The following is a 230686-nucleotide window of genomic DNA, read 5'->3' on the forward strand; positions in this document are numbered from 1 at the left end:
CCGCCGCGCGCAAGATCCAGCGTATCTACCTCACCCTGACGCTGGGCAACACGCTCGCGGCCTCGTTCATCTGGGGCATCAATACGCTCTTCCTGCTGGACGCCGGGCTCAGCAACCTCGAAGCCTTCGCGGCCAACGCGTTTTTCACGGCCGGCATGGTGCTGTTCGAAGTGCCCACCGGTGTCATCGCCGATGGCTGGGGCCGCCGGGCGTCGTTCCTGCTGGGCACGGTGACCCTGGCGGCATCGACGTACCTCTACTACCTCCTCTGGCAGCTGTCCGCGCCGTTCTGGGCGTGGGCGGTGGTGTCCGTCCTGCTGGGCCTGGGCTTTACGTTCTTCTCAGGGGCTGTGGAGGCCTGGCTCGTTGACGCCCTGCACTTCTCCGCCTACGAGGGTGAGCTGGAGACGGTCCTGGGGAAGGGCCAGATGGTCTCCGGCGTGGCCATGCTGGCGGGCTCGGCGGCCGGCGGCGTGATCGCCCAGATCACCGACCTCGGCGTGCCGTTCCTGCTGCGCGTTGGCGTGCTGCTGGCGATGTTCGGTGTGGCCTTTCTGCTGATGCATGATGTCGGCTTTACCCCGGAGCGCTCCTCACATCCACTGCAGGCGACCAGGGCAGTGCTGACCGCGTCCATCGACAGCGGACTCAAGAACCCGCCCGTCCGGTACATCATGCTGGCGGCGCCCTTCAGCGCAGGTGTGGGGATCTACGTGTTCTACGCGCTCCAGCCCTTCCTGCTCGAACTTTTCGGGGATCCGCGGGCCTACTCCGTTGCCGGCCTCGCGGCGGCCATTGTGGCCGGAGCCCAGGTGGTGGGCGGGTGGCTGGCACCCACGCTCCGGCGCCTGGTCCGTAAGAGGACAACGGTCCTGGTGGTGACCAGCGGCCTCGGCGGGCTGATCCTGGTGGCGCTGGGCTTCACGCGTCTCTTCTGGGTGGCCCTGCTCCTGCTCACCCTCTGGGCGCTCGTGACGGCGGCAGCCACTCCGGTGCGGCAGGCCTACCTCAACGACATGATTTCCTCGAAACAGCGGGCCACGGTGCTCAGCTTCGATTCCCTGATGGGATCCAGCGGCGGCATCGTGGTGCAGCCGCTGATGGGCCGGACGGCGGACGTCTACGGCTACCCGCTGTCGCTGGCGTTCAGCGGCGTGATCGAGCTGTTCGCGGTGCCGTTCCTGCTGGCAAGCCGCCGCAGGCGCTCGCCGGCCGACACCAGGACTGCTGCCACGGAAACACCGTTGTGAAGCGGTGCGGGGGCAAGTAATCAAGGGTTGAGAGTCGGAATGCGCGGGAGTAACGTGACGCAAACCACACACTTCGCAAAACTCTGACAAGGGAGCATCATGCCTACTTTGCGGCGACAGGTGGCTGCTGTTACGGCAGTTCTGGCTTTGAGTGTCACGGCAGGCGCCGTCGGGGGTCCCGCTTTCGCGGACCAGCGGGAGGACAAAAAAGAGGCTACGGCAACCGGGTACGGCGGAGCTGTGAGCACCGTGGACCTGGACGCTTCGGCAGCGGCTCTCGAGGTCCTGCGCGAAGGCGGCAACGCAGCAGACGCCGCCGTCGCCGCAGCAGCAACCCTGGGCGTGACCGAGGCGTACAGTGCCGGGATTGGCGGTGGCGGCTACTTCGTGTTCTACGATGCCAGGACCGGTGACGTGGAGACCATCGACGGCCGCGAAACTGCACCGGCCGGCATGCCCCCGGACGCGTTCATCAACGCGGCAACCGGGAAACCGTACCCCTTTGCCGAGCTGGTCTCCAGCGGAGTGTCCGTAGGTGTCCCCGGTACGCTCGCCACCTGGGAGCGGGCACTGGAACGGTGGGGCCACCGGGACCTTGAGGACGTCCTCGAACCGGCCATCGAGGTGGCAGAGGAGGGCTTCGTGGTGGACGACACCTTCCGCCAGCAGACCCTCGACAACAAGGCCAGGTTCTCGGCCTACACCTCCACAAGGGACCTCTTCCTGCCGGGCGGCGACGCTCCCGCGGTCGGAAGCGTGTTCCGTAACCCGGACCTCGCCGAAACCTACCGCCTCATCGCCAGGAAGGGCACCGGAGCCTTCTACGGCGGCCAGCTGGCCGAGGACATGGCCGATACGGTTCAGTCGCCGCCGAAGGACCCCGCCTGGGTGCCGCCTGAGACGAATCCGCCCACCAGCATCCCGGCCTTCCCCGGATACCTCACCACGGAGGACCTCGCCGGCTACCGGACGATTGACCAGGAGCCTACGCACGTTGAATACCGCGGCTACGACGTCTACGGCATGGCGCCCTCCAGCAGCGGCGGCACCACGGTGGGCGAAGCGCTGAACATCCTGGAGACATTCAACCTCCAAGAAATGCGCCAGGCTGACGGGACGAATCCCGGCGCCCTGCACCACTACCTTGAGGCGAGTGCCCTCGCCTTTGCCGACCGCGGCAAGTACGTTGGCGACCCCGCATTCGTTGACGTCCCCACCGGGGACCTCACGGACCCGCTTTTCGGCAAGGAACGGTCCTGCGGGATTGATCCGGCTACGGCGGCCGTGAAACCTGTCGCGGCAGGAGACGTGTCAGATTACGACGGCGTCTGCCCGGTTGCGCCGGCAGCGGCAGCCGACGGGACGGACACCGAAAACATCTCCACCACCAACCTGACAGTCGCCGACCAGTGGGGCAACGTGGTGGAGTACACGCTGACCATCGAGCAGACCGGCGGGTCCGGCATTGTGGTTCCGGGCCGCGGGTTCCTGCTCAACAACGAGCTCACGGACTTCTCCTACGACTCCGCCAATCCGGAAGACCCGAACAGGGTGGAGGCCGGCAAACGTCCGCGCTCCTCGATGTCACCCACCATCATCCTCAAGGACGACAAGCCGTTCCTGGCGCTGGGATCCCCGGGCGGATCCACCATCATCACGACGGTCCTGCAGACAATCCTCAACCGCGTGGACCTGGGCATGAGCGTTTCCGAGGCGCTGGCGGCTCCCCGGGCAGCGCAACGGAACACGGCCAATGTCACGGCAGAGCCGGAGTTCATTACGGCTTACGGCAGCCAGCTGGCACCGTACGGGCACAAGCTGGTGCCTGCCGGTGACGCGTTCAGCTCTGCGGCGGAGATCGGCGCGGCCACGGCCATCGAGTTCGGCCGGCACGGGCGCATGACCGCCGCCGCCGAACCGGTCAGGCGGGGTGGAGGTTCTGCGCTTGTGGTCTGGCCGGATCGCTGATGCAGCTCCCGTCCCGGGACGGCGTTATTGCCCCATCCCGGGACGGACAGCAACGAAGTCAATGGCGGTCTGCACCTTTTTCTTCGGGCCACGCGAGAAGCCTTTGGCATCCAACCGGTTCTGCGCCCGGTACTCCGCCAGGGCCTGGTCGTAGATCTCGTTGAGCCTGCGGCCGGCGAAGACTTCCTGGGATCCATCGTTGAAGATGACGGTCACGGGTGTGCTGGCCGGAAAGTGCCTGTTCATGCGGACGAAGCCTTCGGAGTCCTGCTGGAGCTGTATCAAGGGGGTCCCGCTTTCGTGATGGATTGACCTCCAGTCTGACGCATTGGCGCACACCTGCGCGTACCTGCGCTGACTGAGCCAGCTGACGGCCCGGGCCGGATTGAGGCGACAATGGTCGTGTGACTTCACCGAGCAACCCCCGCGCCGGCCGGGCGGACATCGCCGTACCGGGTGCCTTTGACCTGGCCACCATCGGCACCGGTCTGGCGTTCGGTGCATCGCTGCCTGAACTGGCTGCGGCGCTGCGGGCCGGCGGCGCGGCGGGGACTGCAGTGGTGCAGGCCCCGCCCGGGACAGGCAAAACCACCCTTGTCCCGCCGCTGCTCGCCAACCTCGCCCCCACACCCGGGGCGTTGCGCGTGGTGGTGACCCAGCCCCGGCGGGTCGCAGCACGTGCCGCTGCGCGGCGCCTGGCCGCCCTCGACGGCAGCCCGGTGGGGGACCGCGTCGGCTATACGGTCCGCGGCGAGCGCCAGGCCGGGCCCGGCACCCTGGTGGAGTTCGTCACACCCGGCATCCTGCTGCGCCGGCTGCTGGACAATCCAGGGCTGGAGAGCACCGGCGCCGTCATCCTGGACGAGGTGCACGAGCGCGGCCTCGAGACCGACCTGCTGCTGGGCATGCTGAATGAAGTCCGCCAGCTCCGCGGCGACCTCACCCTGGTGGCCATGTCCGCCACGCTGGACGCACCCCGCTTCGCCGCCCTGATCGGGAGAGCCGGAGCCGGGGGAACGACAGCGGAGGGAACAGCGGACGACGACGGCGGCCCGGCCCCCGTCGTCGACTGTCCCTCAGCGCTGTACCCGCTTGAGGTTCACTGGACACCGGCGGCGGCGCCCCGGCTTGATGGCCGGGGCGTGGCGCGCGGATTCCTGGACCATGTGGCGGATACGGCGGCGGAGGCCCACGCGGCTGCGGTGGCCATCGACGCGGGCACCGATGCCCTGGTGTTTGTGCCGGGCGCCTGGGAGGTGTCCTATGTGGCGGGCCGGCTCCGCGGGCGGGTGGCCGGCGGAACCGAGGTGCTGGAGCTCCACGGACAGGTGGGCCCGGCCGAGCAGGACCGTGCCGTATCCGGGCGCCGCCCGGGTGGCCCGGCCCGCATTATCGTCTCCACGGACTTGGCGGAGTCATCCCTGACGGTGCCGGGCGTGCGGCTGGTCATCGATTCCGGACTGACCCGTGAACCGCGCCGCGACGCGAACCGCGGCATGTCCGGGCTGGTAACAGTCTCCTGCTCCCGGGCCTCGGCAGAACAGCGCGCCGGCCGCGCCGCGCGGCAGGGGCCGGGACGGGTGGTGCGATGCTACGACCAGCGAAGCTACGGCGCCGCTCCCGCGCACGTCACCCCGGAGATTGCCGTCGCCGATCTGACCGGCGCCGCCTTGACCCTGGCCTGCTGGGGCTCACCCGGCGGACGGGGGCTGGCGCTGCCGGATACGCCACCGGCCGCCGCTATGGCAGAGGCCATCGAGGTGCTGAGGGAGCTCGGTGCGGTGGACGAAGGCGGGCAGGCCACGGGTCTGGGCAGGACCCTGGCCCGGGTCCCGGCCGATCCCCGGCTGGCCCGGGCGCTCCTGGACGGCGCCGCGGCAGTGGGCCACCACAAGGCGGCCGAAGCCGTTGCACTCGTCGCCGGCGACCAGCGTGCCCCGGGCGCCGACCTCACAGCCCTCCTCGCAACCCTGCGAGCCGGTAAGGAACCCGCCTCCCGGCGCTGGGCGGAAGACGTCCGGCGGCTGGAAAGCATCGTGCGGAAGGAAAGCGGCGCCGTCGGGCGTTCTGCCGTCACGGCGCCCGTGAGTGCCGCGGAGGCGCTGGGTGTCGTCGTCGCGATGGCATTCCCGGACCGGATTGCCTGGCGCGTGCCGGGGGAGGGCCAGGCGCGGTACCTGCTGTCTTCCGGAACCCGTGCGGGCCTGCCGGCGGGCAGCTCTTTATCGGGATACGAATGGCTGGCGGTTGCGGAGGTGTCGCGGGCAGCGGGCAGGGATGCTGCCGGTACCGGCGCCGTGATCCGCTCCGCGGCTCCACTGACTGCTGATCTGGCGCAGGCGGCCGCCGGGCAGTTGCTCACCGACACTGTCGACGCGACCTTCAGCCAGGGCCGGGTCATGGCGCGCCGGGAACGACGGCTGGGCGCCATCAGCCTGTCCTCAACCCCTGTCCGGCCGTCACCCGCCGATGGACGCGCGGCGGTGGCCCGCGCACTCTCGGCGGAGGGTCTGGGAATCATTGGCTGGTCGACGGCGGCGGATGCCCTGCGCCGCCGGCTCGCCCTGCTGCACCGCGAACTCGGCGCGCCGTGGCCGGACGTTTCCGAGCACGCCCTGCTGGCAGACCTCGACGCCTGGCTCAGGCCGGAGCTTGAAAAGCTGGCCGGCGGCGCGTCCACGAACTCCATTGACCTCACCGACCCCCTGCGGCGGTTGCTGCCCTGGCCGGAGGCGGTCCGCCTGGCCGAGCTGGTCCCGGAGGCGCTTAAGGTTCCGAGCGGATCGACGGTCCGGATCGACTACCCCGACGTCGCCGAGAATACGGGGACGGAGCATAGGGCGGACGACGCCGGCCGTCCGGTTGTGGCGGTCAAGCTGCAGGAATGCTTTGGCTGGGCCGAGACGCCGCGGCTGGTGGACGGCAGGGTACCGGTCCTGTTCCATCTCCTCTCCCCGGCCAGGCGGCCGCTGGCGGTGACCGATGACCTGGCGTCGTTCTGGTCCGGGCCCTACGCACAGGTCAGGGCCGAGATGCGGGGCCGCTATCCCCGGCACCCCTGGCCGGAGGACCCCTGGACGGCGCAGGCAACGGCCCGGACCAAAGCCAGGATGTAACGCCGGCGGTTGCCGCCTGGTTTCTGCCGCCTGGCCGTGGAGTACCCGCGTGAGATGTCCGATACGTGGCCGAAACGTAGCGTCGACCCCCTGAAACATCCCGCCGTTAGGCTCGTTCCTACTTGGACAACGTGGTCAAGACACAATACGAAGGGACGTACCAATGTTGCTTTTGAGTAGCCTGAACCTCTTGTTTGATGGCGGCCGGCGTGACGACAGCCGCGGAAACAGCGAGACCGAATTCCCCACGGGCCGGCTGAGCTCCACCGCCTGGGAAGGCTGGTGGCACGAAGACGCCGCTTAGCCGGCGCAGGGGCGTGCCTGGAGTAATTGGGGGTTCCAGGCTCAGCTGCGGGTCCGGATGAACTCCGCGACCAGCGGCGCCAGGTCTGCGCCGATCTCCGCGGCGTCGCGCTTCCTGCCCGCCACCGAGAAAGAGTGGTCCCCGCCCTCGATCCACTGCAGCACTGCCGACGGGCCGATCCGGGACACCACACCTTCAAGCAACTCCCGTGTTGCGAACGTGTCGCGGGAACCCTGCAGGAAGAGCATGGGCAGCGTGAGGCCGTAAAGGTGTTCGTCGCGGAGCTTTTCGGGCTTGCCCGGTGGATGCAGCGGGTACCCGAGGTACACCAGCCCGGCTGCATCCATTCCCTCGGCAACGGCCATGGATGCCATCCGTCCGCCGAACGATTTGCCTGCGGCCCAGATGGGCCCGTTGTCAGCATGTTCCTCCGCCTGGCGGACTGCCTCGTCCATCACAGCCCGCCAGGTGGCGATGGCCGCCGGCGGTCGGTCCGGGAACTTCCTGCCCGCCTCGCGGTAGGGGAAGTTGAAGCGCAAGGTGGCAACGCCGTCGTCGTTCAGACCGCGGGTGAAGCCGCCCATAAACGGGTGCTGCATGCCCGCACCCGCCCCGTGCGCCAGCACCACCGTGGCGAAGGGGCGCTCCGGGCGGGCGTACAGGGCCGACACACGGGAATCGCCGACGTTGATGGTCAGGGCGGACTCTGAAGCAGTCATCGGTCCATCATGCCGGACACCGATGTGTGCGGCACAGCAGGTTCCCAGCAGACAGTCAGGTGCGTCGCCAAGAATGGGGGTTCGCCCACTCCCGGAGGAACCCCCATGACTGCAGCCACAGCCCTGGCCGCCCCCTTGTCCACAGCTCCCGCCCCGTCAACAGCCGACGAGCTCAACGGCATCTCGGAGTGGGTGGTGGGGGTTATGGAAGTAGTGGGCGCCCCCGGTGCGGGCCTGATTGTCGCCCTGGAGAACCTGTTCCCGCCGCTTCCGAGCGAAGTGATCCTTCCGCTGGCCGGCTTCACGGCCAGCCGCGGCAGCTTCAGCCTGCTGGACGCCATCATGTGGACCACGGCCGGCTCGGTCCTGGGCGCCTACATCCTCTATGCCCTGGGCGGCTGGCTGGGGCGGGAACGGACCCGGGCCCTGGTCCGCAGGATCCCGCTGGTGAACGTTGACGACGTCGACAAGGTGGAAGCGTGGTTCGCCCGCCACGGCAGCAAGGCAGTCTTTTTCGGCCGCCTGGTGCCGCTGTTCCGAAGCCTCGTCTCGATTCCCGCAGGGATTGAGAAAATGCCCGTGTGGCGGTTCCTCGGACTGACGTTCGCGGGGAGCTTCATCTGGAACTCGGTGCTGATCATGGCCGGCTTCTTCCTCGGCGAGAACTGGCACGTTGTTGAGCAGTACGCCGGGATTTTCCAGAAGGTCGTCATCGCCGCCGTGGTAATCCTGGTGGTGGCGTTCGTGGTGCGTAAGGTCCGGGAGCGCCGGAGCAAAGTGGACGCCTGACCCCTTCCGCGCGGCCGTGACGCCCTGCGGCGAATCCGTTGACGGTGTACGTTGTCCCCATGGCGAGCGAACAGACCACCATCACTGTCCCGGGACCAAACGGCGATCGCGAGATGCGCATATCGAGCCCCGGCAGGGTGCTGTGGCCGGAGCTTGGGCTGACCAAGCTGGACCTGGCCCGCTACACAGTGGACGTGGGAGAGGCCTTCCTTGCCGCCAACGGGGACAGGCCCGTGGCCCTGCAGCGGTACTCGGACAACATCGACGGCGAACAGTTCTTTTCGAAAAACCCGCCCCGGGGAGCCCCGGAGTTCGTCCGGTCCGTGAAGGTGGTGTTCCCGAGTGCACGCTCGCACCCCATGCTGGTCCTGGACGAGCCGGCCGCCGCCGTGTGGGCCGTGCAGATGAACACTGTGGTGTTCCATCCGTGGCCCTCGCGTACCGGGAACACCGACAACCCGGACCAGCTGCGCATTGACCTGGATCCGCAGCCGGGGACGGACTTCGATGACGCCGTTCCGGCGGCGCTGGCGCTGAAGGAGGTGCTAGCGGAGGCGGGGCTGGAAAGCTTCATCAAGACCTCGGGAAACCGCGGGCTCCACGTGTACGCTCCCATCCGGCCGACGCACGAATTCCTGGACGTCCGGCATGCGGTGATCGCCGCGTGCCGGGAGCTGGAACGGCGGATGCCGGACAAGGTCACTACCTCATGGTGGAAAGAGGAACGCGGCGAAAAGGTGTTTCTCGATTTCAACCAGGCCAACCGCGACCGGACCATCGCCGGCGCCTACAGCCCGCGCGCCCTCGCCCACGCACCCGTCTCCTGCCCCGTCACGTGGGAGGAGCTGGAAAGTATCAACCCGAAGGACTTCACCATCCTCACCGTCCCGGACCGGCTGAAGACCGTGGGGGATCCCTGGGCCGGCATGAACGCCAATCCCGGCACCATCAACACCTTGCTGGAATGGTGGGACCGGGACGCGAAATCCGGGCTGGGTGAGATGCCCTTCCCGCCCGACTACCCGAAGATGCCGGGCGAGCCTCCCCGTGTGCAGCCCAGCCGGGCCCGCAAGCCGGACTAAGGATCAGCCGGCCAGGGCCAAGCCGGACCAGGGCCTATTCGAAGCGGGACGGGTCCCCGGCGCCGCGCCGAACCACTTCGGCCACACCGCTGGAGAAATCCACCACCGTGGTGGGTTCGGAGCCGCAGTCGCCGGCGTCAATCACAGCGTCCACTTCATGGTCCAGCCGCTCCTTGATCTCCCAGCCCTGCGTCAGCGGATCCTCCTCGTCGGGGAGCAGCAGCGTGCTGGAGAGGATCGGCTCGCCGAGCTCTGCCAGCAAGGCCTGCACCACCCGGTTGTCCGGGATGCGCACGCCGACCGTTTTCTTTTTGGGATGCAGCAGCCGGCGCGGAACTTCCTTGGTGGCCGGCAGGATGAACGTATACGCCCCGGGCGTGACAGCCTTGATGCTGCGGAACACATCGTTGCCGATGAGCACGAACTGGCCCAACTGGGCGAAGTCCTTGCAGACCAGCGTGAAGTGGTGTTTGTCATCGAGCTTCCGGATGGAACGGATCCGGTCCAGTGCGTCCTTGTTGCCCAGCTGGGCTCCCAGCGCGTAACAGGAATCGGTGGGGTAGGCGATAAGTCCGCCGTCGAGCACCATCTTCACGGCCTGCGTGATCGCACGGGGCTGGGGATCCTGGGGATGAACATCAAAATATCGGGCCATGCCCCCGAGCCTACGTCGTTGAGGCACCGAATAGTGCACCTGGAGGTGCGAGGATGGGCCCATGACGCTGCAGGGGGAAGTGCTTCTGGAAGGACCGCGGGGCCGACGGCTATGCCTTGAACTGGCGATGGAACTGAACCAGGACATCAGGACGGCGGTGTTCTGGTTGGGCTATGAGCTCGATAGCGGGCGGGGGACGTCCCGGGTGCTGCTGACCATGGTTTCCGGGGAAAACGGTGTCGCTGATGAAGCCGCAGCCTCCGGCTCCGGGACGTCAGAAGACCAGCTGGCCGCAGCGCTCACTGCCCTGGACTCCACGAGCCTGAGCGGCACAACGATCCAGCTGGCACTGGAGCGGTCTGTGGATACGGCGAGGTACTGGCAGCCGCCCGACGGCGAAGACGTCCTGGCAGCACTGCCTGCTGTCCGGGCAGCCCTCCTGCCCCTCGCTGACCAGGTACTCCGCGCACCTGGCGTGCAGTGGTGGGACGAGGGCCGCGCCGTGGAGCAGTGGGCCATCGACTGGCGCCCGGCCGACGATCCGGCGCCGCTGCCCGGGAACCTGCGTCAGGCACTGAGCAGCTGGGGCCGCAACGAACGCGCTGAAGAGGCCCGGGCCGCACTTGACCGGCCGATTGATCCGCACGCCCCGGTATCGGGGTGGTGGTGGTCGTTCCCGCGGGGCCTCCTTCGCAGTGTCGGACACCTCCCGGCCGGGTTGGGCCTGGTGGAGGATTCGCTCGGCTGGCTGGAGGCCACGGCGATTCCCGTCCGCGGCACGGGCCGGACGCTGGAGATCCGTACCCCGGAGGACTGGACGGAGCTGTGCCGCCGCTTCCCGTTGGAGGTCACGGCGTCCAGGCGGCATGACTGGTTCAACACCACCGGCCGCGACGGACGGTGGGTCATCCCGGACTGGGAACAGGCAGCTACCGAGTGGGACGCCGTGCACCTGACGGTCCTCGGCTACCTCAGGGGAGCGGGGCGTGCCCTGCAGGTGGATACCGGCACGGCAACGGTCATCGCCGGCTGGGACCCTGACTGCACGATCTGGCTCACCGATGGTGTCCGCGAGTGCGAGGGCCCGCGGCAGGCCTGGCAACGGGCCGGCCAGGGCGAGTCTTGGAATCGCGTGCCCTAAGCGCCCGACGCGGGCCCCACGCGCCCGGGGCCGCTGAATTCACCCCACATGCACCCACGGCCGCTTCGTGACGTCCGGTTCAGCTTCGCGCAGGATCTCGCGCGTCACGGGAGCGATCTCGCCCTCACCCAGGACCAGGAACTTCAAGAGGTTGACCGCCGGGTTGCCTTCAGTCCACCGGAAGTACACATGCGGCATCAGCCCGGTGACGTCCCGGATATGCAGGAGGACCGAGGCGATGGTGTTGGGCACCACCGGGCCGTGCACTTCCAGCACGGCAAACCCGTGCCGCATCACGCCCCGGACTTCCAGCGCGGTCTCGAAGTCCGAGGAATCATCCACAACGACCTCCAGGAACATCGTCCGGCAGTCTGCCGGGAAGTGGCTCGCCTCGGTGGCGGATGCCAGCTTCTGCCGGTACGCCTCCGCTGACTGGCGCAGCGGTTCATGGGCGATGATGCCAATAGGCCCGGTCAGGTTGTCCGCCAGGAACTCCAGGGCCTGCGTATCAAGCCGCACGTGGGTCGCATGCAGCTCGAAGGACCGGAGCACCCTCGAGAGCAGGGAGATGCAGATGATGCCCAGGATGAAGTAGCCCGCGATCCGGATCCCCTCGGGACGCTCGATGATGTTGGTGACCGTGGTGTAGACAAACAGCACGGCGATCACGCCGAAGCCGAACGTCCGCTTTTTCTGTTGCAGGCGGCGGGCCGAGAGCGTCACGGCCACTGCCGCCGAGGTCATCAGCACCAGGACGCCGGTGGCGTACGCGCCGCCCTGCGCATCGACGTCGGCCTCAAACAGCCAGGTGACCAGGAATCCGATGAGCGTGAACACCAGCACGAGGGGCCGGACTGCCTTGGCCCACTCCGGTGCCATGCCGTAGCGCGGCAGGTACCGCGGGACGAGGTTCAGCAGTCCCGCCATCGCGGAGGCCCCCGCGAACCACAGGATGGCGATGGTGCTCAGGTCATACAGTGTGCCGAAGCCGGCTCCCAGGTAGTCATGGGCGAGGAACGCCAGGGCGCGGCCGTTCGCCCCGCCGCCCGGCAGGAACTCATCCGCGGGAATCAGGACCACCGTGGCAAAACTGCTCGTGACAAGGAACGAACTCATGATCACCGCAGCGGTGGTCAGCATCCGCCGTGTGCCCTGGATCCGGCCCGCCGGATTGTCCTCCGTATCGCCCTCGCCGCCGCGGACCTGCGGCATCACGGCCACGCCGGTTTCAAAACCGGAAAGTCCCAGTGCCAGCTTGGGAAAGACCAGAAGAGCAATGGCCACCGCCATCATCGGATTCCCGTGGGAGGTGTTCAGGGTCTGCCACCAGTCACCGACCGCGACAGGATGGGAGGCCGCTTCCGCGAGCGAGACGCCGATGACCACCACGTTCAGTCCCAGGAACACGATGACCAGCACCACGGCCACACCGATTGCCTCCTTGAACCCGCGCAGGAAAACCGCGGCCAGCAGCGCCAGCAGCACAAGTGTCACAGCCACCTCCTGGCCGTGCAGGGAGTCAGGCGCGAACGGGTTCTCGATCAGGTGGGCTGTGGCATCGGCGGCGGACAGCGTCATGGTGATCATGAAGTCCGTGGCGGCGAAACCCAGCAGCACCAGGACCAGGATTTTGCCCCGCCACCGGGGGAGCAGCCGTTCCAGCATGGCGATGGATCCTTCCCCGCGGGGGCTCTCGCCGGCCACCCGGCGATAGACGGGAAGGGCGCCCAGCAGGGTCACCGCCACCAGGACCAGCGTGGCCAGGGGTGAGATGGCGCCTGCGGCGAGTGCCGCGATGGCGGGCTGGTAACCAAGCGTGGAGAAGTAGTCCACGCCCGTCAGGCACATCACCTGCCACCAGTGGTGCTTCCTCTCCCCGGCGGGAGCGGCGCCGCCGGGACCCTGATGGGTGCCTTTCGCGTCCTCCAGTCCGAACAACAGCCAGCCGGTGAGGGCGGCCTTCCGCGTCGGGCGGAGGGCCGAGGGATCGGCCGGGGGTCTGCTCATGGTGGTCATGGAAGCCTTTCAGCCCGCCGCACAGCACCGCGGGCACAGCCGAATCTAGTACCGGCCACGAGTCAATCAGCCGGAGTCCGGCGAATCTTGACGCATCCTTAACGCCGGTATGACCGGAAACACTTCGCGCCGGCCGGGAGTGCCTGATCATGGTGGGAGAATGGCCGCATGGCACGGGAACGGATAGTCATTGGCCTCAATGGCAGCGACGATGCAGAGCTGCTCATCCGCCGCGCCGCCCGCATCCTGGAAGGGTTCGACGGCGGTGAGCTGGCGGCCGTCCACATCCGCACCCCTGAAGGCACTCCGGACGAGTCACCGCAGGACCTCGAAGCCCGGCGGCGGCTGATCCTCGAACTGGGCGGGACCTACCACACGGTGTCGTCGCAGGATCCCGCCCTGGCCCTCCTCGACTACGCCCGCAAGTCAGGTGCCACGCACATCGTGGTGGGGCAGCCCCGCCGCCGGCCCCTGGCCGGACTCGTCTCCGGGCTGTTCACCGGCGGAACCGTGGAGGCGCGCGTGGTCCGCGGCGCCGGGGACATTGACGTTCACGTGGTTCCGCGGCCCGAATCCGGGCGGCATCCGCAACGCAGGCGGCCGGACCTTGGCCGGGCCAGGGTGGGCGTTGGCTTCGGGCTCGCCGCCGCCCTTCCTGTCCTGCTTCAAGTGCTTCTTGCCGCCTTCGACCACAGCGTTGCCACCGCTGTCCTGATCCAGCTTGCGGGCGCCGTAGGGGTGGCCCTGCTGGGCGGACTCTGGCCTGCGGTGGTGGGCGCATTGTGGAGCAGCGTGTTGGTGAACTATTTCTCCACGCCGCCGCTGGGTGACTTAGCCATCCACGACCCGCAGGACCTCCTGTCGCTGCTCATTTTTGTTGGCGTCTCCGTGGCGGTTGCCGGAGTGGTGGACAGGTCGGCCCGCCGGTCCAAGGAAGCCGCCCGAGCCCAGGCCGAGGCCACCACCCTGGGGGAGCTTGCCCTGGGTGCCTCCCGTTCCGAGGACACGCTGGAAGGCATCCTCGCGGCGGCGCTGGACGTCTTTGGTGCCACGGGTGCCGGTGTTTTCAGCAGCCGGGACGGCCAGGCGGACGGTGACGCCCCGGCGTCGGGCACTTCAGCTGCCCCCGCTGCCCCCGCTGCGGACGGTGACGGCCGGTTCTGGCGGATGGTGGCGGGCGCCGGGCAAACCACCGCGTGGTCGCCCGGCGCGGCCGGCACGGCAGAGGTGGTGGACCATGACACCCGCCTCGTGCTGTTCGGGCGGGAGGCTCCGGCTACGGAAAGCAGGCTGCTCGGTGCGTTCGCGGTCCACGTCAAGGCCCAGCTGGAGCGCCGCCAGCTGGCCGTGAGCCGCCGGGAGATCCTGCGGCTGGCCGAAGGGAACACCATGCGCACGGCCATCCTGCGGGCCGTCTCCCACGACCTGAGGACGCCCCTGGCCGGGATCAAGCTCGCGGCCGGCGGCCTGCTCCAGCGGACAGTGACCTACACCGCTGAGGAGGAGCGGGAGCTGCTGGAAACCATCGATGAGTGCACGGACCGCCTGGACCAGCTGGTGGGGAACCTGCTGGACATGTCCCGGATCACCGCCGATTCGGTGCGTCCCCTGCTTGGGCCCGTGCGGTGGGGCGATGTTGTGGACCCGGCCCTCCGCGGGCTCCCGGTCGGTTCCGTCAGGCTGGACCTGCCGGCCAACATGCCCGCCGTGGAAGCAGATCCCGTCCTGCTGGAGCGGGTCATCGCCAACATTGTCGAAAACGCCGTCAAGTATGCCCCCGGCACCGGGATCACCATCACCGGAGCGTCCGACGGCGTGGGCGCGGCCACCCTGGACGGCTACCCTTCCGGTGAGCTGCGGATCATCGACCACGGCTCCGGTGTGCCCGCCCGGAAAGTGCTGGCGATGTTCCAGCCGTTCCAGCGGCTGCACGACAGGCCCCAGGCCACCGGCGTGGGGCTGGGCCTGGCAGTGGCCGACGGTTTCGTCAAAGCCATGGGCGGCACCCTGACCGCCGAGGAAACTCCCGCCGGCGGTCTGACCATGGTGGTGAGGCTGGCACTGTCCACCGGTTCCCGGGGCGCGCGCCACGCCGCAGGCCCGCGGCAGGAGGTCATGTGAGTGCGGCTGACACTCCGGGCAGCGGCCGGACACGGGTCCTGGTGGTGGATGATGACCCCCACCTCCTGAAGGCCCTCCGGATCACGCTCCAGGCCCACGGCTACGACGTGGACACAGCGTCCGACGGCGGCACGTGCCTGAGTGCCGCATCCCGCCGTCCGCCGGACGTGATGATCCTGGACCTCGGCCTGCCGGACCGCGACGGGGCGGACGTCCTGCGTGAACTCCGCCGATGGAGCAGCCTCCCGGTGCTGGTGCTGTCCGCACGCCATGGCTCGTCGGACAAGGTGGACGCCCTTGACGCCGGCGCGGATGACTACATCACCAAGCCGTTCGGACTGGACGAACTCCTGGCCCGGCTGCGGGCCCTCCTCCGCCGTGTGCCGGAGCCCGAGTCCGCCCCCACCGTGGCCGCGTCGTCCTTCACCGTGGACCTCGCCCGGCGGCGTGTCACCAGGGGAGGGGAAGTTGTCCGCCTGACGCCGACGGAGTGGAACATCCTGGAACTGCTGGTCCGGAACCCTGCCCGGCTGGTGACACAGCAGCAGCTGCTCCTGGACGTCTGGGGACCCGCCTACCAGACCGAAGCCAACTACCTTCGGGTGTACATGGCCCAGCTCCGGCGGAAACTGGAGGACCACCCAGGCAACCCCCGCCACCTGCTCACCGAACCTGGCGTAGGGTACCGGTTTATGCCCTGACGCTGCGGGCAAACCGGGGCATACGCACCCTATGAACCGGGCCTGAAGTGCGGCAGGATGGTGACTGTTCCTGTCCGAGTCCGTCAGCAAACTAGGAGTATCCGGCCATGCCAACGACCCTCAATCCGTACCTTGGCTTCCGTGACAATGCCCGGGAGGCCATGACTTTTTACCACTCCGTCTTCGGCGGTGACCTGACACTGAGCACTTTCGGGGAATTCCATGCCAGCGAGGATCCTGCCGAAGCGGACAAGATCATGCACGGCATGGTCACCGCGCCTGGCGGCCTGGTCCTGATGGGCGCCGACACCCCGAACTCCATGGACTACTCGCCCGGGAGCACCATTTCGATCTCGCTCAGCGGCGATGACGAAGCCGAATTGCGGGGCTACTGGGACAAGCTCTCCGGCGACGGCGGCACCGTGACTGTTCCGCTGGAGCCGGCGCCGTGGGGCGATGTCTTCGGCATGTGCACGGACCGGTTCGGGACATCCTGGCTGGTCAACGTCAATGGTGCCGGCGAAGCTGCTCCCGCGTCCTAGAGGCAGCAAAAACGGAACAGCGGCGGGATGACCCGCCGCTGTTCCGTTTTTCGATTTCTATGGGTGGCCCCGCTGATGGTGCGGTGACCCGGCGTTATCTGCTCAGATCCACTTGGGGGCTGCCGGGGTTTCGGCCAGCGGTGCTCCGTTGCGGGTGGCTGTGACGCCGTGGGTGCCGCGGCCGGTGGCCCACCGGACGACGCCGGGCAGGGACCCGGTGATGACCGTCGGGTTCTGTGCGCCGGAGTCCCCGAGTGTCTGGTCCGAGCCCGGGACCCTAATGGCCAGTCCGGTGTCGGTGCCGCGGGTTTTCCAGGCGCCGGTGATGTCCCGCAGGAGACCGTTGAGGACCGGCTCCGGGATGTCGGCGAACGTGGCTCCGTTGTCCAGGTCCACGGCGTGGGTCCAGACCTCGCGGCTGCGCATCCACACTGTTTCGGTAGCGGGGACTTCGCGGCCCTGGATGGTGCGGACCTTGTTGTACCAGGCCTGTTCGGGCAGGTCCCGCCATTCGACGTTCAGGTGCACGGCGGAGTGGTCAAAGAGGTTCCGCAGCGCGATCGGGGACAGGGTTGCCCCGAAGCTGATTTCTTTGTCCCGCACATCGGTGGACGCATACATGGGTGTTTCCACTCCTGTACCTGCCCATTCGATGAGCCGCGCGATGGCGCGGGCGTTGTAACCGATGTGCGCCGTTACGTGCCGGCGGTTCCAGCCGGCCAGCAGCGAGGGGCCGTCGAGTTCGTCGTCGGTGAGCTCGTTGAGCTTGCGGGCGAAGAACGCGGTCCCGCGGCGGGCCTGGAGCAGCGCTTCGAGCAGCTCCGGGTCCGTCGTCCGGTCCTGGCGGGCTACCATCAGGCTTCCTTGACCACGCGGTTGTTCAGCTGGCCCAGGCCCTCGATGGTGGTGACCAGGAGCTGGCCTTCCTGCAGGTAGCGCTTGGGGTCCTGGGCGTGGCCCACACCGCCGGGAGTGCCGGTGGCGATGACGTCACCCGGGTTCAGGGTGATGATGGTGGAGATGTAGGAGACCAGGAATTCCGGCGTGAAGACCACATCGTTGGTGGGGGTGGACTGCTGGACGTCACCGTCCACGGCGGTGATCATGAGGCCGCCGCTGAACTCGTCCTTCGTGACCAGGGCCGGTCCGAACGGGGTGGACTTTTCCCAGGTCTTGCCCTGCAGCCACTGGATGGTGCGGAACTGGTAGTCGCGCATCGACACGTCGTTCAGGACCGCGTAGCCGGCGATGTGGTCCTTGGCGTCGGCTTCGGAAATCCGGCGGCCCTTCTTGCCGATGACGACGGCGAGTTCGGACTCCCAGTCCACGGTGTCGGATTCCTGGGGGAGGGCCAGGTCATCGTTGGGGCCGATGAGGGACTCGGCGTACTTGGCGAACAGGGTGGGGTACTCGGGGACTTCCCGGCCCATTTCCTTGATGTGGTTGCGGTAGTTGTGGCCCACGCAGATGATCTTGCCCGGCGCGGGGACGACGGCGTCCAGGTCGGCGCCCTCGAGCGGGTGGGTCGCGCCGTTGGCTGCGGCCGCGATGGACTCCCACGCGGCGTCCTTCAGGAGCGCTCCGACGTCGGTGAACCCGTCGATCTCGGTCAGGGTGTCGCCGTCCTGGCGGACAGCCTTGCTGCCGTTTTCAGTGCGGAGTGTCAGGAGTTTCATGCGTTCTTGCGTCCTTCGGTGTAGGTGCGGTTAAAGTTCAGCCGTTCAAAGATGGGGGCGTCGCTGAAGCGGAACAAATCGAATTCGGTTTGCGTACCAGCGTCGGCCTGCAGGGACCATTCCTGCCAGGAGGGGACCACGAACAGGTCGCCCTTGGCCAGGGTCCTGGCCTCGCCGTTCAGGACCACGGTACCGGTGCCTTCGAAGACCTGCCAGACACTGGAGCCGACTTCACGCAACGGCTCGGTGAAGGCCCCGGCGCGGAGGCGGTGGAACTCGGCGCGGATAGTGGGCATCACGTCCCCGCCGGTCGTCGGGTTCGAGTACCGGACCGCTGCGTGGCCCTGGGACACGGTGGCCGGGTGGCCCTCGTCCTCGAGCAGGAGCTGTTCGGCCAGGGCGGCGTCGGTGTACTTCCACCGGTACGCGGCGATGGGGGAGTTGGTGGTGTCATCCAGGCCCGAGAGCGGGCGCAGGCCCGGGTGGGCCCAGAGCCGTTCTGAGCGGGAGATGTCAGGGGTGGCTTCGTCGGTGACGCGTTCGGTGCCGAATTCGAAGAAGCCGGCGTCGGCGTAGTGCACAAACGGGATGTCGAGCCCGTCGATCCAGGCCATGGGCTCATCGGTGTCGTTGTGGTGGCCGTGGAAGTTCCAGCCCGGGGTCAGCAGGAAGTCACCGCGGGACATCCGCACCGGATCCCCGTTCACCACGGTCCAGACGCCTTCGCCTTCGACCACAAAGCGGAACGCGTTCTGGGAGTGGCGGTGCTCCGGAGCTGTCTCGCGGCCTCCCAGGTACTGGATCGCGGCCCACAGCGTCGGGGTGGCGTAGGGGGTCCCGGCAAGGCCCGGGTTCGCCAACGCGATGGCGCGGCGTTCCCCGCCACGGCCCACGGGCACCAGGTCACCGGCACGGGCAGCGAGCGGGTACAGGTCGCTCCAGCGCCACACGTGCGGCACGGCCTTCGGCGTGGGAACCATCGGCATCAGGTCCCCGATCTCGGTCCACAACGGAATCAGGTTCTCGGTCTCGAAGTCCGCATACAGCTGCTCCAGCTGCGCCGCCTCTTCCGGCGTCGGCTCCGGTAAGGCGTGGCTGGCGGCCACAGATTCATGGGTCGTGTTCTCGGCGCTGATGGACACGTCGGCCTCCTTCAAGTTCAAAACGGTATTTCGGCGTAGTCAGACTCTACGGATGCCGCGTTGTGACCCCCAACATATTCTGCCAGCCAGAATTACATCCTTGGGGGTGGCTTTCCATTAGTCGGAATCAGCCGGGTTGGCGGCAATGTCGATCTCCAACTGCCGGCAGGTTTCCCGCAGCGCGGGGACCAGCCCGGCATCAAACACCTTACGGAAACGTGTTGCGGGAGTGGCAACACTCAGCGCACCAACGACGTGCCCGTGCCGGTTGTGCAGCGCCATCCCCAGCGCACTCACACCCTCTTCGGTCCCTTCGAAATTCGCGGCGAACCCGTTGCTGCGGATGGATTCAAGCTCCCGCAGAAATGCGGGGTACTCGGCGTCCGGGATCGTGTCTCCGCCGATTTCGGCGTTACTGCTGCGGAAGAGCTGTTCGATCATGGGGGGTTCGAGTTCGGCGAGCATCACTTTCCCGCCGGACGTTTTGTCGGCCGGCATGACCGTCCCTTGCCGGTCGCCGATCCGCAACACATTATTGCCCTCCACCGTTGCAAGGAAGCGCACTTTGGTTCCCACCCGCACCATCAGGTTCACGGTCTCGTTGAGCCGGGCGGAAAGCAGCTCCATGTGCGGCTGGGCCAGTGAACGGAGCAGCCTGGTCCAGGTCAGGCCCGCCGGTCCGACGCCCATGGCGGGACCCGGAACGTATCGCCGGGTCTCATCCTGGATGGCAAAACCCCGGTAGACCAGCATGGCCAACAGGCGGTGGGCGGTGGACGGCGCCACACCGAGCTCCTGCGCGGCATCCTTGAGGCGGAGAGTGCCGCCGTCGCGGAGGAGTTGCAGCAGCAGCAGGGCGTTGTCCACTGCCTCGATGGAGTAGGTGGGCCGCTTCTGCACCGGTTTCCGGGCGGACTTCAAAGGGCTGCCTGCTGCCGGCCGTGAGCTGGAATTATTCTGCACATCAGAATTGTATTGTGGTTCATCTTCGGCTGCCATGACAGTAGTGGGATGAATCACACACCTCCCGCTGCAGTGCCGCAACGGTCCTCACCGGGGACCGCCGGTCCGAGTACCCTGGACGGTCCCGTCACGAAGTTCTCCAAACGTTCGGCTGCTGCCGTCCTCGTCTGCTGGCTCCTGGTGGTCTTTGATGGCTACGACCTCATCGTGTACGGCACCGTCCAGTCCTCGCTGATCTCCGAAACCGGCTGGGGCCTGACCAAGGCCACTGCCGGAACCATCGGGTCCATGGCTTTCGTCGGCATGATGATCGGCGCGATCTTCGCCGGCCGGATGGCCGACTCCTGGGGCCGAAGGCGTACCATCCTCGGCTGCGCCGTCGTCTTCTCAATCTTCACCGTGCTCTGTGCGTTCGCCCCCAACGCAGCCGTTTTCGGTGCCCTGCGACTCCTCGCCGGCATCGGGCTTGGCGGCCTGGTTCCCTCTGCCAATGCGCTCGTCGCAGAGCTGGTCCCGGCCAAATGGCGGTCAATCATCGCTACCCTCATGATGTCCGGTGTGCCGATCGGCGGATCCATCGCAGCCCTCGTCGGAATCCAGCTCATCCCCGCATTCGGGTGGGAATCCATGTTCCTGGTTGCTGTCCTCGCGTTGCTGATCGTGGTGCCCCTCGGCCTGAAATACCTGCCCGAGACGCTGGTACCGGTCAGTGCAGCGGAGAAGGCTGCCCGCAAGGGAAACACGGGCGAGGAGCCCGCCGGCTTCTCCTCGCTGCTGCGGGCCCCATACCTGGGCGTCAGCCTGCTGTTTGCGGTAGCTACCATTGCCACGCTGTTCGCCTGGTACGGCCTGGGCACCTGGCTGCCGAACCTCATGCAGCTCGCCGGTTACAACCTGGGCTCTGCCCTGACCTTCGCCCTGGCCCTGAACCTGGGTGCGGTGGCCGGATCGGTCATCACGGCATGGGCCGGGACCCGCTTTGGGCCGGTGCCCACGGCCATTGCCGCCGCCGCCGTCGCCGCCGGTGCATTGGTCGTGCTGGTCACCGGGCCGCCGGTCGGCGTCGTCTACTTCATGCTGGTCCTCGCCGGGGTGGGTACCCACGGCACGCAGTGCCTCATCATTGCCGCCGTCGCGAGCCACTATCCGGGACACCTCCGGGGAACGGCGCTCGGCTGGGCACTCGGGACGGGCCGCATCGGTGCCGTCGCCGCACCGCAGATTGGCGGCCTGCTGCTCGCCGCCGGGCTCGGCGTCAACTCCAACTTCCTCGCCTTCGCCGGTGCGGCCGCCATCGCTGCGGTCCTGCTGGCCGCCGTTGGCCTCAAACTCAAGTCCAAAGTCGCTATCTCTGAAGGAGCAAACAATGTCTGAGCACGCCACATCCACCGATGTCCTCGTCATCGGAGGGGGGATGGCCGGGCTGGCCGGCGCCCTCGCACTGCGCGAGAACGGCGCGAACGTCACGTTGGTGGAACGCGCTCCGGAATTCGGCGAAGTAGGTGCGGGCCTACAGATGGCGCCCAACGCTTCCCGCGTCCTGGCACGCTGGGGCCTGCTGGAAAAAGCCCTGGAAATCGGTGTCCAGCCCAAGCACCTGGTCTTCCGCGACGCCGTCACCGGCGAGGAGCTCACCCGCCAGACGCTCGGCGGGGAATTCGCGGAGCGCTACGGCGCACCCTACGTTGTGATCCACCGCAGCGACCTCCACCGCGTCCTGCTCGAAGGCTGTGAAGCGGCAGGCGTCAGGCTCGTCAACGATGTCATGGTCGAAAGCGTCGAGACCGTCAACGGCCGGGGCGTGGCCCACACCGCCGCCGGCGTTGACTATGAGGCCGACGTCGTCATCGGCGCCGACGGACTCAAGTCCACCCTGCGGCCCCTCGTGGCCAGTGATGAGCCGGTTTCCTCGGCCTACGTCGCCTACCGCGGAACGGTGCCCATCACGGAGAACACGCCCAAGGCCGACCTCGAAGACGTCATTGTCTACCTCGGACCGGACTGCCACCTCGTGCAGTACCCGCTGCGCAAGGGTGAGCTGCTGAACACCGTTGCCGTATTCAAGTCGCCCTCCTTCGAACGGGGCGAGGAGCAGTACGGCGGCGTCGACGAGCTCGAGGCCGCCTACAAAGACTGCGTCCCGGCTGTCCAGCAAGCACTGAAGAACCTGGCCACGGGCATCCGCTGGCCCATGTATGACCGCGACCCGATCGAAAACTGGGTTGCCGGCCGCATGGTGCTCATGGGTGACGCTGCACACCCCATGCTGCAGTACCTGGCCCAGGGCGCCTGCCAGGCTCTTGAAGATGCCGCCGTGCTGCAGGATGTCAGCAACGGCACCGTCTTCACAGCCGAGGGCATCAAGCCCGACGCCTGGGATGGCGCCATCAGGGAGTTCAACTCCATCCGTGCAGGCCGTACCGCCCGCGTCCAGCGCACGGCCCGGGTCTGGGGCGAATCCTGGCACGTCTCGGGACTTGCCCGCACGCTGCGGAACCTGCTGTTCAAGAGCCGCAAGGACGGCGACTTCCAGTACAACGACTGGATCTACGGCCAGGATCAGCCGGGCACTCCGGAACGCCGGGAAGCTGTCCGGGCAGAGTCGCTCGCCGTCTGAGTCGTCCTGAGCTGACGGAAGGCCCGGCCGCCCCTGCCGGGCAGCCCGGGCAGCCACAGGATGTCCCTTGAGTAGGGGCTGCACGCAGTGAAACCATTGATGCGTGCAGCCCCTTCGTGGTTTAAGAATCCGTCCCGGTCCGCGGGTATGACACGCGACAGCGCGCCGGCGCCGGTCAGCCCGGTGCGGAACATCACCCTCTACCTGGACGTCGACGGCGTCGTCTGCCCTTTCGGGGCGACCGGCCGGACGCCGTGGGGTTCCGGCTGGAGCCTCGCGAATGCCGGCATGCTCGAAGTGGCCTACGCGGCGGAACTCGTTGACGGCCTGAACAGCCTTACCCGGCTGCCCGGGCTGCGCTGCGTGTGGCTGACCAGCTGGGAAGACATGGCCCCCCGCTACCTTTGCCCCGCCATCGGCCTGGACGGCCGCGGCTGGCCTTGCCTGATGGCTGAGGGGAACGGCACGGGAGAGGCCTGGTGGAAGCTCACTGCACTCCAGGAGGACGTGGCCTCCAGCGGTCCGGACGGGATCGTCTGGATTGATGACCAGCTGCGCTATGAACCGGAGGCACAGGCATGGGCAGCCTTCTTGGGGGCACGTATCCTGGTGATCTCGCCCGATCCGCGTCGCGGAATCTCGGCGGCCGAGCTGGACGCCGTCAGCGCTTTTGCCGCGAACCCAACGTTTTGACCTCATGCCCGGGCCGCGTACGATCGATAAGGTTTCAAGCCGGTCTGAGTTAACGGCGCAGGTCATTTCCCATGAACTTCGGGTGAATTATGCTGTGCAGGGCAGGCGGGGGTAACGGAACTGCTGAACGTCGACTCTGCAGATTGGGCAACAGGTGGATATCACCTTTATGGTGGCGCTGGTCATCGCACTGGCACTTTTTTTCGACTTCACAAACGGCTTCCATGACACCGCCAACGCGATGGCCACGCCCATCGCAACCGGTGCCATTAAACCGAAGACGGCTGTGACGCTCGCCGCAATCCTGAACCTGGTAGGTGCCTTCCTGTCAACGGAAGTGGCCAAAACGGTTTCCGGCGGCATTATCAAGGAAGGGTCCGACGGCGTCCTGATCACTCCGGACATCATCTTCGCCGGCCTGATGGGCGCCATCCTGTGGAACATGATCACATGGCTGAAAGGCCTGCCGTCAAGTTCGTCCCATGCATTGTTCGGCGGGTTGATCGGTGCGGCCATTGCCGGCATCGGCTTCCACTCCGTGAACCTGGAGACCCTGCTTCAGAAGGTCATCCTGCCGGCCATCTTTGCCCCGCTCATCGCCGGGATCGTGGCCTACATCTGCACCAGGCTCGCCTATGCGCTGACAGCCCGGCACGACCCCGAGACCGGCAGTAAACTCACCCAGAAGCGCGGCGGTTTCCGCACCGGCCAGATCTTCACCTCCAGCCTGGTGGCATTGGCGCACGGCACGAATGACGCCCAGAAGACCATGGGCATCATCACCCTGGTACTGATCTCCGCGGGCACCCAGACCCCCGGCTCCGGCCCGCAGTTCTGGGTCATTGCAGCGTGTGCCGTGGCCATCGCCGTGGGCACGTACGCCGGCGGCTGGCGCATCATCAGGACCATGGGATCGGGCCTTACCGAGGTCAAGCCTGCTCAGGGCTTCGCCGCGGAGACGAGCACGGCGTCGGCCATCCTCGCCTCCTCGCACCTGGGCTTCGCCCTCTCCACCACGCAGGTGGCCTCCGGCTCCGTCATCGGGTCAGGCATGGGCCGCAGGGGCACCACGGTGCGCTGGAACATGGTGGGGAAAATCGCTTTGGGCTGGCTGTTCACCCTTCCCGCCGCCGGGATTGTGGGCGCCCTGACGGCGCTCCTTGTGAAGACGGGCGTAGTGGGCGTGGCGATTGCCGCCGTTGCCGGCACGGCAGCGGTCCTGTTTATGTTCTTCTATTCCCGCAAGTCCCACGTGGGCCACCACAACGCCGTCGAGGTCGAGGAAGCCGGACAGACAGTCCGCTTCGCCAAGAAAAAAGCCCTCGCCCGCGCACGCGCCAGGGCAAAGGCCGAGGCCGAGGCCGCAGCCCCTGAAATGGCCGATGAACAGAAAGATACGCAGCGATGAAGTGGTTGGAACTCCTGACCGTAGGAGGCGCCACGCTGGTGGCGGCCGTGACAGTGGTTGTCCTGTACTCGCTCGGCGTCCGGCTCACTGCCATCGCCGGTGACGCTCGGCAGGCCTCACCGCGCGCGAAGCGTACCTTTGCCTACATCTGCTTTGGCCTCTGCGGCGTTGCAGTGCTGTTCGGGCTGTACCTGATCATCCCGTACTTCAGCGCCTAAGTACCCTTAGCAAGTCATCATCGGCACGGCTACGCTGGGTCCATGTCCAGGATCCAGTATTTTGTTGCGGCCTCCCTCGACGGCTTCATCGCCACAGCCAAGGATGATCTCGCCTGGCTGCTTGAGTTTGACGGTTTCGAGGGCGGCAAGGAGAGCTACGAGTCCTTTATGGACGGCGTGGGCTGCATTGTGATGGGCGGCGAAACGTTCGCCTGGCTGATGGAGCACGAACCCGGCAGCTGGCCGTACCCCGCCACGCCCTGCTACATCTTCACGCACCACGAGTATGCGGCGCCGCCCGGTTCAGACGTGACATTTGTCCGTGGACCGGTGCACGAATTCATCCCTGACTTCGAGGCCGACGCCGGCACCAGGAACGTATGGGTGGTGGGAGGCGGCAACCTGGCCGCGCAGTTTGCCGCGGCCGGCCACCTGGACGAACTCATTCTTTCGGTGATCCCGGTGGTCCTGGGTGACGGCAAACGGCTGCTGCCGCTGGAAGGCCCGACGCCGCCGCTTGAGTTGACGGCGTCCCGCACCATGGGCCGGGGCATCGTGGAGCTCCGCTACAACTTCGGCGCGGCGGACACCTCAGTCCGCTGACGCCGCGTTATCCCGCAGCATGTTGGTGATGCGGGCCGTGGAGAGGCGGCGGCCCGCGTCGTCGGTCATCACGATTTCATGCGTGGTCAGCGTCCTGCCCAGGTGGATTGCCGTGCAGGTCCCCGTTACGGTTCCTGCTGCGATGGCGCGGTGATGCGTGGCACTGACTTCGATGCCCAGCGCATGCCTGCCGGGCCCGGCGTGCATTCCGGCGGCGAAAGATCCCAGCGTTTCGGCAAGAACCACATGGGCGCCGCCGTGCAGGATGCCTGCCACCTGCGTATTGCCTTCCACCGGCATGGTGGCCACCGTCCGTTCGGGGCTCATCTCCAGGAAGTGGATCCCCATCTTCACCACCAGGGCGCCAATGCCCAGCGCGCCGAGCCAGTCATGGAGGTGCTCCGGGACACCCGCTGTGAGTAATTCCTCAGTGAACGGTCCGGGCGTGAAATTGTCCATCATGGGAACTAGGCTGGCACCTGTGAGTGAAACTACCAAACCGGCCCCCTTCCCCTCTGTTACTGCTGCAACCGACGCAGATGCCGCCCTGCAGGACATCACCGTCCCGCCGTCGGCCGGGGGCCGGGTTTCCGCTACTGAAGCACCCGTCATCCCCATTACCGACCAGCCGCGCCTACTGGTGCTGGACGGGCATTCGATGGCGTTCCGGGCCTTCTTCGCCCTCCCTGCGGACAAGTTCTCCACGGCCAACGGCCAGCACACCAACGCGATCCATGGCTTTACGTCGATGCTGATCAACCTGATCAAGGAACAGAAGCCCACCCACATCGCGGTGGCCTTCGATGTTTCGGATGAGACCACCCACCGCAAGGCCGAGTACAGCGACTACAAGGGGGGCCGCAACGAAACTCCCCGTGAGATGAGCGGCCAGATCGATCTCATCGACAAGGTCATGCAGGCCTGGGGCATCAAGACCATCAAACTGCCGGGCTATGAAGCTGACGACATCCTGGCAACGCTCTCCGTGCTGGGGGAGAAGGCGGGCTACGAGGTCCTCCTGGTCACCGGCGACCGTGATGCGTTCCAGCTCATCACGGACAACGTGTTTGTGCTGTACCCGCGGAAGGGCGTCAGCGACATTCCCCGGCTGGATGCGGAGGCCATCAAGGAGAAGTACTTTGTCACGCCCCCGCAATACTCGGATCTTGCCGCCCTGGTGGGCGAGTCCGCTGACAACCTTCCAGGCATTCCCGGGGTCGGCCCTAAGACCGCGGCGAAGTGGATCAACCTTTACGGCGGGCTGGAGGGCGTCCTTGAGCACATCGATGCAATCGGCGGGAAGGTGGGCGATGCGCTCCGCGAGAATGTCGAGGACGTGAAGCGCAACCGCCGCCTGAACCGGCTCCACACTGACCTGGAACTGCCGGTCACCCTGGATGACCTGGCCGAACCGCGGCCGGATGAGGCCGCCCTGGAGCAGCTGTTCGACGAACTTGAATTCAAGACCATCCGTGCCCGGCTCTTCGCCCTCTACGGCAGCGAGGAGCTGGAACCGGCTGAGCGCGAAAGCATCGACACACCCGGGTTCGTGACCCCCGCCAATGCAGCGGAACTCAGTTCTTTCCTTGCTGCCGGCAGCGGGGAACGCTCAGCGGTCGCCGTCGACCTTGTGCCCGGGCGCATCGGTGAGGACGCCGCCGCGCTGGCCATCGTCCGTGACGGCGCTGCCGTGTACATCGGCCTCGCCGCGCAGGACGCAGCCGCTGAGAACGTCCTCTCGGAGTGGTTGCGGAACGAGGCAGCTCCGAAGGTCATGCACGGCTACAAGGCGGCCCTGAAAGCCCTCTCCAGCCGTGGCCTGGGTCTGGAAGGCGTAGTGGATGACACGTCCATTTCCGGATACCTGATCCAGCCCGACCGCCGAACCTATGAGCTGGCCGAACTGGCACAGCACCACCTCAACATCAGCATTTCGGCCGAAACGTCCAAGGCCGGCCAGCTGGAGCTGGCGTTCGACGGCGACGACGCCGCAGCCGCCGGCGCCCTGGTGCAGGTGGCGGCAGTGGTCCAGGCCCTTAGCCGGCACTTCGAATCCGAACTGACCGAACGCAAGGCAAGCGACCTGCTCACCACGCTGGAGCTGCCCGTCAGCCGTGTGCTGGCCGACATGGAAACCGCCGGAATCGCCATCGACATGGCGCGGATGGACGAACAGCTCGCGGATCTGTCCAAGGTCATCGACAACGCCCAGGAGCTGGCCTTCGCCGCCATCGGCCACGAGGTCAACCTTGGCTCGCCCAAACAGCTGCAGACTGTTCTCTTCGAGGAACTCCAGCTGCCGAAGACCAAGAAGATCAAGTCCGGCTACACCACCGATGCCGCGTCGCTGAAGAACCTGCTGGAAAAGACCGGGCACGAATTCCTGGTCCAGCTCATGGCGCACCGCGAATCCTCCAAGCTGCGCCAGATGCTGGAATCACTCAAGAAATCCGTCACCGACGACGGCCGGATCCACACCACGTACGCCCAGAACGTGGCGGCCACGGGCCGGATCTCCTCGAACAACCCCAACCTGCAGAACATCCCCATCCGCAGTGAGGAAGGCCGGCGCGTCCGCGGCATCTTCGTAGTCAGCGAAGGCTATGACTGTCTGCTGTCTGCGGACTACTCGCAGATCGAGATGCGCATCATGGCCCACCTGTCCGGGGACGCCGGCCTCATCCAGGCCTACAAGGACGGCGAGGACCTCCACCGTTTTGTAGGCTCGAACATCTTCCACGTACCCACCGAGGACGTCACAAGCGCCATGCGCTCCAAGGTCAAGGCCATGTCCTACGGCCTCGCCTACGGTCTGACCTCGTTTGGCCTGTCCAAGCAGCTGGAAATCTCCGTGGACGAGGCCCGGACCCTCATGAAGGACTACTTCGACCGCTTCGGAGCCGTCCGCGACTACCTCCGCGGCGTGGTGGACCAGGCCCGCATCGATGGCTACACGGCCACCATCGAAGGCCGCCGCCGGTACCTCCCGGACCTCACCAGCACGGACCGGCAGCTGCGAGAGAACGCCGAACGCATCGCGCTCAACTCGCCCATCCAGGGATCAGCCGCGGACATCATCAAGCGCGCCATGCTGGGCGTCCACGCTGAGCTGGCCGCGCGGGGCCTCAAATCGCGGATGCTCCTGCAGGTCCACGACGAACTGGTGCTGGAAGTGGCCAAGGGCGAGCGGGAAGCGGTGGAGAAGCTCGTCACCGAACAGATGGGGTCCGCGGCGGACCTCAGCGTTCCGCTGGATGTCCAGATCGGCGTCGGTCCCAGCTGGTACGACGCCGGCCACTAGCCGGCGGGGCCCCGGCGGCGGGGGAGCGTTTGGCGTGTTGTTGCTGGCCAGGCGCCGGATTCATTGGTTAGGCTCGGCGGTGTGGCTGAACTGAGTGATGACTATGAAGTCCGGCGCTTCGACGCGGCAGCCAAAGGCGAACCCGGCTACCGCGAAGCAGCAACGTGGGTGAAGGCAGTCGCCTTCGGCTTCCACGAATCGACGCGAACGCCGGACCATGTCGCCGCGTCCCTGGAAACCTACCGGGCAGACCGCCGGATCCTCACCGGCGCGTACCAAACGCGCGGAGTCGCACCCGGATCCCTGCCGGCCGACGTGCCGGTTGCCACGTTCGGCACCCTCCGGAAAACCCTCAACATCGGCTTCGGGCGCATGCTGGAAACCCAGCTTGTCACCGCCGTGACGGTGCGGACCCCACACCGGCGCCGCGGACTCTTGCGCCGGATGATGTCCGAGGATCTGGCCATGGCCAAGCGTGACGGACTGGCAATGGCAGCCCTGACGGCGTCCGAAGGATCCATTTACGGGCGCTTCGGCTACGGCGTGGCCAGCTTCGAACGCACTGTGAAGGTGGACACCACCGCCCGGTTCATCCTCAACCACCAGGCTGTCGGCAGCGTGGACATCGCCGAGCCCAAGATCCTCCTGGACCTCGCGCCGGACGTTTTTGACCGCGTGCACCGTCTCACGCCGGGATCCATCGGCCGCCAGGAATGGTACCGGCAGCTGGCCTCGGGTTCCCTGGGCCGCGACGGCAAGGAAGACCCCGCGGTCAAGGTGGCCCTGCACTACAGCCCTGACGGCGACGTTGACGGGTACGTGTCCTACAAATTCCTGGGGTGGGACACTGAGCCGCACACCGTGCAGGTGGTGGATTTCCTGGCGGCAACTAATGAGGCGTATCTGGAGCTCTGGCAGTTCCTCGCGGCCATCGACCTCGTGGAACGCATCACGTGGGAGGAGGCGCCGCTGGATGACCCGCTCACGTGGGCACTGGCCGATCCCCGGTGCATCGACTCCTCGGACAGCAGGGACATGCTCTGGCTCCGGATCCTGGACGCGGTCACGGCATTGGAAGCGCGGCACTACCCGGTGGACGGGCGGCTGGTACTCGAGGTCCTTGACCCCCTGGGCCTCACGCCAGGAACCTACGCCATGGAGGTCAGCGGCGGTGAGGCCGCCGTCGAACGCGTTGAAACGGAGGAGCCGGACCTGACTCTGGATGTCTCGGCGCTGTCTTCGATCTATCTGGGCGCTGTTTGCCCCGTGACGCTGGCGGCGGCGGGAAGGCTCCGCGAGCACAATCAGGGCGCCGCCCTAAGGGCGCGGCAAATGTTCGCGGTGGAACGTGCCACGCACTGCCTGACCCACTTCTGACGACGTTCCGCGGCCGGGCGGCGTAGCCGGACCTGGAACGGCACGCGCCGCGGGCGCCACGCTTTGACCCGTGTTGGCCGCTGCGACTAGACTGAAACGCGCGTGTACTACGTGCATGTTCTCTAAAATCCACAGAATCAGGATGACCCGGCAGATCCATGCGGTCTGCCGCAACCTGTGCCTGCGTTCCATAACGCGGGTGCGGCGGTTTGCCTGACCGACTAACTATCCACAACGGAGCCCCTACTACATGACCATCACCTCCACCGAGAAGCCCGGTACCCCCGTAGTCGCGATTAACGACATCGGTACCGCTGAGGACTTCCTCGCAGCAGTCGACGCCACCATCAAGTACTTCAACGACGGAGACCTCGTCGAAGGTACCGTCGTCAAGGTCGACCGCGATGAAGTTCTGCTCGACATCGGTTACAAGACCGAAGGTGTCATCCCCTCCCGCGAGCTGTCCATCAAGCACGATGTTGATCCCGGAGACGTCGTCTCCGTTGGCGATCAGGTCGAAGCCCTGGTGCTCACCAAGGAAGACAAAGAAGGCCGCCTGATCCTCTCCAAGAAGCGCGCTCAGTACGAGCGTGCCTGGGGCGACATCGAGAAGGTCAAGGAAGAAGACGGTGTTGTCACCGGTACCGTCATCGAGGTTGTCAAGGGTGGTCTTATCCTCGACATCGGTCTGCGCGGCTTCCTGCCCGCATCCCTCGTCGAGATGCGCCGTGTGCGCGACCTTGCTCCGTACATCGGTCAGCAGATCGAAGCCAAGATCATCGAGCTGGACAAGAACCGCAACAACGTCGTGCTGTCCCGCCGTGCATGGCTCGAGCAGACCCAGTCCGAGGTCCGCTCGACGTTCCTCAACAAGCTGGAAAAGGGCCAGGTCCGTCCCGGCGTCGTTTCCTCCATCGTCAACTTCGGTGCATTCGTGGACCTGGGCGGCGTAGACGGCCTCGTTCACGTTTCCGAGCTGTCCTGGAAGCACATCGACCACCCGTCCGAGGTTGTCGAAGTTGGCCAGGAAGTCACCGTCGAGGTTCTCGAGGTCGACCTGGACCGCGAGCGCGTTTCCCTGTCGCTCAAGGCTACGCAGGAAGATCCGTGGCAGACCTTCGCCCGCACCCACGCCCTCGGCCAGGTTGTTCCGGGTAAGGTCACCAAGCTGGTTCCGTTCGGTGCGTTCGTTCGCGTCGAAGACGGCATCGAAGGCCTGGTTCACATCTCCGAGCTGGCAGTCCGCCACGTGGAGCTGGCTGAGCAGGTTGTCTCCGTTGGTGACGAGCTGTTCGTCAAGGTCATCGACATCGACCTCGAGCGCCGCCGCATCTCCCTCTCCCTCAAGCAGGCTAACGAGGGTGTTGACGCCGAGTCCACCGAATTCGATCCGGCTCTCTACGGCATGGCCGCCGAGTACGACGAAGAAGGCAACTACAAGTACCCGGAGGGCTTCGATCCGGAGTCCAACGAGTGGCTTGAAGGCTACGAGAACCAGCGCGCGGCCTGGGAGCAGCAGTACGCTGACGCCCAGACCAAGTGGGAAGCACACAAGAAGCAGGTTGCCCAGCACGCTGCCGACGACGCTGCAGCTGCAACGTCCGGTGACAGCGATTCCGGCACCACCAGCTACTCTTCGGAGCCTGCTGCCGAGTCCAACGCCGGTGCAGGCACCCTTGCATCCGACGAGGCTCTTGCTGCTCTGCGTGAGAAGCTGACCGGCAACTAATTGCCACTGGTCCGGGGTTTCCCGGACTGACACAGCAGGCCCCCGCCTTAGGCGGGGGCCTGCTGTGCTTAACCCGCCATCTGACTGGCAGCAAACGCACTCAACCGCGCGTTTGGGTGCGTTTAGTGCGAGTCAGTGTGGGAGTACGACGGCGGCACTCACGGCGCCGTCGTCGTCGTGCGTTAGAAGGGCTCCCGCGCCGCCCAGGATCCGCTGCGCGCCGATGTTGCCGGCGGTGGTCCGGGCAACGACCTGCAGCAGCCCGGCACTGCGGGCCTCCGCCAGAACCAGCTTCAGGGCGGCTGTACCGACGCCGCGGCCACGGAAACTCCGGCCCAGCCAGATACCCGTCTCCGCTGTGTTCAGGTCCGCGGTCCTCTTCAACCGGATCGAACCGGCCGGTGTCCCGTCGCACAGGACCGCCCAGCTCTTCTCCTGCGACGGTCCGTTGAGCCCGCCCGCGGCTGCCCGGTGGTAGGCGCGGAACCACTGACTCCGTTCGAGATTCCAGCCGGACCCGCTGCCCAAGGGCGGTGTCACCTCGTCCGGCAATGCATCATCCTGGGCCAGGTGCAGGAGCGTTTCCAGCATGGGTTCATCAACGTCAGCCAGGCGGACCTCAAGGGAGCGGGACATCGAGCCACTCTGTCCCGCCGGGCATAAGGTCCACTGTTCCGGCCGTGAACTGCAGCATGCGCTCCGCGGCAGCCTCGAGCTCCGCCGGGTCGTCAGGGATCGCCACGCGCAGGACCGTCTCCCGGGCACCATAACTGGTTTCTGCCATCACGAATCCCGCTGCCCGCAGGTCATTCTCCAGCCGGCCGGCAGCAGCGTGGGGCACGTGTGCGGCGCAGATCCGCAGCCGGCGGCGCCGGACCAGCGGTGCCTGTTCAAGGGCAGCGGACACAGATTCCGAATAGGCGCGTACCAGGCCACCCGCGCCCAGCAGGATGCCACCGAAATAGCGCACGACGACGGCGCTTACGTCGCTAAGGTCCGTCACCCCGGGGGCGGTCTCCCGCTTGAGGATCGCCTCCATCATGGGGAGCCCGGCGGTGCCGGAGGGTTCGCCGTCGTCATTGGACCGCTGGATGTCCCGGTCCGGTCCTACGACGAAGGCCGAGCAGTGGTGCCGCGCGTCGTGGAACTCGCGGCGCAGCCCGGCCACCAGGTCACGCGCAGTTTCCTCATTCTCAGCGCGACGCAGCACAGTAATGAACCGTGACCGCTTAATCTCGATCTCATGCCGGAAGGCAGGGCCGGGGGCGAGCGTGGTGTAGGACGTTGCCCGGCTCTCTTGCTCTTGCACCGCCCAAGTCTAACGAGGTCGTCGAGGTGTTGGGGGATAGGCTGGGGGAGTGCTCAAAATCGGGTTGACGGGCGGTATCGCCTCAGGGAAGTCAGTGGTCGCCTCGCGGCTGGCCGGGCTCGGTGCTGTCCTGGTGGACGCTGACGCGTTGGCCCGGGAGGTGGTGGAACCTGGTACTCCGGGACTCGACCGTGTAGTCGAGGCGTTCGGGCCCGGCATGCTTGACGCCGGCGGCCGGCTTGACCGCGCCAGTCTGGGCGCCCTGGTGTTTGGCAGTCCCGCCCAGCTGGCCGTGCTCAACGGCATAGTCCACCCGCTGGTCCGCGAGGCCGCGGCACGCCTCATCTCGCAGGCTCCGGCCGGGGCCGTCGTGGTCCAGGACATCCCGCTGCTGGTCGAGTCGGGGCAGGCCGCCCATTTCCATCTGGTGCTGGTTGTGGACGCGCCTGACGATGTCCGGGTCGCCCGCATGCTCGAACACCGGGGCATGACCCGCGAGGAAGCAGCCGCACGCATGGCAGCTCAGGCAGCGCGTGCTGACCGGCTCGCTGCGGCCGACGCGGTCCTGGACAACTCCGGTTCCGTCGACATGCTACTGGCGCAGGTTGACCGGCTCTGGAGCGAACGGCTGGTTCCGTTTGCGGATAATCTTCGCCGCGGTGTCAGGGCGGCCAGGGCCGGCGCGGCAGTCCTTTCCGCGCCGCAGGCGGAGTGGGCAGCGCAGGCCGGGCGGCTGGCGTCCCGAATCATGGCCGCCGCGCCGGACCACATCCTGGCTGTTGACCATATCGGCTCCACAGCGGTGCCCGGACTGGCGGCAAAAGACGTGATTGACCTCCAGGTCACAGTGGCAGACCTTGCAGCCGCGGACAGGATCGCGCCGCAGCTGGCGGCGGCCGGCTTTCCGGCAGTGCCGGGGGCCGGCTTCGATACTCCCAAGCCGGCGGACCCGGACCCGTCACGGTGGCAGAAGCGCTTTCACGCCAACGCGGATCCTTGCCGGGCCGTCAACGTTCACGTGCGCCCTGCGGGATCACCCGGCTGGCGTTATGCACTGCTCTTCCGCGATTGGCTCAGGAGCGACCCCCAAGCCGCCGCTCTGTATGGCGATCACAAGCGGGCCCTGACCGAACAGTTTGCCGGCACCAGGGGCACCCACGCCTATGCGGAGGCGAAGGAGCCGTGGTTCACGGAGATCGCCTGGTCGCGCATGGACGGGTGGGCCGCGCGCACAGGCTGGCAGCCGCCGTCGTACGTTTCCCGGACTCCCCGCACCTGAGCGGAAGTGTTCGCCGGTAACGGATCACGGCCTGGCTGTCGGTCCCCGGTTGTAGATTAGATGCATGAGCCTTGCGCAGGAGATCAACCGTGTTGTAGCGCCCTTCGAGGTCATCAGCGAATTCCAGCCCGCGGGAGACCAGCCCGCGGCCATCGCAGAACTGACGGAGCGGATCAAAAACGGCGAAAAGGACGTTGTCCTGCTTGGTGCCACGGGTACGGGTAAAAGCGCCACCACGGCCTGGCTGATCGAACAGGTCCAGCGCCCCACCCTGGTGATGGTCCAGAACAAGACACTCGCCGCCCAGCTGGCCAATGAATTCCGCGAGCTCCTGCCAAACAACGCGGTGGAGTACTTCGTCTCCTACTACGACTATTACCAGCCTGAGGCATACGTCGCGCAGACGGACACCTTCATCGAGAAGGACTCCTCCATCAACGAGGAGGTTGAACGGCTCCGCCACTCCGCCACCAACGCCCTGCTGACCCGCCGTGACGTCATCGTGGTGGCCACCGTGTCCTGCATCTACGGCCTGGGTACGCCGGAAGAGTACATCGCCGGCATGGTCACGCTCCGCAAGGGGGCGGAGATGAACCGCGATGACCTGCTCCGGAAGTTTGTCGCCATGCAGTACGCGCGCAACGACATGGATTTCCACCGGGGCACGTTCCGGGTCCGTGGCGACACCGTGGAAATCATCCCCATGTACGAGGAACTGGCCATCCGGATCGAATTCTTCGGTGACGAAATTGAGAACATCCACACCCTCCATCCGCTGACCGGGGAAGTGATCCGGGACGAAGAGGAGATGTACGTGTTCCCGGCCTCGCACTACGTTGCCGGTCCCGAGCGGATGGCCCGCGCCATCAAGCGGATCGAGGACGAACTGGCCGAACGGCTGCAGGTCCTGGAAAGCCAGAACAAACTCGTCGAAGCCCAGCGGCTCCGGATGCGCACCACCTATGACCTGGAAATGATGCAGCAGATGGGGTTCTGCAACGGCATCGAGAACTACTCGTCACACATCGACGGGCGGGCCCGTGGCACCGCACCGCACTGCCTCCTGGACTACTTCCCGGACGATTTCCTGCTGGTGATTGATGAGTCACACGTCACTGTGCCGCAGATCGGGGCCATGTATGAGGGCGACATGTCCCGGAAGCGGAACCTGGTGGACTTCGGCTTCAGGCTCCCGTCGGCCATGGACAACCGCCCCCTCAAGTGGGATGAGTTCCTGGAACGCGTTGGCCAGACCGTCTATCTCTCGGCCACTCCCGGCAAGTACGAACTGGGCAAGGCGGACGGCTTTGTCCAGCAGATCATCCGCCCCACCGGCCTCATCGATCCCGAGGTGGTGGTCAAGCCCACGAAGGGCCAGATCGACGACCTGCTCGGTGAGATCAAGACCCGGACGGCGAAAAACGAGCGTGTCCTGGTCACCACGCTGACAAAGCGCATGGCCGAGGACCTTACCGATTACTTGGTGGGCCACGGCATCAAGGTGGAGTACCTCCACTCCGACGTCGACACCCTGCGCCGCGTGGAACTGCTCCGCGAACTCCGGATGGGCGTCTTTGATGTGCTGGTGGGCATCAACCTGCTCCGGGAAGGCCTTGACTTGCCCGAGGTCTCGCTGGTGAGCATCCTCGACGCGGACAAGGAAGGCTTCCTGCGGTCCTCAACGTCGCTGATCCAGACCATCGGCCGTGCCGCCCGTAACGTCTCGGGTCAGGTGCACATGTACGCGGACCGGATTACCGACTCCATGGCCCACGCCATCGATGAGACCAACCGGCGCCGTGCCATCCAGGTTGCCTACAACACCGAAAAGGGCATCGATCCGCAGCCGCTGCGGAAGAAGATTGCCGACATTACCGATCAGCTGGCCAAGGAGGACGCCGACACCCAGGAGCTCCTGAACAACAACCGCCTGGCCAAAGGCGCCAAGCGGGGGAAGTCTGCGGCAAAGGGTGCCGCGCAGGTCCGCAAGGACGGCCTCGCCGCTGCGCCGGCCGAAGACCTCGTGGGCCTCATTGAGCAGCTCACGGAACAGATGCACGGCGCGGCCGCGGAGCTGCAGTTCGAAGTGGCCGCCAGGATCCGTGACGAAGTCAGCGAACTCAAGAAGGAACTGCGCCAGATGCAGGCAGCCGGCCACGCTTAGGAGACGGCGCGGCGTGCCGATCGGCGGACGTGTTCCTGAGCGAAGGGGTGCCTGCTGTACAGTTAAGGTCACGTAGGGGAGTATCCCAAGCGCTACGATCGTCAACACGCCAGGCATAGTTGCCTGGCCGGGCGTAGCGGGTCGCCGATTTCAGCACCAAGTGCACACAGGCCGGCCGGAGAGACTTACACAATTTCTTTGTACCCTGCGAAAGGCTACCCTGTGCTCGATTTGCCCGTGTGGTTCGAGGTTGGCTCGTTTGTCATCCTCGGCCTGATTCTCCTGATTGACCTGTTGCTGGTCATCCGCCGTCCCCACGAACCTTCCATGAAGGAAGCCGGCCTGTGGGTGGCGTTCTACGTAACGCTCGCCCTGGTGTTTGCGGGCGCCATGTTTGCCTTCACGGGCCCGGAATACGGCGGGCAGTTCGTCGCCGGCTGGGTGACGGAATACAGCCTGAGCATCGACAACCTGTTTGTCTTCATCATCATCATGGCCAGGTTCTCCGTTCCCCGGAAGTACCAGCAGGAAGTGCTGATGGTGGGCATCATCATCGCGCTCATCCTGCGTGGCATCTTCATCCTCCTCGGCGCCATCGTCATCGAGCAGTTCAGCTGGGTGTTCTACATCTTCGGCGCCTTCCTGCTCTGGACTGCCTGGAAGCAGGCCCAGGACGAAGGTGAGGACGAAGAGGACAAGGAAAACCCGCTCATCGCCGGGATCCGCAAGATCATCCCCATGTCGGAAAAGTTCGACGGCGGCAAGCTCCGCACCACGGTGGACGGCAAAAAGGTCTTCACCCCCATGCTGGTTGTGTTTATCACCATCGGCATGACGGACCTCCTCTTCGCCGTTGACTCTATCCCCGCGATCTTCGGCCTGACCCAGAGCCCGTTCATTGTCTTCACCGCCAACCTGTTCGCCCTCATGGGCCTGCGCCAGCTGTACTTCCTGCTGGGTGGCCTGATGAACCGCCTTATCTACCTGAAGCACGCCCTGTCCTTCATCCTGGCGTTCATCGGCGTAAAGCTGGTGCTGCACGCGATGCACGTGAACGAACTGCCGTTCATCAACGGTGGCAACCACATCGAGTGGGCTCCTGAGATCCCCACGTTCGTGTCCCTGGCCGTCATCGTGGGCACCATCATCGTGGCCGTTATTGCCAGCCTCCTGAGCTCCAAGGCAAAGACGGCGCACCTGGACCCGCGCCTCGAGGAAGATGCCAGGAAGAGCCTCAGCGACTCCGAGTAGACGCGCTCTTTACCAAGTCCCTCCAAGCAGTCCCGGCCGCACATTCGGCCGGGACTGCCTGCTTTAAAAACCCCTGTAGCAGCGGTTCGCCGAGGACTATGCTCGAACCATGGCCCGCATCCTCATGACGGAAAGCGGAGTGCGCCAGGTGCAGCGCCGAACCGTGGTGCTGCTGGGTGCAGCCCAGATCTTTGGCGGCATCGGGACGGGCGCCACCGTGTCCATCGGTTCCATCCTTGCGGTGGAACTCTCCGGTTCCACCGTCTGGGCAGGAGCTGTGGCCACCGTGATGACGCTTGGCGCCGCCCTGGCCGCGTTGCCGCTCGCATCGCTGGCCGACCGCCGCGGCCGCCGCATCGGCCAGGTCACGGGCCTTTCCGCAGCGCTGGCAGGCACTGTGCTCATCGTGCTGTCCGTGGTCTCAGGAGTTTTTGTCCTGCTGGTGCTGGGGGCGGCGGGCATCGGCGTGGGCACCGCCGCCAGCCTGCAGGCACGCTTTGCCGCCGTCGACCTTGCCGACGATGACCACCGCGGCAGGGCACTGTCCGCCGTTGTCTGGGCTATGACGGTGGGCGCCGTCGCCGGCCCCAACCTGATCCAGCCCGGCACGGCAGTGGGGCAGGCCCTCGGACTGCCGCCCGTTGCCGGGCCGTTCGTGATCGCTGCAGCGGGGCTCTTGCTGGCCATTGCGCTGCTCTTCGCCGGCCTCAGGCCGGACCCCCTGCTGTTCGCCCGCGAAATCGCTGCCCGGGAACGGGGTGTGGAGCACCCGGACGACGGCGGCGCGAAGCCGGCTGCCCGCCCCAGCGCGGCTGCCGCAGCAACCGCTCAAGGCCCGCCGCCGCAGGCCGCCGGCGGATCGCTGACGCGCGGACTGCGGGCCGTCCGCGCGTCGAGGCCGGCATTGCTGGCTCTGGCCGCCGTCGTCGGCGCCCACGCGGTGATGGTGGGCGTGATGTCCATGACCCCGCTGCACCTGCAGGACCTCGTGGCCGGTCCAGCCGCATCGCATGCCGGCCACGCCGCCTCCGGCGATGTGCTTGTCATCATCGGGTTCACCATCTCCCTGCACATCGCGGGGATGTTCGCCCTGTCCCCGGTCATGGGATGGCTGACTGACAAGGCGGGCAGGACGGAGACCATCATGATTGGCTTCGCCACCCTGCTCGCCGCCGTTGTTGTCGCCGGGTTTGGCCAGCAGTCAACGGCGGCAGTGGCCGCAGGCTTGGTCCTGCTCGGCCTGGGCTGGTCTGCGGCCACCATCGCAGGCTCCACCCTGCTGGCGGAAAGCGTCGGCCAGGAGTCCCGGGTGGTGGTCCAGGGCGTATCGGACACACTGATGGGTGCCGCCGGCGCGGTGGGCGGGGCCACCTCCGGCCTGATCCTCAGCTGGGCCGGTTACCTGGGGCTTAACCTGGCAGGCGGCGTCGTGGGAGCCGCTGTCCTGACAGCCGCATGTGTGTCGCTGCTGGCCCGGCGGCGCAACCCGGCCGCCGGCTCCGTGGGCACCTCAGCCGGCAGCTGAACTTCCGGAGCGCACCATCCCCAGCAGCCGGCCGAAGATGGCCTCACCGTCATCGGCGATTCCGTCGTGGTGGAAGTCTGCCGTCTCCCAAACCTGCAGTCCACGGACTGCAGCGGCCGTTTCCAGGGACAGGTCGCGGTCCACATAGATGTCGTCCCGGTAGACGGCCGCGGCAACCGGCACGCTGTTAGCGGCCAATTGCACGCGGTCGTACAGAGGTTTCCAGTCGGTCTTGGCGGCGAGCAGGTGGGCCACGGGCCGGAGCGGTTTCAAGGCAGCGTCCTGGTCGAAATACCACGGATACACCATCTCTCCGGTCAGCAGCAGCGGCTCGGCCTCCGGATGGAATTCCGGGTGTTCCGCCAGCACACGCCAGGCAGCCCAGCCGCTCGCCTGGCCCTGCCCGTAGATCGACTCGTGCATCAAGGCGTAGAGCGGGTTGGCGCTGCGGGACACAATTCCCTGAACCTGGTCCAGGAAGGCGTCCGAGAGCCTGTCCCCGTCCGGTGTCTGTGTAAAGGCGTCTTCCAGCAGGTAGTGAAGGCCGTCCACCCGGGTGTTTCCGCCCAGGAACGCGCCCACCATCTGGAACCGTTCCACGGTAAGCCGGCCGCCGTCCGGCAGGTACTCCCCGGTCCGGCGAAGGTGCGCTGCGATCCGCTCCACGGTCAGCCGGTCTTCCGGATACCATGCAAAGTACTCGGAATTGCGCGCTGCGACCCGGGGGAACGTGGCCCGGTAGACGTCGTCGGCAGGTCCGGACAACGGCGCCAAGCCACCGGTGATGAGTGCTTCCTTCACGCCTCCCGGCGCAAAGGACAGATAGGTCAGCGCGCAGAATCCGCCGTAGCTTTGCCCGTAGATGGTCCACGGGCCTGAGCCGAGGGCCGCCCGGATCAGTTCGGCGTCCGCCACGATCGAATCCGCCCGGAAGTGCTCCAGATAGGCAGCCTGCGCCTCAGCCGTCCCGCGTGCCGGGAGGGTGTTCCGGTCGACGGGGGTGGAGAGGCCGGTGCCGCGCTGGTCCAGCATCAGGATCCGGAAATCGCGGGCGGCAGCCTTGCTCCAGCCGCCGAGCGAGGCGAGCCTGTTGCCGCGCCCGCCCGGGCCGCCCTGAAGGAACAACAGCCAGGGAAGGCCCGCCGCTTCAGCCTCGCTGTGCTCCGCGGAAACATATTCACGCGCGAACACGGTGACGGTCTCGGGCCTGCTGCCGGCCGGGGCCGGGCCAAAGTGGTCCAGGGGAACGGTGAAATAATGTTCGGTGGTGCGCATCCCCCGGAACTCGTGGCGGCCCTTCACCGTATGAGGGACAGATTTCAGCGTTCGGGTTGCCACGGACGAACGAGCCTGCTCAGGCACGGGCGTCAGCAGGGACACTGGTGCCAAAGCTCTCCAGTGCGTCCCCGGTCAGCCGGAACGTGGACCAGCCGTCCATGGGACGGGCTCCAAGGCTCCGGTAGAAGTTGATGGACGGTTCGTTCCAGTCCAGCACGCTCCATTCCACCCGGGCGTAGCCTTTGTCCACGGCGAGGGCGGCCAGGTGCTTCAGCAGCGCCTTCCCGTGGCCCTCACCGCGGGCATCCGGGCTCACATAGAGGTCCTCAAGGTAGATGCCGTGAACGCCCTCCCATGTGGAGTAGTTCAGGAACCATAATGCAAACCCCTGGACCTCGCCCACGGCGTTCTCGGCCATGGTGGCGAACACCCGGGGATTCTCGCCAAAGAGGACCTCGGAGAGCATCTCCGGGGTGTTGCGCACGGCCTCGGGTTCCTTCTCGTAGATGGCCAGTTCGTGGATCATCTGCAGGATGGCGGGGACGTCGTGCGGGGCGGCGGGGCGGATTACACTCATGGTTCGAGTTTACTAGGGGGCCTTACAGCCGGTTGACGCCGGTCACCCGGACCACGGCCGTGCCGGTTTCGTCCGAGGCTGCCAGATCCACTTCCGCCGAGATGCCCCAGTCATGGTTGCGCGCCGGATCGTCGAAGATCTGCCGGACCTTCCAGAGCCCGGGCTCTTCGGTGATGATGAGCAGGCCCGGGCCGCGGGCATCCGGTCCGGTGCCGATGTTGTTATGTTCGTCGAAGTAGTCGTCCAGGACGTCCTCCCAGCGCTCCGCATCCCAGCCCGCGCCGGCGTCGAGCTCCGCCAGGGCCGCCGCATCCTCGTCCGCGAACAGCTCCACACGCCGGAACATCTCATTGCGGACCATCACGCGGAAGGCGCGGATGTTGGACGTCAGCGACGGCGGCGGGGGAGGGGGAGCGTCGTGCGGCGTGGGCGCCGCGCCGGAGGTCAGTTCTTCCCATTCGTCCAGGAGGCTGGAGTCGACCTGCCGCACCAGTTCACCGAGCCAGGCGATGAGGTCCTCGAGGTCCTCGCGCAGCATGTCCTGCGGGACCGTCTGCCGCAATGCCTTGAAGCAGTCCGCCAGATACCGCAGCACGATTCCCTCGGACCGGGCAAGGCCGTAGAACTGCACGAACTCGCCGAAGTTCATGGCACGCTCGTACATGTCCCGGACCACAGATTTAGGCGCCAGTTCAAAGTCACCCACCCAGGGTGCGGCCTTGCGGTATACCTCGAACGCCTCGCCGAGGAGCTCCGCCAGCGGCTGCGGGTACGTGACTTCGTCCAGCATCGCCATCCGCTGGTCGTACTCGATGCCGTCCGCCTTCATGGCGGCGACAGCTTCTCCCCGGGCCTTCTTTTGCTGGGCGGAGAGGATCTGCCGCGGCTTTTCGAGGGTCGCCTCGATCACGGACACCACATCCAGGGCATACGACGGCGAATCCGGGTCGAGCAGTTCCAGCGCCGCCAGCGCAAACGGCGAGAGCGGCTGGTTCAGCGCAAAGTTGGCCTGCAGGTGGACGGTGAGCCGGACGGTCCTGCCGTCGGCGCCCTGTTCCGCCGCGGGAATACGCTCCACCACCTCGGCTGCGAGGAGCTCGCGGTAAATTCCCAAGGCCCGCTTCATGAGCCGCAGCTGCGATGACCGCGGCTCATGGTTCTCGGTCAGCAGCCGGCGTGCTGCCGCAAACGGGTCGCCGGGGCGCTCCATCAGGTTCATGAGCATCGAGTGCGTCACGCTGAAACTCGAGTTCAAAGGATCGGGCACGGATTCGACGAGCCGCTTGTAGGTGGGTTCACCCCAGGACACAAAGCCCTCGGGCGGTTTCTTCCTCACCACTTGGCGGAGCTTCTTCTGGTCATCGCCGAACTTGGCTGTTGCCTTGGCCATGGCCTTCACGTTCTCGATCACGTGCTCCGGTGCCTGGACCACAACCGTGCCCGCGGTGTCGTACCCTGCCCGGCCGGCGCGCCCCGCGATCTGGTGGAACTCACGGGAGTTAAGCAGCCGGGTGCGTACGCCGTCGTACTTGCTCAGAGCGGTGAGCAGGACGGTACGGATGGGCACATTGATGCCCACGCCCAGTGTGTCGGTCCCGCAGATCACCTTGAGCAGGCCGGCCTGGGCAAGCTGTTCCACCAGCCGCCGGTACTTGGGCAGCATCCCGGCGTGGTGGACCCCAATGCCGTGCCGGACCAGCCTGTTAAGGGTTTTGCCGAACCCGGCGGCAAACCGGAAATTCGCGATCAGCTCCGCTATTTTGTCTTTTTCTTCCCGCGTGCAGACGTTGATGCTCATCAGGGTCTGCGCGCGGTCAATGGCCTCGATCTGGCTGAAATGGACCACATAGACCGGTACCTGGCGCGTGGAGAGCAGTTCCTCCAGCGTCTCGTGGACCGGGGTCTCGTGGTAGTAGTAATGCAGCGGAATGGGGCGTTCGGCAGAACTGACAGTGGTGGTGGGGCGGCCGGTGAGTTCTGTGATTCCTTCTTCAAAGCGGCTGACGTCGCCCAGCGTGGCGGACATCAGGAGGAACTGGGCCTGCGGCAGCTCCAGCAGGGGAACCTGCCATGCCCACCCCCGCTGCGGATCGGAGTAGAAATGGAACTCGTCCATGACCACGGAGCCAAGGTCCGCACCGTCGCCTTCGCGCAGGGCGATGTTCGCAAGGATTTCCGCCGTGCAGCAGATGATGGGTGCGTCCTGGTTGACGCCCGAATCGCCGGTGATCATGCCGACATTTTCCGCGCCAAAGATGTCGCACAGGGCGAAGAACTTTTCGGAGACGAGGGCCTTGATGGGGGCCGTGTAGTAGCTGCGCTGGCCCCGCGCCATGGCCTGGAAATGCGCCGCAATGGCAACCAGCGATTTCCCGGACCCTGTGGGGGTGGCGAGGATGACGTTGGCGCCGGTTGCCAGCTCCATGATGGCCTCGTCCTGGGCGGCGTACAGCTCCAGGCCCCTGCTTTCGGTCCAGTCAAGGAACAGGGTGTAGAGCGCGTCCGGATCCATGCCGGCGCCGGAGTGGGTCGAGGCGGACAGGACAGACAGCTGGTCAACGAGTTTCATTGTTTTCCAGCTTAGTGCCCTTCAGGTGGCGGACATCCGGGCAGTGAGGGACTAGGCTCGCGGTACTGCCAGCCAGACCAGAGCACGGAGTGAAACTGTGAAGTGGGATCCCCTCAAATACGTCCAGTTCGGTGATTACCGCGACCGCCCGTTTTTTGACCTGACGGGACGGATCCATGCCGATCAGCCCGGTGAGGTGGTGGACCTGGGGTGTGGTCCCGGGAATCTGACAGCCACTCTCGCCCAGCGGTGGCCGACGGCGAAAGTTGTCGGGCTCGATTCCTCCGCTGAGATGCTGGCGAAGGCCTCAGGGCAGGCATCAGCGCTTCCGGGACTGAGTTTCAGCCTGGCCGACATCGCCGGCTGGACACCCGCGCCGGAAACCGACGTGGTGGTCACCAATGCCGCGCTCCAGTGGGTTCGCGGGCACCGGGACATGCTGCCCCGCTGGCTGGCGGCTCTCAAGCCAGGGGCCTGGTTCGGAATGCAGGTGCCGGGTAACTTCAATGCGCCGTCACACGCCCTGATGCGGGAACTGGCCGGCTCGGCGCGATGGGCGCCCCGGTTGGACGGTGTACTCCGCGGCGGTGAATCCGTGGGGGAACCCGCCGACTACCTGCGCATCATGCTTGACGCCGGCTGCACTGCCGACGCCTGGGAAACCACCTATCAACAGGTCCTGCGCGGACCCGATCCCGCGCTGGAGTGGGTGCGCGGCACGGCATTGCGGCCCGTGCTGGCGGTTCTCTCCGCCGAGGAGGGGAAGGCCTTCGAATCGGAGTACGCCGCTTCCCTGCGCGCTGCGTACCCGGAAACGCCCCATGGCACAGTCTTTCCATTCAGGCGGATCTTTGCCGTGGCGCAAAAGCCATTGACCACTTAAACTCCATTCGATTGATGTTCTCTACAGGATCCGTATAGTTGTATGACTGGATAAGAACATTTCGCTTGGCTACAACAACAAAGCGGCTTCTGGGGGTGGCGGCCAACCGCAACCTCATCGGCCTCCCAACTGATCCTGGAGGTGCGGTGCTTTTCGCCTTGCTCACCCGGCTGCTGGCCCGCCACAAACTTCCCGTTGTGGCCATCGTGGTTCTCCAGCTTGTGCAGACGGCAGGCATCCTGCTGCTGCCCACCATCAACGCTGCCATCATCGACGACGGCATCGTCGCCGGGAACACACCGGCAATTTTCCGGCTGGGCAGCGATATGGCCGTGGTGGCTGCAATCCAGGCGGTGGCCGCCATTGCTGCAGGCTATCTCGGTGCCGTTGTGGCCATGGCGCTCGGTCATCAGTTGCGGGCGGAGATGTTTACAAAAATCCAGCTGCTTTCCTCCCAGGAGGTGGCCGCCTTCGGCACCCAAAGCCTGGTTACCAGAGCTACCAACGACACCCAGCAGATCCAGTCCTTCGCAGTCCTCGTGTTCACCATGCTCGCGGCAGCACCCGTCATGGCGGCCGGCGGGATTTTTCTCGCCTGGCAGCAGGACATCGTGCTTTCGGGCATCGTCATCGTCATCATCCCCCTGCTTCTGCTCATCATGTACCAGATCGTGCGCAGGCTCGTTCCCCTCTACCGGCAGGGCCAGAACCTCCTGGACCGCACCGGGCAGATCCTGCGCGAACAGATGATCGGGGCCAACGTCATCCGGGTGTTCGTCCGCCAAGGGCACGAAACGCGGCGCTTTGCCGGGGCAAACAAGAGTCTGTCGGGAAACAACCTGCAGTCATCACTGCTCGTGGCTGCGATGCTTCCGCTGATCATGATCGTGGTGAACCTGTCATCCGTGGCCGTAGTGTGGTTCGGCGGCCACCGGGTGCATTCCGGGGACATGAAGATTGGCGCCCTCACCGCATTTATCGCCTACATCATGCAAATTCTCCTGGCCATCATGATGGCTATGTACGTTCTGATGACGGCCCCCCGCGCTGCTGCGTGCGCCGAGCGGCTTAACGCGGTGCTCAATACCCGGCCTGCTGTCCACGACAGTCCCGTTTCCCCCATGACCGATGAGCCGCCGGCCCTCGACGGCAGTGTCATCTTCAGTGACGTCAGCTTCGCCTATCCGGGCGCCGAAACCCGCGTCCTCGAAAACATCAGCTTCACGGCCGCTCCCGGCACTACCGTTGCTGTCGTCGGATCGACAGGGAGCGGCAAATCGACTCTGCTCAGCCTGTTGCCCCGCTTCCTGGATGCCACAGCGGGCGAGATCACTATCGCCGGCAGGAACATCCGTTCGCTGCCGTTGGATGTCCTCCGCAACGCCATGTCGGTGGTCCCGCAGCGGTCGCATCTTTTTACCGGGACCATTGCAGCAAACCTGCGGGTCGGCGCACCGGAAGCGACAGAGAGCCACCTGTGGAAAGCGCTGGAAACCGCCCAGGCAGCAGCGTTCGTCCGGGAACTGCCCCTCGGCATGGCCACTGAAGTCGGACAAGGCGGCACGAACCTTTCCGGCGGGCAGCGCCAGCGTATCTGTATCGCACGCGCCCTCGTCAAGCAGGCTCCCATCTATCTCTTTGACGATAGCTTCTCGGCGCTGGACTTCGGCACGGAGAGCCGGCTCAGGGACTCCCTGGGCACTGCACTTGGCACCGCAGTGGTGATCGTGGTGGCGGAACGGATCTCCGCCGTCGCCGGAGCGGACCGGATACTAGTGCTTGACGAGGGCCGGCTCGTAGCGGAGGGGACACACCAGGAACTGCTGGAGCATTCTGCCACGTACCGGGAAATCGCCGAATCGCAATTGGCCTTGGAACACCTGCCATGACAGCGGCGCCGTCAGGGGCGGCGGAATCATTCTGGCCTGCCGTGCGCCGGCTGCTGGGCCTCCTTCGTCCCTTCCGATGGCGGATGCTGGGGGCCGTGGCAGCCACGTGCGCTTTTGCCGGACTGAACGTCACGGCGCCGTTCTACCTCGGAAAAGCCACGGATGTTGTGGTCAACGGGTTTCACAGCGGTGTTTTCGAGGGGCAGAGGCTGGGACGCCTCCTGGCCGCCGTCGCCTTGATGTATGTCTGTGCTTCCGTTTTCAACTGGGTACAGGGAAAGCTGACCGCGGACTCTGTCCACGGCCTGATGTACAGCCTCCGGGCTTCGGTGGAGGACAAGGTGCACCGGCTTCCGGCCACCTACTTCCAGGCGAAATCCAGGGGGGATGTCCTGAGCCGGGTCACCAATGACATTGACAACATCTCCCAGGCGCTAAGCCAGGTCCTGACCCAGCTGATCCTGTCCGTCCTGATGTTGTCTGGAGCCTTGGCCATGATGCTCTGGATCTCCCCGCTCCTGGCACTCGTGGCCCTGGTCTCCGTGCCGGTGTCCACCTTGGTGACAGTCCTCGTGGCGAGGAAATCCCAGGCCCATTTCGCCCGCCAATGGACTGAGACCGGCGAACTGAACGCCCACGTGGAGGAATTCATCACCGGGCATGAGGTCATCAAGGCCTTCGGCCACCAGGATCAGGCTGCGGAGGTTTTCCGTGCCAGCAACGACCGCCTGGCACGGGCTTCCGCGCGTGCCCAGTATTCTTCCGGCCTCGTCCAGCCCCTGATGATCCTGATTGCCAACCTCAATTACATCGTGGTGGCAGTGGTGGGCGCTTTCCAGGTCACCCTGGGAGCCATGACGATCGGTGGCATCCAGGCGTTCATCCAGTTCAGCAGATTGTTCAGCCAGCCCGTGAGCCAGATCGGCGGCATGCTCAATGTCATCCAGTCCTGCGCCGCCTCAGCACACCGTGTCTTCGAACTCCTGGATGCCACGGACATCCCGCCTGAGCCGGAGCTTGGCCATGGCCCGGAAGACTCGGGCGGGCCGATTGTCTTCCACGATGTGTCGTTCGGCTACACGCGGGAAGCCCCGGTTCTCCGCGGACTGTCATTTGAGGTGGAGCCGGGACGCACCGTCGCGATTGTCGGCCACACCGGTGCGGGCAAGACCACGATCGTGAATCTCCTGATGCGGTTCTACGCCCCGGACACGGGACGGATCACCATCGGCGGAACCGACATCGCCGGCATTCCCCGCGATTCCCTGCGCGAGCGTTTCGGCGTGGTGCTCCAGGACCCCTGGCTCTTCGCGGGGACCATCCGGGAGAACATCGAGTACGGCCGTCCCGGCGCCACGGAGGCAGAGATCACCGCAGCCGCCGAAGCAAGCCATTTGGGTCACTTTGTCCGGTCGCTGCCGGCGGGCTATGACACCGTCCTGGACAACGCCGGGGACCCGCTCAGCCAGGGCCAGCGCCAGCTGATCGCCATAGCACGGGCCCAGCTCGCCGACCGCAGCGTGCTGATCCTCGATGAGGCCACCAGCTCGGTCGATTCGCGGACCGAGGTCCTGATCCGCAACGCCATGGAGAGGTTGCGGCAGGGGAAAACCAGCTTTGTCATAGCCCACCGTTTGTCTACGGTCCGGGACGCTGATCTAATCTTGCTCATGGATGACGGACGCATTGCCGAGCAGGGAACACACCAAAGCCTCCTGGCTGCAAACGGCCGCTACGCCAGGCTTTACAAGGCGCAGTTCGCCGGCCGCGCAGGCGGCGCCGCGACGCTTGAGGCCGGACGATGACCGCAACCGCACCGTTTCCCGGCACCTGGAAGCCGAACCAGGCCAGCACAGTGGCTCTCTTTGAACAGTTGCGGCTCCAGGTGATCCGGCTCGCCGATAACGGCGGCCTTCCGCCCGGCACCAGGCTACCCGCAGTGCGTGCTTTGGCGCAGACCCTGGAGGTCGCTCCGCATACAGTGGCACGGGCCTATAAGGAGCTGGAGGCGGCTGGCGTGGTGGCCACCAAGGGACGGAACGGGACGGTTGTCTGTGCCCGTAATGAGCGGGCGGATGCGCTCACTGTTGCCGCCACCACATATGCGGCAGCGGCAAAGGCCCAGGGCGCCACGTTTGCGGAGGCCGTCCAGCTGCTGGCGGCAGCCTACGACGCCCACTAGCGGGGCCCGCATGGATATTCGAAGAAGTTTTCGATTAGCATTAGTGGGTGCCTAAAGCCGTAGCTGAAGAATCAGCAGTCGAGTCCGTCGTCCCTGTCATCGTTCCCCAGGCCGCCGCCACGCCTGCCCGTCCCGACCTTTCCCGCCTGGTGGTTAAGGGGGCGCGGGAGCATAACCTGCGCAATGTGGACCTGGACCTTCCCCGCGATGCCATGATCGTTTTCACCGGGCTGTCCGGATCAGGAAAGTCGTCACTGGCATTCGACACCATCTTCGCCGAGGGCCAGCGGCGCTACGTTGAGTCCCTGTCGGCGTACGCCCGCCAGTTCCTGGGCCAAGTGGACAAACCGGACGTTGATTTCATTGAGGGCCTCTCGCCCGCAGTTTCGATCGACCAGAAGTCAACCAGCAAGAACCCCCGCTCGACGGTCGGCACCATCACCGAAATCTACGACTACATGCGCCTGCTGTGGGCACGCGTGGGGCGGCCCCATTGCCCCGTCTGCGGTGAGGTCGTCGCACGGCAGACCCCCCAGCAGATTGTGGACCAGCTGCTGGAGCTGGAGGACGGCACGCGTTTCCAGGTGCTGGCACCGGTTGTCCGCGGACGCAAGGGCGAGTTCGTTGATCTTTTCAAGGAACTGACCGCGAAAGGCTATTCCCGTGCCCGGGTGGACGGCGAACTCGTCCAGCTCAGCGATCCCCCCAAGCTGGGGAAGCAGTTCAAGCACACCATTGAAGTGGTGGTGGACCGGCTTGTGGTCAAAGACGGCATCAGCCAGCGCCTCACCGATTCAGTCGAAACGGCGCTTGGGCTGGCTGAAGGCCGTGTGCTGGCCGAATTTGTCGATGTGGACGCAGACGCCCCGGGCAGGCTCCGGGCATTTTCGGAGAACCTTGCCTGCCCCAACGAGCACCCATTGGCCATCGACGAGATCGAGCCGCGTTCCTTCTCGTTCAACAATCCCTTTGGCGCCTGCGCTGCCTGCAGCGGCATTGGCACGCGGCTGGAGGTCGATGAAGAACTGATCATCCCCAACCCGGAGCTCTCCCTGGCTGAGGGTGCCATCGCGCCGTGGTCCCTGGGCACAGCGACAACCGAGTACTGGAACCGCCTCCTCGAAGGCCTGGCACAGGAGCTCGGCTTCTCCATGGCAACTCCGTGGGAAAAGCTGGGCAAGGATATCCGCCACACCGTCCTGCATGGCAAGGACCACAAAGTAGTGGTGCAGTACAAGAACCGCTTCGGCCGGGAACGTAAGTACAGCACCGGCTTCGAAGGTGCCATCCAGTATGTGCACCGGAAGCACGGTGAAACGGACTCGGAATGGGCCCGTGACCGCTACGAAGAGTACATGCGGCAGGTCCCTTGCCCGGCGTGCAACGGCGCCCGGTTGAACCCGGCTTCCCTGTCTGTCCTGATCAACGGGAAGTCGATTGCCGACGTCGCCGCCATGCCCATGAGGGCGTGCGCGGACTTCCTCAACAACCTGGTCCTCACGGGCCGGGAAGCCCAAATCGCGCACCAGGTGCTCAAGGAGATCCAGGCCAGGCTCACGTTCCTGCTCGACGTCGGGCTGGAATACCTCAATCTGGAACGTCCTTCCGCAACCCTGTCCGGCGGCGAAGCGCAGCGGATCCGGCTCGCCACCCAAATCGGATCGGGCCTGGTGGGCGTCCTTTACGTCCTCGACGAGCCGTCCATCGGACTGCACCAGCGGGACAACCGCCGGCTCATTGAGACACTCACCCGGCTTCGGGACATGGGGAACACGCTGATTGTGGTCGAACACGACGAAGACACCATCCACGTGGCGGACTGGATCGTGGATATTGGCCCCGGAGCGGGCGAGCACGGCGGCCAGGTGGTGCATTCCGGTTCCTACAAGGAGCTCCTCGAGAACACCAATTCACTGACCGGCGATTACCTGTCAGGCCGTAAGAAGATTGAAACCCCCAAGAAGCGGCGCAAATACGACAAGAAGCGCGAACTGAAGGTTGTTGGCGCGCGGGAAAACAACCTGGTGAACGTCGACGCCGCCTTCCCGTTGGGGCTGTTCACAGCGGTGACCGGAGTCAGTGGCTCCGGTAAATCCACTCTGGTCAATGAAATTTTGTACAAGGTCCTGGCCAACAAGCTCAACGGCGCCAAGCAGGTTGCCGGCCGCCACAAGAGCATCCAGGGCCTGGAGCACTTGGACAAGGTGGTCCACGTGGACCAGAGCCCTATCGGACGGACGCCGCGGTCCAACCCGGCCACCTACACCGGTGTCTTTGACAACATCCGCAAACTCTTCGCCGAAACCACAGAGGCAAAGGTCCGCGGCTACCTGCCCGGCCGCTTCTCGTTCAACGTCAAGGGCGGCCGCTGCGAAGCCTGCTCGGGTGATGGCACGCTCAAGATCGAAATGAACTTCCTTCCCGACGTGTACGTGCCGTGCGAGGTCTGCCACGGTGCCCGGTACAACCGCGAAACCCTCGAGGTGCACTACAAGGGCAAGACCATCGCGGATGTCCTGAACATGCCCATCGAAGAGGGGGCAGAGTTCTTCGCTGCCTTCTCGCCCATCGCGCGGCACCTGAACACGCTCGTGGACGTTGGCCTGGGCTATGTCCGGCTGGGTCAGCCTGCCACCACCCTGTCCGGTGGCGAGGCCCAGCGCGTGAAGCTGGCTGCGGAACTGCAGAAGCGCTCCAACGGGCGCAGCGTGTACGTTCTCGACGAGCCCACCACCGGCCTGCACTTCGAGGACATCCGCAAGCTCCTGATGGTGCTGCAGGGCCTGGTTGACAAGGGCAACACGGTGATCACCATCGAGCACAACCTGGACGTCATCAAGAGCGCGGACTGGATCGTCGATCTTGGTCCGGACGGCGGCTCCGGCGGCGGCCAGGTGGTGGCATCGGGCACGCCTGAACAAGTGGCGAAATCCACCACCAGCCACACGGCTGCCTTCCTCGCGGAGATTCTGGCTTAAACGTGCAGCACCAGCCGAAAGTATGCCGTGTCGGGCATGCGAGTTTCAGCCATGCCTGCTGTCGTGAGAAACTAAGCCGGTGACTCAAACAACAGTGCCCGTGATCTTTGACCTGGACGGCACTCTTGTCGATCCGGCAGGCGGAATAACCGGTGGCATCGCAGCGGCCCTCGAGGCCTCAGGCCTCCCCGTCCCCGAGCCGGAACTGCTGGAAGCGATGATCGGTCCCAAACTCAGCGATTCCCTCCTCAGCGTCGCCATGGTCCCCGCAGACAAGCTGGACGACGTCATCCGGCGGTACCGCCAGCACTACCTGGCCAGCGGAATCGCCCAGAGCCGGCTGTATCCCGGTATCAAGGAGACGCTCGAAGCCTTCGCGGGGGCGGGCAGGCCGATCGCCGTCGCCACCCAGAAGCCGGAAGGCCTGGCGCACATCGTGCTGCAGCACCACGGCATTGCCGGCCTCTTCCAGTCCATCAGGGGATCCGCGGACAACGAATCCTCCACCGACGGGCCGGTGGGCAAAGCGGACATTATCGCGAATGCCCTGGCCGATCTGTCCACCCACCACGCGGTGATGGTGGGCGACCGCGCCCAGGACGTGGCCGGCGCCATTGCGAACGGACTGGACTGCATCGGCGTGCGCTGGGGCTTTGCCCCGGACGGCGAACTTGAGGTGGCCGGCGCCGTGACCGTCGTGGAAACCACGGCGGGGCTGGTCGCTGCCATCGAACGGATCGAAGCCATCCACACCGCTGCCATGAGCGAGGTGCGCAACGATGGAGCTCTTTGAGGCTGTCCGCTGGACCTTTCGCGGGCTCGTCGCGGGCACCTGCCGGCCCACCGTCATCGGCCTCGAAAATGTGCCCAAAGAGGGTCCCTTCATCGTTGCCCCGAACCATCTCTCCTTCTTTGACAGCGTCATTGTCCAGGCCCTGATGCCGCGGCCGGTGGCCTTCTTCGCCAAAGCCGAGTACTTCACCACCGGCGGCGTGAAGGGCAAGGTCATGAAGTCGTTCTTTGAGTCCGTGGGATCCATCCCCGTGGAACGCGGCGAGCAGGCAGCAAGCGTCCAGGCGCTGAAAACACTGTTGGACATCCTGGAGGACGGCAAAGGCATTGGCATCTATCCCGAAGGCACACGATCCCGGGACGGCATCCTCTACCGCGGCCGCACCGGAGTTGGCTGGCTTGCCCTGGCAACCGGAGCTCCCGTGATCCCCGTTGGACTGATCGGGACGGAGAACCTGCAGCCCGCCGGCGAGAAGGGCTTCAGGCCGCACCGCTTCACCATGAAGGTGGGCCAGCCGCTGTACTTCGACAAGACCGGCCCGGATCATTCGCTGCCCGCCCGCCGCGAGGTCACGGACCGGATCATGGACGCCATCGCCGAACTCAGCGGCCAGGAACGTTCCACCAGTTACAACCAGAGCAAGGCCACCGACTAAGCGTTAGTAGACTGAAGTAGTGGCAGATCCAACAACTTACAGGCCCCAGACGGGTGAAATTCCCACCAACCCGGGGGTGTATCGGTTCCGCGATCCCCACGGCCGGGTCATCTATGTCGGCAAAGCCAAGAGCCTCCGGTCCCGGCTGAATTCCTACTTTGCCAACCCTGCGGGACTGCTGCCGAAAACCCATGCAATGGTCTATGCGGCCAGCAGTGTGGAGTGGACCGTGGTGGGCAGTGAACTCGAATCACTGCAGCTTGAATATACGTGGATCAAGGAATTCAAGCCCCGCTTCAATGTGGTGTTCCGCGACGACAAAACCTATCCGTACCTGGCGCTGACCATGAGCGAGAAGCTCCCCAGGGTCCAGGTCATGCGGGGGGACCGGCGCAAAGGCACACGCTACTTCGGGCCCTATACCGCCGGCGCCATCCGGGAAACCATGGACACCCTCCTGCGGGTCTTCCCTGTGCGCAGCTGCAGTGCCGGCGTCCTGAAGCGCGCCCAGGCAAGCGGCCGCCCCTGCCTCCTGGGCTACATCGACAAATGCTCCGCGCCCTGCGTGGGCCGCGTGACTCCTGAAGAGCACCGCGCCCTGGCAGAGGATTTCTGTGCCTTTATGGGCGGCGAGGCCAAACGCTTCATCGCCAAACTCGAAAAGCAGATGGCCGAAGCTGTCGCCACCCTGGACTACGAGCGTGCGGCCCGGCTCCGCGACGACATCTCGGCGCTGCGGAAAGTCTTTGAACGAAACGCCGTGGTACTCGCCGAAGATACCGACGCCGATGTGTTTGCCCTGCACGAGGACGAACTTGAGGCGGCTGTCCAGGTGTTCCACGTCCGGGGCGGGCGGGTCCGCGGCCAGCGCGGCTGGGTGGTTGAAAAGGTGGAAGACTCCACCACGCCCGACCTTGTGGAGCACCTGCTCCAGCAGGTCTATGGCGACGACGGCGAAAGCCACGGCAGGCTGCCCCGGGAAGTCCTGGTGCCGGTCGAGCCCAGCAACGCCGCCGAACTGACGGAATGGCTGGGCGGCCTCCGCGGAGCGAAGGTGGACATCAGGGTGCCGCAGCGCGGCGATAAGGCCGCGCTGATGTCAACTGTCCGGGAAAATGCCGAGCACGCTTTGAAACTGCACAAGACCCGCCGGGCCGGGGATCTGACGGTCCGTTCACAGGCACTCCAGGAGTTGCAGGAGGCCCTCGACCTGCCGGTGCCGCTCCTGCGGATTGAATGCTTCGACGTCTCGCATGTCCAGGGCACCAACGTCGTGGCGTCCATGGTGGTGGTTGAGGACGGCCTGCCCAAGAAATCCGATTACCGCAAGTTCTCCGTCACCGGAGCGGCGGCCGCGGACGACACAGCCGCCATGCACGATGTCCTGACCCGTCGGTTCCGCTACTACCTTCAGGACAAGACCGCACAGGTGGAAGCCGCCGCACTCACGGGGCACCAGGCCGCACTCAACGCGGCGGGCGACGCTGCGGTCCTCGACACCACCACGGCTACGCCGCGGGCGAAATTTGCCTACCCGCCGAACCTGGTGGTGGTGGACGGCGGCCAGCCCCAGGTGAATGCCGCTGCCCGGGCGATGGCTGAGCTCGGGATCGACGATGTCTACGTTGTGGGCCTGGCCAAGCGGCTGGAGGAAGTCTGGCTTCCGGACAGCGATTTCCCGGTGATCCTGCCGCGGACATCCCAGGGCCTCTACCTGCTGCAGCGGATCCGCGACGAGGCGCACCGCTTCGCGATCACCTTCCACCGGCAGAAGCGCGGCAAAGCTATGACGCTCTCGGCCTTGGATGGTGTGCCGGGGCTGGGGGAGTCCAAGCGCAAGGCCCTGGTGGACCACTTCGGATCCATCAAGGGCGTGAAAGCTGCCACGGTTGAAGAGCTCACAGCAGCCAAGGGCATTGGTCCTTCGCTGGCCAGCGCCATCGTGACGCACTTCAGCGCCGAGGGATCGGCAGGGGAGACGGTGCCGGCTGTCAATATGACCACCGGCGAAATCATTGAAACCTAGGTAGGGTAAGGAGCGCAGGTTTCCGCCGACGCGGTTGCCTGCTGTGAACAGGACAGAACGGGGCGGAGCGAATGGCAGAATCAACGGCGGAGTCCGGGACGGGGCAGGACGGCATGACGCCGATCAAGCCCCTTGAAGCGGAGCTGCTGGTGGTCACGGGTATGTCGGGCGCCGGGCGCAGCACAGCCGCGGACGCGCTGGAGGACCATGGCTGGTACGTCGTGGAGAACCTTCCGCCGCAGATGCTTGGAACCCTCGCCGAGCTGGTGTCGCATGCCCCGCAGTCCATTCCCCGGCTCGCCGTCGTGATGGACGTCCGCAGCAAAGGCCTCTTCGCGGACATGCGGGCCACCCTTGGCGCCCTGGCAGCCAGCGGCGTCACCTTCCGTGTGCTGTTCCTGGACGCCAACGACGACGTCCTGGTCCGCCGCTTCGAGCAGGGCCGCAGGCCGCACCCCCTTCAGGAAGGCGGGCGGATCCTCGATGGCATAGCAGCCGAGCGGGAGGTGCTGAAGGAGCTCCGGGAGAGCTCCGACGTCGTACTGGACACCTCTGACTACAACGTCCACGGCCTGGCGACGGCAATCACGGAACTCTTCACCGAGACCGGACCCGTGGCGCTCCGGCTCAACGTCATGAGCTTCGGCTTTAAATACGGACTTCCCGTTGACTCCAACTACGTCGCCGACGTCCGGTTCATCCCCAACCCGCACTGGGTCCCGCAGCTGCGTCCGCACACGGGGCTGGACAAGGACGTCAGCGATTACGTCCTCGAAGCTGAAGGCGTGAAGAATTTCGTGGACCGCTACGTGCTGGCGCTGGAGCCTGTCCTGGACGGATACCGTCGGGAAAACAAGCACTACGCCACCATCGCCGTGGGATGCACCGGCGGCAAACACCGCTCGGTAGCGGTCGCCGTCGAGCTCTCCAAGAAACTGGCGCAGTATCCCCGCGTGACTGTCACCACAACACACCGGGATCTGGGCCGCGAGTAATGGGGATGCTTACCGGGCCGCTGCCGTTGGTACCGCTGACCAGCGGAACGGCAGGCGGCCAGCAGGACAAGGGCCCCAACGTCGTAGCACTCGGTGGCGGCCACGGCCTGTCGGCATCACTGTCGGCCCTGCGGCTGCTCACCACAGAGCTGACCGCCATCGTCACAGTGGCGGACGACGGCGGGTCATCCGGGCGGCTGCGGGAAGAGTACGGCGTCCTCCCGCCCGGAGACCTCCGCATGGCGCTCTCCGCCCTGTGCGACGACACGGACTGGGGCCGGACCTGGCGTGACGTTATGCAGCACCGTTTCCGGCCGGTCAACGGCCGGGGCGGTTCCCTGGATGACCACGCCACGGGCAACCTGCTCATCGTCACCCTCTGGGAACTGCTCGGCGACGCCGTCGCCGGGCTCAAGTGGGCCGGTGCCCTGCTGGGGGCGCGGGGACAGGTGCTGCCCATGTCCACCATCCCGCTCACCATCGAAGGTGATATCCGCGTCACCGCACCCGGCGGGGAATCCGTTCTCCAGACGGTGCGCGGACAGGCGCGCTGCGCGGTGGCAGGCCACCTCGAACAGGTCAGGCTCTTGCCCGAACAGGCACCCGCGTGCACCGAAGCGCTGACGGCCATCGAACTGGCCGACTGGATTATCCTGGGGCCGGGATCGTGGTACACGTCCGTGCTCCCGCACCTGTTGCTCCCGGAAATGCGTGCCGCCCTCAGCGCAACGGCCGCCAAACGCTGCCTCACCATGAACCTGGTCACTGACACAAAGGAAACCACGGGCATGTCGGCCGCCGACCACCTGCACGCCCTGCGCCGCTACGCGCCCGACTTCAGTGTCGACGTCGTCCTGGCCGATCCTGCATCGGTACCGGACCGGCAGGAATTCGAGAAAGCTGCGGAGATGATCGGCGCCGAGGTTGTCTTGGGTAAAGTGGGGGCGTCGGGCCGCCGACCCGTCCATGACCCTTTGCGTCTGGCAGCGGCGTACCACGACATTTTTGGGAACAGTTAGGAAGGTGCCATGGCACTGACATCATCGGTCAAGGAAGAACTGTCCCGTCTGGACATCAAAAAATCATCCGTCCGCAAAGCAGAAGTTTCCACGATGCTCCGGTTCGCCGGCGGCCTTCACATCATCTCCGGCCGGATCGTCATCGAAGCGGAAGTGGACCTCGCGTCCACGGCCCGCCGGCTGCGTGCCGCCATCGCCGAAGTGTACGGCCACCAGAGCGAAATCATCGTGGTGTCCGGCGGGGGACTGCGCCGGGGCAGCCGCTATGTTGTGCGGGTGGTCCGCGACGGCGAATCGCTGGCCCGGCAGACAGGCCTCCTGGACGGCCGCGGACGTCCGGTGCGCGGCCTGCCCTCGGCGGTTGTCAACGGGTCCGCCGCCGATGCCGAGGCCGTGTGGCGCGGTGCTTTCCTCGCCCACGGTTCCCTCACCGAGCCGGGACGCTCATCCTCCATGGAGGTCACCTGCCCCGGCCCGGAGTCCGCGCTGGCCCTGGTGGGCGCGGCACGGCGGCTGGGTATCCAGGCCAAGGCCCGCGAAGTCAGGGGAGTGGACCGGGTGGTCATCCGCGACGGCGACACCATCGCTGCGCTCCTGACCCGGATGGGCGCCCATGACGCCCTGATGGTCTGGGAGGAGCGCCGGATGCGCAAGGAGGTCCGTGCCACCGCCAACCGGCTGGCCAACTTCGATGACGCCAACCTGCGGCGCTCTGCGCAGGCCGCAGTGGCTGCCGGCGCCAGGGTGGACCGCGCCCTGGAAATCCTGGGCGACGACGTCCCCGACCACCTTAAATACGCCGGCGAACTCCGGGTGGCCCACAAACAGGCCAGCCTGGACGAGTTGGGCCGCCTGGCCGATCCCGTGATGACCAAGGATGCCATTGCCGGCCGCATCCGCCGGCTGCTGGCCATGGCAGACAAAAGGGCCATTGACCTCGGCATCCCCGGCACGGATGCCAATGTGACGCCTGAAATGCTGGACGAGTAACAGCACCCTAGAATCAGAGCGTTCACCCTGATCTTCCGGATGCCCGTCATCCGGATGCACAATCCGAGAGTTAGAAAACCGGACGAACCCGTCCACGATATTGGAGGATTTTGTGACCGAGTACGTACTGCCCGAACTTGACTACGACTACGCCGCGCTTGAGCCGCACATTTCGGCGCGCATCATGGAGCTGCACCACAGCAAGCACCATGCAACCTACGTTGCGGGCGCCAACAACGCGCTGAAGCAGCTGGCCGAAGCACGCGACAAGGGTGACTTCGCCAACATCAACCGGCTGTCCAAGGACCTCGCGTTCCACACCGGCGGCCACGTCAACCACTCGGTGTTCTGGAAGAACCTGTCCCCGGACGGCGGCGACAAGCCCGAGGGTGAGCTGGCCGCGGCCATCGATGACGCTTTTGGCTCCTTTGACGCCTTCCGTGCCCAGTTCTCCGCGGCCGCCCTCGGCCTGCAGGGATCGGGCTGGGGCTTCCTGGCCTACGAGCCGATCGGCGGCAACCTGGTCATCGAGCAGCTCTACGATCAGCAGGGCAACGTAGCACTGGGCACCACCCCGCTGCTCATGCTCGACATGTGGGAGCACGCGTTCTACCTGGACTACGTCAACGTCAAGGCTGACTACGTCAAGGCATTCTGGAACATCGTGAACTGGGCCGACGTCGCCAAGCGCTTTGACGCGGCCCGCAGCAACGCCACGGGGCTTATTACCCTCCCGTAGTGACACGCGGTACATCCGCCTGTAACAAAGTTCACATTTTGGCGTGATTTTGGCCGAAATGCGGCAGGTCCGCCCCCGCACTTGCGGGGGCGGACCAACTTAAACGTAAGATGGATCACGGAAGGCGGTTAGCCTTCAGCAACGAGGCTGGTCGCCCTCCGTTCTGTTAATCATCTCTGCCCAATGGCGTGCGGGATCTGTTAGTTGGCTTCATCGCCCGCTTAACTAGCTGTGCTTTATCAAGCACCAAGGAGACTGAAAAAGTGACGACCCGTATTGGTATCAACGGCTTCGGCCGCATCGGCCGCAACTACTTCCGCGCAGCACTCGCACAGGGCGCGGACCTCGAGATCGTTGCCGTCAACGACCTCACCAGCCCTGAAGCCCTGGCCCACCTGCTCAAGTACGACTCTGTCGGCGGCCGCCTGAAGGAAACCGTTGAGGTCAAGGACGGCAACATTGTCGTCGACGGCAACATCATCAAGGTTCTCGCCGAACGCGATCCCGCCAACCTGCCCTGGGGCGAACTGGGTGTTGACATCGTTATCGAGTCCACCGGCTTCTTCACCAAGGCTGCAGCCGCCCAGAAGCACATTGATGCCGGCGCCAAGAAGGTCCTGATCTCCGCTCCGGCCTCGGACGAGGACATCACCATCGTGATGGGCGTTAACGACGGACTGTACGACAACGCAGCGCACAACATCATCTCCAACGCATCCTGCACCACCAACTGCCTCGGCCCGCTGGCCAAGGTCATCAATGACACCTTCGGCATCGAGCGTGGCCTGATGACCACCATCCACGCCTACACCGCTGACCAGAACCTGCAGGACGGCCCGCACAACGATCTTCGCCGTGCCCGCGCCGCAGCCATCAACATGGTCCCCACCTCCACCGGCGCAGCCAAGGCTATCGGCCTGGTCCTGCCGGAGCTGAAGGGCAAGCTGGACGGCTACGCCATCCGCGTCCCGGTCCCCACCGGTTCCGCCACGGACCTGACCGTCACCGTCTCCCGTGAGACCACCGTCGAGGAAGTCAACGCGGCGCTGAAGAAGGCTGCGGAGTCCGACGAATTCCAGGGCATCCTGACCTACACCGACGCCCCGATCGTGTCCTCGGACATCGTGGGTGACCCGGCGTCCTCGATCTTCGACTCGGGTTTGACCAAGGTCATCGGCAACCAGGTCAAGGTTGTTTCCTGGTATGACAACGAATGGGGCTACTCCAACCGCCTCGTGGACCTGACGGAGCTTGTCGCAGCCAAGCTGGGCTAGGGTTAGACACATGACATTCCACACCCTCAACGAACTGATCGCTGAAGGTGTCCGCGGGCGGTACATTCTGGTTCGAAGTGACCTGAATGTGCCGCTCGACGGCTCTACAGTGACTGACGACGGCCGTATCAAGGCCTCACTGCCAGTGCTGACGAAGCTCACGGACGCCGGTGCCCGCGTGCTGGTAACAGCCCACCTCGGACGCCCCAAGGGCGCTCCCGAAGACAAATACTCCCTTAAGCCAGCCGTAGCGCGCCTCACGGAGCTTGCTCCGTTCAATGTCACCCTCGCCGGTGACACGGTGGGCACTTCCGCCAAGGAACTGGCTGCCTCGCTGCAGGACGGTCAAGTACTCGTGCTGGAGAACGTGCGCTTCGACGCCCGCGAAACCAGCAAGGACGACGCCGAGCGCGGCGCCTTTGCGGACGAGCTCGTTGCCCTGACCGCAGGGAACGGCGCCTTCGTTGACGACGCTTTCGGTGCTGTTCACCGCAAGCACGCCAGCGTGTACGACGTCGCCACCCGGCTGCCGTCATACCAGGGCGACCTGGTCCACACGGAGGTGGAGGTCCTGCGGAAGCTGACTGCAGACACGCAGCGTCCCTACGTTGTGGTGCTCGGCGGCTCCAAGGTGTCCGACAAGCTCGCGGTCATCGACAACCTGATCGGTAAAGCGGACACCATCCTGGTGGGCGGCGGCATGCTCTTCACTTTCCTCGCAGCAGAAGGCCACAGCGTTGCCGGCAGCCTCCTCGAGGAAGACCAGATCCCCGTCGTCAAGGACTACCTCAAGAGGGCGGCAGATGCCGGCACGGAGTTCATCGTGCCCACCGACGTTGTGGTGGCCAGCAAGTTCGCCGCGGACGCCGAGCACGAAACGGTCCCCGCAGACGCTATCGAAAGCAGCAGCTTCGGTGCGCAGGGCATCGGCCTGGACATCGGGCCGGACTCGGCAGCCGCGTTCGCCGACCGGATCAAGGGCGCCAAGACGGTCTTCTGGAACGGGCCGATGGGTGTCTTCGAATTCGAAGCCTTCTCCGGCGGAACCCGTGCAGTGGCCAAGGCGCTGACCGAAGCTGACGCGTTCACTGTTGTGGGCGGCGGCGACTCAGCGGCAGCAGTACGGACCCTGGGCTTCGCGGACGACCAGTTCGGACACATTTCCACCGGCGGCGGCGCCAGCCTGGAATACCTTGAAGGCAAGGAACTCCCGGGACTGAGCGTCCTGGACCGCTAGCAACAAGGGCTGACAAGTCCTCCGGCCGGCAGGGTGCCCGCGGGCACCCTGCCGGCCGCATACTTATTCACGACTTTTGGAGAACACGTGACAACGTCAACGAACGGTGCATTTGACCGCACGCCTCTCATAGCGGGCAACTGGAAGATGAACATGGACCATGTCCAGGGCATCACCCTCCTGCAGAAACTGGCCTGGACCCTGTCCGATGCCAAGCACGACTACAGCCGTGTTGAGGTGGCAGTCTTTCCCCCCTTCACCGACCTTCGCGGTGTGCAGACCCTCGTCCAGGGAGACGAACTAGACGTCGCTTACGGTGGCCAGGACCTGTCCCAGTTCGACTCCGGCGCCTACACCGGTGACATCTCCGGCCAGTTCCTGAACAAGCTGGGCTGCCGGTACGTCCTGGTCGGCCACAGCGAACGCCGCACCATCCACAACGAATCGGATGAGGTCCTGAACGCCAAGGTCAAGGCAGCGTTCAAGCATGGGATTACCCCGGTGCTGTGCGTTGGCGAAGGCCTGGAGATCCGCCAGGCCGGGACCCATGTGGAGCACACTCTCACCCAGCTCCGCGCCGACGTCGAGGGCCTGACTGCGGAGCAGGCTGCCGAGCTTGTAGTGGCTTACGAGCCCGTCTGGGCCATCGGCACCGGCGAAGTGGCGGGCCCCGAGGACGCCCAGGAAATGTGCGCGGCCATCCGTGCCGAGCTCGCCACCATCTTCGGCGACGACGTCGCAGCGAAGATCCGCCTGCTGTACGGCGGTTCCGTGAAGGCAAACAACGTAGCGTCGATCCTGAATGAACGGGACGTTGACGGCGTGTTGGTAGGCGGGGCCAGCCTTGATCCCGCTGAGTTTGCTAATATTGTCAGGTTCGAGAGTCACCTGCTGACAGATTAGTACGTCAGCAACACCCAGGCTCCCGCCATTCCAATCTTCTGAAAGGCCGTCGTGGACGTTCTTCATGTCATTCTGCAGATTCTCCTGGGCATTACCAGCCTTCTGCTGACGCTGCTTATCCTGCTTCACAAGGGCCGGGGCGGCGGGCTGTCGGACATGTTCGGCGGCGGTATGAGCTCAGGCCTGAGCTCCTCGGGTGTGGCAGAGCGCAACCTGAACAGGTTCACCGTGGTTCTGGGCGTCACCTGGGGCGTAGTGATCATCGCACTGGGCCTGCTGATGCGGTTCAGCGGGGCGGGCGACTCCTAGGAACTTCCAACTGATAGTGGCGCGTCACTGCCGCCGCGGGAATCTCCGAACTAAACTGTGGCTGTTGGCTTCTCCAACAGCCACAGTGTCGTTTAAACAGCGTCGTTTAATCAGCCAGGAGTCCCGATGGTACATAGCGCGTCTGCATTCCGTGGCACCCGGGTGGGTGTGACCGAAGGTGCCGGTCCCAAGAACCAGTCCGAGGCAACAGGGGAGCGCGTACCCAGGATCAGGGTGTCCTACTGGTGCGTCAAGGGCCATGAGACCCAGCTTGTTTTCCTGCGGCTGCCCGACGAACAGATTCCGGTCAGCTGGGATTGCCGGCGATGCGGGTCACCGGCGTCCCGCGACGGGGAGCAGGCCGCCCGGGATGAACCACTCGAAGAGGGCTATAAAAGCCATCTGGAGTACGTTAAAGAACGGCGCTCCGACCAGGACGCCGAGGCTGTCCTGGCCGGAGCGCTGGAAAAGCTACGCGCCGGCCGCGTCCTTCCGGACGAGCTGCTGCGGGACACGTGACGCTGCATTCTCATCGATCAACCATAGTGTGCGCGATGTCCCGCGCGGCCCGGCGGCGGGCACCTGCACGGGGTTCGCACCTGCAAGGGCGAGTCCCACCGCACCGGCCTTGTCCTCGCCAGCCACCACCATCCAGACCTCGGCAGCGGTGTTGATGGTGGGCAGCGTGAGGGAAATACGCTGCGGTGGGGGCTTGGGGGAGTTCCGCACCCCCACCACGGTCAGTTCCTTTTCACGGATGCCGCCCTGTTCCGGGAACAGCGAAGCCACGTGGGCATCGGGTCCAACGCCCAGCAACACGACGTCCAGCCGTGGGACCTGCCCTGGCTCGTCGGCCCGGTCGTCTGACATATCCGCGGCGTGCTCGGCTGCGGCCGCTTCCCGCAAGCGCCGGGCGTAGTCGTCCGCGGCCTCTTCGGGAGTATCGAAGTCGTCCGTGGAAGCAGGCTGGTTGATCCTTGCCGGATCAACCGGGATGTGGGCGAGGAGGGCATCGAATGCCTGCCTGGTATTGCGGTCCGGGTCCTCCGACCCTACGAACCGCTCGTCTCCCCACCAAAAGTTCACTTTCGACCAGTCGACCGCGGGGGCTGCCGGTGAGTCAGCGACGGCTTTCAGGGTGCCGATACCCACCGTTCCGCCGGTCAGCACCACAGTGGCCTCACCGTATTTGTCCTGCACGTCCACCAGCTTGGTGATCAGGCGGGCTGCGATGGCAGCCATCAGGACGGACGAATCGGGGTGGATGCTTACTCTGGGCTCAACGCTCACTGGGCCGGACGCTCCTTAGATTGGTACGTGGAAGTCCAATAGTAATCACTTCTCCGAAGACTTCGTCGGGGTCGAGGCGGCGGAGTTCTTCGGCGAGGCAGTCTTTGAGGCTGCGGCGGGGCAGGGAGATGCGTTGGGCGGGCTGGCCGGGCTGGGTGAGTTCGGCGATGGAGGTGCCGGGGCGGAAGAGTTGGACGTCGCCGTGGGGGCGGGTGAGCCGGACGCGGCGGATCCCGGTTCCGGCGGGGTCCGCGACGATGGTTACGGGTGCGTCCAGGGCCAGGGTCAGCCAGGCCGCGAGCAGGATCGTGGACGGGGAGTCGGAGGCGCCTTCGACGGCGACCGCGGTCACGGGGGACCCGTCGGTCTGGTCCAGGACGGCGGCGAGCTGGATCCGCCAGTTCGTGAGCCTGGTCCAGGCGAGGTCGGTGTCGCCGGCTTTGTAGGTGGCCCGGATGTTCTCGAGCGCCTTTTGGGGATCGGGTTCGTTCGCGGAGTCGGTGATCCGGCGGTGCGCGATCTTCCCCACGGAGGTTTCGCAGGCGTTCTCCGGTGCCCCGTGCGGCCACCAGGCCACGATCGGGGCGTCCGGGAGGAGCAGGGCCGCGACCAGGGACTCACTTTCGTGGGCGAGTTCCCCGTAGCCGCGCAGCACGATCACTTCCGAGGCGCCGGCGTCCCCGCCGACCCGGATCTGGGCGTCGAGCCGGTTCGGGGCCTCGGCGCCGGCGTCGGCGAGCACGATGATCCGGCAGGGGTGTTCCCGGCTGGCTTCGTTCGCGGCCTCGATCGCTTCTTCCTCGAGCCCGGACCGGGTCACGACCACCAGGGTCAGGACCCGGCCCAGGGCGATCACGCCGCCCTGCTCGCGCAGGGACATGATTTTCTTGGAGATCTTCGAGGTGGTGGTGTCCGGCAGGTCTACGATCATGGCCTTCTCCAGGTTCGTCCGTCACGGGCCAGCAGCTCATCGGCGCTGGCAGGGCCCCAGGACCCGGGGGCGTAGGGTTCGGGCTGCTCCGCCAGGGAGGCCCAGTAGTCCTCGAACGGGTCCAGGATCTTCCAGGACAGTTCCACTTCCTCATGCCGCGGGAACAACGGCGGCTCGCCCAGGAGCACGTCCAGGATCAGCCGCTCATACGCCTCCGGGGAGGACTCGGTAAACGAATGCCCGTAGCCGAAGTCCATCGTCACGTCCCGGACTTCCATCTGCGTGCCCGGGACCTTGGACCCGAACCGGATCGTCGCGCCCTCATCGGGCTGGACCCGGATGACCACAGCGTTCTGCCCGAAATCATCCTCCCCGTGGTCACGGAAGAGCAGGTTCGGGGCGCGTTTGAACACCACCGCGATCTCGGTCACCCGCCGCCCCAGCCGCTTCCCGGCCCGCAAATAAAACGGGACCCCGGCCCAGCGCCTCGTGTGGATATCGACCCGGATCGCCGCGAACGTTTCGGTCTTCGAATCCGCGGGGATCCCCTCTTCCTCCAGGTAGCCCTGGACCTGTTCCCCGCCCTGCCAGCCGCCGGCGAACTGACCCCGCGCCGAATGCGTGGACAAATCCTCCGGGAGCTTCACCGCGGCGAGGACCTTTTCCTTCTCCGCCCGCAAATCATCGGCGTTAAAGGAGATCGGTTCCTCCATCGCCGTCAACGCGAGCAACTGCAGCAGGTGGTTCTGGATCACATCCCGCGCCGCGCCCACACCGTCGTAATACCCCGCCCGGCCGCCGGTGCCAATATCCTCGGCCATCGTGATCTGGACATGGTCCACGTAATTCGCGTTCCACAACGGCTCGAACAACTGGTTCGCGAACCGCAACGCCAGAATGTTCTGCACCGTCTCCTTGCCCAGATAATGATCAATCCGGAACACCGCATCAGCCGGGAACACCGACTCCACAATGTCATTGAGCGCCCGGGCCGAGTCCAGGTCATGACCGAACGGCTTCTCGATCACCACCCGCCGCCACTTCTCCCCATCACCCTGCGCGAGGCCGTGCTTGGACAACTGCCGGCAGACCTGCTCAAACGCCTTCGGCGGAATCGAGAGATAAAACGCGTGGTTCCCCCGCGTCCCGCGGACCTCATCGAGCTCATCAATGACCTCACCAAGCCGCTCAAACGCGTCATCATCATCAAACGCGCCCCGAACAAAACGGATCCCCTCCGCGAGCTGGTTCCACACCGCCTCATCAAACGGGGTCCGCGCAGACGCCAGCACCGCAGCCTTCACCTCCGCCGCAAAATCCTCATCCGACCACTCACGCCGGCCAAACCCCACCAACGCGAAACTCGGCGGCAACAACCCCCGGTTCGCCAGGTCATACACAGCCGGCATCAGCTTCTTACGCGCCAAATCCCCCGTGACTCCAAAGAGCACCAAGGAGGACGGACCCGCAATCCGGTTGAGACGGCGGTCCCGCGGATCGCGGAGCGGGTTGCGTCCCGCTTTTCCGGCAGGCATGGCGGAGTTCCTGCCGTTGTCAGTTTCTGGCATGGTGCGGTTGAGCCTTAGCTGTCGGAGACGGATGCGGACTGGGCGGCGACAGCGGTGATGATCTCCTGCAGCTGTGCAACGCCGGCGGTGCGGTCGGTGAGGTGCAGGCGCAGGACCGGGCGGCCGTGACCGGCCAGGACCTGGGCGTCCCCGGCGGCCTGCGCGGAGATCAGTTCCCCGAAGGTGAAGGGACGGTCCGGGATGGCCAGATCCTCGGCGGGTGCCGCGGTGACCTGGAGGAACACGCCGATCGCGGGGCCGCCCTTGTGGAACTGCCCGGTGGAGTGCAGGAACCGCGGTCCCCAGCCAAAGGTGACCGGACGGCCGCTGGTGCCGGCGAGCTGGTCCCGGATGCCTTCAAGCTCGGCGAAAGCCAGGCGGTCGAAGTAGGCCTGGACACTGAGGTAGCTCTCATCATCAAGCGTTCCCAGAAGGGCACCGACGGCTTCCTCGGCCGTGTGGGCACCGCGGAGCCAGTCACCGCCGCGGACCTCGATGGCACCGTCCACAAAGGCGGCCGGTGTGGGTTCGGGCTGGGCGTCCAGCAGGCCGCGGGCGGCGACCTTCGCCGCCTCCACATCCGGCTGGTCGAACGGGTTGATCCCCAGCAACCGGCCGGCAACGGCCGTGGCGAATTCCCACACCATCATCTGGGTGGCGAGCCCGCCGGCAATGGCCGCCTCGTTCTCACCGAGTTCGACGTCGGCATCAGCAGCAACCAGCCGCACCACCAGCACATCAGCGGCACCGGAGCCGACCTCGGGCGCCGCCGGGCCGGCCACGACCGGCAGGACCCCGGTGCCGGACTTTCCGGTGGATTCGGCGATGAGCTGTTCGGCCCAGTCCGCGAAACCCACAATCCCGGACCCGTCCTCGGCAATGACGATCTTGTCCCGCAGCGGGCTGGTTCCGCCCAGGGCCGCGCCCAGGGCCAGACCGATGTTCTCCGGCGCATCCTCGTTGAGGATCTCGGCGGCTTCCTCGGCCTCGTCCAGGAACGCCTGGATATCCACGCCGGCCAGGCCCGAGGGGACCAGCCCGAACGCGGTCAGGGCCGAGTACCGGCCGCCGACGTTGGGATCCGCATTGAACACGGCCCGGTAGCCGGCCTCGCGGGAGGCCTTATCCAGCGGGGAGCCGGGGTCGGTGACGATGATGATCCGGCTCTTCGCGTCGATCCCGGCCGCGGTGAAGGCGTGCTCGAAAATCCTGCGCTGGGAATCAGTTTCCAGCGTGGAACCGGACTTGGACGAGACCACAATCGCGGTCTCGGCCAGCCGGTCCGCGAGGGCGGCACGGACCTGATCGGGGTCCGTGCTGTCCAGCACGGTCAGCTCGACGCCAGCGGTACCGGCGATAACCTCGGGAGCCAGCGAGGATCCGCCCATGCCACAAAGCACGATGCGGGACACGCCGTCGGACTTCAGGGCATCACGGAGCTCAAGGATCCCCGGAACCAGGGCCTGCGAGACGGTAGCCGCCTCGACCCAGCCCAGGCGGACAGCAGACTCGGCCTCGGCCTCCGGACCCCACAGGGTATGGTCCTTCGCGAAGATCCGGGTCGCAATCCGGTCCGCCACAAGAGTGGGCACATGCTGCTCAAGTGCCTGCTGCGCGGCACCGGTGGCGTCGTAGCTGAGAGTGCTCATAGTGGGTTAGGATGCCTTCCGTGCGGTGGCGAGGGCGCCTTCGACGTCGGCCAGCAGTTCCTTCCAGCTGGCCACGAACTTGTCGAGGCCTTCGGATTCAAGGAGCGCGACAACCTCGTTGTAGGAGATGCCAAGTGCGTCGAGGGCATCCAGCGTGGCGTTAGCCTCCGCGTAGGTGCCGGTGATGGTGTCTCCGGTCACGACGCCGTGATCGAACGTGGCGTCGAGGGTCTTCTCCGGCATGGTGTTGACCACGCCGGGGGCTACGAGCTCCGTGACGTACAGGGTGTCCGGGTAGGCCGGGTCCTTGACGCCGGTGGAAGCCCACAGGGGACGCTGGGGAAGGGCGCCGGCTTCGGCCAGCAAGGCCCAGCGTTCGGTGGCGAACAGCTCCTCGTAGACCTGGTAGGCCAGGCGGGCGTTGGCCACGCCGGCTTTGCCCTTGAGTGCCTTGGCTTCATCGGTGCCGAGGGCGTCGAGTCGCTTGTCGATCTCGGAGTCCACGCGGGAGACGAAGAAGGAGGCCACCGAGTGGATCGTGGACAGGTCGTGCCCGTTTTCCTTGGCCTGTTCGAGGCCGGACTGGAAGGCGTTGATGACGGCGCGGTAGCGCTCGAGCGAGAAGATCAGGGTCACGTTGACGCTGATGCCCTCGGCGAGGGTAGCGGTAATCGCTTCCAGGCCTTCAAGGGTTGCCGGGATCTTGATGTGGACGTTGTCCTTGTTGACCTTTTTGTACAGGTGCTTGGCCTCGGCGATGGTGCCGGCCGTGTCCCAGGCCAGGCGCGGGTCAACTTCGATGGACACGCGGCCGTCCACACCCTTGGTTGCTGCTGCCACGGGGGCGAACAGGTCGCAGGCGTCAGCGACGTCGGTGGTGGTGATTTCGAAGATGGTCTCTTCGATGCTGGCCCCGGCTGCTGCCTGGGCGGCAATGGTGGCGTCGTAGTCCGTGCCGGACGTGATGGCGGCGTGGAAGATCGAGGGGTTGGTGGTCACACCAACCACGTTCTTCTCTTCGATGAGCTTGCGCAGGGTCCCGGTTTCGAGGCGGCTGCGGGAAAGGTCATCGAGCCAGATGGATACTCCGGCGTCGGAGAGCTGCTGTGTAGGGGTAGTCATGGTGATATCTCCTGAATTCTGGGTTAGGCCTGCAGGCCGGCGAGGGAGTCCTTGGCTGCGGCGGCGACTGCCTCCGCGGTGATGCCGAACTCCTTGAAGAGGCGCTTGTAGTCAGCGGAAGCGCCGTAGTGTTCGAGGCTGACGGAGCGGCCGGCGTCGCCGACGAACTCCCGCCAGCCCAGGGCAAGGCCGGCTTCGACCGAGACGCGGGCCTTGACGGCTGCGGGCAGCACGGACTCGCGGTAGGCGGCGTCCTGCTTGTTGAACCACTCGACGCACGGCATGGAGATGACGCGGGCGGCGATGCCTTCGGCCTGGAGGGCTTCGCGGGCCTGGACGGCCAGCTGGACCTCGGAGCCGGTAGCGATCAGCAGCACGTCGGCCGGGACGGTGGCGCCGTCCTTGGCCGCTTCGGCGAGGACGTAGCCGCCCTTGGTGACGCCGGCAACGGAACCGAACGTGTCGCCGTCGGCCGCACCTTCACCGCGGGCGTAGGTGGGAATGTTCTGACGGGTCAGGACGATGCCGGCCGGGTTCTCGTGGTTCTCCAGCATGGTCTTCCATGCAACAGCAACCTCGTTGGCGTCGCCGGGGCGGACAACGTCCAGGCCCACGATGGCACGCAGGGTGGCGAGCTGTTCCACGGGCTGGTGGGTGGGTCCGTCTTCGCCCAGGCCGATGGAGTCGTGCGTCCAGACGTACAGCGACGGGACACCCATGAGCGCGCCGAGGCGGATGGCCGGGCGCTGGTAGTCGCTGAAGATCAGGAACGTGCCGGAGAACGCGCGGGTCCGGCCGTGCAGCGAGATGCCGTTCACGATCGAGGCCGCGGCGTGCTCGCGGATGCCGAAGTGCAGGACACGGCCGTACGGGTTACCCTTCCACGCATCGGTCTGCTTGGACGCGGGCACGAACGACGGCGAGCCTTCGATGGTGGTGTTGTTGGATTCGGCGAGGTCAGCCGAGCCGCCCCAGAGTTCGGGCATGACCGGGCCGAGTGCGTTCAGCACCTTGCCGGACGCTGCACGGGTGGAAACGTCCTTGCCGGCTTCGAACACCGGCAGGGCGGCGTCGATTCCGGCCGGAAGTTCGCGGGCCTCGATGCGCTGCAGGAGCGCTGCGCCTTCGGTGTTGGCGGCCTGCCAGGCGTTGAAGGACTCTTCCCATTCCTTGCGGGCGGCTGCACCGCGGTCAACCACGGCACGGGCGTGGGCCAGGACGTCCTGGTCCACCTCGAAGGACTTCTCCGGGTCGAAGCCCAGGACGGACTTCAAGCCGGCCACTTCCTCGGCGCCGAGGGCGGAACCGTGGATCTTGCCGGTGTTCTGCTTCTTCGGTGCCGGGTAGCCGATGATGGTCCGCAGCGAGATGATGGACGGCTTGGACGTCTCTGCCTTCGCCGCGAGCAGGGCCGAGTAGAGCTCCTGCACGTCTTCGACGTACTCGCCCGTCTCGGTCCAGTCCACGCGCTGGGTGTGCCAGCCGTAGGCCTCGTAGCGCTTGAGGACATCCTCGGTGAAGGAGATGTCGGTGTCGTCCTCAATGGAGATGTGGTTCTCGTCGTAGACCACAACGAGGTTGCCCAGCTCCTGGTGGCCGGCCAGCGAGGAAGCCTCGGAGGTCACGCCTTCCTGGATGTCGCCGTCGGAGGCGATGACCCAGATGGTGTGGTCAAACGGGGACGTGCCCTCGGCAGCGTCGGCGTCGAACAGGCCGCGCATCCGGCGCTGGGAGTACGCGAAGCCCACCGAGGAAGCCAGGCCCTGGCCCAGCGGACCGGTGGTGATCTCCACACCGGCGGTGTGCTTGTACTCAGGGTGGCCCGGGGTCAGCGAATCCCAGGTGCGCAGCGCCTGCAGGTCCTTCAGTTCCAGGCCGTAGCCGGAAAGAAACAGCTGGATGTACAGGGTCAGCGAGGTGTGGCCGGGTGACAGGATGAACCGGTCACGTCCCAGCCAGTCCGGGTCACGGGGATCGTGGCGCATCAGCTTCTGAAAGAGAAGGTACGCGGCCGGGGCAAGGCTCATGGCCGTGCCGGGGTGGCCGTTGCCGACCTTCTCCACAGCATCCGCAGCCAGGACACGGGCGGTGTCCACCGCGCGCTGGTCCAAATCGCTCCATGACAGTTCTTGCTCTTCCAAATGTGGCACGAAAACCGGGCCCCTCTCTATGCTGACGGTGGGCAGTACACCCTGATCCGGTCTGGAGCACGCTGGGGTGCCCGCTGCGGTGTGTACCAGCCGTTCACCATCGAAACGTGGATCTATCCCTCAGACACTGCCGCTTGGAACACGGTTTCCACCGCGTTCTTGCTGCATGCTGATCTGGTGACAGCTTAGCTCTATTCCACTCTCCGTTTGGCGCAAATCTCACGTTTTGGACGCAATTTCGCCATATGTGAATGAGTGTTCCGTGAGGTTGAGTTAATCTGCTCGAATCGGCCTGCGAGCAATCATCAGGGCCTATTGACGGGGCATCTGTTACAAATAGGCACGGTATGATATTCGGAGGCCGACGCCGGGTAGCCGCGCCCCTCCGGGGTAGCGGCGGACTCCAGGCAATGCCGGGACTTTCATTCGATCATTGCGGGTTACCCGGACAGACGGCCTGATCAAGCTGCACAGACAGAACTGCCAACCAGAACGGGTGACTGCCACCGTGAGCACAACCGATACGCCGCTGAATGCTTCCCCCTCCACAGGGGGAGCCCGGCTGGCCCGCAAGGCCAAGGCGTATTTCGCCCTCACCAAACCGCGTGTGATTGAGCTGTTGCTCGTCAGTACGCTGCCCACCATGATTTACGCCGAGCGGGGTTTCCCGCCGATCGGACTGATCCTCGCCACGTTGGTTGGCGGCGCCTTCGCGGCCGGCAGCGCCGGGGCATTCAACTGCTACTTTGACCGCGACATCGACAAACTGATGCACCGCACGGAAAACCGGCCCCTCGTCACCGGCGAGGTGACGCCCCGGGAGGCGCTGGTCTTTGCCTGGCTGCTCGGAGCCGCCGCCATTGCCATTCTTTGGTTCTGGGCCAACCCGCTGGCTGCCTGGCTTGGGTTAGCCGCGATCTTCTTCTATGTGGTGATTTACACGTTGATCCTGAAACGCCGCACTGCACAGAACATTGTGTGGGGCGGGGCCGCCGGCTGTTTCCCCGTCGTTATTGCCTGGGCCGCCGTGACCAACACCGTGGAATGGCCGGCCATCATCCTGTTTATGGTGATTTTCCTGTGGACGCCGCCGCACTACTGGCCGCTGTCGATGCGCTACGGCGAAGATTACCGCAACGCCAATGTGCCCATGCTTGGCGCCATTGCCGGCGCCAAGGTAGTCTCCGTCCAGGTTGTCCTCTATGCCTGGGCCATGGTGGCCTGCTCTCTGCTGATGGTTCCGGCCGGCGGTGCGGGCTGGGTGTACACGGTCACGGCGGTCCTGGCCGGAGCATGGTTCCTCTACGAATCACATGCCCTGTACAGCCGGGCACAGCGCGAAGACATCTCCGACAAACGGGCCATGAAGGTCTTCCACGGCTCCATCAGCTACCTGACCCTGCTGTTTATCGCCCTGGCAGTGGATCCGTTCATCGGCTCCGCCATCATCGGCTAACCAACCCCCCACCCCCCGGGACGCTCTCTCACTTAATGCGGGTTTTCTGCGGACGCTCTTTCACTTAATGTGGCCTTTCGTCCATCGCTCTCTCACTTTCTTTAGGAAAGTCGCTGACCCTCCCACGCCTACACGGCGGGGGAGGGTCTTCTGCATAGGCCGGCGGTAGGTGAAAAGCAGACGGCCCATTTGCCGCAGGGAGTGATAGAGGATGCGGGCAACTTTCGCATTAAGTGCGAGAGCGTTTGGGAAATTGCCACATTAAGTGAGAGAGCGTCCTTAAAGGCGAGTGCCACGGTTCCGCTGGAACCGTGGCACTCGTTCGGGCTAGCTGGCGCGGGGCTACTTCGTCGGGCTGGAACGCGCGACGTCGGCCGCGTTGGTTGCTGCGCTCATCAGCAGTGCCGCAGCAAGCATGTGGGCGCCCACGAGCAGGGCCGGAATCCCGTTGTAATACTGCGTGAAGCCGATGACTGCCTGCAGCAGTGTGACACCCAGGAGCAGGATCACGGCGGTCCGGTACGGGCCGGTTATCCGGCGGCTGAACACCAGCGCCAGTGCGAACAGGGTGCCTGCCGTGATGAGGTACGCAGGGACGGCGTGGATGTGGGAGAACAGATCCCAGTCGAGGCCGTTGCGCGGTGCGTTGGCGTCACCGGCATGCGGGCCGGCTCCGGTGACCACCACGCCGAGGATGACGGCCAGTGCCGAGAAGAGCGCGACGGCGGAGGACACCGGACGCAGTACGCCCGGCAGTGCGGGCAGCGCCGTGGAGGCAAAACGTCCGGTCCGGCCATAGGCGCGGTTGACCAGCAGGGTGGCTATGACCACCAGTGCCATCGACACTAGGAAGTGCATGCCCACTACCCACGGATTGAGCTGGGTCAGCACGGTGATGCCGCCGATCACTGCCTGCGCCGGGATGCTGGCCAGCAGGCCGAGAGCCAGGAGGAACAGGTCCCGGCGCTCCCGGCGAAGGTTCCACAGGTACACCAGCATAAGAACTGCCACCGCTGCCAGGGCGAAGGTCAGGAGCCGGTTGCCGAATTCGATGAATCCGTGGATGCCCATCTCCGGCGTATTCACCAGGGAGGTGTCGGTACACCGCGGCCAGGTGGGGCAGCCCAGGCCGGACGCGGTGAGACGGACGGCGCCGCCGGTGACGATCAGCATGGTCTGGCCAATGAGGGAGGCCACAGCGAGGCGCCGCACGCGGGCATCGACGGTACGGGGCAGCCGCGACGTCAGGCGGCCTGCAAACTGGGGGAGGCGTGAAGCCGTGCTCACGAATATCTCAATTCCACTTGAACCAACGGATGGCTGCTGCGCCGGCAAGGAGTGTCCAGATCAGCAGGATTAGGGCGGCACCAAAATTAACGGTGCCGAAGAGAAAGGCCTCGCGCAAGGCCTCACCCAGTGCGCCGGAGGGCAGGTAGTGCACTATGTCCTGGGCAGCGGCGGGCAGCCGGCCGGGAGGAATAACGATGCCGCCCAGCGCACCGAGCAGAATCCACAGCAGGTTTGTGATGGCCAGGGTAGCCTCCGGCCGGACGGTGCCGGCAACCAGCAGCCCCAGCGCGGTGAACGCCGCGGCGCCCAGGCCCAGCAGTGCGACGCCCGGCAGCCAACCTGGCGCCGGCGGCGTCCAGCCGAGCGGCAATGCAACGGCGGTGACCACCAGGACCTGCAGGGTCAGCACGGTGAGGACGGCCAGGACCTTGCCGGCGATGAGCCCCGGGCGGCCCAGCGGCGTGGTGGAGAGGAAGCGAAGGACGCCGTAGCGGCGGTCAAAGCCGGTGGCGATCCCTTGACCGGTAAACGCAGTGGACAGTGCACAAAGTGCCAGGATGCCCGGGACGGCTACATTGATCCGGCTGGCGCCGAAACCGTCAAGAAGGGGTGTGACGGTCAGCCCCACCAGGGCAAGCAATGGCAGGACCACCGCGAGGATAAGCTGCTCGCCGTTCCTGAGCATGGTGACGGCTTCGTATTTTCCCTGGAGCAGGATGCGCCGGAGAAGGGCGGCGGGCGCCTGGCGTTCAGCGGCGGCGGGAGTGGCTGTCATCGGATGTCCTTTCCCGAAATATCCAGGAAGACGTCTTCGAGGCTGCGTGCTTGGAGGCTCAGGGAGGTGGGCATAACGCCGTGATCGGCCCACCAGACGGCGAGCGAGGCAAGGTCACGGGGCGTGAGTGGTCCGGTGGCAATGTAGCTGCCGGCGCGTGTTTCACGGATGGAGACGGACTCGTCCAGAACGCCGTCAAGGTTAAGTCCTGCGGGGGCCTCGAAGAGGAGGGTCCGGATGTGCTCGCCGGATTCCATGGCCGGATCGCGCTGGAGGAGCTGCGCCACGGTACCCTCGGCAACGTTTCGCCCGGCGTCGATGATGTAGACGTAGTCGGCCAGCCGCTGCGCGTCATCCATGAGGTGCGTGGTGAGGATAATCCCCATGCCGGCGTCCCGCAGCTCTCCGATCAGCTCGAAAACAAGCTGGCGGGATTGCGGGTCCAGTCCTGCGCTGGGCTCGTCCAGGAAGAGGACCTCCGGGTTGCCGATGAGGGCTGCGGCAAGAGCCAGCCGCTGCTTCTGGCCGCCGGAGAGCCGGCGCACGGACGTCCTGGCAAAAGTATCAATGCCGAGCCGCTCCACCAGCCTGTCAACGGATTGAGGCCGCGCGTACATGCCTGCGATATGGCGGAGCAGCGGAATCGGCCTGCCCGACGGCGGCAGCCCGCCGTCCTGAAGCATCACGCCGACGCGGGAGCGAAGGTCAGCCCCCGCACGGTTGGGATCCTGTCCCAGCAGCGAAATGCTGCCTCCGCTTCGGGTCTGCAGGCCCTGGGCGCATTCGATGGTGGTGGTTTTACCGGCGCCGTTAGCTCCGAGGAGGGCGGTCACCTGGCCGCGTTCGGCGATGAGGGAGACCCCGCTCACCACCCGGAGCATCTTTCCATCCAGGCTGGCCAGCGGACCAACATCCTTAATTAACCCGCTGATGGACAGAACCGGGGATTCGGGGGATCGCACCCCAGCATTCTACGCGATGTAGTACTGAGTGCATTTGCCGCCACCGGCGATCCGAACCGACGCAGGTCAGCCTCACCTTACTGGTACGGGGGAGTAAATTACGACATGATTGTGTTGTGTATTCCATGACCAACGCTACTGCTGTGCCTCTTGCCGGGCACGGAGCGCCCCGCACCAGCCCGGAGCGCCGCCACGTCGCCGTTTCGCCGGTGGCGGACCCGGACGAGCGTACCCGGGACCGCGTGCTGGGTGCCGTTTTGGAGCATGGCCCGATCAGCGCCGCCGAGCTCGGCGACATGCTGGGCTTCACGCCCGCAGCAGTCCGGCGGCACCTGGACCATCTGGACCGCAGCGGTGTTATCGAAGTCAAGCGCGTGGCCAAGGCAGGAGCCGGCGCCGGCCGTCCCGCACGCCGGTATGTTCTGAGTTCCCAGGGCCAGTCCACGCTCGGCAACGATTATCTCGACATCGCCACCCTGGCGCTCAAGCAGCTCCAGCAGATGGCGGGGGACGACGCCGTCCGCGCGTTCGCCGTCGAGCGCTTCGCCGATATGGAACGCAGGTATGCGCCCGAGATCGAAAAGGCCGGAGCGGACATCACCGCGCGGGCACGTGCTCTTTCTGAGGCCCTGAGCCGGGACGGGTTTGTGGCGTCAGCCGCCTCGATCGAGGCGAAGGCCCCGTTGCCGGCGGCACTGTCCAGTGTCCAGCTGTGCCAGGGGCACTGCCCCATCCAGCAGCTCGCCGCCCACTTTCCTGTTTTCTGCGACGTGGAGACCGAAGTGTTCTCCCGGCTGGTCGGCGTCGACGTGCGCCGGCTGTCCACACTGGCGCGAGGCGGGCACGTCTGCACCACCCACATACCCACAGGCCGGCTGGCTGCAGGGGGACACCACGTCCCGCAAACAGCCCCCGCCAGCCTGAATGAAGTAACCAACCATCAGCAAGAAAGGCCGTGATGACGGACCAACTATCAGAGAAAGCGGTAGCCGAAGACACTGTGATCTCGGAGATTCTGGAAAAGAATCCCGAGCTCCACGGCATCGGCACGTACGAGTACGGCTGGTCCGACAAGAACGATGTCGGAGCCAACGCACGCCGCGGCATCAATGACGAAGTAGTCCGTGACATCTCGGACAAAAAGAGCGAACCCGAGTGGATGCTCGACCTTCGCCTCAAAGGCCTGAAGTACTTCGACCGCAAGCCCATGCCCACCTGGGGTGCAGACCTCTCCGGCATCGACTTCGACAACATCAAGTACTTTGTCCGGTCCACGGAGAAGCAGGCCGCCACGTGGGAAGACCTGCCCGAGGATATCCGGAACACCTACGAGAAGCTGGGCATCCCGGAAGCTGAGCGCAGCCGCCTGGTCTCCGGCGTCGCAGCACAGTACGAGTCCGAGGTGGTCTACCACCAGATCCGCGAGGACCTGGAACAGCAGGGCGTCATCTTCCTGGACACCGATACCGCGTTGCGTGAGCACCCGGAGATCTTCCAGGAATACTTCGGCACCGTCATTCCGGTGGGCGACAACAAGTTCGCCTCGCTGAACACGGCTGTCTGGTCCGGCGGCTCCTTTGTGTACGTCCCCAAGGGCGTCCACGTGGATATCCCGCTGCAGGCATACTTCCGCATCAACACCGAGAACATGGGCCAGTTCGAGCGGACCCTGATCATCGCCGACGAGGACTCCTACGTCCACTACATCGAAGGCTGCACCGCGCCGATCTACACCTCGGATTCGCTGCACTCCGCCGTGGTGGAAATCATCGTGAAGAAGGGCGCCCGCGTCCGTTACACCACCATCCAGAACTGGTCCACCAACGTGTACAACCTGGTGACCAAGCGCGCTATCTGTGAAGAAGGCGCCACCATGGAATGGGTCGACGGCAACATCGGCTCGAAGGTCACCATGAAGTACCCTGCCGTTTACCTGGTGGGCGAGCACGCCAAGGGCGAGACCCTGTCCATCGCTTTCGCCGGCGCCGGCCAGCACCAGGACACGGGCTCAAAGATGGTGCACATTGCTCCGAACACCAAGAGCTCCATCATCTCCAAGTCCGTAGCCCGTGGCGGCGGACGCGCAGCCTACCGCGGCCTGGTCCAGGTCAGGGAAGGCGCCAAGCACTCGGCCAACACCGTCCGCTGTGACGCGCTCCTGGTTGACACCATCAGCCGTTCGGACACCTACCCGTACATCGACATCCGCGAGGATGACGTGGTGATGGGTCACGAAGCCACTGTTTCCCGGGTCAGCGAAGAGCAGCTCTTCTACCTGATGTCCCGCGGCATGCGCGAAGACGAGGCCATGGCGATGATCGTCCGCGGCTTTATCGAGCCCATCGCCCGCGAACTCCCGATGGAGTACGCACTTGAGCTGAACCGCCTGATTGAACTCCAGATGGAAGGGTCCGTCGGATAACGATGACTGAAATCACTACTGAAAAGGCCCGCATCGGCGCGCCCTCAGCCCAGCCGTTTATCGACGGTTTCACCGAAGAGGGCGAGAGCCTGTCTCCGATCAACGCGGCCAATTCCAAGGCCCCGCTCGCCGGCGAAGCGGTCAAAAGCCACTCGCACGGCGGCGGTGTCGGCATCCCGGACAGCTCACGCGCGGGCCGCCTGACTTCTTACAACCTGGCGGACTTCAAGCCGCTGACCGGGCTCGAAGAGGACTGGCGGTTCACGCCGCTGAAGCGCCTCCGCGGCCTGCACAGCGAGGTCCTTGCGGGTGCGGCCCCCTCCGTCACCGTCAGCGCCCCCGGGCAGGTCACTGTGGAAACCGTGGCCCGCGACGACAAGCGCATCGGATCCGCCGGCATCCCGGAAGACCGTGTGTCTGCCAATGCCTGGGAAAACTTCAGCGAAGCCACCGTCCTCACCGTCCCGGCGGAGTATGAAGCCGACGCCGAAATCACCGTTGTGATTGAAGGCATCTCGACGGACGCAGCGGCCCAGCACCTGGTGATCGTGGCGGAGAAGTTCTCCAAGTCCGTCATTGTCCTTGACCACCAAGGTTCCGCCGTGGTGTCCGAGAACATCGAAATCGTTGTTGAAGACGGCGCTGACCTCACAGTTGTCTCACTCCAGGAATGGAACGACGACGCCGTGCACGCCTCCTCGCAGCAGGCAAAGATCGGCCGCGACGCCAAGCTCAAGCACGTGGTTGTCAGCCTCGGCGGCGACCTGGTCCGCGTCACGCCGTCGGCCCGTTTCACCGCTCCCGGCGGCGAAGCGGAAATGTTCGGCCTGTACTTTGCCGACGCCGGCCAGCACCTTGAGCAGCGTCTGTTCGTTGACCACGCGGTGGCCAACTGCACCTCCAACGTGCTGTACAAGGGCGCGCTGCAGGGGCGGAACGCGCACGCCGTGTGGGTTGGCGATGTCCTGATCCGCAAGGAAGCCGAAGGCACCGACAGCTACGAGGCCAACCGCAACCTGCTCCTCACCGACGGCGCCCGCGCCGACTCCGTCCCCAACCTGGAGATCGAGACCGGCCTGATCAAGGGTGCCGGCCACGCCAGCGCCACTGGCCGCCTCGACGATGAGCACCTGTTCTACCTGATGGCCCGCGGCATCCCGGAGGATGTTGCCCGCCGCCTGGTGGTCCGTGGCTTCCTGAACGAGATCATCCAGCAGATCAAGGTTCCGGCGCTCGAAGAGCGGCTGACCGAGGCTGTTGAGCGCGAACTCGCGCTGACGGACAACTAAGACTGCGCGGTAATACACAGATGACTGACCAGCCAAAGGGCGAGCTTGTCTGCAAGACGGATGAAATCCAGCTCAAGCAGGCGCTCCGGATCCTGATCGATGACTACCCGGTAGCCATCGTGAAAGATTCCATGGGCGAGATCCACGCCATCGGGGACACCTGCTCGCACGCGGACATCTCCCTGTCCGAAGGTGAAGTGGAGGGGTGCATGATCGAGTGCTGGGGCCACGGTTCCCAGTTCGACCTGCGCAGCGGCGAGCCGCTCCAGCTGCCCGCCTACGATCCCGTGCCGGTGTTCGCCGTCGAGATCCACGGGGATGAGGTCTACGTGGACTTCACCAACGTCCTCAACGGAGCCGAAGCCCCGAACTTCAGCTAGCAGCATCACCCCCGGCGCCAGCCGTCCAAACCAGCCACCGGCGAAACCTGCCGGCGGGCTACAGCACCAGAACCAAACTTCCAGACAAAGACCGCACCGCCGCCCACGGGCCGGTGCAGAGGAGAACAAGACGAATGTCTACTCTTGAGATCAAGGACCTGCACGTCAGCATTGACACGGAGCAGGGCACCAAGGAGATCCTGAAGGGCGTCAGCCTGACCATCAAGACCGGCCAGACCCACGCCATCATGGGCCCCAACGGCTCCGGCAAGTCCACCCTGGCGTCCACCATCGCCGGCCACCCGCGCTACAACGTCACCAGCGGCACCATCACCCTCGACGGCGAAGACGTCCTGGCGATGAGCGTCGACGAGCGTGCCCGCGCCGGCGTCTTCCTGGCCATGCAGTACCCCGTGGAGGTCCCCGGTGTCAGCATGACCAACTTCCTGCGCACTGCGAAGACCGCCATTGACGGCGAAGCCCCCAAGCTGCGCACCTGGACCAAGGAAGTCAAGGACGCGATGGCCCAGCTGCGCATCGACGCCGACTTCGCCCAGCGCAACGTCAACGAAGGCTTCTCCGGCGGCGAGAAGAAGCGCGTGGAGATCCTCCAGTTGGAGCTCTTCAAGCCGAAGTTCGCCATTCTGGACGAGACCGACTCCGGCCTGGACGTTGACGCCCTGAAGGTTGTTTCCGAAGGCGTCAACCGTGCCCACGCCGAAGGCAACATGGGTACGCTGCTCATCACGCACTACACCCGCATCCTGCGTTACATCAAGCCTGACTTCGTCCACGTGTTCGTTGACGGCCAGGTTGTCGAAGAGGGCGGCCCGGAACTGGCCGACCGCCTCGAAGAAGAAGGCTACGACCGTTACGCCACGGGCGCCGGCGCAGCCACCATCGCTGCAGCACAGGCCTAGTAAGGACTTGCCATGACCGAAATCAAAGCGGCCCGGACGGGCCTCGAGGATATCGAAGAGGCACTGAAGGACGTCATCGACCCCGAGCTCGGCGTGAACATCGTTGACCTCGGACTCCTGTACGGCCTGAAGTACTCGGACGACGACGGCGCCCTGCTGATCGACATGACCCTCACCACGGCTGCCTGCCCGCTCACCGACGTGATCGAGGAGCAGGTCGGTAAGGCCCTTGACGGTGTTGTCGATGACTGGCGCCTGAACTGGGTGTGGATGCCGCCGTGGGGTCCGGAACGGATCACCGACGACGGCAAGGACCAGATGCGGGCCCTCGGCTTCAACATCTGATCCCCACCGCCCGCACGGCACCTGCTCAAAAGTACGACGCCGGCCGGTCACCTTCTCCGCGAAGGTGGCCGGCCGGCGTCGTTCCCCGCCGGCTCCCTAGAGGGTGGCCGCCGAGAACGTGTCGCACTGGTTGATGTCGCCGCTTTGGTAGCCCGTGTAGAACCACTTCTGCCGCTGCTCGCTGGAGCCGTGCGTCCAGGCTTCGGGGGAAACTCGGCCGGTGGCTGCTTCCTGGATCCTGTCATCGCCCACTGCCGAGGCGGCTGACAGGGCATCGTTCAGGTCCTGTTGGGTGATCGGTTCCAGGAACGGCTGGCCGTCGGGCCCTGCCTGGGTTGATGCATGCCGCACCCAGAGGCCGGCGTAGCAGTCGGCCTGGAGCTCCACCCGGACGGCACCCGATTCGGGGCCCTGCGGATCCTGCTGGGCGCGGTCCAGGTAGCCGAGCACGTTCTGGATGTGGTGGCCGAATTCGTGCGCCACCACATACTCCTGTGCCAGCGGCCCGCCGGAGGAGCCGAACCTGTCCACAAGATCCTGGAAGAAGCCCGGGTCGAAGTAGGCGGTGGTGTCGGTGGGGCAATAGAACGGGCCCACAGCGCTGGTGGCAGCACCGCAGGACGTATTGACGCCGTTCTCGAAGATGACTGTCCGCGGTTGTGGATACTCGACACCGTAGTCTTGGAGGTACGCTGGCCAGAACGCGTTCAGGCTGTTGACAGTGCCGGTGATCCGGCAATCCAGCCGCGCATCGGCGTCGGAACCCCTGTCGCAGGCCGGTGCCGTGCCCTGGCTCTGGTCAGGAGTGCCCGCCCCTCCGGTCAGGCCTTCCAGCAGTGCGGGGTTGACGCCGAGCAGAGTTGCAATGAGCAGGATGAGCCCGCCACCGATTCCGCCGCCGATTTTCGCGCCGCGGCCCATGCCGCGACGGTCCTCCACCTGGGAGGGGTCCAGTTGAACGTTGTCATTGAAGCTCATGAAGTCACAATAGCCCTTGCCTCCACCGCTGAACCGGTGTCTGGCCGGTAAAGTTGGGACGATGCCTTTTCTTGACAAAATCCAGCGCTGGGCCGACGAACGCCCCCATGACACCGCCGTCGTGGTTGCGGGCCGGCGTGTGCGCTGGGCGGAGTTTCGCGAGGCTGCCACGGCGGCCGTTCCGGCTGCGCCGGCGGTCACGGTCCTGGCTGAAGCCAACTCCGTGGACTTTGCTGTCCGGTTTGCCGCTGCTGTGGCGGGGGAGCGGCAGTGCGCGGTCCTCGACCCGTCGTGGCCCGAAGCCCTGCGCCAGGAAATCAGGGCACGGCTGGACAGTGCGGCGCAGCCAGGCGCTGTGTCCTCACACGATGCTTTGGCTGACGGTTCGCCGGAATCGACCTTCCTCGTCGGGCTGACGTCCGGCACCACGTCCGTGCCCAAGGCGTTTACCCGCTCGAGGCAGTCCTGGCGTAAATCCTTTGACGCGTACATCGAGTTCTTTGGCCTCCGTCAGGACGACGTCACGCTGGCACCCGGCCCCCTCGCCGCCAGCCTGAACCTTTATGCCCTGGCCGAGTGCCTGTATGCGGGCTCGGAGTTCCAGACCCTGGAAAGTTTCGACGTCGGCGATGTGCACGCAGCCATCACGCACGACGGCGTCACCCGCCTGGTGCTGGTCCCCACCATGCTGCGGCTGCTCAGTGAGCGGGGCCTCACCGGCGGCGTGGATGCCACGGGCGTGCGGACCATCATCTGCGCCGGCTCAAAGCTCGACGCCCGCACCCTGGAAGCCGCACGCCGCTGGGCGCCCCATGCCACCATCTTCGAGTACTACGGCGCGTCCGAACTGAGCTTTGTGTCCGGTGCGGGGCTGCCCGCCGGGGAACTCGACGCCGGGGGCACGGGAATCGGCCGTGCGTTTCCAGGGGTGGACGTCCGGATTCTCGACGACGACGGCACCGGGCTGCCGGACGGTGACATCGGCAATATCTGCGTCCGCAGCGGCATGGTCAGCAACGGCTACCTCTGGGGCGATGACGGCGAGGCCCTGCGTTCCTTCGACGGCTGGTACACCGTGGGCGACCAGGGTTACCTGGCCGATGGCGAACTGCACATCCTGGGCCGGCGCGCGGACATGATCCTCACCTCTGGGAAAAACGTGTACCCCCACGAGGTGGAACTGGCGCTGGCTTCGGTTCCCGGCGTTGCTGCCGCCGTCGCCGCCGGCATGCCCGACGATATCCGCGGGCAGCGGGTGGTGGCAGGAGTGGTTCCGGCCCACGGCGGCATCAGCGCAACCCAGCTGAAGGCCGGCCTCGAAAACATCCTGGCGCGCGACAAGCGTCCCGTGCAGTACTTCTCCCTGACGGAGCTGCCCACCAGCGACCGCGGCAAGGTCAGCCGTAATATCCTGCTGGAGTGGATCGGATCCCACGATCTGCGGGTGCGGCAACTTGACCGGTGAGGTGCTGCCCGCCGACCGGCAGCCGGTGATCATCGCCGCCCGGCGCACCCCGGTCTGCCGGGCCAACGGGTCTCTCAAAGAGCTGCGGGCGCACCAGCTGCTCGCCCCCGTCCTGCAGCAGCTCCTGACCGACAGCCACCTGTCCCCGGACGCAGTGTCCGACGTCGTCATCGGCAATGCCGTGGGCGGCGGCGGCAACGTGGCCCGGCTGGCCCTGCTGGAAGCCGGACTTCCCGTCGACGTTCCGGGACTGACAGTGGACCGGCAGTGCGGCTCGGGCCTGGACGCGATCGTCCTCGCCGCCAGGCTGGTCGCTGCCGGCGGAAACCCTGTGTACCTCGCCGGGGGAGTGGAAAGCATCAGCACCGCGCCGCTGCGCGCGTACCGGAATGACGACGGCGAACCGGACTTTTTCGCGCGGGCCCAGTTTGTGCCGCTCAGCTACGGCGACCCGGACATGGGCGTGGCGGCAGAGAACGTCGGAGCCCGTTGTAAGGTCAGCCGGGAGCGGCAGGACGCCCTGGCCCTCCGCAGCCATCAGCGGGCCCTGGCTGCAGAGGCGGCGGGCCACTTCAGTGGCGAAATCACGCGTCTTGAGACCCCCGCCGGAACCGTCAGCACAGACGACGGACCGCGGCGGGGACTGAACGCAGCGGTCCTCAAGCGGTTCCCCGCTGCGTTTGTGGCCGGCGGGACGGTCACCGCCGGAAACTCGTGCTTCGACGCGGACGCAGCCTCCGCCGTCGTGATCACTTCCCTGCAGCGGGCCCGTGAACTTGGTGCCGCCGACGGGCTGCTGGTGCTGGCTACGGAGACGGCGGGCGTCGACCCGGAACTGCTCGGCATCGGCGCGGCCGTTGCTGCCGGGAGGATGCTGGCTTCCCGGGGCATCACCGCGGACCGGGTGGACCTGGTGGAATTCAACGAAGCCTTCGCATCACAGACGCTGGCGTGCCTGGACCGGCTGGACATCGACCCGGAACGGGTGAACCTCGACGGCGGTGCCCTGGCGCTGGGCCACGCCTACGGAGCCTCGGGGGCGGTCCTGGTGACCCGGCTGCTGGCGCAGACGCGGCGCGCCGGAAATGACGGTGCGCTGGCGCTGGCCATGATCAGCATCGCCGGCGGCATGGGGACGGCCGCGCTGCTGCGCTACGAAGCCGTCACGTAACGAGCGGCGACCTCTCGGCGCTAAAGGGCCGTCTTAGCGGCGAGACGTCGCCGTTCGACGACGGCGGATCGGTCAGTCCTCCGCCTCACCAAGTCCCCGGGCCGCCAACGCCTCGCCGGTTTGGCGCGCGTACGCCACCGTGGTGATGAAGACGGGCAGCACGAGCGCCCGCGGATTGCGCTCCAGACCCCGTGCCCGGGCGGAATCCCGGACGTCCGCGAAGGCCCCGGCGATGTAGGGGATGCTGCGGAGCATCACGCCGATTGTCAGGGCAAAGCGTTCAGGATCGGCACCGAACCGGCGGAACGGCGTAGCCAGCGACACCACACCGTCCAGCAGCCGCTGCATGGGCGTGGTGGCCGTCAGGAGGGACGCCGCCACCACACACACCAGGATGTTCAGGACAATCCGGGCCGCGGTGGGTCCGCCGAGCTGCCACCACTGGAACAGGCCGATGACCAGGAGGACAAGCAGCAGCGGCTTAACCGCGCCGAGGAGGCGGCCCGGACCGGCCCCCGTCAGCAGGAAGAGCCCGCACATCACGGCGAGGACCACGGCGGAAACCAGCCAGTCCACCACCAGGAACGACGCCAGGCCGCAACCCACCACCAGCAGGAACTTCAGGGCCAGCGGCGCCCGGTGGACAACCGAAGTACCGGGTACGTAGTTGGCGAGCAGGAAACCGTGCCCTCTCACGGCGCCGCCAGCCCGGTGGTGCACAGCGCACGGTACATGTCGATGGCGGCGGCCGGGGCGCCGTCGAACACGATGCGCCCGGCCTCCACCACCAGCACACGGTCCATTTCGAGGGCAAGTTCGAGGTCGTGCGTGGACATGATGATCTGCTGCTCAAGGCCGGACAGGGTGCGGCGAAGCAGTTCCCGGTTCCGCAGGTCCAGCAGCGTGGAAGGCTCATCAAGCACCAGGACGGACGGGTCCACGGCCAGCACGGCGGCCAGTGCCATCAGCTGGCGTTCGCCGCCGGAGAGTTCGTAGATGCTCTGGTCTGCCAGGCCCAGCAGCCCGAACCTGTCCAGGGCGGCCTCGGCGAGGCGCCGGCGTTCCTTCCCGTTGCGGACAGAACGCCGGAGCGACAGTTCAACATCCTCGCGGCCCGTCGGCATGACCAGCTGCGACAACGGATCGGTAAAGACGAACCCTACCTGCCGGCGGACGGACCGTACCGCCCGGACGGTATCGGCGCCGTCCACCGTCACAGTGCCGGACGTCGGCTGGACGAGGCCGTTGAGCAGCCGCAGCAGCGTTGACTTGCCGGAGCCGTTGGCCCCGATCACGCCGATGCGCCGTTCGGTCAGGTCCAGGCTGACATCGGCCAGCAGAGTCTTGGGCTCCGGCCGGTTGTCGACCGCGATGGCCACAGACGCGTCCCGGAAGGAAATGGTTACCACGCGCGGCCTACTTGATCCGCTTGACCCGGCGGACCAGCAGGTCGGGGAAGGCGCGGTGCAGGGCAACGGCGATGACCGCGGCGAGAATATTCTTGATGACGTCGCCCGGGTAGAAGACCAGGTCGGCCAGGAATGCCTCGCCAAGGGTCGCTTTGGAGTTAACTGCCATCCCCACGACGCCGAGGGTGTGGACCAGGGAGATACTGGTCACGGTTGCGGCGAGGAAGAACCACAGGGCGCGTGCACGGGAGGTGCGGCGGATGACGATCGTGGCGAGCCAGCCCACCAGTGCCGCAGCCAGGGGGAAGGCGATGATGTAGCCGGCAGAGGGGCCGGCCAGGATGCCGAGGCCGCTGCGGCCCTGGCTGAAGATCGGCAGTCCGGCGAGGCCCAGCAGGGTGTAAAGTCCGACGGCGGCGAAGCCGCGGGCGGGGCCCAGCATCAGCCCGGTCAGCATCACCGCGAGGGTCTGGAAGGTGATGGGCACGCCGAACACGTTGGCCGAAATGCCCGGGACAAGGGCGGCGCCGGCAACGAGTGCGGCGAACACGGCGATCAGGCCCAGGTCGGTGGCGTTCCAGCGGGTGCGGCCGGGGGAGGCGGCGGGGCCGTTGACGGCGGTGTCAGTCTGGCTCATGGGGTGATCCTGTCGGTGGTTGTACAAGCGAAGCATGGGGTCATCCTGACGTTACCGGCCGCCGTCAGGGACGTTTTTGTAGGGGACCTACTAAGCGCGGACCGGCAGTCTGAAGGCTCGGCACAAAGGGGGTCCCGGACGCCGCGGTTATGGCGTGAAGCTGGTGCCGGTAGACTTGTAAAGGCCGCTCTGTCCGGCCATTCTGCCCGGCTGCTCCAGACACCATCCGTTGAGCTGCGGCGTTTCCCTGTTGTGAAAGGCCTTACCTGCTGTGATTACTGTCCAGGATCTTGAACTGCGCGCCGGCGCCCGGCTCCTTATGGACCAGGTGAGCTTCCGCATCGACAAGGGCGACAAGATCGGCCTGGTGGGCCGTAACGGCGCAGGCAAGACCACACTGACGCGTGTCCTCGCCGGCGAAGGCCTGCCGGCGGGCGGCAAGGTGACCCGTACCGGTGAGATCGGCTACCTCCCGCAGGATCCCCGCACCCCGGACATGGAGCAGCTCGCCCGCGACCGCATCCTGGCGGCACGCGGCCTGGACATCGCCGTCGGCAAGCTCCGCAAGGCGCACGACGAAATGGCCAGCGAGGATGCCGACGTCCAGCGCAAAGCCATGAACCGCTATGACCGGCTCGAATCCGAGTTCCTGGCTGCCGGCGGCTACGCTGCCGAGGCTGAAGCAGCCGCGATCTGCTCCAACCTGGCCCTGCCGGACCGCATCCTGAACCAGCCGCTGAAGACACTGTCCGGCGGCCAGCGCCGCCGCGTTGAACTCGCCCGGATCCTGTACTCGGACGCCGAGACCATGCTCCTCGATGAGCCCACCAACCACCTTGATGCGGACTCCATCGCGTGGCTGCGCGAATTCCTCAAGAACCACCAGGGCGGACTGATCGTGATCAGCCACGACACCGAACTGCTGGAAGCCACTGTGAACAAGGTCTTCCTGCTCGACGCCAACCGCGCGCAGATCGACTTCTACAACATGGACTGGAAGCGCTACCTCACCCAGCGTGAAACGGACGAGCGTGCCCGCAAGCGTGAACGGGCCAACGCCGAGAAGAAGGCCCAGGTCCTTTTCGACCAGGCCAACAAGATGCGCGCCAAGGCCACCAAGGCTGTTGCTGCCCAGAACATGGCCAAGCGGGCCGAGCGACTTCTCAGCGGTCTGGAGGCAGTCCGCGAGAACGACCGCGTGGCCGCCCTGCGCTTCCCTGACCCGTCACCCTGCGGGAAGACACCGCTCACCGCGGAGGGCCTCAGCAAGTCCTACGGTTCGCTCGAGATCTTCACGGACGTTGACCTTGCCATCGACCGCGGCTCCAAGGTGGTTATCCTGGGCCTCAACGGCGCCGGCAAGACCACGCTCCTTCGGATGCTGGCCGGGGTGGACAAGCCGGACACCGGTGAAGTTGTCGCCGGCCACGGCCTGAAGGTGGGCTACTATGCCCAGGAGCACGACACCCTGGACGTCAACCGGACCGTGCTGGAGAACATGCGTTCCTCCGCCCCGGACATGAAGGACGCCGAAGTCCGCGGCATCCTCGGTTCGTTCCTGTTCTCCGGCGACGACGTCGAGAAGCCGGCCGGCGTCCTCTCCGGTGGTGAGAAGACCCGCCTGGCCCTGGCCACCATCGTCGCGTCCAGCGCCAACGTGCTGCTCCTCGACGAGCCCACCAACAACCTGGACCCGGCCAGCCGCGCCGAAATCCTCGGCGCGCTGCGTAACTACAGCGGCGCCGTCGTCCTGGTCAGCCACGACGAAGGTGCAGTCGAAGCACTCAACCCTGAGCGCGTTGTGCTGCTTCCTGACGGGGTCGAGGACCACTGGAACGAAGACTACCTGGACCTTATTACGCTGGCTTAGGCCTCAACGCCGGGCAGGGTGAGGATTTCGGCTCCGTCATCAGTGATGGCAATGGTGTGCTCGGTGTGGGCTGTCCGGCAGCCCGTCGCACTCCGGAGCGTCCACCCGTCGGCGTCGGTGACGAGTTCGGCGGTGTCCGCCATGACCCACGGCTCCAGCGCGAGCAGCAGCCCGGGGCGGAGTTTGTAGCCACGGCCTGGCCGTCCGGTGTTCGGCACATGCGGGTCCTGATGCATCGTCGATCCGATGCCGTGGCCGCCGAACTGGGTGTTGACCGGGTACCCCGCTTCGGTGAGGACCGAGCCGATGGCATGGGAGATGTCACCGATGCGGGCCCCGGGACGGGCGGCAGCTATCCCTGCCGTCAGGGCGCGTTCGGTCGCGCTGATCATCGCTGCGCTTTCTGCAGGCTGTGACTCTCCGACGATAAAGCTGATGGCAGCGTCCGCAGCGATTCCCCGCTTGGTGACGGCCAGGTCGAGTGTCAGCAGGTCGCCGTCGGCAAGTGAGTAGTCGCGCGGCAGGCCGTGGAGCACGGCATCGTTGACACCCGTGCAGATGTAGTGACCGAAAGGGCCACGGCCGAAGGACGGCGCGTAGTCGACGTAACAGGACACCGCTCCGGCTTCGAGGATCATGTCCTTGGCCCACCGGTCAATATCCAGCAGGTTCGTGCCCACCGTGGCGCGGCGCTTCAGGGTCTGCAAAATATCAGCCACCAGGAGGCCGGTCTCTTTTGCACGGGCCACTTCGCCGGGGTTCAGGATCTCAATCATGCCGGGCCTTCCTCACTCATCATCCAATAACTATACCGGCCATATTATCCCGGTTATACTTGGATTCATGGTCAGATTGCCGCTTACAGACGCAGAAATACAACTCGGACAGCGCCTGGGGTCACTGTTGCGTCATGCCCGTGGAGAACGCTCGATGCTCGAAATCGCACTCGACGCCCGCGTCTCGCCGGAGACCCTCCGGAAAATCGAGACGGGGCGTATAGCTACCCCGGCATTTCCGACGATCGCCGCCATCGCAGAAGTCCTCGGGCTCTCACTCGACAGGGTGTGGGCCGAGATCAACCACCCCGAACGTGGCGCTGAACCGACCACTTCGGGTCAGAACTCCCGGCGTTTGGCCTCGTAAGTCGGGGCTGCCCGGAACGTCAGCGCACCGAGAGTTCCTGGGCTGCACCACGCCGTCCGGGCGGCCGCGGCGACCCGCTCCACGCGTCAGTACCCCTGCGCGTCCAAAAGGGCATCTTCCTCTTCTTCAGAGGTGGCCCGCTTGCGTTTACGGGCAACCGGCGCACGACGGCGGGCTGCCGCGGCTGCGGAGTGGACGGGGCTGCCCGAATCACGCGGCCCCTCGCCGCTTTCGTCCTCGTCTTCGGCGTCGATGGCGGCATTGCGGGCCTGCTGCCGGGCGGCGTAGCCAAATCCCACAAACATAAGTACCCCAAACGCGAACCACTGCAACGAGTAGGAGAGGTGTGTGCCCTCCTCCGTTGCCGGTTTCGGGAAGGGGAACGGCGCCTCCGCGGGGGCGGGAGATTCTGATGCCAGCTGGCCGTAGGCGCCCGTCATCACGGGGTAGGGCAACTGGTCCGCGTAGGTGGGCAGGTCGATGGAGGCCAGCTGGCCTTCGGGGGCACCGCGGTCCAGCCGAGGCTCGCCGTGCTTAAGCCTGACCACCGCCGTGACGGGCCCGGACGGGGGCGCCGGGATGGCGTCGGGGCTGCCCGGGTTTTTGTTGCCGATGGGGAGCCAGCCGCGGTCAATCACGACGGTCTCGCCGGAGTCGAGCTTGAACGGGACAACCACTTCGTACCCTGGCTGTCCGTTCAGCGGCCGGTTTCGGACGATCCGCTGGCCGTCGACGTCGTACGTGCCCTTGAGCTCTACCTGGGTCCATTCCCTGCCAGGGTCCAGCCCGGCGAATTCTTCTTTCGCCTGGTCGAACGGGATGGGAGTGGCCGAGTAGTTGGTGAGGACGCGGTTGATCTCTGCCAGTGTTTCGGCGCGGCGGTCCATCTGCCAGCGGCCAAGGAACACACACGCGGCGGCAAAAATGGCGGCCAGCAGGAGGTAGCCCACCCATTTGCTGGAAAAGAGGAAGCGGTACATTCAGCCGTCCTGCCCATCCGGGGCCGGGCCGGGTTCGTTGTCCGACGGCAGGACAACCGTTTCCTTCCACAACCCGCGGGTCTGAAGGTAGTCCTCCAGCCAGCCGCGGTGTTCCCCGCAAGCCAGCCATATTTTGCGGCGCTCAGGCGTGTGGATCTTGGGGTTGTTCCACAGCAGTTGCCACGACGCTTCAGAGCGGCAGGCCTTCCGGGAGCACATGGCAGCGGTGGCCGGCGGGGGACCGGCGGTCCCTGCGGCCAGATCGAAGATGTTCATGAAGCGCGCCGTTCCTGTCCGTGCGTTGGTCCGTCGTCGTCATCAATAAGTTCGCCTTGGAGCACCGTTGACTGCTCTTCGTCCTGCGCGGGCACCCAATCGGGGCTTTCCAGCTCCGCCAGTGGTGCATAGTCGAGCAGCGAATCGCTGTGGACTTCTGCTTTGTCGCTGCCATTGGCAATGACCACTGCAATCCAGGGGAGGAAGACCGCACCGGCCACCATAAGCAGCTTGAACCATCCGTCCACCACAAAAATGAGGATGAGGCAGACCATCCGGATACCCATGGCCAGCCCGTACTTCACCATGCGCCGGTGCATGTCCTCGGAGTGTGCTGTGGCGGCGTCCGTGATGCTGTGGACTCCGGTATCGCCGGAGAACCGCTGAGGGTCTCCGGGCACGGAATGTCCAGCATTGTTTATACGGGTCACGGCTGATTGATCACACTCCAAAGGCTTGCCTCTATTCTCCCACCATCGGCAGAAGCACCCAAACGGAGGCTAAGATCGGAGGCAGTAAAAATCCCGCCACTCTCTACCGCGGTGCCTCCTGCCGCAGAATCCCGGAGCGTCTTATGTCTGAAGCAGCCACCACCGCCCGAAGCGTCCTGATCACCGGAGGAAACCGTGGCATTGGCCTTGCCATCGCCGAGGCCTTCCTGGCCAACGGTGACAAGGTGGCCGTGACGTACCGGAGCGAGTCGCAGCTGCCGGCCGGGATCCTTGGCGTGAAGGCCGACGTCACAGACGAATCATCCGTGGATGCGGCCTTTACCGAGGTTGAGGCAGCCCACGGTCCGGTGGAGGTCCTGGTGGCGAACGCCGGAATTACCAAGGACACCCTCCTGCTGCGCATGAGCGAGGACGACTTCACCTCTGTCATCGACACTAACCTCACCGGCGCATTCCGCGTCATCAAGCGCGCGTCAAGGGGCATGATCCGCCTGCGGAAGGGCCGCGTGATCCTGATCTCCTCTGTCTCCGGTCTGTACGGTGCCCCGGGCCAGATCAACTACTCCGCGTCCAAGGCCGGGCTGGTGGGTGTGGCCCGCTCTCTCACCAGGGAGCTGGGGTCCCGCGGCATCACGGCCAACGTTGTTGCGCCCGGCTTCATCAATACCGATATGACGGCCGAACTTCCGGAAGCTACGCAGAAGGACTACCTCGCCGGCATCCCGGCCGGCCGTTTTGCCGAGGCTTCCGAGGTAGCGAACGTAGTCCGCTGGATTGCCAGCGACGAGGCCGCCTACATCTCCGGCGCCGTCATCCCGGTAGACGGCGGGCTGGGCATGGGCCACTAGCGCCTTTGCGGACCAGGCACCTTAGGGGCAAAGAGTCACGCAGCTGCCGCGAACGCCTCCCTGAGCCAGCCCGCAACCTCGTCATCCAGTTGGCTCGCTTTGTGCAGTTCGAGGTGGTGCATCCATTCTCCAGGGGACACATGCGCCACTTCCTTGAACCTGGCTGAGTCCACCCGCCGGGGGAGCGCAATCGAAAGAACTGCCGGTACGGCTGTCTTAAGGTGCTGCCGGGGATTCCAGACCCAGGCGAAAGCGCGGCGATGCCGAAAGGCCATCTGGCTGATGGTGGTGCGGTGAGTGGCCTCCACAAGCGCGGTGATGAAGTCCTGCACTGCCAGGCACAGGTCCAGTCCCTCGGGGGAGTTGTGGAAGAGGTCCTGGGGTGTGGACGGCGTGCCTGCTGTCATGGTGCGAGCTTAGGCCCCGGCCCTTGAGCCCGACAGGCCTCAGCCAAACTAGGCGGGCACCGCATCTTTGTGGGGGTCGCACAAGCGAACCTGCAGCGTGCGCTGGCATGATGGACTGCAGACCCAAGGAATTTAGACGTATCGAACAAAGGAGCCCTTGTGGGACTGCTGGACAACAAGACAGCCATCGTGACCGGATCCTCCCGCGGGATCGGCGCCGAAGTAGCAAAGATCCTGGCCGGCGAGGGCGCCGCCGTTGTGGTGAACTACCGCCAGAAGGCGCCGCGCGCCAACAAAGTCGTGGCGGGCATCGAAGCCGCCGGCGGCCGCGCCGTAGCGGTGGGTGCTGACCTGACCACCTTGGAAGGGGTCCAGGCCCTGGTCAGTGCGGCCATGGAGAACTTCGGTTCACTGGACGTGCTGGTCCTCAACGCATCCGGCGGGATGGAATCGGGCATGGAGGAGGACTACGCGCTGAAGCTCAACCGCGACGCCCAGGTCAACATGCTCAACGCTGCCGTGCCCCTGATGAAGGAGGGCTCCCGGGTGGTTTTCGTAACCAGCCACCAGGCACACTTCATCAACACCGTTCCCACCATGCCGTCATACGAGCCGGTGGCCCGCAGCAAGCGGGCCGGCGAGGACGCACTGCGTGAGCTCGTGCCGAACCTGGCAGAAAAGGGCATCTCACTGGTGGTCGTTTCGGGCGACATGATTGAGGGGACTGTCACCGCCACGTTGCTGGACCGCTCCAGCCCGGGTGCCATCGAGGCGCGCCGCGCCGAGGCCGGCAAGCTCTACTCCGTGGAGGAGTTCGCGGAGGTGGTGGCAAGCATGGCCACCGCCGACGTCGAGTCCGGCCACACCGAATACGCCGGCGGCGCCGACTACTTCGGCAAGGGCGGCAACTAACACCACATTGGGACGGCAGTCCGCGGCAGTGCTTCCCCAGCACCGCCGCGGACTGCCGTTTCGTTGTTTAAGAATCAGACCCCGGCGATGTGCCGGACAACATCAAGGTAGGGCATGTTGATGACGGAGTCCGCCACGGCGCGCACCGCCGGCTTGGCGTTGAATGCGACCCCGATCCCGGCGGCTCCGAGCATGTCGAGGTCGTTAGCGCCGTCGCCCACCGCGATGGTGTGTTCCATCGGGACGCCTTCGGCGGCGGCCCATTCGCGCAGGTACTTCTCCTTGGCAGCCCGGTCGATCACAGCACCGAGCACCTTGCCGGTCAGGGCGCCGTCGACAATTTCAAGCTCGTTGGCGATCCAGTAATCCAGGCCGAGGTCCTCGGCGATGGGACGCAGGATCTGGTTAAAACCGCCCGAGACCACGGCTACCACATGGCCTGCCGCCTTGAACGCGGCCACCAGCTCGGCGGCCCCCTCGCTCAGTTTCACTTCCTCCCGGACGGACTCGACGACGGCGGCGGGCAGTCCCGCGAGCACCGCCACCCGGGCGTGGAGACTTTGTGCGAAGTCCAGTTCCCCGCGCATGGCGGCTTCGGTGACCGCCGCAACTTCCTCGCGCTTGCCTGCATAGGCGGCCAGGAGTTCAATGACTTCCTGCTGGATCAGTGTTGAGTCCACGTCCATGATCAGGAACTTCCGCGGAGCCTCGCGCAGGCCGGCGGGAACGATGGCCGTGTCCAGCCCTTCCCGGGCAGCCCCGGCCACGGCGCTGCGGAGGGCGGCGATGCCGGCACCCGTGGCGTCGGCCACTGCCAGTTCGGCGGTGTGGACTTCAAACCTGTTGTCCCCGACCCGCACTTCCGACTCGACGGCGGCACCGTTCCCGGCCAGGAGCGAGCGCAGGGCTTCGAGTTCGGAGTCGGTCAGTTTTCGGCCATAGCTGACCGCAGTCACGTTCGGAGTCATGGCAGCAATCTTAGCCAGCGCAGCACGGACGCCCGAATTCGCTGACCGGCGTGCTGTCCGCGGATGCCGCCGGGGACTCCGTGCTGCATCAGTTATCAGTCGGCCCGCATTTTGTCCTAGTGTCTACTCCTATGAGCGATGTTCTTGAATTGGCTGCCGTCAGCGTTGTCCGAGGCAAAAAGACCCTGTTGGACAAGGTGGACTGGCAGGTCAATGAAGGCGAACGCTGGGTCATCCTGGGACCTAATGGCGCGGGCAAGACCACTCTCCTGCAAGTCGCCGCGGCGCGGCTTCACCCCAGCAGCGGCACGGCGGGAATTCTTGATGAAACCATGGGCCGGGTGGACGTTTTCGAACTTCGTCCCCGGATCGGCCTGTCGTCCGCGGCCCTGGCCAGCCAGATTCCCGAGTCAGAAAACGTCTTGAATGTTGTGGTCACCGCAGCCTACGGAGTGACCGGACGCTGGCGCGAGGGCTACGAGCGGCCGGACGAACGGCGTGCCTTCCGGCTGCTGAATGACTGGGGCATGGGCCCGCTGCTGAACCGGACCTTCGCCACACTCTCCGAGGGTGAGCGGAAGCGGGTCCAGATCGCGCGCGCCCTCATGACCGATCCCGAGCTGCTCCTGCTTGACGAGCCGGCTGCCGGACTGGACCTGGGCGGTCGCGAGGAACTCGTGCACAAGCTTGGCGAACTCGCCAGCGATGACGGGTCCCCGGCCATGGTTCTGGTGACACATCACCTTGAGGAAGTTCCACCCGGATTCACGCATGCCATGCTACTGCGCGACGGCGGCGTGGTGGCCGCCGGCCCCATCAAGGACGTCCTCACTGACGCGCACCTGAGCAGCACTTTCGGCCTTCCCCTGGATGTGACCGAGAACGCCGGCCGTTACACGGCCACTGCACGCCGCTAACGCGGTCCCGCCCTGTTGGAGCTTCTCAGCAGCATCCTTGTGTTTTTTGCCGGCCTGTGGGCCGGCACCATCAACGCCGTCGTCGGCTCGGGCACCCTGGTCACCTTTCCTGTCCTGATTGCCCTTGGTGTTGCCCCGGTCACCGCCTCCATCAGTAACGCCATGGGTCTGGTGGCCGGCAACGCCGCGGGCGCCTGGGGTTACCGGAAGGAGCTCAAGGGCCGGGGCCCGCAGCTGCTCAGGCTTCTGCCCGCTTCACTCCTCGGGGGCATCAGCGGCGCCTGGCTTCTGCTGCACCTCCCGGAAAAGGTGTTCCATTACGCTGCGCCCGTCCTGATTGTTCTTGCACTGCTGATGGTGGTTTTCCAGCCCCGACTCCAGCGGTGGGTGCGGGCCCGGGAGGAAAACCCGGAGCACGCCCTCAAGGACAAAAGCCACGGCGTTCTCCTGATCGTCCTCGTGTACCTGGCGGGCGTCTACGGCGGGTATTTCGTGGCAGCTCAGGGCATCCTGCTGGTGGGGATCCTGGGCGTCTTTATGACCGGGACCATCCAGAACGCCAACGCCATGAAGAACATCCTGGTGCTGGGCGTAAACATCGTGGCGGCGGCGTCCTACCTGCTGTTCGCCTTCGGCCGCATCAACTGGGCCGTGGTGGCCATCATCGCGGTCAGTTCCCTGATCGGCGGCGTCATCGGATCGAAGGTGGGCCGCCGGCTGTCCCCGCCGGTCCTCCGCGGCGTGATCTTCGCGCTCGGCCTGGTGGCGCTGGGCTTTATGATCGCCAATCTGCTGAAATAATCAGCCGGTGACAATCCACTACCTTGAATCCGCGGCGGACCCCCGCGTGTCCGATTACACGCAGCTGACCGACGTCCACCTGCGCAAGCTCCGCGAGCCGGTTGAAGGGATGTACATCGCCGAATCCTCCCGGGTCCTGCGCCGCGCCCTGGCTGCAGGCCACCGTCCGAGGTCGTTCTTCCTGGCGGAAAAATGGCTGGCTGACCTGCAGGATGTCCTGGGCGCCTATCCTGACGTGCCGGCCTTCATCGGCAGTGCCGCACTGCTCGAGGAAATCACCGGCTTCCATCTTCACCGCGGCGCCATGGCAGCGATGCAGCGGCCGGCACCGGTGCCCCTCCACGAGCTGCTGGCCGGCGCCCGCCGGGTTGCGGTCCTAGAAGACATTGTGGACCACACCAACGTCGGCGCCATCTTCCGCTCCGCGGCCGCCCTGGACATCGACGCGGTCCTGATTTCGCCGCGCTGCGGTGATCCCCTCTACCGCCGCAGTGTCCGCGTCAGCATGGGCACCGTCTTCCAGGTGCCCTGGGCGCGGCTGGAATCATGGCCGCAGGACCTCAGCGTCCTCAAGCAGAACGGCTTCACCGTGGCGGCGCTGGAACTGACGGACGACGCCGTCGACGTTGACCACCTGGCCGCCCGCAATCCGGACCGGCTGGCACTGGTGCTCGGCACCGAAGGCGCCGGAATGAGCGCGGAGACACTCGCTGCCGTCGACCTCGCCGTCAGGATCCCCATGCGCTCCGGGGTGGACTCCCTCAACGTGGCCGCGGCCTCCGCAGTGGCGTTCTGGGAACTCCGGCCCCGCGGTTCGCAGGGTTCACCCTGATCCGCTATCATTAACAGCTGGCTGTCCCGCGTTTTTTGCCTCGAGCAGTGAAACGGACGCCGGCCATCCCATTCATACCTGGCAGCTGGCAAAATCCAGTTGTGCGAACAAAGGTCCCATTATGAAGTCTGATATCCACCCGAAGTACGAAGCTGTTGTTTTCAACGACCTGGCTTCCGGCGTCAAGTTCCTGACCAAGTCCACCGTGTCTTCCAAGAAGACCATCGAGTGGGAAGACGGAAACACCTACCCGGTCATCGACGTCGAAATCTCCTCCGAGTCCCACCCGTTCTACACGGGCAAGCAGCGCATCATGGACTCTGCAGGCCGCGTCGAGCGCTTCAACGCTCGCTTCAAGGGCTTCGGCGGCAAGAAGTAATTCTTCACCCCAAGGTTCTTTGGAAAGCCCGCACCGGCAACGGTGCGGGCTTTTCGCGTTAACGGCAGTTGAGTAAACGCCCGCGGTGTGCGGCAGGATGGAAGGCATGACGAACACACCACCACCCGCAGAAGAAGACCGCTCCAGCCGATTCCACGGCGAGTACAAGGTTCCCGGCGGCAAATTGGTGGTGGCGGACCTCGACGTCGTGGACGGACGCCTGGCGGATGTGTCCGTGAGCGGTGACTTCTTCCTCGAACCGGACGAAGCGCTTCCGGAGATCAACAGGGCCCTCACCGGTCTGCCGGAAAGCACGACGGCGGCGGAACTGTCGGACGCGGTCACCGCCTCGCTGCCGCCGGACGCAGTCCTGTTCGGCTTTACGGCGGACGCCGTTGCGGTCACCGTCCGCCGTGCCCTGGCGCATGCCACGTCCTGGTCGGACCACCACTGGAACATCATCGCGCCTACGGTGCTGCCCACCCAAGTCAACGTTGCCCTGGACGAAGTCCTCACTGAAGAGGTGGGCGCGGGCCGGCGTAACCCCACCCTGCGCTTTTGGGACTGGGAAGAACCGTCCGTTGTCATCGGCAGCTTCCAGTCGGTCCGGAACGAACTGCACCCTGACGGCGTGGCCCGGCACGGCATCAGCGTGGTCCGACGGATCAGCGGCGGGGGAGCGATGTTTATGGAGGCCGGCAACTGCATTACGTACTCCCTCTACCTGCCCCAGACCCTCGTGGATGGAATCAGCTTCGCGGACTCGTACGCGTTCCTCGACGCCTGGGTGATGGCCGCGCTGGAGAAGCTCGGCATCAGCGCCTTCTACGTGCCCCTGAACGACATCGCCACGGACCAGGGCAAGATCGGCGGCGCCGCGCAAAAGCGCCTGGCCAACGGCGGCATGCTGCACCACGTCACCATGAGTTACGACATCGACGCCGACAAGATGGTGGAGGTTCTGCGTATCGGCAAGGAGAAGCTGTCGGACAAAGGCACCCGCAGCGCCAAGAAGCGCGTGGACCCGCTCCGCCGCCAGACCGGCCTGGCGCGCACCGAGATCATCGCGGCCATGATGGACGTCTTCACCGACCGCTACGCTGCCAGCCCGTCAGAACTCACAGCGGCCGAAATGGCTACCGCCCGCGAGCGGGTCGCCGCCAAGTTCGGCACCCACGAATGGCTGCACCGCGTCCCCTGAACCCGTCGATGGCGCTGATGCGGGGGCTGGCTGCGCAGGGGGCGTCCCTGCGCAGCCAGCCTGGGCTTCACTGCGCAGGGAGGTCCGGAACGACGACGGCCTGCGCGGTGAGCGCACGCAGCAGGTGGCTGCGCTGCTCCACGATAATCCTGCGCAGGGCCCCGGGTGCATCGGTGTTGGCATCCAGCCAGGCATCGGTACGCAGCACCACCGCGTGCTGCTCCGGCCCGGTGCCGTCCGCGGGCAGGTCCTGTGCATGCGGGTACAAACCTCGCACAATCCGGCTGGCGATCTCGATGCTCCGGCTATCCCAGACGTCGCGAAGGCATTCGAAGTACGGCTCCACGTAGGGGTCAAGCAGTGCCGGCGGGGCGGTGGTAAAGCCGGCGATGGTGGCGCTCAGGAGTTGGTTGGACAACTCCGTCCCGTGCACGGCCTCCTTCCACGCCGTTGCCTTGACTTCAGCATCCGGCCGGGCGGCGAGTGCGGTTGCGCGGCCGGCGCGGCCGGAGGCTGTGGTGTCCCGCTCCAACTCGGCGTCCAGCTCCGCCACGGAGGCCTGGCCGTGGGCCGCGAGCGCATGCCACAGGTTCCAGCGCAGCTCGGCGTCCACCGCCAGACCTTCGAGTACCACCGTGCCGTCCAGAATGCCCCGCAGGCGCGGCAGGAGGGCGGGATCGTGCCGGCTGACGTCCGCCACAGTCCGTGCCCAGGCCAGCTGGTGGTCGGAACCCGGAGCGGCCGTGCCAAGCCGCGCGTCGGCCGCTGCCAGAAAGGCACTGCGCGCGGCGTGGCGCCGCGTGGGCGGGGTGAAGCGTTCGACGGCGGTGGAGGCGTTGCCAAGGATGTTCAGCAAAACGCCGATTCCGGTTTCGGAGGGTCCGAACGCCGTGACCGCGTCCACGTAGCGGGTGGCGGGGCTTTCGCCGTCGCGGGCGGAGTTCCAGAGCGCGGTCCAGCACAGCGCCCGTGCCATCGGGTCCGTGAGACGGTCCAGGGATGCCAGAACGGTGGCCTCGGATGCAGGGTCCAGCCGGACCTTGGCGTATGTCAGGTCATCGTCGTTGAGGATCAGCAGTTCCGGCCGCCGTTGGCCGGCGAGCCCTGGTACTTCCGTCCGGCGGCCCACAACGTCGGTTTCGATGCTGCCCGTCCGGACCAGGGTGCCGCCGTCGTTCGTGTTGTACAGGCCCACACGAAGCCGGTGCGGCCTCAATTCCTCGCGTCCGGTGACGGGGTCCAGGGCATCCTGGACGATCGTCACGGAGCCAAGGATGCCGTCGTCGGCTGTGATGTCCAACGACAGCGTGGAAATGCCCGAGGTCTGAAGCCATTGCGCCGCCCAGCCCGCCAGATCCCGGCCGGAAGCGGCGCTCAGGGCGGCCAGCAGGTCAGCAAGGGTGGTGTTTCCGTAGGCATGGTCCTGGAAATACTGCCTCGAACCGGCGATGAACGCATCAAAGCCCACGTAAGCCACAAGCTGCTTGAGCGCTGAGGCGCCCTTGGCGTAGGTGATGCCGTCGAAGTTCTGCTTCGCGGCCTCAAGGTCGGGGATGTCCGCAACGATCGGGTGCGTGGTTGGCAGTTGGTCCTGGGCATAGGCCCAGCCCTTGCGCTTGTTCGCGAAGCTCACCCAGGCGGTCTCCCAGGCTGTGGCCCGGTCAACGCCCAACGTACCCATATAGTCGGCGAACGATTCCTTGAGCCACAGGTCGTCCCACCACTGCATGGTGACCAGGTCCCCGAACCACATATGGGCCATCTCGTGCATCAGGGTGTTCGCGCGTGCCTGGTACTGGGCGTCGGTGGCCCGCGACGTAAAGACGTAGCTTTCGGTGAAGGTGACAAGTCCGGGGTTTTCCATGGCGCCGAGGTTATATTCCGGCACAAACGCCTGGTCATATTTGCCCCACGGGTACGGGAAGCCGAACAGCCTGTTGAAGAAATCCAGTCCGCTCTTGGTCAGGCGGAAGAGCTCCGCGGCATCGAAGGAATCCGCCATGGATGCCCGGCAGTAAAGTGCCAGGGGAAGGTCCAGTTGCGTGCCGTCGTCGAGCACTGCGTTCCAATGGTCCCGTGCCTTGAAGTACGGGCCGGCCAGCACGGTGGTGATGTATGTGGACATCGGCTTGGTCGTGGCGAAGTCCCAGCGGCTGGTGTCCGGATTGCCGGTCAGCCGGGTGCGGGCTGACTCAGCGCCGTTGGAGGCAACCTCCCAGTGCGACGGCGCCGTCACATGGAACGTGAATTCGGCCTTCAGGTCGGGCTGCTCGAAGTTGGCGAACACGCGCCGCGCGTCGGCGGGCTCGTACTGTGTGTAGAGGTAGCACTGGCCGTCTGCCGGATCCACAAAGCGGTGCATGCCTTCACCGGAACGGCTGTAGAGGGCCGTGCCGGTGACCGTGACCTGGTTCTCCGCCTGGAGGTTATCGAGCCGGATGCGGGATCCGTCCGCAATGTCCGCCACCGGCAGTTCCTTGCCGTTGAGGATCACGCTGTGGACGTCATTGCAGATGAAGTCCAGGAAGGTCGATGCCGCCGGCCCGTGCCCGGGCCCCGCAGCCCCCTGCGCAACGGGCCCTGCAGCCGGCTGCGCGGCGGAGAAGTTGATGACGCTTCGGCTGGTATAGCCCGCGACGTCCGGATCTGCGGCCTGCCTCACGTCAAGGGAGACGTCATAGCTGTGGGTGGTGATCAGGGCTGAACGTTGCGCCGCCTCGCTGCGCTGCAGATTCTCATGTGACACCCGGCTATCTAATCACGACAGCCCGGCAGCGGATCAACGCCGGCCCGGGGCGGGGCGGATGGCTAGGCAGTGATCAGCAATGCGGCCGCCAGGCCCAGCAGCGCGATCAGCAGCCACGCGGCAAGCGCCGCCAGCAGGGCCCGCGCTCCGGTGTGCAGGAGGGTGCGGATCCGCACTGCCGATCCGAGTCCGAACAGTGCCGCGCCCAACAGCACGTCCTGGAGTCCGGCGCCTGCCTCAAGCCAGCCGGCGGAGAGCCAGCCTGTGGACCGCAGCCCCACCATGGCCACGAACCCGATCACGAAGAGAGGGACGACGGGCGGGAGTGCCTGCTGGTCCGCAGTGCTGCTGGCGCGGTGGTGCAGCCCGGCCACCGCCACAACCGGTGCCAGCAGGAGCACCCGTGTGAGTTTGACGACGACGGCGATCCCCAGTGCCGCTGTGCCTGCGGTCTGCGCCGTGGCCACCACCTGGCCGACATCATGCACGGAAGCGCCCGTCCAGGCACCGAATGCCTCCGGGCTAAGCTGCAGCGGATGCATCAGCAGCGGCAGCAGCCCGATCGCCAGCGTGCCGCATAGCGTCACGAGCGCCACAGGCAGGACGGTGTCCACATGCCGGATCCGTCGCACGGCCGCCATCGCGCCAATGGCTGATGCCCCGCAGATCGAAAAGCCCGTGGCCACCAGGAGCGCGGTCTCACGGGGCAGCCGGAACAGGCGCACCAGGAGGTAGGTGCCGGCGAAGCTCAGCAGCACCACCCCGGTGACCAAGACCATGGCCAGCCAGCCAAGGCCCACAATGTCCATGATGCTCACCTTGAGGCCCAGGAGGATGATGCCGCCGCGCATGAGGTGCTTGCCCGCGAAGTCCAGGCCCGGCCGTGCCCGACCCGCGATCCAGACTGCCGTGCCGGGCAGGTTCGCTGCGAGCAATCCCAGGGCCACCGCCACCGTCATGGCGGGAAGGACGGGCACTGCGGCGTGCAGGGCGAAGGCCACGGCGAGAGCGACGGCAGCTGTCACGAGGCCCGGGAGGAGCCTGTCTGCATTCGAGGGCAGCCAGGCCCATCGGCGCCTCCCGTTCCGGCCGTTTCCGGGGCTCCCTGCGTTAGTCTTTTCTGGCACTCACCTACCTTGCCGGATGCCGCGCGTATTCACCGAACCGGCCCGGGCCCCGCAACACGCCACAATGGATGGCGGTAATGAATTCGAAACAAAAAGATGGTTGGCTAAAGAACATGTCAGACCTTTTCCAGGATTACTCCGTGGCCGCCGGGCGCACCGGCGCCTACGACGAGATGTTCACCCCCGACCAGGAAGCCCGCGAGTCATATGCGGAGGTTGCGGACGCCCTCGGCAAGCTGTCCCTCGCCGACGTCAGCGCCCGGGCGGACTCGATGGCGCGGACGTTCTTGGACCGCGGCGTGACCTTTGACTTCGCGGGGGAGGAGCGCCCCTTCCCGCTCGACATCGTGCCGCGCGTTATTCCCGCCGACGAGTGGACCGTGCTGGAAAAAGGCGTGGCACAGCGCGTCCGGGCCCTTGAAGCCTTCCTCAACGACGTCTACGACAAAATGAACGTTGTGGCCGATGGCGTGATCCCGCGCCAGCTCGTCACCACCAGCGCACACTTCCACCGGCAGGTGCACGGTTTCGAACCGGCCGGCGGCGTCCGGGTGCACATTTCCGGCATCGACGTGGTCCGTGACGCCGCGGGGACGTTCCGTGTCCTGGAAGACAACGTGCGCGTGCCGTCCGGCGTCAGCTACGTCTTGGAGAACCGGCGCGCCATGGCCAAAGGCCTGCCGGAGGCCTTCGGACAGCAGCTCATCCGCCCGGTGGAAGAGTACCCGCGCCGGCTTCTGTCAGCTCTGCGCAAAACGGCCCCCGCCGGCGTCGACGATCCCACCGTGGTGGTTCTGACCCCCGGGGTCTTCAACAGCGCCTACTTTGAACACACCCTGCTGGCCGGCCTGATGGGCGTTGAGCTTGTGGAAGGGCGGGACCTCATCTGCCGCGGCAACCGCGTCTACATGCGCACCACGGCAGGCGAGCAGCGCGTGGACGTGATCTACAAACGGATCGACGACGAATTCCTTGACCCGCTGCAGTTCCGCTCGGACTCCATGCTCGGCTGCCCCGGGCTGGTCAACGCGGCACGCGCCGGCGGAGTAACCATCGCCAACGCCGTGGGCAACGGCGTTGCCGACGACAAACTCGTCTACAGCTATGTTCCTGACCTCATCCGTTACTACCTCAGCGAGGAACCCGTCATCGCGAACGTGGACACCTACCGCCTTGAGGAAAAGGAAGCCCGGGAGTACGTCCTGGACAACCTGGCCGAGCTTGTAGTCAAGCCTGTGGACGGCTCCGGCGGCAAAGGCCTTGTGATCGGTCCGGACGCCTCGAAGGATGAACTGGATGCCCTGCGCCAGCGGGTCATTGCCGATCCGCGCGGCTGGATCGCCCAGCCGGTCCTGCAGCTTTCCACCGTTCCCACCCTGGGCGGCGATAAGTTCGGCCCGCGGCACGTGGACCTGCGCCCCTTCGCCGTGAACGACGGCGACGACGTCTGGGTGCTGCCCGGCGGCCTGACCAGGGTTGCGTTGAAGGAAGGCTCGCTGATTGTGAATTCCAGCCAGGGCGGTGGCTCGAAGGACACCTGGGTCCTGGCAGGTTCACCCCAGGTGCCCGTGGAGACGGTTCCGCGGCCCTCGATTTCCATCCGCGAGCGGGTGTCGGTCTGGCCAGTGGAAAGCAACTGGCGCGACCGCCAGTCGGAGCAGCAGCAGTGAGCCGGGCTGTGGAACAGGCAGAATTGTTCACGGGTTCATCCCCTCAGATTTCAGACGTGCAGGAGGTCACCGCGAATGCTTAGCCGTATTGCTGAGTCCCTTTTTTGGATCGGACGCTATGTGGAGCGGGCCGACGGTACTGCACGCATCCTGGACGTGCACCTGGAACGGCTCAACCACCTGCCCATGGATGAGCGCCGCCGTGTGGCGCAGGAACTCCTCGCCGTTATGGGTGCCCGTCCGCAGAGCGAGGAGTTCGGCCTGCCTGAACTCCTGCACGCCCTGGCGTACGACAAGACCAGTGCCACCTCCATCGCCGGATCGTTGGGGGCCGCGCGTGAGAACGCCCGCCGTGCCCGCGAAACGGTGTCCTCGGGCCTCTGGGAAAGCCTCAACACCACCTACTACGGGCTCAGCCAGCACCGCAAGGACGTGGTGGGCACCTACCGGTTCTGCAACTGGACGCTGGAGCGGACAGCCATGGTCAGCGGCCTGGCCGACACCACCGTGAGCCACGACGAAAGCTGGCTGTTCCTGGTGCTTGGCCGCTCCCTGGAGCGCGCCGACATGACCGCCCGGATGCTCTCCACCCGGGATGTCCTGTCCGCAGGCATGTCCTGGGTCAACATGCTGCGCTGCGCCGGCGCCTATGAGTCGTTCCTGCGGACCCGGCGCGCCGCCTTCGGGGACCAGCACGCCGCCGAGTTCCTCCTCCTGGACCGGCTGTTCCCGCGGTCAATCGTCTACGCACTGCGGGACGCCGACGAGTGCCTCGCGAAGCTGGATCCGTCCGCGCAGCGCGTGGGATTCATCAACGATGCCCGCAGGATCGTGGGCCAGGCCCGCACGTTCCTCGAGTTCCACCGTACAGACGATCTGATGTCCGAACTTCCCGAGCACATGGAACGCGTGCAGAAGGCTGTGGCCCAGGCCTCGGACGCCATTTCCCGTAAATACTTCAATCAGGCGGACGAACTGGCCTGGGTGGGAGAAGTTTCATGACCCGGCTGAACATCATCCACACCACGGCCTACAAGTACAACAAGCGCGTCACGCTGTCGTACAACGAAGCCCGGATGACCCCGCTGACGGATGCCCAGCAGGTGGTCCTCGAATCGGTGCTCAAGGTCTCGCCGTCACAGGCGGCCGTGAGCAACTACCGGGATTACTGGGGAACCAGGGTGACCGCCTTTGATATGCAGATGCCGCACGAGCACCTAGAGGTCGTCTCCAACATCACGGTTGAAGTGCACCGTGCCGAGAAGATTCCGGCCGACGCAGACATCGTTGGCTGGGACGTGCTGTCCTCCCAGGACACGCTGAACACCTTCAGCGACTGGCTGCCGCAGTCGCAGCTCAGCGGCCCGGGCGCTGAGGTGCTCGGAATCATTCCCGGCGTGGTTGCGGGCAAGAACCCCCACGAGGCTGCCATCGCCATCTTTGAGTGGATGCGCGGCGAGATGACGTACATGTCGGGTTCCACAGCTGTCACCACCAATGCTGAGGAAGCCTGGGGCCAGCGGCAGGGCGTCTGCCAGGACCTCGCGCATCTTGCCATCGGTGCGCTGCGCAGCTGCGGCATCCCCGCCAGGTATGTCTCCGGTTACCTGCACCCGCGGTCGACGGCGGACATCGGCGAGACAGTCGCCGGCCAGTCGCATGCATGGCTGGAGTTCTGGGACGGCGCCTGGCGCAGCTGGGACCCCACCAACCACAAACCCGCCGGCGACTTCCATGTCACTGTGGCCAGGGGCCGTGACTACCGCGACGTCCCGCCGCTGAAAGGCATCCTGTCCGGCGGCGGGGGATCCGCGTTGAGCGTCAGCGTGGAAATCACCCGGCTTGTGTAAGCCGGGTGTCCACGGCTGTCACTCGGGGGAGGCTTTGGCGGCCCCGCTCAGCTGAGTCCACCACGTCATCGGGGCGGTCACCTTGAACCGCCGCCCCGTCAGGGAGTCAGGGCTCACCCTGATGAAGCTGTCCTTCTTGCCGGCCTGCCAGGGGAAGAGGAAGAGGGCAGCAGTATCCAGGACACCCTCTGTGCCCTTGATTTCCTTTGCCTGCCCTTTGAGCACCACGCTCCAGGCCAGGCCGCTGACGGCGTCCACGCCGTCAGCTTCAACAGCCACCGGAGATTCTCCGGTGGCTGCGGAAAGCTTGGTCCCCTGGCCGGTACGGAAGACGATGCTTCCGCCGTCCACGGTGTAGTTGATGGGGAAGATGTCTGGATGGCCGTCCACGAGGACGGCGAGCCGGCCCACGGAGACGGTCCGGAGGAGTTCCCAGCACTCGTGGTGCTCCAGGTTGTGTACTTCGGTAATTGATTCGCTGCTCATGACGCCGAGCCTACGCTGTGCCGCGCCGGTCAGCACAGTGCCCTTCGACTTACCAGGGGCTGGGCTTGTAATCCTTGAGGAAGACCCCGTACTGGTCCTCGCCGTTCTCGCCCATGACGATCGGATCGTAGACCCTGGCGGCACCGTCCACCAGGTCCAGGGGCGCATGGAAGCCCTCGTCCATCAGGCGGACCTTGGTAAAGTGGGGGCGTTCATCGGTGATCCAGCCCGTGTCAACGGCCGTCATCAGGATCCCGTCAGCGTCCAGCATTTCCTGCGCGCTGGTCCGCGTCATCATATTCAGCGCCGCCTTGGCCATATTGGTGTGGGGGTGGCCCGGCCCCTTGTACGCGCGCGAGAACTGGCCTTCCATGGCGGAGACGTTCACGATGTATTTCCGGTGGGCCGTAGAGCGCTTCATCGCATCGCGGAGCCTGCTGACCAGCAGGAAGGGTGCCGTCACGTTGCAGAGCTGAACCTCGAGCATCTCCAGGGGATCCACCTCGTCCACTACCTGGGTCCAGCTGTTGATGGTGGCAAGATCCGGAACCAGCCCGCCGGCGTCGATAGCTGTTCCTGAGGCGATTCGCTCCAGGGAGGCCGAACCGGTGGAGAGCGCCAGGGACGTGATGGCGTCGCCCGCCAGTACGGGATGGTCAGTGACTGTGCTGGCAAGGGCCAGCGGGTGCTTGTCGTGGGCGTGGCCGAACGTCAGCAGCTCCGGGCCGCCGTTGGCGGGCTCCAGTTCGGGCGGCAGTGCCTCGTCCTCAGCGTCAACCAGCGGCTTGTAGGCGTTGCCGGAGCGGCGGACGGTCTGGGCGGCGTTGTTGATGATGATGTCCAGCGGGCCGGCGGCGTTCAAGGAATCCGTCAGGGCCATGACCTGGGACGGGTCGCGAAGGTCGATGCCCACAATGCGGAGCCGGTGAAGCCACTCGCCGCTGTCTTCCATGGCGGCGAACCGGCGCGCGGCATCCTTGGGGAACCTGGTGGTGATGGTGGTGTGGGCGCCGTCCCGGAGCAGGCGGAGGGCAATGTACATGCCGATCTTCGCCCGGCCGCCGGTGAGCAGCGCCCGCCGGCCCGTAAGGTCCGTGCGGGCGTCCCGCTTGCTGTGGCTGAAGGCGGCACATTCAGGGCAGAGCTGGTGATAGAACGCATCCACCTGGGTGTAGTGCCGTTTGCAGATATAGCAGGGCCGGGACCGGATGAGGTGCCCGGCGATCTTGCCTGTGGCAGAGGTAGCCAGTTTGTTGCCGCGCGTCTCGTCGTCGATACGGTCCGGCGCGGCCGTTGCCGTCTGCGCGATTACTGCCCGGTCTGCTTCCGAGATCAGGTCCCGCTTGGTCACACGGCGGTGACGCTTCACGGCCTTGAACATTTTCCCGGTGGCACGGCGCACCGAAACATAGTCCGGATGTTCCTCGTCGTAGACGTGGATGGTGTTCAGAACCTTGAGGCAGGCCTGAATTTCCTCAGGTGTCAGATCGGGGGAGCTCATTGTACCGATTTTACAGCCTGGGACGTCGAAGCCTGACCGTGCCGCGTGGGGCCGCGGCCGGTCAGGCCGGCGGGCTAGCCGTCCTAGGAACGGTTACCCGGAGCGGACTGAACGCCGGCGTCAGCGTGGACGGCGCCGGCCTGCTCCATTGATTCGCGTATTTCGGGGTAGTTGGCCGTGGCGGCCTTCACCGCGTCAGGCACCAGGTGGAGATTCTTTGCGGACAATGCCCGCTCCTCGGTCCCCGGTTCCGGGACCTTCTGGCCCTTGGAAAGCACCGTGATGCCGGACTCGGTGACCTTGAACCCCCGGGCCCGGTCCAGTTCATGGTCCAGCCCGATCGCGGCTCCTGCCGGGATCTTGACGTTCTTGTCGATGATGGCACGGTTGACTACGGCGCCCTCGCCGACGATCACTTTGTCCATCAGGACGGAGTCCACGACCCGGCTGCCGGTGCCCACAAACACATCGTTGGACAGGACAGAGCCCTCCACAACGCCGCCGGAGACGACCACGCCGTTGGACACGATGGAATCCAATGCTGTACCTACAGTGTCCTTTTCCCCGCGCACAAACTTGGCCGGCGGCGAGATGCTCTGCCTGGTGTAGATAGGCCACTCGGAGTTGTAGAGGTTGAAGACCGGCAACGGGGAGATGAGGTCGATGTGTGCGTCGTAGAACGAATCGATGGTGCCGACATCGCGCCAGTAGGTACGGTCACGTTCGGTGGAACCAGGGATGTCATTGAGCGTGAAGTCGTAAACTCCGGCCTCGCCCTGGCTGACGAAGTAGGGGATGATGTCCCCGCCCATGTCGTGCTTGGTATCAAGGCGTTCGGCGTCAACGTGCAGGGCTTCCACCAGGGCGTCGGCATCGAAGACGTAGTTGCCCATGGAAGCCAGGAACTGGCTGGGATCGGCTGCAAGGCCGGGCGTGGTGGCGGGCTTCTCCACGAATGCCGCAATCTTCTGCGCATCGTTCTGGTCCACTTCGATCACACCGAACTGATTGGCCATGTTCAGCGGCTGGCGCACGGCGGCCACGGTGGCTTTGGCCCCGCTCTGCACGTGCTGTTCCACCATTTGGGCGAAGTCCATGCGGTAGACGTGGTCCGCGCCAACAACGACGACGATGTCGGGGTTGGCGTCGTGGATCAGGTTCAAGGACTGATAGATGGCGTTTGCGCTGCCCAGGAACCAGCTCTTCCCCACGCGCTGCTGCGCGGGCACGGAAGCGACGTAGTTGCCGAGCTGCGTGGACATCCGCCACGCTTCGGAAATATGCCGGTCAAGGCTGTGGGATTTATATTGCGTCAGGACCACGATCTGCAAATAACGCGAATTCACCAGGTTGGAAATCGCAAAATCGATCAGGCGGTAACTGCCGGCAAAGGGCACAGCAGGCTTGGCCCGGTCTGCCGTCAGTGGCATAAGCCGGTTTCCCTCGCCGCCTGCAAGGACAATGGCCAGGACTTTTTTGTTCAACGGCATAGTGGTCGCTCCTGTACGCCTTCGTAACTCCCCAAAACAGTCCGGCATGCCCGGACTCCTTCACACTAGAACAGATACTGCGGAAGGACTACCTTGGGTAACGTGCGAATAGATATTGTGACTAAAGAATTCCCGCCGGAGATTTACGGTGGCGCCGGAGTCCACGTGGCCGAGTTGAGCAGGGTGCTTAGTAAGCATGTTGACCTGCAGGTTCGCGCTTTCGGGGCGCCCCGCGACGCTGACTACCACGGTGCCGGGGTGACCTCCTACGCCGTGCCAGAGGATCTGGGTTCGGCCAACGCGGCCGTCCAGACACTGGGTGTCGATCTGCGGATCGTGCCGGACATCGAGGGAGCCGATCTGGTCCACTCCCACACCTGGTACGCGAACATGGCGGGGCATCTGGCGTCACTGCTGCACGGCATCCCGCACGTGCTCAGCGCGCACAGCCTGGAGCCGCTGCGGCCGTGGAAGGCCGAGCAGCTCGGCGGCGGCTATGCCCTGTCCTCCTGGGTGGAGAAGACCGCCTATGAGGCAGCGGCGGCCATTATCGCCGTCTCGGAGGGCATGCGCCAGGACATCCTGCGCAGCTACCCGGACGTTGACCCTGCCAAAGTCAAGGTGGTCCACAACGGCATCGACGTCGGGCTCTGGCAGCGCGACGAATCCGAAGACGGCGTACGTGCGCTCGGAATCGACCCGCAGAAGCCGAGCGTGGTCTTTGTTGGCCGCAACACCCGCCAGAAGGGGGTCCCGTACCTGCTGCGGGCCGCCGCCAAGCTGCCCGCCGACGTTCAGCTGGTTCTCTGCCTGGGCGCAGCGGATACCCCCGAGCTCGCTGCCGAAACGGCGCGGCTCATCGAGGAGCTGCAGCAACAGCGCACCGGCGTCATCCTCATCGAGCGGATGCTGCCACGCAACGAACTCATCCAGGTCCTGAGCCACGCAACGGCGTTCGCGTGCCCGTCGATCTATGAGCCGCTCGGCATTGTGAACCTCGAAGCCATGGCCTGCGGTGCTGCCGTGGTTGCCAGCGCCACCGGCGGCATCCCGGAGGTGGTCCAGCACGGTGAAACCGGCCTGCTGGTTGACCTCGAGCAGGTCACCGACGGTACCGGCACGCCGCTGGATCCGGAGAAGTTTGTCACCGAGTTCGCTGCGGCCCTGACCGAGGTGGTGTCCGATCCTGCGCGGGCGCGTGCCATGGGGGAGGCAGGCCGCCGGCGTGCCGAGGAGCACTTCTCGTGGGAGTCCATCACGGAAACAACCCTGGAGGTCTACCGCTCGGTGCTCTGACGCCGGGTCGGTGACAAACCAGTTAACGTACGACGGCGCCGCTCCCCACACAAGGGGAGCGGCGCCGTCGTACGCGCTTAAGTCATGTTGTAGCGGTCAGTGCTGCGTGGTGCGCAGGGCGGCCGCCGCACGTGCCAGCAACACCTTCTCGTCGACGGGGGCGTTGCCACTGGCCCGCTGTCCCCTGACGTAGGCCCGGGCCTCGTCCTGCCGGGTCTTTTCGGCGCCCGTGGAGATCGCAGACCGCACGTGCTCATCGCCGTACCCGAAAGCGTCAACGAGGTCCAGGGCGTGTGGCCGGATTTTGACCAGGAGACGGTTGATGTAGTCACCCACGGTTCGGGCCCGCTGCATGGAGAGCCGGCCGTTCATGAGGTACCAGGCGAGGTTCTTTTCGATCAGCGACAAACCGAACAGGTCGCGGAGCCACGTGAGCACCATCTTTGTGCCCGGATCCCTGACTTCTGCCAGGGCTTCCGTAAAGGCCTCCCACTGAAGGAGTTCCGCGTGTGCCTGGGCTGCGTCGATCAACTCGTTCTGGTGCTGGTTGAACAGGGCGGCGCCCTTCTCAAGGGGCAGCCTGTTGGCGCCCTTCAAAGCGGCCCCAACGTCCGCCACCATTGTCTGGACGCGGTCCGTCAGGAGCTCTCGCTGGCCTTCCGCGTCGCGGAGGGCAATGGCTGCCTTCTGAACGGATCCGGTATCGGCCACAAACTGCGCCACCTGCCGGAGCCCCGTGCGGTGGATCGCCGCGCCCGTTGCCTGTGCCACGACATAGCGGGCCAGCACGCCGAAATCCACGTTCCTGAATTCCTTGGCGTAGTCAGCCAGGAGGCGCTTGGCCACGAGCTGCAGCAGCACCGTGTTGTCACCCTCAAACGTGACGTACACATCCAGGTCTGCCCGCAGGGACGCGAAGCGGTTTTCGATCAGGAAGCCTGCCCCGCCGCAGGCCTCGCGGCATTCCTGCAGGGTATCGAGCGCATGCCAGGTGCTGAGCGGCTTGAGCGCGGCCGCGAGAGTCTCGAGGTCCTGGCGGTCTTCATCCGTGTCGTGCGCCCCGGAGAAGACGTCGTCGAACTTCCGGAGCAGCTTCTCATGGGCGAAGCCCGCGGCGTAGGTGGTTGCCAGGCGCGTGAAGAGGCGGCGCTGGTGCCGCTGGTAGTCCAGGAGGACTTCTTCATCCGTGTGGGAGGACGCGTTGAACTGGCGCCGCTCGGTGGCGTAACGGATGGCGGCGGTCAGGGCTATCTTCGATGCTGCAACGGCCGCTCCATCCAGGGACACGCGGCCTTGGACGAGGGTGCCCAGCATGGTGAAGAAGCGGCGGCCCGGGCTGGCGATGGAGGATGTGTAGGTGCCATCGGCTGCCACGTCGCCGTAGCGGTTCAGGAGGTTCGTCCGCGGGATGCGGACATGGTTGAAGTGCAGCCGGCCATTGTCGATACCGTTGAGGCCGCCCTTGACGCCGTCGTCCTCGCCGCCGATGCCCGGCAGGAAGGCCTTGGTCAGCGGATCCCGGAGGTCCACGTAGAACGCGTGTACGCCATGGTTGACACCTTTGGTCACAAGCTGGGCGAACACCACCGCGCCCAGTCCGTCGATCGCGGCGTTCCCGATGTAATCCTTCCATGCCGCCCGGAACGGTGTGTGGATCACAAATTCCCGGGATTCGACGTCGTACGTGGCGGTGGTGGCGATGCTGGCAACATCGGAGCCATGGCCGGTCTCGGTCATGGCGAAGCAGCCGGGGATGTCCAGGTTCATGATGCCCGGCAGCCACTTGGCGTGGTGTTCGGCCGTGCCCAGGTGCATCACGGCCGAGCCGAAGAGGCCCCACTGGACCCCGGCCTTGATCTGCAGCGACGGGTCCGCTGTGACCAGCTCCTCGAAACCTGCCACGTTCCCGCCGTGGTCATCGGCGCCGCCCAGTGCCGCAGGGAAGGCACGGTGCACGGCACCGTGCTCCACGAGGAACCTGAGCTGCCCGAACGTCCGCTTGCGGTGCTCAGTGTGCGTCAGGCCCTCTGTCTTGAACAGTGCAGGGTCACCCGCCAAAGCGCGCGCGTGCAGGCGGGATTCGGCCCACTTGCCTAGGAGCTGTTTGCCAAGGGCGGCGACGTCGACGGCGGGCTTCCCGGCCGGCCGCGGAGTGCCCGGGGCTGCGGCAGCTGCTTTGATTCCCGCGTCCTGGCCGCCTGGCCGGTCCACTACTTCAGTCATGTCAATGTCCTTCGTTGGTTCTGACAGTTGTTTCTGAAAGCTCAGGTGTTTGTGAAAGTTCAGGCGCGATTCCCACGCAGAGCCAGGAAGTGATTTGCTGCGCCATGGCTTCCTGGTCCGGTTTGGCTGGCGAGTCCGCAGTGCTGAGCCACTGTTCCCCGGCATTCCGGACCAGTCCGATGGCAGCGGTGGGCCAGTAGCCGATGACCGCCTCCCGTCCGTCGCCCAGATGCGTCCGCATCGGAGCGGCGATCATCTCGGCGATGGAGTCAAAAAAGTGCCCCAGGGCTCCAGAAATTGCGGCCGACCCGTGCCGGCCGTCCGCGTCCACGGGCGCATAGCGGGTGACGAAGCTGTAGACATTGGGGCTCGTTTCTGCCATCTGGAGGTAGGCAGAAATCATCGCCAGAAGGCCCTCCCTCGGTGTCTGTGCACTCTGGGCGGCCTCGCGGATCTTGCGCTGCATCTGGCTGAGGACAACTTCCCCCACCGCCTGCTGGAGGCCTGCTTTGTCACCGAAATAGCGGTAAAACACAGACTTCGATGTTCCGGCCGCGGCAGCAATCTCCTCCATGGAGGCGTCGCTGCCCAGCGCATGGACAGCACGCCGTGCGGATTTGATGAGCTCCCGACGGCGTTCTTCCCGGTGGGATTGCCAGCGGGCTGAGCGGCCGTCGGCACTGGCGCCGTCAGCCGGCGTCGGGAGTTCAGGGGGGAGGTTGTTCACGATACCCAGCGTATCAGGTACGCTGGGTATCGGTAACCGTCGCAGATCAGAGGAGACACCCATGTCCGTCAACGGACAGTCCGCAACCGGACCCCAGGAATCCACCAGCCCCTCGGTATCGGGGGCAGGGCGGCCAACCCGCCAGGCCGTGATCGTGGGCGGTAACAGGATTCCTTTCGCCCGGTCGGGCGGGGCCTACACCAAGTCCTCCAACCAGGACATGCTGACGGCTGCGCTGGACGGCCTGATTGCCAGGTTCGGGCTCCAGGATGAGCGGATCGGCGAGGTGGCCGCCGGTGCGGTGCTGAAGCACTCCCGCGATTTCAACCTCACCCGCGAAGCAGTCCTGGGTTCAGCGCTGTCAGCGGAGACCCCCGCCTACGACCTCCAGCAGGCATGCGCCACGGGACTGGAGACGGTCCTTGGCCTGGCCAACAAGATCAAGCTGGGCCAGATCGAGTCAGCCATCGCCGGTGGCGTGGACTCGGCCTCGGATGCCCCCATTGCTGTCAGCGAAGGCCTGCGCGGGGTCCTCCTGGACCTCAGCCGCGCCAAGACCCTGCCACAGCGCCTGCAGGTACTCAGCCGGCTGCGGCCCAAGGACCTCGCCCCGGACGCCCCCAGTACCGGCGAACCCAGGACGGGCCTGTCCATGGGGGAGCACCAGGCCCTCACCACGGCCCAGTGGAACATTTCGCGCGAGGCGCAGGATGAACTCGCCTTCAACAGCCACCGCAACCTGGCCGCCGCCTACGACGCAGGATTCTTTGACGACCTCCTCACGCCCTACCGGGGGCTGGCGAAGGACTCGAACCTTCGGCCGGACACCACGCTGGAGAAGCTGGCAACCCTCAAGCCTGTCTTCGGCAAGAACCTGGGCGCTGAAGCAACCATGACCGCGGGGAACTCCACTCCTCTGACCGACGGGGCATCCACTGTCCTGCTTGCATCTGCGGAATGGGCCCAAGCACACGATCTGCCGATGCTCGCAACTGTGGTGGATGGTGAAGCCGCCGCCGTGGACTTCGTCCACGGCAAAGACGGCCTGCTGATGGCGCCGGCCTTCGCCGTCCCGCGGCTGCTTGCCCGCAACGGACTGACCCTGGACGACTTCGACTTCTTTGAGATCCACGAAGCTTTCGCCGGGACTGTCCTGAGCACTTTGGCCGCATGGGAAGACGAGGAATTCGGCCGCACCCGGCTTGGCCTGGACGGAGCCTTCGGCAGCATCGACAGGGCCAGGCTCAACGTCAACGGCTCATCCCTGGCAGCGGGCCATCCGTTTGCCGCGACCGGCGGGCGCATCGTCGCCTCCCTGGCCAAGATGCTGCAGGAGAAGGGCACGGTGAACGGAAGGCCCGCACGAGGCCTTATTTCCATCTGCGCCGCCGGCGGCCAGGGCGTCGTCGCAATTCTCGAAGCCGCGTAGGAGCATCGGATGACAGACACATACACCCGCCTGGTCAGCCAAGGCGTGGGCAAAGATCTCGCGAAGCGGCTGGGGCTTCCCCAGCCGGCGGTGTTGCGCCGCTACACACCGGGCCAGCCTTTGGTAACCGGCCCCGTCCTGGTGCAAGGCAACACCGCAGGCGCGGATGAACTGGCCGCAACGCTGCTGTCCTGGAACCTGGACGTGCGCCGCCATGCCGTGCCCCGCGAAAAACTCGGGGCCATCATCCTGGTCCTGGAGGCCCTGGCCACCCCGGAAGACCTCGAAAAGCCCGTACTCTCCGCCGCTTCGTCGCTGTGTGATCTTGCCCCCGGCGCCCGGTTTGTCACCATCTCCCGTCCTGCCGCAGGAGCCACCAGTCCGGCGATGGCGGCGGCACGGCAAGGGGTGGACGGTTTTGTGCGGTCCTTGGCCAAGGAACTGCGTGCCGGCGCGACGGCCAACGGCGTCCTCCTGGCCGACGCCGTCGGGACCACGAGTCCAAGTGCCTTGGCGGCCCTGCAATTCTTCCTGTCAGGCCGGTCGGCATTCGTGGACGGCCAGTTCCTGACGGTCAGCACAGGGGACGGCACACTGCCGGACGATACTGAGAAGCCACTGGCCGGCAAGGTGGCTGTAGTCACCGGCGCGGCGAGGGGCATCGGCGCGGCCATCGCCAGGACCCTTCACCGGGACGGGGCCACACTGGTCCTGGTTGACATCCCGGCGGCGGGGGATCACCTGGCGGCAGTGGCCAACGACGTACACGGCACTGCCCTGCAGCTGGACATCAGCCGGGAGGATGCGGGCCAGCGAATCCTTGAGCATGCGGTGCAGCGCCACGGGCACCTGGACATCCTGGTTCACAACGCCGGCATCACGCGGGACAAGCTCCTGGCCAACATGGACCACGCGCGCTGGAACTCAGTGCTCAACATCAACATCGCGGCGCAGCTCAGGATCAATGACGCTTTATTGGCCTCGGACCGCTTCCGCAATGCACCGCGGATCGTGTCGGTTGCCTCCACGAGCGGGATCGCCGGCAACCGCGGCCAGACGAACTATGCCGCATCCAAGGGCGGCGTTATGGGGATGGTGAGGGCTACGGCACCCCTGCTGGCGGAGCGGGGAGGAACCATCAACGCGGTGGCGCCGGGCTTCATCGAAACCGAGATGACGGCGCGGATCCCCTTTGCCGTCCGGGAAGTGGGCCGGCGGCTCAATGCCCTGCAGCAAGGGGGCCTGCCGACCGACGTGGCCGAGGCGATCGCGTTCCTTGCCAGTGATGCTGCGGGCGGCATCAACGGGAACATCCTGCGTGTCTGTGGACAGAACCTGGTGGGAGCGTGAGTGCTGCACAGCCGGTCATCCTGGGAGAGATGCCCGCGCTGTCCAAGCTCTACGTCAATGCGGCCGCCCAGGCGGCACGCCGCCGCGTGCTGGGAACCCACACTGCTTCAGTCCTGCCAACCACCGGACACGAAGTAAGAGGCGTCAGGGCCGACGTCGGTAATCTCACCGCGTACCAGCACCTTATTGGCCTGACTGCCCGGGACACCCTTCCCGCCGGTTACCTCCACGCGCTTTCGTTTCCACTGGCCATCAGCGTGATGAACCGCGACGATTTCCCATTGCCTTTGCTGGGCATGATCCACCTGAGCAACTATGTTGAGCAGCGTGCCCCGGTACTTTTCACGGAACTCCTGGACATCGAAGCCCGGGTGGAGAACCTCCGGGGCCACCGGGCGGGGACGCAGCTCGACGTGGTTGCCGAGGTCCGTGGCGGGGGGACCGCGGACGTCCGCTGGACCGGCCGTTCCACCTACCTGGCGAAGGGGGTTTTCCTGCCGGGGATCGATAAACCCTCACCCAACAACAGCAACGGACAGGCCGGTTTCACGCCCCCGGACCCGACTGCGGTGTGGCAGCTGGGCGTGGACACGGGACGTGCATACGCTGCGGTGTCAGGTGACTTCAACCCGATCCACCTGAGTGTGCTTTCGGCCAAGGCGCTGGGGATGCGCCGCTCCATCGCCCACGGGATGTACCTGGCGTCCAGGGCGCTGGCGGACGTCGGACCGGTGAAGGGCGAAGCATTCACGTGGGCGGTGACCTTTGAGGCCCCGGTATTCCTGCCGGGCCGGGTAGCGCTGGAATTCACTGATCAAACGCCGGGTGAAGGCTGGCAGCGCTCGGACTTTGTAGCGTGGAACCCGCGTTCCGGCCGAAGACACTTCAGCGGCTCGGTGACACCGCTCTAGGCCGCCGGGCGCACAGCCCGGAGAATGCGGTGGAGGCTCAGGAGGATGGACTCCGACGCCGTGACGGCGGCATCTTCCTGGTCCCGCTGCGACGTGGCAGCCATGCAGGCCTCCACGGCTGACTCCGCCGCAGCGTACAGGCGCTTTTGCTCAGCCGTGTCCTCCCCATGGAACGAGGCCAGCAGCTCTCCGGCAGCGTTCATGGCGGCTGCCAGCGGCGCGCTGTCCTGGAACGGAACCGTATACGGCACGTCCTCTGACCAGATGACGTCCGAAAGGACTTCGGTCATGTCCTGGATGTGGAAGGTCACCCGCTCAAGATCGCGCAGATTCCGGTAGTCGAGGTCCACGTCCCGCGGATGGAGCCGCCGGCGGGGGTTGGCGCGACGGCTTGCGTCCGCCTCCTGGACAAGGTGGCGGACAGTCCTGGCTGCTTCCGACAGTTCGTCCGAGCGGCGGGACCAGTCCTCGTGCTCTGGCGGCCACTTTTCCGTCAGCGCTGCCCCCATGTCAGTCAGCTGCTTTCCCAGTGCCAGCCGTAGCTCGCCCAGGCTGTCGGCGGCCGCACTAAAGTGCAGGGGCGGGAAGATCAGGAAGTTGACGGCGATTCCGACGGCGACTCCCGCGCCCATCTGGATAAGGTACCCAAACGAAAAGTCGTCCGCGTTGCTTCCTCCCACCAGCAGGACCAGAAGCGCCGCCGTCGGAATCCAATCACTGCCTGAACCGATCCTGGGCAGTCCGCCGAGCAGGATTCCCAGCCCCATGAAGACCGCGACGGACACCGGTGAGGGATCACTGATGCTGACGAGCGCAAACGCGAGGCCGATACCAATGGCGAGGCCTACCAGTGCCTGGAACCCCTGCCGGACGGATCCTGCCACGTTGTGGTACATCGAGACCAGGGCGCCCAGCGGCGCGTAGTACGGATACTCTGCCGCCGGCCCTGGCATGAGGGGCGCTATGGCAAAGGCCAGCCCGGCCGCGAGGGCCGCCTTGGCCGCCAGCAGCAGGCGCTGGAGCGTGAAGGCGGCGGCGACACCGGACACGGCGTTCTTTAGCAGAAGGGAGCCCTTGGCGCGCGGGGGCCCTGACTGTGTGTGAGTGTCACCCATCCCGCCCACGTTAGGTGCAGCCCGGGGCTAGGACAAGCCGGCGCCGGCCCGCCGGACCTCCGCTGCGAGCCTGTGCGCCCTGCCGGGCGTCCGGCCGTCCTCCGCCCGCTGCGGGATATAGCCAAAACTGAGGGCATAGGCAGGATCGGCGAAACCGAGGGCCGCGTTTGCCCCTTCGTGGCCGAACGCACGGTGGCTGCCGAAATTCCGCGATGGGTGAGGCTTCATAAACACGACGGCAAAGGCGTTGTCCAGGCCGGAGCTGCGGTCCAGGCCCCACACCTGTTCCTGGGACATCTGATCGATCGTTTCCGGTGTGAGGAAAGCGTCCAGGCCGTCCACGCCCGTTGTCGCCGCGGCATACAGCCGCGCCAGCCCCTCAGCGGTCCCCACGCCGCCGGCGGCGCTCATCCCGGCGGCACGCACGGCCCGCCGGTTGGGAAGCTCCATGATGGAACCCACCGCCGCATTCCCGTTAAGCCCGCCCAGGCTCAGCGGATCAAGCCACGGCTGGCCGGGATCGACGTCGTACAGCACATCCCGGTACCGAAATTCGAGTTCCGCCGGCAGGCCCAGGAAGAAGTCAACGCCGTAAACCGCGCGGATGCGGAGGTCAAAGAGGCTCTGCAGGCTGGTTCCGGTGACCCGCCGGCAGAGTTCCTCCATCACGATTCCGATAGTGAGGGCGTGGTACCCGAAGCAGCTCCCGGGGCGCCATAACGGCCGCGCCGCGGCGAGGCGCGCGGCCGCCTCGGGCGTGGTGAACTCGTCGAGGGCAAAGCCGCCCTCGACGCCCATCAGCCCGGCTTGGTGGGACAGCGCCTCCCGGACCAGGAGCCGGTCCTTGCCGTGGGCACCGAATTCGGGCCAGTAGCTGGCCACCGGCCGGTCGAGGTCCAGGAGTCCCTCCTGAACAAGCAGGGACATGACCAGGCCTGCAGCTCCTTTGGAGACCGAGTAGGCGCCTGTGATGGATGCCGCCGCGATGTGCGGGCCTCCATGAAGGTCCAGCACTTTCACGCCGTGCCGGTAGGCCGCCACTTGCGCACTGTACTGGGGATCGGCTGCGAGGAAGGCCTCGAACAAATCGGTGACGGCTTCGAATCCGGGCGCGGCCAGGCCATGACTTTTCTGCATGGAGAGAGCTTAGCCCGTCAGAAAGCGCTTTCCGCTGCCGTGTCCGCTCCGTGTCCCCGAGCAACTTCTTCGCCGGGACGGACAGGGCCCGGGGGAGTGCCATTGCCGAACGGCCTGCCGCCCAGCGAGTCCCGCCCATGGGGCTCTAGCCAGCCCGAGAGGTCCGGCCCCTGCGGCACAATCCCGGTCGGATTAATGTCCTCATGAACAATGTAGTAATGCTGCTTGATCTGCACAAAGTCGATCGTGTCGCCGAAGCCCGGGGTCTGGAACAGGTCGCGTGCGTACCCCCAAAGGGCTGGCATCTCAGTGAGCTTCTGCCGGTTGCATTTGAAGTGTCCGTGATAAACGGCGTCGAACCGCGCCAACGTTGTAAACAGCCGGACATCAGCCTCGGTGATGGTGTCGCCAACGAGGTACCGCTGGCCGGAGAGACGTTCCTCGAGCCAGTCCAGTGCGGTCCACAGCCGGGTGTAGGCGGAGTTATACGCCTCCTGGGAGCCGGCAAACCCGCACCGGTAGACGCCGTTGTTGATCTCGGTAAACACGCGCTTGTTGACAGCATCAATTTCCTGCCGCAGGTGTTCGGGATACAGGTCGGGAGCGCCGGGCCGGTGGAAGTCCACCCATTCGGTGGCAAAGTCCAACGTGATTTGGGGAAAGTTGTTGGTGACCACGGCGCCGCTGGGTAGATCCACGATGGCTGGAACCGTGATGCCGCGCGGGTAGTCCGGGAAGCGCTTGAAGTAGGCGCTCTGAATGCGTTCGATGCCCAGGACCGGATCCACACCCCCGGGATCCAGGTCGAAGGTCCAGGAGCGGGCGTCGTGGGTGGGGCCAGGCTGGCCGAGCGAGATGGCGTCCTCGAGTCCCAGAAGCCGGCGCACAATAACGGTTCGGTTCGCCCACGGGCACGCGCGCGCTGCAATCAGCCGGTAACGGCCGGATTCGACTGGCCACCCGGGCTCGCCGTTATCGCCCGGGTGTCCGTCACGGGTGATGCGGTCCTCGATGTAGTTGGTGTCCCTGTTGAACTCAGCTCCGCCGGTGACGTAGGCGCCCTTGGTACTGTGCGCATTGTTTAGCCCGGAGTTGCCGTCCGCGCTGTTAATTGTTTGTGTGGTCGCGGCAGGCTGGCTGCCGGTTGGATCCTGGCTCATGCGAACAAGCCTAGGCTCCCGCAGCCAGAGTTGCAGAGATCGGCTGCCACGCCACCACCCAGCAACCGGCAACAACTGCGATAAACAGCGCTATCCATATCACGGACGGGACAGCCGTGGCGCGGTAAAGGATGTACGCGTCGGAACTGGCCAGCCTGTCCCGTCGCCGCAGATGGACGTTGGCGAGCTTGGCAAGGTCCCTGACGGCTGCAACCAGCAGGGCCACGCCGAGACTGATGGCCACGTGGCCGGTGAAGTGGTCAGGAACAAAAAGGACCAGCACTGCTCCGGCTGCGATGGCAGCGACTGTGATGAAGATCCCGGCGAAGTTCCTGATGAAGAGGAGCGATGCTGCCAGGATGAGTGTTCCGGTAGCCAGTGCTGCCGGACCCCAGCCACCAAATCCGGAGCTGACCAGCGCGGCCCCCGTCAGAGCCGGAACCGGGTATCCCCAGAATCCTGACCAAACGGCCGCAAGCCGGCCACGGCTGAAACTGGTTGTGGTGCCGGAATGGTCCAGCCTCAACGTGATCCCGCTCAGCCGTTGACCGCTTGTGACGGCGGCGAAAGCGTGGCCCAGTTCGTGGGTGGCGGTGGCCAGAAGTCCGAAGTACTTCCACGTGGCCCGGGGAATGGAGAAGGCTGTTGCAAGGGCCAGAACCACGCCCAGTTCAATCAGCGTGACGTGGGGGATGGCTGTCCTGCTGAAAACCTCCGCGATCCGGTTCCACAGTTGCTCGGAAATCACATTCATTCCCCGCCGGACAGGGAGTAGTTATTGTCAGCCATAGGCCTCTACGGTACTAGAGGGATGGTTCACCATTGCCCCGCAGCCTGCGGGCGCTGAATGAGATGAGGAATACTGTGAGCACTTTGAAGGAACGTCTCCACGCTGACGTCGTGGCGCATATGAAGGATCGGAACAAGACCGCCCTGACAACGGTCCGCAACGTCCTTGGCGAGATCGAGACGCGGGAAAAGTCCGGGAAATCACCCATTGAACTTGATGATGCCCAGGTGACGTCGCTGCTGCAGAAGGAGGCTGCCAAGCGCCGCGAGACGGCAAAGATCTACACCGATGCCGGCGAGGCTGAGCGGGCCGCGGCCGAGGTTGCGGAGGCCGAAGTCATTGAGGCATACCTGCCGCGTGCGCTGACAGCTGAGGAAGTCGAAGCGATCGTGGACGAAACCATTGCCGGGCTGCGCGCCGGGGGAGTGGAACCCGGCCTGCGTCAGCTGGGCGCTGTCATGAAGCCCGTTACGGCGAAAGTTGCCGGGCGCTTCGACGGCAAGGCTGTCAGCGAGCTGGTGCGCACCCGTCTGGGCTGATACCTGACGGTAACGGAGTTGGTGCCCGGAACAATGCGCTGAACAGGAAAGGCACGCCTACAGGATGTGGGCGTGCCTTTGCTTCCTGCCGGTGGAAAACTCAGCCGGCACGGATAGATCTCTCGTGTTTGGGAATCAGCCTTCGCAGTCCGTGCAGTAGCTGTGGCCATCTTTCTGGCGTGCAATCTGCGAGCGGTGCCGGACCAGGAAGCAGGAGTAGCAGGTGAACTCGTCCTCCGCCTGGGGGATGACCTGCACAACCAGTTCCTCGGCAACGAATTCGCCGCCGGGGACGCCGGCGCCATCCAGTCCGTCGGCCTCATCGAGCTCGAGCACGACGCTGCGGGCGTCCGGTGCATTGGCGGACTGCAGTGCCTCGAGCGAGTTGTCCTGCGACTCCTTGACGTCGGAGCGAAGTTCATCGTAATCGGTTGCCACTTAGGTGTATCTCTTTTCTTTGGTTCGTCTGTCGCGTATGCAACGTACAGCATCCGGCAGCTATTCCCCAATAGGCTGGCGGAAAAACTTTGTCTGTGGCGCCGCGGCCGGACATGCAAAAATCCCAACATCCAAGGATCGGGGGAGTTTTCCTGTTTGTCAGCGGTCCTGGACTTCAACCATCCCGGGTCTTGCCTCGGCCAGAAGTGCCTGGAATCAAGGCTTCATGTCCCGGATGAGCCACAGGTGAACCACAAGAGTACGCCAATTCAGCCGCGCCAACCGCAGCTTCGGTGACATGAGGCTCTTCGGCCGCCTGTTCGCGGCCGACGCGTGGTGAGAGACACACGTCTGCACCGCCGCGCAACAACCACAAAACGCAGCGAAACAGCCCTGGTAGTCAGCAATCGTTTATCCCTTGACGGATCAGAACCCGCCCTGTAACAGTTAGTCGTGGGCGGATCGATGGAGAACCACGAAGGGACTGGCGCGGCGTCAATCCCCGGCGGGTTCCCCGATAGCAGAACGGACCCGCCGCCTCTTCTGGAAGTCCGCGGACTGACAAAGAGCTTCTTCGGTATTCCGGTGCTGGAAAACGCCCACCTCACCCTTCACCGGAGCCAGGTTCACGGGCTCGTAGGCGAAAACGGGGCCGGGAAGTCCACCCTGATGAAAGTGCTCGCAGGGGTCTACCAGCCTGACGCGGGAACGGTACTTTTGGACGGCCGGGAAGTCAGTTTCAGCCACCCAACGAAAGCTCATGAGGCAGGGCTGTCGTCGGTATTCCAGGAGTTCAATCTCCTTCCGGACCGGACGGTGGCCGAGAACATCTTCCTGGGCCGGGAACCCCGCCGCGGGGTCCTGGTTAACAAGGCGCTCATGAACGTGCAAACGGCCGAGCTGCTGCAGTCGCTCGGGATCACCACCATCCGGCCCACCGCGCAGGTGCGGAGCCTGACCGTGGCGGAGCAGCAGATAGTGGAGATTGCAAAAGCTGTCAGCTACGACGCCCGGATCGTCGCCATGGACGAGCCAACCGCCGCGCTGGCCGGCGCCGAAGTTGAGCTCCTTTACCAGATCGTGTCCCGCCTCCGGGACCGCGGAACCGCAATTCTCTACGTCTCCCACCGGCTTCGGGAACTTTTTGATCTCTGCGATGTCATCACCGTCCTGAAGGACGGCCGCGTGGTCAGCACCGCACCGGCCGCAGAACTCGACGATGCAGGGCTGGTCCGGCTGATGGTTGGCCGGCCTATCTCGGCGTTCTTTCCGGAAAAGCTGCCCCTGCCAGACGGGGACTCCAAAGGCAGAAACGTTGAAGTCAGGAACGTTGTCGGTGCTAACGTCCCCGTCAGGCCGATCCTGGAACTGCTGGGTGCCGGCAACGGCCAGCTGGACGGGATCAGCTTCAGCGTTCGGCCGGGTGAGATTGTCGGGCTGGCCGGTCTTCAGGGCTCCGGCCGGACTGAACTGCTTCACGCCATTTTCGGTGCCGCACCCTTCCACCGCGGCACCATGAAGGTGGAAGGCCGGGAGCTTCTGCCCAAGTCCCCGAGGGAGGGCGTCCGGGCCCGCATGGCCCTCATCACGGAAGACCGCAAAGCCGAGGGCCTCAGCCTGAACCAGTCCATCCTGGACAACGCACTGACCGTCATCAGGTCGGTCTTTCCGCGCCGTACAAGAACCGTCAAAACGGAGGTTCCCGGCGTGTTTTCCTCGCTGGAGGTAGTGGCACGGGACTTGGACCAGGAGGTGCAGTACCTCTCCGGCGGGAACCAGCAGAAGGTGGTCCTTGCCAAATGGCTGGCAATCCGCCCCAGCCTGGTCCTGCTGGATGAACCTACCCGCGGCATAGATGTGGGAGCCAAGGTGGCCGTCTACCGGCTCATGCGCAAGCTGGCAGCCGAAGGCAAAGCCATCCTGATGGTCTCCAGCGAATTACCGGAGGTCATCGGCATGTCCGACCGGATCCTCGTCATGCGCGACGGGCGTCTCGCCGGCGAGCTTCCGGCCGGAACGTCAGAGGAAGCCGTCCTGCAGCTCGCAACGGGTGCCAGGATTGCATCGGGAGACGGGGCATGAAACAGCGTGTCAGCTTCGTCGATCGCCTGTCGTCCACACAGATCGTCTACCTGGTGGCCCTGCTGACGCTCATCGCCGGTGCCGTACTCGTCACCACGATCGGGCGGAATTTTTTCAGCTCGGGAAATATCTCCAGCATCCTGACCGGAACCAGCGTCCTGGGTTTCATCGCAATCGGACAGACCCTTGTCATCCTGGCCGGCAGCCTGGACCTCTCGGTTCCCTATGTCGCCAGCCTTGCCAGTCTCATTGCCGCCGGTGTGATGGCCAACAACCCGGGCAACGTCCTGCCCGGCGTCCTGCTCACGCTTGGTGCCGCGGCGGTCATCGGCCTCGCCAACGGGCTGATCGTGGCCCGCCTCAACGTACACGGGTTCATTGCCACGCTGGGCATGGGCCTGATCATCAGCGGCTACCTCGCCACCAACTTCAAGGGCAGCTTCGGGCAGACACCGCTCTCGTTCCGCCTGATCGGGGCTACCGGCCTGGGGCCCGTGCCCATCTCGACCATCATTATGCTGGCCTGTGCGGCCCTGGCCATGCTGCTGCTCCACCGCACCAGAACGGGCCACCACCTCTACGCCGTCGGCGGCGACATTTCCGTAGCCCGGACCTCGGGCATCCGCGTCGACCTGCCGGTCATCACGGCCCACGTGATCTGTTCGGTGCTGTCAGGAATGGCGGGCCTGCTCCTCGCCAGCCGGCTGGGTGTGGGCAGCCCGACGGTGGGCTCCCAGGGCGGGTACGATCTCCTCTCCATCGCCGCCGTGGTCCTCGGCGGCACACTTCTGGCAGGCGGCAAAGGAACCATCACCGGCACCCTCGGCGGCGTCCTCATCTTCGCCATGCTGGACAACATCATGTCCGTTATGCAGATCAACCCCTTCCTCAAGGACGTGGTCAGGGGAGTGGTCATTGTCGTCGCCGTCGCTGTGTATGCGCGCCGCAGGATCGTCAACCGACCCGAGCGGTTCAGCCCGAAGGGTTCCGTCGAAGCCCCTGCCGCACAGGTTCCGCCCTCGGAGCGGCCATGAGCACGGCACTGCCCTCCGGGCGCAGCGCAGTCCTCCGGCAGAACCGCGCCAGCCGTTCCCAGCGTCTCCTGCGCGCTGTGCGTACTCCCGGCGGCGCTGTCTTCATCCTGTTGATCAGCCTTTTGGCGGCCATCATCGTGCTGAACCCGTCCTTCGGGGAGCCTGGCTCCTTCATCCGGTTCATCGGCAGGACGGCCCCGATCGCCATCGCCGCCGTCGGCCAGTACTTCGTTATTGTCAGCGGCGAATTCGACCTGTCGATGGGATCGGTCGTGACCATGCAGGTCATCGTTGCCGGCAACCTCATCCGGCAGGACGATTCCAGGGTGATTCCGGTCCTGATCCTGATGTTTGTGCTCGGCGCCTTCATCGGGCTCGTGAACGGACTGATCTCGACACTGCTGAAGGTGCCCAGCTTCATCGTGACGCTGGGCATGATGCTGGCCCTGCTCGGACTGGTCCTCTACTGGACCGGCGGCGCGGCCCAGGGAAACCCTGCGGACAGCTTCCGCCAGATAGGGCGCGGCGGGATCCAGGACGTCCCGGTCCTGGACATCATTCCTTACCCTGTGATCATCCTGGCGGCGGTGACCGTCCTGGCGGTTGTCCTGATGCGCCGCCCCTTCGGCCGTATGCTCATCGCCGTCGGCGATAACCCCCGGGCTGCCGAACTGTCCGGCTCCCGTGTCTGGTGGGTGCGGACGCGGGCGTTCATCATCTCGTCACTGTCGGCCACCGTGGCCGGCATCCTCCTCGTGGGCTACGCGGGAGTACATCCGTCGGTGGGGCGGGGTTACGAGTTCACGGCGATCACGGCCGTCGTCCTCGGTGGCGTGGTGCTCGGCGGCGGACGCGGCTGGGTCCTGTCCGCGGCGGCCGGCGCGTTCGCCCTGGAGGCGCTGTTCACCCTCTTGAATTTCATGGGCATCCAGGCGACCTGGCGGGACACGGTCCAGGGCGTCATCATCATCATCGCCGTGGCAGCAGCGTCCACGTCATGGCAGCGCAAGCGCAAGGGAGCCACTTCCGCCGCCCATGACGAACGGCACCGGCTAAGCGCAGCACCCACGCCCCACGAGGGCACCGAACAAGGAGGAGATCGAGTCTGATGCGTAAACACCCTATTCGCGCGATCGCACTTGGCGCAGTATTGCCGCTGGTGGTTTTGACTGCCTGTACCACCACGGATCCGTCCGTTACCGAAACAACGGCACCGGACACCGGCTCGCCGGCCACCACTCCGGCCAGCCAGGAATGGTTTGACCAGACGCTTTACGATGACCAGTTCACGCAACGTTCGGCGACCTTCGAAGGAAACGCTGAGCAGCCCTACCTTCAGTACATCGCCGGCGACATGACGGACACCGCGAAGTTCGCCTCCTCCGGGCCAAAGAAGGTCTGCTTCGCCAACGCCTCCATCTCGAACCCGTGGCGCCAGACCGGCTGGATCACCATGAACCAGCAGCTCAAGGTCCTCCAGGGCTCGGGAGTCGTTTCCGAAATGGAGACCCGGGATGCCAAGGACAACGACAACACGCAGATCGCGGACATTGATTACTTCATCGACGAGGGAAACTGCGATGCGTTCGTCATCTCGCCCAACTCGACGGCGGCCCTGACCCAGGCCGTGGAGCGTGCCTGCCAGACAGGCAAGCCTGTGGTGGTGTTTGACCGCGGCGTCGAAACCGACTGCGCCACCACGTTCATCCACCCGATCGGAGGCTTCGCCTGGGGCATCGACACCGCCACGTTCCTGACCGACAGGCTGAAGTCCGGTGACAAGGTGGTGGCCCTCCGCATCCTTCCCGGCGTGGATGTGCTGGAACACCGGTGGGCGGCGGCGAAGAAGATCTTTGAGGAGAAGGGAATCCAGGCAAGGGACTACTTCACCGGAGCAGACCCCACCGAGATCAAGAAAATCATCTCCGACGAACTGGCCACCGGCGATGTCCAGGGCGTCTGGATGGACGCCGGCGACGGTGCCGTGGCTGCCCTCGAGGCCTTCGAGGATGCCGGGCAGAACCTGCCGGTGATGACCGGCGAGGATGAGATGAGCTTCCTGACCAAGTGGAAGGAAACCGGAATCGATGCCATGGCCCCGGTCTACTCCAACTTCCAGTGGCGGACTCCGCTGCTGGCCCTGGAGAGGATCTTCAAGGGCGAGCAGATCCCTGCCGAATGGATTCTCCCGCAGAAACCCATCCTCGCGGACGAACTGGACTCCTGGCTGCAGCGCAACCAGGGGATGCCCGGCGGCCACTACGCCAAGTTCGGCGGCGAAGACCTCCCCGGCTATCCGCAGGTCTGGCAGCAGCGGCAGATGCCCTGACGCTGGCCTCCGCGCAGCGTTGGAAGGAGCAGCTTGAAGCGTCTCATCGGGATCAGCACCTGGGTCTGGGATTCTCCGTTGACCGATACCAACCTGCGCGGACACCTGGCGAGGATCGCTGCGCTGGGGTTTGACGCCGTCGAACTTCCGCTGGAAAACGCCGGCGACTTCACGGCCGACGCGGTGCGCGAAGCCCTGGAGTCCACGGGGCTGAGGCCGTTTGTTGTCGGTGCCATGTCGCCGGGCCGGGACCTTGTCGCGGCTGCCCCGGCCACCGTGGAAAAGACGCAGGCCTATCTCATGGACTGCATCACCATGGCAGCCGGCATCGGTTCGCCCACTGTGTGCGGTCCCTTCTACGCCCGGACCGGACGCGTCTGGCGGATGTCGCCGGGCCAGCGGCGGGAGGCCGACGCCGAGCTGCGGCACAATCTGCAGCCGGTGGCGGCGAGGGCCCGGGAAGCGGGCGTCGTCCTGGGCATCGAACCGCTGAACCGGTACGAAACATCGCTGCTCAACACGGTGGACCAGGCACTCGAGGCGCTGGGGCCCTTGCTGGGCAACGGCGTGGGCCTTGCCCTGGACAGCTACCACCTTCACATCGAGGAGCGTTCTCTGGCCGCCGCGGTCCGGGCGGCCGGTGAACACGTGGTTCACGTCCAGGTTTCCGGGAACGACCGCGGCGCCCCCGGCGGGGACCAGACCGATTGGGAAAACTTCCTGCATGCCTTGGACGAGGTGGGTTACAGCGGACCGCTGAACATCGAAAGTTTTACTGCGGACAATGCCGCGATCGCCGTGGCGGCGTCAATCTGGCGGCCGTTGGCCCCGAGCCAGGACGAGCTGGCTGTCAGGGGACTGGCCTTCCTGCGGGGCGTACAAAGGCACTGAACGGCCCGTGTCCACGCAGCGCCTACTCACGAATAACGAAAAACCCCCGGAATCCTTGGATTCCGGGGGTTTTCCCATTGTGCGCGGAGGGGGACTTGAACCCCCACCCCCTTTCGAGGACTAGCACCTCAAGCTAGCGCGTCTGCCATTCCGCCACCCGCGCAGGTGGTAATTCGGAGTCCGATTCCGCCTTTCAGCGTTTCGCTTTTCTCCGAAGCAGCGAGAAAGACTCTAACACGAACTTTCGGGAAAGATCGAATCGGGACTCATGGGTAGGCTGAAGGCACACGAAAACGCAGGTTCTTTGCAGCCTTCCCATCGCCCAAGGAGTATCTATGTCTGACGTCCGCGCCGAGGATGAAGTTGTACGGATCTGCCAGGAACTCATCCGGATAGATACATCGAACTACGGCGACGGTTCGGGGCCGGGGGAGCGGGTGGCCGCCGAGTACACTGCCGGACTGATCGAGGAAGTGGGACTCTCCGCCGAAATCTTCGAGTCGGCGCCGGGCCGCGCCAGTGTTGTAACGCGGATGGCGGGCGAAGACCCCTCTGCCAGCGCCCTTGTAGTGCATGGGCACCTGGATGTTGTGCCGGCCCTGCGCGAACAGTGGTCGGTGGATCCCTTCGGTGCAGAACTCAAGGACGGACTCATCTGGGGCCGCGGAGCGGTGGACATGAAGGACATGGATGCCATGATCCTGTCCGTTATGCGGGATTTGGCCCGGTCCGGGCGGAAACCCAAACGCGACCTCATTTTTGCCTTCTTTGCCGACGAGGAAGCCGGCGGCGAATACGGTGCCCGGTACGCCGTCGACAAACGGCCGGAGCTTTTCGAGGGCGCCACCGAAGCCATCTCGGAAGTGGGCGGATTCTCGGCAACTATCGGAGGGCAGCGCACATATCTGCTGCAGACCGCCGAGAAGGGCATCTCCTGGCTTCGCCTTGTCGCCCACGGCCGGGCAGGCCACGGCTCCCAGATCAACACGGACAACGCCGTCACCCGCCTCGCAGCGGCGGTCACCCGGATCGGCGAGTACAAGTGGCCTATCGAGCTCACTCCCACCACGCGGCAGTTCCTTGACGGCGTGACCGAACTCACGGGCGTCGAATTCGATCCGGACAACCCGGACCGGCTCCTGGACCAGCTCGGCACGGTGGCCCGCTTCGTGGGGGCAACCCTCCAGAACACGACCAACCCCACGCTGCTGAAGGGCGGCTACAAACACAACGTCATTCCTGAATCGGCAGAGGCCCTGGTGGACTGCCGCACGCTTCCCGGCCAGGAGGAACAGGTCCTGGAAATCGTCCGGGAGCTCGCAGGCACCGGGGTTGAAGTGAGCTATGTGCACAACGACGTGTCGCTGGAGGTGCCGTTCGCCGGAAACCTGGTGGACTCCATGATCGATGCCCTGCATTCCGAGGACCCCGGGGCCAAGGTCCTGCCGTACACGCTCTCCGGCGGCACGGACAACAAATCCCTGAGCAGGCTGGGGATCACCGGCTACGGCTTTGCGCCCCTCATGCTGCCTGACGACCTCGACTTCACCGGAATGTTCCACGGCGTGGACGAGCGGGTGCCCGTGGATTCGCTGAAGTTCGGCGCCCGCGTCCTCAACACGCTCCTCACCAACTACTGAGCTGCGCAGGACATGACACCCGAAGAAGTGCTACCGGACCGCCTGCTGGAGGAAATCCGCGGCCGCGCAGCCCGCTACGACCGGGACAATGCGTTTTTCGCGGAGGACCTGGCTGAGTTGACCGCCGCCGGTTACCTTAAGCTTTTTGTTCCAGCGTCCGACGGCGGCATGGGGCTTGGGCTCGAGGCGGCAGCACAGTGCCAGCGCAGGCTGGCAACGGCAGCCCCGGCCACCGCCCTGGCCATCAACATGCACCTGGTCTGGACCGGCGTCGCGCAGGTCCTGGCCGCCCGCGGCGATGATTCGCTGGGCTTCGTCCTGGAAGATGCTGCCCGCGGTGAGATCTTTGCCTTCGGCAATTCCGAGGCCGGGAATGATTCGGTCCTCTTTGATTCAAAGACGGCAGCCGTTCCGCTGCCCGGCGGCGGCTACAGTTTCACCGGAACCAAGATCTTCACCAGCCTCTCACCGGCGTGGACCCGGCTGGGCATCTTTGGCAAGGACGCCCGGGCCCGGTCCGGCGAGGGCGAACTGGTGCACGGATTCATCCGGCGGGACGCGGCGGGCTACACCATCCTGGACGACTGGGACACCCTTGGCATGCGGGCCAGCCAGTCCAACACCACGGTCCTGGACGGGGTCGAGGTGGGGCCGGACCGGATCTTCCGTAAGCTGCCGGTGGGCCCCAACGCCGATCCACTGATCTTCGCCATCTTTGCCTGCTTTGAGTCGCTGCTGGCGGCGGTGTACACCGGCATTGGTGAGCGTGCCCTGACGCTCGGCGTGGAGGCGGTAAAGCGGCGGACGTCCTTCAAGAACGCCGGCCGAAGCTATGCACAGGATCCGGACATCCGCTGGAAGGTGGCCGAGGCCGCGATGGCCATGGACAGCCTTTACCCGCACCTCCTGGCGGTCACCCGCGACGTCGATGCCCTCACGGACCACGGATCCCAGTGGTTCCCAAAGCTCGTTGGCCTGAAGGTGAATGCGACGGAGACCGCACGCCGCGTTGTGGATCTGGCCATCAGGGTCAGCGGCGGTTCCAGCTACTTTCGCGGGTCCGAACTTGAACGCCTGTACCGGGATGTCCTGGCCGGCATGTTCCACCCGTCAGATGACGAGTCGGCGCACAACACGGTGGCGAACGCGTGGCTGGGGCCACTGGACTCCTAGACGGTCCGCCGGCTCCGAAGTCCTAAACGGTCCGCTGGACCTGCATCACCCGGCGGCGCAGCCAAAAGCGCCTGCCGCCGCCCATGTACAGCACACTGCGTTCCAGTTCCCACTTGCCGTACTCGGAGTGCTCCACAAGCCTGCGCCTGGCCTCAGGCAGGGAATCGAGAGGGCTCACCGTCAGTACGAGGTACTCGTACTGCTTGATAAAGTCCCGTTCCCGTTGGACCGAGCTGGTCAGAAAATGTTCCTTCATTGCTCTCCATTTTCGTCCTTTTCCGGCTAACGTGAAGTCATGAGCATCGATCCGCGTGTCGCGCTTCAGTCTTTGACAACCGCCTTGGAAGAACACCTTATAGCAGCATCCAACCGGCGCGATGATGGGGATCCCGCCGTCGAAGCCGCTTTTTTCGCGGTCGCAGATGCGTTCGAGGTGTATGAAGACGCACTCTACGAGGCTTACAGCGAGGTCACACCCCTGCAGGTGTTTGACGACGACGAGGACGAGGATGAAGAATCCGGCATCGACGAAGAAGAGGACCTCGAAATCGTCGAGGATTGAAGCAGCGCACAGCTGAGCGCAGGCTCAGGCCGGCTGGGACACATCCTCCAGCGCCCGTGCAATCTCCGGGGGAAGCCGCGTCAGCTGGGCGGCCATGATCTCCTTGGCCTGGACCGGAGTCCGGGGCCCGACAACGGCGGTGGCCACCCCGTGCTGGGCCAGCAGCCAGCTCAGCGACACATCCAGCGCCGTCCGGCCAAGGCCTTTGGCAGCCATCGCCACCGCTTCCACAACACTGGAAGGCTGCTGCTCCAAATACGGCTCAACATAGGGTGCAGAATCACTGCGCGCTGCCCGGGAGTCCACGGGGATACTGCTGCGGTACTTCCCGGTGAGCACGCCGCGGCCCAGCGGCGCCCACGCCATGAGTCCCAGGCCTGCGTCTTCGACGGCGGGAATCAGTTCCGCCTCCGGTTTCCGTTGGAGCAGCGAGTATTCGGCCTGGGCAGCAACGAGCGGGAATCCGGCCACTGCTGCTGCCTTGGCGCTCTGCCAGCCGTTGAAGTTGGCGATGCCCGCATAGCGGGCGCGCCCGCTGCGGACAGCGAACTCGAGCGCGGACAGCGTTTCGTCCAAGGGGACGTTGCCGTCCCATGCCTGCGCAAACCAGAGGTCCACGTAGTCGGTCCCGAGCCTCGCCAGGCTGGCGTCCAGGCTGCTCAGCATCGCACTGCGCGACGTGTCCACAGTCCGCCGGCCCTCCGACGTCGATGTCCCCGCCTTCGTGGAAATGCAGACTTCCGTACGTGAGACAACGTCGCCCAGCAAGGACCCGATCATTGCTTCGGCACGGCCATCAGCGTAGGAGGCGGCCGTGTCGATGAGTTTTCCGCCGCCATCAACAAATGTGCGCAAGATCTCGGAGGCGTCCTGTTCGTCGGTTTCGCCGGCCCAGGACATGGTGCCGAGGGAAAGGGCGGAGACTCGCAATCCACTGTTGCCGACGTAACGCTGCTGCATAGCTGCAAGCTTACGGGGAATCAACAGGGCGCATGACGTAGTGTCTTAGCGTGAACTGGATTGAGGCGGCCCTGCTCGGGCTAATACAGGGTCTGACCGAATTTCTACCGATTTCATCAAGCGCGCACCTGCGGATCGTGGGTCAGTTCCTGCCCAACGCGTCCGATCCGGGGGCAGCATTTACGGCCATCACCCAGCTCGGAACCGAAACGGCGGTGGTGATCTATTTCTGGCGGGACATCGTCCGGATCATCAAGGCCTGGGCGGGTTCCCTGACAGGAAAAGTCTCCCGGCAGGATCCTGACGCCCGCATGGGCTGGCTGGTAATCCTCGGCAGCCTGCCCATCATCGTGCTGGGCCTGCTGTTCCAGGACCAGATTGAATCGGTGCTGCGAAGCCTGTGGATCGTCGCCACCATGCTGATCGTTTTTGGTTTGATCCTGGCCGTGGCGGACGCCGTCGGAAAGCAGGAACGCGAACTCTCCCAGCTTTCCTACAAGCACGGCATTTTGTACGGGTTCGCCCAGGCGTTGGCGCTCATCCCCGGCGTCTCACGGTCCGGCGGCACCATTACGGCCGGCCTCCTGATGGGCTATACCCGCGAAGCAGCGGCCCGTTACTCGTTCCTGCTGGCCATTCCGGCCGTGTTCGGCAGCGGCCTGTACCAGCTGTACAAAGTGGTTTCCAAGGACGGCATCACCGGACCGTATGGCCTTCCGGAGACAGCGCTGGCCACCGTCATCGCCCTGGTTGTGGGCTACGTGATCATTGGCTGGTTCCTTAAATTCATCTCCACGCGGAGCTACCGGCTCTTTGTCTGGTACCGGATTCTCCTGGGCCTCGCCCTGTATCTTCTGCTCGGTTTCAATGTCATCGATGCCTAGAAGTAGGCTTGGGCTGTGAAATCCTGGACTTCTAGACCTGTTCCTGTGCTGCCCGGCTCCATGCCGGCCATCCGTCTGTTCGACACCGCCATGGGACAGGAAATCGGCCTGCCTGTCAGCGGTGAGCAGTCGATGTATGTCTGCGGCATCACCCCGTACGACGCTACGCACATGGGCCATGCTGCCAGCTACGTGGCCTTTGATCTCCTGAACAGGGCCTGGCGCGACGCCGGCCACAAGGTTGCGTACGTCCAGAACGTCACAGACGTGGATGACCCCTTGCTGGAGCGCGCCACAGCCACCGGTGTGGACTGGCAGGACCTGGCGGCCAGCCAGATCGAACTTTTCCAGACGGACATGGAAGCCCTGAACGTCATCGCGCCGGACCACTATGTCGGCGCTGTTGAGTCCGTGGACCTGATCGTCCCGGCCATTGAGCGCCTGATCAGGCAGGGCCTGGCTTACCGCGTCGCCGGCGCCGCGGGGGAGCCGGACGGTGATGTCTACTACGATGTCGAAGCCGCCGGCAAGCAGTCGATCGCCCCTGACGCCTGGACCCTGGGATCGATCTCGCACCTTGGGGAAGCTGAAATGCTTGAGCTGTTCGCCGAACGCGGCGGCGACCCTGGCAGGGCCGGCAAGCGCCAGGCCCTTGACCCGCTCCTCTGGCGGGTTGCCCGTGACGGCGAGCCCAGCTGGCCCGGCGGAGAACTGGGCCAGGGCAGGCCCGGATGGCACATCGAATGCACGGTCATCGCCCAGCGGTACCTGCCGGCACCCTTCACGGTTCAGGGCGGCGGCTCAGACCTGATCTTCCCGCACCACGAGATGGGAGCCGGCCACGCCTATTCCCTGGCAGGTGTCCCGTTGGCCCGCCACTACGCCCACGCCGGCATGGTGGGCCTGGACGGTGAAAAGATGAGCAAGTCCAAGGGCAACCTGGTCCTCGTCTCCAAGCTGCGCGCAGACGGTGAAGAGCCGGCCGCTATACGGCTGGCAATCCTGGCCCACCACTACCGTTCGGACTGGTCCTGGACGCCGGAAGGCTTCGCAGCGGCCAAGGAAAGGCTCGCCGCCTGGCGCCGGGCCCTCGCCGCCGCACCGGCCGGATCGGCTGCCGGCGTGATTGGCGACATGCGGTCGGCCCTGGCCGCCGATCTGAACGCTCCGGCAGCACTCGAAGCCGTCGACCGGTGGGCCGCTGCGGCCACCGCGGAAGCGGGCAGCCCGCAGGATGAAGCACTGGTCAGTGACGCAGTTGAGGCCCTGCTCGGCGTCGTACTCTAGCGCTGTGCGCGTCCGCCTGCCGGAAACCGCAGGCGGACGCCGCCGCTACTTAGTTTTTGTCGCGGCCCCGGCGCTTCAGGTACCGCTCGAATTCACGCGCGATGGACTCTCCGCTGGCTTCCGGAAGGTCGGCGGTGTCCTTCGCTTCTTCAAGCTGGCGGACGTACGCGGCGATTTCCGGATCCTCGGTGGCCAGTTCGTCCACCCCACGTTCCCAGGCGGCTGACTCCTCCGCCAGCTCGTGGGTGTCCAGCGGAACCTGGAGCAGTTCCTCTATCCGGTGCAGGAGGGCCAGCTGTGCCTTCGGCGATGGTGCCTGGGCAACGTAGTGGGGGACTGCGGCCCACAGGGAAACCGTGGGAATGCCGGCCAGAAGGGCTACTTCGGAGAGCACCCCGACAATGCCGACCGGACCCTCGTACTGGGACGGTTCCAGGTTCAGCCGTTCCCGCAGCGGGGCGTCATCGGATGACGTGCTCACGGGGATGGGCCTGCTGTGCGGAACATCAGCCAGCAAGGCACCCACGAGGATCACGTAGTCCACTTTGAGTGCTTCTGCATGGACCAGAAGTTCCGCGGTGTAGGCCCGCCACTTGTACGAGGGCTCCGTGCCCTGGACAAAAATGACGTCAATGTTCGAATCAGGTGCACTGGCCTTGTAGATGCGCGTGGCCGGCCACTTGATCTTGCGTTCCCCGGAAGCGGTCCGGCGGACGGTGGGACGGGTGAACTGGAAATCGTAGTATTCGTCGGCGTCGATGGACGCAACTTTCTTGCCGCCCCACACTTTGTTGAGATAGCGCAACGAGTCACTGGCTGCTTCCCCGGCGTCGTTCCAGCCTTCAAAAGCGGCCAGCATCACGGTGATGCGCTGCCCCTCGGCCACTGGCAGCAGGAACTGCTCCTGTTCAGGCACGGCACCCGGTTCTGTGGTGTCTCCGTCGAAGCTATTCATTTCTTCACCCTACGTCCAAGAACGGTGGCGGTGCATTCAATGCAACGCCAAAAGTGTCCCCGGTCCGCTTCCGCACCTGCTGCCGCGGCCATATTCGCCAAGGGCGTACGCACGGCCGGCGTTCAGGCCGGCACCGTAGACTTACGCCATGCGACCCTCACCTTCTGTTTCCCCGCTCCGTGCTGTTCTTTGGGATATGGACGGGACCATCGTGGACACGGAACCCTATTGGATCGCCGCTGAGCGCTCCCTCGTGGAAGCCCATGGCGGAACCTGGTCACACGAACAGGCCACCCAGCTCGTGGGGCAGGCCCTGACGTTTTCCGCCGGAATCCTGCAGGAGGCCGGTGTCCGGCTGGACACCCGCCAAATCATCGACACGTTGACCGCGGAAGTCATCAGGAACGTTCAACGGTCTGTCCCGTGGCGTCCGGGCGCCCGGGAGCTGCTTGACGGCCTGCACCAGGCAGGTGTCAGGTGTGCGCTGGTCACCATGTCGGAGGGGCCCCTTGCCCGCGAGATCGTGGCGAGCCTGCCCAAACCGTATTTCGAGTTCCTGGTCACCGGCGATACCGTGACGCATGGCAAACCCCACCCCGAGGCTTACCTGAAGGCCGTGGAACTGCTCCAGGACTCAGATCCCGGCCTGACCATCGGCCACTGTGTTGCACTGGAAGATTCGGGACCGGGTGTCGCAGCGGCGGTGGCATCCGGAGTGGCCACCGTGGCCATTCCCCATATTGCCCCGCTGCCGGCAGATCCCCGGCACACCACGTGGGACTCACTGGCAGGGCGGACGGTTTCCGAGCTGGAAGCGATCGCGGCCGCAAGCATGACCGAATTCGCGGCCACGTTGGCGGCGACGCCCGGGAGAACATCGTGAGTGAATCGCCCGCTCCCGCACGTCGGGAAGGAATCCGCCTCGGCCGCATCGCCGGGATCCCCATCATTCTGGCGTACTCCTGGTTTGTGATTGCAGCGTTCACTGTCATCGTCTACGGACCGGTGCTGCTGGAACGCAATCCCGGATTCGGCATTACCGCCTACTATGTGGCGTTCGCCTACGCCTTACTGCTGCTCATTTCAGTCCTTGTCCACGAGCTGGCGCATGCCCTTACCGCCAAGGTCTACGGCTGGCCCACCCAGAAAATCGTGCTGAACCTCTGGGGCGGCCACACGCAGTTCGAAAACTTCACGGCCACCCCGGCACGGTCAGTGATCGTGGCGCTGGCAGGGCCGGCAGCCAACCTGGTCCTGGCGGGAGCAGCCTGGCTGGTCCTGTCCGGTGCGAGCATGGGCGTTGTGGCAGACACCCTGACCAACATCTTTATGTGGGCCAACTTCGTCATTGGTATCTTCAACGTCCTGCCGGGCCTGCCGCTGGACGGCGGACGAATTGTTGAATCTGCCGTCTGGAAGGCCACCGGCAGCCAGGCCAAAGGCACGGTGGCCGCCGGCTGGGCCGGCCGTGTCATCGTTGTGGGCCTGGGCCTGTGGTTCATCGCCATGCCCCTGCTTGCCGGGGTGACGCCGGACTTCAGCCTCCTCATGATCACAGTCCTCGTTGCCGGCTTCCTCTGGATGGGCGCCAGCGCCGCTATCCGGCAGGGAACCATGCGCGGCAGGCTGCATCTGGTGAGCGCCACCGCCCTTGCTGCTCCCGCCGTCGGAATTCCAGCCACAGCCACCGTCGCCGATATCCGCCGGGTGTCCGTAAACGGGACTCCCGCGGTTGTTGTGTGCGGTCCGGGGGGGCGCCCGCAAGGCGTGGTGGACAGCCGCGCCCTGGCTGCCGTTCCGGAGTCCGCCGCCGTGTCAACTCCAGCGACGGCGGTGTCCTACGCCCTTGCGGCGGGCGCCTATGTGCCTGAATGGTCGCAGGGACAGGAACTGATCCAGTACCTCTCCCAGCTTGAGGGACACGAGTATGCCGTGGTGGACCACAACGGCACCGTGACCGGCCTGCTCTCGCAAAACGCGGTAGTAGTGGCCATTACCGGCAAGGAAGGCCGGCCCAATAAGCACGCGCAGGGCCAAAACCGGTAGAGTTACGTGCCGGCCGTGCACTGCCGCCGCATGGCCGCCCGTGCTGCACGCATCATGCGGACTCATCGATGTGTGGCCCCACAGTCTTACAAGAGCGAGGAAATTTCATGAGCAGCGAATCTGCCGCCGCAACCGCAGCACCATCCACAACCGGTGCCGCCGCCGACGGCGTCCAGCCGGTGGGAGCGGCCCGCCGCCGCGGGCCTTTCCGCGAAGGCGAGCGGGTCCAACTGACCGACGAGCGTGGCCGCATGAACACCATCACGCTCGAAAGCGGCGGCGCCTTCCACACCCACCGCGGGTTCCTGAATCACGACGAGATCATCGGCAAGGCTGACGGCTCTGTTGTCGTAAACAACGTTGGCCAGCAGTATCAGACGCTGCGTCCGCTGCTTTCGGACTTCGTCCTGTCCATGCCCCGGGGCGCCGCTGTGGTCTACCCGAAGGACGCCGGCCAGATTGTCACCATGGCTGACATTTTCCCCGGCGCCAGGGTGGTGGAGGCCGGCGTGGGCTCCGGTGCCCTGTCCATTTCACTGCTGCGGGCTGTGGGCGACAACGGCTACCTGCACTCTTTTGAACGCCGCGAAGAATTCGCCGACATCGCCCGGGGCAACGTCGAAACCATTTTCGGCGGCCCGCACCCGGCCTGGAAAATTTCGCTGGGCGACTTCCAGGAGGAAGTAGTCCGCAACGAGGCCCCCGGTTCCGTGGATCGGGTGGTGCTGGACATGCTGGCCCCCTGGGAATGCCTTGACGCGGTAGCTACAGTGCTGGCGCCGGGCGGTGTGTGGATCAATTATGTCGCCACGGTCACGCAGCTTTCCCGGACCGCGGAGGCCATCCGGGCGGACGGCCGCTTCACCGAACCCGATGCCTGGGAGTCCATGGTCCGCGGCTGGCACCTGGAGGGCCTGGCCGTGCGCCCGGACCACCGGATGGTGGCCCACACGGGCTTCCTCCTGGTCACCCGCCGGCTCGCCGACGGCGTTACCGGGATCTCGGTCAAGCGGCGCCCCTCCAAAACGGATTTCAACGAGGAAGACGTCAATGCCTGGACGCCCGGTGCGGTGGGCGAGCGGCTCGTCTCGGACAAAAAACTCCGCCGGGCCGCGCGTGATGCCATCGCCGGAACCAACGTCAAGGACACACCGGAGATCACGAACTAGTCCACATTTCGGGAGTCTCCAGCAGTACCTGCCATCTTGGGGCTAAGGTCTTAAGAAGAAGAGCAGGAAGGGGCTGATGCATCATGGAGACGCCGAATCGGGACTCCGGACGTACACCGGCGGAGCAGGCTGCCGCCAACGAACTGTCGGTTGCGGACCGGCAGGTCAACGTCCTCCGGGACAAACTCAGGCACATAGACCGCCAGCTGGCTGCCGCCACGCAGAACAACGCCAAGTTGGTCAGCATGCTGGAAGCGGCTAAAGCCGAAATCCTGCGCCTGAAAAACGCCCTGGACCAGGAAGGACAGCCCCCGTACAGCTTCGGCACCATCCTGCAGCTGAATCCCCGCCGCATGCCGTCGGCGGGGAACAGCGGGCAGGCCGCCACGGAGGAATCCGCGGACATCTTCAACGCCGGACGGAAGATGCGGGTGGGCATCAGCCCGCTGGTCAACATCAACCAGCTGGCCGTCGGCCAGGAAGTCCTGCTCAACGAGGCACTGCTGATTGTCGCCGGCCTCGGTTACGAGCGTGCCGGCGAGCTGGCAACCCTCAAGGAAATGCTGGGCACGGACCGCGCACTGGTGGTGGGCCGCGCTGATGAGGAACGGGTCATCCGGCTCTCCGGCGCCCTGCTCAGCGAAAAGCTGCGGGTGGGGGACGCCCTGTCCATCGATTCGCGCACAGGGTATGCCCTCGAAAAGGTGCCCCGCTCCGAGGTGGAAAACCTCGTCCTCGAAGAAGTCCCGGATATCACCTATGAAGACATTGGTGGCCTCGGCCCGCAAATCGAGCAGATCCGCGACGCCGTGGAACTGCCGTTCCTGCACCCGGACCTCTACCGCGAACACGGCCTGAAGGCGCCCAAGGGCATTCTCCTGTACGGTCCGCCAGGGTGCGGGAAAACCCTGATCGCCAAGGCTGTGGCCAACTCCCTTGCCGCGCGGGCGGCCGAACGGTCCGGCAATGTCGATCTGAAAAGCTACTTCCTCAACATCAAGGGCCCCGAACTCCTGGACAAATATGTGGGGGAGACGGAGCGCCATATCCGCCTGATCTTCTCGCGGGCGCGGGAGAAGGCCTCGGACGGCAGCCCCGTCGTGGTTTTCTTTGATGAGATGGATTCGCTCTTCCGCACCCGCGGAACGGGCATATCTTCCGACGTCGAAACCACCATCGTGCCCCAGCTCCTGAGCGAGATCGACGGCGTGGAGCGGCTGGATAACGTCATTGTTATCGGTGCTTCCAACCGTGAGGACATGATCGACCCCGCCATTCTCCGTCCCGGCCGGCTTGACGTGAAGGTCAAGATCCAGCGCCCCGATGCCGAGGCCGCGGCTGATATTTTCAACAAGTACATCACCACTGACCTGCCCTTCCACGAGTCGGATCTCGCAGAGCACAGCGGTGATGTCCAGGCCACGGTGGACGCCATGGTCCAGCGGACTGTCGAAGCCATGTACTCCACGGAAAAGTCCAACGAGTACCTGGAGGTCACCTACGCCAACGGTGATACCGAGATGCTCTACTTCAAGGACTTCAACTCCGGTGCCGTGGTCCAGAATGTTGTGGACCGGGCCAAGAAGTACGCCATCAAAGACCTCCTGACCCTGCATCAAAAGGGCCTCCGGATCGAGCATCTGCTGCGCGCAGTGGTGGACGAATTCCGTGAACACGAGGATATGCCGAACACCACCAACCCGGACGACTGGGCACGGATCTCGGGCAAGAAGGGGGAGCGGATCACCTATATCCGCACCATCGTCCAGGGCAAAGCGGGGCAGGAGCCAGGCAAGTCCATCGAAACGATGCCCAGCACGGGACAGTACCTATGACAGCAGTGCCCGAACGCCCCTCCACTGGGGAGTCGCTGCCGGTCGGCGGGGCCATGCGGGTGATGGGGGCAGAGACCGAGTACGGCATCCATGCCCCGTCCGCCCCGGGGGCCAACGCCACGATGATGTCCGCTCGTGTTGTCCAGGCGTACGCCCAGGTGACGCGGCAGCGGGCTGCCGGTGGTGCTGAGACGCGCTGGGACTACACCGATGAGGAGCCCCTGCACGATGCCCGCGGCTGGACCCTCGAGCGCGCGTCAGCGCACCCGAGCCAGCTGACGGACCAGCCTCCGGTACTCGACGCGGAGGCAGTGGCCCTGGCCTACGGCCGCGAGGAGCTCGAGCTGGACGGTGAGGACGAGGCCGGCAGCCTGCTGATGAACATGGTGCTTGGAAACGGCGCCCGCCTTTACGTCGACCACGCCCACCCGGAATACTCCAGCGCCGAGGTAACCAATCCCCGCGATGCGGTGATCTGGGACGCCGCCGGGGACCTCGTGGCGCTGGCAGCCGTACGGCGCCTGGCAGCAGATCCCGAGCTGCCCCCGGTCAATCTCTATAAAAACAACACGGACAACAAGTCCGTCTCCTACGGTTCGCACGAGAACTACCTCATGCCAAGGTCCGTGCCGTTCGGGGACATCGTTCGGGGCCTGACGCCGTTCTTCGTCACCCGCCAGATCATCTGCGGGGCGGGGCGCGTCGGGCTGGGACAGGACAGCTCCACCCCCGGATACCAGATCAGCCAGCGGGCTGACTTCTTCGAAGCCGAAGTCGGCCTGGAAACCACGATTCGCCGCCCCATCATCAATACCCGTGATGAACCCCACGCCACCGCCGACAAATACCGCCGCCTGCACGTCATCATCGGCGACGCTAACCTCAGCCAGTCCTCGAACTACCTCAAATTCGGCACAACGGCGTTGGTCCTGAGCCTCATCGAGGCGGGCCTGGCTCCGAAGGTCGAAGTCCACGAACCCGTGTCCGCCTTGCAGGCGGTCAGCCACGACACCTCGCTGACGGCAAAGCTCAGGCTTCTGGACGGCCGTCGGGTAACGGCCCTGGACTTGCAGTGGATCTACCACGAGGCAGCCGCCAAACTGGCGCAGGACACCGGTGTTGCCGACGCTGTGGACGGGGACGGCCACACCCACGAGGTACTGGAGCGCTGGGCCACCACCCTGACTCAGCTCGATTCAGACAGGGGCGCTGCAGCCACATCCGTCGAATGGCTCGCGAAACTTTCGCTTCTGGAGGGCTACCGCGACCGGGACAACCTGGCCTGGAATGACGCGAGGCTTGGCCTCGTGGACCTCCAGTGGGCCGACATCAGGCCGGAGAAGGGTCTTTACTACCGCTTCCTGGCCAGGAACCGCATGCAGCGGCTTGTAGAGGACTCGGCGATCGCCGCAGCGGTGACCGAACCGCCGTCGGACACGCGTGCTTTCTTCCGCGGACACTGCATCAGCCGCTTTGGCAAAGATGTGGTGGGGGCCAGCTGGGACTCCGTCATCTTCGATGTCCCGGGCTACGGCCGGTTGCAGCGCGTGCCAACACGGGAGCCACTGCGAGGCACTAAAGCCCTCACGGGAGGGCTCTTTGCCCGCCACCGCACGGCCGGACCGTTCCTCGCTGAACTCCTCGGGCATAACACCCCTCCGCCTCCGGCGTAAACCGCGCCGGCAGGCGTTCAGCGTGGCAATATGGGCGTATCAGCAGATCCGCCCGGATCCGATGATTCCCGAAGGAGAGATCACAATGGCAGGCCAGGAACAGCAGCAGCCACAATCGCGCGATACCGAGGTCGAGGAAGACATCCCCGCGACGCCCCCGGCGGCCCCCGAAGCCCAGGCCTCGGACGCTACCCAAGGCGTTGATGACCTCCTGGACGAAATTGACGGCGTCCTTGAGTCCAACGCGGAGGAGTTCGTCCGCGCCTTCGTTCAAAAAGGCGGCCAGTAACCCGGACCCGGATGGTGGCGGACGCCGCGCCGGCCGGAAGCTGTACCGACGTAGAAGGACCACGTTCAAGGAGTTCATCAGTGCAGGAATCAACCGCCAACCAGGTAGCCGGCAACGCGACGTCGTCATTTACCGAGCATCTGCAGCGGGACCGCCCGGACCTGCTTCCGTACAACCGCGCACTCCCGGCGGCCGCAGCCGGCGCCACTCCGCTCCAAGTGCCGCATGCAACCACCATCGTGGCGATGAGTTACGGCGGAGGGGTGCTGATGGCCGGTGACCGGCGGGCAACCATGGGCAACATGATTGCCAGCCGGCACATCGAGAAGGTCTTCCCGGCAGACAGGTACTCGGTGCTCGGGATCGCCGGCACCGCCGGGATCGCGATCGACCTGACGCGGCTCTTCCAGGTTGAGCTGGAACACTACGAAAAAATCGAGGGAACGCTCCTAAGCCTCGACGGCAAGGCCAACCGCCTCGGTGCCATGATCCGCGGCAACCTGCCCATGGCCCTGCAGGGACTGGCGGTGGTTCCGCTCTTCGCCGGGTTCGACACCACCGCGGGAGTGGGACGGCTGTTCTCCTATGACGTCACGGGCGGCCGGTATGAGGAACGCGAGCACCACACTGTTGGCTCGGGTTCGGTTTTCGCCCGCGGCGCGCTGAAAAAACTCTGGCGCCCCAACCTGACAGAAGCCGAGGCGGTGTCCGTTGCCGTGGAGTCCCTCTACGACGCGGCCGACGACGACTCCGCCACGGGCGGCCCGGATCCGGTCCGCCAGTTGTGGCCTGTGGTGTACACCGTGAACAGGGCCGGTGCCCGGCGCGTCCCCGAAACCGAGCTGGCGGCCGTGTCCGGCCGCATCATCGACGCCCGCTCCGCCGAACGACGGGAGGCCTGAGATGACACAGCAGTTTTATGTCTCGCCTGAACAGCTGATGAAGGACCGTGCGGACTTCGCACGGAAGGGCATCGCCCGCGGCAGGTCAGTGGTGGTAATCAGTTGCCAGGACGGGATCGCCCTCGTGGCGGAGAATCCGTCACCGTCACTGCACAAAATCGGCGAAATCTACGACAAGATCGCCTTCGCCGCAGTAGGAAAATACAACGAATTCGAAAGCCTCCGCCAGGCCGGGGTCCGGTACGCGGATGTCCGGGGCTACTCGTACGACCGTGAAGACGTCACCGCCCGCGGTCTCGCCAGCGTCTACGCGCAAAGCCTCGGTGCCGTCTTCACCGCCGAGCAGAAACCATTCGAAGTGGAACTTGCCGTGGCCGAGGTGGGTCCTCAGCCGGAACAGGACCACCTGTACCGGCTGACGTTCGACGGGTCCATTGCCGACGAACACGGCTTCATTGTGATGGGTGGCCAGGCGGAGCGCGTCTCGTCCGTCATCGCCGAAGGCTGGCGCTCATCCCTGCGGTTCGCCGGGGCTGTCCGGCTGGCCATCAGCAGCCTGGCGGGCGGCACGGAGCAGAGCGAAGCGGACGCAACCCCGCCGGCCAAGGCCGTGGAGGTTGCCGTCCTGGACAGGCAGTCGGAGACCGCGAGGGGTTTCCGCCGGGCCTTCCGGCGACTTAACGACGCCGATATCACGGCGCTGCTTGCGGAGGAGGACTGAGATGGACAAGAGAATCTTCGGTATTGAGACCGAGTTCGGTATCTCGTATTCGAGCCCCGATTCACGGCCCCTGGCACCTGAGGAAGTGGCGCGGTACCTGTTCCGCAAAGTTGTCAGCTGGGGCCGGTCCTCCAACGTGTTCCTGACCAACGGATCACGGCTGTATCTCGATGTCGGCTCGCACCCCGAGTACGCCACCGCAGAATGTGATGACCTCGCCCAGCTGGTTGCCCATGACCGCGCCGGCGAGCTGATCCTTGACGACCTCGTGGATGAGGCGCAGGCGCGGCTCGCCGCAGAGGGGTTCAACGGGACCGTCTACCTGTTCAAGAACAACACCGATTCCGCCGGGAACTCCTACGGAAGCCACGAAAACTACCTGATCCCGCGGCGCGGTGAATTCTCCCGGCTCGCGGAGATCCTTATCCCGTTCCTGGTCACGCGGCAGCTGATTGCCGGTGCCGGCAAGATCCTGAAGACACCGCACGGGGCCACCTATGCATTTTCGCAACGGGCCGACCACATCTGGGAGGGCGTCTCCTCAGCCACCACACGGTCCCGTCCCATCATCAACACCAGGGACGAACCGCACGCCGACGCCGAGTTCTTCCGCCGGCTCCACGTGATTGTGGGCGATTCCAACATGTCCGAAACCACGGCCCTGCTCAAAGTGGGAACTGTGGACCTCATTCTGCGCATGATCGAGGCAGGGGTAATCATGCGTGACATGCGGATGGAAAACCCCATCCGCAGCATCCGCGAGATCTCCCACGACCTCAGCGGGCGGGCGCTTGTCCGGCTCGCCAACGGCCGCCAGCTCACCGCGCTGGAAATCCAGCAGGAATACCTGACCAAGGTCACCGCCTTTGTGCAGGAACATGGGGCGCACAACCCCCACGTTCCGCTCATTCTCGATCTTTGGGAACGGACGCTGAAAGCCATCGAAAGCGGCAACACCAGCACTATCGATACCGAAATCGACTGGGCCATCAAAAAGAAGCTGATGGATAACTACCGGGAGCGGCACAGCCTGGGCATGGATGCACCCCGGATCGCCCAGCTCGACCTCACGTACCACGACATCTCCCGGACGCGCGGCCTGTATTACCTGCTGCAGTCCAGGGGAGCTGTACGGCGCGTTGTGGATGACACCGTCATCAAGGACGCTGTGGACGCGCCGCCGCAGACCACCCGGGCGAAACTCCGGGGGGACTTCGTCCGGCGGGCGCAGGAACTTGGCCGGGACTACACCGTGGACTGGGTGCACCTGAAGCTCAATGACCGTGCCCACCAGACCATCCTGTGCAAGGATCCGTTCCGCAGCGTCGATGACCGGGTGGATGCCCTCCTGGGCTCTATGGGTTGACGTTCAGGTTCAGGGGCTATCCTTGACAGGGCCATTATGTGGTCCTGAAGCGGTGCCGGGCACCTGTGTCCTGCACCGCGTCCACCCTGCCCCGACGAAAGTTCTCTTACGTGCGCCGACTCCTAGCAATCCTTCTCCCCGGTCTGCTGCTGCTGACCGCTTGCGGCGGTACGCCCGCGGCACCGGAACCCACCAGCCAGTCGGCCGGTGACACTGCAAAGTTCGACTCCCTGAAACTGACGGACAACGGGGACAAAAAAGCCCCGGGTGTTGAGTTCACCAAGCCGCTTGAAGTGACCGAGCCCACGATCAAGGTGGTCACCGAGGGCAACGGCGACCGCGTCAAAGCAAACCAGGTCGCCAACTTCTCATACCTGGCCGTAAACGGAACTGACGGATCCACGCTGGAAGACACCTTCCCCACCGATCCGGAGGCCCTCGAGCTCAGCGATGACCTCAAGACCGGAAATCCCATCGTCTACAACGCGTTTGTCGGCGCCAAAATTGGTTCCACCCTGGCACTCGCTGCACCCGGCCAGGCGGGCGCGGAGGGCGCTGCCGCCCAGCCCACACAGCTTTTGCTGATCAAACTGGTCTCCGCGACAGACGTCACGCCCCCGCTCGAGAAGCCTGAAGGCGAGACCGTCACCCCGCCGGCCGGACTGCCGACGGTCACGGAAAATGACCAGGGCGTCCCGGAAATCTCCCTCGAGGGCGCTGCCGCGCCCACCGCCCTCGTGGCACAGGACCTCATCAAGGGCAACGGCCCCGAGGTGAAGGCCACGGACACCGTGGTGGTCAACTACGTCCTGTACTCCTTCAACGAGAAGAAGCAGCTGGAATCAAGCTTCACCAGCCAGCCGCTGACCAGCCCGCTGAGCGGCCTCATCCAGGGCTGGCAGGAAGGCCTGGCCGGGAAGACGGTCGGCTCCAGGGTTCTCCTGTCCATCCCGGCAGACAAGGCCTACGGCGCCGAAAAGGGCGACCTGGTGTTCGTCGTTGATATCCTCGGTGTCAGGTAAGTAATCCACGCCTGGGCATCCATGCCACGTAATCCACCCCAACCAACGTCAGGAGCAACCATGTCATTTGGTCAGCGCGATTTTGACCGCGAAAAGCCCGAGATTGACTTCCCGCAGGGCGACGTCCCCACCGAACTGGTCATCACCGACCTCATCGAGGGTGACGGCGCCGAGGCTAAGAAGGGCGACACCGTGTCGACCCACTACGTCGGCGTGGCCTGGTCCACCGGCGAAGAATTCGACGCTTCCTGGGGACGGGGCGCGCCTCTGGACTTCCGCGTCGGCGTCGGCCAGGTCATCCAGGGGTGGGACCAGGGCCTGCTGGGCATGAAGGTGGGCGGCCGCCGTCGCCTCGAAATTCCCTCGGAGCTGGCCTACGGCTCCCGCGGCGCCGGTGGAGCGATCGGCCCCAACGAGGCCCTGATCTTTGTTGTGGACCTCGTCGGCGTCCGCTGACCCCCGGACCCCTAACGCCGAAGAGGCGCGGCAACAACAGGAGCTGTTTTCCCGATGTTGCCGCGCTCTTCTGCTTTCCGCCGATGAGTTTAGTAACGTAGGCGGCGTGCCCGTATCCCGTACTGAACGCCTGCTGAACCTCCTGATAGCTCTCCTGAACACGAAATACGGCCTGCGCCGGTCCGAGCTGCGGGTGAAGGTCTACCACGACACGTCCGGCAACGACGTCGCATTCGGCCGAATGTTCGAGCGGGACAAAAACGATCTCCGCCAGTTCGGTTTCGACGTGGAAACTGTGACGGACCACGGCTGGAGTGAAGATGACCCCGCCACCACCCGCTACCGCATCGGCAAGGAATCCAACCGCCTCCCCGATGTCCAGCTCAGCCCGGGGGAGTGGACAGTGCTCCTCCTCGCGTCCCAGCTGTGGGAACGCGCCGCGCTGGGAACCGCTGCCGCCAACGCCCTTCGCAAGCTCCAGGCATCGGGGACCCTGTCCGACGTCGAACTTCCCGAGGGAGTGCAACCGCGGATCCGGCCGGCCGGCCAAGCGTTCGACGATATGGTGGCCGCCATGCACGCCCAGCATCCGGTCAGCTTCCCGTACCTGGCCGGAACCACAGGCAGGGAAGAGCAGCGAACGGTGGAGCCGTGGGGCCTCGGAAGCCGGTTCGGCCAGTGGTACCTGACAGGCTACGACCGGACGCGCAACGCACCCCGGCACTTCCGGCTGTCCCGGCTTACCGGTCCCGTCACTGTTCTGGAGAAGGAAACCTACACACCGCCGGCCGGTTTCAACATCCGTGCAGAACTGGACCGGCTCCCCGAGCTTCCGCTGCGCACCGCCGTCGTGGACGTCCGGAAGGACCGCCTGCTGGGCCTGCGCCGCCGCGCCGTTCCCGTACCCGCCGGAAGCGCGGAAACGCCCGACGGCGGTGACGATCGGCTGCAGGTGGAATTCCGTGACACCGGGGTGCTGGCCGAAGAGCTTTCCTCCTACGGCCCCGACGCCGTGGCCCGGGAGCCCGAAGAGCTGGTGGCGGCCGTGCAGCACCGGCTGCGCGCGGCGGCAGCGTTTTGCGCGGCTCCGGTCCCTGACTACCGGTTTGACGAGCCCCACCGGGGCCGGACCGTCCGCAAACGCACCTCGGAGGACCAGCTCAAGCGCATGCTGCAGCTGGTGCCGTTCCTCGTCCACAACCAGGGCCTGCACATCCAGGACGTCGCCGCACGGTTCGGGATCACGCCGGCCGAGCTGGAGGACGACCTGCGGATCCTGATCTGTTCCGGGCTGCCCGGGGGATACCCGGACGACCTCCTGGACATCCATTGGGAGGAAGGGCACGTGTACATCACCCAGGACCTGGACCTCACCCGGCCCGTCCGGTTCACCGTCGATGAGGCCTGTGCGCTCCTGACCGGCCTGGAGACGCTGAACGGCCTGCCTGAGCTGGCCGAGGGCGGCGCACTGGAATCCGTGACCCTCAAACTGATGGCGGCGGCCGGCGAAGAAGGGCTGCGGGCAGCATCACTGGCCGGCCCTGAGGTGGGGCCCACTGATTCGGCCGTCCTGGACGTTGTCCGCCAGGCCATCCGGGACCACTCGCAACTGCGGCTGGTCTACTTTTCCGCCCAGCGGGACCAGGTCTCCAACCGTGACGTTGACCCCCTGCGCCTCTACTCGATGGACAACACCTGGTACTTCGAGGCGTACTGCCATTCCGCCCGGGGACTACGGAACTTCCGGCTGGACCGGGTCCAGGAAATCCAGCCGAACGGAAACCCTGCAGCCACGCAGATACGGCCGGAGGAAGGGTTCCCGGCCAAACTGTTCACGCCGAACGACGACGACACCGTGGTCCTGGTCCAGCTCACCAGGCAGGGCAGGGGACTGGCTGACGACTACTACGCCGAGCGTGTGGCACCGCTGCCGGACGGCGGTCTCGTGGCCGAAATCCGGTTTGGCAGCACAACCTGGCTTCCAATGTTCGTGGCGCAGCATGGCGGGGCAGCACGGATCCTGGAACCGGCCGAGCTTGCGGCCGCGGCGCGGAGTTGGGTCGAGGCGGCCGTGGCCCGTTACGGCGGCTAGACTCGTCAGCATGCCTTGGTGGTCCTGGATCCTGATCTGGATAGCGCTCGTTGCGTTGTCCCTGCTCTTTTATGTCCTGCTGGGCATCCGTCTGTACCGCCAGGCCATGGCTGCGCTGAAGGACCTTGGTGCCGCCAGTGCGAAACTTGGCCACCTCTCCCCGGCGGTAGCGGGCGGGACACAGGCACCCGCAGGTGGCCGGCCAGGTGACGCCGTTTTTGCCTCGCCAGCGCAGATGCGACATGATTACGACGCATCCAAGTCCTCCCGCCAGGAAGACCGCCGCCACAGGCGGGTACAGCGCAAGCACGACCGGGGCCAGCCCCAGTCACTTAGCGATCTGGATCTCAGTTAGACGTAGGATGTTGTAAGAGGAAAGGAATTCCCGTGGGAAGACTCTTTGATGGCCCGTGGCCAATTGTCATTATCATCGTCGTTGCGCTGCTTCTTTTCGCCGCGCCCAAACTCCCTGCCATGGCCCGCAGCCTTGGCCAGTCCATGCGGATCATCAAATCCGAGGTCAAGGAGATGAAGAACGATGGCAAGCCTGAATCCACCGACGACGCCTCCGGGCCGGTGGAAGGCAAGATCGTTAACCACCCGCAGGCGAAGCCCGCACCTACCCAGCACGGTGAGCCGACTGACGGCACCGACGTTCCGCCGTCGAACCGCGCATAACGGACAGTGGCACTGACGCGGGGCCGCAAGTCCAACCCTGAGGGGCGGATGGCTCTTTGGGACCATCTCAAGGAGCTGAAGAACCGGCTGATCAAATCGGCAATCGCTGTGCTGCTCGCGGCTGTGGGCGGCTGGTTCCTTTACGACCCCGTCGTGTCCAGCCTGTCGGCTCCCCTTATTTCGATTGCCCAGGAAACCGGCCGAACGGCCGTCCTGAACTTTGCCACCATCGCGGATCCGTTTGCCTTCAAGATTCAAATCGCCATCCAGATCGGGCTGGTGATTTCGAGCCCGGTGTGGATCTACCAGGTGTGGGCCTTCATCACCCCGGGCCTGACCAAAAAGGAGCGCGGGTACACGCTCGGCTTTATGGCCGCCGCCGTTCCCCTCTTCCTCGCGGGCGTCTATGTTGCCTGGCTGGTTTTCCCCACGGTGGTCCGGGCCCTGCTTCAGTTCACGCCCCAGACCGGTGCCAACAACATCTCGGCCACTGACTACCTGACGTTTGCTACCCAGATGCTGCTGATCCTGGGTATCTCCTTCCTGGTTCCGGTGATTTTGGTTGGGATCAACCTGGCGGGAGTTGTGCGCGGCCGGACCATCCTCAAGGCGTGGCGGATCATCGTGTTCCTGGTCTTCGTCCTGGCCGCCCTGGCCGCACCCGGAACGGACGCATTGTCCATGTTCCTTCTGGCAGCACCCCTGCTGGTCCTGTTTTTCGCCGCCATTGCGTTGTGTATTTTCAACGACAAGCGCAAAGACAAGCGGGAAGCGAAACGTGCCGCCGAGACGGACGCAACAGCGGATATTGCTACCCCGGGCACTGAACTGAAGAACCTGTAGGGCGCGGCGCACTAGGCTTGAAGCATGTCCTCTATCTCCGGGCCGCTCTCGCCCTCCGAAAGTTACCGGGCCAGCGCGGAACGCACAGCCGAGGCGCGATCCCACTTTGGTGGTTTTGTCCGCACCCTCGATTTTGAACTTGACGAATTCCAGCGCCTCGCCTGCCTTTCCCTGCAGGAAGGCAGGGGGGTGCTGGTGGCAGCCCCTACCGGCGCCGGCAAAACCATCGTTGGGGAATTTGCCATTTATCTGGCTCTGGAGCGCCGCCTCAAGGCGTTCTACACCACGCCCATCAAAGCCCTGAGCAACCAGAAATTCACCGAACTCGCCGAAAAATACGGGTCGGAAAACGTCGGGCTCCTGACCGGTGACACCAGCATCAATGGTGACGCCCCGGTGGTGGTCATGACCACCGAGGTCCTCCGGAACATGCTCTATGCCGACTCCGCCACCCTGGGGGACCTTGGCTTTGTGGTCATGGACGAGGTCCACTACCTCGCCGACCGCTTCCGCGGTGCCGTGTGGGAGGAAGTGATCATCCACCTTCCCAGTGAAGTCCAGGTGGTGTCGCTGAGCGCCACTGTCTCCAATGCAGAGGAGTTCGGCGCGTGGCTGGACACCGTGCGCGGCGATACTGACATCATCGTTTCCGAGCACCGGCCGGTGCCCCTGTGGCAGCACGTGATGGTGGGGCGGCAAATTGTGGACCTGTTCGCGGGTGAAACCACTTTCGACGAAATCGCGCCGCCTGCCGATGCCGAGACCGGCGCCCCCCTGCCTGCGGACGATGGGCGCCGCGCAGTGGATGCCGTCACCCGCGACGGCCGGGAAAGCCGCGACGACGGGCAAAGCCGGGGGTTCGAAGTCAACCCTGACCTGCTGGCGATGGCACGCAACGAGAGCCAGGAAAGCTTCCGTGGACGGTTCGGGCACGGCGGGCGGAGCCAGCGCCGGCAGCACAAGCAACGGCAGGATGCCCGTCCGGCGCAGGGAGCCCAGCCGGGCGCGGCACGGAGGGCCAGCCGACCCCAGGTGATCGCCAGCCTGGACCGGCAGGACCTGCTGCCTGCCATCACGTTCATCTTCTCCCGTGCGGGCTGCGACGCCGCCGTGGCCCAGTGCGTCTCCTCCGGGCTTTGGCTGACCACGGAGAAAGAGCAGCGCATCATCGCCCGGCGTGTTGACGAAGCGGGGCAGGACATCCCTTCCGAGGACCTGGACATCCTGGGCTTCTGGACCTGGCGGGACGGCCTGCTGCGGGGTTTTGCCGCGCATCACGCCGGCATGCTGCCTACCTTCAAGGAAGTGGTGGAGAAACTCTTCGTTGAGGGGCTGGTGAAGGCTGTATTCGCCACCGAAACACTTGCCCTGGGCGTGAACATGCCTGCCCGCTCAGTGGTCCTGGAGAAGCTGGACAAGTTCAATGGCGAAGCACATGTGGACATCACCGCGGGGGAGTACACCCAGCTGACCGGCCGGGCCGGCCGCCGCGGCATCGACGTCGAGGGCCATGCGGTGGTGCTCTGGCAGCCGGGAACAGATCCGACCGCCGTTGCCGGGCTCGCCTCCCGCCGGACATATCCCTTGAATTCAAGCTTCCGCCCCACCTACAACATGAGCATCAACCTGCTGGCACAGTTTGGCCGTGACCGCGCGAGGGAAATCCTTGAGTCCTCGTTCGCGCAGTTCCAAGCCGACAGGTCGGTTGTCGGACTCGCCAAGCAGGTGCGCAGCAGGGAGGAATCCCTCGCCGGCTATGCCAAGTCCATGACCTGCCATCTGGGCGACTTCACCGAGTACGCCCGGTTACGCCGTGAGCTGTCGGACGCCGAAAATATCACGTCGCGGACCAAGTCCCGGGCGCGGAAGTCCCTGAACGAAGATTCCCTTGCCCGGCTGATGCCCGGAGACGTCGTGGACGTTCCGGGGGGCCGGGCTCCGGGGCTGGCCGTGGTGCTGAGTTCGGACCACAGCGGCCGGGAGCCGCGCCCGGCTGTCCTCACGCTGGATAACCAGCTCCGCCGGATCGGCACCGAGGACCTGGAAGGCCCCATTGCGCCTGTCACGCGGATCCGGATTCCGAAATCGTTCAACGCCAAGGTTCCCAAGTCGCGGCGCGACCTTGCCTCGTCGGTGCGGAACGCCTTGCGGGAGAACCGGCCGCCTGCGCCCGGCCGCTCCACGGACTTCGGCCTGGGAAAGGCCATGCCCAATCAGGAAAAGCGGATCACGGAGCTTCGAAAGGCACTGCGTGCCCATCCCTGCCACGGCTGCAGCGAGCGTGAAGACCACGCCCGCTGGTCGGAGCGCTGGTGGAAGCTGCGCCGGGAAACGGACGCACTGGTCCGTCAGATCCAGGGCCGGACCAACACCATCGCCAAAACCTTTGACCGCGTGTGTGACGTCCTGTCCTCCTACGGCTACCTCGAAACCGGAACCGACGGCCGCCTGACCATTAATGCCGACGGCCAGCGCCTCCGCCGGATCTACGGCGAGAAGGACCTGCTGATTTCGCAGTCACTGCGGCTGGGGGCCTTCGGTGACCTTGATGCCGTCGAAGTTGCAGCCCTGGCCAGTGTCCTGGTCTACCAGGCCAAGCGCGAGGACAGGGGCCTCCGCCCACGGATGCCGAGCATCTCGCTGGAATCCGCCGTGGACCTGGTGGTCCGTGAATGGTCAGCGCTGGAGGACATCGAAGAGCAGAACAAGCTGCCGCTGACGGGGGAACCCGAGCTGGGACTCGTCTGGCCGATGTACAAGTGGGCAAAGGGGCGGCACCTCCAGGACGTCCTGAGCGGCACGGACCTGGCTGCGGGAGACTTTGTCCGCTGGGTCAAGCAGGTCATCGACCTCCTGGACCAGCTGGCCAAGATTCCCGGCCTCGAGCCACGCTTGGCACGCCTTTGCTCCGAAGCCATTTCGCTGATCCGCCGCGGCGTTGTCGCCTACTCTTCAGTCCTTTGACCCAGCAGTCCTTGATGTACCGCAGCACGCGCTGCCTACCCCTACCCCAGGAGCTCCGCCCGCATGACCGCTGAACAATCCACCGTGCCCGCCCCGCCCGAGCGAAAGGTGGTCCTCTACCGCAACGGCTCTGTGTATTCGGCAGCAGATCCATTGGCCACCGCCATGGTGGTGGACGGCGACACAGTCGCCTGGGTGGGCTCCGAGCAGGCGGCCTCGTCCATTGCCGATTCCTCCATGGAGATCATCGACCTGCGCGGTGCACTCGTGGCGCCGGGGTTTGTTGACTCCCATGTCCACCTCACGGAGACCGGCATCGCACTGGGCTCCCTGCAACTGGGCGGTGTCCGTTCCGCGGCGCAGTTGCTGGACGCCGTGTCTGCGTCCCGGGGAGAAGGGCCGGTACTGGGGCACGGCTGGGACGAGTCCACCTGGGCGGACTCTTCCCTGCCCGGTGCCGAGGAACTTGAGCGCGCGGCCGGCGGCCGGCACGTGTTCCTGTCCAGGGTGGACGCGCATTCGGCGTTGGTGTCCTCCTCGCTTGCTGCTGCCGCCGGACTTGCCGGCCTGGACGGCGCTACCGCCGGGGCGCAGGTGTCGCGTGCTGCGCACACCGCCGCCCGCAGGGAAGCCCGGCGGCTTCCCGATGCCAGCCTCCGCGGCTACCAGCAGCGCGCGCTGACCGAGGCAGCCGAAAACGGCTACGTGGCGCTGGCGGAGATGGCGGCGCCACACATTGGCGGGGTCGAAGATCTCCGCCTTGCCGCGGCCTGGAACAACGCACCAGGGGAACACCCTGTGCCGGAAGTCCTGCCGTACTGGGGTGAACTTGCCACATCGGAGGAGCACGCCCGGCAACTGCTGGACGGCCTTGGCGTCCCCGTGCGGGGACTGGCCGGCGACCTGAATATCGACGGTTCCCTGGGCTCGCGGACCGCGGCCCTGCGGTCCGGCTACAGCGACGCTGAGCGGGAGCAAGGCAGCCTGTATCTCACGGCTGCGCAGGCAGGCGCGCACCTGGCAGCGTGCTCGCTGCTGGGCATCCAGGGCGGTTTCCATGTCATCGGCGATGCCGGCCTCGATGCCGCGCTCGAGGCACTGGACATCGCCGCCGCGGAAGTGGGCGAACAACGGATCCGCGCCGTCGGCCACCGCTTCGAACATGTGGAAGTAGCGGATGCCGGCGCCATCGCGCAGCTGGCCCGGTTCTCCGTCACAGTAAGCGCACAGCCCGGCTTTGACGCCGCGTGGGGGAACGACGGCGGGATGTACCAGCAGCGCCTGGGTGACCGCAGCCGGGCCATGAACCCCTTTGCGTCCTTCTATTCGGCCGGCGTCCCCATCTGCTTCGGCAGCGACAGCCCGGTGACGCCGCTGCGGCCCTGGTCCAGCGTGCGCGCCTGCCTGGAACACCACAACGTCGGCGAACGGATCTCAGCCCGCGCTGCGTTCCTGGGCCACACCCGGGCAGGCTGGCGTGCAGCCAGGTATCACAACCCGATGGCCGGCCAGCTGGTTCCCGGCGGCCCGGCGAGTTTCGCTGTCTGGGACGTTGAGGAACTGATGGTCCAGGTGGCGGACGGAAGGGTGCAGTCCTGGAGTACGGATCCGCGCGCCCGCACGCCCCTGCTGCCGGCGCTGGACACCGGCACCGATCCGGTTTGCCTCCAGACCGTCCGGGATGGCCATGAGCTATTTTCCAGTGCGGCGCTGCGTTCCTGATCCGAAGCGCAGGTCAGCGCCCTATAATGGGTAGTTGCGCCTGCCATCCAGCGACTTCATGGGTGGTCAGCCGCTCCGACTGCTCCCGTCCAGGAAAGGCCCTTTGTGCGCGTCCTTACCATTATTCCGACTTACAACGAGCTGGAATCGCTGCCCAAAACGCTCCAGCGCCTGCGGGCAGCCGTACCCGCCTCGGACGTTCTGGTGGTGGACGACAACAGCCCCGACGGTACCGGGCACCTGGCGGACCGCATTGCTGCCGACGATTCCCAGGTCCACGTCCTGCACCGCAAGGGCAAGGAAGGACTCGGTGCCGCCTACATTGCCGGGTTCAAGTGGGGCCTGGAGGCAGGTTACGACGTCCTGGTGGAAATGGATGCCGACGGCTCCCACCAGCCCGAACAGCTGCCGCAACTGCTCGAAGCCGTTGAGCAGGGCGCTGACCTTGCGATGGGTTCCCGCTGGGTCCCGGGGGGCAGCGTGGTTAACTGGCCGCTGTACCGGCAGGCTATTTCGCGCGTGGGCAGCACTTACGCACGGCTGATGCTGGGCCTGAAGATCAAGGACGTCACCGGCGGCTACCGCGCCTTCCGCAGAACCACGCTCGAAAGACTGAACCTCGATCAGGTTGATTCAGTGGGGTATGGCTTCCAGGTGGACCTGGCATGGCGTGTTGCCAAGATGGGCCTCAGGATCGAGGAGCGGCCCATCACTTTCGTCGAGCGCGAACTCGGCGCCTCCAAGATGAGCGGCAACATTGTGGTCGAGGCCATGATCAATGTCACCAGGTGGGGTCTTCAGGCACGCTGGAACAAACTAACGGGCAAGAAAGCCCCGGCTCAGGGTTAATACCCTATGGCTGCTTGGCAGCCGGTTAAGTGCGGAAGGCCGGCCCGGCAACGTGGATCACGTTGCCGGGCCGGCCTTTGCTTTGCGTTCAGTCCCGGATCGTTGAGGACACCGGAGTCTCAGTGCGCCTCAGTGAGGCATAACTGCCAGTGGGTCAGGCGCTGCGCCGTTCACCGCGGCGTTCGCGCAGGATGGTCAGCCGGTCCTCGAGGATCTGCTCCAGCTCGGGGAGGGAACGGCGCTCCAGCAGCATGTCCCAGTGGGTACGGACAGCCTTTTCGTTGCTGGTGTCAGGACGTTCGCCATCAACCAGGAGCGCTTCCTTGCCGGTCTTGGAGACCCACACGGGAGGAATTTCAGCCTCTGAAGAGAACGTGACGAAAACCTGCTCGCCGTCCTCGCACCGGTATTCCACACGCTGACGCGGAGCCGGCTCGACGCCGGACTCGGTCTCCATGCTCTGCGCGCCAAGGCGCATACCCCGCAGGCTGCGATCGCTCATGTTTTCTCCCTCTGGTCGGTTCGCGGAGCAAGGCCCCACGCCATCCGATGCGACGTAACCGCACCGGACTGTTGTGTGCACTGTGCTGCATCATAAGATTCAACGCATTGCGAAGCGTTCTTGTTCCAGCGGATCTGGTCCGACCGGACAAACACTCAATTATACCGGTATGCATGCCCGCCGCCAAACGGTGGCGGTGAACTGCATACCGCGGAACGCCAGGAGGCCGTGCCGCCTGGTAGGGCAGCACGGCCTCCTGAAGGCGTAGCCGGGTTAGGGCTGCTTGGCGGGTTCCTCATCGAAGAGTCCGCCGCCGGCCCGGGGATCAGGGTTGGTGCCGCCTAATGCGTTGCCAATGCCCTTGAGTGCTTCCCCGACCTCGCTGGGGATGATCCACAGCTTGTTGGAGGATCCTTCGGCGAGCTTGGGAAGCGTCTGCAGGTACTGGTAGGCCAGCAGTTTCTGATCGGGGTTTCCCTTGTGGATCGCGTCGAAGACCTTTTGGATGGCCTGCGCTTCACCGTCCGCGCGGAGGATGGCGGCCTTGGCGTCACCTTCCGCCGCGAGGATGGAGGCCTGCCGCTGTCCCTCGGCCGTCAGGATGGCTGACTGCTTGGTGCCTTCCGCAGTGAGGATCGCTGCGCGGCGGTCACGCTCGGCCCGCATCTGCTTCTCCATCGAATCCTGGATCGAGTGGGGCGGGTCGATGGCCTTCAGCTCGACACGGGAGACCCGGATTCCCCAACGGCCGGTTGCCTCATCAAGGACGCCGCGCAGCTGACCGTTGATCTGGTCGCGGGAAGTCAGGGCCTCTTCAAGATTCAAGCCACCAACGACGTTACGCAGCGTGGTGGTGGTGAGCTGCTCCACGGCCTGGATGTAGTTGGCGATTTCATAGGTTGCTGCACGTGGATCCGTGACCTGGAAATAGACCACCGTGTCGATGGAAACCACCAGGTTGTCCTCGGTGATGACCGGCTGCGGCGGAAAGGACACCACCTGTTCCCGGAGGTCCAGGAGCGGCAGGAGCCGGTCCACAAACGGGATCAGGATGGTCAGGCCCGGGTTCAGCGTGCGCTGGTACTTACCCAGCCGCTCAACGACGCCCGCCCTCGCCTGCGGAATGATCCGCACCGAGCGGACCAGAACAATTATCACGAACACGATCAGGACCACCAGCACAATGGCCAAGGCGACTCCTCCTGCGTTATCCATACATCTCCTTAACCCCAATTATTAGGCTGTATAAAACACTCTTGGTGACGCTGACCTAGGACTGGTCTGTTTGCTCCTGCGGTGCAGATACCACGGCAGTGGCGCCGTCGATGGCGGAGACCACCGCTTTTTTGCCGGCGGGCAGGACATCACCGGCGGACCGGGCGCTCCATACATCTCCGCCGATTTTCACCAGGCCGCCAGTAGAGGTCACGGCTTCCATGACCAGTGCCTGCTCACCGATCAGCCGGTCCACGTTGGTGCGCTGCTCGGCAGGCCCCTTTTTCAAATGGCTGAGGGCAACCGGGCGGACAAAGGCGATCATCAGCAGGGACACCACACAGAAAACCACGATCTGCAGCCACAGGTCGGCGCCGGCGAAATCCGCCACAATGGCGGCGAGCGTACCGCCGCCGAGCATGATGAAGAACAGGTCAAGCGTGATCATCTCGATCACCGCGAATGCGAGGAAAGCTGTGAGCCATAACGCCCACCAGTTTTCACCGAGCCATTCAAACATTCCGTCCCCCTTGACCTTCCGGTAGCTGTCTATCTATCCTAGTCCGCCCGAAAGCCGGGCGGCAGGTCGCTGGCGGAGGGGGCACCCGAACGTGGCCAAGTCGTTACGGGGAAGGCCGTGCCTGCCGGAAGACCGAGATCCGGAACAGCGCATCCACCGCGGAGACCGGCTCCCTCCCAGTAAGTTTGGCGGCAATCGTTGCCCTGTCCAGGTGATGGCCAGCGGGCCCCATGTACGCCAAGTCGGCCATTTCCGCGGGTGTCAGCATCATCCGGATATCAACATCCCGGGTTGATTCAGGCACGAAATGGCCGGCGAGGGATTCCGCCAGCCTGGCATCCTTCGCGTTTTCAATGGCCAGCATCCCGGTTTGGCCGGCCAGGGCCGCCAGGTGTCCCGGACGCGGCGTGACCACCACCAGGCGGCCACCGGGGCGGAGGACACGGGCGAACCCGGCGGCGTTCCGGGGCGCAAAGATGACCGTCACGACGTCGACTGCGGCGTCTGCCACCGGGAGCGGCTGCCAGACGTCGCAGGCGAGGTTGATGGCCTCGGGGTTGAGGCGGGCTGCGCGCCGCAGGGCGAATTTGGAGATGTCGAGTCCGATGGCCGTGACGTCGTCGCTGATCCGGCTGACGTCGTCGAGCACTGCCCGGAGGTAGTGACCCGTGCCGGTGCCCGAATCCAGGACCGTGAACGGCGTTCCGGGGCGGACCATGGCGAGGACGGCGTGTGAAACAGCTTCCGCCAGGGGACGGTAGTGTCCGGCGTCGAGAAACGTGAACCGGGCCGCCACCATCTCCGCAGAGTCGGCTTCGAAGACGGTTCCCTTGCCGACCAGCAGATTGAAGTAGCCCTGCTTGGCCGCATCGAAGCTGTGCCCGGCTCCGCACACCAAGGCACGGCGGCCCGCCTCACCGGGGGTGGGGACCTTTAGCCTTCCGCCGCACAGGGGGCAGCGCAGCGGAGGGGGAGCGGAAGACGGCATTGCACCATCTTAGGGCGGCGCCGGCGCGGTTCCACCGGCGCCGGTGCCTCCCGGGCATAACGGGGCGTTGCTGTTCGGTCGCGGCCCCGCCGCACGTTAGGCTCACGTGGGTGAAGCCAGAACACCTCCCGCTGCTCAACTCCGTTTCGCCCCCGGCCGTCCACCCGGACGGCAGCCGCGCGGTGGTTTCGGTGACCCGGCCGGAATTCGACGCTGACGCCTACACGGGCCAGCTGTGGAATGTTCCGCTGGACCAGGAGAAACTGCCGCGCCGGATCACGCGGGGCGTCCGGGACACGGCCCCGGCTTTCTCACCCGACGGGCTGGTGCTGGCCTTCCTGCGGTCGGACGGGGCGTCGTCGAAAGCTCAGCTCTGCGTGGTGGAGGCCGACGGCGGGGAACCGCAGGTCATCACGGAGCGGCTTCTCGGAGTGGAATCTTTCTCGTGGTCGCCTGACTCACACCGGATCGTTTTCAGTTCCCGCGAGCCGGAGGCCGGGCGCTATGGCAGCGTGGAAGACGTCGCGGCGGACGCAGAGGAGCCGCGGCTTATTTCGACGCTCCAGTACAGGCTCAACGGGGTGGGCTACACCCGCGACAGGCCAAGGCAATTGTTCCTTCTGGACGTTCCTGAGCTCGGCGGCGAGCCGGCTGCGCCGCTCCCGGAGTCCGTTCAGCTGACCCGCTTCACCACGGATACCGCCAGCGGGACCTTCAGTGCCGACGGGTCTGCCGTCTACTTCGCTGCGGCACCTTCGGACGGCGACGACGTGCTGGCCACCAGCATCTACCGGGTGTCGGCAACGGGCGGCGAACCCGCGGAAGTCGATCTTCCGGCCGCCCCGCCGCAGTCAGTACTGGATGTCCGCGAATCCAGGGACGGCCAGTGGCTGTTCTTCATTGCCCGGGACCTTGGCGGGTCCGGCAGGGATTTTGTGGCGCGCAACGCCGTGCTGTGCTGTGTACCTGCGGGCGGCGGCCGGCCTGTTCCGTTGACGGACCCGGAGATGATGGACGTCGCCGCTCCCGGCAGCCGGATCGAGCTTCGCGGCCCGGACCGTGTTCTGGTCCTCAACAACGCGCAGGGCACAGTGGAACTCCTGGAGCTGGGAGCAACGGGTGATCATTCTCTGCTGGTGCATGGGGACAAGGCCGTGACCGGAGCCGCCTGGTCGGGTGGTTCGCTTTTTGTTTCCTTCGCCGATCCCTCTACCCACGGGGATCTCGCAGTGCTTGATGACGGCCAGCTACGGATCCTGACAGACTTTTCGGCGGCCCTGAGGACCCAGGCGGACCTTGTGGTGCCGCAGGAGCTGACGTTCGATGCGCCCGACGGCTATCCCGTTCACGGATGGCTGGTTCGGCCCGCGGGCAAGGGTCCGCACCCCGTCCTGCTGAACATCCACGGTGGTCCCTTCAGCCAGTTCACTGTGGCTTTGTTTGACGAGGCCCAGGTCTACGTGGCGGCAGGCTATGCCGTTCTGATGTGCAATCCGCGCGGCTCTGCCGGCTACGGCCGGGACCATGGGCTGGCCATCCGGGGCCGGTTTGGCACCGATGACATGCGGGACGTCCTGGCATTCCTGGACGGCGCCCTGGCACGATTTCCAACGCTCGACGCAGGCCGCCTGGGCATCATGGGCGGCTCCTACGGCGGCTACCTCACGGCCTGGACCATCGCGCACCACCACAGGTTCAAGGCAGCCATCGTCGAGCGGGGATTCCTGGACCCGGTCAGCTTCGAGGGCTCGGCGGACATCGGCTGGTACTTCGGCGGCGAATATCTGGGTGACTCAGCGGAGGCGCTTGCGGCCCAAAGCCCGCTCGGACACGTAGCCCGGGTCCGGACACCAACCCTCGTGATCCACAGCGAGGACGATCTTCGCTGCCCGTTGGAACAGGGCCAGCGCTACTACACGGCTCTGAAACGGCAGGGGACGGAAGCCCGGCTGCTGATATTCCCCGGCGAGGACCACGAACTCTCCCGGTCAGGACGTCCCCGGCACCGGCGGCAGCGGTTCGAGCACATCCTGCGCTGGTGGGCCCGGTACCTTCCGACAGCGTCCAACCCTGCGGAGGTCCCACAGGGTTGATCGGCCGACCCCCTCAGGAAGCGTCGGGGAGGAAGCCCAACGCAGCGCGGGCCTTGCCGATACCGGGTTCAGACCAGTTGGCGGCATACTCAGCGTTGCTGCTCAAGGACCGCAGCTCGGCACGGTCAATGTAGAGGGTGCCGTGCAGGTGATCGGTTTCGTGCTGCACGATCCGGGCCTGCCAGCCCTCGAATTCCTGTTCCATGCCCAGGCCGCCGGGCGTTTCAAACTGGAGCCGCACACGTTCGTGGCGCACCACGACAGCCTGCAGACCGCTGAGCGACAGGCACCCTTCAAAGAAGGCAGCGGTTTCCCCGCCGACGGGCGTGTAGCGCGGGTTGAGGACGGCCAGGAAGTCCAACGGGGTGCGGTGCCGCACGGCAGCCACGTCCGGGTCGACATCGAACCGGTCCTCGAGTACCGCGAGCTGGAGCGGAATCCCGATCTGCGGGGCGGCGAGCCCTACGCCCGGCGCCTCGTGCATCACCCGGCGCATCAGGGCGATCAGCTGGTCCAGCTCGGCGGCGGGGATCTGGCCGTCAAAGGCGGCGGCAGGCTGGCGGAGCACGGGATGCCCGGCCTGCACGATCGGTGGCAACGCATCGGCGGCCAGCATCTCCTGGACCCGTTCCCGAAGGTGCCGGGGTGTGAACGGTGTCGGCGGCGATACGGCAGTCATGGGGAAAGCCTAACGGCGGAAGGACGGGGCTGCAGGCCACGTCAGTTAGTGTCGATGCCATGTCAGAACCGATTTCCTCGGATCCCGTCGCACTGAAATGCGTCCTGGATTTTGTCAGCACCCTCGAAGTCGGAGGCGGCGGAGACGCCCTCCGGCCCTTCCTAGCCCCGGAATTCCGCCTGTTCGAGGCGCCGCACCTGCTCGCCCCCGAAGGCTCCACGCGCACTCTGGAACAGGTCCTTGCAGGTGCCGAGCAAAGCGGCGAGGTGGTAGCCGACCAGAAGTTCGAGATCCGGCGCACAACCTGCGAAGGTGGCCGCGTTGTCCTTGAGGCCGATTGGTCAGCCACCATCCTGATGGACCTGAAATACTGGGACGCCGGCGAGACCATCCGGGCCCGGACGTCATCAGTCTTCGAGGTCCGCGACGGGTTGATTGTCAGCCAGGACAGCTACGACTGCTACTTCCGGAACACCTGACGGGAGGTGGCGGGGCTCCGCGCCCTGCAGGCACTCCCCGGTGCGGTTCTTTGCGGTTCACTGCATGGTGAACCGCCGGGCCACCAGCCTGTTCGCGGCCGGAGCCCCCGCCACCGCGCCGAGGACCAGATTCCTTGCGTCCAGGAACGGCGGCCCCAACGGGCGCCCCAAGGACATGTTCACCTCGGCCTGCCAGCGTGCACGACCGGCGGCCCGGCGGCGGCCAACCTCGTAATCCCGGAGACGCCGGCCCACAGGCCTGCCCGCCAGGGATGCACAGATGATCGGTGCGAGCTCCGCTGCGTCAAGCCAGCCGAGGTTCATGCCCTGGCCGCCAATAGGGCTGATCTCATGTGCAGCATCTCCGATCAGCACGGTCCGTCCTGCCACCAGGCGGGCCGCGATGGCGGACCCGGGGCTGAAGGCACTCAGCATGGTGTTGGTGTCAGGATCCGGCCGGACGCCGGTGCGGCCGTGCACCAGCCGTGCCAGCTCGCCTGCGTCCGCGTTCGGTGCCGGGCTGCCCAGCCGTGCCACCCAGCGCCGCTGCCCGCCCGGGAGTGGAAAAGATTCCACGATGCCTCCCCGTTCGAGATACAGCACCGCTTCCTGGCCGTGGTATCCGTCGGCTGCGAAATCACCCATCAGGTAGTGATCGGGGTAGGACCTGGACAGCACCTTGATCCCGAGCCGGCTGCGGAGCAGTGACCGGGCTCCGTCAGCGGCTACCAGTAAACGTGCGGTGATCCGGCTGCCCGCACCGCCGCCCTCAGGCGCGGCAACGGCGACGGTGACCGCACCGCCGTCGTCCGTTACGTCCGTAACCCGGGTTCCCCGGAGCAGTGCGGAACCGTCCAGTTGGTGCACGCGGCGTTCGAGCAGGAATTCCGTCACGGACTGCGGGAGGGACAGGATGAACGGGAAGCGGTCTGAAACGGTGGCGAAGGACATGGAGCCGACCGTCCGGCCACGGCTGAGGGCAGTTCCGCGCCGGATGGGCACGCCGGCATCCACCATGTCCCGTGCCACGCCCACGCCGTCCAGGGCTGCCAGGGCCGGGGGGTGAATGCCGATGGCCCTTGAGTGATCCTCACGCCGGAGCCGCTGTTCAAGGACCCGGACCTTCACGCCTTGCTGGAGGAGCAACGCGGCAAGATAGAGGCCCACGGGTCCGCCGCCACAGATCACCACGTCATCCACGGGAGTGCACCGGGCGGTGGACGAGGACCTGGTGGAACGGCGGGTGGCGGCGGACCAGCCAGCCCGGGGGAGCGGCGGCGGCAAGTTCGGCAGGGGTGTAGCTGCGCCGGATGGAAACCAGGCCGTCGGCGCGGATGAACGATCCACGAAACGGCAGGGCGGCCAGGGAGAACAGGCCGTAGGCAGCCGCGCTTCGGCGGAGGTCGTTATGGAGGCATAGCTGCCGGGCCAGGGCCTGCGAGTCGGCCAGGAGTCGGGCCAGGTCTCCTGGTTGCAGGTGATGGATGACATGGTTGGAAATCACGACGTCGAACTGCCGGCCTTCGCGGATCAGGTCGCTGCTGTCCGCCTGAACGAAACTGACGCGTGGGTGGCGGGGACGGCGGGCTGCGAAGCCGAAGGCCCTGGCGTCCGGGTCCGCGCCGGTGACCTGGAGCAGCAGCCTGTCCCGGCGCGACCACTGCGTGAGCAATAGTGCGAGGTCGCCGCCGCCGCTGCCGATGTCCAGGACAGTGGTGACGGTCCGGGGGGAGAGCAGGGGGCGCAGCTCCTGGACATATAGCAGCCGCCAGCCGGAAAACAGCCTGTTGACCAGGCCGAACTGCCGGTAGGTCTGTTCCAGCTTCAGCGGATCGCAGTCCGGCGCGTCCATCAGTTCCACAGCGGCTGCATCCCGCACGGGCATCAGCACCACGGAATCAGGCCCGGGAGGCTGCCGCCGCCCGGTCCGGGAGCTGTTCAGCGGAACGGGTTCCCGGGGCAATGCCGGGGACGGCCCCGACGGATTGGCGGAGTTTGGTGAAGAGCCCGGTTTCCACGGTGAGCCCGGGACCGAACGCCATGGAGCAGATGCGTTCGTCGCCGTCCACGGGCGGCTGGTCCAGGATGTGCTTGAGGACGAACAGCACGGTGGCACTGCTCATGTTGCCGTACCTCCGCAGCGTTTCCCGTGCGGGTATCAGCTGCTCGTCGGTGAGTTGGAGCCGCGACTGGACCTTGTCCAGGATGCTCCGGCCGCCGGGGTGTATGGCCCAGTGGCAGATGTCGCGGTAGGGGAGTCCGAGCAGGGACCGGTCGCGGGACAGGAGCGGCTCGAGGGCGCCGATGATGTGGTCATCGATGATGTGCGGCACGTAGTTGCCCAGGATCATCTCGAAGCCGTGATCGCCGATGTTCCACGCCATGGATTCTTCGCCCACCGGAGTCAGCACGGTCTCGAAGTGGTCCAGCTGGAGCAGCGCCGGTGCATCTGCATCCGTCCGGGCAGTGACGATGGCAGCGGCGGCGCCGTCGGCAAACAGTGCGGATCCCATGATGGTGTCCGGATCGTTGGAGGTCCGGACGTGCAGGGAGCACAGCTCGGCGCAGACAACCAGCACAACAGCTTGCGGATCTGCCTCACAGAACGATTTGGCGGCCCGCAGCGCCGGGAAGGCGGCGTAGCACCCCATAAAACCGAGGTGGTAACGCTGCACGGCAGGGTCAAGGCCCAACGCCCGGACGATCTTGTAATCGGGACCCGGGTTGAAGAATCCGGTGCAGGAAACGGTGATGACATGAGTTATGTCAAGCAACGTTAAGTCCGGGCAGGCGTCCACAGCAGCCCGCGCGGACTCGATGAACAGCTTGGTGGCCTGCTCGGCGAAGATCTCGTTCCGCACCTTGGTTGACGGGTTCAGGAGGAGGCCTGTGGCGGGGTCAAAGAACTGGGGATCGTCCGCGCGGAAGGCCATCGTCATTTCGTCCACAGCGGTGTGCCGGGTGTCAATGGCGGCCGAATCGAAACACGTGTTCACCAGGCGTGAGCCCAGCCTGGTCAGCCCGGGCTGAGCTGCGAAGACGTCCCGCGCTTCGGCCTGGATCAGCACAGTGGGCGGGACAGCAGTTTCCAGTGAACGCACGTAGACCGTCATTGGTTCATTCTTGGCGAGCACCGGGAATATGACAATGGCGGGAGGGGCATGGAATAAGGATCATGTACGGGGGAGCAGCTCCCGAAGAAGCGAATGCGAGGGCCGTCGTAGTCCCCGCGTGGCTTGGTCTATGCCCTGTACTGCCTACTGCTGGACGGTCGTGTTGCCGTAGCCGGCATCGCAGATCCCGTCATGGATCACACCTGCTCCCGGAGCCACCGCGTAGTTGCTTGCGGGGTTCAGGACAGCTGCCTGGACCTCCGTAACCCTTGCGGCGCAGTTATCGGCTTCTTCGGCGCTTATGCTCCGGCCGCCGAGCCACATGTCAATCCAGATAGTGGAGGTGGCGTCGTCCGCATCATCGCCCTGGCGGCACGGGCTGCCGTGCGGACCGGTGCCTTCGCCACAGCTATCGTCGACGATAAAGTAACGGCGGACGTCGGGAAGGTAGATCAAGGTGCCTGCTTTCACGTCGAGCCCGGTATGGGCCGCAGCCTTGGCGTTCCCCGCCGTGACGGTGATCGGATCGGAGTAGGTCCCGGTAGCCCCGCCGGCACCGTTCGGCCGCCCCTGTCCGCCCGAAGGCGTCTTCTCGCGCAACGCGTACGCCGTCGTGGAGGCGCTGGTCACAATCCTTTCAGCGGCGGCCGTCGGCGGGGCGGGCACCGGTTTTGGAGCAGCTTTCGCAGCCGTGTCAGCAGCGGGAGCCGGCGCAGGCACGGCGGGGGAGGTCCCCGGCGCCCCGTTGGATGCCTGAGCCTCTTTTTGTGCTGCGGCAGCAGCCTTCTCTGCTGCCGCAGCCTCAGCCTGTCCGGCTCTGGGTGCTTCCCTGGCCGCCCTGGCGGCAGCTGCCGCTTCGGCTTTTTCGGCCGCGGCCCGCTGGCTGATACCGATTTCATCAGACGACTTGTCGTGCCCGCCGAGGTTGGCTTCAATGCCGGCCCCGGCAGTGTTTGGCGTCTGTGACCCGGGGTCAGCGGTCATGGTGCCACACGCCGATGTGGCGAGCAGGACCGACAGCATGCCAGCGGTGAGCAGACTATTTCTGAGCATGGAAAAACAGGGCCTCTTTGTGGAAAGTGCGAAACGGGCAGTCCCAGAGGGACTATTTTTGCCCGGAGTGTGGTCACGGTCCGCGGAGCGCAATTCGTGCCGCCTGAGGTCTTCTATGCGCCGAAGCGTCAATGTCGATCCTTCAGGCGTGGGCGCCGACCGGTGACCTAAACGTTACATTGGCGGGCGCCGATCCGACCAATTACCGGCGCGCCGCGGTAAACGACTTGTGCCCCTGACGTTCCTCTGGCTAGTCGTGTCGTCGTCGTGCGCTCAGAGCCTGGTGAGGCGAAATTTTCGTGCATCGGTGGCAGACTGGCGGCCGGTTACGTGTCCTTTCTGGAAACAGCCGCGAACGCCTTCCCAGGCCCCTTTCGGGCCCTATTGGAAAACGCCGATAATCTACATTATGTCAAGTAGTACTCTGCGTATTGCATCAGATGAATCAATCGTCCCGATCCCCCGGATCCGCAAGGAGTTGTGTCACTTCCTTGAGATTCCGCGGAATTTGCGGCCTGACAGCTTTGGTGTGCCGCTGGCCTGGCGCTGCCTGACGGATGCAAGGCTGAACCTCGAAGCGGTTATGGCAAGCGTCTGACCTGCGGTTTTGTGCTAATGATGCATTTAATGAATCATTGATTCAGGATTTCCCGTGGAACTGGTTGCCTGAGCATGTCGAGGAGTATTTCGGTGACCTCCGCTCGATCCACCAGCTGAAGCACTCCACCGTCCGTGGTTACCAGTCAACCCTCCGCCGGTTCACGTCATACGTGTCGAACCCCGACTACGGCTGGGACCGGGTCTGCGAACAGCGTTTCGGAGCGCACCCGTCCCAGGTCTTCTTTGACTGGAACACCGCCTCCCACACACAGGAGTACGAGGGACGCCCATCCAAGCGGCCCTTCACCAAGACGGAACTTCAGATGCTGTTCGATCACGCGGACGACCAGGTCGAACTCATCGCCGCCTCAGGCAAGAAAGGCTGGCAGGCGGCCTACCGGGACGCCGTCATGCTGAAAGTCGCCTACTCATACGGGCTCAGGTTCAACGAACTCAGGCACCTGCAAACCATCGACTTTGCGACCAACCCCCAAGCACGAAGGTTCGGCAAAACAGGCGTCTGCAAGGTCCGGTTCGGCAAATCACGCAAGGGCTCCCCCCACAAACCCCGCAGCGTCCTGACGGTCTTCGACTGGACCGCCGGCGTCATCGACGACTGGCGCGCCAACGGACGAGGCACGCTCGACACCCTGGACCTGTTCCCCAGCGAACGCGGCGGCCTGATCTGTGAATCCACCCTGCTGCGCCGGCTCCGGCGCTACCTGGCCGAGTTGAGCCTGCCAATGGATGGCCTGGACCTGCACTCGCTCCGGCGCTCCTACGCAACGCACCTGTTGGAGGACGGATGGGATCCTAGATTCGTGCAACTTATCTGGAGCCGGAACCGTGGTGTCTTTGACGTGCAGCACGGGGCACGTAACCGTGCAATTCCGCGTGATGGAGGTGCTTATCTGAAGCTGTCCATCACACGGGATCGCGGGAGGGTTAATGCAGGTTCAACGAGTTTTGGTGTCCGGTTCGCAGCTTGAGTCGTGGACTGTGCTTGATGATCATGGTGTCGTCGAGCCGGTGGAACGGTTCCTGGCTTATCTGACCGACGTCGAGCGGTCACCGAACACGCTCAAAGCGTATGCACATGATCTGAAGGACTGGTTCGTCTTTCTTCGATACCGCGGCGTTGATTGGCGCCAAGTGAGGCTGGAGAACGTCGGCGAGTTCGTCGCCTGGCTGCGGCTTCCGCCTGCCGGACGCGCCGCGGACGTGACGTTACTACCATCGGCCTCCCATCATTGCGGGCCGGGCACGGTGAACCGCAAGCTGGCCGCGGTCAGCGGCCTCTACGTGTTCCACTCACGTCATGGGGTCCCGCTGGGTGACCTTGTTACCGAGTTTGAAACGGTCCGGCACCGAAGAACGGGATGGAGACCATTCCTTGCCCATCTTGCCGGGGACAGGCCGCAGCGGCGCCGGATCGTGAAACTGCGTGAGCCGAAGAGACTGCCCACGGTCCTGTCTGCGGTGAAGGCACAATCAGTGCTGGATGCGTGCACGCGGCTCCGGGACCGGTTCCTGTTCGTCCTGCTCTGGGAGTCGGGAATCCGTATCGGCGAAGCACTCGGACTGCGGCATGAGGACATTGCAGTGGCCGAGGGCGAGCTGACGATCCGCCGGCGCGTAAACGCCAACCGGGCCCGGGCGAAGTCCGTTTCGCCGCGCACGGTACCGATCTGCGCGGACGTCGTGCGGGTCTACGGCGACTACCTTCACGAGGAATACGGCGATCTGGACAGCGACTATGTGTTCGTGAATCTGTGGGCCGGCGCCCGCGGCCGGCCGATGAGCTACGCGGCAGTCTATGACTTGGTGAAGCGGCTGCGCCGGGACACTGGAGTGGATTTTGACCCGCACTGGTTCCGCCACACCTATGCCACCCGCTTGTTGCGGGCAGGGACGCCGATCGAGGTCATCAGCAGCCTGCTTGGCCACGCATCGGTCGCGACCACCATCGACGTCTACGGCCACCTCACTGTCGAGGACGCCCGCCGCGCCCTCGAAAAGGCAGGGCTGCTGACCGGAAAAGAGGTCACGTGGTGAACTTCCCTGCGCTGAACGACTACGAGGATAGTCGCGGTCTGTTGGCTAAGCTCATGGCCACGGTCCGGCCGGAATTCCGACCCGGGATCGTGATTCCAGCCCCAGGCTCCCTCGTCTTCAACACCGAGCCCTGCCGGATCGACGAGTGTGAAAGGCAACGCACGGTCAAAGGGTTCTGCAAAAGCCACTACAAGCGTTGGCTGGACCAAGGACGCCCGGAAACCGAATCATTCCTCGCCAGCCCCGGCCCATTGCCCGTAGGCGATGGCCCCCTGGCGGCATGCACCGTCACGTGGTGCCGCTTCGGTTCGGCCAGACGCGGCCTCTGCGTCAGCCATCACGGGTTCTTCGGACGTTCTAGCGAGACCGACGTGATTAAGTGGCTCGCTACCCTCTCCCCCGAGCCGGCCGCCGAACGGCCCGAATGCAGGCTCGCGTTCTGCGACCTCTGGGCCCAAGGCAACTCGCCGTTGTGTCTCAACCACAAGTCCCGCTGGCACGCCATTGGCGCACCGGATATCGACGAGTTCGTCACCCGGTGCGAAAGCGTGGGTCTGGATCGGTTCGATTTCCGATGCCTGGCTGATCGTCCCCAGTTGCGGCTTGAGCTCCAGCACGCCCTGCAATGCCGCCACGACGAACGCCGGGCCAGTACCCGCGCCTCCGTTGTGACGCCCGTGATCCGGCTCGTCTCCGACAGCGGCGTCGCCTCGCTGCTGGACTGGAATCTCGAGCAGTGGTCAGCGTTCTACGGCGCCGGCCGGGTAGGCCGCAGTCACCGCCACAACGGGCAACTCGCGTTCCTGCGCTTTGCTTACACCCGGCTCGAAGACCTCGCCGCCGGCACCGGGTGGGAGTCTGAGTTTGGCCGCGACGCCTGGGCCCTGCACCGCCTCGGTTACACCGACACGCGCGGCGCCCTCCGCTTCGACAAGATCCCGCAACCGTGGCTGCGCTCCTTGGCAAAACGCTTCATCCGGTGGCGGTTGACCAGCGGTCGGGAGATCATCCAGGCCCGCGTCGACCTCCTCGCTCTGAACCGATTCGCCGCGTTCCTCGCGCACACCATCGCTGGCTCCGACGGCCCGGACTGCATCGACCGCGGCATCCTGGAACGCTTCCTCGCCGAGCTCGCCCGTGACAAACGGGCCGTGACTTCCCGTGGCCGCGACGTCAGCTCCCTGAACGCCTTCTTCGCCGCGATCCGCCGCCACGGCTGGGCCAAGGACCTGCCGGCATCGGCGAACTTCTACCCTGAAGACTTCCCACGACCGGCCAAACGACTGCCCAGGGCCCTGGCCGACCAAATCATGGCGCAACTGGACCAACCCGAAAACCTCGGCAAATGGACCAGCCCCGACAGTCGGCTTCTCACCCTGATACTGATGCGCTGCGGTCTGCGCGTCGGGGACACCTGCAACCTGGTATCAGACTGCGTGGTCCGTGACGGTGACGGTGCCCCATACCTGCGCTATATGAACCGGAAGATGAAGCGCGAAGCCCTCGTGCCCCTCGATGAGGAAGTCCATACCGCCATACTCGACCAGCAACGACGCGTCCGCGAACGATTCCCCGAAGGCAGCAACTGGCTGTTCCCGGCCCCGAAGATGAACCCCGACGGAGCAAAACCGCTGACCACGCACTCCTACCGCGGACAGCTTGAAGACTGGCTGGCACGCTGTGCCATCCGCGACGAACACGGGCAGGAGGTGCGCCTGACGCCGCATCAGTGGCGCCATACCTTCGGGACAACACTGATCAACCGCGACGTCCCCCAAGAAGTTGTTCGGGTCCTCCTCGACCACACCTCGGCGGAGATGACCGCCCACTACGCTCGGCTGCACGACACGACCGTGCGCCGCCACTGGGAGAAGGCCCGCAAGGTTAACATCAACGGCGACACCATCACCATTGACCCGCAAGGTCCCCTCGCCGAAGCCAGCTGGGCCAAGCAACGCCTCGGCCGAGCGACGCAGAGCCTGCCGAACGGATTCTGCGGGCTCCCGGTCCAGAAGTCCTGCCCGCACGCCAACGCCTGCCTGACCTGTCCCATGTTTGTCACCACCGCCGATTTCCTCCCCCAGCACCAAGAGCAGCGCCGCCAGACCGTCCAGATCCTTTCCGCAGCCGAGGCACGCGGACAGACCCGGCTCATCGAGATGAACCAGGCAGTACTGCACAACCTGGACCGCATCATCGACTCCCTCGACGACACCGCACCAGCCGAGGCGGCCGGATGAACCGCCCCGATAACAGCCGGCACCTGATCAAAGCTGCACAGCAGCGCGCGGCGCTCACCCGGTCCAAAGCCGTCCAAGCGCTGCGCGCCCTGCACGCGGACGGCCGCCCGATCACCTTCGACGCCGTCGCCAGATACGCCCGGGTCTCCCGGTCCTGGCTTTACACCCAGCCCGACCTCCGCGCAGAAATCGAACACCTCCGCCAAAACCAGGCCTCGGCGGAGCCCACACAGGAATCACCCGCACAGCGGGCAAGCGAGGCCTCGCTACGGCAACGACTCGAAGCCGCCAACGACAGAATCCGGCGACTCAACGACGAGAACCAACGCCTGCGACAGCAACTCGCACACGCCCTCGGACAACGCCGCCAAAGTCCATGACCAGCTGCCGCAAGCATCCCGAATCAATAACAGTTTCACGAGAAGAAAGGACACCCAATGCCACCGTCATGCACGTCCCGGACACACCCACCAACACAAAACCGCAGGCCAGAGGCACACCACCCTGACGGGCTCAAGATAATGCAGAATCAGATGGGCCACGAACACGCCTCCACCACCGGGATCTACCAGTTCGTCAGCGACGACTTCCGCAATTCCACCCTTCGGGCAGCACTGGACCGCACCATGGACGATGTCCTGGCGTGCAGATGAGAGGTCAATGGTGAGACGCGAAGTCGAATACAGGTGGCGGCTCTCCGAGCTCATGGCAGCACGGGGACTGCACAACACCACCGACCTCATCCCTCTGCTGGCCGAGCGCGGCATCACCTTGTCCCGGCCACAGGTCTACCGGCTCGTCAACCAGAAACCAGAACGCGTCGCGCTGCAGGTTATCGCTGCGATCTGCGACATCTTCTCCTGCGGCCCCGAGGACCTGATCACCGTCACAGCCGCTGACGTCCGCGCCCGCAAAACCGGCACCAGCGCCCCCAACGTCGTTGACCTGAACCGCACCGTCCGCCCGCGACGGGCGCGCATCATCGACGATGACCACTGACTCGCCCGAAGGACTGACGCCTCGCAACACCAAGCTCGGCAGGCCGCGCACCACCGGGACCGCCACCTGTGCACGATGCGGCCGAAAAGCGGGCAGAACACGCGCCACCTGGCCCGAAGGCCGAATCTGCGGCCTCTGCTTCACCACTGCCACCCGCACCCACGGGATCTGCCCCGGCTGCAGTCGGCAGCGGCTGCTGCCCGGGCCGCCCGCGGCCGCTGGAGGTCCCCGCTGCGCACCCTGCGCCGGCATCCTCCATAACTTCCACTGCACCCGCTGCGATACGGAGGGCGAGTTCTATCGGCGCGGTATCTGCGCCCGCTGCGCCCTTCGGGAGGACCTCAATGAGCAACTACTGGCAGGGCCTGCTGACCCGGAATCAGCCAGCAGAATTGTCGATGTCCTTTGCAAAGCAGACCGGCCCGAAAGCATCATCACCTGGAAGCGCTCCCCCAAGGTCCAAGCCCTCCTCGGCTCTCTATCGAGCGGGGAGACTCCGCTGACGCACGAAGGACTCGATGCCGCGGCTGAGTCAGCGAATCGCGAAGCCAATCACCTGCGCGCCCTGTTCATCCATCACGGACTCCTCCCCTACCAAGACCCGTATCTTGCCCGGTTCGAGACCTGGATTCACGACAAGCTCCACGACTTACCCGAGGAGGTCGCCAAACCCATCGCGCAGTTTGCGACCTGGCATCACCTCCGGCGCATCCGGTCCATGACAACACCGGAGAAGAGCGCTCAGGCCCCGGTGCACTCCGCCAAACAAGAGATCACCGAAACCATCAAGTTCCTGGACTGGCTCTGGGAAACCCACCAGCGCACGGCTGCGAGTTGCACCCAACAAGACATCGAAACCTGGCTCGCAACCGGTCCCACGACCAGAAAAGCCATCCGCACCTTCATCGTCTTCATCAAGAACACCGGCACAAACCACCGAGTGGACATTGTCCACTACACAGCCAAGACCCGCCCCGCGATCACCCAGGACCAGCGCGTGGCCTGGCTCCGGGAACTGCTTACAGGCACCAGCGAGTCCCTGACCTACCGAGTCGCCGGCATCCTGCTGCTTCTCTACGCCCAGCCGCTCGTTCGGGTCGCCAAACTCCGGACCGACGCTATCAAACCAATGAAAGCACCGGCAACATGTGGATCACCTTCGGCCCGCACCCAGTGCCCATTCCCGAACCCTTGGCCGACTTGCTTCGAGAGCACCTTAAAGGCCGTCCGAATCTCAGAACAGGATCAGACGCACAAAGCCCTTGGCTCTTCCCGGGGACCCGGGCCGGACAACCACTTCACCCAAACGGCATCATGGATAGGCTCCGCAGCCTGGGCATCGACCTGCGCGGCGCACGAAACACTGCCCTGGACGAACACCTGTTAGTCTCACCGCCGCCACTGGTCGCCGACGCCCTCGGCTACAGCCATCAAATCGCGTTCCTCCACGCCGACGCAGCAGGCGACGCCTGGTCCCGCTACGTCAACCTCCGAACCAAGCCATAACCTTCCCGCCGCAGCTCGGGCCACGACTACACGCACTTTCCTCCGCTACGACTGTCAGCCTGCGCTAGGCTCACCCCATGACGGCGCATGGCCAGTTCCAAGGAGATCGAGCCCGCACGCCCGAAGAGGAGAAGTTCCTGAAGGAGCTCGCTCGCGGCATCGCCGGCTGGCCCCCGACGAATCCCAAGCTTGATTCCTTCAAAGTGTTCGCACGCATCAAACCGCTAGTCGTGATTCTGGACGTCCCTGGTATCGAGACGCCGGACGCGTGCACACTTCAGGTTGCGTACTGGCACGACGGACCCAGCGGCCGCACTTTGGAAGGTGAATGGGGAGATAGCCACGTCTTGGACAACCATGTCTACGACGGAGATGGCCTCACAATTATCGGCTTGGAGGAAGCGCCGGATACCTACGGCCACTTCGCAGCCAACTGGCTGGAACGTCAGCTTAAACGCCCCGTGGAACGGCTTGATTGGCTACAGGGTGGACAGGTCAAGGAGTCAACATGGCGCCTGCAAGACTCGGGAAAAATAATTGCCCGAAGTGGCCGGTCGTTGCGCCTTCCCTCCAAACAACCCGATCGCGTGCTCAAAGTTCGGTAGGGAGATTGGCTCCTCGGCTGCTATTTCCACTGACCAAGCGGCTCTACCGCAGGATGAATACGCTCACTTTGAATCCGCAGGGATGCCAGTAACGTTTATTCAGGCGCTGCCGGACCCTCTCCCGCTGCATTCCCCCCACAGCCCGGACAGCAGCCGAGCTGATAACTGGAAGGCACCAAACTCACAAAACTCATATAAACTCACAGCGCTGCAAACTCACAAGGCACACAACCACTCACAGGAGCCTCGATCAATGGAGAACCCGTTTCGTCCCTCGGCCGGGGCGACGCCGCCGGAAATCCTCGGCAGGGCCGGCGTGCTGGATGAGTTCGAGTACGGGCTCCGGCTGGGCTCCGGCTCCCCTGGCTTGCTGACCATCTTCACCGGTGCCCGCGGCATCGGCAAGACCGTGATGATCGGCGCCGCACACGACATCGCCCGCGAAAAGGGCTGGGCAGTGGTCTCAGAGACCGCCACCGCAGGCTTCATGGGCCGCATCGGCGAGTCCATGCGTCAGCTCGCCGAGGAGCTGGGCACCGGCCCGGCCAACCGACGGATCACTGCGATCGCCGCCGCCGGCTTCAGCATCACCACCCAACTCCCGCCCGAACGCCAGGTAGCGTGGCGGACCGTGGGCGAAGGCCTGCTGAGGCTACTGGACGAACGCGGCAACGGCCTGGTCATTACGGTGGATGAGATCCATGCTGCCGACCGCAGCGAACTCGCCCAGCTGGCTGCCAGCGTCCAGCACTTCATCCAGGACAGGCTGCCCATCGGCCTGGTCTTCGCCGGGCTGCCCGCTGCCGTTTCCGACCTGCTCAACGAAGGAGTGGCAACTTTTCTCCGCAGGGCCGACAAAATCGATCTCCACGCCGCAGCCGTCCGGGAGGTGGAGGAGTCCTTCGCCAGCACCTTCGCCGAGGCAGGCTTCGACGTCTCCCCCGGCCTCGTCCGCCGCTCAGCGGAGGCCACCGGAGGGTACCCCTTCCTCATCCAACTGGTCGGCTACTTCCTCTGGAAGGAAGCGGAGAATTACCAGGGAAGCCTCAGCCCCGAATCAGTTGAACGCGCCATCGAGGCGGCAAACCGGCGCAACGGGCGCACCGTCATCGAAGCAGCCCTCGCCGCCGCCTCCCCCAAAGACCTCGATTTCCTTCAGGCAATGGCCGAAGACGACGGACCGTCTGTTGCCGGAGACATCGGCCGGCGCCTCGGAGCCAGGACAAACCTCGTCGCCAACTACCGTTCCAGGCTGTTGGCGGCGGGTCTCATCGAATCCACCGCCCACGGAAAGGTCGATTTCGCGATCCCTGGGCTCCGGCAGCATCTCCGGGGCCGCAACACGTAGGAGAAGGCGTCCGCCAGTCACCAGCCGGAAGGTTCCCGAATGACCAAGCACGGTCTTCAACAGACGTAAGGCAACTGACGGTCCAGAGCCCGATGTCAAGGAGGACACCCTCCGCATAGTCGTTACGGGCGCCACCGGCCACGTTGAACTGCTTCGACGGACAGTGGGCGCCTACTCGCCGGCTGCTGCCGCTCCCGGTGCTGCGCGCCGCCGTCGAGATGAGTTGGCGCCTGCGGCTGCAGGCGGCCGACGGCGGGTGGATCGGCATGGCCGCCGGCCTCTCCCCCGCTTACGCGCCGCTAACCCGGCAAGTAGCCCGTCCGGAAAACTCGAGTACGTCCTACGCATGCAGGGACGGGTGCACGGCTCCTAAGGTCTTTTCATGGCGGCACGCTGGGGTACGTCAGCTTTCCATGCATCACCGGGCAGATCAGTGTCGATCCTTCCGCCACCTTGGAGAAGACGGCATTGTTCAGTTCTGACTCTTAGGACGTCATATGCTGCAATCCCTCATTTCCCCCGCCTTCTCCCCCTCGGTAATTCCCCAGGCCCGGGAGCAGGCGCTGAAGGAAGCCCCGGGGAGGCCTGTGATCATGCTCAGACCGGCTCCGGTCAAAGTCCGCTCCATCCTTGGACATGCCATCGCCTACACCGTCACGCACGTTTTGGTTGAGTGGACTGCCGATGAACAGTACAAGGTCCGGTGGGAGGCCTCCTGGCTGGTTCGACGGGTCGAAGAAAGCTCCTGAGAAACACCGCGGCAGAGCATCACGGCCCTGGCCGGCCCAGCCCGCTCCCCCGTCGTTAGTTGCGGGGAGCCCGCGCTAGGCTCGAAACCATGACTTTCCCGACGCATGAGCACTCCACTTCCGCCGGCACGCGAACGATTACGGCGTCGGCTCTGGCCGATGCCGTCCTGATTCTGGTCTTCGCCGCAATCGGCCGTGACACGCACCAGCGCTCCGACGTCCTCGCCGGAGTCTTCCTCACGGCTTGGCCGTTCCTCGCCGGTGCCGCCCTTGCGTGGCTGGCCGCCCGGGCATGGCGGCGGCCGCTGTCCATAAAATCCGGCGTCGCCATCTGGCTCGGAGCGGTTGTCGTCGGCATGGCTCTGCGCGCCCTGACCGGCCAGACAGTGGTGCTTCCCTTCGTCATTGTGGCCCTTCTTAGCCTTGGCCTTGGGCTGCTGGGTTACCGGGCACTCATCGCTCTGGCAGGCAGGCTCCGGAAGTCCTGACCGGGCACCACCGGGGCCCGGGCCTGGCCCTTGGTGGTCATGTAATAGGCTGACATCACCATTGGGTTTTGCCGGGCACAGCTACGGCCAACTGATCCGGAAGGATTGAAAAGTGATCACCGCATTCGTTCTGATCAAGACCGACGCCGCACGCATCCCGGAAACCGCTGAGGAAATTTCCGCGATTCCGGGTATCAGCGAGGTCTACTCCGTGACCGGGGAGTGGGACCTGATCGCCGTTGCCCGGGTAGCACGGCACGAGGACCTGGCGGACGTCATTGCCGACAAACTCTCCAAGGTTCCCGCCGTTGTCCACACCACCACCCACATCGCCTTCCGCGCGTACTCCCAGCACGATCTCGATGCAGCCTTTGCACTGGGTTTCGAGCAGTAGCAAGCGCTGAAGGAAAATGGCGGGCCCGGCTGATCAGCCGGGCCCGCCATTTTCCTTCAGCGCGATAAGTCACGGCCGGGTCAGGGCCACCCACTTATCCAGGACCGCTGCCGCAGCACCGGAGTCGATCGACTCGGCGGCCCGGCCCAGGGCCGCGCGCATACGCTCGAGGAACGGGCCCTCCGCCGTCGCATCGAAGGCGACCAGTCCGGCGGCCGCATTGAGCAGTACGGCGTCGCGGGCGGCTCCGGTCTTACCGGCAAGGACATCACGCACGACGGCGGCGTTCGCCTGGGCGTCCCCGCCACGGAGTTCCTCCACGGTTGCGGGACGGATGCCGAGCTCGGCCGGGGAAAAGTCCAGCTCGGTGACGGTGCCGCCGCGGATCTCCCAAACGGTGGATGGTCCCGTTGTGGTCAGTTCGTCGAGCCCGTCGTTCCCGCGGAAGACGAGGCCGCGGCTCCCCCGCTGCGCCAGGACGCCGGCAACAAGCGGAGCCATCCGTGCATTGGCCACGCCTACTGCTGATGCCTGCACCAACGCCGGGTTGGTCAGCGGTCCCAAGAAGTTGAACGCCGTGGGAATGGCCAGTTCCTTACGGGGAACGGCCGTGTGGCGGAAGGACGGGTGGAACACCTGCGCGAAGCAGAACGTGATACCGGCCTCCCCCGCGTTCCTGGCAACCTGCTCCACAGGGAGATCCAGCCGGACACCCAGCGCCTCAAGCACATCGGCAGACCCCGACGACGACGACGCCGCCCGGTTCCCGTGCTTCACCACCTTCGCTCCGGCGCCGGCAGCCACCAGCGCGGCCATGGTGGAGATATTGATGGTGTTGAGCTGATCTCCACCCGTGCCCACGATGTCGAGTTTCTCGCCGGGAATGCTGATGGGTGTGGCGTGCCGCAGCATCGCTTCCACCAGCCCCGAGATTTCGTTGACGGTCTCACCCTTGGAACTGAGGGCCACGAGGAACCCGGCTATCTGGGCCGGCGTCGCCTCCCCGGACATAATCCTGTCCATCGCCCACGCGGTGCTGTCCGCCGTGAGATCCGTGCCGTTGATGAGCGCTGAAATAAGCCGGGGCCACGTGTTGCCGGCCGCCGGCGCGGTTGCCTGAGAAGTCACCTCCTGATGCTATCGAGCCACCCAAGCCCTGACCAATGTGAACGTCCCCGGGAACTTTTCGCAGTGATTTCGCGTCTTTGTAGAAAAAGTCCCCCGAAAAGGCGGTTCGCGTTGGGAACTACGGAGTTTTATAGACATAATGTCTATGTGACATCTGCGACCCATGCCCCCAGTACCCCGGCGCACCCCACGCTGAACCGCCCCAATATGGTTTCTGTTGGAACCGTAGTCTGGCTGTCCAGTGAGTTGATGTTCTTCGCCGGTCTCTTTGCCATGTACTTCACGCTCCGCTCCACGAGCGGCGAGATGTGGGCCGAAGAGACAGCCAAGCTCAACTTCCCCTTTGCGCTCGTTAACACCATCGTCCTTGTGGCAAGTTCGTTTACTTGCCAGATGGGCGTCTTCGCCGCCGAACGGCTGCAGCCCCGCAAGACGGGCGGACTCTTCCAGTTCTCCCGCTGGGGCATGAACGAATGGTTCACCCTGACTTTCATCATGGGGGCATTCTTCGTCGCAGGCCAGACCACGGAATACGCCATGCTGGTGTCAGAGCACGTCTCGCTCTCATCAAACGCCTATGGCTCGGCCTTTTACATCACCACAGGCTTCCACGGCCTGCACGTTATCGGCGGCCTCGTAGCCTTCCTCTTCATCATCGGACGCTCGTTCGCAGCGAAGAAGTTTGGCCACTTTGAAGCCACCTCGGCAATCGTGACCTCGTACTACTGGCACTTTGTCGACGTTGTCTGGATTGGCCTCTTCCTGGTCATCTACGTGCTGATGTAGTCAAGCTTTGATTCCTTTTCTACAAGAGGCAGAATTTCAAGAAGCGGCTCACGGAGCCGGCGCAGGATCGAATAAAGGAACCACCACGTGAAGGCTCTCTCGCAAAAGCGGCGTCACCCACTCGCAGTCATAGCGCTGCTCCTGATGGGACTACTCGTCACTGGTGGGCTCTATGCCGTTGCCACCACGGTCAACGAGGCCAAGGCGTCAACCACCAGCTTCAGCGCAAGTGACACCGCCGAGGGCGAAAAGCTCTTTGAAGCCAACTGCGCTACCTGCCACGGAATGGGCGCCGGCGGCACGCAGGACGGGCCGTCGCTCGTGGGTGTTGGTGCCGCAGCAGTTGACTTCCAGGTTGGAACCGGCCGCATGCCCATGCAGATGAACGGCCCCCAGGCCTACAAGAAGCCGGCCCAGTTCAACGATGAGCAGACCCACCAGCTTTCAGGTTATGTCGCTTCCCTGGGAGCAGGCCCGGCAATTCCTGAAGAAGGCCTGTTGGACGAAAAGGGCGATGCAGCCGTGGGCGGCGAGCTCTTCCGCGTGAACTGCGCCATGTGCCACAACGCTGCTGCCGCCGGCGGTGCGTTGACCCGCGGCAAGTTCGCTCCTGCCCTCGCCGACGTGTCCGGCAAGCACATCTACGAAGCCATGGTGACGGGGCCGCAGAACATGCCCGTCTTCAGTGACGCGAACGTAACTCCCGAAGGCAAGCGCGACATCATCACCTTCCTGAAGCAGATCGAAGCCAACGGTTCACCCGGTGGCGCAGACCTGGGCTCGCTTGGGCCGGTCGCTGAAGGCCTCTTCGTCTGGATCGCAGGGCTTGGCGTCATCATCGCCTTCACGATCTGGCTGACATCCCGAACGTCCTAGGACGACGGGATCCCTAAGAACTTCTGCTGCCCAGTCAGCAGTTTTGAAATTGAAAACTAACCCGGCAGTCGCCGGGACGAGAGAAGGATGAGGCGAATTATGGGCAACCATAGTGACGGCAGTCCGAACCACTCGGGCACCGTAGCTACGGCTGGTCAGAATGAGGTGGAGAAATTCCAGGATCCTGGACTTCCCCCGCATCGTTTGCGCCTGGCTGACACGGACCCGAAGGCCGCCAAACGGGCAGAACGGCAGGTGGCTGTACTTTTCGGCGTCTCCGTTGTTGGCACCCTGATCTTCCTGGTGGCGTACTTCGCCATCGATCTGGGCGAAGGGTCGGGTGCAGGCATTGACTCGATCCGCCTGCAGAACGCCCTCCTGGGACTGGGCACGGCGTTTGCCATGCTCGGCATCGGCACTGGCATTGTGCACTGGGCCAAGGCCCTGATGCCAGACCACGAAGTGTCGGAAGAGCGCCACGCAATCCGCACCGAAGAGGACCGCCAGGCGGCGGTACGCATCGTTGACGACATCGTGGAAGAGACCGGCATCAAGCGCCGCCCACTCATCCGCAACACGCTGCTTGGCGCCGTTGCCCTGGCACCTTTGCCCGCCATCGCGGTTTTCGGTGACCTTGGGCCCCGCCCGGACAAGAAACTGGCCCACACCATGTGGGCTCCCCAGGAAGGCAAGCTCAAGCGCCTCACCCGGGACCCTGACGGCACGCCCATCAAGGCCTCTGATGTCACCCTGGGATCCGCCTTCCACGTCATTCCCGAAGGTCTGAACGAGCTGCACGAAGGCAAGCTCAACGAAAAGGCCAAGGCTGTTGTACTCCTCATGCGTCTTGATCCTGCGTCCCTGAAGCCTTCGGCGGGCCGCGAGGACTGGAGCTACAACGGCATTGTTGCCTACTCCAAGATCTGCACCCACGTCGGTTGCCCTGTTGCCCTTTATGAGCAGCAGACGCACCACCTGCTGTGCCCGTGCCACCAGTCCACCTTTGACCTCACACAAGAGTGCAAAGTGATCTTTGGCCCGGCCAGCCGGCCCCTCCCCCAGCTGCCTATCGCGGTGGACAACGAGGGCTACCTGGTCGCAACCAGCGACTTCAAAGAACCTGTAGGACCGAGTTACTGGGAGCGTGATGAGCATGAGCGCAGCATCAACAGCTGAAGCCCCCGCCTTCGTAGCCAAGACCAAGACCGGACGCATCACTGATTTCGTTGACGCCCGGGTTGGCGGTTCCGGAATCCTCCGCGAGTTTGGACGCAAAGTCTTCCCCGACCACTGGTCGTTTATGTTCGGTGAAGTGGCGCTCTACTCCTTCGTCATCCTGCTGCTGTCAGGCACGTTCCTGACCTTCTGGTTTGATCCGTCAATGGCTGAAACCCACTACACGGGTTCCTACGTGCCGTTGAAGAACGTGGAAATGTCGGTAGCGTACAGCTCCTCGCTGAACATCTCCTTCGACATCCGCGGCGGCCTGTTCATGCGCCAGGTACACCACTGGTCCGCCCTGTTGTTCGTGGCCTCCATCGCTGTGCACATGCTGCGTGTCTTCTTCACCGGAGCCTTCCGCAAACCGCGTGAAATGAACTGGGTTGTTGGCAGCGTCCTCCTGATCCTGGCCATGGCAGCCGGCTTCACCGGTTACTCGCTCCCCGATGACCTGCTCTCCGGCAACGGCCTGCGCATCATCGATGGTGTTATCAAGGCCATTCCCGTGGTCGGCACGTACATCTCGTTCTTCCTCTTCGGCGGCGAGTTCCCGGGCACCGCAGTCATTGGCCGCCTGTACATGCTCCACATCCTGCTCGTGCCCGCCCTCATCCTCCTGATGATCGTCCTCCACCTCTTTATGGTGGTTGTGCACAAGCACACCCAGTACCCCGGCCCGGGCCGCAACGACGGAAACGTCGTCGGCTACCCCCTGGGCCCGGTATACGCGGCGAAGGCTGGCGGCTTCTTCTTCATCGTCTTCGGTGTGATCGCCCTCATGGCGGCCTTCTTCACGATCAACCCGATCTGGAACTACGGCCCGTACGATCCTTCTCCAGTTTCTGCCGGTACCCAGCCCGACTGGTACATCGGCTTTGTTGACGGCGCGCTCCGGCTGATGCCAGGTGTCATCGGAGACTTCGGCTTCGAGTACGTCATCTTCGGGTACACCCTTACGCTGAACGTCCTCCTCCCGGCCCTCGTGCCGGCAGGAATCCTCTTCACCGTGATGTTTATGTACCCGTGGATCGAAAGCTGGATCACCAAGGACAACCGCGAGCACCACGTCCTGGACCGTCCGCGGAACGCGCCCACCCGGACTGCTATCGGTGTGGCCGGCTTCGTCTGGTACAGCGTGATGTGGGCTGCTGCTGGTTCTGACCTCATTGCCACGCACTTCCACGTCTCCCTGAACGATGTGACGTACTGGCTCCGGGCCCTGTTCTTCATCGGCCCGATCATCGCGTTCATCGTCACCAAGCGTGTTGCACTGGCTCTCCAGCGCAAGGACCGGGAAATCGCCCTTCATGGCCGCGAAACCGGCCGCATCGTGCGCCTCCCCCACGGCGAGTTCATCGAGGTACACGCACCCCTTGATGAGTACAAGCGCTACAAGCTGGTGGGCTTCGAGTCCCCCGCTCCGTTGCCGGCGGTTCCCAACGAGCACGGGGTCGTCACCAGCAAGGAAAAGCGTCGCGCCTTCCTGTCCAAGTGGTTCTTCGAGGACCGCGTTGCACCAGCTACGCCCGCCGAACTGGAAGCCGCTCACGGCCACCACGCTCCGGCAGTAGCAGCGGCAGAGGAAACCAAGAGCCTCAGCCACTAGCAGCAGCTCTCGGTTCCAACGCAAAATGCCCGGTCCATTGGACCGGGCATTTTGCGTTGCAGTCAGGAGCTGCGGTATCCGGAGGAATGGTTCCTTGCCGTGCGCGCTCCGGGCCGCTGAAGTGGAACCCACAGTTTGTAGCGGTCCGCGCGGTAGTAGGAAACCGAGTAGTCCACCATGGCCCTCGCCACAAAGGCGTGCCGCTGGATCTTCAATAAGGGTGTTCCCACGTCAACGTTCAGCAGGCGCGCGGTGGACGGCGATGCGGCAGTGGCTTCGATCATGTCCTCCCCCCACTCCATCACCAGGCCGAACTGCTCGCTGAGCACGTTGTAGAGGGAGGTGGGTGGTTCGCCATCCAGCAACCCGGGTACGCGCTGCGCCGGGATGAAGTTCTCGTCCACGCTCATGGGCTCACCGTCGGCCAGCAACAACCGCCGGAACCGGACCAGCGGCGTGCCCTCCTCCACCTGAAGTTCACGCGCCAGGAATGCGCTGGCGCCGATCTGTTCAAAACTCAGGACCTTGGCAGCCGGGACCATCCCGCGGCGCTGCATCTCCTCGCTATAGGACGTCAGCTTGACCTGAAGGTCCAGTTTGGGCTTCCGGACGAACGTGCCCAGGCCAACGACGCGTTCAATGACTTCCTCACCGACGAGGGCATCAATGGCCTGCCGGACTGTCATGCGCGCCAGGCCGAACCGGACGGCGAGATCACGCTCGGAGGGCAGGGCCGATCCCGGTGGACAGGATTCACTGATATAGGCCCGCAGGATCTCCCGGAGCTGAATGTAGATGGCGACGCCGCTGCCGCGGTCAATCTCGCCGCGGATGCCGTCGGCGCTAGCGGCCACGGAGCATGTTCCCTGCTGAGTACTTCACCCTCCAATCTTAAGTCAACGAGCGTCAGGTCTAGACCAGCTGCGAACCGGCGCATCGGTCCTGTGTTTAGCGGGAGGGACGACGTGACAGCTATATTGGATTGGAAATTTCAGCAACTGACGGTGGGGGCCGTCCGGATAGAGGAGACCCTTTGCCAGTGCACAAGGCCGTGGTTTCGGCTTCGATAGGCTTGCATGCCCGCCCGGCGGCGGAATTCGTCCGGGCGGTAACAGCCACCGGCCTCGCTGTCACAATCCGGAAGGCAGGGATCCAGGCGGTGGATGCGCGGTCGCTCCTGGAAGTCATGACGGCTGATTTCCCGTTCGGATGCGAGGTCGAGCTGTCCGTCGCGGAGAGCGGCCTGGAGGGTCCTTCAGGAGATTCGGCAGCCGCCGCGGTCCTGGAGATGCTCGGATCGCTTCTCGAGTCGCAGGGGGCCGCCTAGGCCCTCCTGCCGGGGCGATCGGGCGGGGCCACATCAAGGCGCGGCGATCGTTGCCTTGACCCGGTAAACAGAAAGACGTTGGGCCCCACCCGGAGGTGGGGCCCAACGTCTTTTATGCGGTAAATCCAGGAAATGCGCTAGGCAGTCCTAGTGTGCGTGGTCGCCACGGCTGTACTCGAAGACCCAGCCCACGAGGGCAACCAGGGCGAGACCGGCGGCGATGAAGACAATCCACCAACCGACTGCCAGGCCGAGGAAGCCACCTGCGGCGGCAAGGCCAAGCACCAGCGGCCACCAGCTCCACGGGCTGAAGTGCCCCTGTTCGCCGGCGCCTTCGTGGATCTCGGCGTCGTTGCGGTCTTCAGGACGCGGCCCGACCCGCTTGGCGGTGAAACCGAGGTAGCCGCCGATCATGCCTGACAGACCGGCAATGAGCAGCACGCCCAGCAGGCCGACGGGCTCGTTCCAGTCCGTCAGGAACCCATAAACCAGTGCGACCGGTACGAAGAAAAAGACTCCGGCTCCAAAGATCCATGCTTCGATTTTCACTTGGCGGTGTCCTTCTGGTCAGCGTTACCGAGCACTGCCGCTGCGGCAGACGGCGACTCAACGGTGTGTACCTGTGAAAGCTCCGGGTGGTGGAGGTCCAGTGCGGGACGCTCTGAACGGATCCGGGGCAGCGAGGTGAAGTTGTGGCGCGGCGGCGGGCAGGATGTAGCCCATTCCAGCGAGGCGCCGAAGCCCCACGGGTCATCCACTTCTACGCGCTCGGTGCTGCGCCACGTGATGTACACGTTCCAGAAGAAGGGGATCAGTGATGCGCCGAGAACAAACGAAGCGATGGTGGAGAACTGGTTCATCCAGGTGAAGTTGTCCTCCACCAGGTAGTCCGCGTAACGGCGGGGCATGCCCTCAACACCAAGCCAGTGCTGGATGAGGAACGTTCCGTGGAAGCCCAGGAACAGGAGCCAGAAGTGGATCTTGCCAAGGCGCTCGTTGAGCATCTTGCCCGTCCACTTCGGCCACCAGAAGTAGAAGCCGGCGAACATCGCGAACACCACGGTGCCGAACACCACGTAGTGGAAGTGCGCCACCACAAAGTAGGAGTCCGAGACGTGGAAGTCCAGCGGCGGGGAGGCCAGGATGATGCCGGTCAGGCCGCCGAAGAGGAACGTCACCAGGAAGCCGATGCTCCACAGCATCGGGGTTTCGAAGGTCAGCGACCCCCGCCACATGGTGCCGATCCAGTTGAAGAACTTCACGCCGGTGGGCACCGCGATCAGCATGGTCATAAACGCGAAGAACGGCAGCAGCACAGAACCTGTGACGTACATGTGGTGGGCCCACACGGTCACGGACAGGGCGGCGATGGCGATGGTGGCGTAGACCAGGCCCTTGTAGCCGAAGATCGGCTTGCGGCTGAAGACCGGGAAGATCTCCGAGACGATGCCGAAGAACGGCAGCGCGATGATGTAGACCTCGGGGTGGCCAAAGAACCAGAACAGGTGCTGCCAGAGGACCGCGCCGCCGTTCTCCGGGTCGAAGATGTGGGCTCCGAAACGGCGGTCCGCGCCGAGGGCGAAGAGCGCTGCAGCCAGCGGCGGGAATGCCATCAGTACCAGGATGGACGTGATGAGCGCGTTCCAAGTGAAGATGGGCATGCGCCACATGGTCATGCCCGGGGCGCGCATGCAGATGATGGTGGTGATGAAGTTGACCGCACCAAGGATGGTGCCGAAGCCGGACAGCGCAAGGCCGAAGACCCACAGGTCACCGCCGACGCCGGGGCTGAAGGTGGTGTTGGACAACGGTGCGTACGCGAACCAGCCGAAGGAGGCAGCGCCCTGGGGGGTAATGAAGCCTGAGACGGCGATGGTGGAGCCGAACAGGAAGAACCAGAAGGCCAGTGCGTTCAGCCGCGGGAAGGCGACATCGGGAGCGCCGATCTGCAGGGGCATGATCACGTTCGTGAAGCCCGCGAAAAGCGGCGTAGCGAACATCAGCAGCATCACGGTGCCGTGCATCGTGAACATCTGGTTGTACTGCTCTTTGGTCTGCAGGATCTGCATGCCGGGCTCGAACAGCTCGGCACGGATCAGCAGCGCCATCACGCCGCCGAAGCAGAAGAACACAAAGGACGCGATCAGGTACATGTACCCGATGGTCTTGTGGTCGGTAGAGGTGATCCAGTTGACGACGATGCGTCCCTTGGACTTAGGAACTACGGGAGCCTCGAGGGTCTCCACAGGTGCGGACTGGGTGTAAGTAGCCACGTCGCTCCCCTTACTTAATTTCGTTCAGGTTGGGGTTACGGTCGTACTCTTCACCGAGGAGTCCCGTGTTGCCGGCTGCCTTGAGCTTGTCCATGTGAGCCTGGAATTCAGTCTCCGAGACAACCTTCACCCGGAACAGCATTTCTGAGTGGTACTCGCCGCAGAGCTCTGCGCACTTGCCGTCGTACGTTCCCTCTTTAGTGGGGGTGAACCGGATGTAGTTGGTCTTGCCCGGGATCATGTCGCGCTTTTGCAGGAAGGCGGGAACCCAGAAGGAGTGAATGACGTCGCGGGAGTTGAGCTCGAGGTCAACCGACTTGTTAACCGGCAAGTAAAGCGTCGGAAGAGCTTCCTTGTCGATGGTGTTGCCCGTCAGGTGTGCCTGGACTCCGGCCTCGTAGACGTCTTCTTCGATAACTTCGCCGGACTTGTAGTTGAAGTCCCAGGCCCACTGCTTGCCGCGGACGTCAACAACGACGTCGGCCGCCTCTGAGCGGTCATCGATGGCCCGCTGGTCGCGGTCGGTGAAGTAGAAGAACACCAGAACCATGAAAACAGGGATGGTCAGGTAGAACACCTCGAGCGGGAGGTTAAAGCTGAGCTGCTTCGGGAACCCTACGGTTCCCTTGCGGCGGCGGTAGGCAACGAGGCACCAGACGATCAAGCCCCACGTAATGATGCCCACAACAAGGGCGGCAATCCATGAGTTGACCCAGAGGTCCATGATCCGGTCAGTGTGATTGGTGGTGCCACGCTCGGTGGGCAGCCACCCCCTCGATACCTCTGGCGAACATCCAGTCAAAACCAACGCGCCGGCGACTGCCAAGCCTGAGATCGATGTGATCGTTTTGCGTCGGCTGCCGGTTCGGTTCTGCGAACTCACAGACGGCCCTTCCTACTTGTTGCTGCTGTTGCCCGGCTGCCTCAATGGCCTTCCGGGCACACTAAAAGTTTTACTACTCGGTGTAGAGCTTACCGCTCCGCCGGGCGTTTCGCCCACATGTCGGCGCCGTGCCTCCGCGCCGTTTTTTACGGACGGGGGGCCGGCGCCGGCATCGGGCGAAAGAACCGGGTCAGTGGAACGAATCACCGCATGCGCAGGAGCCACCGGCGTTGTGGTTGTCGATGGTGAAACCCTGCTTCGAGATGGTGTCTTCGAAATCGATGCTGGCCCCGCTGAGGTACGGCACACTCATCTTGTCAACCACAACTTCAACGCCGTCGTAGTCACGGACTGCGTCTCCATCCAGGAGGCGTTCGTCGAAGTAGAGCTGGTAGATCAGGCCCGAGCAGCCGCCGGGCTGGACAGCAACGCGGAGGCGGAGGTCGGTGCGGCCTTCCTGCTCCAGCAGGCTGCGGACCTTGCCGGCAGCGACGTCGGTCAGTTTGACCTCGTGCGCGGGCAGTTCGTCGCTGGCAGCGGCTACAGTCTCGGTGGTGTTCTCGTTGGTTGCGGTGCTCATTTGGCCTACCTTAGGACGGTCCTGGCGGCCCCGCTTCAGCGGTGCCTGCCCCTACGGATACGGTACGGGCTATAGCTACATGCTACGTCGGTCAGACGTGTAGCTCTAACTCCAGACGTAACTATGGCTGCCCGGCATTTTGTTCCCGGCACGGGTTGGTGACAAGTCGTCAGAGCCGGAGGCCCCTCAGCTGAGCCCGTCTGCATTAAGCCGTGCGAGGAGGAGCGCCTCTGCAAGAACGGCGTTCTTGAAATCGCCCAGGTGGAGGGACTCGTTGGCACTGTGGGCCCGGGAGTCAGGATCCTCGACGCCCGTCACAAGGATCTGGACGTCCGGGTAGATATCCACAAGGTCGGAAATGAAGGGGATGGATCCTCCGATGCCCATCTCCACAGCGGGGACACCCCAGGCTTCCCCAAGCGCCCACATGGCCAACTGCGCCGCCGTCGACGACGTATCGGCGCGAAACGAGTTGCCACTCTCCCCCGGCGTGAACACAATCCTGGCACCGAAGGGGGCATTCGCCTCCACGTGCCGCCGCACGGCCTCCATTGCCGTTGCGGGGTCCTGGCCGGGGGCAAGGCGAAGGCTGAACTTGGCGCGTGCGCGCGGCAGGAGGGTATTCGAAGCGACATCAACCGCCGGGGCATCAAAGCCGATGATTGACAGGGCCGGCTTGGTCCACATCCGTGACGCGATGCTCCCGGTGCCGGCCAGCCGGACGCCGTCGAGCACTGAGGCATCAGCCCGGTACTCCGCCTCGGTGAGGTCCACAACTGCATTGTCGTAGGAGACCAGGCCTTCGATGGCCACGTTGCCGTCTGCATCATGGAGCGTCGCGATGAGCCGCGACAGAAGGGTGGGAGCATCCAGCACCGGGCCGCCGAACATCCCGGAGTGCACAGCATGATCGAGCACCTGGACCTCGATGGTGCCGTCCACGAGGCCGCGGAGGCTGGTGGTCAGGGCCGGTACGCCAACTTTCCAGTTGCTGGAGTCGGCAACAACAATCACGTCGGCGCTCAGCAGCTGGCGGTGCGCTTCAAGGAAGGTGCGGAACGTCGGAGATCCGGCCTCCTCTTCGCCTTCAAAGAAGAACGTGACACCGAGGCCAAGTCCGGCGCCAAGAACCTCGGCTACGGCAGTGTAGGCAGCCACGTGCGCCATGATGCCTGCTTTGTCGTCAGCAGCACCCCGCCCGTACAGACGGCCATGACGTTCGACGGCGGTGAACGGCTCCGAATCCCACAGCGCCGGATCGCCGGGCGGCTGAACGTCGTGGTGGGCGTACAGCAGGATGGTGGGCTTCCCGTCCGCAGCGGGGCGGCGGGCGACGACGGCCGGCCCGCCCGGGGTGCCGTCGTCCTTCGGACTGCGCAGGACCTGCACGTCTTCCAGTCCTGCGGCACTGAGCAAGCCGGCCACGGCTGCCGCGCTGGCGTCCAAGGGGGCGGGGTCGAAACTCGGCCAGGCGATGCCCGGGATGGCCACAAGTTCGCTGAGCCGTTCGATCGTTGCTTCGAAGGACCGCTCAACGCTCAGTCGGAGTCCTTCGGCGTCGATAGCGCCTGCGGGGCCAGGCGTGCCGGCGCTGTTTGTCGTTGCCGGTGAAGTTGGTGTCATGGCGAACACACTACCCGCGCCGGATGCACCAGGCTGCAAGGTATTCTGTTGGGGTGTTCGGACGTAAAAAAGAAGCGCCCACGGCGCAGGAAACAATAGACCAGCAGGCCGCTGAAGCGGCAGCCCGGCAGGATGCGGCGTTTGGCAAGGGTGCACCCACTCCCAAACGCAAAGCACAGGAAGCGGCCCGCAAACGCCCCTTGGTGCCGGAAGACCGGAAGGCGTCCAAAGCAGCTGAGCGCCAGGCCATCCAGGATCAACGCGCCAAAATGCGCCAGGCCCTGGAAACCGGTGACGAGAAGTTCCTGCCGCTCCGTGACAGGGGCCCGCAGAAGCGGTTTGCCCGCGACTATGTGGACGCCCGCTTCAGCCTGGGCGAATACCTTATGTTCGGCGCCCTCGTTTTTGTCATCATCTCCCTGATCGTGCCGGCTTCCAGCGAACAGATGATTTACGTCCTCGGTGGATTCTGGGTGATGTTCCTGGCCGTCTTTGTGGACGTGTTCATTCTGTCCCGCCAGCTCCGCAAGAAGCTGACGGCGAAGTTCGGTGAAGTGGAGCGCGGCACCGTCTGGTACGGATCCATGCGTTCACTGCAGTTCCGTAAACTGCGGCTGCCCAAGCCACTGGTCAAGCGCGGCCAGTACCCCTCTTAACGGACAGGTCCTGACATTTGGCTCCTGACGGCCGTCAGGCCGGCCACGCCACGCTCCAAACAGAAAATCCCCGGCGGACGACCCGCCGGGGATTTTCTGTTTCACCTATAGCTGTCAGCGCCGGCGATTCCTGGCCAGTTGGCGGTTGATCCGTGCCGCCCAGAAGGGCCCCTCGTACAGGAACGCTGTGTAGCCCTGGACCAGGGTGGCCCCGGCATCCAGGCGTTCCTGGACATCCTTCGCCGTCTCGACGCCGCCAACGGCAACCAGGGTGACTGCTCCCCCGGTCGCTTCCTTCAGCCGGCGAAGGACCTCCAGCGACCTTTGCTTCAGCGGCGCCCCGGACAGACCCCCGGCCCCGCATTCCGCTACCTTTGCCGCCGGCGACTTGAGGCCGGCGCGGCCGATCGTGGTGTTCGTGGCGATGATCCCGTCAAGCTTCAGGTCCAGTGCCAGCCGTGCGACGTCGTCGATGTCCTCGTCGCTCAGGTCCGGGGCGATCTTGACAAGCAGGGGTACGTGGCGCCCGGCGGCCTTGTCAGCTTCGTCCCCCACAGCGGCCAGCAAGGGGCGAAGTGTCTGGACATCCTGGAGGAGGCGCAGCCCGGGTGTGTTGGGTGAGCTGACGTTGACTACCAGATAGTCTGCGGCGGGGGCGAGGCTTCGCGCGCTGATGAGGTAGTCCGCCACGGCGTCGTCCAGTGCCACCACTTTGCTCTTCCCGATGTTCACCCCGATTACCGGACGCACGGTGGGGTGTTTGCGCTGGAGGGCGGCACGCGCAGCTTTGAGGCGGGGCTCGACGGCGGCGGCGCCGTCATTGTTGAAACCCATCCTGTTGATCACGGCGCGGTCCTCGATCAGGCGGAAGAGGCGCGGTTTTTCATTGCCAGGCTGTGCCTGGCCGGTAATCGTACCCACTTCGACGTGGCCGAAGCCAAGTTCCGTGAGGGCTTCGATGCCCAGCCCCTCCTTGTCGAAGCCGGCGGCCAGGCCGAACGGCGAGGGGAACGTGACACCGAAGGCCGTGGTCTGCAGGGACGGTGCAGGCGCCGTAAACCGCTGGATGAGCCGCCCGGCGCCGGAAGTGTGGGCAAGCTTGATCCCCTTGAACCCGATCTTGTGGGCGCGTTCGGCGTCCATCCATGAGAAGGCCAGCTTGAAGAATGTCGGATATACGCGCATGGCTCTAGTTTTCCGCCTTGGACGGTCCAGACCAAACCGGGCCGCCACAGTTGGTTGCCCGGCTACCATAAAGCCATGGAGTGGCAGCCGGACATTCTGGGTACAGGCTTCGAGGCCTGCACCTTTGAGGCCGCCGGGGCCGACGGCGTCCGGCGGACCGCGACGCTGGTGCGGTTCCGTCCAGCCGCAGAGCAGGCCGTCTTATCGCCCGGCCCGCGGCGAACGGTTCTTTTCCTGCATGGCTGGAGCGACTACTTCTTCAACGTTGACCTTGCCCGTTTCTGGGCGGGCAACGGGTACGCGTTCTACGCGTTGGACATGCACAACCATGGCCGCAGCCTCCGTCCCGGAACGCCCGGCGGCTATGTGGGGAACCTGGCGGACTATGACGCCGAAATCGACCAGGCCCTGGCCATCATCCGTGCAGACACCGCGCAAGCAGGCCACCCGACAGGAGCGGACGCCGGTCACACGACCGACCCGGTTGACGGCGGGGACAATACGGAACCGGTTCTGACCCTGATGGGCCATTCCACGGGCGGACTCGTGGCCGCCCTCTGGGTCAGCAGCCACCCCGGCAGGGCCTCGTACCTGGTGCTGAACAGTCCTTGGCTGGAGATGCACGGCAGTGCCCTGGTGCGTTATGCCGCCTCCACGATGGTGGGACCCGTGGCACGTTTCCGCCCCGAAGCTGTTCTGCGCCTGCCGGAGCGGGGATTCTATTGGCGCACCATCAGCAAGTCAGCCGATGGAGAGTGGGCGCTGGACGACAAGTTCCGGCCGCCGATGGCTTTTCCCCTTCGGGCCGGCTGGCTGAGTGCCATCCTGGCGGGCCAGGCCAAAGTGGCCCGGGGACTGGAAATCGACATACCCATCCTGGTTATGCTGTCCCGGGGCAGCGCCACCGGACCGTTCTGGTCCGAGGAAATGCGGCGTTCCGACGCTGTGCTGGACGTCAACATCATCGCGCTCCGGGCGCTGACGCTGGGGCGAAGCATTACCGTAGAGCGGGTTGAGGGCGCCCTGCACGACGTCTTCCTCTCCCCTGCCAAGGTCCGGGAGGATGCTTATGCGCGCCTGTCCCGTTGGCTGCGCGGGTACGGTGCCTCTGATCCCGGGCACACAGGGCCCGGGCACGGCGCATGACCGGGCAGACACCGGGCACTCAACCGGCCACCGAACGGCGTCAGGATCCCGGCGCAGCGGCGTGGGCCGAAGACTTCCTGGGGCCCTCATTCCAGTATCAATCGCTGCCCCTGACTCCCGATGATGAAGGCGACGTTGCCGCCACCCTCATCCGGCACACTGCCAGGCCGCCAGGCGACGCCGGAGGCATTAACGGCCGGGCCCACGCGGTGCTTTACCTGCACGGCTGGGCCGATTACTTTCTCCAGGCGGAATTGGCGGAACAGCTCTCGGCCCGGGGTCTCTACTTCTACGCCGTGGACCTCCGGAAGTTCGGGCGGAGCCTGCGGTTGGGCCAGACCCCCGGCTACGCGACGGACCTCCGCATGTACGACGAGGATCTGGGTGCGGCACTGGCGGCCATCCGGGCAGACCTCCCGCAGGTGACGGGGCCGGACAGCGCGCCCGCGGTGCACGTCCTGGCTCATTCCTTCGGCGGCCTCATCGCGGCACTGTGGGCGGACCGCCATCCCGGCGAACTCGCCACCCTCACCCTCAACTCACCGTGGCTGGAGCTCCAGGGCAGCAGCCTGATACGGAACCTGGCAATGCACCTGGTGGAGCCGGTAGCCCGGGCGGACCCGAAGCGTCCCTTCCACTTGCCCGAGATGCCCGGCTATTGGCAAAGCGTCAGCAGTGAAGCACACGGTGAGTGGCAGCTCCATCCCGTCTGGCGGCCGGCCGCATCGTTTCCCATCAGGGCCGGCTGGGCGAAGGCAGTCCTGGCCGGGCACGCCGCCGTGGCGAGGGGGCTGGACATCACAGCGCCCGTACTCGTCATGCTTTCGGACCGGACAAGGATCCAGGCTGAATGGACCGAAGAACTGATGCATGCAGATGCCGTGATCGATGTTGAGGAAACCGCCTCACGGGCGCTCCGGCTCGGGCGCAGGGTCACGGTGTTTCGATATCCCGGCGCGATCCACGACGTTTTCCTCTCCGAGCGAGGGATCCGCCAGGAGGCCTACCAGGACGTTGCGTGCTGGCTGAAGTCCTACCCTTGCGGAGCAGCGGCGTCGACGGCGCCCCCGTAGCGCCGGTCACGCCGGGCGTAGATTTCCACCGCTTCCCAGAGCGTCCTGCGGTCAACGTCCGGCCACAGGGTGTCCAGGAAAACGAACTCCGCGTAGGCAGACTGCCAAAGCAAAAAGTTCGAGAGCCGCTGTTCCCCCGAGCTTCGCAGGAACAGGTCAACATCCGGCAGGTCCGGTTCGTCCAGGTACTTCTGAATGGTCTTCTCGGTGATGGCGCCGGGCTTTAGGCGGCCGGCCGCCACCTCTGCGGCGATGGCCGATACCGCATCGGTGATCTCCGCCCGGCCCCCGTAATTAACACACATGGTCAACGTGCACGTGCTGTTGCCGACCGTGAATTCCTCAGCCTCTTCAAGCTCGCGAATGACCGAACCCCACAGCTTCGGCCTACGCCCGGACCAGCGGACGCGGACGCCCCAGTCATCCAACTGGTTCCGCTGCCGTCGCAGCACATCCTTGTTAAATCCCATCAGGAAGCGGACTTCCTCCGGCGACCGCCGCCAGTTCTCCGTGGAGAAGGCATAAACACTGACGTATTCAATCCCGAGTTCGATGGCGCCGGCCATCACATCGAGAAGGGCGGGTTCGCCCGCTTTGTGGCCTTCGATCCGCGGAAGTCCGCGCTGGTTGGCCCAGCGCCCGTTGCCGTCCATAACAATCGCTACGTGGCGGGGGATGAACTCGGCAGGGATCACCGGCGCAACCGCCCCGGACGGATGCGGATACGGCGCCACCACGGGGGCGGTCCGCTTCCGTACGGGGTTGTTCTTTTTTCCCAAGGCCACTGTCAGCCACGCTCCACATGTTTGAGGGATTTCAGCACACGTTCAAGGTGCCATTGCAGGTACGCGGCTACCAGCCCGGAGGCTTCCCGGCGGTGCGGCACCTGGGAACCATCCGCCGTCGTCCAGTCACCGGTCAGCAGCGCACCCAACAGCGTTACGGTTTCTGCGGCAGGGGCAGGTGAGCCGGGCGGCCGGCAGTCGGCACAGACCATGCCGCCGATAGGAGCCGAAAACGCCGTGTGCGGCCCGGGCCTGCCGCAGCGGGCGCAGGCCGTGAAGCTCGGAGCCCACCCGCCGGTGGCGAGGGCGCGGAGCAGATAGGAATCCAGGATCAGCCCCGGAGCGTGGTCGCCCCTGCTGAGGGAGGCCAGCGCCCCCACCAGCAGGTTGTATTGGGCAGTGCCCGCTTCGCCGTCCACATCTGTCAGTTTTTCGGCTGTTTCCGTCATGGCCGCGGCAACCGTGTAGCGTCCGTAGTCCGCTGCAATGTTGCCGCCGTAAGAGCCTTTGGCCACTGCCTGGGTAACGATGTCCAGCGTTTTCCCGGAGACCAGCTGCAGGTCCGCGACCATAAAGGGCTCCAGCCGGGCACCGAATTTGCTGCTGGTGCGCCGTACGCCTTTGGCGACCGCCCGGATCTGGCCGTGATGCTTGGTCAGCAGCGTGATGATGCGGTCAGCCTCACCCAGTTTGTGGGTTCGGAGTACTACGGCATCGTCCCGGTAGGACCGGGCGGCAAAAGATTGTTGGACCACGGTTAATCTTCGCATTGTGTTCCGGAAAGCCGGCCAGGCCGGTGCGTTGCGCGCCGTGGCGTCCGGCGCGCAACGCTACTTCCGGATCAGGCGCGCGAATCCCGGATGGCCCGGTTGACTGCGGAAATGACAGCCTTCAGCGAGGACGTGCTGGTGTTGGCATCCATGCCGACGCCCCAGAGGACCCGCTCCCCCACTGCGCACTCGACGTACGCTGCGGCGGTGGCGCTGCCGCCTTCGGAGAGTGCGTGCTCAGAGTAGTCCAGGACCCTGACGTCCACACCGTCGTCGTGCAGGATGCTCAGCAATGCCGCGATCGGACCGTTTCCGGTGCCGGTGCGGCGGACCTGGACGCCGTCCACGGTGAGGGAGGCATGCAGGGTGGTCAGCCCGCCGTCGTCATCGGTTTCAGTGCTGAAGGAGCCCAGGGAGTAGCGGCCCCACTGACCGTCCGCTTCGCTGGAGGGCAGGTACTCGTCCTGGAAAATCTGCCACAGCTGCGATCCCGTGACCTCACCGCCTACGGTGTCGGTGCGCTTCTGGATCACGCCGGAGAATTCGATCTGGGCGCGGCGGGGAAGGTCCAGGCTGTGCTCGTTCTTGAGCAGGTAGGCAACGCCTCCCTTGCCGGACTGCGAGTTGACCCGGATAACGGCCTCGTAGCTGCGGCCCAGGTCCTTCGGGTCAACGGGCAGGTACGGAACGGCCCAGGTGAAGTCGGCGACGTCCTTGCCGGCGGCCGCCGCATCGCGCTCAAGCGCCTCGAAGCCCTTCTTGATGGCGTCCTGGTGCGAGCCGGAAAAAGCAGTGAAGACGAGGTCTCCGCCGTACGGGGTGCGCTCGGCCACCGGCAGCTGGTTGCAGTACTCCACCGTGCGCCGGATCTCGTCGATGTCGGAGAAGTCAATCATGGGATCTATGCCCTGGACGAACATGTTCAGGCCCAGGGTGACCAGGTCCACGTTGCCGGTCCGCTCCCCGTTCCCGAACAGGCAGCCTTCGATCCGGTCCGCGCCGGCCAGGTAACCCAGCTCGGCCGCGGCGACACCCGTGCCGCGGTCATTGTGCGGGTGCAGGGACAGGATGATGCCTTCGCGGGGGTGCAGGTGGCGGTGCATCCACTCGATTGAATCCGCGTACACGTTCGGGGTGGCCATCTCCACCGTGGCGGGCAGGTTGATGATGACCTGGCGGTCGGCGGAGGCTTCAAACACATCGGCAATGGCGTTGCAGACCCGGACGGCGTATTCCAGTTCGGTGCCGGTGAATGACTCCGGGGAGTATTCGTAGGTGATGTGCGTGTCAACGAGGGTTTCCTCGTACTTCTTGCACAGCCGCGCACCCTGCAGCGCGATGTCCAGGATGCCGTCCTCGTCCTGGTTGAACACCACGCGGCGCTGCAGGACGGAAGTGGAGTTGTAGAGGTGCACGATGGCCTGCTTGGCGCCCACCAGCGATTCGTACGTCCGCTCGATCAGCTGCTCCCGCGCCTGGGTGAGCACCTGGATGGTGACGTCGTCCGGGATGTGGTTGCCCTCGATGAGCTGGCGGACGAAGTCGAAGTCGGTCTGCGAGGCGGACGGGAAGCCCACTTCGATCTCCTTGTAGCCCATCCGGACCAGCAGGTCGAACATTTTCATCTTGCGTGCCGGGCTCATGGGGTCAATCAGGGCCTGGTTGCCGTCACGCAAATCGACGGCGCACCAGCGCGGCGCCTCGGTGATGACTTTATCCGGCCAGGTGCGGTCCGGCATTTCGACGGTGATCTGGTCCTGGAAGGGCAGGTACCGGTGGGCGGGCATTCCGGAGGGCTTCTGTGCGTTTCGCATTACTATCGGGGCCTTTTCTGTGGTTCATATCTGAAAGGGTGGCCGGGCAACACAATCTCCGCGACGAGGATGGGCCTTGCGCTAGATCGCGTCTGAGGCCTCGCCGCGGCAGCTAAGAAGAAGCAGTTCTGCGCGCACCATTTGAGAGTAACACGGGTGCGTAAGATGAAGGAGCAACACCTCCAGCACCGTCCACCATGCAGACGCCGCGCCGGTGCCAGCGCCGCCGCGGCACGTCACACGAAGGAGCCTCTGTGCCCATCTCGGGGATCGACTTGTCCAACATTGACCACACCGTCAGGCCGCAGGATGACCTGTACCAGCATGTGAACGGGTCCTGGCTCAAGGCCACCGAAATTCCGGATGACCGCCCGCTTGAAGGAACGTTCACAGCCCTGCGTGACGGAGCCGAAATCGCGGTACGGAACATCATCGAAGAGGCGGCCGCCAAGGGTGAAGCCGCCAGCGGCATCGAACGGAAGGTGGGCGATCTCTACAACAGCTTCATGGACGAAGCCGCCGTAGAGGCCAAGGGCATGGATCCCATCCGGGGACGGCTCGCGGAGGTATTTGCCACCACCACCGTGCCCGAACTCGTGGCTTTGGCCGGCAGGCTCTTCCGGGCTGACGTGTCGGGACTCTTTTACATCTACCCCGCCCCGGACGCCGGCAACCCGGACCGGGTCCTGCTCTACACAGGCCAAGGCGGCCTGGGCCTGCCCGATGAGTCGTATTACCGCGAAGAAAAGTTCGCCCCCATGGTCTCTGCGTACCGGGACCATGTCCGGACCATGTTCACCCTCGCAGGGATCGCGGACGCCGAGGCGGCGGCGGGCCGGGTGGTGGATCTGGAAACCAGCCTGGCTTCCCACCACTGGGACAATGTCACGCTGCGCGATCCGCAGAAAACCTACAACCTCAAATCGTCGGAGGAAGCGGCCGCTCTCTTTCCCCTCCTGGGCACCTGGTTCGACGCCGCGGGGATCGACGCCGGCAAACGGGACGAAATCGTCGTCAGCACCCCCGACTTTTTCAGCGGTGCGGCGGCTTTGCTGGACTCCGAACCGCTGCCCGTCTGGCAGGAATGGCTGGCCCTGCGGATCATCAATGCCGCGGCGCCCTACCTGTCGGCGGAATTCGTTGATGCCAGCTTTGCCTTCTACGGAACCACCATCAGCGGCACCCCCCGGAACAAGGACCGCTGGAAGCGGGCTGTCGCCGTCGTCGAGGCAGGCCTGGGCGAAGCAGTGGGACAGATCTACGTGTCCAAGCACTTCCCGGAGTCGCACAAGGCCCGCATGCAGACCCTTGTGGCCAACCTGATCGAGGCCTACCGGCAGAGCATCACCGGACTGGAATGGATGGGTGAGGAGACCAAGGCTGAAGCGCTCCGGAAACTGGAGGCATTCCGCGCCAAGATCGGGTACCCCGACAAGTGGATCGACTACTCGGCGGTGGAGATCGACCCCGCCGACCTCCTGGGCAACGTGGAGCGGTCCCATAACGCCGACGTCGACCGCCACCTCGACGAGGTGGGCAAACCTGTGGACCTCAACAAATGGCTCATGACTCCGCAGACGGTGAACGCCTATTACCACCCGATGCTCAACGAAATCGTGTTCCCGGCTGCCATCCTGCAGCCGCCGTTCTTCACGGCCGACGCGGACGACGCCGTGAATTACGGCGGAATCGGTGCAGTCATTGGACACGAGATTGGCCATGGGTTTGATGACCAGGGCTCCCAGTTCGACGGCAGCGGCGCCCTCCGGAACTGGTGGACTGAAGATGACCGCAAGGCGTTTGAAGAACGCACGGCGAAGCTGGTGGCACAGTTTGATGCGTTGTCCCCCTACGCCGCCCCCGGGCACAACGTCAACGGCAAGCTGACCCTGGGGGAAAACATCGGCGACCTCGGCGGCCTGACCATCGCTTACAAGGCCTATCTTCTGAGCCTCGGCGGAAAGGAACCTGAGGTGCTGGACGGGCTGACAGGACAGCAGCGCTTCTTCGCTTCCTGGGCGGCCGGCTGGCGCCAGGTCATCAGGTCCGAAGAAGCCATCCGGCGGCTGGCCACTGATCCGCACTCCCCCAACGAGTTCAGGACCAACGCCATCGCCAAGAACCTGGATGCGTTTCATGAGGCCTTTGACGTAACCGATCAGGACGGCATGTGGATGCCGCAGGAAGCCCGCGTCAGCATCTGGTAGACCGGTTCCAAACGAAAGAGGCGGGGCCCGCGGGCCCCGCCTCTTTTCCGTTCCGCTAACTTACTCCTGGACGATCAGGAAGGGATTCGCCTGCTGGCACATGGTATCGCCGGCGGTCTGGTTGACGATGTCCTCGGGCAGTGCGACGGCGCCGTAGGTGGTACCGGACGTAAAGTCCGTGCCCAGGTAGGCCTGAACGCCTGTCACGCCGGGTGCCGACTGAACCTGCGCGGCGGGGATACCCAGCAGCGCGGCGACGTCGGCAGCGACGTCCTCGAAGCCCGTGCCGTAGTAGACCGCACTTTGTGTTACCGGGGTGGCCGCGAACTGCCCGGTCTGCGTGAAGCCGCCGGCCACAAGGGCCTGCACGATTTCCTGGGCACGGCCCTGCACGCCGGTGCCGTTGGCCACGGTCACGGGCTGGATGGCCTTCTCATACGGCGGTACGGCCGGAACGGTTTCGGTGGGCTCCGCCGAGGGGGCTGCCGTTTCCGAGGGCGACGGGGTGGCCGGCGCCGTCGGATCGGTCAGGTCAATATCCTGCTGGAGGGCGGTGAACAGCTGGGAACCGGCGGGTTCGGCAATCTGCAGGCGGTTGGGGTCTGAGAGTGCCGGAGTGGTGGGCACTGCCACAAACGCCACCTTGCTGATGTCAATGTCCTTCAGCCGGTTGCCGATGGTCAGCAGCGACGGCACGGACGCGAGCCCGTCATCGACGGTGAGGTTCTGGGTGACGGTGTCTGCAATGTTCAGCATTTTCGCCGGGTTGGACAGCGTGCCGTCGTCCTTGATCTTCCTGGTCAGGGATGAGAGGAATCCCTGCTGCGCCCTGATTCGGCCGAGGTCGCCGCCGTCGGCGAACGCATGCCGGGTCCGCAGGAAGGCGAGAGCCATTTCACCCTGCACAGTCGACGTGCCCGCGGGGAGGCGAAGGCGTGAATCCGGATCGTAGACGGCGTCGCTGATGCAGACCTCAACACCGCCTACAGTGTTGGAGAGTTCCTTGACGGCGTTGAAGTCAGCCATCATGAAGTGATCGATTTCCAGGCCCGTGAGTTTGTTGACCGTATCCACAGCGCAGCCAATGCCGGCTTCCGCCATGGCCTCATTGATCATCATGCCGCTGCGCGCCGGGTACGACGACTTGGTTTTCTGGTCGGTGCATTCCGGAATGTCCACGAGGAGGTCGCGGGGGAAGCTGATCACGCTGACACGCTTGTTGTCAGCGGAGATGTCCATCAGCATCATGACGTCGGACTTGCCGTAGCCCACGGAGTCCTCCACCGCGCCGTACACGGCGTTTTTGCCGTCCCTGGTATCCGAGCCCAGGATCAGGATCTGCATTCTGCCCTTGGCGTCATCCGACCCGCTTCCCGCGTCTCCGGCGTTGAGCGGTGCAGTCGTGATGTTGGACTGCAGCCGGAAGTACCAGTAACCGGCGAAGCCCAGGCCACCGAGCAGCACAACGGTCAGCACGGCAGTCGTAGCCTTCAGCCACACCGGCATCCGGCGCTGTTGGGCACCGAAATGCCGTGCAACGCCGACGGCGCCCGCGTCCCCGTGCCGGGAGACCGGTCCTGATCCGGCAGACGCGTCAGCTCCGTGCTCGCGATAGTCGCGGCTTCGCCCCATGTGGTGTACCTTCCTCGAAAAATTCCATCCGGCCTATTTTAGTTGCCCAATCTGGGAACTTCCCGGTGACGGCCGGGTCAGGGCGTGGCGCTGTGTCAGAAGCCGAGCTTAACCAGCTGCTTTGGGTCCCGCTGCCAGTCCTTGGCTACCTTGACATGGAGGTCCAGGTAGATCCGGGCGCCAAGCAGCGCTTCGATCCCCTTGCGGGCATTGGTGCCGACCTCGCGAAGCCGGGCGCCGCCCTTGCCGATGATGATCGCTTTCTGCGACGGGCGTTCCACGTACAGGTTAACCCGCACATCAAGGAACGGCCGGTCTTCGGGGCGGCCTTCCCGCGGAACGATTTCATCAACGACGACGGCCAGGGAGTGCGGCAATTCGTCGCGGACGCCCTCGAGGGCGGCCTCACGGATGAGTTCGGCGATCATCACCGCTTCCGGTTCGTCCGTCAGGTGCCCGTCCGGGTACAGCGGGGGCGACGGCGGCATGTGGCCGATCAGGACGTCGGCGAGGGTCTCGACCTGGAAGCCGTCGGCGGCGGAGACGGGAACGATGTCCTTCCAGCCGTCCTCACCAAAGACCTCGCGGCCCAAGGCAGCGACAGCGAGGAGCTGCTCGGTGAGGGCCTGGCGGTCCACAAGGTCTGCCTTGGTCACGATGGCAATGACCGGTTTGTTCCCCACCTGGGCGAGCTGGCCGGCGATGAACTTGTCGCCGGGGCCGATCTTCTCGTTGGCAGGCAGGCAGAAGCCGATGGCATCCACCTCAGCCAGGGTGTCGGCCACCAGGTCGTTCAGCCGTTTTCCCAGTAGCGTGCGGGGCCGGTGGAGGCCGGGGGTGTCCACCAGGATCAGCTGGGCGTCGTCGCGGTGGACGATTCCCCTGATGGTGTGCCTCGTTGTCTGCGGTTTCGCAGAGGTGATGGCCACCTTCTGTCCTACCAACGCGTTGGTCAGGGTTGATTTGCCGGCGTTCGGGCGCCCCACCAGGACGGAAAACCCTGCCCGGTAGCCGCCGTAGTCCGGCTTGTCGGAACCCTGGTTGACCGGGCGGCTATTTTTCTTGCTCACGTGGAACTCCCTGCTGGGTTGCTTCCGCCTCGTCGAAGAGGTCTTCAAGGTCAGTGTCTACTTTTGGTACGGCCGCCGCAATGATGTGGCTGACCCGGTTGCGCCGGCCCTCAAGCCGTTCAGCGCGCAGCGAGATGCCGTCCACTTCCACATGGCTGCCGACGATGGGCACCCGGCCGAGGGCTTTGGCCAGGAGCCCGCCCACGGTGTCCACTTCGTCGTCGTCAAGCTCGAGATCGAAAAGTTCGCCGAGGTCATCAATGCTCATCCGGGCGCTGACTCGGAACGAGCCGTCGCCCAGGGCCACAGCTTCCGCGCTTTCGGTGTCATACTCATCCACGATTTCGCCGACGATCTCCTCGATGAGATCTTCCAGCGTCACCAAACCCGCCGTGCCGCCGTATTCGTCAATGACAATGGCAACGTGGGTTGACTCCTTCTGCAGTTCCCGCAGCAGGTCGCTGACCGGCTTGGACTCCGGAACGTACCGGACGTCGCGGGCCAGTGCCTCGACGGGAGGCGGTTCGTCACCGGGTCCGAGCTCGTGCAGGGTGGCAGCGACGTCCTTCAGGTAGACAATTCCCAGGATCTGGTCCGTGTTGTCCCGGATGACGGGGATCCGGGAATAGCCGGAGCGCAGGAACAGCGACATGGCCCGCCTGAGGCTGGAACCGGCGTCGATACTGAGGATGTCCGTCCTGGGGACCATCACGGCCCGCACCAGTGTGTCGCCGAAATCAAAGACTGACTGGATCATCTCCGCTTCGGTGTCTTCGATCATGTCTGATTCGGAGGCACGGTCCACGAGCTCGCGGAATTCCTGTTCGCTGAAGAACGCCTCATCTCCCGCCGGAGCGCCAGGTGCGGCGGCGCTGCCGATCGCCACGAGCCACCCCGGGATGGGGCCAAGGATCCAGGTCAGGAACCGGATCATTGGCGCCGTGTAGCGGACTACCGCTGCGGAATGGAGCCTGCCGATCTGGCGCGGGGAGACTCCGACAATCACGAAGCCCAGCAGGGCCATGATGCCGGTGGCTGCCAGGCCGGCAAGCCACACGTTGTCCAGCAGGCTGTGCAGCAGAACTGCGACGGCCACGGCCGACGCCATTTCGAACCAGATCCGCCAGAAACGCAGGGCCCGGATGTGCGCCACCGGCTGGGCCAGGATACGTCTCATGGCGGTGCCGCGGCTTTTAAGGAGCGCGTCTTCGGCGTCATGCCGCGGGAGGAAGGTGAATGCGGCGTCCGCAGCTGTCAGGAGGGCGGCAGTGCTGAGGAATACCAAGGCCATGCCAACAAGGAGCAGGGGCGTCACTGCGTCGTCTCTGCAGGTGCGTCCTTGCCGGTGAATCCGGAAAGCAGTTGACGCTGGAGGCCAAACATCTCTTCCTTTTCCTCGGGCTCAGCGTGGTCGTAGCCCAGGAGGTGGAGGATGCCGTGGGTGGTCAGGAGCAGCATCTCGTCCTGCAGGGCGTGCCCGGCGTTGGCGGCCTGGACCTGCGCCACCTGGGGGCACACGGCAATGTCTCCCAGCATTCCTTGCGGCGTGGGCCGGTCCGGCGTGCCAGGGGTCAGTTCGTCCATGGGCACCGAGAGCACGTCAGTAGAGCCGGGCTCGTCCATGAGTTCGATGTGCAGTTTTTCCATGGCGGGTTCGTCCACCAGCAGGATGGAAAGCTCAGCCTGCGGATGGATATACAACTGCTCAAAAATGTAGCGGGACAACGCGACGAGCGCGGCCTCATCCACGTGGATGCCGGATTCGTTGTTCACTTCGATGCTCATGCGTGCTCCCCCCGCTTTTCCCGGCTTACCGAGTGTTTGACCTTGTTCCGTTGAACCTCGTCCCAGACGCTGTAGGCCTGGACGATGTCACCCACCAAGCGGTGGCGGACCACGTCCGTGGAATCCAGGATCGTGAAATTGACATCCTCGATTCCCTGCAGGATCTCCTCCACAATCCGCAGCCCCGACCGGGTGCCGAAGGGCAGGTCAACCTGGGTGACATCCCCGGTGACCACCATCTTGGATCCGAAGCCAAGGCGGGTCAGGAACATCTTCATCTGTTCAGGCGTGGTGTTTTGCGCCTCGTCAAGGATGATGAAGGCGTCGTTCAGGGTACGTCCGCGCATGTAGGCCAGGGGCGCCACCTCGATGGTTCCGGCGGCCATCAGGCGCGGGATCGATTCGGGGTCCATCATGTCGTGGAGGGCGTCATACAGCGGGCGCAGGTAAGGATCAATTTTGTCGCTGAGCGTTCCAGGCAGGAACCCCAGCCGCTCGCCGGCTTCGACGGCGGGCCGGGTCAGGATGATGCGGCTGACTTCCTTCTGCTGCAGCGCCTGGACGGCCTTGGCCATGGCAAGGTACGTCTTGCCGGTGCCGGCAGGGCCGATCCCGAAAATCACGGTGTTGGCGTCGATCGCGTCAACGTAATTCTTCTGGTTCAGCGTCTTGGGCCGGATGGTCTTCCCGCGGCTGGAGAGGATGTCGTGGGTGAGGACATCCACCGGATTCTGCAGGGACTGGCTGCGGAGCAGCGCGACAAGCTGCTGCAGGACCGCCGGACTGATGACTGTGCCGCGGGCAACGAGGCCGCGCACTTCGTGCAGCAGCCGCATAATGCGGGGCACCTCGTTGGCGGGACCGCTGATGGAAAGTTCGTTTCCGCGGACGTGGAAGTTGACGGCCGGGAACTGTTCTTCGATATACCGCAGGGCCTCATCATGGCTGCCGAGGGATTGGACCATCTGATCGGAGTTGTCAAAGAGAACCACCTCCGTCCGGACACCGGGAAGGGAATGGGGGAATTCTCCGGCGGCGCGGTCGGTATTCAGCCGGCGCTTTCCGTTCGTTGATTCAGTCATGGTGCTGGCCCGCGGGCCCGTGGTCTCCTCCAATTCGGACTTAAATACCGCTGGATGCTGCATGGGCGGGCTGTGGCCGTGCACGCGGGAGCCAGCGGATTCCTTCCATCTTACGCCAGGACACCCCTGCCGCGGCGACAGAACGGACCCGGCGGCAAGGAAGCCCGGGGCCGCTCGGATGCGGCGTGTGACGTCATTAGATATCAACTTCATATCGGGCTCATATCGTTCCCGTTGCAGTTAGGCGCAACAGCCGAATGGGACGCTTCGGGTGTGCAGCACTATGCAATGCTTGAAATTCAGGCCGTCGGGGGACCGGCTCAGGAGGCCGCGGCCTCATCATTCAGAGCCAGGAAGGGCAAGCCATCAGAGTGCCGGAATCACCCACCCCCCGCACAGCCGGACGCGCTTCACGGCCTGTCCGCATCCGGGGTGCCCTGGGGCTCCTGCCAGCGCTCCTCCTGCTGACCGGCTGCATTGCAGACGCCGGCCCCGAGCCGACCATGACGGCAAACTCCGGCACCGCCGCCACCGGCTCGCCCGGAGTGCCTTCCACCAGCGCTCCCCTGGAGACCACCCAGTCCTCAAACAAAGCTCCTGTGTACTGGATCGGCCGGAACGATGGCAACGCCTTCCTGTACCGGGAGTTCCGCGACGTCCCGGAACAGGAGAACCCCGTAACGCGTGCACTGCGCGCCATGATGTCCGAGAAGCCGCTGGACCCCGACTTCTTTACCCCATGGCAGTCTCCGGCGAAGCTCGCAACATCGATTTCGGGAAAGAACGTCATCACGGTCGATGTTTCCGAGGACGCCTTTAACAGCAATCTCGACGCCGATATGGCTGTCCGAGCCGTCCAGCAGCTGGTCTTCACCGCCACGGCCGCGGCGGCAAGTTCCGGCCTCATCGATTCGGGCCAGCAGATTCAGGTCAGGGTCCTGGTGGACAGCCACACTGACTATGTTGCTTTCGGCCACATCCAGTTGGGTGCTCCCATGTCCCGTGCCGCCGGCATGGTGGCTCCGGTGTGGATCATTGATCCGCAGGAGGGTACGAACATTGCCGGCGGCAGCGTCAAGATCACCGGCCGCAGTACCGTTGCCGGAAGCAAGCTCCGCTGGCAGATCCTGCGTACGGCAGGGAACGGGGATAAGACGCCTTACCTGACCGGCGAGACGACCGCAGGCACCGACGCCGCCCAGTCCGGCGTGTTCACCCTGGCCCTGAGCCTCTCCTCCGGCAGCTATGAACTCCGCGTCTCACAGGCAGATGACGGCGGCACCGGCCAGGAAGAGCTGAACGTGGACACGCGGAAGTTCAACGTCAGCTAATGCTCAGGGTGCCGGGGCGCACCAGCGTCCAAGCACGTCGCTGGCCAGCACCACGGCCGCCGGTCCCGCAGTGGATGACCTCAGGACATGATGACCCAGGAGCGCGGTCACGGCCCCCGCACCGCACAGCCTGGTGACTTCGCGGGGGCTGATTCCCCCCTCGGGCCCGACAATGAGCAGGATTTCCCGGGGGCCTGCAACGGGACCGGATGCGTGCCAGGCCTCCAGCACCGAGCGGAGCGGCCGGACCGCGTCCTCGTGGAGGATCACCGCGAGGTCCGCTGCTGCCACAGCGGAAACCAGACCGGGGGTTTCGACGGCGGCGCGCACCTCCGGGATCCACGCCCGCCGGGCCTGCTTGGCGGCTGCCGTGACCACGGACTGCCATTTGGCATGGGCCTTGGCCGCGCGCTCACCCTTCCAGCGCACAATCGAGCGTTCCGACTGCCAGGGAACAACGGCGTCGATCCCTAATTCAGTGGCAGTTTCCACGGCAAGTTCATCGCGGTCGCCCTTGGCCAGGGCCTGGACCAGGACCAGCCGGATGTCGGGCTGTTGCTCCACAACCAGTTCGGCGCATTCAACGGTCAGTTCGGCCGGTGATGCTGCCACAACCGTTCCGGTCAGCCGCTTTCCGGCGCCGTCCGCAATGTCCACGGACTCCCCCGGCGCCAGCCGTTTGACCGTTACGGCGTGGCGGGCCTCGGGACCGCCAAGGGTGTAGCGGGCCCCGGGCACCAGCTGGTCCAGCGACCCGGCACCGCTGAAGAAGACGGGATTACTCACCGCTACAGGTTACCGAGCCGGTCCCGAAGCTTGGCGAAGACGCCGCCGCTTGCAGTCAGCTTGCCCTCAGTGAACTGTTCCCCGCGCAGCTTGGCCAGCTGCCGGAGGAGATCCTCCTGCGCGGCGTCCAGCTTCGAGGGCGTCTCAACCTGCAGGTGGACCATCAGGTCACCGCGGCCGTAGCCGCGAAGGTGGGTGACGCCGAGGCCGCGCAGCGTGATGACCTCGCCGGCCTGCGTCCCCGCCTTGACGTCGATCTCCTGCAGCCCGTCGAAGGTTTCCAGCGACACTTCGGTGCCCAAGGCAGCGGCGGTCATCGGAATGTGGAGCGTTGCGTGCAGGTCATCACCGTCACGGACGTAGGTGGGGTCGTTGTTGACCCGGATCTCGACGTACAGATCGCCGGATGGTCCCCCGGCCGGACCGGCTTCGCCCTGCCCGGACAACTGGATCCGGGTACCTGTTGCGACGCCGGGAGGAACCTTGATGGTCAGTGACCGGCGGCTGCGGATGCGGCCCTGGCCGCTGCATTCGTTGCAGGGATCCTTGATGACAGTCCCGAAGCCTTCGCAGCTGCCACACGGGGCTGCCGTCATGACCTGGCCCAGGATGGACCGCACAGCCCGCTGGACCTGGCCGCTGCCGCCGCAGATATCACAGCGGACGGGGTGGCTGCCCTCGCGGCAGCAGGAGCCGTTGCAGGTGGGGCATGTAACGGCGGTGTCCACTTCAAGTTTCCGGTTGACACCAAACACGGCGTCGCGGAGTTCGATCCGAACGCTGATCAGCGCGTCCTGGCCCCGCCGTACCCGGGACGCCGGGCCCGACGTTCCGCCGGCACCAAAGAACGTATCGAAGATGTCCTGGAAGGCGAAGCCCTGGCCAGCGTATCCACCGCCGCCGAAACCGTTGTCCGTACCGTTCTCATTGCCGGTGGTGTCATAGACGCGGCGCTTCTGGGGGTCCGAAAGTACCTCGTAGGCGTGGGTCACGGCCTTGAAGCGGTCCGACGCATCGTCCCCGGGGTTCACGTCCGGGTGAAGGGTGCGGGCCAGCTTGCGGTAGGCCTTCTTGATCTCTTCTCCGGTGGCTTCCGGCGAGACTCCGAGGACGTCGTAGTGGCTGCTCAAAGTTCGTATCTCTTCCCTGTTGTACTGCCGGCAGCGGGACTGCCGGCATTGCTCTTCGTGCCTGGACCGGCTGTTACGGACCCAGAATTCTTGACAGATAACGGGCTACTGCCCTGACGGCGGCCATGGTGGTCGGGTAGTCCATCCGGGTGGGACCCAGGACGCCGACCTTGGCCGTACTGTCCGGCCCGTATGCTGTGGCCACCACGGAGGCTTCGGCCAGCCCGTCGTAGGGATTTTCCCGGCCGATGCTGACGGCCACACCACGCGGGTCCTGCGCCATCTCGCTGAGCAGACGGAGCAAAACCACCTGTTCCTCCAGCGCCTCAAGCACCGGACCGATGCTGAGGGGGAAATCCACATTGGATCTGGCCAGGTTCGCTGTTCCGGCCATCACCATGCGCTCCTCACGGCTGTTGTGGGCCAGCGTTTCCAGCCCGTGAGCCAGCGCCTGGGCAGCTGCCCGCTGTCCGGGCGCGACGGAGAAGACCACGGCCGGGAGCGACTGCGCCAGCCGGCTCAGCTGCGTGCCGGCCAGCGACCCGAGGAAGTGTGAGCGCAGGGCGGCAATAGCGTCCTCACCAAGATCCTGGCCGATGTCGATCACGCGCTGTTCCACCTTGCCGGTGGTGGCGATGAGTACCAGCAGGACCTGGCGCGGGGCCAGGAGCACAAATTCGATATGGCGGATGGTGGCCCGGCTCAGGTGCGGGTACTGGACCACGGCCACCTGGTTGGTCAGCTGGGACAGGAGCCTGACGGTCCGGTCCAGGACGTCGTCGAGGTCATCCGAGCCCTCGAGGAGGGACTGGATGGCCTTCCGTTCTGCCGGGGACAGCGGCTTGACTGCCGAAATCTGGTCCACAAACAGCCGGTAGCCCTTATCCGTGGGGATCCGGCCGGCGCTGGTGTGCGGTGCAGTGATCAGGCCCTCGTCCTCGAGGGCAGCCATGTCGTTGCGGATGGTTGCACTGGACACGCCCAGATGGTGGCGTTCAACCAGGGCTTTGGAACCCACGGGCTCGCGGGAGTGCACATAGTCCTCCACGATGGCCCGCAGTACTTCCAGTTTGCGCGGCTCGCTCACACTCCACCTCCATCCATGGTTGCGCCCTGAGTTGGCAGGGCACGGGTCGAGGCTCGTTAGCACTCGACATGCCTAAGTGCTAACAGTCTAATATGACTCACCCCGTTGTTAGCATTGGTACCGCTCCGGGCGAACATGCCGGGGCCCGATCTAGCGCGAGGCGGAATCAATCCATGCATTACCAGAACTGGGGTCCGCAGGAGATTACCGCGCCCGTTCGGCACGAACTTCCCGAGGTTGCTGTGGAACGCGGCATGGTCCTGGAGGATGCCCAGTCCGGCTGGGTTGGAGCGGTCACCCGGGTGGAGAAGTCCGGTGGCATGCATGTGGTTGCGCTCGAAGACCGGCGGGGCAAGTCGCGTTCTTTCAAGCTGGGGTACGGGTTCCTGCTGGAAGGCCGGCCGATCAGGCTGATGCCTCCGGCGCCCCGGCAGGCCGCCGCTGTGCCTGCCGGCCGGACAGCATCCGGTTCCGTCCGCGTGGCGGGCCAGCGTGCCCAGGTGGCCAAGGCGAGCCGGATCTGGGTGGAAGGAAAGCACGACGCCGAACTCGTCGAAAAGGTGTGGGGTGATGATCTCCGCGTGGAGGGCATCGTCGTGGAGCCTTTGCACGGTATCGATGACCTCGCGGGGGCGGTTGCCGCGTTCGGCCCCGGCCCCGGCCGGCGGTTGGGGGTCCTGGTAGACCATCTGGTGCCGGACTCCAAGGAATGGCGCATTGCCTCGGCTGTGATGTCTTCCCCCGGGGCAGCCGGCAACGTGCTGATCGTCGGGCACCCTTATGTCGACGTGTGGCAGGCGATCCGGCCGGCAGTTCTTGGTATTGAGCAGTGGCCGGTGGTGCCGCGGGGCCAGGACTGGAAGACCGGCATCCTTGCAGCGTTCGGCTGGCCGCACTCCACCAAGGAGGACATTGGCCTTGGCTGGCAGAAGCTGTTGGGGGCAGTCCGCAGCTACGCCGATCTGGAAGCGTCGCTGCTCGGGCGGGTGGAGGAAGTCATCGACTTCCTGACGGCACCCTAGCTCTTCGCAGCCCGGCAGGGCCCGGCCCGTACAGCCGACGGCGGCATTTGGCGCCACAGCCAGTATTCTTGGTACTGCGGAGACTGCCTTTCACCAGACCGGTCGTTTCCAAACCAGCACCATTGCACTTTCGAAGGATGAAACCGTGGCACAAAACGCACGCGAGCACCGGGACGACCAAGGCCGTTCCGAGTACCAGGGCGTTCCCGCAAATGCGCTGCCCCTGACGGCCAGTGAAGACCGCCAATGGGCCACACTGGCACACTTTGGCGGGATCCTCGGTTGCGTGCCGTCCCTGCTGATCTACCTGATTTTCCGTGAACGCGGGCCTTTCACCGCGCAGGAATCCAAGGAAGCACTGAACTTCAGCCTGCCGCCCACCATCGCGGCACTGGTGGCCAACCTGCTGGTGTTCATTCCTGTGGTGGGCAACATCTTCGCCGTCATTGCCACCCTCATCTGGATTGCCCTGACCTGCTTCTCGGTGGCCGCCGGCATCCACGTTAATAAGGGCCAGCCGCACCGCTACCAGTACAACCTGCGCTGGATTAAGTAATCCCCACCTGCACCCTCGCCTCGCAAGCTCGGCCAGGGAACCCTGCAGGCGTGGGCCCATCCACCTGCTAAACGGGGTCCCGAGGGCCCCGACGCGAGCCTGCGAGTGTTAACAAGTGACCCTGCGCTGGTTGGGCCGGTCAGTCCGGCAGGACCCTTCGGACCACGGCGTCCGCCAGCAGCCGACCCTTCAGGGTCAGGATCAACGTGCCGGCGAAGGCGGCACGCGGCTCCACGAGGCCCTCGGCAATCAGCCCGGCAACAGCATGGCGGCCCGACTCTCCCAGCGAGGCGACGGCCAGCCCCGAGACGAGCCGCGCCTCAAGCATCACGCGCTCCATATCCCGGGTTTCGGCGTCGAGCGTTTCCCTCCCTGCGGCGGGTGACAACCCCTGCGCCAGCCGCCCCGCGTAAGCGGTGGGATGCTTGACATTCCACCAGCGGACCCCGCCCACGTGCGAATGCGCGCCCGGTCCGATCCCCCACCAGTCATCCCCGCGCCAGTAGGCCAGGTTGTGCCGGCACGCCTGCTCCGGCGTCCGTGACCAGTTGCTGACCTCATACCAGGCCAGCCCTGCTTCGCCGATCAGCTGGTCGGCGAGCTCGTATTTGTCGGCGTGGTCGTCGTCGTCAATCCCGGGGACTTCGCCCCGCCGGATCTGTGCGGCCAGTTTTGTGCCGTCCTCCACAATCAGGGCATAGGCACTGATGTGATCCGGCTCGTAGGACAATGCGGTTTCCAGGGAGTACCGCCAGTCATCGAGGGACTCGCCCGGTGTTCCGTAGATCAGATCCAGGCTCACGGCCAGTCCTGCCTCGCGCGCCCACTGCACCACCTGCGGCACGCGGCTGGGCGTGTGTGTGCGGTCCAGGACTTTGAGCACGTGCGGGACGGCGGACTGCATACCGAAGGAGACACGGGTGAAGCCTGCGTTCTTCAGCAGCGCCAGCGATTCGGGGGTGACGGAATCGGGGTTGGCTTCAGTGGTGACTTCGGCACCGGCCTCAAGCCCCCACTCTCCGATTGCGGCACCGAGAATGCGGGCCAGGTCTTCGGCCGGGAGCAGCGTGGGCGTGCCGCCGCCGAAGAACACCGTGCTCATGGGCCGGGCAGGGAGGCCTGACTCAGCCAGCGCCCGCGCGGCGAGCCTGACTTCGGAGATGGCAGTGTCCGCGTACGCGTCCTGGGACGCGCCCCCGCCGAGTTCGGTGGCCGTGTACGTGTTGAAGTCGCAGTATCCGCAGCGGACAGCGCAGAACGGGATGTGCACGTAGAGCCCGAAGTTCCGGGCCGTCGCACCCTCTGCTGCCTGGGCAGGCAGCAGACCGTCCGACGGCGCCGGGTCACCAAGGGGAAGGACGCTAGGCATTGCGGTGGCCTCGCTGCGCGTGGGTCACTTCTTCTTGGCCTTGTCCTTTGATTCGTCGGTGGTGAGGGCGGCAATGAATGCTTCCTGCGGCACCTCCACCGTGCCCACCATCTTCATGCGCTTCTTGCCTTCTTTTTGCTTCTCCAACAGCTTGCGTTTACGCGAGATGTCACCGCCGTAGCACTTGGCCAGGACGTCCTTGCGGATGGCCCGGATGCTTTCGCGGGCAATGATGCGTGAGCCAATCGCCGCTTGGATGGGCACTTCGAACTGCTGGCGGGGAATCAGCTCGCGCAGCTTGGTGGTCATCATCACGCCGTAGGCGTAGGCCTTCTCCCGGTGCGTGATGGCGGAGAATGCATCCACCTGCTCGCCCTGCAGCATGATGTCCACCTTGACCAGATCGGCCACCTGATCGCCGTCGGCCTTCCAGTCCAGCGAGCCGTAGCCCCGGGTCTTGGATTTAAGGATGTCGAAGAAGTCGAAGACAATCTCGGCCAGGGGCAGGCGATACCGGATCTCAACCCGGTCCTCGGAGAGGTAGTCCATGCCGCCCAACACGCCGCGCCGGCTCTGGCAGAGTTCCATGATGGCCCCGACGAACTCGTTCGGCGCCAAAATGGTGGCGGAAACCATCGGCTCGCGGACTTCGGCGATCTTACCGGAGGGGTACTCGCTCGGGTTGGTCACATGGACAACCTTCTTGTCCTCCAGGGTCACCTCGTATTCCACGTTGGGTGCCGTGGAGATGAGGTCGAGGTTGTATTCACGTTCGAGGCGCTCCCGAGTGATCTCCAGGTGGAGCAGGCCCAGGAAACCCACACGGAAGCCGAAGCCCAGCGCAGCCGACGTTTCAGGCTCGTAGACCAGCGCGGCGTCGTTGAGCATCAGCTTCTCCAGTGCGTCGCGGAGCACCGGATAATCCGTGCCGTCCAGCGGATAAAGTCCGGAGAACACCATGGGCTTCGCATCGGCGTAGCCCGGGAGCGAAACAGCGGCCGGCTTGGCAAGGTTGGTGACGGTATCGCCGACCTTGGACAGGCGGACGTCCTTCACTCCCGTGATGAGGTACCCCACTTCGCCGACGCCCAGACCCTTGGACGGGGTGGGTTCCGGTGAACTCACGCCGATCTCGAGGAGTTCGTGCGTGGCCCGTGTGGACATCATCTGGATACGCTCACGGGGATGCAGCATGCCGTCAACCACACGGACATAAGTGACGACGCCGCGGTAAGTGTCGTAGACCGAATCAAAAATCATGGCGCGCGCGGGAGCATTGGGGTCGCCCACGGGGGCCGGCAGGTCCCGGACAATTTTGTCCAGCAGGGCCTCGACGCCCATCCCCGTTTTGCCCGAAACCCGGAGGACATCTTCGGGGTCGCCACCGATCAGGCTTGCGAGCTCGGCCGCGTACTTCTCGGGCTGGGCCGCCGGAAGGTCGATCTTGTTCAGCACCGGAATGATGGTGAGGTTATTCTCCATCGCCAGGTAGAGGTTGGCGAGGGTCTGCGCCTCAATGCCCTGGGCCGCATCCACGAGCAGGACCGCGCCTTCGCAGGCTGCCAGGGAGCGGGATACCTCATAGGTGAAGTCCACGTGGCCCGGGGTGTCGATCATGTTCAGGGCGTAGCTGCTGCCATCGAGTTCCCACGGCATACGAACGGCCTGGGACTTGATGGTGATGCCGCGCTCGCGTTCGATATCCATGCGATCCAGGTACTGGGCCTTCATATCGCGCGGCTGAACCACGCCGGTCAACTGCAGCATCCGGTCGGCCAGGGTGGACTTACCGTGGTCAATGTGCGCGATGATGCAGAAATTCCGAATGGTTGCCGGATCTGTCGCGGCGGGCACCGGGGCGGTGCGGGCCATGGGAGACACGCAGGGTCCTTACTGTTGGCAGTCACGCGGCCGCCACCAGGACGCACCAAAGGCACCCTGCGGCCGGACCGCACATTTTGAACCTCAAGTGTCCCACGTCCGGGGGCAACGCACTGCATTCAGCAGCAAACGCGCGGTGCCGGTCGGCGATATTGTTTTTCCCATGCCTATCAACCTCCGCTCACTGGCCGACGCCGTACGGACATCCATCAGGGTGCTGCAAAAGATACGGTCCGGGGTAGCCGCGCCAGCGCCACAGCGCTCCCCGGGGAAGGCCCGCCAATCTCCGCCCGCACCATCTGCCATCTCCACGGCCTATCCCGGGGACTTCAGCGGAGCCTCCTCTGTCCGCTACGCGCCGCACCCCGACGGGAGCGCCGACCCCGGTGAAATCGTGTGGGCCTGGGTCCCGTACGAGGAGGACCACTCGCGGGGCAAGGACCGGCCGGTCCTGCTGGTGGGCACGAGCGGGCGATACCTGCTCGCGCTGATGCTTACCAGCAGGGACCACGACCAGGACGGCCACCGGTCCGAGGACTATGTGGACATTGGCACCGGCAGGTGGGACCGGCAGCGGAGGCCCAGCGAAGCCAACCTCAGCCGGATCCTGCAGATCGCCCCGGACGCCATACGGCGCGACGGTGCAGTCCTGGACCGGAAGCGCTTCGATCTGGTGGCTGCGGGGCTGCGCCGGCGACACGGCTGGACGTAGCCCGCCTAAATGGCCAGCCACCAGGGGTTCTGCTATTCTTTATAGCTGTGTGTCCGTGCAGGTCGACGGCCACTCATGGTTGGTCGCCATAGGTATCCCCACGCCGCTCAGTCAATGGCCAATCTGAAAGCCCTCTAGACCATTTCCGCATTAAAAAGAGAGTTCACACGTGGCTAATATCAAGTCCCAGAAGAAGCGCATCCTCACCAACGAGAAGGCACGCCTGCGCAACAACGCAGTCAAGTCTGAGCTGAAGACGGCCATCCGCGCCGTCAACACCGCCGTTGAGTCCACTGACAAGGATGCAGCCGCTGCTGCCCTGGTTGCCGCCAGCCGCAAGCTGGACAAGGCTGTCAGCAAGGGTGTTCTGCACAAGAACAACGCAGCGAACCGCAAGTCGGCGATCTCCAAGAAGGTCAACGCACTGTAAGGTTTCCAGTTCACTGAACTGATGATTGAGGCCGGCACCTGACAGGTGCCGGCCTCAACTCTTTAAGCCCAGAGACCTGCCCTGAGGATCGTGCCGTCCGGGCGCCTGGCGTGAGTCAGTGACGCTGCACGGAGGTGGCAATGATCGTCACCGCATGTTCAACTGCGTACACCGGGTCACGCGAGAGCCCTTTCACCTGCGCATCAGCCTCGGCCGTTGCCTGGATGGCGCGGACCAAGCCTTCGGGCGTCCAGCGACGGACATCACGCTGGGCCTGCTCCACCAGCCAAGGCTGCATGCCAAGCTCCCTGGCTATCTGCGCGGAAGAACCATGGGCGCCGGCCACTTTGGCCACCGTCCGCAGCTTTGCCGCCAGCGCCGCAACCAGGGGAACCGGATCGGCTCCGGTAGCCAAAGCATGCCGGAGCGTGGACAACGCCACGGGACCGTTCCCGGCCATCGCGGCATCGGCCACCTTGAAAGCCGTGGCCTCGATCCTGCCGCCGTAGTAGCGGTCCACCAACTCGGGCGTCACGGCACCCGTGGCATCGGCGATCAGCTGACTGCAGGCTGCTGCCAGTTCGGACAGGTTGGCTCCGACCGCATTTACCAGCGCCTGCACTGCGTCGGAGGTGATCTTCCTTCCTGCAGCCCTGAACTCTGCGGCGACAAACGCTGCCTTCTCCGCGTCTTTTTTCATGGGCTGGCAGTCCACTACGGGCCAACCGCCGGCTTTGACGGCATCAAGGAGTTTCTTGCCGCGGACTCCCCCGCCATGGCGCAAGACCAGGACCGCGTCGGGTTCGGGATGTGCCAGGTACTTGAGGGCGTCGGCGAGGAAGGCATCGTTCATGCTTTCAACGCCTTCGACTTCGATCAGCTTGCGCTCACCGAAGAGGGAGGGGCTGACGTTCATGGCCAGTGAGCCCGGCTCGTAAATGCCGGCGGTCAGGCGGGTGACCTCCACGTCGGGGAACGCTGTCCGTACCTGTGAGCGGATGTGGTCCATGGCGCGGATACCGAGGTATTCCTCCGGTCCGCCCACAAGGACGACTCCGGCGGGGGTTACGTCGCGCCAGGAGGCAACGTTCGACGCCGTCGTCCTGGTTCGTGTGGTTTGGGCAGCGGCCATGCTGGATTCCTCCCGGAAATTCTGGTGCAGTGTCTAAGCCTGCCATGGCAGGCCCCTCCCACCAACCGCGGCCACTGTTCGGGTGAAGGCGGTTGGCGGGCCCGTCGTGGAAACGGCCGGATGTAACGGCACAGTAACGCCACCGGCGGTGCAATGGAACACCGCGCCCGCGTGTGGGCCGGTGCCAAGGTGGCTGCGAAACACACAGATACACGGTTGTGGGCAGCAGCATCTTCCGCCGACTACTCAGGAAAGCAGGAATTGCCGATGTCGCACCAACACCCGGCCGCCGGACCCGGCCCTCATGCCGCCGGCGGACGCCGGCGCACGGCCGCGCTTGCGGCACTGCTGCTGTGCTTTGCCTCGCTGCCTGTCACCGCCGCGGCCACCGAAACATCCCCGGATACGGCCCAGGAAGGGTCCATCCCGGGGGGAGCCGATTTCCGGCCAGGGGCGCCCGGGCTGGGTGATCCCTACTTTCCGCTGGACGGCAACGGCGGCTATGACGTCGACGAATATGTGCTGGACCTCAGCTATGATCCGGTGACCGACGTCCTGGGCGGGACGGCGACCATCGTCGCCAAAGCCACGCAGGACCTCTCGGCATTTAATCTTGACCTGGACGGCCTAACGGTCCGCGGCGTGACGGTCAACGACCGTTCGGCGCAATTCACGCGAGACGCCGGCGAACTGACCGTTACTCCGCAGCGGGGCATCAGGGACAACAGCCGCTTCACTACGGAGGTACGCTACGACGGCGTTCCGGAAACCCTCACCGACCTGTTCGGGCAATCCGGTTTCTTCCACACCGACGACGGCTCCCTGGTCATCGGGCAGCCGCATGTGGCAGCGACCTGGTTCCCGGTCAACGACCATCCGCTGGACAAAGCCTCGTACACGTTCCGGATATCGGTCCCGGAAGGTCTCGAAGTGGTGGCCAACGGGCGCCTGGTTGACAACCGGACCCGGGACGGCCTGACCACCTGGACGTGGGATGCGCGCGAACCGATGGCGTCCTATCTTGCCACGGCCAGTGTGGGGCAGTGGGACTTCAGTGAGTACCAGGTCGGGCGCATTAACTATCTTGATGCGCTGGACCCTGACCTCTTTGACCCGGTGGCGGAACCGCGGACCGGAACAAACTTCGTATGGTCCCAGGCAGCGGACAATTCCTACAAACGGCTTACACGTACTATCGCCGTACCGGCCAGCGGGGCGCAGCTGTCATTCTGGCTGGCCCGCGATACAGAGCCCAACTGGGATTTCACCTTCGTGGAGGCCCGTACCGCCGGCGCTGAGGACTGGACCACCCTGCCCGATGCAAACGGGCACACCTCCGCGGTGACAGGCCTTTCCTGCCCCCGGTGGCACATCCAGCATCCGTTCCTGACCCACTACCAGACGGGCGACAGCGCGGGCGGCTGCACGGCGGCGGGCAGCTCCGGCGTGTGGCGGGCGGCCAGCGGCGCCAGCGACGGCTGGGAACAGTGGACGGCCGACCTGGCCGGCTTTGCCGGCACTAACGTCGAAGTCTCCATCAGCTACGTCAGTGACGACGTCACCCAGAATCCCGGCGTGTTTGTCGACGACGTGGTGGTCTCCACGGGCGAGGGCAGCACATCCTTCGAGGACGACGGCGACACCCTGGACGGCTGGACCGTCCCCGGTCAGCCGACGGGCAGCCCCGGCAACGTGAACGACTGGATCGTCACGGCCGAGCCTCCCCCGGGAATCGGCGAAAACGTCCGGGCTTCATTCGACAGGCAGCCGGAAATCATCGAATTCCTCGAAGGCTACTTCGGCCGGTATCCGTTCCGGGACGCCGGCGGGACCGCCGACGACCTCCGGGGCCTGGGCTTCGCCTTGGAAAACCAGACGCGGCCTATCTATTCCATGGACTTCTTCCACGACCGGCTGCAAGGCGATGCAGTGGTGGTGCACGAATTGGCGCACCAGTGGGTCGGTGACAGTGTCTCCGTGCAGGCCTGGCAGCATATCTGGCTCAACGAGGGATTCGCCACCTTTGCCGAATGGCTGTGGAGTGAAAACGAGGACCTGCAAACGGCCCAGGCAAGCTTCGATTCCTTTGCCTCGATCCCGGCCGATCACCCGTTCTGGAAGGTCAGGATCGGGGATCCCGGGCCCGACGCTTTATTCGACTCCGCGGTCTACGCCCGGGGCGCCATGACCCTGCACGCGCTGCGCCAGGCGGTCGGCGACGAGGATTTCTTCAGCATCCTGCGCGAGTGGCCGCAACTCAATGCCGGCGGCAGCGTCACCACAGATGGTTTCATTACCCTCGCCGAAAAAATCTCCGGCCAGGAACTGAACCCGCTATTCGACGTATGGCTGTTCACCGCGGCGAAACCGGCCGGTCTTGATCCCACGCCGGCCCTCAGCACGGCACCGGGCGCGCCGGATGCGCCGCCCGCCGTCGGTAACCTTGACCGGAGGAACGGAGGCAAGACCCGCTGAGCACGTAAACCTGCTCCAGTGCCCAGAGAACGCCCTTCCCGGCCGCCGGGAAGGGCGTTCTCTGCGCTCGTTCCGGGACAGGAACACCGGATCCACCCAGGCAACGGCAATGGCGCGTTCCTTCCCGTCCCGCAGAACGGGCGGGCTAGGTTACCCGTCCACGTAGACTCCCCCGTGGGGGAACCGGAGAGGGGCAGTTGCCCGTGTGGTTTTGCCATCAGCACGAGACGCAACTAATTCAACCAGAGAGGCTACGGAATGGACCCGTACCAACAGCCCCGGCCACCGGATCGAACTCCGCCCCACTCTCCCCGGGGGCAGTATCCGCCACAGCCTTACTACGGAGCGCCACAGCCCGGGTGGCAGGGGCCTCCGCCGCAGAAGAAAAGCAGGTTTGGCTGGATACTCGGTGGAATTGCACTGGCCGTGACGCTGCTCTGCGTTCTGGGATTCGTAGGGTGCTCGGCCCTCGCTCAGGAGATCAACGGTGGCGGCGGCTCCCAAAAGGAGAAGGCCAATGGACTGATGGCCAGGGCTGACAACGTACCGGAGGATGACTGGGTTGAGGTCTTCCGTCGCAACCCCAACGTCGATCCAGGATGCCTCTCCATCGACACATCGTGCTTGCGTTTGACCGCGCGGTGGTCCGTGGACCACAAGGTCAGCCTCGACGAGGCAGCAGAGAGGTTCGGGATGAAGTCCGGGTTGGACGGCCCGGACACAGGGCTCTACGTGGGTTGCATCAAGGCAGAGTTTGATGGGGTAAGCGGAGAGTCACTCTGCATCAACGAGTCCCCGGAGGGCTCTGATTCCTACGAGGTCACCATTCAGATGCAGCGTGACTAGGGACTGAATTTTCCTACCCGCGAATTGGGCCCGCCCAATTGAGTGCTCACCTGCCACGGTGGCGCAGTGTTTTCGTGGGCAACGCCTCCAGGGTCTCAATCAGGGAAACCAGCTGGCCGTGCCAGGCCAGGACCAGGCACACGAGCCTGCGCGGCCGGACGGCCGCCAGGACGCCGGCAAAGGTCAGAGCCGACAGCAGCACCATCGTGAGGAAGCCAAGCGGACCCTCGGGCCAGGGCAGGGACGCCCCTGGCAATGCCGCAGCCGTCCGGGCAACCCCTGCCACGCCTGCGCTGAACGTTCCTGCGACGGCTATCAGTGCTGTGGCCAGCCAAGGCATCCACAGCACCAAGGGCACGGCCGCCGTGCCAAGCAGCGTCACCGGCGCCACCAGCGGCGCCGCTACGATGTTCGCCAGCAAGGAATAGGTGGAGAACTGCGGCTGCAGCAGCACGATGACAGGACCGCACAGCAGCTGCGCCGAGAGCGGCACGGCCCAGGCGGCGGCTGCCCAGCGGGGCACAATCGCAGGGGTCCATTCCATCATCCGGGGGCCCAGGACGATGATGCCCAGCGTTGCGAGCACGGACAGCAGAAAACCGAAGCTGATCGCAAGGCCAGGATCGATCAGCAGCAGGCCCATCACTGCGAGGCAAAGGAAGCTCAACCCGCGTCCCGCCCGCCCACCGGCCAGCGAGGCGATGGCGATGGAACCCATGAGCGCAGCGCGCAGCACACTGGCATCAGGTCCAACGAGCACTACGAACATCCCGAGACCGCCCAACGCCAGTCCTCCCGCCACGAGCCTGGGTAGCCTGAGGCTACGCGCGGCAATAAGCAGGGCGCCCAGAACCAGGCTGCAATTGGCCCCGCTGACCGCGGTCAGGTGCGTCATCCCCACCGTTTTCATGGCCCCGTTGAGCCCTTCGTCCAGCGCCGATGTGTCGCCCGTGACCATCCCCGGCAGGAGGCCCCGGGGATCGGGCGCCAGGAAACCTGCCGCGGCAACGTACCGGCCGCGCAACTCCTTGGCCGCCATCTGCCAGGCAGGCCCCGTAGCGGCATCAGCACCCCGGCCGGCATCTCCGGAGGCGGCGGCACCCGGTGCCATGGATGCTGCCAGGATGGCTGCCTCCTGCTGCCCTGGCTCGGGCGGCCTCAGCTTGCCGGCCGTCCGGACCAGTTGCCCCGGAATGACGTTCTCCCAGCCGCTGCTGCCCATAACTACCAGGTCAGCGCGGGTGCGGATGACGCTGCCGTGGAGCGTGACTTCCTCCGTCCGGGCCGCAACCGACCACCGTTCGGGCGTCCCGGCCTGTCCTGGGAGCGTCAGGCCGCGAGGGGAACCCGTGATTTCCACAATGGCCACCACCGATTTCCCGGCCGCGGCCGCTTCCGCAATGGGTCCGTCGTGACGCTGCGAGGAGGAGACCGCTGAGTGCGCTGCCGCAGCTGCGGCCAGCATCAGGGCCACAGCCGCGGTGATCAGGAAGCTCCTGCGGCGGGCCAGCAGAGTCTTGCCGCGTGCAGCCCGGGCCAGCAGCACGACGGCCAGGACCACCAACACCATGCACAACGCCGCCAGCATTGCCGGGGTGAGCCAGACCCCGGCCACGGCCGCGCCCCAGACAAGCAGTGCGGGCAGCCCCAGCCGGACGTCGGTGCGCCGACGGGGCGTTTCAGCAGGAGCGGCCGCCTGCTCTTTACCGCGCAGTTTCCTGCGGACTTGATCTGCAAGCCTGGCACTCTCCCGGCGGACCGCCGGGTGCCGGGATGCCGCAGCCGGGAGCTGCCTTTGGGAGGCTCCTGAGGCAGGCACGGATCCCTGTGTGGGCCCCGTCCGCCTCTGAGTGGACTGGTCCTGAACTGCCGGATCGTCTGCTGCCGGCCCCCGCACCGCTGAGTCCACAAACCGGCTCCACGGGCTGCGCCGGGCCATCTCAGATACCCACTAGAGGGAGAAGGGTTTCGAGCATTTTGGGTCCCACCCCATCGACGGCGTCGAGTTCCTCAACGGATTTGAAGAGCCCGTGTTCCTTGCGCCAGTCCACGATCCGTTGGGCAAGGACGGGTCCGACTTTGGGCAGGGCGTCCAGTTCTTCGACACTGGCCGTGTTGAGATTGACCTTGGCCCCGCCTGAGGCGGCGCCACCGCCGGGATCCTCCGCCTCGGAGCCAGGTCCGCCGGGGGCCGCCGGCAGGTCCTCTCCCGGCACCGGTACGTAGAGCTTTTGCCCGTCCTCCAGCACAGCAGCGAGGTTGAGGCGGTTCAGGTCCGCGGAGGGCGTGCCCCCGCCCGCCTCGGCGATGGCCTGATGCACCCGGCTTCCGGCGGGCAGCTGCACCACCCCGGGCAGGGCGACGGCACCGGCCACATGGATGATGACCGTGCCGGCGTGAGGACTCTCCGTGGGCATGTCAGGCGGCCCTGCGCGGTCTGTTCCCTGTCCCGGCGTTTCCCCGTCAACGGAGGACCCGCTTTCCTGCTCCGTCACCTCACTGAGTGGCAGTACGTGGGGTTGACCGGCGGCCACCTGCGTCCAGAACCACGCGCCGGCCGCTACCGCGAGGGCTGCGATCAGCAGGGCTACGGGCAGGCCGACCCGAAATCTGAGGGCCGGGCCTGCCCTGCCCGCACCGGCCGCGTTGTGGTCACCGGATCCGGAAACAGGACCCGCGCCGCCATCCTGAGCGCCGCCGTCGTACTCAAAGACCTTCCCGCCGCAGTCGGCCAGAAGTCCCGTCCCCTCTCCCAGGGTGGACTGCAGGCGTTCCCGGGCATGCCGGGCCCCATGGCGTGCTCCAGGGTCCCGGCGTGACATGCAACCAACGCTATGGATCCACAGCCACCCGTGACAGGCAGGATCTGCCCTATGTGGAAAGCGTCTCGAGTTCCACTGGAGGAGGTGCGCTCTCCCCCACGATGACCGCGAGCACACCAAGCCCCGCGTGGGCGGCGAGTACGGCGGGCAGTGAACTGATCTGGGCCGGCGGACAGCCGGGCAGGGCGGCGGCCAGCCGCCCAGCCAGTGCTTCTGCCTCTGCCGGATTGCCGAAATGGTGCACGGCCAGGCGGACCAGCCCGTCGGGACGGGCCTTCGCGTCCGCGGCGGCGATCTCCTCAAGCCGTGCGATGGCCTTCGCTGCTGACCTGACCTTTTCCAGCGGCACAATTTTCCCGCCATCCACGGCGAGGATGGGCTTGATGGCGAACATTGTGCCCAACAGCGAGGCCGCAGCCCCGATCCGTCCGCCCCGGCGCAGCTGCTCGAGGCTGGGAACGTAGAAATAGACCTTCGTGCGGGCGAGCCGGGCCGCCGCGGCGTCGCTGACCTCCGCTGCATCCAGCCCCGCGGCTGCAGCCTCGACGGCGCTCTGGACGCCCATCCCCAGCGCCATCCCCACAGTGCCGGAGTCGATGACTTCCACCGGAATCTTCACACGTTCCGCTGCGAGCCTGGCAGCGTCCGCGGTGCCGGACAGGCCGCCGGAAATGTGCAGGCAGACAACGGCCTCGTACCCCCGGCGCTCGGCGGCGAGGAAGGCGTGCTCAAACTGGCCAGGTGACGGGCGGGACGTTTTGACCGACTTGCCGCTGGCGAGGGCCAGCGCAATCGTTTCGGTGATGTCGTCTTCGCCCTCGCCGTAGATTTCCTCGCCCACCATGACGGGCATCGGAATGACGGTCAGCAAGCCGTCGGAGGCACAGGCCGCAACCCACTCGGCCGGCAGCGCAGCCGCAGAATCGGTCACCACTGCGGTACGGACCACCGCGGCGGGCGGGCCCGCGGGCGCACCCGGGCGCGCGGCCGGGCGGAGGGCAGCGAGCCGCTCCCGGAGCCAGAGCCAAGCGGCGGCGTCGCGGTCGGGCAAGGGGCCTCCTGGTTTAGGCCGGCCGCCGGAAGGATCCGGCGGCCGGTGCGCAGCCCTTGCCTGATATCAGGCCGGGACGATGTTCACCAGTTTAGGCGCCCGCACGATCACCGTGCGGATGCCGCGGCCATCCAGGGCACGCTGAACGTTTTCGCTGGCCAGGGCCAGTTCGCGCAGCTCGTCCTCGGAGATGTCCGGAGAGACCTCGAGCCGGTCACGGACCTTGCCCTGGACCTGGACCACAGCGGTGACGGTGTCCTGGACCAGCAGCGCTTCGTCGTGGGCCGGCCAGCCGGCGTTCGCCACGGAGGCCGGGTGGCCCAGGACGTTCCACATGTCCTCCGCGGTATACGGTGCGAAGAGGCTCAGGATCACCGCTACGGCCTCGGCTGCCTCGCGGACGGCGGGATCGGCCCCGCCGGCGCCGGCGGCTGCATCGATAGTTTTGCGGGTTGCGTTGACCAGCTCCATCAGCTTGGCCACCACCACGTTGAACTTGTTGGTGTCCAGCAGCGCGGCGGCGTCGGCGATGGTGCGGTGTGTGACGGACCGCAGAGCACGGTCACCGGACGCAGCGTCAACGCCGGGCTCGCTGGTGACATCCTGCGCGAGGCGCCAGGCGCGGGCAAGGAACTTGGCGGAGCCCGACGGCGAAACGTCCGCCCAGTCGACGTCGTCCTCCGGCGGGGAGGCGAAGATCATGGTGAGCCGCACCGCGTCCACGCCGTACTTGTCCAGCTGCTCGCCGAGGTCAACGCCGTTGCCGAGGGACTTGCTCATGGCTTTGCCCCCGTTGAGGACCTGGCCCTGGTTCAGCAGCGCCTTGAAGGGCTCGTCGGCGTCGAGCATGCCGAGGTCATGGATCACCTTGGTGAAGAACCGGGCATAGAGCAGGTGCAGGATGGCGTGCTCCACGCCGCCCACGTACTGGCCAACCGGCATCCACTCGTTGATCTTGTCCGGGTCGAAGGGACCCTCGGTGTACTGCGGCGAGACGAACCGCAGGAAGTACCATGACGAGTCCACGAAGGTGTCCATGGTGTCGGTGTCGCGCTTCGCCGGACCGTGGCAGTTGGGGCAGTCCACGTTGACCCAGGCCTCGGCTGCAGCCAGCGGCGATGTGCCCTTCGGTGACAGGTCCTCGCCGCGCAGGTCAGCCGGCAGCGTCACGGGCAGCTGCTCGTCCGGGACGGGAACCTCGCCGCAGGCGGGGCAGTGAATAATCGGGATGGGGGTTCCCCAGAACCGCTGGCGGCTCAGGAGCCAGTCACGGAGCCGGAAGTTGACGAACTTCTCGCCCGTGCCCTGCTTCTCCAGCATGTCGATGGCGGCAGGGATGGCTTCGGTTTTCGGCATGCCGTCCAGGACCCCCGAATTGATCAGGGTCCCCTCCCCTGCCGTCGCCTTGCCGGAAACAGCGGGATCCTCTTCGCCGGTGTCCAGCACCGCACGGACGGGCAGGTCGAACATCTTCGCGAAGTCGAGGTCCCGCTGGTCGTGTGCCGGGACGGCCATGATGGCCCCGGTGCCGTAGTCGGCCAGGACATAGTCCGCGGCCCAGACCGGCAGCTTCTCGCCGTTCAGGGGGTTGACCGCGTAGCGGCCGGTGAAGACGCCCGTCTTTTCGCGTTCGGTGGACTGGCGCTCGATCTCAGTCAGCGCCTTGACCTGTTCGCGGTACGCGTCCAGCGCGGCTGCGTGCTCATCCGTGACGAGTTCGACGGCGATCGGTGCGTCGGCCGCCACCACGAAGAACGTTGCACCGAACAGGGTGTCCGGGCGGGCGGTGAAGACTGTGACGTCCTTGGCGGGCTTGCCGCCGTCGGCCTCGATCACAAAGTTGACGTGCGCACCTTCGGACCGGCCGATCCAGTTCTTCTGCATGGCCAGGACGCGCTCGGGCCAGTGGCCGCGCAGTTCGTCCATGTCATCGAGCAGCCGGTCGGCGTACTCGGTGATCTTGAAGTACCACTGGTTCAGGGACTTCTTGGTGACCGGAGTGCCGCAGCGTTCGCAGGCGCCGTTGACAACCTGTTCGTTGGCCAGCACAGTCTGGTCCTTGGGACACCAGTTGACCGGGGAATCCTTACGGTACGCCAGCCCACGTTCGTAGAAGCGCTTGAACAGCCACTGGGTCCAGCGGTAGTACTCGGGGTCCGAGGTGTGCACCCGACGGGACCAGTCCGCGGAGATGGCATAGCGCTTGAAGGAGGCCGCCTGCGTCTCGATGTTGGCGTACGTCCACTCACTGGGGTGGGCATTGCGCTTGATGGCCGCGTTCTCGGCGGGCAGGCCGAAGGAGTCCCAGCCGATCGGGTGCAGGACATCGTAGCCCTGCTGCCGCAGGTAGCGCGCCACAACGTCGCCCATGGCGAACGCCTCGGCGTGGCCCATGTGGAGGTCACCCGAGGGGTAGGGAAACATGTCCAGCACGTAGCGGCGCTCGCGGGAACCGTCATCCGCGGGCGTGAAGACCTTGAGGTCTTCCCACACCTGCGGCCACTTTGCCTCCATCGCCGCGAAGCTGTAGGCACCCTCGTCGGGTGTATCCGCCGCCACTGCTGCTGTTCCGGTCTCTGTCTCCGGCTGAACGCTCACTGCTGCCCTCTTCTGTTCTGTTGCGGCATCTGTGCTGCCCCAACTTCTCTGATCCCTTCTGCTGCCGGCCCGGCAAACATGCCCGGACACACAAAAGCCCCTCTCCATGGAGGGGCGGCCGCTCGGCATTCCGGTTGTTTCCGGATACCGGGCGGCTAGCTAAGCAGAAGGATCGCACGCATGCAACCACTTTAGCGCACCCGCCCCTTCCCCTAAACGTAAGTCGCCCCGAGCGGCTGTATAGACCGGCTCGGACATGCCGAGCTGTTAAGGGGGCCCGGGAGCGGCTTCGGGCGTCCGCGAAGCGGCGGGGCCCCCTTAACAGCGAAGACATAGGCTCGCCGGGTCTACTTCACGTCCTCGTCGACCCAGTCCATGGACTTCGTCACGGCCTTCTTCCACAGGCGCATCTGGCGGTCCTGCTCGGCCTGGTCAAGCTGCGGTTCCCAGCGCTTGTCCTCGGACCAGTTGGCCGACAGCTCGCCGAGGTCCTTCCAGAACCCGACGGCGAGTCCCGCAGCGTAGGCGGCACCCAGGGCAGTGGTTTCCACAACCTTGGGCCGGATCACCGGAACGCCCAGGATGTCAGCCTGGAACTGCATCAGCGCATCGTTGGCCACCATGCCGCCGTCGACCTTCAACTCTGTAAGCGGCACGCCGGAGTCCGCGTTGACGGCGTCGAGCACCTCGCGGGTCTGGAAGGCCGTGGCCTCAAGCGCGGCGCGGGCAATGTGGTTCTTGTTGACGAACCGGGTGAGGCCCACAATGGCGCCTCGGGCATCCGAACGCCAGTACGGCGCGAAGAGCCCCGAGAATGCCGGAACGATGTAGACACCGCCGTTGTCCTTGACGGAAGCCGCCAGGGTCTCCACTTCCGGGGCGCTGCTGATCAGGCCAAGGTTGTCGCGCAGCCACTGGATCAGGGAACCGGTGACCGCGATGGAGCCTTCCAGCGCATAGTGCGTCGGTGCGTCCCCGAGCTTGTACCCCACGGTGGTGAGCAGGCCGTTCTTCGAGTGGATGATCTCTTCGCCCGTGTTGAAGATCAGGAAGCAGCCGGTCCCGTACGTGTTTTTAGCCTCACCGGCTTCGAAGGCCGCCTGGCCGAACGTCGCAGCCTGCTGGTCACCGAGGATGCCGGCTACCGGCACTTCGCGCAGCAATTGGGATGTGTGCACGGTGCCGTAGACCTCGGAGGAGGACTTGATGGCCGGCATCATGCTCAGCGGAACTCCGAAGATCCCCAGGATCTCTTCGTCCCAGCTCAGGGTCTCGAGGTCCATAAACATGGTTCGGGAAGCGTTGGTGACGTCCGTCACGTGCACTCCGCCGTCCACGCCGCCGGTCAGGTTCCAGAGGACCCAGGAGTCCGTATTGCCGAAGACCAGGTCACCGGCCTCTGCCTTGGCCCTGGCACCATCCACGTTGTCCAGAATCCACTTGATCTTTGTTCCCGAGAAGTAGGTTGCCAGGGGAAGGCCCACCTTCTGCTTGAACCGTTCCGGACCGCCGTCCTTCGCCAGTTCGTCCACGATGCCCTGCGTACGGGTGTCCTGCCACACGATGGCGTTGTATACGGCTTCGCCGGTTGTCTTATCCCACACCACCGCGGTTTCGCGCTGGTTGGTGATCCCGACGGCGGCGATATCGTGACGCGTCAGGTTCGCCTTGGAGAGGGCTGAACCGATGACCTCCCGGGTGTTGTTCCAGATCTCGGCGGGGTTGTGCTCCACCCAGCCCGCCTGCGGGAAGATCTGTTCGTGCTCCATCTGGCCGGACGAAACGATGGTGCCGCTGTGGTCGAAGATGATGGCGCGTGAGCTGGTGGTGCCCTGGTCGATGGCGATTACGTACTGGTTCATGGTGACGTCCTTGTCTGTATGCAGGGTTTGGTTGCTGAACGGTCAGGCTGCGGCGGTGATGATGATCGGAGCAAGCTTGGCAACGATTCCGCCCAGGGCGCCGCCAACGAGCGGGCCGACGACCGGGATCCAGGAGTAGCCCCAGTCGCTTGAACCTTTGCCCCGGATGGGCAGCAGGGCGTGGGCGATGCGCGGACCGAGGTCACGGGCGGGGTTGATGGCATAGCCGGTAGGCCCGCCCAGGGAAACGCCGATGCCGACCACCAGGAGTGCTACTGCGAGCGGCCCCAGGCCGGAGGGTGTCCCGCCAAAGGTGAGGATCACGAACACCAGGACGAACGTGCCGATGATTTCGGTGATCAGGTTCCACGGGGTGGAGCGGATCGCGGGGCCGGTGGAGAACACAGCGAGCTTGCTGGCGACTGCCTCTTCGGCGTCGAAGTGCTGCTTATAGGCGAGCCAGCACACCACTGCACCCAGGAAGGCACCCAGCATCTCGCCGCCAAAGTAGGTCAGCGTAGACGCCACGTCGACGGGTACGCCCGGTGCATACTCCGCCTTGCCATTGACCAGCAGCCCCAGGGTCACGGCGGGATTCAGGTGCGCACCGGACTTGGCTGCGACGAAAACGCCCGCAAAGACGGCAATACCCCATCCCCAGGTGACCATCAGGAATCCGCCGCTGTTACCTTTGGTGCCTTTTAGCGCCACATTGGCTACGACGCCGCAACCCAACAGGGTGAGCATCATCGTTCCGAACACCTCGGAAAGAAACACAATTCCAAGAGACATCATTGACTCCTTTTGTTTTCTGTTGCGGTCCCTCGCGGGTTGAAGGACCGTTCACCGGAACGCGCTTTAGCGTGCCGGTTGCAGCCTGGAACTGCCTAGGCAACCAGGCTG

General features: G+C 65.2%; 210 protein-coding genes and 1 tRNA gene (2 of these 211 only partly in view). 124 read left to right on the forward strand and 87 right to left on the reverse strand.

Translation table 11 applies throughout. From position 1 onward, the window contains the following. Nucleotides 1–1250, forward strand: the 3' portion of a protein-coding gene (locus tag IDT60_RS08860; protein WP_164199975.1) for an MFS transporter. The gene continues 7 nt to the left of window position 1, outside the view; only the last 1250 of its 1257 coding nucleotides appear in the window; the start codon falls outside the window, past its left edge; its stop codon occupies nucleotides 1248–1250. A 99-nt stretch (nucleotides 1251–1349) separates the two neighbouring features. Beyond that, nucleotides 1350–3218: a gamma-glutamyltransferase family protein gene (locus IDT60_RS08865; RefSeq protein WP_191081634.1), complete on the forward strand. Its 1869-nt coding sequence runs from the start codon at nucleotides 1350–1352 to the stop codon at nucleotides 3216–3218. Between the two features lie 24 nt (nucleotides 3219–3242). Here IDT60_RS08865 and IDT60_RS08870 read toward each other — a convergent pair whose 3' ends face one another. After that, nucleotides 3243–3503, reverse strand: coding sequence for a hypothetical protein (locus tag IDT60_RS08870; RefSeq protein ID WP_164199971.1), 261 nt, complete (start codon nucleotides 3501–3503; stop codon nucleotides 3243–3245). Between the two features lie 119 nt (nucleotides 3504–3622). Between IDT60_RS08870 and hrpB the strand changes: the two genes are divergently transcribed. Next, complete coding sequence (gene hrpB / locus IDT60_RS08875) at nucleotides 3623–6334, forward strand: ATP-dependent helicase HrpB (protein ID WP_223883932.1); 2712 nt, start codon at nucleotides 3623–3625, stop codon at nucleotides 6332–6334. 163 nt (nucleotides 6335–6497) lie between these two features. Next, a complete protein-coding gene (locus IDT60_RS08880; RefSeq protein ID WP_167525080.1) occupies nucleotides 6498–6638 on the forward strand; it encodes a hypothetical protein in 141 nt (46 codons plus the stop codon). A 41-nt stretch (nucleotides 6639–6679) separates the two neighbouring features. Here IDT60_RS08880 and IDT60_RS08885 read toward each other — a convergent pair whose 3' ends face one another. Beyond that, nucleotides 6680–7357: an alpha/beta family hydrolase gene (locus IDT60_RS08885; protein ID WP_191081635.1), complete on the reverse strand. Its 678-nt coding sequence runs from the start codon at nucleotides 7355–7357 to the stop codon at nucleotides 6680–6682. Between the two features lie 105 nt (nucleotides 7358–7462). Here IDT60_RS08885 and IDT60_RS08890 point away from each other — a divergent pair, with 105 nt between their 5' ends. Both IDT60_RS08890 and ligD read left to right on the forward strand, forming a co-directional pair. After that, nucleotides 7463–8146, forward strand: a complete 684-nt coding sequence (locus IDT60_RS08890) for a DedA family protein (RefSeq protein WP_191081636.1) — start codon at nucleotides 7463–7465, stop codon at nucleotides 8144–8146. 59 nt (nucleotides 8147–8205) lie between these two features. Next, the gene (gene ligD / locus IDT60_RS08895; RefSeq protein WP_191081637.1) at nucleotides 8206–9228 is read left to right on the forward strand and encodes a non-homologous end-joining DNA ligase; all 1023 of its coding nucleotides are present in this window, start codon (nucleotides 8206–8208) and stop codon (nucleotides 9226–9228) included. Between the two features lie 34 nt (nucleotides 9229–9262). Here the strand turns inward: ligD and IDT60_RS08900 are convergent, their stop codons facing one another. Next, on the reverse strand, nucleotides 9263–9883 hold the full coding sequence (locus IDT60_RS08900; RefSeq protein ID WP_164199961.1) for an L-threonylcarbamoyladenylate synthase: 621 nt from the start codon (nucleotides 9881–9883) through the stop codon (nucleotides 9263–9265). 61 nt (nucleotides 9884–9944) lie between these two features. Between IDT60_RS08900 and IDT60_RS08905 the strand changes: the two genes are divergently transcribed. Continuing rightward, nucleotides 9945–11024, forward strand: a complete 1080-nt coding sequence (locus IDT60_RS08905) for a hypothetical protein (protein WP_191081638.1) — start codon at nucleotides 9945–9947, stop codon at nucleotides 11022–11024. Nucleotides 11025–11063: 39 nt separating this feature from the next. Here the strand turns inward: IDT60_RS08905 and IDT60_RS08910 are convergent, their stop codons facing one another. Next, complete coding sequence (locus tag IDT60_RS08910; protein ID WP_191081639.1) at nucleotides 11064–13040, reverse strand: APC family permease; 1977 nt, start codon at nucleotides 13038–13040, stop codon at nucleotides 11064–11066. A 168-nt stretch (nucleotides 13041–13208) separates the two neighbouring features. Here IDT60_RS08910 and IDT60_RS08915 point away from each other — a divergent pair, with 168 nt between their 5' ends. From IDT60_RS08915 to IDT60_RS08925, 3 genes are all read left to right on the forward strand, one after another. Beyond that, nucleotides 13209–15161: a DUF4118 domain-containing protein gene (locus IDT60_RS08915; RefSeq protein WP_191081640.1), complete on the forward strand. Its 1953-nt coding sequence runs from the start codon at nucleotides 13209–13211 to the stop codon at nucleotides 15159–15161. Beyond that, nucleotides 15158–15862 carry a response regulator gene (locus IDT60_RS08920; protein WP_191081641.1) on the forward strand — a complete coding sequence of 235 codons (705 nt, stop codon included), beginning with the start codon at nucleotides 15158–15160 and terminating at the stop codon, nucleotides 15860–15862. Before IDT60_RS08915 ends, IDT60_RS08920 begins: the two co-directional genes overlap by 4 nt. 107 nt (nucleotides 15863–15969) lie before the next feature. Next, nucleotides 15970–16404, forward strand: coding sequence for a VOC family protein (locus tag IDT60_RS08925; protein ID WP_191081642.1), 435 nt, complete (start codon nucleotides 15970–15972; stop codon nucleotides 16402–16404). Nucleotides 16405–16506: 102 nt separating this feature from the next. On the opposite strand, the gene IDT60_RS08930 is transcribed toward IDT60_RS08925, so the two are convergent. The 4 genes from IDT60_RS08930 to IDT60_RS08945 form a co-directional block, all read right to left on the reverse strand. Further along, nucleotides 16507–17259: a maleylpyruvate isomerase family mycothiol-dependent enzyme gene (locus tag IDT60_RS08930; RefSeq protein ID WP_191081643.1), complete on the reverse strand. Its 753-nt coding sequence runs from the start codon at nucleotides 17257–17259 to the stop codon at nucleotides 16507–16509. Next, entirely contained in the window at nucleotides 17259–18080 is an 822-nt protein-coding gene (locus IDT60_RS08935) for a fumarylacetoacetate hydrolase family protein (RefSeq protein WP_191081644.1), read from the reverse strand. Before IDT60_RS08935 ends, IDT60_RS08930 begins: the two co-directional genes overlap by 1 nt. Further along, on the reverse strand, nucleotides 18077–19222 hold the full coding sequence (locus IDT60_RS08940) for a cupin domain-containing protein (protein ID WP_191081645.1): 1146 nt from the start codon (nucleotides 19220–19222) through the stop codon (nucleotides 18077–18079). Before IDT60_RS08940 ends, IDT60_RS08935 begins: the two co-directional genes overlap by 4 nt. Before the next feature lie 117 nt (nucleotides 19223–19339). After that, nucleotides 19340–20185 carry an IclR family transcriptional regulator gene (locus tag IDT60_RS08945; RefSeq protein WP_223883933.1) on the reverse strand — a complete coding sequence of 282 codons (846 nt, stop codon included), beginning with the start codon at nucleotides 20183–20185 and terminating at the stop codon, nucleotides 19340–19342. Nucleotides 20186–20233: 48 nt separating this feature from the next. On the opposite strand from IDT60_RS08945, the gene IDT60_RS08950 reads away from it, so the two are divergent. The 6 genes from IDT60_RS08950 to IDT60_RS08975 all read left to right on the forward strand — a co-directional run bounded on the left by IDT60_RS08950 (nucleotide 20234) and on the right by IDT60_RS08975 (nucleotide 25724). Then, nucleotides 20234–21559, forward strand: coding sequence for an aromatic acid/H+ symport family MFS transporter (locus IDT60_RS08950; RefSeq protein ID WP_191081646.1), 1326 nt, complete (start codon nucleotides 20234–20236; stop codon nucleotides 21557–21559). Beyond that, the gene (locus IDT60_RS08955; RefSeq protein ID WP_191081647.1) at nucleotides 21552–22802 is read left to right on the forward strand and encodes an FAD-dependent oxidoreductase; all 1251 of its coding nucleotides are present in this window, start codon (nucleotides 21552–21554) and stop codon (nucleotides 22800–22802) included. Before IDT60_RS08950 ends, IDT60_RS08955 begins: the two co-directional genes overlap by 8 nt. A gap of 147 nt (nucleotides 22803–22949) precedes the next feature. Continuing rightward, the gene (locus IDT60_RS08960; protein WP_191081648.1) at nucleotides 22950–23495 is read left to right on the forward strand and encodes an HAD domain-containing protein; all 546 of its coding nucleotides are present in this window, start codon (nucleotides 22950–22952) and stop codon (nucleotides 23493–23495) included. A gap of 154 nt (nucleotides 23496–23649) precedes the next feature. Then, nucleotides 23650–24903, forward strand: coding sequence for an inorganic phosphate transporter (locus IDT60_RS08965; RefSeq protein WP_191081649.1), 1254 nt, complete (start codon nucleotides 23650–23652; stop codon nucleotides 24901–24903). Then, nucleotides 24900–25121 (forward strand): hypothetical protein, encoded by a 222-nt coding sequence (locus IDT60_RS08970; protein WP_191081650.1) that lies wholly within the window; start codon nucleotides 24900–24902, stop codon nucleotides 25119–25121. The genes IDT60_RS08965 and IDT60_RS08970 overlap by 4 nt, the downstream gene beginning before the upstream one ends. A gap of 42 nt (nucleotides 25122–25163) precedes the next feature. After that, complete coding sequence (locus tag IDT60_RS08975) at nucleotides 25164–25724, forward strand: dihydrofolate reductase family protein (protein ID WP_191081651.1); 561 nt, start codon at nucleotides 25164–25166, stop codon at nucleotides 25722–25724. On the opposite strand, the gene IDT60_RS08980 is transcribed toward IDT60_RS08975, so the two are convergent. Then, nucleotides 25713–26186 (reverse strand): hotdog fold thioesterase, encoded by a 474-nt coding sequence (locus tag IDT60_RS08980; protein ID WP_191081652.1) that lies wholly within the window; start codon nucleotides 26184–26186, stop codon nucleotides 25713–25715. The two genes, IDT60_RS08975 and IDT60_RS08980, sit on opposite strands and share 12 nt — an antisense overlap. A gap of 196 nt (nucleotides 26187–26382) precedes the next feature. Here IDT60_RS08980 and polA point away from each other — a divergent pair, with 196 nt between their 5' ends. The 3 genes from polA to rpsA all read left to right on the forward strand — a co-directional run bounded on the left by polA (nucleotide 26383) and on the right by rpsA (nucleotide 32131). Further along, nucleotides 26383–29025, forward strand: coding sequence for a DNA polymerase I (gene polA / locus IDT60_RS08985; RefSeq protein ID WP_370590743.1), 2643 nt, complete (start codon nucleotides 26383–26385; stop codon nucleotides 29023–29025). A gap of 90 nt (nucleotides 29026–29115) precedes the next feature. After that, complete coding sequence (locus tag IDT60_RS08990) at nucleotides 29116–30402, forward strand: GNAT family N-acetyltransferase (protein ID WP_191081885.1); 1287 nt, start codon at nucleotides 29116–29118, stop codon at nucleotides 30400–30402. Nucleotides 30403–30652: 250 nt separating this feature from the next. Continuing rightward, the gene (gene rpsA, locus IDT60_RS08995; protein WP_164199925.1) at nucleotides 30653–32131 is read left to right on the forward strand and encodes a 30S ribosomal protein S1; all 1479 of its coding nucleotides are present in this window, start codon (nucleotides 30653–30655) and stop codon (nucleotides 32129–32131) included. 132 nt (nucleotides 32132–32263) lie between these two features. On the opposite strand, the gene IDT60_RS09000 is transcribed toward rpsA, so the two are convergent. Together IDT60_RS09000 and IDT60_RS09005 are read right to left on the reverse strand one after the other, a co-directional pair. Then, nucleotides 32264–32767, reverse strand: a complete 504-nt coding sequence (locus tag IDT60_RS09000) for a GNAT family N-acetyltransferase (protein WP_191081653.1) — start codon at nucleotides 32765–32767, stop codon at nucleotides 32264–32266. Further along, on the reverse strand, nucleotides 32751–33440 hold the full coding sequence (locus IDT60_RS09005; RefSeq protein WP_191081654.1) for a YigZ family protein: 690 nt from the start codon (nucleotides 33438–33440) through the stop codon (nucleotides 32751–32753). The genes IDT60_RS09000 and IDT60_RS09005 overlap by 17 nt, the downstream gene beginning before the upstream one ends. A gap of 49 nt (nucleotides 33441–33489) precedes the next feature. Between IDT60_RS09005 and coaE the strand changes: the two genes are divergently transcribed. The 4 genes from coaE to IDT60_RS09025 all read left to right on the forward strand — a co-directional run bounded on the left by coaE (nucleotide 33490) and on the right by IDT60_RS09025 (nucleotide 39659). Continuing rightward, nucleotides 33490–34719, forward strand: coding sequence for a dephospho-CoA kinase (coaE, locus tag IDT60_RS09010; RefSeq protein ID WP_191081655.1), 1230 nt, complete (start codon nucleotides 33490–33492; stop codon nucleotides 34717–34719). A 64-nt stretch (nucleotides 34720–34783) separates the two neighbouring features. Next, nucleotides 34784–36883: an excinuclease ABC subunit UvrB gene (gene uvrB / locus IDT60_RS09015; RefSeq protein WP_164199918.1), complete on the forward strand. Its 2100-nt coding sequence runs from the start codon at nucleotides 34784–34786 to the stop codon at nucleotides 36881–36883. Nucleotides 36884–37105: 222 nt separating this feature from the next. Further along, the gene (locus IDT60_RS09020) at nucleotides 37106–38134 is read left to right on the forward strand and encodes a TerC family protein (protein ID WP_164199916.1); all 1029 of its coding nucleotides are present in this window, start codon (nucleotides 37106–37108) and stop codon (nucleotides 38132–38134) included. 109 nt (nucleotides 38135–38243) lie between these two features. Continuing rightward, a complete protein-coding gene (locus tag IDT60_RS09025) occupies nucleotides 38244–39659 on the forward strand; it encodes an MFS transporter (protein WP_191081656.1) in 1416 nt (471 codons plus the stop codon). Here the strand turns inward: IDT60_RS09025 and IDT60_RS09030 are convergent. The 3 genes from IDT60_RS09030 to IDT60_RS09040 all read right to left on the reverse strand — a co-directional run bounded on the left by IDT60_RS09030 (nucleotide 39645) and on the right by IDT60_RS09040 (nucleotide 44083). Beyond that, a complete protein-coding gene (locus IDT60_RS09030; protein WP_191081886.1) occupies nucleotides 39645–40934 on the reverse strand; it encodes an alpha/beta fold hydrolase in 1290 nt (429 codons plus the stop codon). The two genes, IDT60_RS09025 and IDT60_RS09030, sit on opposite strands and share 15 nt — an antisense overlap. Nucleotides 40935–41013: 79 nt before the next feature. Next, on the reverse strand, nucleotides 41014–41514 hold the full coding sequence (locus IDT60_RS09035; protein WP_191081657.1) for a GNAT family N-acetyltransferase: 501 nt from the start codon (nucleotides 41512–41514) through the stop codon (nucleotides 41014–41016). Nucleotides 41515–41536: 22 nt separating this feature from the next. Next, nucleotides 41537–44083 (reverse strand): RNA helicase, encoded by a 2547-nt coding sequence (locus IDT60_RS09040; RefSeq protein ID WP_191081658.1) that lies wholly within the window; start codon nucleotides 44081–44083, stop codon nucleotides 41537–41539. Between the two features lie 97 nt (nucleotides 44084–44180). On the opposite strand from IDT60_RS09040, the gene IDT60_RS09045 reads away from it, so the two are divergent. The 17 genes from IDT60_RS09045 to IDT60_RS09125 all read left to right on the forward strand — a co-directional run bounded on the left by IDT60_RS09045 (nucleotide 44181) and on the right by IDT60_RS09125 (nucleotide 63474). Then, on the forward strand, nucleotides 44181–44966 hold the full coding sequence (locus IDT60_RS09045) for a trans-aconitate 2-methyltransferase (protein ID WP_191081659.1): 786 nt from the start codon (nucleotides 44181–44183) through the stop codon (nucleotides 44964–44966). Between the two features lie 146 nt (nucleotides 44967–45112). After that, nucleotides 45113–46855: an ABC transporter ATP-binding protein gene (locus IDT60_RS09050; protein WP_191081887.1), complete on the forward strand. Its 1743-nt coding sequence runs from the start codon at nucleotides 45113–45115 to the stop codon at nucleotides 46853–46855. After that, entirely contained in the window at nucleotides 46852–48660 is a 1809-nt protein-coding gene (locus IDT60_RS09055; RefSeq protein WP_223883934.1) for an ABC transporter ATP-binding protein, read from the forward strand. The genes IDT60_RS09050 and IDT60_RS09055 overlap by 4 nt, the downstream gene beginning before the upstream one ends. Next, nucleotides 48657–49037, forward strand: coding sequence for a GntR family transcriptional regulator (locus IDT60_RS09060; RefSeq protein WP_164199906.1), 381 nt, complete (start codon nucleotides 48657–48659; stop codon nucleotides 49035–49037). Before IDT60_RS09055 ends, IDT60_RS09060 begins: the two co-directional genes overlap by 4 nt. A 47-nt stretch (nucleotides 49038–49084) precedes the next feature. Next, nucleotides 49085–52015 (forward strand): excinuclease ABC subunit UvrA, encoded by a 2931-nt coding sequence (uvrA, locus tag IDT60_RS09065; RefSeq protein WP_191081660.1) that lies wholly within the window; start codon nucleotides 49085–49087, stop codon nucleotides 52013–52015. A gap of 79 nt (nucleotides 52016–52094) precedes the next feature. Then, entirely contained in the window at nucleotides 52095–52808 is a 714-nt protein-coding gene (locus IDT60_RS09070; protein ID WP_191081661.1) for an HAD hydrolase-like protein, read from the forward strand. Next, entirely contained in the window at nucleotides 52795–53463 is a 669-nt protein-coding gene (locus tag IDT60_RS09075) for a 1-acyl-sn-glycerol-3-phosphate acyltransferase (protein ID WP_164199900.1), read from the forward strand. Before IDT60_RS09070 ends, IDT60_RS09075 begins: the two co-directional genes overlap by 14 nt. Before the next feature lie 19 nt (nucleotides 53464–53482). Then, nucleotides 53483–55489, forward strand: coding sequence for an excinuclease ABC subunit UvrC (uvrC, locus tag IDT60_RS09080; protein WP_191081662.1), 2007 nt, complete (start codon nucleotides 53483–53485; stop codon nucleotides 55487–55489). A gap of 71 nt (nucleotides 55490–55560) precedes the next feature. Continuing rightward, nucleotides 55561–56484: an RNase adapter RapZ gene (gene rapZ / locus IDT60_RS09085; RefSeq protein WP_164199896.1), complete on the forward strand. Its 924-nt coding sequence runs from the start codon at nucleotides 55561–55563 to the stop codon at nucleotides 56482–56484. Next, entirely contained in the window at nucleotides 56484–57503 is a 1020-nt protein-coding gene (gene yvcK / locus IDT60_RS09090; RefSeq protein WP_164199894.1) for a uridine diphosphate-N-acetylglucosamine-binding protein YvcK, read from the forward strand. Before rapZ ends, yvcK begins: the two co-directional genes overlap by 1 nt. A gap of 9 nt (nucleotides 57504–57512) precedes the next feature. Continuing rightward, on the forward strand, nucleotides 57513–58493 hold the full coding sequence (gene whiA / locus IDT60_RS09095) for a DNA-binding protein WhiA (protein ID WP_164199892.1): 981 nt from the start codon (nucleotides 57513–57515) through the stop codon (nucleotides 58491–58493). Between the two features lie 112 nt (nucleotides 58494–58605). Then, complete coding sequence (locus tag IDT60_RS09100; protein WP_164199890.1) at nucleotides 58606–59232, forward strand: superoxide dismutase; 627 nt, start codon at nucleotides 58606–58608, stop codon at nucleotides 59230–59232. Nucleotides 59233–59495: 263 nt separating this feature from the next. Then, nucleotides 59496–60506, forward strand: a complete 1011-nt coding sequence (gap, locus tag IDT60_RS09105; RefSeq protein WP_164199887.1) for a type I glyceraldehyde-3-phosphate dehydrogenase — start codon at nucleotides 59496–59498, stop codon at nucleotides 60504–60506. Nucleotides 60507–60516: 10 nt separating this feature from the next. Then, nucleotides 60517–61743 (forward strand): phosphoglycerate kinase, encoded by a 1227-nt coding sequence (gene pgk, locus IDT60_RS09110; protein ID WP_164199885.1) that lies wholly within the window; start codon nucleotides 60517–60519, stop codon nucleotides 61741–61743. A gap of 87 nt (nucleotides 61744–61830) precedes the next feature. After that, entirely contained in the window at nucleotides 61831–62646 is an 816-nt protein-coding gene (tpiA, locus tag IDT60_RS09115) for a triose-phosphate isomerase (protein WP_191081663.1), read from the forward strand. A gap of 51 nt (nucleotides 62647–62697) precedes the next feature. Further along, nucleotides 62698–62955 carry a preprotein translocase subunit SecG gene (secG, locus tag IDT60_RS09120; RefSeq protein WP_164199881.1) on the forward strand — a complete coding sequence of 86 codons (258 nt, stop codon included), beginning with the start codon at nucleotides 62698–62700 and terminating at the stop codon, nucleotides 62953–62955. A gap of 126 nt (nucleotides 62956–63081) precedes the next feature. Next, nucleotides 63082–63474 (forward strand): RNA polymerase-binding protein RbpA, encoded by a 393-nt coding sequence (locus IDT60_RS09125; RefSeq protein WP_164199879.1) that lies wholly within the window; start codon nucleotides 63082–63084, stop codon nucleotides 63472–63474. On the opposite strand, the gene pgl is transcribed toward IDT60_RS09125, so the two are convergent. The 6 genes from pgl to tkt are packed head-to-tail and all read right to left on the reverse strand — an operon-like array spanning nucleotide 63427 to nucleotide 71656. Continuing rightward, nucleotides 63427–64245: a 6-phosphogluconolactonase gene (gene pgl / locus IDT60_RS09130; protein WP_164199877.1), complete on the reverse strand. Its 819-nt coding sequence runs from the start codon at nucleotides 64243–64245 to the stop codon at nucleotides 63427–63429. The genes IDT60_RS09125 and pgl overlap by 48 nt on opposite strands. After that, nucleotides 64235–65176, reverse strand: a complete 942-nt coding sequence (locus IDT60_RS09135; RefSeq protein WP_164199876.1) for a glucose-6-phosphate dehydrogenase assembly protein OpcA — start codon at nucleotides 65174–65176, stop codon at nucleotides 64235–64237. Before IDT60_RS09135 ends, pgl begins: the two co-directional genes overlap by 11 nt. Beyond that, nucleotides 65173–66744, reverse strand: coding sequence for a glucose-6-phosphate dehydrogenase (zwf, locus tag IDT60_RS09140; protein WP_164199874.1), 1572 nt, complete (start codon nucleotides 66742–66744; stop codon nucleotides 65173–65175). The genes IDT60_RS09135 and zwf overlap by 4 nt, the downstream gene beginning before the upstream one ends. Before the next feature lie 14 nt (nucleotides 66745–66758). Continuing rightward, nucleotides 66759–68393 carry a glucose-6-phosphate isomerase gene (locus tag IDT60_RS09145; protein WP_191081664.1) on the reverse strand — a complete coding sequence of 545 codons (1635 nt, stop codon included), beginning with the start codon at nucleotides 68391–68393 and terminating at the stop codon, nucleotides 66759–66761. 6 nt (nucleotides 68394–68399) lie between these two features. Further along, the gene (gene tal / locus IDT60_RS09150; protein ID WP_191081665.1) at nucleotides 68400–69515 is read right to left on the reverse strand and encodes a transaldolase; all 1116 of its coding nucleotides are present in this window, start codon (nucleotides 69513–69515) and stop codon (nucleotides 68400–68402) included. Between the two features lie 23 nt (nucleotides 69516–69538). Continuing rightward, nucleotides 69539–71656: a transketolase gene (tkt, locus tag IDT60_RS09155; RefSeq protein WP_191081889.1), complete on the reverse strand. Its 2118-nt coding sequence runs from the start codon at nucleotides 71654–71656 to the stop codon at nucleotides 69539–69541. Between the two features lie 505 nt (nucleotides 71657–72161). Between tkt and IDT60_RS09160 the strand changes: the two genes are divergently transcribed. After that, nucleotides 72162–73121, forward strand: a complete 960-nt coding sequence (locus IDT60_RS09160) for a heme o synthase (RefSeq protein WP_164199868.1) — start codon at nucleotides 72162–72164, stop codon at nucleotides 73119–73121. A 342-nt stretch (nucleotides 73122–73463) separates the two neighbouring features. Here the strand turns inward: IDT60_RS09160 and IDT60_RS09165 are convergent, their stop codons facing one another. From IDT60_RS09165 to IDT60_RS09175, 3 genes are read right to left on the reverse strand one after another with little or no spacing between them, the layout of a single operon-like run. Further along, nucleotides 73464–74408, reverse strand: coding sequence for a heme A synthase (locus IDT60_RS09165; RefSeq protein WP_164199866.1), 945 nt, complete (start codon nucleotides 74406–74408; stop codon nucleotides 73464–73466). A gap of 7 nt (nucleotides 74409–74415) precedes the next feature. Then, on the reverse strand, nucleotides 74416–75186 hold the full coding sequence (locus IDT60_RS09170) for an ABC transporter permease (RefSeq protein ID WP_191081666.1): 771 nt from the start codon (nucleotides 75184–75186) through the stop codon (nucleotides 74416–74418). Continuing rightward, the gene (locus IDT60_RS09175) at nucleotides 75183–76148 is read right to left on the reverse strand and encodes an ABC transporter ATP-binding protein (protein ID WP_191081667.1); all 966 of its coding nucleotides are present in this window, start codon (nucleotides 76146–76148) and stop codon (nucleotides 75183–75185) included. The genes IDT60_RS09170 and IDT60_RS09175 overlap by 4 nt, the downstream gene beginning before the upstream one ends. A gap of 116 nt (nucleotides 76149–76264) precedes the next feature. On the opposite strand from IDT60_RS09175, the gene IDT60_RS09180 reads away from it, so the two are divergent. From IDT60_RS09180 to IDT60_RS09205, 6 genes are all read left to right on the forward strand, one after another. Then, nucleotides 76265–77107, forward strand: coding sequence for a metalloregulator ArsR/SmtB family transcription factor (locus IDT60_RS09180; protein WP_223883935.1), 843 nt, complete (start codon nucleotides 76265–76267; stop codon nucleotides 77105–77107). After that, nucleotides 77107–78570, forward strand: coding sequence for a Fe-S cluster assembly protein SufB (sufB, locus tag IDT60_RS09185; protein WP_108599660.1), 1464 nt, complete (start codon nucleotides 77107–77109; stop codon nucleotides 78568–78570). The genes IDT60_RS09180 and sufB overlap by 1 nt, the downstream gene beginning before the upstream one ends. Nucleotides 78571–78572: 2 nt before the next feature. Beyond that, complete coding sequence (gene sufD / locus IDT60_RS09190; RefSeq protein ID WP_191081669.1) at nucleotides 78573–79859, forward strand: Fe-S cluster assembly protein SufD; 1287 nt, start codon at nucleotides 78573–78575, stop codon at nucleotides 79857–79859. 20 nt (nucleotides 79860–79879) lie between these two features. Beyond that, a complete protein-coding gene (locus IDT60_RS09195; protein WP_164199856.1) occupies nucleotides 79880–80239 on the forward strand; it encodes a non-heme iron oxygenase ferredoxin subunit in 360 nt (119 codons plus the stop codon). A 134-nt stretch (nucleotides 80240–80373) separates the two neighbouring features. Continuing rightward, the gene (sufC, locus tag IDT60_RS09200) at nucleotides 80374–81159 is read left to right on the forward strand and encodes a Fe-S cluster assembly ATPase SufC (RefSeq protein ID WP_164199854.1); all 786 of its coding nucleotides are present in this window, start codon (nucleotides 80374–80376) and stop codon (nucleotides 81157–81159) included. Nucleotides 81160–81171: 12 nt separating this feature from the next. Further along, a complete protein-coding gene (locus IDT60_RS09205) occupies nucleotides 81172–81504 on the forward strand; it encodes a metal-sulfur cluster assembly factor (RefSeq protein WP_164199852.1) in 333 nt (110 codons plus the stop codon). Between the two features lie 96 nt (nucleotides 81505–81600). On the opposite strand, the gene IDT60_RS09210 is transcribed toward IDT60_RS09205, so the two are convergent. Further along, a complete protein-coding gene (locus IDT60_RS09210; protein WP_191081670.1) occupies nucleotides 81601–82482 on the reverse strand; it encodes a neutral zinc metallopeptidase in 882 nt (293 codons plus the stop codon). A gap of 61 nt (nucleotides 82483–82543) precedes the next feature. Here IDT60_RS09210 and IDT60_RS09215 point away from each other — a divergent pair, with 61 nt between their 5' ends. Together IDT60_RS09215 and IDT60_RS09220 are read left to right on the forward strand one after the other, a co-directional pair. Further along, entirely contained in the window at nucleotides 82544–83947 is a 1404-nt protein-coding gene (locus tag IDT60_RS09215; protein WP_191081671.1) for a class I adenylate-forming enzyme family protein, read from the forward strand. Then, the gene (locus tag IDT60_RS09220) at nucleotides 83937–85118 is read left to right on the forward strand and encodes a thiolase family protein (RefSeq protein ID WP_191081672.1); all 1182 of its coding nucleotides are present in this window, start codon (nucleotides 83937–83939) and stop codon (nucleotides 85116–85118) included. The genes IDT60_RS09215 and IDT60_RS09220 overlap by 11 nt, the downstream gene beginning before the upstream one ends. Nucleotides 85119–85190: 72 nt before the next feature. Here IDT60_RS09220 and IDT60_RS09225 read toward each other — a convergent pair whose 3' ends face one another. From IDT60_RS09225 to IDT60_RS09235, 3 genes are read right to left on the reverse strand one after another with little or no spacing between them, the layout of a single operon-like run. Beyond that, nucleotides 85191–85814, reverse strand: a complete 624-nt coding sequence (locus tag IDT60_RS09225) for an energy-coupling factor transporter transmembrane protein EcfT (protein ID WP_164199844.1) — start codon at nucleotides 85812–85814, stop codon at nucleotides 85191–85193. Beyond that, nucleotides 85811–86527, reverse strand: coding sequence for an energy-coupling factor ABC transporter ATP-binding protein (locus IDT60_RS09230; protein ID WP_191081673.1), 717 nt, complete (start codon nucleotides 86525–86527; stop codon nucleotides 85811–85813). The genes IDT60_RS09225 and IDT60_RS09230 overlap by 4 nt, the downstream gene beginning before the upstream one ends. Nucleotides 86528–86534: 7 nt before the next feature. Continuing rightward, a complete protein-coding gene (locus IDT60_RS09235) occupies nucleotides 86535–87164 on the reverse strand; it encodes a biotin transporter BioY (protein ID WP_164199840.1) in 630 nt (209 codons plus the stop codon). A 271-nt stretch (nucleotides 87165–87435) separates the two neighbouring features. Between IDT60_RS09235 and IDT60_RS09240 the strand changes: the two genes are divergently transcribed. Continuing rightward, a complete protein-coding gene (locus tag IDT60_RS09240) occupies nucleotides 87436–89034 on the forward strand; it encodes an ABC-F family ATP-binding cassette domain-containing protein (RefSeq protein WP_164199838.1) in 1599 nt (532 codons plus the stop codon). On the opposite strand, the gene map is transcribed toward IDT60_RS09240, so the two are convergent. Then, complete coding sequence (gene map, locus IDT60_RS09245) at nucleotides 89031–89810, reverse strand: type I methionyl aminopeptidase (protein ID WP_191081674.1); 780 nt, start codon at nucleotides 89808–89810, stop codon at nucleotides 89031–89033. The genes IDT60_RS09240 and map overlap by 4 nt on opposite strands. 67 nt (nucleotides 89811–89877) lie before the next feature. On the opposite strand from map, the gene IDT60_RS09250 reads away from it, so the two are divergent. Continuing rightward, nucleotides 89878–90177: a helix-turn-helix domain-containing protein gene (locus tag IDT60_RS09250; protein WP_191081675.1), complete on the forward strand. Its 300-nt coding sequence runs from the start codon at nucleotides 89878–89880 to the stop codon at nucleotides 90175–90177. An 86-nt stretch (nucleotides 90178–90263) separates the two neighbouring features. On the opposite strand, the gene IDT60_RS09255 is transcribed toward IDT60_RS09250, so the two are convergent. From IDT60_RS09255 to IDT60_RS09265, 3 genes are read right to left on the reverse strand one after another with little or no spacing between them, the layout of a single operon-like run. Next, complete coding sequence (locus IDT60_RS09255) at nucleotides 90264–91157, reverse strand: SURF1 family protein (RefSeq protein ID WP_191081676.1); 894 nt, start codon at nucleotides 91155–91157, stop codon at nucleotides 90264–90266. Further along, nucleotides 91158–91433 (reverse strand): hypothetical protein, encoded by a 276-nt coding sequence (locus IDT60_RS09260; protein ID WP_191081677.1) that lies wholly within the window; start codon nucleotides 91431–91433, stop codon nucleotides 91158–91160. Continuing rightward, on the reverse strand, nucleotides 91430–91864 hold the full coding sequence (locus IDT60_RS09265) for a DUF3099 domain-containing protein (protein WP_191081678.1): 435 nt from the start codon (nucleotides 91862–91864) through the stop codon (nucleotides 91430–91432). The genes IDT60_RS09260 and IDT60_RS09265 overlap by 4 nt, the downstream gene beginning before the upstream one ends. A 143-nt stretch (nucleotides 91865–92007) precedes the next feature. Here IDT60_RS09265 and IDT60_RS09270 point away from each other — a divergent pair, with 143 nt between their 5' ends. Then, nucleotides 92008–92733 carry a beta-ketoacyl-ACP reductase gene (locus IDT60_RS09270; protein ID WP_191081679.1) on the forward strand — a complete coding sequence of 242 codons (726 nt, stop codon included), beginning with the start codon at nucleotides 92008–92010 and terminating at the stop codon, nucleotides 92731–92733. A gap of 35 nt (nucleotides 92734–92768) precedes the next feature. Here IDT60_RS09270 and IDT60_RS09275 read toward each other — a convergent pair whose 3' ends face one another. Continuing rightward, nucleotides 92769–93140 (reverse strand): DUF5655 domain-containing protein, encoded by a 372-nt coding sequence (locus IDT60_RS09275; protein ID WP_191081680.1) that lies wholly within the window; start codon nucleotides 93138–93140, stop codon nucleotides 92769–92771. Nucleotides 93141–93299: 159 nt separating this feature from the next. On the opposite strand from IDT60_RS09275, the gene IDT60_RS09280 reads away from it, so the two are divergent. Further along, nucleotides 93300–94052: an SDR family oxidoreductase gene (locus IDT60_RS09280; protein ID WP_164199821.1), complete on the forward strand. Its 753-nt coding sequence runs from the start codon at nucleotides 93300–93302 to the stop codon at nucleotides 94050–94052. A 74-nt stretch (nucleotides 94053–94126) separates the two neighbouring features. Here IDT60_RS09280 and serB read toward each other — a convergent pair whose 3' ends face one another. Further along, entirely contained in the window at nucleotides 94127–95020 is an 894-nt protein-coding gene (gene serB, locus IDT60_RS09285; RefSeq protein WP_191081681.1) for a phosphoserine phosphatase SerB, read from the reverse strand. Between the two features lie 131 nt (nucleotides 95021–95151). On the opposite strand from serB, the gene IDT60_RS09290 reads away from it, so the two are divergent. The 5 genes from IDT60_RS09290 to IDT60_RS09310 all read left to right on the forward strand — a co-directional run bounded on the left by IDT60_RS09290 (nucleotide 95152) and on the right by IDT60_RS09310 (nucleotide 99150). After that, nucleotides 95152–95937: an ABC transporter ATP-binding protein gene (locus tag IDT60_RS09290; protein WP_191081682.1), complete on the forward strand. Its 786-nt coding sequence runs from the start codon at nucleotides 95152–95154 to the stop codon at nucleotides 95935–95937. A 15-nt stretch (nucleotides 95938–95952) separates the two neighbouring features. Next, nucleotides 95953–96738 (forward strand): sulfite exporter TauE/SafE family protein, encoded by a 786-nt coding sequence (locus IDT60_RS09295; protein ID WP_164199815.1) that lies wholly within the window; start codon nucleotides 95953–95955, stop codon nucleotides 96736–96738. A gap of 7 nt (nucleotides 96739–96745) precedes the next feature. Continuing rightward, entirely contained in the window at nucleotides 96746–97570 is an 825-nt protein-coding gene (locus tag IDT60_RS09300) for an RNA methyltransferase (protein WP_191081683.1), read from the forward strand. A gap of 121 nt (nucleotides 97571–97691) precedes the next feature. Then, nucleotides 97692–97949 carry a type B 50S ribosomal protein L31 gene (locus IDT60_RS09305; RefSeq protein ID WP_028267311.1) on the forward strand — a complete coding sequence of 86 codons (258 nt, stop codon included), beginning with the start codon at nucleotides 97692–97694 and terminating at the stop codon, nucleotides 97947–97949. Between the two features lie 106 nt (nucleotides 97950–98055). After that, the gene (locus IDT60_RS09310) at nucleotides 98056–99150 is read left to right on the forward strand and encodes a biotin/lipoate A/B protein ligase family protein (protein ID WP_191081684.1); all 1095 of its coding nucleotides are present in this window, start codon (nucleotides 98056–98058) and stop codon (nucleotides 99148–99150) included. A 67-nt stretch (nucleotides 99151–99217) separates the two neighbouring features. On the opposite strand, the gene pepN is transcribed toward IDT60_RS09310, so the two are convergent. Both pepN and IDT60_RS09320 read right to left on the reverse strand, forming a co-directional pair. Then, complete coding sequence (gene pepN / locus IDT60_RS09315) at nucleotides 99218–101896, reverse strand: aminopeptidase N (RefSeq protein ID WP_191081685.1); 2679 nt, start codon at nucleotides 101894–101896, stop codon at nucleotides 99218–99220. Between the two features lie 62 nt (nucleotides 101897–101958). Beyond that, complete coding sequence (locus tag IDT60_RS09320) at nucleotides 101959–102921, reverse strand: YeiH family protein (RefSeq protein ID WP_255527084.1); 963 nt, start codon at nucleotides 102919–102921, stop codon at nucleotides 101959–101961. A 215-nt stretch (nucleotides 102922–103136) separates the two neighbouring features. Here IDT60_RS09320 and IDT60_RS09325 point away from each other — a divergent pair, with 215 nt between their 5' ends. The 3 genes from IDT60_RS09325 (at nucleotide 103137) to IDT60_RS09335 (ending at nucleotide 106543) form a co-directional block, all read left to right on the forward strand. Next, entirely contained in the window at nucleotides 103137–104693 is a 1557-nt protein-coding gene (locus IDT60_RS09325) for a circularly permuted type 2 ATP-grasp protein (protein ID WP_191081686.1), read from the forward strand. Between the two features lie 75 nt (nucleotides 104694–104768). Next, nucleotides 104769–105695 (forward strand): alpha-E domain-containing protein, encoded by a 927-nt coding sequence (locus IDT60_RS09330; RefSeq protein ID WP_164199804.1) that lies wholly within the window; start codon nucleotides 104769–104771, stop codon nucleotides 105693–105695. After that, nucleotides 105692–106543 carry a transglutaminase family protein gene (locus tag IDT60_RS09335; protein ID WP_164199803.1) on the forward strand — a complete coding sequence of 284 codons (852 nt, stop codon included), beginning with the start codon at nucleotides 105692–105694 and terminating at the stop codon, nucleotides 106541–106543. The genes IDT60_RS09330 and IDT60_RS09335 overlap by 4 nt, the downstream gene beginning before the upstream one ends. An 18-nt stretch (nucleotides 106544–106561) precedes the next feature. Here IDT60_RS09335 and IDT60_RS09340 read toward each other — a convergent pair whose 3' ends face one another. The 3 genes from IDT60_RS09340 to glgC all read right to left on the reverse strand — a co-directional run bounded on the left by IDT60_RS09340 (nucleotide 106562) and on the right by glgC (nucleotide 110020). Next, complete coding sequence (locus tag IDT60_RS09340; protein ID WP_164199801.1) at nucleotides 106562–107029, reverse strand: pyridoxamine 5'-phosphate oxidase family protein; 468 nt, start codon at nucleotides 107027–107029, stop codon at nucleotides 106562–106564. Between the two features lie 49 nt (nucleotides 107030–107078). Then, nucleotides 107079–108530, reverse strand: a complete 1452-nt coding sequence (locus tag IDT60_RS09345) for an SDR family NAD(P)-dependent oxidoreductase (protein WP_191081687.1) — start codon at nucleotides 108528–108530, stop codon at nucleotides 107079–107081. An 83-nt stretch (nucleotides 108531–108613) separates the two neighbouring features. Further along, complete coding sequence (gene glgC, locus IDT60_RS09350) at nucleotides 108614–110020, reverse strand: glucose-1-phosphate adenylyltransferase (protein ID WP_191081688.1); 1407 nt, start codon at nucleotides 110018–110020, stop codon at nucleotides 108614–108616. Between the two features lie 102 nt (nucleotides 110021–110122). On the opposite strand from glgC, the gene glgA reads away from it, so the two are divergent. Then, nucleotides 110123–111316 (forward strand): glycogen synthase, encoded by a 1194-nt coding sequence (gene glgA / locus IDT60_RS09355; protein WP_164199795.1) that lies wholly within the window; start codon nucleotides 110123–110125, stop codon nucleotides 111314–111316. A 96-nt stretch (nucleotides 111317–111412) separates the two neighbouring features. Here the strand turns inward: glgA and IDT60_RS09360 are convergent, their stop codons facing one another. Together IDT60_RS09360 and IDT60_RS09365 are read right to left on the reverse strand one after the other, a co-directional pair. Further along, complete coding sequence (locus IDT60_RS09360) at nucleotides 111413–113539, reverse strand: acyl-CoA dehydrogenase (RefSeq protein WP_191081690.1); 2127 nt, start codon at nucleotides 113537–113539, stop codon at nucleotides 111413–111415. A gap of 1 nt (nucleotide 113540) precedes the next feature. Beyond that, the gene (locus IDT60_RS09365; protein WP_164199791.1) at nucleotides 113541–114329 is read right to left on the reverse strand and encodes a TetR/AcrR family transcriptional regulator; all 789 of its coding nucleotides are present in this window, start codon (nucleotides 114327–114329) and stop codon (nucleotides 113541–113543) included. On the opposite strand from IDT60_RS09365, the gene IDT60_RS09370 reads away from it, so the two are divergent. From IDT60_RS09370 to IDT60_RS09380, 3 genes are read left to right on the forward strand one after another with little or no spacing between them, the layout of a single operon-like run. Further along, nucleotides 114328–115695 (forward strand): acetyl-CoA C-acetyltransferase, encoded by a 1368-nt coding sequence (locus tag IDT60_RS09370; protein WP_191081691.1) that lies wholly within the window; start codon nucleotides 114328–114330, stop codon nucleotides 115693–115695. The two genes, IDT60_RS09365 and IDT60_RS09370, sit on opposite strands and share 2 nt — an antisense overlap. A gap of 9 nt (nucleotides 115696–115704) precedes the next feature. After that, nucleotides 115705–117045 (forward strand): 3-oxoacyl-ACP reductase, encoded by a 1341-nt coding sequence (locus IDT60_RS09375; protein ID WP_191081692.1) that lies wholly within the window; start codon nucleotides 115705–115707, stop codon nucleotides 117043–117045. Then, nucleotides 117042–117956, forward strand: a complete 915-nt coding sequence (locus tag IDT60_RS09380) for a MaoC/PaaZ C-terminal domain-containing protein (RefSeq protein WP_191081693.1) — start codon at nucleotides 117042–117044, stop codon at nucleotides 117954–117956. The genes IDT60_RS09375 and IDT60_RS09380 overlap by 4 nt, the downstream gene beginning before the upstream one ends. Here the strand turns inward: IDT60_RS09380 and IDT60_RS09385 are convergent. From IDT60_RS09385 to IDT60_RS09400, 4 genes are all read right to left on the reverse strand, one after another. Continuing rightward, the gene (locus IDT60_RS09385) at nucleotides 117953–119005 is read right to left on the reverse strand and encodes an aromatic acid exporter family protein (RefSeq protein ID WP_223883963.1); all 1053 of its coding nucleotides are present in this window, start codon (nucleotides 119003–119005) and stop codon (nucleotides 117953–117955) included. The genes IDT60_RS09380 and IDT60_RS09385 overlap by 4 nt on opposite strands. Nucleotides 119006–119098: 93 nt before the next feature. After that, on the reverse strand, nucleotides 119099–120208 hold the full coding sequence (locus IDT60_RS09390; RefSeq protein WP_191081695.1) for a serine hydrolase domain-containing protein: 1110 nt from the start codon (nucleotides 120206–120208) through the stop codon (nucleotides 119099–119101). 17 nt (nucleotides 120209–120225) lie between these two features. Beyond that, nucleotides 120226–121368, reverse strand: a complete 1143-nt coding sequence (locus tag IDT60_RS09395) for a glutathione S-transferase family protein (protein WP_191081696.1) — start codon at nucleotides 121366–121368, stop codon at nucleotides 120226–120228. Between the two features lie 10 nt (nucleotides 121369–121378). Next, entirely contained in the window at nucleotides 121379–122122 is a 744-nt protein-coding gene (locus IDT60_RS09400; RefSeq protein ID WP_191081697.1) for a M50 family metallopeptidase, read from the reverse strand. A 110-nt stretch (nucleotides 122123–122232) separates the two neighbouring features. Between IDT60_RS09400 and IDT60_RS09405 the strand changes: the two genes are divergently transcribed. Then, a complete protein-coding gene (locus IDT60_RS09405; RefSeq protein ID WP_191081698.1) occupies nucleotides 122233–122697 on the forward strand; it encodes a GatB/YqeY domain-containing protein in 465 nt (154 codons plus the stop codon). A gap of 135 nt (nucleotides 122698–122832) precedes the next feature. On the opposite strand, the gene IDT60_RS09410 is transcribed toward IDT60_RS09405, so the two are convergent. Further along, nucleotides 122833–123135, reverse strand: a complete 303-nt coding sequence (locus IDT60_RS09410; protein WP_056339942.1) for a DUF4193 domain-containing protein — start codon at nucleotides 123133–123135, stop codon at nucleotides 122833–122835. 465 nt (nucleotides 123136–123600) lie between these two features. Between IDT60_RS09410 and IDT60_RS09415 the strand changes: the two genes are divergently transcribed. The 5 genes from IDT60_RS09415 to IDT60_RS09435 are packed head-to-tail and all read left to right on the forward strand — an operon-like array spanning nucleotide 123601 to nucleotide 129471. After that, entirely contained in the window at nucleotides 123601–125217 is a 1617-nt protein-coding gene (locus IDT60_RS09415) for a sugar ABC transporter ATP-binding protein (protein ID WP_191081699.1), read from the forward strand. Next, nucleotides 125214–126251: an ABC transporter permease gene (locus IDT60_RS09420; protein WP_191081700.1), complete on the forward strand. Its 1038-nt coding sequence runs from the start codon at nucleotides 125214–125216 to the stop codon at nucleotides 126249–126251. Before IDT60_RS09415 ends, IDT60_RS09420 begins: the two co-directional genes overlap by 4 nt. Next, on the forward strand, nucleotides 126248–127360 hold the full coding sequence (locus IDT60_RS09425; protein ID WP_191081701.1) for an ABC transporter permease: 1113 nt from the start codon (nucleotides 126248–126250) through the stop codon (nucleotides 127358–127360). The genes IDT60_RS09420 and IDT60_RS09425 overlap by 4 nt, the downstream gene beginning before the upstream one ends. After that, a complete protein-coding gene (locus IDT60_RS09430) occupies nucleotides 127360–128580 on the forward strand; it encodes a substrate-binding domain-containing protein (RefSeq protein WP_191081702.1) in 1221 nt (406 codons plus the stop codon). The genes IDT60_RS09425 and IDT60_RS09430 overlap by 1 nt, the downstream gene beginning before the upstream one ends. A gap of 33 nt (nucleotides 128581–128613) precedes the next feature. Continuing rightward, on the forward strand, nucleotides 128614–129471 hold the full coding sequence (locus IDT60_RS09435; RefSeq protein WP_191081703.1) for a sugar phosphate isomerase/epimerase: 858 nt from the start codon (nucleotides 128614–128616) through the stop codon (nucleotides 129469–129471). An 80-nt stretch (nucleotides 129472–129551) separates the two neighbouring features. Here IDT60_RS09435 and IDT60_RS09440 read toward each other — a convergent pair. Further along, nucleotides 129552–129634: transfer RNA gene (locus IDT60_RS09440), tRNA-Leu, on the reverse strand. 172 nt (nucleotides 129635–129806) lie between these two features. Between IDT60_RS09440 and IDT60_RS09445 the strand changes: the two genes are divergently transcribed. Together IDT60_RS09445 and IDT60_RS09450 are read left to right on the forward strand one after the other, a co-directional pair. Next, the gene (locus IDT60_RS09445; RefSeq protein ID WP_191081704.1) at nucleotides 129807–131111 is read left to right on the forward strand and encodes a M20/M25/M40 family metallo-hydrolase; all 1305 of its coding nucleotides are present in this window, start codon (nucleotides 129807–129809) and stop codon (nucleotides 131109–131111) included. Between the two features lie 12 nt (nucleotides 131112–131123). After that, nucleotides 131124–132284: an acyl-CoA dehydrogenase family protein gene (locus tag IDT60_RS09450; RefSeq protein ID WP_191081705.1), complete on the forward strand. Its 1161-nt coding sequence runs from the start codon at nucleotides 131124–131126 to the stop codon at nucleotides 132282–132284. Nucleotides 132285–132306: 22 nt separating this feature from the next. Here IDT60_RS09450 and IDT60_RS09455 read toward each other — a convergent pair whose 3' ends face one another. Further along, a complete protein-coding gene (locus IDT60_RS09455; protein WP_164199761.1) occupies nucleotides 132307–132540 on the reverse strand; it encodes a DUF5703 family protein in 234 nt (77 codons plus the stop codon). A 39-nt stretch (nucleotides 132541–132579) separates the two neighbouring features. Here IDT60_RS09455 and IDT60_RS09460 point away from each other — a divergent pair, with 39 nt between their 5' ends. Continuing rightward, nucleotides 132580–132846, forward strand: coding sequence for a hypothetical protein (locus IDT60_RS09460; RefSeq protein WP_164199759.1), 267 nt, complete (start codon nucleotides 132580–132582; stop codon nucleotides 132844–132846). A 24-nt stretch (nucleotides 132847–132870) separates the two neighbouring features. On the opposite strand, the gene IDT60_RS09465 is transcribed toward IDT60_RS09460, so the two are convergent. Beyond that, the gene (locus IDT60_RS09465; RefSeq protein WP_164199757.1) at nucleotides 132871–133806 is read right to left on the reverse strand and encodes an aldo/keto reductase; all 936 of its coding nucleotides are present in this window, start codon (nucleotides 133804–133806) and stop codon (nucleotides 132871–132873) included. A 50-nt stretch (nucleotides 133807–133856) separates the two neighbouring features. Between IDT60_RS09465 and IDT60_RS09470 the strand changes: the two genes are divergently transcribed. Beyond that, entirely contained in the window at nucleotides 133857–134690 is an 834-nt protein-coding gene (locus IDT60_RS09470) for an undecaprenyl-diphosphate phosphatase (protein WP_164199755.1), read from the forward strand. A gap of 15 nt (nucleotides 134691–134705) precedes the next feature. After that, nucleotides 134706–135977 (forward strand): cysteine--1-D-myo-inosityl 2-amino-2-deoxy-alpha-D-glucopyranoside ligase, encoded by a 1272-nt coding sequence (mshC, locus tag IDT60_RS09475; protein WP_191081706.1) that lies wholly within the window; start codon nucleotides 134706–134708, stop codon nucleotides 135975–135977. Nucleotides 135978–136026: 49 nt separating this feature from the next. Here mshC and IDT60_RS09480 read toward each other — a convergent pair whose 3' ends face one another. Next, complete coding sequence (locus tag IDT60_RS09480; RefSeq protein WP_164199751.1) at nucleotides 136027–136932, reverse strand: PAC2 family protein; 906 nt, start codon at nucleotides 136930–136932, stop codon at nucleotides 136027–136029. A gap of 196 nt (nucleotides 136933–137128) precedes the next feature. On the opposite strand from IDT60_RS09480, the gene IDT60_RS09485 reads away from it, so the two are divergent. From IDT60_RS09485 to IDT60_RS09570, 18 genes are all read left to right on the forward strand, one after another. Continuing rightward, entirely contained in the window at nucleotides 137129–137815 is a 687-nt protein-coding gene (locus IDT60_RS09485; RefSeq protein ID WP_255527090.1) for an HAD family phosphatase, read from the forward strand. Next, nucleotides 137812–138978: a site-2 protease family protein gene (locus IDT60_RS09490; RefSeq protein WP_223883936.1), complete on the forward strand. Its 1167-nt coding sequence runs from the start codon at nucleotides 137812–137814 to the stop codon at nucleotides 138976–138978. Before IDT60_RS09485 ends, IDT60_RS09490 begins: the two co-directional genes overlap by 4 nt. 107 nt (nucleotides 138979–139085) lie before the next feature. Continuing rightward, nucleotides 139086–140147, forward strand: coding sequence for a tRNA (adenine-N1)-methyltransferase (locus IDT60_RS09495; protein WP_164199747.1), 1062 nt, complete (start codon nucleotides 139086–139088; stop codon nucleotides 140145–140147). Nucleotides 140148–140230: 83 nt separating this feature from the next. Further along, nucleotides 140231–141982 (forward strand): proteasome ATPase, encoded by a 1752-nt coding sequence (gene arc / locus IDT60_RS09500; RefSeq protein ID WP_191081708.1) that lies wholly within the window; start codon nucleotides 140231–140233, stop codon nucleotides 141980–141982. After that, nucleotides 141979–143655 (forward strand): depupylase/deamidase Dop, encoded by a 1677-nt coding sequence (dop, locus tag IDT60_RS09505; protein WP_191081709.1) that lies wholly within the window; start codon nucleotides 141979–141981, stop codon nucleotides 143653–143655. The genes arc and dop overlap by 4 nt, the downstream gene beginning before the upstream one ends. 85 nt (nucleotides 143656–143740) lie before the next feature. Then, nucleotides 143741–143944: a ubiquitin-like protein Pup gene (locus IDT60_RS09510; RefSeq protein WP_164199741.1), complete on the forward strand. Its 204-nt coding sequence runs from the start codon at nucleotides 143741–143743 to the stop codon at nucleotides 143942–143944. Between the two features lie 80 nt (nucleotides 143945–144024). Beyond that, nucleotides 144025–144846, forward strand: coding sequence for a proteasome subunit beta (gene prcB / locus IDT60_RS09515; RefSeq protein WP_164199739.1), 822 nt, complete (start codon nucleotides 144025–144027; stop codon nucleotides 144844–144846). Nucleotide 144847: 1 nt separating this feature from the next. After that, a complete protein-coding gene (gene prcA, locus IDT60_RS09520; RefSeq protein WP_164199737.1) occupies nucleotides 144848–145567 on the forward strand; it encodes a proteasome subunit alpha in 720 nt (239 codons plus the stop codon). Between the two features lies 1 nt (nucleotide 145568). Beyond that, nucleotides 145569–146933: a Pup--protein ligase gene (gene pafA / locus IDT60_RS09525; RefSeq protein ID WP_164199735.1), complete on the forward strand. Its 1365-nt coding sequence runs from the start codon at nucleotides 145569–145571 to the stop codon at nucleotides 146931–146933. A gap of 110 nt (nucleotides 146934–147043) precedes the next feature. Beyond that, nucleotides 147044–147955, forward strand: coding sequence for an FKBP-type peptidyl-prolyl cis-trans isomerase (locus tag IDT60_RS09530; RefSeq protein WP_191081710.1), 912 nt, complete (start codon nucleotides 147044–147046; stop codon nucleotides 147953–147955). A gap of 60 nt (nucleotides 147956–148015) precedes the next feature. Next, nucleotides 148016–148411 carry an FKBP-type peptidyl-prolyl cis-trans isomerase gene (locus tag IDT60_RS09535; RefSeq protein ID WP_164199731.1) on the forward strand — a complete coding sequence of 132 codons (396 nt, stop codon included), beginning with the start codon at nucleotides 148016–148018 and terminating at the stop codon, nucleotides 148409–148411. Nucleotides 148412–148517: 106 nt separating this feature from the next. After that, on the forward strand, nucleotides 148518–150503 hold the full coding sequence (locus tag IDT60_RS09540) for a YafY family protein (RefSeq protein WP_191081711.1): 1986 nt from the start codon (nucleotides 148518–148520) through the stop codon (nucleotides 150501–150503). A 10-nt stretch (nucleotides 150504–150513) separates the two neighbouring features. Further along, on the forward strand, nucleotides 150514–150858 hold the full coding sequence (locus IDT60_RS09545) for a hypothetical protein (protein ID WP_191081712.1): 345 nt from the start codon (nucleotides 150514–150516) through the stop codon (nucleotides 150856–150858). 32 nt (nucleotides 150859–150890) lie between these two features. Continuing rightward, nucleotides 150891–151181: a Sec-independent protein translocase subunit TatA gene (tatA, locus tag IDT60_RS09550; protein ID WP_191081713.1), complete on the forward strand. Its 291-nt coding sequence runs from the start codon at nucleotides 150891–150893 to the stop codon at nucleotides 151179–151181. A 48-nt stretch (nucleotides 151182–151229) separates the two neighbouring features. Continuing rightward, nucleotides 151230–152024, forward strand: a complete 795-nt coding sequence (gene tatC, locus IDT60_RS09555) for a twin-arginine translocase subunit TatC (RefSeq protein WP_164199723.1) — start codon at nucleotides 151230–151232, stop codon at nucleotides 152022–152024. Nucleotides 152025–152048: 24 nt separating this feature from the next. After that, complete coding sequence (locus IDT60_RS09560) at nucleotides 152049–154988, forward strand: RNA helicase (protein ID WP_191081714.1); 2940 nt, start codon at nucleotides 152049–152051, stop codon at nucleotides 154986–154988. A gap of 63 nt (nucleotides 154989–155051) precedes the next feature. After that, nucleotides 155052–156710, forward strand: coding sequence for an amidohydrolase (locus IDT60_RS09565; protein WP_191081715.1), 1659 nt, complete (start codon nucleotides 155052–155054; stop codon nucleotides 156708–156710). 105 nt (nucleotides 156711–156815) lie between these two features. Continuing rightward, the gene (locus IDT60_RS09570) at nucleotides 156816–157559 is read left to right on the forward strand and encodes a polyprenol monophosphomannose synthase (RefSeq protein ID WP_164199716.1); all 744 of its coding nucleotides are present in this window, start codon (nucleotides 156816–156818) and stop codon (nucleotides 157557–157559) included. A 154-nt stretch (nucleotides 157560–157713) separates the two neighbouring features. Here the strand turns inward: IDT60_RS09570 and IDT60_RS09575 are convergent, their stop codons facing one another. The 4 genes from IDT60_RS09575 to IDT60_RS09590 all read right to left on the reverse strand — a co-directional run bounded on the left by IDT60_RS09575 (nucleotide 157714) and on the right by IDT60_RS09590 (nucleotide 160784). Further along, nucleotides 157714–158061, reverse strand: coding sequence for an RNA polymerase-binding protein RbpA (locus IDT60_RS09575; protein WP_003802221.1), 348 nt, complete (start codon nucleotides 158059–158061; stop codon nucleotides 157714–157716). Nucleotides 158062–158334: 273 nt separating this feature from the next. Then, nucleotides 158335–159276 (reverse strand): SPFH domain-containing protein, encoded by a 942-nt coding sequence (locus IDT60_RS09580; RefSeq protein ID WP_164199714.1) that lies wholly within the window; start codon nucleotides 159274–159276, stop codon nucleotides 158335–158337. A 55-nt stretch (nucleotides 159277–159331) separates the two neighbouring features. Then, complete coding sequence (locus tag IDT60_RS09585; RefSeq protein WP_191081716.1) at nucleotides 159332–159796, reverse strand: NfeD family protein; 465 nt, start codon at nucleotides 159794–159796, stop codon at nucleotides 159332–159334. A gap of 103 nt (nucleotides 159797–159899) precedes the next feature. Continuing rightward, a complete protein-coding gene (locus IDT60_RS09590) occupies nucleotides 159900–160784 on the reverse strand; it encodes a putative RNA methyltransferase (RefSeq protein WP_191081717.1) in 885 nt (294 codons plus the stop codon). 110 nt (nucleotides 160785–160894) lie between these two features. On the opposite strand from IDT60_RS09590, the gene IDT60_RS09595 reads away from it, so the two are divergent. Next, the gene (locus IDT60_RS09595; protein WP_191081718.1) at nucleotides 160895–162877 is read left to right on the forward strand and encodes a S9 family peptidase; all 1983 of its coding nucleotides are present in this window, start codon (nucleotides 160895–160897) and stop codon (nucleotides 162875–162877) included. Nucleotides 162878–162890: 13 nt separating this feature from the next. Here the strand turns inward: IDT60_RS09595 and IDT60_RS09600 are convergent, their stop codons facing one another. Then, on the reverse strand, nucleotides 162891–163556 hold the full coding sequence (locus tag IDT60_RS09600; RefSeq protein WP_164199706.1) for a peptide deformylase: 666 nt from the start codon (nucleotides 163554–163556) through the stop codon (nucleotides 162891–162893). 59 nt (nucleotides 163557–163615) lie between these two features. On the opposite strand from IDT60_RS09600, the gene IDT60_RS09605 reads away from it, so the two are divergent. Next, complete coding sequence (locus IDT60_RS09605) at nucleotides 163616–164035, forward strand: nuclear transport factor 2 family protein (RefSeq protein ID WP_191081719.1); 420 nt, start codon at nucleotides 163616–163618, stop codon at nucleotides 164033–164035. A 57-nt stretch (nucleotides 164036–164092) separates the two neighbouring features. Here the strand turns inward: IDT60_RS09605 and IDT60_RS09610 are convergent, their stop codons facing one another. The 4 genes from IDT60_RS09610 to IDT60_RS09625 form a co-directional block, all read right to left on the reverse strand. Beyond that, the gene (locus IDT60_RS09610) at nucleotides 164093–165235 is read right to left on the reverse strand and encodes an NAD(P)/FAD-dependent oxidoreductase (protein WP_191081720.1); all 1143 of its coding nucleotides are present in this window, start codon (nucleotides 165233–165235) and stop codon (nucleotides 164093–164095) included. After that, complete coding sequence (locus IDT60_RS09615) at nucleotides 165228–165920, reverse strand: methyltransferase domain-containing protein (protein WP_191081721.1); 693 nt, start codon at nucleotides 165918–165920, stop codon at nucleotides 165228–165230. The genes IDT60_RS09610 and IDT60_RS09615 overlap by 8 nt, the downstream gene beginning before the upstream one ends. 13 nt (nucleotides 165921–165933) lie before the next feature. After that, nucleotides 165934–167148, reverse strand: a complete 1215-nt coding sequence (locus IDT60_RS09620; protein ID WP_191081722.1) for a type III polyketide synthase — start codon at nucleotides 167146–167148, stop codon at nucleotides 165934–165936. 144 nt (nucleotides 167149–167292) lie between these two features. Then, nucleotides 167293–168201 (reverse strand): hypothetical protein, encoded by a 909-nt coding sequence (locus IDT60_RS09625; RefSeq protein WP_191081723.1) that lies wholly within the window; start codon nucleotides 168199–168201, stop codon nucleotides 167293–167295. A 662-nt stretch (nucleotides 168202–168863) separates the two neighbouring features. On the opposite strand from IDT60_RS09625, the gene IDT60_RS09630 reads away from it, so the two are divergent. The 12 genes from IDT60_RS09630 to IDT60_RS09685 all read left to right on the forward strand — a co-directional run bounded on the left by IDT60_RS09630 (nucleotide 168864) and on the right by IDT60_RS09685 (nucleotide 179185). Continuing rightward, nucleotides 168864–169790 (forward strand): site-specific integrase, encoded by a 927-nt coding sequence (locus IDT60_RS09630; protein ID WP_223883937.1) that lies wholly within the window; start codon nucleotides 168864–168866, stop codon nucleotides 169788–169790. Then, the gene (locus IDT60_RS09635) at nucleotides 169750–170856 is read left to right on the forward strand and encodes a tyrosine-type recombinase/integrase (protein ID WP_191079984.1); all 1107 of its coding nucleotides are present in this window, start codon (nucleotides 169750–169752) and stop codon (nucleotides 170854–170856) included. Before IDT60_RS09630 ends, IDT60_RS09635 begins: the two co-directional genes overlap by 41 nt. Continuing rightward, nucleotides 170850–173096, forward strand: coding sequence for a tyrosine-type recombinase/integrase (locus IDT60_RS09640; protein ID WP_223883781.1), 2247 nt, complete (start codon nucleotides 170850–170852; stop codon nucleotides 173094–173096). The genes IDT60_RS09635 and IDT60_RS09640 overlap by 7 nt, the downstream gene beginning before the upstream one ends. Further along, nucleotides 173093–173476, forward strand: coding sequence for a DUF6262 family protein (locus IDT60_RS09645; protein WP_191079983.1), 384 nt, complete (start codon nucleotides 173093–173095; stop codon nucleotides 173474–173476). The genes IDT60_RS09640 and IDT60_RS09645 overlap by 4 nt, the downstream gene beginning before the upstream one ends. Before the next feature lie 141 nt (nucleotides 173477–173617). Then, nucleotides 173618–173749, forward strand: coding sequence for a hypothetical protein (locus tag IDT60_RS23390; RefSeq protein WP_255527085.1), 132 nt, complete (start codon nucleotides 173618–173620; stop codon nucleotides 173747–173749). Between the two features lie 7 nt (nucleotides 173750–173756). Continuing rightward, nucleotides 173757–174095, forward strand: a complete 339-nt coding sequence (locus IDT60_RS09655) for a helix-turn-helix transcriptional regulator (protein ID WP_223883938.1) — start codon at nucleotides 173757–173759, stop codon at nucleotides 174093–174095. Beyond that, entirely contained in the window at nucleotides 174085–175482 is a 1398-nt protein-coding gene (locus tag IDT60_RS09660; protein ID WP_223883939.1) for a recombinase XerD, read from the forward strand. Before IDT60_RS09655 ends, IDT60_RS09660 begins: the two co-directional genes overlap by 11 nt. A gap of 196 nt (nucleotides 175483–175678) precedes the next feature. Further along, nucleotides 175679–176206, forward strand: coding sequence for a hypothetical protein (locus IDT60_RS09665; RefSeq protein WP_191081724.1), 528 nt, complete (start codon nucleotides 175679–175681; stop codon nucleotides 176204–176206). Nucleotides 176207–176459: 253 nt separating this feature from the next. Next, nucleotides 176460–177554, forward strand: coding sequence for an ATP-binding protein (locus tag IDT60_RS09670; protein WP_191081725.1), 1095 nt, complete (start codon nucleotides 176460–176462; stop codon nucleotides 177552–177554). Between the two features lie 497 nt (nucleotides 177555–178051). Next, on the forward strand, nucleotides 178052–178303 hold the full coding sequence (locus IDT60_RS09675) for a hypothetical protein (RefSeq protein ID WP_164199696.1): 252 nt from the start codon (nucleotides 178052–178054) through the stop codon (nucleotides 178301–178303). Nucleotides 178304–178392: 89 nt separating this feature from the next. After that, entirely contained in the window at nucleotides 178393–178791 is a 399-nt protein-coding gene (locus tag IDT60_RS09680; protein ID WP_164199694.1) for a DUF3054 domain-containing protein, read from the forward strand. A 112-nt stretch (nucleotides 178792–178903) separates the two neighbouring features. Continuing rightward, entirely contained in the window at nucleotides 178904–179185 is a 282-nt protein-coding gene (locus tag IDT60_RS09685) for an Lrp/AsnC family transcriptional regulator (protein WP_056340053.1), read from the forward strand. 69 nt (nucleotides 179186–179254) lie between these two features. On the opposite strand, the gene trpD is transcribed toward IDT60_RS09685, so the two are convergent. Beyond that, nucleotides 179255–180313: an anthranilate phosphoribosyltransferase gene (trpD, locus tag IDT60_RS09690; RefSeq protein WP_191081726.1), complete on the reverse strand. Its 1059-nt coding sequence runs from the start codon at nucleotides 180311–180313 to the stop codon at nucleotides 179255–179257. Between the two features lie 111 nt (nucleotides 180314–180424). Here trpD and IDT60_RS09695 point away from each other — a divergent pair, with 111 nt between their 5' ends. The 4 genes from IDT60_RS09695 to IDT60_RS09710 all read left to right on the forward strand — a co-directional run bounded on the left by IDT60_RS09695 (nucleotide 180425) and on the right by IDT60_RS09710 (nucleotide 184802). Further along, nucleotides 180425–181099: a heme-copper oxidase subunit III gene (locus IDT60_RS09695; protein ID WP_223883940.1), complete on the forward strand. Its 675-nt coding sequence runs from the start codon at nucleotides 180425–180427 to the stop codon at nucleotides 181097–181099. Between the two features lie 87 nt (nucleotides 181100–181186). After that, on the forward strand, nucleotides 181187–181975 hold the full coding sequence (locus IDT60_RS09700) for a cytochrome c (RefSeq protein WP_164199690.1): 789 nt from the start codon (nucleotides 181187–181189) through the stop codon (nucleotides 181973–181975). A gap of 99 nt (nucleotides 181976–182074) precedes the next feature. Next, nucleotides 182075–183151: a ubiquinol-cytochrome c reductase iron-sulfur subunit gene (locus tag IDT60_RS09705; RefSeq protein ID WP_164199689.1), complete on the forward strand. Its 1077-nt coding sequence runs from the start codon at nucleotides 182075–182077 to the stop codon at nucleotides 183149–183151. Then, entirely contained in the window at nucleotides 183129–184802 is a 1674-nt protein-coding gene (locus IDT60_RS09710; protein WP_164199687.1) for a ubiquinol-cytochrome c reductase cytochrome b subunit, read from the forward strand. Before IDT60_RS09705 ends, IDT60_RS09710 begins: the two co-directional genes overlap by 23 nt. Before the next feature lie 62 nt (nucleotides 184803–184864). On the opposite strand, the gene IDT60_RS09715 is transcribed toward IDT60_RS09710, so the two are convergent. Continuing rightward, nucleotides 184865–185656 carry a GntR family transcriptional regulator gene (locus tag IDT60_RS09715; protein ID WP_164199685.1) on the reverse strand — a complete coding sequence of 264 codons (792 nt, stop codon included), beginning with the start codon at nucleotides 185654–185656 and terminating at the stop codon, nucleotides 184865–184867. Between the two features lie 179 nt (nucleotides 185657–185835). Between IDT60_RS09715 and IDT60_RS09720 the strand changes: the two genes are divergently transcribed. Continuing rightward, a complete protein-coding gene (locus tag IDT60_RS09720; protein WP_191081728.1) occupies nucleotides 185836–186129 on the forward strand; it encodes an HPr family phosphocarrier protein in 294 nt (97 codons plus the stop codon). 147 nt (nucleotides 186130–186276) lie between these two features. Here IDT60_RS09720 and IDT60_RS09725 read toward each other — a convergent pair whose 3' ends face one another. The 5 genes from IDT60_RS09725 to IDT60_RS09745 form a co-directional block, all read right to left on the reverse strand. Beyond that, complete coding sequence (locus IDT60_RS09725; protein WP_164199681.1) at nucleotides 186277–186678, reverse strand: cytochrome c oxidase subunit 4; 402 nt, start codon at nucleotides 186676–186678, stop codon at nucleotides 186277–186279. After that, nucleotides 186675–188402, reverse strand: coding sequence for a cytochrome c oxidase subunit I (ctaD, locus tag IDT60_RS09730; RefSeq protein WP_164199679.1), 1728 nt, complete (start codon nucleotides 188400–188402; stop codon nucleotides 186675–186677). The genes IDT60_RS09725 and ctaD overlap by 4 nt, the downstream gene beginning before the upstream one ends. Before the next feature lie 10 nt (nucleotides 188403–188412). Then, on the reverse strand, nucleotides 188413–189285 hold the full coding sequence (gene coxB, locus IDT60_RS09735; protein ID WP_164199676.1) for a cytochrome c oxidase subunit II: 873 nt from the start codon (nucleotides 189283–189285) through the stop codon (nucleotides 188413–188415). A 190-nt stretch (nucleotides 189286–189475) separates the two neighbouring features. Then, a complete protein-coding gene (locus IDT60_RS09740) occupies nucleotides 189476–189865 on the reverse strand; it encodes an iron-sulfur cluster assembly accessory protein (RefSeq protein ID WP_191081729.1) in 390 nt (129 codons plus the stop codon). Nucleotides 189866–190051: 186 nt separating this feature from the next. After that, nucleotides 190052–191488 carry a dipeptidase gene (locus IDT60_RS09745; RefSeq protein ID WP_191081730.1) on the reverse strand — a complete coding sequence of 479 codons (1437 nt, stop codon included), beginning with the start codon at nucleotides 191486–191488 and terminating at the stop codon, nucleotides 190052–190054. Nucleotides 191489–191541: 53 nt separating this feature from the next. Here IDT60_RS09745 and IDT60_RS09750 point away from each other — a divergent pair, with 53 nt between their 5' ends. Next, nucleotides 191542–192144 (forward strand): DUF3043 domain-containing protein, encoded by a 603-nt coding sequence (locus IDT60_RS09750; RefSeq protein ID WP_164199670.1) that lies wholly within the window; start codon nucleotides 191542–191544, stop codon nucleotides 192142–192144. A 114-nt stretch (nucleotides 192145–192258) separates the two neighbouring features. Here IDT60_RS09750 and IDT60_RS09755 read toward each other — a convergent pair whose 3' ends face one another. Further along, nucleotides 192259–193329 (reverse strand): quinone-dependent dihydroorotate dehydrogenase, encoded by a 1071-nt coding sequence (locus IDT60_RS09755; protein ID WP_191081731.1) that lies wholly within the window; start codon nucleotides 193327–193329, stop codon nucleotides 192259–192261. Nucleotides 193330–193404: 75 nt separating this feature from the next. Here IDT60_RS09755 and IDT60_RS09760 point away from each other — a divergent pair, with 75 nt between their 5' ends. Both IDT60_RS09760 and IDT60_RS09765 read left to right on the forward strand, forming a co-directional pair. Next, the gene (locus IDT60_RS09760) at nucleotides 193405–194475 is read left to right on the forward strand and encodes an alpha/beta hydrolase (protein ID WP_191081732.1); all 1071 of its coding nucleotides are present in this window, start codon (nucleotides 193405–193407) and stop codon (nucleotides 194473–194475) included. After that, nucleotides 194472–195548, forward strand: coding sequence for an alpha/beta hydrolase (locus IDT60_RS09765; protein WP_191081733.1), 1077 nt, complete (start codon nucleotides 194472–194474; stop codon nucleotides 195546–195548). The genes IDT60_RS09760 and IDT60_RS09765 overlap by 4 nt, the downstream gene beginning before the upstream one ends. Here IDT60_RS09765 and IDT60_RS09770 read toward each other — a convergent pair. The 3 genes from IDT60_RS09770 to leuA form a co-directional block, all read right to left on the reverse strand. Next, nucleotides 195509–196333, reverse strand: coding sequence for an isoprenyl transferase (locus IDT60_RS09770; RefSeq protein ID WP_164199662.1), 825 nt, complete (start codon nucleotides 196331–196333; stop codon nucleotides 195509–195511). The two genes, IDT60_RS09765 and IDT60_RS09770, sit on opposite strands and share 40 nt — an antisense overlap. 2 nt (nucleotides 196334–196335) lie before the next feature. Continuing rightward, the gene (recO, locus tag IDT60_RS09775; RefSeq protein WP_164199660.1) at nucleotides 196336–197088 is read right to left on the reverse strand and encodes a DNA repair protein RecO; all 753 of its coding nucleotides are present in this window, start codon (nucleotides 197086–197088) and stop codon (nucleotides 196336–196338) included. Nucleotides 197089–197174: 86 nt separating this feature from the next. Then, entirely contained in the window at nucleotides 197175–198917 is a 1743-nt protein-coding gene (gene leuA / locus IDT60_RS09780; RefSeq protein ID WP_191081734.1) for a 2-isopropylmalate synthase, read from the reverse strand. A 254-nt stretch (nucleotides 198918–199171) separates the two neighbouring features. Between leuA and IDT60_RS09785 the strand changes: the two genes are divergently transcribed. Beyond that, nucleotides 199172–201124: a M13 family metallopeptidase gene (locus tag IDT60_RS09785; RefSeq protein ID WP_305072165.1), complete on the forward strand. Its 1953-nt coding sequence runs from the start codon at nucleotides 199172–199174 to the stop codon at nucleotides 201122–201124. Between the two features lie 60 nt (nucleotides 201125–201184). On the opposite strand, the gene IDT60_RS09790 is transcribed toward IDT60_RS09785, so the two are convergent. The 5 genes from IDT60_RS09790 to IDT60_RS09810 all read right to left on the reverse strand — a co-directional run bounded on the left by IDT60_RS09790 (nucleotide 201185) and on the right by IDT60_RS09810 (nucleotide 206693). Continuing rightward, on the reverse strand, nucleotides 201185–202756 hold the full coding sequence (locus IDT60_RS09790) for an LCP family protein (protein WP_191081736.1): 1572 nt from the start codon (nucleotides 202754–202756) through the stop codon (nucleotides 201185–201187). A 95-nt stretch (nucleotides 202757–202851) separates the two neighbouring features. Next, nucleotides 202852–203826, reverse strand: a complete 975-nt coding sequence (gene era, locus IDT60_RS09795) for a GTPase Era (RefSeq protein ID WP_164199652.1) — start codon at nucleotides 203824–203826, stop codon at nucleotides 202852–202854. After that, nucleotides 203810–205141 carry a hemolysin family protein gene (locus tag IDT60_RS09800; protein ID WP_164199650.1) on the reverse strand — a complete coding sequence of 444 codons (1332 nt, stop codon included), beginning with the start codon at nucleotides 205139–205141 and terminating at the stop codon, nucleotides 203810–203812. Before IDT60_RS09800 ends, era begins: the two co-directional genes overlap by 17 nt. After that, nucleotides 205138–205611 carry an rRNA maturation RNase YbeY gene (ybeY, locus tag IDT60_RS09805; RefSeq protein WP_164199647.1) on the reverse strand — a complete coding sequence of 158 codons (474 nt, stop codon included), beginning with the start codon at nucleotides 205609–205611 and terminating at the stop codon, nucleotides 205138–205140. The genes IDT60_RS09800 and ybeY overlap by 4 nt, the downstream gene beginning before the upstream one ends. Beyond that, complete coding sequence (locus tag IDT60_RS09810) at nucleotides 205608–206693, reverse strand: PhoH family protein (protein WP_164199645.1); 1086 nt, start codon at nucleotides 206691–206693, stop codon at nucleotides 205608–205610. Before IDT60_RS09810 ends, ybeY begins: the two co-directional genes overlap by 4 nt. A 371-nt stretch (nucleotides 206694–207064) precedes the next feature. Here IDT60_RS09810 and IDT60_RS09815 point away from each other — a divergent pair, with 371 nt between their 5' ends. Further along, a complete protein-coding gene (locus IDT60_RS09815) occupies nucleotides 207065–208024 on the forward strand; it encodes a GerMN domain-containing protein (protein ID WP_223883941.1) in 960 nt (319 codons plus the stop codon). 3 nt (nucleotides 208025–208027) lie between these two features. On the opposite strand, the gene IDT60_RS09820 is transcribed toward IDT60_RS09815, so the two are convergent. From IDT60_RS09820 to hrcA, 3 genes are all read right to left on the reverse strand, one after another. Continuing rightward, nucleotides 208028–208810: a 16S rRNA (uracil(1498)-N(3))-methyltransferase gene (locus IDT60_RS09820; protein ID WP_191081737.1), complete on the reverse strand. Its 783-nt coding sequence runs from the start codon at nucleotides 208808–208810 to the stop codon at nucleotides 208028–208030. Between the two features lie 2 nt (nucleotides 208811–208812). Continuing rightward, entirely contained in the window at nucleotides 208813–209940 is a 1128-nt protein-coding gene (gene dnaJ, locus IDT60_RS09825; protein WP_191081738.1) for a molecular chaperone DnaJ, read from the reverse strand. 73 nt (nucleotides 209941–210013) lie between these two features. Beyond that, nucleotides 210014–211027, reverse strand: coding sequence for a heat-inducible transcriptional repressor HrcA (gene hrcA / locus IDT60_RS09830; protein WP_164199639.1), 1014 nt, complete (start codon nucleotides 211025–211027; stop codon nucleotides 210014–210016). Between the two features lie 173 nt (nucleotides 211028–211200). On the opposite strand from hrcA, the gene IDT60_RS09835 reads away from it, so the two are divergent. Together IDT60_RS09835 and IDT60_RS09840 are read left to right on the forward strand one after the other, a co-directional pair. Then, on the forward strand, nucleotides 211201–212049 hold the full coding sequence (locus IDT60_RS09835) for a DUF3097 domain-containing protein (protein ID WP_191081739.1): 849 nt from the start codon (nucleotides 211201–211203) through the stop codon (nucleotides 212047–212049). 145 nt (nucleotides 212050–212194) lie between these two features. Then, on the forward strand, nucleotides 212195–212605 hold the full coding sequence (locus IDT60_RS09840) for a DUF4870 domain-containing protein (RefSeq protein ID WP_164199636.1): 411 nt from the start codon (nucleotides 212195–212197) through the stop codon (nucleotides 212603–212605). A 139-nt stretch (nucleotides 212606–212744) separates the two neighbouring features. On the opposite strand, the gene hemW is transcribed toward IDT60_RS09840, so the two are convergent. Together hemW and lepA are read right to left on the reverse strand one after the other, a co-directional pair. Further along, nucleotides 212745–213974, reverse strand: a complete 1230-nt coding sequence (gene hemW, locus IDT60_RS09845; RefSeq protein WP_191081740.1) for a radical SAM family heme chaperone HemW — start codon at nucleotides 213972–213974, stop codon at nucleotides 212745–212747. A 24-nt stretch (nucleotides 213975–213998) separates the two neighbouring features. Beyond that, the gene (lepA, locus tag IDT60_RS09850) at nucleotides 213999–215855 is read right to left on the reverse strand and encodes a translation elongation factor 4 (protein ID WP_191081741.1); all 1857 of its coding nucleotides are present in this window, start codon (nucleotides 215853–215855) and stop codon (nucleotides 213999–214001) included. Nucleotides 215856–216018: 163 nt separating this feature from the next. Between lepA and IDT60_RS09855 the strand changes: the two genes are divergently transcribed. After that, on the forward strand, nucleotides 216019–216567 hold the full coding sequence (locus tag IDT60_RS09855; protein WP_191081742.1) for a type II toxin-antitoxin system PemK/MazF family toxin: 549 nt from the start codon (nucleotides 216019–216021) through the stop codon (nucleotides 216565–216567). A gap of 169 nt (nucleotides 216568–216736) precedes the next feature. Beyond that, complete coding sequence (gene rpsT / locus IDT60_RS09860) at nucleotides 216737–216997, forward strand: 30S ribosomal protein S20 (RefSeq protein WP_011692086.1); 261 nt, start codon at nucleotides 216737–216739, stop codon at nucleotides 216995–216997. A gap of 115 nt (nucleotides 216998–217112) precedes the next feature. On the opposite strand, the gene holA is transcribed toward rpsT, so the two are convergent. Further along, complete coding sequence (holA, locus tag IDT60_RS09865; RefSeq protein WP_191081743.1) at nucleotides 217113–218129, reverse strand: DNA polymerase III subunit delta; 1017 nt, start codon at nucleotides 218127–218129, stop codon at nucleotides 217113–217115. Between the two features lie 267 nt (nucleotides 218130–218396). On the opposite strand from holA, the gene IDT60_RS09870 reads away from it, so the two are divergent. Both IDT60_RS09870 and IDT60_RS09875 read left to right on the forward strand, forming a co-directional pair. After that, nucleotides 218397–220604, forward strand: coding sequence for a M1 family metallopeptidase (locus IDT60_RS09870; RefSeq protein ID WP_191081744.1), 2208 nt, complete (start codon nucleotides 218397–218399; stop codon nucleotides 220602–220604). 426 nt (nucleotides 220605–221030) lie between these two features. Then, nucleotides 221031–221450 (forward strand): hypothetical protein, encoded by a 420-nt coding sequence (locus tag IDT60_RS09875; protein WP_191081745.1) that lies wholly within the window; start codon nucleotides 221031–221033, stop codon nucleotides 221448–221450. A gap of 46 nt (nucleotides 221451–221496) precedes the next feature. Here the strand turns inward: IDT60_RS09875 and IDT60_RS09880 are convergent, their stop codons facing one another. From IDT60_RS09880 to IDT60_RS09910, 7 genes are all read right to left on the reverse strand, one after another. After that, complete coding sequence (locus IDT60_RS09880) at nucleotides 221497–223269, reverse strand: ComEC/Rec2 family competence protein (RefSeq protein WP_223883942.1); 1773 nt, start codon at nucleotides 223267–223269, stop codon at nucleotides 221497–221499. Nucleotides 223270–223390: 121 nt separating this feature from the next. After that, a complete protein-coding gene (locus IDT60_RS09885) occupies nucleotides 223391–224272 on the reverse strand; it encodes a ComEA family DNA-binding protein (protein WP_191081747.1) in 882 nt (293 codons plus the stop codon). A 49-nt stretch (nucleotides 224273–224321) separates the two neighbouring features. Then, nucleotides 224322–225323 (reverse strand): DegV family protein, encoded by a 1002-nt coding sequence (locus IDT60_RS09890; RefSeq protein WP_191081748.1) that lies wholly within the window; start codon nucleotides 225321–225323, stop codon nucleotides 224322–224324. A gap of 66 nt (nucleotides 225324–225389) precedes the next feature. Then, nucleotides 225390–227921 carry a leucine--tRNA ligase gene (gene leuS / locus IDT60_RS09895; protein ID WP_191081749.1) on the reverse strand — a complete coding sequence of 844 codons (2532 nt, stop codon included), beginning with the start codon at nucleotides 227919–227921 and terminating at the stop codon, nucleotides 225390–225392. A gap of 347 nt (nucleotides 227922–228268) precedes the next feature. Next, nucleotides 228269–229783 (reverse strand): glycerol kinase GlpK, encoded by a 1515-nt coding sequence (gene glpK / locus IDT60_RS09900; RefSeq protein WP_191081750.1) that lies wholly within the window; start codon nucleotides 229781–229783, stop codon nucleotides 228269–228271. A gap of 42 nt (nucleotides 229784–229825) precedes the next feature. Then, entirely contained in the window at nucleotides 229826–230575 is a 750-nt protein-coding gene (locus tag IDT60_RS09905; RefSeq protein WP_191081896.1) for an MIP/aquaporin family protein, read from the reverse strand. A 95-nt stretch (nucleotides 230576–230670) separates the two neighbouring features. Next, nucleotides 230671–230686, reverse strand: the final stretch of a protein-coding gene (locus tag IDT60_RS09910) for a glycerol-3-phosphate dehydrogenase/oxidase (RefSeq protein WP_191081751.1). It continues 1760 nt past the right edge of the window; 16 of the gene's 1776 nt are visible here — the last part of the coding sequence; the start codon falls outside the window, past its right edge; the stop codon is at nucleotides 230671–230673.

It is taken from the genome of Pseudarthrobacter sp. BIM B-2242, assembly GCF_014764445.1.
In the GTDB taxonomy this organism is placed as follows: Bacteria; Actinomycetota; Actinomycetes; order Actinomycetales; family Micrococcaceae; genus Arthrobacter; species Arthrobacter luteus_A.

What these genes read in the sequence shown, in the direction of transcription:
- tal (WP_191081665.1), bottom strand. Translation starts at nt 69,515, where the DNA reads ATGACTACCCCTACACAGCAGCTCTCCGACGCCGGAGTATCCATCTGG.
- IDT60_RS09600 (WP_164199706.1), bottom strand. Translation starts at nt 163,556, where the DNA reads ATGACTGCCGTATCGCCGCCGACACCGTTCACACCCCGGCACCTTCGG.
- IDT60_RS09790 (WP_191081736.1), bottom strand. Translation starts at nt 202,756, where the DNA reads ATGGGGCGAAGCCGCGACTATCGCGAGCACGGAGCTGACGCGTCTGCC.
- IDT60_RS09885 (WP_191081747.1), bottom strand. Translation starts at nt 224,272, where the DNA reads ATGTCACGCCGGGACCCTGGAGCACGCCATGGGGCCCGGCATGCCCGG.
- IDT60_RS09765 (WP_191081733.1), top strand. Translation starts at nt 194,472, where the DNA reads ATGACCGGGCAGACACCGGGCACTCAACCGGCCACCGAACGGCGTCAG.
- IDT60_RS09745 (WP_191081730.1), bottom strand. Translation starts at nt 191,488, where the DNA reads ATGACACCAACTTCACCGGCAACGACAAACAGCGCCGGCACGCCTGGC.
- IDT60_RS09145 (WP_191081664.1), bottom strand. Translation starts at nt 68,393, where the DNA reads ATGAGCACTCTCAGCTACGACGCCACCGGTGCCGCGCAGCAGGCACTT.
- IDT60_RS09480 (WP_164199751.1), bottom strand. Translation starts at nt 136,932, where the DNA reads ATGAATAGCTTCGACGGAGACACCACAGAACCGGGTGCCGTGCCTGAA.
- IDT60_RS08925 (WP_191081642.1), top strand. Translation starts at nt 15,970, where the DNA reads ATGCCAACGACCCTCAATCCGTACCTTGGCTTCCGTGACAATGCCCGG.
- IDT60_RS09430 (WP_191081702.1), top strand. Translation starts at nt 127,360, where the DNA reads ATGCGTAAACACCCTATTCGCGCGATCGCACTTGGCGCAGTATTGCCG.
- IDT60_RS09235 (WP_164199840.1), bottom strand. Translation starts at nt 87,164, where the DNA reads ATGAGCCAGACTGACACCGCCGTCAACGGCCCCGCCGCCTCCCCCGGC.
- rapZ (WP_164199896.1), top strand. Translation starts at nt 55,561, where the DNA reads ATGGCAGAATCAACGGCGGAGTCCGGGACGGGGCAGGACGGCATGACG.
- IDT60_RS08980 (WP_191081652.1), bottom strand. Translation starts at nt 26,186, where the DNA reads ATGATGGACAATTTCACGCCCGGACCGTTCACTGAGGAATTACTCACA.
- IDT60_RS09660 (WP_223883939.1), top strand. Translation starts at nt 174,085, where the DNA reads ATGACCACTGACTCGCCCGAAGGACTGACGCCTCGCAACACCAAGCTC.
- IDT60_RS09305 (WP_028267311.1), top strand. Translation starts at nt 97,692, where the DNA reads ATGAAGTCTGATATCCACCCGAAGTACGAAGCTGTTGTTTTCAACGAC.
- IDT60_RS09035 (WP_191081657.1), bottom strand. Translation starts at nt 41,514, where the DNA reads ATGAGTGTAATCCGCCCCGCCGCCCCGCACGACGTCCCCGCCATCCTG.
- IDT60_RS09455 (WP_164199761.1), bottom strand. Translation starts at nt 132,540, where the DNA reads ATGAAGGAACATTTTCTGACCAGCTCGGTCCAACGGGAACGGGACTTT.
- serB (WP_191081681.1), bottom strand. Translation starts at nt 95,020, where the DNA reads ATGACTCCGAACGTGACTGCGGTCAGCTATGGCCGAAAACTGACCGAC.
- IDT60_RS09710 (WP_164199687.1), top strand. Translation starts at nt 183,129, where the DNA reads ATGAGCGCAGCATCAACAGCTGAAGCCCCCGCCTTCGTAGCCAAGACC.
- IDT60_RS09655 (WP_223883938.1), top strand. Translation starts at nt 173,757, where the DNA reads ATGGTGAGACGCGAAGTCGAATACAGGTGGCGGCTCTCCGAGCTCATG.
- uvrB (WP_164199918.1), top strand. Translation starts at nt 34,784, where the DNA reads ATGAGCCTTGCGCAGGAGATCAACCGTGTTGTAGCGCCCTTCGAGGTC.
- sufC (WP_164199854.1), top strand. Translation starts at nt 80,374, where the DNA reads ATGTCTACTCTTGAGATCAAGGACCTGCACGTCAGCATTGACACGGAG.
- IDT60_RS09575 (WP_003802221.1), bottom strand. Translation starts at nt 158,061, where the DNA reads ATGAGCGATCGCAGCCTGCGGGGTATGCGCCTTGGCGCGCAGAGCATG.
- IDT60_RS09420 (WP_191081700.1), top strand. Translation starts at nt 125,214, where the DNA reads ATGAAACAGCGTGTCAGCTTCGTCGATCGCCTGTCGTCCACACAGATC.
- IDT60_RS08915 (WP_191081640.1), top strand. Translation starts at nt 13,209, where the DNA reads ATGGCACGGGAACGGATAGTCATTGGCCTCAATGGCAGCGACGATGCA.
- IDT60_RS08900 (WP_164199961.1), bottom strand. Translation starts at nt 9,883, where the DNA reads ATGGCCCGATATTTTGATGTTCATCCCCAGGATCCCCAGCCCCGTGCG.
- arc (WP_191081708.1), top strand. Translation starts at nt 140,231, where the DNA reads ATGGAGACGCCGAATCGGGACTCCGGACGTACACCGGCGGAGCAGGCT.
- IDT60_RS09210 (WP_191081670.1), bottom strand. Translation starts at nt 82,482, where the DNA reads ATGAGCTTCAATGACAACGTTCAACTGGACCCCTCCCAGGTGGAGGAC.
- hemW (WP_191081740.1), bottom strand. Translation starts at nt 213,974, where the DNA reads ATGCCTAGCGTCCTTCCCCTTGGTGACCCGGCGCCGTCGGACGGTCTG.
- sufB (WP_108599660.1), top strand. Translation starts at nt 77,107, where the DNA reads ATGACGGACCAACTATCAGAGAAAGCGGTAGCCGAAGACACTGTGATC.
- IDT60_RS09255 (WP_191081676.1), bottom strand. Translation starts at nt 91,157, where the DNA reads ATGTACCGCTTCCTCTTTTCCAGCAAATGGGTGGGCTACCTCCTGCTG.
- IDT60_RS09425 (WP_191081701.1), top strand. Translation starts at nt 126,248, where the DNA reads ATGAGCACGGCACTGCCCTCCGGGCGCAGCGCAGTCCTCCGGCAGAAC.
- dop (WP_191081709.1), top strand. Translation starts at nt 141,979, where the DNA reads ATGACAGCAGTGCCCGAACGCCCCTCCACTGGGGAGTCGCTGCCGGTC.
- rpsA (WP_164199925.1), top strand. Translation starts at nt 30,653, where the DNA reads ATGACCATCACCTCCACCGAGAAGCCCGGTACCCCCGTAGTCGCGATT.
- IDT60_RS09395 (WP_191081696.1), bottom strand. Translation starts at nt 121,368, where the DNA reads ATGAGCCAGGATCCAACCGGCAGCCAGCCTGCCGCGACCACACAAACA.
- IDT60_RS08960 (WP_191081648.1), top strand. Translation starts at nt 22,950, where the DNA reads ATGACACGCGACAGCGCGCCGGCGCCGGTCAGCCCGGTGCGGAACATC.
- IDT60_RS09645 (WP_191079983.1), top strand. Translation starts at nt 173,093, where the DNA reads ATGAACCGCCCCGATAACAGCCGGCACCTGATCAAAGCTGCACAGCAG.
- IDT60_RS09205 (WP_164199852.1), top strand. Translation starts at nt 81,172, where the DNA reads ATGACCGAAATCAAAGCGGCCCGGACGGGCCTCGAGGATATCGAAGAG.
- IDT60_RS09360 (WP_191081690.1), bottom strand. Translation starts at nt 113,539, where the DNA reads ATGACTGAAGTAGTGGACCGGCCAGGCGGCCAGGACGCGGGAATCAAA.
- IDT60_RS09585 (WP_191081716.1), bottom strand. Translation starts at nt 159,796, where the DNA reads ATGTTTGAATGGCTCGGTGAAAACTGGTGGGCGTTATGGCTCACAGCT.
- pafA (WP_164199735.1), top strand. Translation starts at nt 145,569, where the DNA reads ATGGACAAGAGAATCTTCGGTATTGAGACCGAGTTCGGTATCTCGTAT.
- IDT60_RS09215 (WP_191081671.1), top strand. Translation starts at nt 82,544, where the DNA reads ATGCCTTTTCTTGACAAAATCCAGCGCTGGGCCGACGAACGCCCCCAT.
- IDT60_RS09390 (WP_191081695.1), bottom strand. Translation starts at nt 120,208, where the DNA reads ATGCAGAAAAGTCATGGCCTGGCCGCGCCCGGATTCGAAGCCGTCACC.
- IDT60_RS09450 (WP_191081705.1), top strand. Translation starts at nt 131,124, where the DNA reads ATGACACCCGAAGAAGTGCTACCGGACCGCCTGCTGGAGGAAATCCGC.
- IDT60_RS09870 (WP_191081744.1), top strand. Translation starts at nt 218,397, where the DNA reads ATGTCGCACCAACACCCGGCCGCCGGACCCGGCCCTCATGCCGCCGGC.
- IDT60_RS09510 (WP_164199741.1), top strand. Translation starts at nt 143,741, where the DNA reads ATGGCAGGCCAGGAACAGCAGCAGCCACAATCGCGCGATACCGAGGTC.
- IDT60_RS09855 (WP_191081742.1), top strand. Translation starts at nt 216,019, where the DNA reads ATGCCTATCAACCTCCGCTCACTGGCCGACGCCGTACGGACATCCATC.
- ligD (WP_191081637.1), top strand. Translation starts at nt 8,206, where the DNA reads ATGGCGAGCGAACAGACCACCATCACTGTCCCGGGACCAAACGGCGAT.
- IDT60_RS09460 (WP_164199759.1), top strand. Translation starts at nt 132,580, where the DNA reads ATGAGCATCGATCCGCGTGTCGCGCTTCAGTCTTTGACAACCGCCTTG.
- IDT60_RS09260 (WP_191081677.1), bottom strand. Translation starts at nt 91,433, where the DNA reads ATGAACATCTTCGATCTGGCCGCAGGGACCGCCGGTCCCCCGCCGGCC.
- IDT60_RS08975 (WP_191081651.1), top strand. Translation starts at nt 25,164, where the DNA reads ATGTCCAGGATCCAGTATTTTGTTGCGGCCTCCCTCGACGGCTTCATC.
- holA (WP_191081743.1), bottom strand. Translation starts at nt 218,129, where the DNA reads ATGGCCGCTGCCCAAACCACACGAACCAGGACGACGGCGTCGAACGTT.
- glpK (WP_191081750.1), bottom strand. Translation starts at nt 229,783, where the DNA reads ATGAACCAGTACGTAATCGCCATCGACCAGGGCACCACCAGCTCACGC.
- IDT60_RS09635 (WP_191079984.1), top strand. Translation starts at nt 169,750, where the DNA reads ATGCAGGTTCAACGAGTTTTGGTGTCCGGTTCGCAGCTTGAGTCGTGG.
- tatC (WP_164199723.1), top strand. Translation starts at nt 151,230, where the DNA reads ATGGCTCTTTGGGACCATCTCAAGGAGCTGAAGAACCGGCTGATCAAA.
- IDT60_RS09375 (WP_191081692.1), top strand. Translation starts at nt 115,705, where the DNA reads ATGACAGACACATACACCCGCCTGGTCAGCCAAGGCGTGGGCAAAGAT.
- IDT60_RS09810 (WP_164199645.1), bottom strand. Translation starts at nt 206,693, where the DNA reads ATGACTGAATCAACGAACGGAAAGCGCCGGCTGAATACCGACCGCGCC.
- IDT60_RS09835 (WP_191081739.1), top strand. Translation starts at nt 211,201, where the DNA reads ATGCATTACCAGAACTGGGGTCCGCAGGAGATTACCGCGCCCGTTCGG.
- IDT60_RS09040 (WP_191081658.1), bottom strand. Translation starts at nt 44,083, where the DNA reads ATGAAACTCGTTGACCAGCTGTCTGTCCTGTCCGCCTCGACCCACTCC.
- IDT60_RS08880 (WP_167525080.1), top strand. Translation starts at nt 6,498, where the DNA reads ATGTTGCTTTTGAGTAGCCTGAACCTCTTGTTTGATGGCGGCCGGCGT.
- IDT60_RS09760 (WP_191081732.1), top strand. Translation starts at nt 193,405, where the DNA reads ATGGAGTGGCAGCCGGACATTCTGGGTACAGGCTTCGAGGCCTGCACC.
- IDT60_RS08865 (WP_191081634.1), top strand. Translation starts at nt 1,350, where the DNA reads ATGCCTACTTTGCGGCGACAGGTGGCTGCTGTTACGGCAGTTCTGGCT.
- map (WP_191081674.1), bottom strand. Translation starts at nt 89,810, where the DNA reads ATGATTGAGATCCTGAACCCCGGCGAAGTGGCCCGTGCAAAAGAGACC.
- IDT60_RS08885 (WP_191081635.1), bottom strand. Translation starts at nt 7,357, where the DNA reads ATGACTGCTTCAGAGTCCGCCCTGACCATCAACGTCGGCGATTCCCGT.
- IDT60_RS08890 (WP_191081636.1), top strand. Translation starts at nt 7,463, where the DNA reads ATGACTGCAGCCACAGCCCTGGCCGCCCCCTTGTCCACAGCTCCCGCC.
- IDT60_RS09560 (WP_191081714.1), top strand. Translation starts at nt 152,049, where the DNA reads ATGTCCTCTATCTCCGGGCCGCTCTCGCCCTCCGAAAGTTACCGGGCC.
- pgk (WP_164199885.1), top strand. Translation starts at nt 60,517, where the DNA reads ATGACATTCCACACCCTCAACGAACTGATCGCTGAAGGTGTCCGCGGG.
- glgC (WP_191081688.1), bottom strand. Translation starts at nt 110,020, where the DNA reads ATGCCGTTGAACAAAAAAGTCCTGGCCATTGTCCTTGCAGGCGGCGAG.
- IDT60_RS08970 (WP_191081650.1), top strand. Translation starts at nt 24,900, where the DNA reads ATGAAGTGGTTGGAACTCCTGACCGTAGGAGGCGCCACGCTGGTGGCG.
- IDT60_RS09270 (WP_191081679.1), top strand. Translation starts at nt 92,008, where the DNA reads ATGTCTGAAGCAGCCACCACCGCCCGAAGCGTCCTGATCACCGGAGGA.
- IDT60_RS09170 (WP_191081666.1), bottom strand. Translation starts at nt 75,186, where the DNA reads ATGACAGCCACTCCCGCCGCCGCTGAACGCCAGGCGCCCGCCGCCCTT.
- ybeY (WP_164199647.1), bottom strand. Translation starts at nt 205,611, where the DNA reads ATGAGCATCGAAGTGAACAACGAATCCGGCATCCACGTGGATGAGGCC.
- IDT60_RS09275 (WP_191081680.1), bottom strand. Translation starts at nt 93,140, where the DNA reads ATGACAGCAGGCACGCCGTCCACACCCCAGGACCTCTTCCACAACTCC.
- IDT60_RS09030 (WP_191081886.1), bottom strand. Translation starts at nt 40,934, where the DNA reads ATGCGCACCACCGAACATTATTTCACCGTTCCCCTGGACCACTTTGGC.
- IDT60_RS09345 (WP_191081687.1), bottom strand. Translation starts at nt 108,530, where the DNA reads ATGAGCTCCCCCGATCTGACACCTGAGGAAATTCAGGCCTGCCTCAAG.
- IDT60_RS08910 (WP_191081639.1), bottom strand. Translation starts at nt 13,040, where the DNA reads ATGACCACCATGAGCAGACCCCCGGCCGATCCCTCGGCCCTCCGCCCG.
- IDT60_RS09670 (WP_191081725.1), top strand. Translation starts at nt 176,460, where the DNA reads ATGGAGAACCCGTTTCGTCCCTCGGCCGGGGCGACGCCGCCGGAAATC.
- IDT60_RS09000 (WP_191081653.1), bottom strand. Translation starts at nt 32,767, where the DNA reads ATGTCCCGCTCCCTTGAGGTCCGCCTGGCTGACGTTGATGAACCCATG.
- IDT60_RS09060 (WP_164199906.1), top strand. Translation starts at nt 48,657, where the DNA reads ATGACCGCAACCGCACCGTTTCCCGGCACCTGGAAGCCGAACCAGGCC.
- sufD (WP_191081669.1), top strand. Translation starts at nt 78,573, where the DNA reads ATGACTGAAATCACTACTGAAAAGGCCCGCATCGGCGCGCCCTCAGCC.
- IDT60_RS09195 (WP_164199856.1), top strand. Translation starts at nt 79,880, where the DNA reads ATGACTGACCAGCCAAAGGGCGAGCTTGTCTGCAAGACGGATGAAATC.
- IDT60_RS09075 (WP_164199900.1), top strand. Translation starts at nt 52,795, where the DNA reads ATGGAGCTCTTTGAGGCTGTCCGCTGGACCTTTCGCGGGCTCGTCGCG.
- IDT60_RS08930 (WP_191081643.1), bottom strand. Translation starts at nt 17,259, where the DNA reads ATGGTAGCCCGCCAGGACCGGACGACGGACCCGGAGCTGCTCGAAGCG.
- IDT60_RS09135 (WP_164199876.1), bottom strand. Translation starts at nt 65,176, where the DNA reads ATGATCGTAGACCTGCCGGACACCACCACCTCGAAGATCTCCAAGAAA.
- leuA (WP_191081734.1), bottom strand. Translation starts at nt 198,917, where the DNA reads ATGCGAAACGCACAGAAGCCCTCCGGAATGCCCGCCCACCGGTACCTG.
- IDT60_RS09310 (WP_191081684.1), top strand. Translation starts at nt 98,056, where the DNA reads ATGACGAACACACCACCACCCGCAGAAGAAGACCGCTCCAGCCGATTC.
- IDT60_RS09485 (WP_255527090.1), top strand. Translation starts at nt 137,129, where the DNA reads ATGGACGGGACCATCGTGGACACGGAACCCTATTGGATCGCCGCTGAG.
- IDT60_RS09675 (WP_164199696.1), top strand. Translation starts at nt 178,052, where the DNA reads ATGCTGCAATCCCTCATTTCCCCCGCCTTCTCCCCCTCGGTAATTCCC.
- zwf (WP_164199874.1), bottom strand. Translation starts at nt 66,744, where the DNA reads ATGCCAGAAACTGACAACGGCAGGAACTCCGCCATGCCTGCCGGAAAA.
- IDT60_RS08955 (WP_191081647.1), top strand. Translation starts at nt 21,552, where the DNA reads ATGTCTGAGCACGCCACATCCACCGATGTCCTCGTCATCGGAGGGGGG.
- IDT60_RS09370 (WP_191081691.1), top strand. Translation starts at nt 114,328, where the DNA reads ATGTCCGTCAACGGACAGTCCGCAACCGGACCCCAGGAATCCACCAGC.
- IDT60_RS09055 (WP_223883934.1), top strand. Translation starts at nt 46,852, where the DNA reads ATGACAGCGGCGCCGTCAGGGGCGGCGGAATCATTCTGGCCTGCCGTG.
- IDT60_RS08905 (WP_191081638.1), top strand. Translation starts at nt 9,945, where the DNA reads ATGACGCTGCAGGGGGAAGTGCTTCTGGAAGGACCGCGGGGCCGACGG.
- IDT60_RS09605 (WP_191081719.1), top strand. Translation starts at nt 163,616, where the DNA reads ATGTCAGAACCGATTTCCTCGGATCCCGTCGCACTGAAATGCGTCCTG.
- whiA (WP_164199892.1), top strand. Translation starts at nt 57,513, where the DNA reads ATGGCACTGACATCATCGGTCAAGGAAGAACTGTCCCGTCTGGACATC.
- IDT60_RS09705 (WP_164199689.1), top strand. Translation starts at nt 182,075, where the DNA reads ATGGGCAACCATAGTGACGGCAGTCCGAACCACTCGGGCACCGTAGCT.
- IDT60_RS08935 (WP_191081644.1), bottom strand. Translation starts at nt 18,080, where the DNA reads ATGAAACTCCTGACACTCCGCACTGAAAACGGCAGCAAGGCTGTCCGC.
- IDT60_RS09580 (WP_164199714.1), bottom strand. Translation starts at nt 159,276, where the DNA reads ATGGATAACGCAGGAGGAGTCGCCTTGGCCATTGTGCTGGTGGTCCTG.
- IDT60_RS09625 (WP_191081723.1), bottom strand. Translation starts at nt 168,201, where the DNA reads ATGCTCAGAAATAGTCTGCTCACCGCTGGCATGCTGTCGGTCCTGCTC.
- IDT60_RS09330 (WP_164199804.1), top strand. Translation starts at nt 104,769, where the DNA reads ATGCTTAGCCGTATTGCTGAGTCCCTTTTTTGGATCGGACGCTATGTG.
- IDT60_RS09755 (WP_191081731.1), bottom strand. Translation starts at nt 193,329, where the DNA reads ATGCGCGTATATCCGACATTCTTCAAGCTGGCCTTCTCATGGATGGAC.
- IDT60_RS09590 (WP_191081717.1), bottom strand. Translation starts at nt 160,784, where the DNA reads ATGCCGTCTTCCGCTCCCCCTCCGCTGCGCTGCCCCCTGTGCGGCGGA.
- IDT60_RS09740 (WP_191081729.1), bottom strand. Translation starts at nt 189,865, where the DNA reads ATGAGCACCGCAACCAACGAGAACACCACCGAGACTGTAGCCGCTGCC.
- IDT60_RS09125 (WP_164199879.1), top strand. Translation starts at nt 63,082, where the DNA reads ATGGTACATAGCGCGTCTGCATTCCGTGGCACCCGGGTGGGTGTGACC.
- polA (WP_370590743.1), top strand. Translation starts at nt 26,383, where the DNA reads ATGGCGTTCCGGGCCTTCTTCGCCCTCCCTGCGGACAAGTTCTCCACG.
- IDT60_RS09335 (WP_164199803.1), top strand. Translation starts at nt 105,692, where the DNA reads ATGACCCGGCTGAACATCATCCACACCACGGCCTACAAGTACAACAAG.
- IDT60_RS09465 (WP_164199757.1), bottom strand. Translation starts at nt 133,806, where the DNA reads ATGCAGCAGCGTTACGTCGGCAACAGTGGATTGCGAGTCTCCGCCCTT.
- IDT60_RS09365 (WP_164199791.1), bottom strand. Translation starts at nt 114,329, where the DNA reads ATGGGTGTCTCCTCTGATCTGCGACGGTTACCGATACCCAGCGTACCT.
- IDT60_RS09665 (WP_191081724.1), top strand. Translation starts at nt 175,679, where the DNA reads ATGACGGCGCATGGCCAGTTCCAAGGAGATCGAGCCCGCACGCCCGAA.
- IDT60_RS09905 (WP_191081896.1), bottom strand. Translation starts at nt 230,575, where the DNA reads ATGTCTCTTGGAATTGTGTTTCTTTCCGAGGTGTTCGGAACGATGATG.
- IDT60_RS09025 (WP_191081656.1), top strand. Translation starts at nt 38,244, where the DNA reads ATGGCCCGCATCCTCATGACGGAAAGCGGAGTGCGCCAGGTGCAGCGC.
- IDT60_RS09250 (WP_191081675.1), top strand. Translation starts at nt 89,878, where the DNA reads ATGGTCAGATTGCCGCTTACAGACGCAGAAATACAACTCGGACAGCGC.
- IDT60_RS09400 (WP_191081697.1), bottom strand. Translation starts at nt 122,122, where the DNA reads ATGAATGTGATTTCCGAGCAACTGTGGAACCGGATCGCGGAGGTTTTC.
- IDT60_RS09325 (WP_191081686.1), top strand. Translation starts at nt 103,137, where the DNA reads ATGTCAGACCTTTTCCAGGATTACTCCGTGGCCGCCGGGCGCACCGGC.
- IDT60_RS09445 (WP_191081704.1), top strand. Translation starts at nt 129,807, where the DNA reads ATGTCTGACGTCCGCGCCGAGGATGAAGTTGTACGGATCTGCCAGGAA.
- IDT60_RS09615 (WP_191081721.1), bottom strand. Translation starts at nt 165,920, where the DNA reads ATGCCCGTGCGGGATGCAGCCGCTGTGGAACTGATGGACGCGCCGGAC.
- IDT60_RS09680 (WP_164199694.1), top strand. Translation starts at nt 178,393, where the DNA reads ATGACTTTCCCGACGCATGAGCACTCCACTTCCGCCGGCACGCGAACG.
- IDT60_RS09495 (WP_164199747.1), top strand. Translation starts at nt 139,086, where the DNA reads ATGAGCAGCGAATCTGCCGCCGCAACCGCAGCACCATCCACAACCGGT.
- IDT60_RS23390 (WP_255527085.1), top strand. Translation starts at nt 173,618, where the DNA reads ATGCAGAATCAGATGGGCCACGAACACGCCTCCACCACCGGGATCTAC.
- IDT60_RS09415 (WP_191081699.1), top strand. Translation starts at nt 123,601, where the DNA reads ATGGAGAACCACGAAGGGACTGGCGCGGCGTCAATCCCCGGCGGGTTC.
- IDT60_RS09535 (WP_164199731.1), top strand. Translation starts at nt 148,016, where the DNA reads ATGTCATTTGGTCAGCGCGATTTTGACCGCGAAAAGCCCGAGATTGAC.
- IDT60_RS09620 (WP_191081722.1), bottom strand. Translation starts at nt 167,148, where the DNA reads ATGACGGTCTACGTGCGTTCACTGGAAACTGCTGTCCCGCCCACTGTG.
- yvcK (WP_164199894.1), top strand. Translation starts at nt 56,484, where the DNA reads ATGGGGATGCTTACCGGGCCGCTGCCGTTGGTACCGCTGACCAGCGGA.
- IDT60_RS09565 (WP_191081715.1), top strand. Translation starts at nt 155,052, where the DNA reads ATGACCGCTGAACAATCCACCGTGCCCGCCCCGCCCGAGCGAAAGGTG.
- prcA (WP_164199737.1), top strand. Translation starts at nt 144,848, where the DNA reads ATGACACAGCAGTTTTATGTCTCGCCTGAACAGCTGATGAAGGACCGT.
- IDT60_RS09340 (WP_164199801.1), bottom strand. Translation starts at nt 107,029, where the DNA reads ATGAGCAGCGAATCAATTACCGAAGTACACAACCTGGAGCACCACGAG.
- IDT60_RS09290 (WP_191081682.1), top strand. Translation starts at nt 95,152, where the DNA reads ATGAGCGATGTTCTTGAATTGGCTGCCGTCAGCGTTGTCCGAGGCAAA.
- IDT60_RS08950 (WP_191081646.1), top strand. Translation starts at nt 20,234, where the DNA reads ATGAATCACACACCTCCCGCTGCAGTGCCGCAACGGTCCTCACCGGGG.
- IDT60_RS09545 (WP_191081712.1), top strand. Translation starts at nt 150,514, where the DNA reads ATGCCTTGGTGGTCCTGGATCCTGATCTGGATAGCGCTCGTTGCGTTG.